Origin of the sequence: Thioalkalivibrio nitratireducens DSM 14787, from assembly GCF_000321415.2 — a bacterium.
GTDB classification, from domain to species: Bacteria; Pseudomonadota; Gammaproteobacteria; order Ectothiorhodospirales; family Ectothiorhodospiraceae; genus Thioalkalivibrio; species Thioalkalivibrio nitratireducens.
This window is the reverse complement of sequence record NC_019902.2, coordinates 455,686-672,659: the sequence shown is the minus strand read 5'-3', so window position 1 is coordinate 672,659 and position 216,974 is coordinate 455,686. Positions and strand designations below refer to the sequence as shown.

The 216,974-nt window shown below is 65.4% G+C and carries 243 protein-coding genes and 18 pseudogenes (2 of these 261 only partly in view); 88 read left to right on the top strand and 173 right to left on the bottom strand.

Annotated elements, in window-relative coordinates; all coding sequences use genetic code 11:
• A protein-coding gene (locus tag TVNIR_RS03420) for a hypothetical protein (protein WP_015257580.1) crosses the window boundary here: on the top strand, nt 1-196 show its 3' portion. 62 nt of this gene lie to the left of the window's left edge; the window shows 196 of its 258 coding nt (coding positions 63-258); the start codon falls outside the window, past its left edge; its stop codon occupies nt 194-196.
• On the top strand, nt 180-602 hold the full coding sequence (locus TVNIR_RS03415; RefSeq protein WP_043739222.1) for a putative toxin-antitoxin system toxin component, PIN family: 423 nt from the start codon (nt 180-182) through the stop codon (nt 600-602). Before TVNIR_RS03420 ends, TVNIR_RS03415 begins: the two co-directional genes overlap by 17 nt.
• 257 nt (nt 603-859) lie before the next feature.
• On the opposite strand, the gene TVNIR_RS03410 is transcribed toward TVNIR_RS03415, so the two are convergent.
• From TVNIR_RS03410 to TVNIR_RS19565, 8 genes are all read right to left on the bottom strand, one after another.
• Nucleotides 860-1,282: an ElyC/SanA/YdcF family protein gene (locus tag TVNIR_RS03410; RefSeq protein ID WP_015257578.1), complete on the bottom strand. Its 423-nt coding sequence runs from the start codon at nt 1,280-1,282 to the stop codon at nt 860-862.
• Nucleotides 1,283-1,438: 156 nt separating this feature from the next.
• Nucleotides 1,439-2,335 (bottom strand): nucleotidyl transferase AbiEii/AbiGii toxin family protein, encoded by an 897-nt coding sequence (locus tag TVNIR_RS03405; protein ID WP_015257577.1) that lies wholly within the window; start codon nt 2,333-2,335, stop codon nt 1,439-1,441.
• Nucleotides 2,328-3,041, bottom strand: coding sequence for a type IV toxin-antitoxin system AbiEi family antitoxin (gene abiEi / locus TVNIR_RS03400; protein ID WP_015257576.1), 714 nt, complete (start codon nt 3,039-3,041; stop codon nt 2,328-2,330). The genes TVNIR_RS03405 and abiEi overlap by 8 nt, the downstream gene beginning before the upstream one ends.
• Nucleotides 3,042-3,260: 219 nt before the next feature.
• Nucleotides 3,261-4,034: a YdcF family protein gene (locus TVNIR_RS03395; RefSeq protein ID WP_015257575.1), complete on the bottom strand. Its 774-nt coding sequence runs from the start codon at nt 4,032-4,034 to the stop codon at nt 3,261-3,263.
• 448 nt (nt 4,035-4,482) lie between these two features.
• Nucleotides 4,483-4,947: a protein-export chaperone SecB gene (locus TVNIR_RS19570; protein WP_157092176.1), complete on the bottom strand. Its 465-nt coding sequence runs from the start codon at nt 4,945-4,947 to the stop codon at nt 4,483-4,485.
• Nucleotides 4,944-5,513: a type II toxin-antitoxin system MqsA family antitoxin gene (locus TVNIR_RS03385; RefSeq protein WP_015257571.1), complete on the bottom strand. Its 570-nt coding sequence runs from the start codon at nt 5,511-5,513 to the stop codon at nt 4,944-4,946. Before TVNIR_RS03385 ends, TVNIR_RS19570 begins: the two co-directional genes overlap by 4 nt.
• Complete coding sequence (locus TVNIR_RS03380; protein ID WP_006749173.1) at nt 5,513-5,863, bottom strand: type II toxin-antitoxin system MqsR family toxin; 351 nt, start codon at nt 5,861-5,863, stop codon at nt 5,513-5,515. The genes TVNIR_RS03385 and TVNIR_RS03380 overlap by 1 nt, the downstream gene beginning before the upstream one ends.
• Before the next feature lie 452 nt (nt 5,864-6,315).
• Entirely contained in the window at nt 6,316-6,495 is a 180-nt protein-coding gene (locus tag TVNIR_RS19565; RefSeq protein WP_043739218.1) for a hypothetical protein, read from the bottom strand.
• 170 nt (nt 6,496-6,665) lie between these two features.
• Between TVNIR_RS19565 and TVNIR_RS18625 the strand changes: the two are divergent.
• Nucleotides 6,666-6,842, top strand: a pseudogene (locus TVNIR_RS18625) (transposase); the annotation flags it as partial.
• Nucleotides 6,843-6,914: 72 nt separating this feature from the next.
• On the opposite strand, the gene TVNIR_RS03370 reads toward TVNIR_RS18625, so the two are convergent.
• The 5 genes and pseudogenes from TVNIR_RS03370 to TVNIR_RS03350 all read right to left on the bottom strand — a co-directional run bounded on the left by TVNIR_RS03370 (nt 6,915) and on the right by TVNIR_RS03350 (nt 10,636).
• Nucleotides 6,915-8,072, bottom strand: a complete 1,158-nt coding sequence (locus TVNIR_RS03370; protein ID WP_015257569.1) for an ATP-binding protein — start codon at nt 8,070-8,072, stop codon at nt 6,915-6,917.
• Between the two features lie 239 nt (nt 8,073-8,311).
• Nucleotides 8,312-8,591: pseudogene (locus tag TVNIR_RS03365) on the bottom strand (hypothetical protein); the annotation flags it as partial.
• A 29-nt stretch (nt 8,592-8,620) separates the two neighbouring features.
• A complete protein-coding gene (locus tag TVNIR_RS03360; RefSeq protein ID WP_015257567.1) occupies nt 8,621-9,937 on the bottom strand; it encodes a type II toxin-antitoxin system HipA family toxin in 1,317 nt (438 codons plus the stop codon).
• A complete protein-coding gene (locus TVNIR_RS03355; RefSeq protein ID WP_237251724.1) occupies nt 9,927-10,262 on the bottom strand; it encodes a helix-turn-helix transcriptional regulator in 336 nt (111 codons plus the stop codon). Before TVNIR_RS03355 ends, TVNIR_RS03360 begins: the two co-directional genes overlap by 11 nt.
• 62 nt (nt 10,263-10,324) lie before the next feature.
• Complete coding sequence (locus tag TVNIR_RS03350) at nt 10,325-10,636, bottom strand: ElyC/SanA/YdcF family protein (RefSeq protein WP_015257565.1); 312 nt, start codon at nt 10,634-10,636, stop codon at nt 10,325-10,327.
• A 138-nt stretch (nt 10,637-10,774) separates the two neighbouring features.
• On the opposite strand from TVNIR_RS03350, the gene TVNIR_RS03345 reads away from it, so the two are divergent.
• Together TVNIR_RS03345 and TVNIR_RS03340 are read left to right on the top strand one after the other, a co-directional pair.
• Complete coding sequence (locus TVNIR_RS03345; protein WP_015257564.1) at nt 10,775-11,005, top strand: DUF6364 family protein; 231 nt, start codon at nt 10,775-10,777, stop codon at nt 11,003-11,005.
• Nucleotides 10,992-11,423 (top strand): PIN domain-containing protein, encoded by a 432-nt coding sequence (locus TVNIR_RS03340; protein ID WP_015257563.1) that lies wholly within the window; start codon nt 10,992-10,994, stop codon nt 11,421-11,423. The genes TVNIR_RS03345 and TVNIR_RS03340 overlap by 14 nt, the downstream gene beginning before the upstream one ends.
• A 15-nt stretch (nt 11,424-11,438) precedes the next feature.
• Here the strand turns inward: TVNIR_RS03340 and TVNIR_RS03335 are convergent, their stop codons facing one another.
• The 21 genes and pseudogenes from TVNIR_RS03335 to wecB (TVNIR_RS03250) all read right to left on the bottom strand — a co-directional run bounded on the left by TVNIR_RS03335 (nt 11,439) and on the right by wecB (TVNIR_RS03250) (nt 25,838).
• Nucleotides 11,439-11,873 (bottom strand): type II toxin-antitoxin system VapC family toxin, encoded by a 435-nt coding sequence (locus TVNIR_RS03335; RefSeq protein ID WP_015257562.1) that lies wholly within the window; start codon nt 11,871-11,873, stop codon nt 11,439-11,441.
• Nucleotides 11,873-12,109 carry a type II toxin-antitoxin system Phd/YefM family antitoxin gene (locus TVNIR_RS03330; RefSeq protein ID WP_015257561.1) on the bottom strand — a complete coding sequence of 79 codons (237 nt, stop codon included), beginning with the start codon at nt 12,107-12,109 and terminating at the stop codon, nt 11,873-11,875. Before TVNIR_RS03330 ends, TVNIR_RS03335 begins: the two co-directional genes overlap by 1 nt.
• A 296-nt stretch (nt 12,110-12,405) precedes the next feature.
• Nucleotides 12,406-12,777, bottom strand: a complete 372-nt coding sequence (locus TVNIR_RS03325; protein WP_237251723.1) for a HEPN domain-containing protein — start codon at nt 12,775-12,777, stop codon at nt 12,406-12,408.
• 14 nt (nt 12,778-12,791) lie between these two features.
• Complete coding sequence (locus TVNIR_RS03320) at nt 12,792-13,136, bottom strand: nucleotidyltransferase domain-containing protein (protein WP_043739212.1); 345 nt, start codon at nt 13,134-13,136, stop codon at nt 12,792-12,794.
• Between the two features lie 346 nt (nt 13,137-13,482).
• Nucleotides 13,483-13,755, bottom strand: coding sequence for a YdcF family protein (locus TVNIR_RS03315; protein WP_015257558.1), 273 nt, complete (start codon nt 13,753-13,755; stop codon nt 13,483-13,485).
• 75 nt (nt 13,756-13,830) lie between these two features.
• Nucleotides 13,831-14,058 carry a type II toxin-antitoxin system HicA family toxin gene (locus TVNIR_RS03310; protein WP_043739210.1) on the bottom strand — a complete coding sequence of 76 codons (228 nt, stop codon included), beginning with the start codon at nt 14,056-14,058 and terminating at the stop codon, nt 13,831-13,833.
• Nucleotides 14,059-14,061: 3 nt separating this feature from the next.
• Nucleotides 14,062-14,220, bottom strand: a complete 159-nt coding sequence (locus tag TVNIR_RS03305; protein ID WP_237251722.1) for a type II toxin-antitoxin system HicB family antitoxin — start codon at nt 14,218-14,220, stop codon at nt 14,062-14,064.
• The gene (locus tag TVNIR_RS21205; RefSeq protein ID WP_418081241.1) at nt 14,147-14,806 is read right to left on the bottom strand and encodes an ElyC/SanA/YdcF family protein; all 660 of its coding nucleotides are present in this window, start codon (nt 14,804-14,806) and stop codon (nt 14,147-14,149) included. Before TVNIR_RS21205 ends, TVNIR_RS03305 begins: the two co-directional genes overlap by 74 nt.
• Nucleotides 14,727-16,082, bottom strand: a complete 1,356-nt coding sequence (locus tag TVNIR_RS03300) for a plasmid recombination protein (protein ID WP_015257555.1) — start codon at nt 16,080-16,082, stop codon at nt 14,727-14,729. Before TVNIR_RS03300 ends, TVNIR_RS21205 begins: the two co-directional genes overlap by 80 nt.
• 225 nt (nt 16,083-16,307) lie before the next feature.
• Nucleotides 16,308-17,081 (bottom strand): ElyC/SanA/YdcF family protein, encoded by a 774-nt coding sequence (locus tag TVNIR_RS03295; protein ID WP_015257554.1) that lies wholly within the window; start codon nt 17,079-17,081, stop codon nt 16,308-16,310.
• 4 nt (nt 17,082-17,085) lie between these two features.
• Nucleotides 17,086-17,361 carry a hypothetical protein gene (locus TVNIR_RS20390; RefSeq protein ID WP_237251720.1) on the bottom strand — a complete coding sequence of 92 codons (276 nt, stop codon included), beginning with the start codon at nt 17,359-17,361 and terminating at the stop codon, nt 17,086-17,088.
• Nucleotides 17,362-17,537: 176 nt separating this feature from the next.
• Nucleotides 17,538-18,002: a protein-export chaperone SecB gene (locus TVNIR_RS19975; RefSeq protein ID WP_169794285.1), complete on the bottom strand. Its 465-nt coding sequence runs from the start codon at nt 18,000-18,002 to the stop codon at nt 17,538-17,540.
• On the bottom strand, nt 17,999-18,568 hold the full coding sequence (locus TVNIR_RS03285; RefSeq protein WP_043739204.1) for a type II toxin-antitoxin system MqsA family antitoxin: 570 nt from the start codon (nt 18,566-18,568) through the stop codon (nt 17,999-18,001). Before TVNIR_RS03285 ends, TVNIR_RS19975 begins: the two co-directional genes overlap by 4 nt.
• Nucleotides 18,568-18,918 (bottom strand): type II toxin-antitoxin system MqsR family toxin, encoded by a 351-nt coding sequence (locus tag TVNIR_RS03280; protein ID WP_043739202.1) that lies wholly within the window; start codon nt 18,916-18,918, stop codon nt 18,568-18,570. Before TVNIR_RS03280 ends, TVNIR_RS03285 begins: the two co-directional genes overlap by 1 nt.
• Nucleotides 18,919-19,225: 307 nt before the next feature.
• The gene (locus tag TVNIR_RS03275; RefSeq protein ID WP_237251843.1) at nt 19,226-19,768 is read right to left on the bottom strand and encodes a haloacid dehalogenase-like hydrolase; all 543 of its coding nucleotides are present in this window, start codon (nt 19,766-19,768) and stop codon (nt 19,226-19,228) included.
• Nucleotides 19,769-19,937: 169 nt separating this feature from the next.
• Nucleotides 19,938-21,098, bottom strand: a complete 1,161-nt coding sequence (locus tag TVNIR_RS03270) for a DegT/DnrJ/EryC1/StrS family aminotransferase (protein ID WP_237251719.1) — start codon at nt 21,096-21,098, stop codon at nt 19,938-19,940.
• Nucleotides 21,099-21,209: 111 nt separating this feature from the next.
• Nucleotides 21,210-21,704: a sulfotransferase gene (locus tag TVNIR_RS20385; RefSeq protein WP_237251718.1), complete on the bottom strand. Its 495-nt coding sequence runs from the start codon at nt 21,702-21,704 to the stop codon at nt 21,210-21,212.
• Between the two features lie 36 nt (nt 21,705-21,740).
• Nucleotides 21,741-22,130, bottom strand: a pseudogene (locus TVNIR_RS21200) (sulfotransferase); the annotation flags it as partial.
• A gap of 61 nt (nt 22,131-22,191) precedes the next feature.
• Nucleotides 22,192-23,412, bottom strand: coding sequence for a glycosyltransferase family 4 protein (locus tag TVNIR_RS03260; protein WP_015257546.1), 1,221 nt, complete (start codon nt 23,410-23,412; stop codon nt 22,192-22,194).
• Between the two features lie 163 nt (nt 23,413-23,575).
• The gene (locus TVNIR_RS03255; RefSeq protein ID WP_015257545.1) at nt 23,576-24,733 is read right to left on the bottom strand and encodes a glycosyltransferase; all 1,158 of its coding nucleotides are present in this window, start codon (nt 24,731-24,733) and stop codon (nt 23,576-23,578) included.
• A 4-nt stretch (nt 24,734-24,737) separates the two neighbouring features.
• On the bottom strand, nt 24,738-25,838 hold the full coding sequence (gene wecB, locus TVNIR_RS03250) for a non-hydrolyzing UDP-N-acetylglucosamine 2-epimerase (protein WP_015257544.1): 1,101 nt from the start codon (nt 25,836-25,838) through the stop codon (nt 24,738-24,740).
• Nucleotides 25,839-25,957: 119 nt separating this feature from the next.
• On the opposite strand from wecB (TVNIR_RS03250), the gene TVNIR_RS03245 reads away from it, so the two are divergent.
• The gene (locus TVNIR_RS03245; protein ID WP_015257543.1) at nt 25,958-27,913 is read left to right on the top strand and encodes a hypothetical protein; all 1,956 of its coding nucleotides are present in this window, start codon (nt 25,958-25,960) and stop codon (nt 27,911-27,913) included.
• Nucleotides 27,914-28,021: 108 nt separating this feature from the next.
• Here TVNIR_RS03245 and TVNIR_RS19560 read toward each other — a convergent pair whose 3' ends face one another.
• From TVNIR_RS19560 to TVNIR_RS03190, 13 genes and pseudogenes are all read right to left on the bottom strand, one after another.
• A complete protein-coding gene (locus tag TVNIR_RS19560; RefSeq protein ID WP_157092172.1) occupies nt 28,022-29,347 on the bottom strand; it encodes a hypothetical protein in 1,326 nt (441 codons plus the stop codon).
• 164 nt (nt 29,348-29,511) lie between these two features.
• Nucleotides 29,512-30,837, bottom strand: a complete 1,326-nt coding sequence (locus tag TVNIR_RS03240; RefSeq protein ID WP_015257541.1) for an IS110 family RNA-guided transposase — start codon at nt 30,835-30,837, stop codon at nt 29,512-29,514.
• 251 nt (nt 30,838-31,088) lie between these two features.
• Nucleotides 31,089-32,042, bottom strand: a pseudogene (locus TVNIR_RS03235) (IS1595 family transposase).
• Nucleotides 32,043-32,067: 25 nt separating this feature from the next.
• Nucleotides 32,068-32,766: pseudogene (locus TVNIR_RS18600) on the bottom strand (reverse transcriptase N-terminal domain-containing protein); the annotation flags it as partial.
• A gap of 343 nt (nt 32,767-33,109) precedes the next feature.
• Nucleotides 33,110-33,517: a hypothetical protein gene (locus tag TVNIR_RS03230; RefSeq protein ID WP_015257540.1), complete on the bottom strand. Its 408-nt coding sequence runs from the start codon at nt 33,515-33,517 to the stop codon at nt 33,110-33,112.
• A gap of 180 nt (nt 33,518-33,697) precedes the next feature.
• Nucleotides 33,698-35,146, bottom strand: coding sequence for an oligosaccharide flippase family protein (locus TVNIR_RS03225; protein ID WP_237251717.1), 1,449 nt, complete (start codon nt 35,144-35,146; stop codon nt 33,698-33,700).
• A gap of 139 nt (nt 35,147-35,285) precedes the next feature.
• Nucleotides 35,286-36,941, bottom strand: coding sequence for a DegT/DnrJ/EryC1/StrS family aminotransferase (locus tag TVNIR_RS03220; RefSeq protein ID WP_015257538.1), 1,656 nt, complete (start codon nt 36,939-36,941; stop codon nt 35,286-35,288).
• Between the two features lie 2 nt (nt 36,942-36,943).
• Entirely contained in the window at nt 36,944-37,252 is a 309-nt protein-coding gene (locus TVNIR_RS03215) for a hypothetical protein (RefSeq protein ID WP_015257537.1), read from the bottom strand.
• Nucleotides 37,242-37,835 (bottom strand): acyltransferase, encoded by a 594-nt coding sequence (locus tag TVNIR_RS03210; RefSeq protein WP_015257536.1) that lies wholly within the window; start codon nt 37,833-37,835, stop codon nt 37,242-37,244. Before TVNIR_RS03210 ends, TVNIR_RS03215 begins: the two co-directional genes overlap by 11 nt.
• Nucleotides 37,836-37,871: 36 nt before the next feature.
• Nucleotides 37,872-38,246: a GxxExxY protein gene (locus TVNIR_RS03205; protein WP_237251715.1), complete on the bottom strand. Its 375-nt coding sequence runs from the start codon at nt 38,244-38,246 to the stop codon at nt 37,872-37,874.
• Between the two features lie 73 nt (nt 38,247-38,319).
• Nucleotides 38,320-39,369, bottom strand: a complete 1,050-nt coding sequence (locus TVNIR_RS03200) for a Gfo/Idh/MocA family protein (RefSeq protein WP_015257534.1) — start codon at nt 39,367-39,369, stop codon at nt 38,320-38,322.
• Between the two features lie 193 nt (nt 39,370-39,562).
• Nucleotides 39,563-41,071, bottom strand: a complete 1,509-nt coding sequence (locus tag TVNIR_RS03195) for a nucleotide sugar dehydrogenase (protein ID WP_015257532.1) — start codon at nt 41,069-41,071, stop codon at nt 39,563-39,565.
• Between the two features lie 374 nt (nt 41,072-41,445).
• Entirely contained in the window at nt 41,446-41,784 is a 339-nt protein-coding gene (locus TVNIR_RS03190) for a MarR family EPS-associated transcriptional regulator (RefSeq protein ID WP_083499330.1), read from the bottom strand.
• 204 nt (nt 41,785-41,988) lie between these two features.
• Here TVNIR_RS03190 and TVNIR_RS20380 point away from each other — a divergent pair.
• A pseudogene (locus TVNIR_RS20380) lies at nt 41,989-42,191 on the top strand (hypothetical protein).
• A 473-nt stretch (nt 42,192-42,664) separates the two neighbouring features.
• Here TVNIR_RS20380 and TVNIR_RS20125 read toward each other — a convergent pair.
• From TVNIR_RS20125 to TVNIR_RS03140, 9 genes and pseudogenes are all read right to left on the bottom strand, one after another.
• Nucleotides 42,665-42,910 carry a hypothetical protein gene (locus TVNIR_RS20125; protein WP_015257530.1) on the bottom strand — a complete coding sequence of 82 codons (246 nt, stop codon included), beginning with the start codon at nt 42,908-42,910 and terminating at the stop codon, nt 42,665-42,667.
• A 159-nt stretch (nt 42,911-43,069) separates the two neighbouring features.
• On the bottom strand, nt 43,070-43,705 hold the full coding sequence (locus TVNIR_RS03180; RefSeq protein ID WP_237251714.1) for a nucleotidyltransferase domain-containing protein: 636 nt from the start codon (nt 43,703-43,705) through the stop codon (nt 43,070-43,072).
• A gap of 105 nt (nt 43,706-43,810) precedes the next feature.
• Nucleotides 43,811-44,908 carry an MBL fold metallo-hydrolase RNA specificity domain-containing protein gene (locus TVNIR_RS19555; protein ID WP_418081378.1) on the bottom strand — a complete coding sequence of 366 codons (1,098 nt, stop codon included), beginning with the start codon at nt 44,906-44,908 and terminating at the stop codon, nt 43,811-43,813.
• A 630-nt stretch (nt 44,909-45,538) separates the two neighbouring features.
• Nucleotides 45,539-45,727 (bottom strand): annotated as a pseudogene (locus TVNIR_RS20375) (MBL fold metallo-hydrolase); the annotation flags it as partial.
• A gap of 91 nt (nt 45,728-45,818) precedes the next feature.
• Entirely contained in the window at nt 45,819-47,045 is a 1,227-nt protein-coding gene (gmd, locus tag TVNIR_RS03160) for a GDP-mannose 4,6-dehydratase (RefSeq protein WP_015257527.1), read from the bottom strand.
• 237 nt (nt 47,046-47,282) lie between these two features.
• Nucleotides 47,283-47,654: a helix-turn-helix domain-containing protein gene (locus TVNIR_RS03155; protein WP_015257526.1), complete on the bottom strand. Its 372-nt coding sequence runs from the start codon at nt 47,652-47,654 to the stop codon at nt 47,283-47,285.
• An 11-nt stretch (nt 47,655-47,665) separates the two neighbouring features.
• Nucleotides 47,666-47,968 (bottom strand): type II toxin-antitoxin system HigB family toxin, encoded by a 303-nt coding sequence (locus TVNIR_RS03150; protein ID WP_015257525.1) that lies wholly within the window; start codon nt 47,966-47,968, stop codon nt 47,666-47,668.
• 99 nt (nt 47,969-48,067) lie between these two features.
• Nucleotides 48,068-49,021, bottom strand: coding sequence for a GDP-L-fucose synthase (fcl, locus tag TVNIR_RS03145; protein ID WP_043739189.1), 954 nt, complete (start codon nt 49,019-49,021; stop codon nt 48,068-48,070).
• Between the two features lie 570 nt (nt 49,022-49,591).
• Complete coding sequence (locus TVNIR_RS03140; RefSeq protein ID WP_083499329.1) at nt 49,592-49,930, bottom strand: MarR family EPS-associated transcriptional regulator; 339 nt, start codon at nt 49,928-49,930, stop codon at nt 49,592-49,594.
• Nucleotides 49,931-50,128: 198 nt separating this feature from the next.
• On the opposite strand from TVNIR_RS03140, the pseudogene TVNIR_RS20370 reads away from it, so the two are divergent.
• Nucleotides 50,129-50,331: pseudogene (locus TVNIR_RS20370) on the top strand (hypothetical protein).
• A 476-nt stretch (nt 50,332-50,807) separates the two neighbouring features.
• On the opposite strand, the gene TVNIR_RS03135 reads toward TVNIR_RS20370, so the two are convergent.
• The 8 genes from TVNIR_RS03135 to TVNIR_RS03100 all read right to left on the bottom strand — a co-directional run bounded on the left by TVNIR_RS03135 (nt 50,808) and on the right by TVNIR_RS03100 (nt 55,571).
• On the bottom strand, nt 50,808-51,020 hold the full coding sequence (locus TVNIR_RS03135; protein WP_006749149.1) for a type II toxin-antitoxin system HicB family antitoxin: 213 nt from the start codon (nt 51,018-51,020) through the stop codon (nt 50,808-50,810).
• 552 nt (nt 51,021-51,572) lie between these two features.
• Complete coding sequence (locus tag TVNIR_RS03130; RefSeq protein ID WP_015257522.1) at nt 51,573-52,004, bottom strand: type II toxin-antitoxin system HicB family antitoxin; 432 nt, start codon at nt 52,002-52,004, stop codon at nt 51,573-51,575.
• A gap of 122 nt (nt 52,005-52,126) precedes the next feature.
• Entirely contained in the window at nt 52,127-52,426 is a 300-nt protein-coding gene (locus TVNIR_RS03125; RefSeq protein ID WP_006749146.1) for a BrnA antitoxin family protein, read from the bottom strand.
• Nucleotides 52,410-52,679 carry a BrnT family toxin gene (locus TVNIR_RS03120; protein WP_006749145.1) on the bottom strand — a complete coding sequence of 90 codons (270 nt, stop codon included), beginning with the start codon at nt 52,677-52,679 and terminating at the stop codon, nt 52,410-52,412. The genes TVNIR_RS03125 and TVNIR_RS03120 overlap by 17 nt, the downstream gene beginning before the upstream one ends.
• 179 nt (nt 52,680-52,858) lie before the next feature.
• Nucleotides 52,859-54,169, bottom strand: a complete 1,311-nt coding sequence (locus TVNIR_RS03115; protein WP_015257520.1) for a nucleotide sugar dehydrogenase — start codon at nt 54,167-54,169, stop codon at nt 52,859-52,861.
• 153 nt (nt 54,170-54,322) lie between these two features.
• The gene (locus tag TVNIR_RS03110; protein ID WP_418081377.1) at nt 54,323-54,661 is read right to left on the bottom strand and encodes a MarR family EPS-associated transcriptional regulator; all 339 of its coding nucleotides are present in this window, start codon (nt 54,659-54,661) and stop codon (nt 54,323-54,325) included.
• A 330-nt stretch (nt 54,662-54,991) separates the two neighbouring features.
• The gene (locus TVNIR_RS03105) at nt 54,992-55,327 is read right to left on the bottom strand and encodes a type II toxin-antitoxin system HicB family antitoxin (protein ID WP_015257518.1); all 336 of its coding nucleotides are present in this window, start codon (nt 55,325-55,327) and stop codon (nt 54,992-54,994) included.
• Nucleotides 55,317-55,571, bottom strand: coding sequence for a HicA family toxin-antitoxin system toxin component (locus TVNIR_RS03100; RefSeq protein ID WP_015257517.1), 255 nt, complete (start codon nt 55,569-55,571; stop codon nt 55,317-55,319). Before TVNIR_RS03100 ends, TVNIR_RS03105 begins: the two co-directional genes overlap by 11 nt.
• 83 nt (nt 55,572-55,654) lie before the next feature.
• On the opposite strand from TVNIR_RS03100, the gene TVNIR_RS03095 reads away from it, so the two are divergent.
• Nucleotides 55,655-56,224 carry a hypothetical protein gene (locus tag TVNIR_RS03095; protein WP_211263140.1) on the top strand — a complete coding sequence of 190 codons (570 nt, stop codon included), beginning with the start codon at nt 55,655-55,657 and terminating at the stop codon, nt 56,222-56,224.
• A 307-nt stretch (nt 56,225-56,531) separates the two neighbouring features.
• On the opposite strand, the gene TVNIR_RS18580 is transcribed toward TVNIR_RS03095, so the two are convergent.
• From TVNIR_RS18580 to TVNIR_RS02810, 62 genes and pseudogenes are all read right to left on the bottom strand, one after another.
• Nucleotides 56,532-56,831, bottom strand: a complete 300-nt coding sequence (locus TVNIR_RS18580) for a BrnA antitoxin family protein (protein ID WP_083499328.1) — start codon at nt 56,829-56,831, stop codon at nt 56,532-56,534.
• Nucleotides 56,815-57,084, bottom strand: coding sequence for a BrnT family toxin (locus TVNIR_RS03090; protein ID WP_015257514.1), 270 nt, complete (start codon nt 57,082-57,084; stop codon nt 56,815-56,817). Before TVNIR_RS03090 ends, TVNIR_RS18580 begins: the two co-directional genes overlap by 17 nt.
• A 152-nt stretch (nt 57,085-57,236) precedes the next feature.
• A complete protein-coding gene (locus TVNIR_RS03085) occupies nt 57,237-57,539 on the bottom strand; it encodes a type II toxin-antitoxin system RelE family toxin (RefSeq protein WP_043739186.1) in 303 nt (100 codons plus the stop codon).
• Nucleotides 57,523-57,747, bottom strand: coding sequence for a type II toxin-antitoxin system RelB family antitoxin (relB, locus tag TVNIR_RS03080; protein WP_006748723.1), 225 nt, complete (start codon nt 57,745-57,747; stop codon nt 57,523-57,525). Before relB (TVNIR_RS03080) ends, TVNIR_RS03085 begins: the two co-directional genes overlap by 17 nt.
• A 103-nt stretch (nt 57,748-57,850) precedes the next feature.
• The gene (locus TVNIR_RS03075) at nt 57,851-58,072 is read right to left on the bottom strand and encodes a helix-turn-helix domain-containing transcriptional regulator (protein WP_237251713.1); all 222 of its coding nucleotides are present in this window, start codon (nt 58,070-58,072) and stop codon (nt 57,851-57,853) included.
• 99 nt (nt 58,073-58,171) lie between these two features.
• Complete coding sequence (locus TVNIR_RS03070; RefSeq protein ID WP_015257512.1) at nt 58,172-58,447, bottom strand: type II toxin-antitoxin system RelE/ParE family toxin; 276 nt, start codon at nt 58,445-58,447, stop codon at nt 58,172-58,174.
• A gap of 5 nt (nt 58,448-58,452) precedes the next feature.
• Nucleotides 58,453-58,755: a type II toxin-antitoxin system RelB/DinJ family antitoxin gene (locus tag TVNIR_RS03065; protein WP_015257511.1), complete on the bottom strand. Its 303-nt coding sequence runs from the start codon at nt 58,753-58,755 to the stop codon at nt 58,453-58,455.
• 190 nt (nt 58,756-58,945) lie between these two features.
• Nucleotides 58,946-59,284: a MarR family EPS-associated transcriptional regulator gene (locus TVNIR_RS03060; protein WP_169794311.1), complete on the bottom strand. Its 339-nt coding sequence runs from the start codon at nt 59,282-59,284 to the stop codon at nt 58,946-58,948.
• Between the two features lie 317 nt (nt 59,285-59,601).
• Nucleotides 59,602-60,093 (bottom strand): hypothetical protein, encoded by a 492-nt coding sequence (locus TVNIR_RS03055; RefSeq protein ID WP_043739181.1) that lies wholly within the window; start codon nt 60,091-60,093, stop codon nt 59,602-59,604.
• Entirely contained in the window at nt 60,090-60,389 is a 300-nt protein-coding gene (locus TVNIR_RS18575; protein WP_083499327.1) for a nucleotidyltransferase domain-containing protein, read from the bottom strand. The genes TVNIR_RS03055 and TVNIR_RS18575 overlap by 4 nt, the downstream gene beginning before the upstream one ends.
• A 112-nt stretch (nt 60,390-60,501) precedes the next feature.
• Nucleotides 60,502-60,723 (bottom strand): PIN domain-containing protein, encoded by a 222-nt coding sequence (locus TVNIR_RS03045; RefSeq protein ID WP_052316598.1) that lies wholly within the window; start codon nt 60,721-60,723, stop codon nt 60,502-60,504.
• Between the two features lie 108 nt (nt 60,724-60,831).
• Nucleotides 60,832-61,083: an AbrB/MazE/SpoVT family DNA-binding domain-containing protein gene (locus tag TVNIR_RS03040; protein ID WP_015257507.1), complete on the bottom strand. Its 252-nt coding sequence runs from the start codon at nt 61,081-61,083 to the stop codon at nt 60,832-60,834.
• A 138-nt stretch (nt 61,084-61,221) separates the two neighbouring features.
• Complete coding sequence (locus tag TVNIR_RS03035) at nt 61,222-61,653, bottom strand: type II toxin-antitoxin system HicB family antitoxin (protein WP_015257506.1); 432 nt, start codon at nt 61,651-61,653, stop codon at nt 61,222-61,224.
• 9 nt (nt 61,654-61,662) lie between these two features.
• The gene (locus TVNIR_RS03030) at nt 61,663-61,875 is read right to left on the bottom strand and encodes a type II toxin-antitoxin system HicA family toxin (RefSeq protein ID WP_015257505.1); all 213 of its coding nucleotides are present in this window, start codon (nt 61,873-61,875) and stop codon (nt 61,663-61,665) included.
• Nucleotides 61,876-62,026: 151 nt separating this feature from the next.
• Entirely contained in the window at nt 62,027-62,350 is a 324-nt protein-coding gene (locus TVNIR_RS03025; RefSeq protein WP_015257504.1) for a helix-turn-helix domain-containing transcriptional regulator, read from the bottom strand.
• Complete coding sequence (locus TVNIR_RS03020; protein WP_015257503.1) at nt 62,347-62,667, bottom strand: type II toxin-antitoxin system RelE/ParE family toxin; 321 nt, start codon at nt 62,665-62,667, stop codon at nt 62,347-62,349. Before TVNIR_RS03020 ends, TVNIR_RS03025 begins: the two co-directional genes overlap by 4 nt.
• Before the next feature lie 163 nt (nt 62,668-62,830).
• Complete coding sequence (locus TVNIR_RS03015; RefSeq protein ID WP_043739178.1) at nt 62,831-63,043, bottom strand: type II toxin-antitoxin system HicB family antitoxin; 213 nt, start codon at nt 63,041-63,043, stop codon at nt 62,831-62,833.
• Entirely contained in the window at nt 63,033-63,206 is a 174-nt protein-coding gene (locus TVNIR_RS19970) for a hypothetical protein (RefSeq protein WP_015257501.1), read from the bottom strand. The genes TVNIR_RS03015 and TVNIR_RS19970 overlap by 11 nt, the downstream gene beginning before the upstream one ends.
• A 177-nt stretch (nt 63,207-63,383) precedes the next feature.
• Nucleotides 63,384-63,683: a BrnA antitoxin family protein gene (locus tag TVNIR_RS03010; RefSeq protein ID WP_043739175.1), complete on the bottom strand. Its 300-nt coding sequence runs from the start codon at nt 63,681-63,683 to the stop codon at nt 63,384-63,386.
• Complete coding sequence (locus TVNIR_RS03005; protein WP_015257499.1) at nt 63,667-63,936, bottom strand: BrnT family toxin; 270 nt, start codon at nt 63,934-63,936, stop codon at nt 63,667-63,669. The genes TVNIR_RS03010 and TVNIR_RS03005 overlap by 17 nt, the downstream gene beginning before the upstream one ends.
• 152 nt (nt 63,937-64,088) lie before the next feature.
• Entirely contained in the window at nt 64,089-64,391 is a 303-nt protein-coding gene (locus TVNIR_RS03000) for a type II toxin-antitoxin system RelE family toxin (protein WP_015257498.1), read from the bottom strand.
• Nucleotides 64,375-64,599 carry a type II toxin-antitoxin system RelB family antitoxin gene (gene relB, locus TVNIR_RS02995; RefSeq protein WP_015257497.1) on the bottom strand — a complete coding sequence of 75 codons (225 nt, stop codon included), beginning with the start codon at nt 64,597-64,599 and terminating at the stop codon, nt 64,375-64,377. Before relB (TVNIR_RS02995) ends, TVNIR_RS03000 begins: the two co-directional genes overlap by 17 nt.
• A 354-nt stretch (nt 64,600-64,953) precedes the next feature.
• Nucleotides 64,954-65,331: a DUF5615 family PIN-like protein gene (locus TVNIR_RS02990; protein ID WP_043739172.1), complete on the bottom strand. Its 378-nt coding sequence runs from the start codon at nt 65,329-65,331 to the stop codon at nt 64,954-64,956.
• A complete protein-coding gene (locus TVNIR_RS19545) occupies nt 65,315-65,932 on the bottom strand; it encodes a DUF433 domain-containing protein (protein WP_052316597.1) in 618 nt (205 codons plus the stop codon). The genes TVNIR_RS02990 and TVNIR_RS19545 overlap by 17 nt, the downstream gene beginning before the upstream one ends.
• A gap of 121 nt (nt 65,933-66,053) precedes the next feature.
• On the bottom strand, nt 66,054-66,236 hold the full coding sequence (locus TVNIR_RS02980) for a GDP-L-fucose synthetase (RefSeq protein WP_015257494.1): 183 nt from the start codon (nt 66,234-66,236) through the stop codon (nt 66,054-66,056).
• Nucleotides 66,237-66,277: 41 nt separating this feature from the next.
• The gene (locus tag TVNIR_RS21360) at nt 66,278-66,520 is read right to left on the bottom strand and encodes a winged helix-turn-helix transcriptional regulator (protein ID WP_015257493.1); all 243 of its coding nucleotides are present in this window, start codon (nt 66,518-66,520) and stop codon (nt 66,278-66,280) included.
• A gap of 240 nt (nt 66,521-66,760) precedes the next feature.
• Nucleotides 66,761-67,201 carry a type II toxin-antitoxin system VapC family toxin gene (locus TVNIR_RS02970; protein WP_015257492.1) on the bottom strand — a complete coding sequence of 147 codons (441 nt, stop codon included), beginning with the start codon at nt 67,199-67,201 and terminating at the stop codon, nt 66,761-66,763.
• Nucleotides 67,191-67,418 (bottom strand): type II toxin-antitoxin system Phd/YefM family antitoxin, encoded by a 228-nt coding sequence (locus TVNIR_RS02965; protein WP_015257491.1) that lies wholly within the window; start codon nt 67,416-67,418, stop codon nt 67,191-67,193. Before TVNIR_RS02965 ends, TVNIR_RS02970 begins: the two co-directional genes overlap by 11 nt.
• A 73-nt stretch (nt 67,419-67,491) precedes the next feature.
• Nucleotides 67,492-67,698, bottom strand: a pseudogene (locus TVNIR_RS18560) (type II toxin-antitoxin system RelE/ParE family toxin); the annotation flags it as partial.
• A gap of 5 nt (nt 67,699-67,703) precedes the next feature.
• A complete protein-coding gene (locus TVNIR_RS02960) occupies nt 67,704-68,006 on the bottom strand; it encodes a type II toxin-antitoxin system RelB/DinJ family antitoxin (protein WP_015257490.1) in 303 nt (100 codons plus the stop codon).
• A 101-nt stretch (nt 68,007-68,107) separates the two neighbouring features.
• Nucleotides 68,108-68,329 carry a hypothetical protein gene (locus tag TVNIR_RS02955; protein WP_237251712.1) on the bottom strand — a complete coding sequence of 74 codons (222 nt, stop codon included), beginning with the start codon at nt 68,327-68,329 and terminating at the stop codon, nt 68,108-68,110.
• A gap of 36 nt (nt 68,330-68,365) precedes the next feature.
• A complete protein-coding gene (locus TVNIR_RS02950; protein ID WP_015257488.1) occupies nt 68,366-68,686 on the bottom strand; it encodes a helix-turn-helix domain-containing protein in 321 nt (106 codons plus the stop codon).
• Nucleotides 68,687-68,842: 156 nt separating this feature from the next.
• Entirely contained in the window at nt 68,843-69,805 is a 963-nt protein-coding gene (gene fcl / locus TVNIR_RS02945; protein WP_418081376.1) for a GDP-L-fucose synthase, read from the bottom strand.
• Between the two features lie 217 nt (nt 69,806-70,022).
• Nucleotides 70,023-70,247 (bottom strand): type II toxin-antitoxin system HicB family antitoxin, encoded by a 225-nt coding sequence (locus tag TVNIR_RS02940; RefSeq protein WP_015257486.1) that lies wholly within the window; start codon nt 70,245-70,247, stop codon nt 70,023-70,025.
• Nucleotides 70,248-70,366: 119 nt separating this feature from the next.
• Nucleotides 70,367-70,486: pseudogene (locus TVNIR_RS18555) on the bottom strand (transposase); the annotation flags it as partial.
• A 19-nt stretch (nt 70,487-70,505) separates the two neighbouring features.
• The gene (locus TVNIR_RS02935; RefSeq protein WP_043739169.1) at nt 70,506-70,793 is read right to left on the bottom strand and encodes a type II toxin-antitoxin system RelE/ParE family toxin; all 288 of its coding nucleotides are present in this window, start codon (nt 70,791-70,793) and stop codon (nt 70,506-70,508) included.
• Nucleotides 70,790-71,035: a type II toxin-antitoxin system ParD family antitoxin gene (locus TVNIR_RS02930; RefSeq protein ID WP_015257484.1), complete on the bottom strand. Its 246-nt coding sequence runs from the start codon at nt 71,033-71,035 to the stop codon at nt 70,790-70,792. The genes TVNIR_RS02935 and TVNIR_RS02930 overlap by 4 nt, the downstream gene beginning before the upstream one ends.
• A gap of 120 nt (nt 71,036-71,155) precedes the next feature.
• Nucleotides 71,156-71,590 (bottom strand): type II toxin-antitoxin system VapC family toxin, encoded by a 435-nt coding sequence (locus TVNIR_RS02925; RefSeq protein ID WP_015257483.1) that lies wholly within the window; start codon nt 71,588-71,590, stop codon nt 71,156-71,158.
• A 3-nt stretch (nt 71,591-71,593) separates the two neighbouring features.
• Complete coding sequence (locus TVNIR_RS02920; protein WP_015257482.1) at nt 71,594-71,845, bottom strand: type II toxin-antitoxin system Phd/YefM family antitoxin; 252 nt, start codon at nt 71,843-71,845, stop codon at nt 71,594-71,596.
• 306 nt (nt 71,846-72,151) lie between these two features.
• Nucleotides 72,152-72,583: a type II toxin-antitoxin system HicB family antitoxin gene (locus TVNIR_RS02915; protein WP_015257481.1), complete on the bottom strand. Its 432-nt coding sequence runs from the start codon at nt 72,581-72,583 to the stop codon at nt 72,152-72,154.
• A gap of 9 nt (nt 72,584-72,592) precedes the next feature.
• Complete coding sequence (locus tag TVNIR_RS02910; protein WP_043739165.1) at nt 72,593-72,805, bottom strand: type II toxin-antitoxin system HicA family toxin; 213 nt, start codon at nt 72,803-72,805, stop codon at nt 72,593-72,595.
• 290 nt (nt 72,806-73,095) lie between these two features.
• Nucleotides 73,096-73,398, bottom strand: coding sequence for a type II toxin-antitoxin system RelB/DinJ family antitoxin (locus tag TVNIR_RS02905; RefSeq protein ID WP_015257479.1), 303 nt, complete (start codon nt 73,396-73,398; stop codon nt 73,096-73,098).
• Nucleotides 73,399-73,446: 48 nt separating this feature from the next.
• The gene (gene wecB, locus TVNIR_RS02900; RefSeq protein WP_015257478.1) at nt 73,447-74,223 is read right to left on the bottom strand and encodes a non-hydrolyzing UDP-N-acetylglucosamine 2-epimerase; all 777 of its coding nucleotides are present in this window, start codon (nt 74,221-74,223) and stop codon (nt 73,447-73,449) included.
• Nucleotides 74,224-74,234: 11 nt separating this feature from the next.
• On the bottom strand, nt 74,235-74,444 hold the full coding sequence (locus TVNIR_RS20360) for a type II toxin-antitoxin system YafQ family toxin (protein WP_257720626.1): 210 nt from the start codon (nt 74,442-74,444) through the stop codon (nt 74,235-74,237).
• Nucleotides 74,445-74,505: 61 nt separating this feature from the next.
• Nucleotides 74,506-74,760 (bottom strand): type II toxin-antitoxin system RelB/DinJ family antitoxin, encoded by a 255-nt coding sequence (locus TVNIR_RS02895; RefSeq protein ID WP_015257476.1) that lies wholly within the window; start codon nt 74,758-74,760, stop codon nt 74,506-74,508.
• Nucleotides 74,761-74,903: 143 nt separating this feature from the next.
• Nucleotides 74,904-75,344: a type II toxin-antitoxin system VapC family toxin gene (locus TVNIR_RS02890; RefSeq protein ID WP_015257475.1), complete on the bottom strand. Its 441-nt coding sequence runs from the start codon at nt 75,342-75,344 to the stop codon at nt 74,904-74,906.
• A complete protein-coding gene (locus tag TVNIR_RS02885) occupies nt 75,334-75,561 on the bottom strand; it encodes a type II toxin-antitoxin system Phd/YefM family antitoxin (protein WP_015257474.1) in 228 nt (75 codons plus the stop codon). The genes TVNIR_RS02890 and TVNIR_RS02885 overlap by 11 nt, the downstream gene beginning before the upstream one ends.
• A gap of 348 nt (nt 75,562-75,909) precedes the next feature.
• Nucleotides 75,910-76,212 (bottom strand): type II toxin-antitoxin system RelE family toxin, encoded by a 303-nt coding sequence (locus tag TVNIR_RS02880; protein WP_015257473.1) that lies wholly within the window; start codon nt 76,210-76,212, stop codon nt 75,910-75,912.
• Nucleotides 76,196-76,420 (bottom strand): type II toxin-antitoxin system RelB family antitoxin, encoded by a 225-nt coding sequence (gene relB / locus TVNIR_RS02875; RefSeq protein ID WP_015257472.1) that lies wholly within the window; start codon nt 76,418-76,420, stop codon nt 76,196-76,198. The genes TVNIR_RS02880 and relB (TVNIR_RS02875) overlap by 17 nt, the downstream gene beginning before the upstream one ends.
• A 322-nt stretch (nt 76,421-76,742) precedes the next feature.
• Nucleotides 76,743-77,114: a helix-turn-helix domain-containing protein gene (locus tag TVNIR_RS02870; RefSeq protein ID WP_015257471.1), complete on the bottom strand. Its 372-nt coding sequence runs from the start codon at nt 77,112-77,114 to the stop codon at nt 76,743-76,745.
• 278 nt (nt 77,115-77,392) lie between these two features.
• Nucleotides 77,393-77,725: a BrnT family toxin gene (locus tag TVNIR_RS02865; RefSeq protein ID WP_043739161.1), complete on the bottom strand. Its 333-nt coding sequence runs from the start codon at nt 77,723-77,725 to the stop codon at nt 77,393-77,395.
• Between the two features lie 117 nt (nt 77,726-77,842).
• Nucleotides 77,843-78,985 carry an MBL fold/beta-CASP domain-containing RNA metallo-hydrolase gene (locus TVNIR_RS02860; RefSeq protein ID WP_015257469.1) on the bottom strand — a complete coding sequence of 381 codons (1,143 nt, stop codon included), beginning with the start codon at nt 78,983-78,985 and terminating at the stop codon, nt 77,843-77,845.
• A 1,027-nt stretch (nt 78,986-80,012) separates the two neighbouring features.
• On the bottom strand, nt 80,013-81,500 hold the full coding sequence (locus TVNIR_RS02850; RefSeq protein WP_015257468.1) for a glutamate synthase subunit beta: 1,488 nt from the start codon (nt 81,498-81,500) through the stop codon (nt 80,013-80,015).
• 11 nt (nt 81,501-81,511) lie between these two features.
• Entirely contained in the window at nt 81,512-83,980 is a 2,469-nt protein-coding gene (locus TVNIR_RS20120) for a glutamate synthase-related protein (RefSeq protein WP_015257467.1), read from the bottom strand.
• Between the two features lie 16 nt (nt 83,981-83,996).
• A pseudogene (locus TVNIR_RS21195) lies at nt 83,997-86,057 on the bottom strand (glutamate synthase central domain-containing protein); the annotation flags it as partial.
• Between the two features lie 240 nt (nt 86,058-86,297).
• The gene (locus TVNIR_RS19525; RefSeq protein ID WP_043739159.1) at nt 86,298-86,651 is read right to left on the bottom strand and encodes a YtxH domain-containing protein; all 354 of its coding nucleotides are present in this window, start codon (nt 86,649-86,651) and stop codon (nt 86,298-86,300) included.
• Between the two features lie 15 nt (nt 86,652-86,666).
• Nucleotides 86,667-88,823, bottom strand: coding sequence for a heavy metal translocating P-type ATPase (locus TVNIR_RS02835; protein WP_015257464.1), 2,157 nt, complete (start codon nt 88,821-88,823; stop codon nt 86,667-86,669).
• Nucleotides 88,820-89,341, bottom strand: coding sequence for a ferritin-like domain-containing protein (locus TVNIR_RS02830; protein WP_015257463.1), 522 nt, complete (start codon nt 89,339-89,341; stop codon nt 88,820-88,822). The genes TVNIR_RS02835 and TVNIR_RS02830 overlap by 4 nt, the downstream gene beginning before the upstream one ends.
• A 3-nt stretch (nt 89,342-89,344) precedes the next feature.
• The gene (locus tag TVNIR_RS02825) at nt 89,345-89,734 is read right to left on the bottom strand and encodes a hypothetical protein (protein ID WP_015257462.1); all 390 of its coding nucleotides are present in this window, start codon (nt 89,732-89,734) and stop codon (nt 89,345-89,347) included.
• On the bottom strand, nt 89,727-90,089 hold the full coding sequence (locus TVNIR_RS02820; RefSeq protein ID WP_015257461.1) for a magnetosome protein MamC family protein: 363 nt from the start codon (nt 90,087-90,089) through the stop codon (nt 89,727-89,729). Before TVNIR_RS02820 ends, TVNIR_RS02825 begins: the two co-directional genes overlap by 8 nt.
• Nucleotides 90,086-90,700 carry a hypothetical protein gene (locus TVNIR_RS02815; RefSeq protein ID WP_052316595.1) on the bottom strand — a complete coding sequence of 205 codons (615 nt, stop codon included), beginning with the start codon at nt 90,698-90,700 and terminating at the stop codon, nt 90,086-90,088. Before TVNIR_RS02815 ends, TVNIR_RS02820 begins: the two co-directional genes overlap by 4 nt.
• Nucleotides 90,697-91,077 carry a heavy-metal-associated domain-containing protein gene (locus tag TVNIR_RS02810; RefSeq protein WP_015257459.1) on the bottom strand — a complete coding sequence of 127 codons (381 nt, stop codon included), beginning with the start codon at nt 91,075-91,077 and terminating at the stop codon, nt 90,697-90,699. Before TVNIR_RS02810 ends, TVNIR_RS02815 begins: the two co-directional genes overlap by 4 nt.
• Before the next feature lie 599 nt (nt 91,078-91,676).
• Between TVNIR_RS02810 and TVNIR_RS20105 the strand changes: the two genes are divergently transcribed.
• The 13 genes from TVNIR_RS20105 to TVNIR_RS02745 all read left to right on the top strand — a co-directional run bounded on the left by TVNIR_RS20105 (nt 91,677) and on the right by TVNIR_RS02745 (nt 106,960).
• On the top strand, nt 91,677-92,243 hold the full coding sequence (locus TVNIR_RS20105) for a hypothetical protein (protein ID WP_015257458.1): 567 nt from the start codon (nt 91,677-91,679) through the stop codon (nt 92,241-92,243).
• A gap of 265 nt (nt 92,244-92,508) precedes the next feature.
• Entirely contained in the window at nt 92,509-93,258 is a 750-nt protein-coding gene (locus tag TVNIR_RS02800) for a hypothetical protein (RefSeq protein WP_043739157.1), read from the top strand.
• Nucleotides 93,259-93,614: 356 nt separating this feature from the next.
• Nucleotides 93,615-95,651: a TonB-dependent receptor plug domain-containing protein gene (locus TVNIR_RS02795; protein WP_052316594.1), complete on the top strand. Its 2,037-nt coding sequence runs from the start codon at nt 93,615-93,617 to the stop codon at nt 95,649-95,651.
• A 23-nt stretch (nt 95,652-95,674) separates the two neighbouring features.
• The gene (locus TVNIR_RS02790) at nt 95,675-96,859 is read left to right on the top strand and encodes an HmuY family protein (protein WP_083499326.1); all 1,185 of its coding nucleotides are present in this window, start codon (nt 95,675-95,677) and stop codon (nt 96,857-96,859) included.
• Nucleotides 96,860-96,945: 86 nt separating this feature from the next.
• Nucleotides 96,946-98,013: a hemin-degrading factor gene (locus tag TVNIR_RS02785; RefSeq protein WP_043739155.1), complete on the top strand. Its 1,068-nt coding sequence runs from the start codon at nt 96,946-96,948 to the stop codon at nt 98,011-98,013.
• Nucleotides 98,010-98,891, top strand: coding sequence for a heme/hemin ABC transporter substrate-binding protein (locus TVNIR_RS02780; protein WP_015257453.1), 882 nt, complete (start codon nt 98,010-98,012; stop codon nt 98,889-98,891). The genes TVNIR_RS02785 and TVNIR_RS02780 overlap by 4 nt, the downstream gene beginning before the upstream one ends.
• Nucleotides 98,888-99,985: a FecCD family ABC transporter permease gene (locus TVNIR_RS02775; protein ID WP_015257452.1), complete on the top strand. Its 1,098-nt coding sequence runs from the start codon at nt 98,888-98,890 to the stop codon at nt 99,983-99,985. The genes TVNIR_RS02780 and TVNIR_RS02775 overlap by 4 nt, the downstream gene beginning before the upstream one ends.
• Before the next feature lie 53 nt (nt 99,986-100,038).
• On the top strand, nt 100,039-100,893 hold the full coding sequence (locus TVNIR_RS02770; protein WP_237251710.1) for a heme ABC transporter ATP-binding protein: 855 nt from the start codon (nt 100,039-100,041) through the stop codon (nt 100,891-100,893).
• 121 nt (nt 100,894-101,014) lie between these two features.
• Nucleotides 101,015-103,075, top strand: coding sequence for a TonB-dependent receptor (locus TVNIR_RS02765; protein WP_211263139.1), 2,061 nt, complete (start codon nt 101,015-101,017; stop codon nt 103,073-103,075).
• A gap of 1 nt (nt 103,076) precedes the next feature.
• Entirely contained in the window at nt 103,077-104,087 is a 1,011-nt protein-coding gene (locus tag TVNIR_RS02760) for an ABC transporter substrate-binding protein (RefSeq protein ID WP_015257449.1), read from the top strand.
• A complete protein-coding gene (locus TVNIR_RS02755) occupies nt 104,084-104,872 on the top strand; it encodes an ABC transporter permease (protein WP_043739153.1) in 789 nt (262 codons plus the stop codon). Before TVNIR_RS02760 ends, TVNIR_RS02755 begins: the two co-directional genes overlap by 4 nt.
• Entirely contained in the window at nt 104,869-105,687 is an 819-nt protein-coding gene (locus TVNIR_RS02750) for an ABC transporter ATP-binding protein (RefSeq protein ID WP_015257447.1), read from the top strand. Before TVNIR_RS02755 ends, TVNIR_RS02750 begins: the two co-directional genes overlap by 4 nt.
• A 4-nt stretch (nt 105,688-105,691) precedes the next feature.
• Nucleotides 105,692-106,960, top strand: a complete 1,269-nt coding sequence (locus TVNIR_RS02745; RefSeq protein WP_015257446.1) for an NnrS family protein — start codon at nt 105,692-105,694, stop codon at nt 106,958-106,960.
• On the opposite strand, the gene TVNIR_RS02740 is transcribed toward TVNIR_RS02745, so the two are convergent.
• From TVNIR_RS02740 to TVNIR_RS02720, 5 genes are all read right to left on the bottom strand, one after another.
• Nucleotides 106,950-107,324 carry a DUF6746 family protein gene (locus TVNIR_RS02740; protein WP_015257445.1) on the bottom strand — a complete coding sequence of 125 codons (375 nt, stop codon included), beginning with the start codon at nt 107,322-107,324 and terminating at the stop codon, nt 106,950-106,952. The genes TVNIR_RS02745 and TVNIR_RS02740 overlap by 11 nt on opposite strands.
• Before the next feature lie 177 nt (nt 107,325-107,501).
• Nucleotides 107,502-108,170 (bottom strand): TorF family putative porin, encoded by a 669-nt coding sequence (locus TVNIR_RS02735; protein WP_015257444.1) that lies wholly within the window; start codon nt 108,168-108,170, stop codon nt 107,502-107,504.
• Between the two features lie 249 nt (nt 108,171-108,419).
• Nucleotides 108,420-109,793, bottom strand: coding sequence for a DUF2325 domain-containing protein (locus tag TVNIR_RS02730; protein ID WP_015257443.1), 1,374 nt, complete (start codon nt 109,791-109,793; stop codon nt 108,420-108,422).
• Nucleotides 109,794-109,808: 15 nt separating this feature from the next.
• Nucleotides 109,809-110,003, bottom strand: coding sequence for a hemin uptake protein HemP (hemP, locus tag TVNIR_RS02725; RefSeq protein ID WP_015257442.1), 195 nt, complete (start codon nt 110,001-110,003; stop codon nt 109,809-109,811).
• 12 nt (nt 110,004-110,015) lie between these two features.
• Nucleotides 110,016-110,396, bottom strand: a complete 381-nt coding sequence (locus tag TVNIR_RS02720; protein WP_015257441.1) for an HMA2 domain-containing protein — start codon at nt 110,394-110,396, stop codon at nt 110,016-110,018.
• A gap of 137 nt (nt 110,397-110,533) precedes the next feature.
• Between TVNIR_RS02720 and TVNIR_RS02715 the strand changes: the two genes are divergently transcribed.
• On the top strand, nt 110,534-110,956 hold the full coding sequence (locus TVNIR_RS02715) for a hypothetical protein (RefSeq protein ID WP_015257440.1): 423 nt from the start codon (nt 110,534-110,536) through the stop codon (nt 110,954-110,956).
• A 446-nt stretch (nt 110,957-111,402) separates the two neighbouring features.
• Here TVNIR_RS02715 and TVNIR_RS02710 read toward each other — a convergent pair whose 3' ends face one another.
• The 7 genes from TVNIR_RS02710 to TVNIR_RS02680 form a co-directional block, all read right to left on the bottom strand.
• The gene (locus TVNIR_RS02710) at nt 111,403-111,609 is read right to left on the bottom strand and encodes a hypothetical protein (protein WP_015257439.1); all 207 of its coding nucleotides are present in this window, start codon (nt 111,607-111,609) and stop codon (nt 111,403-111,405) included.
• A gap of 3 nt (nt 111,610-111,612) precedes the next feature.
• Nucleotides 111,613-114,129: a ferrous iron transport protein B gene (gene feoB / locus TVNIR_RS02705; RefSeq protein ID WP_015257438.1), complete on the bottom strand. Its 2,517-nt coding sequence runs from the start codon at nt 114,127-114,129 to the stop codon at nt 111,613-111,615.
• Nucleotides 114,130-114,596: 467 nt separating this feature from the next.
• A complete protein-coding gene (locus tag TVNIR_RS18530; RefSeq protein ID WP_083499325.1) occupies nt 114,597-114,881 on the bottom strand; it encodes a FeoA family protein in 285 nt (94 codons plus the stop codon).
• Nucleotides 114,868-115,665: a DUF4198 domain-containing protein gene (locus TVNIR_RS02695; RefSeq protein WP_015257437.1), complete on the bottom strand. Its 798-nt coding sequence runs from the start codon at nt 115,663-115,665 to the stop codon at nt 114,868-114,870. The genes TVNIR_RS18530 and TVNIR_RS02695 overlap by 14 nt, the downstream gene beginning before the upstream one ends.
• 62 nt (nt 115,666-115,727) lie before the next feature.
• Nucleotides 115,728-116,039 (bottom strand): hypothetical protein, encoded by a 312-nt coding sequence (locus tag TVNIR_RS02690; protein ID WP_043739151.1) that lies wholly within the window; start codon nt 116,037-116,039, stop codon nt 115,728-115,730.
• Nucleotides 116,040-116,815: 776 nt separating this feature from the next.
• Nucleotides 116,816-117,394, bottom strand: coding sequence for a DEAD/DEAH box helicase family protein (locus TVNIR_RS02685; protein WP_157092169.1), 579 nt, complete (start codon nt 117,392-117,394; stop codon nt 116,816-116,818).
• Nucleotides 117,395-117,574: 180 nt separating this feature from the next.
• Nucleotides 117,575-118,120: a DUF2058 domain-containing protein gene (locus TVNIR_RS02680; RefSeq protein WP_015257434.1), complete on the bottom strand. Its 546-nt coding sequence runs from the start codon at nt 118,118-118,120 to the stop codon at nt 117,575-117,577.
• Nucleotides 118,121-118,275: 155 nt separating this feature from the next.
• Between TVNIR_RS02680 and TVNIR_RS02675 the strand changes: the two genes are divergently transcribed.
• The gene (locus TVNIR_RS02675) at nt 118,276-118,764 is read left to right on the top strand and encodes a YaiI/YqxD family protein (protein ID WP_015257433.1); all 489 of its coding nucleotides are present in this window, start codon (nt 118,276-118,278) and stop codon (nt 118,762-118,764) included.
• A 51-nt stretch (nt 118,765-118,815) separates the two neighbouring features.
• On the opposite strand, the gene TVNIR_RS02670 is transcribed toward TVNIR_RS02675, so the two are convergent.
• From TVNIR_RS02670 to TVNIR_RS02660, 3 genes are all read right to left on the bottom strand, one after another.
• Complete coding sequence (locus TVNIR_RS02670) at nt 118,816-119,838, bottom strand: DUF2891 domain-containing protein (RefSeq protein ID WP_015257432.1); 1,023 nt, start codon at nt 119,836-119,838, stop codon at nt 118,816-118,818.
• Nucleotides 119,839-119,885: 47 nt separating this feature from the next.
• Nucleotides 119,886-120,410, bottom strand: a complete 525-nt coding sequence (locus TVNIR_RS02665; RefSeq protein WP_015257431.1) for a hypothetical protein — start codon at nt 120,408-120,410, stop codon at nt 119,886-119,888.
• A gap of 383 nt (nt 120,411-120,793) precedes the next feature.
• Nucleotides 120,794-121,567, bottom strand: a complete 774-nt coding sequence (locus TVNIR_RS02660) for an SDR family NAD(P)-dependent oxidoreductase (RefSeq protein WP_015257430.1) — start codon at nt 121,565-121,567, stop codon at nt 120,794-120,796.
• A gap of 179 nt (nt 121,568-121,746) precedes the next feature.
• Between TVNIR_RS02660 and TVNIR_RS02655 the strand changes: the two genes are divergently transcribed.
• Nucleotides 121,747-122,202 (top strand): methyltransferase, encoded by a 456-nt coding sequence (locus tag TVNIR_RS02655; RefSeq protein ID WP_043739148.1) that lies wholly within the window; start codon nt 121,747-121,749, stop codon nt 122,200-122,202.
• Here the strand turns inward: TVNIR_RS02655 and TVNIR_RS02650 are convergent.
• Nucleotides 122,178-123,705: pseudogene (locus TVNIR_RS02650) on the bottom strand (protein adenylyltransferase SelO). The gene TVNIR_RS02655 and the pseudogene TVNIR_RS02650 overlap by 25 nt on opposite strands.
• Before the next feature lie 220 nt (nt 123,706-123,925).
• Here TVNIR_RS02650 and TVNIR_RS02645 point away from each other — a divergent pair.
• The 3 genes from TVNIR_RS02645 to TVNIR_RS02635 all read left to right on the top strand — a co-directional run bounded on the left by TVNIR_RS02645 (nt 123,926) and on the right by TVNIR_RS02635 (nt 127,395).
• Nucleotides 123,926-124,447: a hypothetical protein gene (locus TVNIR_RS02645; protein WP_043739145.1), complete on the top strand. Its 522-nt coding sequence runs from the start codon at nt 123,926-123,928 to the stop codon at nt 124,445-124,447.
• Nucleotides 124,448-124,686: 239 nt separating this feature from the next.
• The gene (locus tag TVNIR_RS02640; RefSeq protein WP_015257427.1) at nt 124,687-125,439 is read left to right on the top strand and encodes a transglutaminase-like cysteine peptidase; all 753 of its coding nucleotides are present in this window, start codon (nt 124,687-124,689) and stop codon (nt 125,437-125,439) included.
• Between the two features lie 36 nt (nt 125,440-125,475).
• Nucleotides 125,476-127,395 (top strand): bifunctional diguanylate cyclase/phosphodiesterase, encoded by a 1,920-nt coding sequence (locus tag TVNIR_RS02635; protein ID WP_043739142.1) that lies wholly within the window; start codon nt 125,476-125,478, stop codon nt 127,393-127,395.
• Between the two features lie 37 nt (nt 127,396-127,432).
• On the opposite strand, the gene TVNIR_RS02630 is transcribed toward TVNIR_RS02635, so the two are convergent.
• From TVNIR_RS02630 to TVNIR_RS02615, 4 genes are all read right to left on the bottom strand, one after another.
• The gene (locus TVNIR_RS02630; RefSeq protein WP_237251709.1) at nt 127,433-128,215 is read right to left on the bottom strand and encodes a DUF3025 domain-containing protein; all 783 of its coding nucleotides are present in this window, start codon (nt 128,213-128,215) and stop codon (nt 127,433-127,435) included.
• Nucleotides 128,212-130,473 (bottom strand): SulP family inorganic anion transporter, encoded by a 2,262-nt coding sequence (locus tag TVNIR_RS02625; protein WP_015257424.1) that lies wholly within the window; start codon nt 130,471-130,473, stop codon nt 128,212-128,214. Before TVNIR_RS02625 ends, TVNIR_RS02630 begins: the two co-directional genes overlap by 4 nt.
• 577 nt (nt 130,474-131,050) lie before the next feature.
• Nucleotides 131,051-132,001 carry a PDC sensor domain-containing protein gene (locus tag TVNIR_RS02620; protein ID WP_015257423.1) on the bottom strand — a complete coding sequence of 317 codons (951 nt, stop codon included), beginning with the start codon at nt 131,999-132,001 and terminating at the stop codon, nt 131,051-131,053.
• A 458-nt stretch (nt 132,002-132,459) separates the two neighbouring features.
• Nucleotides 132,460-134,241 (bottom strand): ABC transporter transmembrane domain-containing protein, encoded by a 1,782-nt coding sequence (locus TVNIR_RS02615; protein ID WP_015257422.1) that lies wholly within the window; start codon nt 134,239-134,241, stop codon nt 132,460-132,462.
• A 490-nt stretch (nt 134,242-134,731) separates the two neighbouring features.
• Between TVNIR_RS02615 and TVNIR_RS02610 the strand changes: the two genes are divergently transcribed.
• The 8 genes and pseudogenes from TVNIR_RS02610 (at nt 134,732) to TVNIR_RS02575 (ending at nt 143,838) form a co-directional block, all read left to right on the top strand.
• Nucleotides 134,732-135,433, top strand: coding sequence for a class I SAM-dependent methyltransferase (locus TVNIR_RS02610; RefSeq protein WP_015257421.1), 702 nt, complete (start codon nt 134,732-134,734; stop codon nt 135,431-135,433).
• A gap of 565 nt (nt 135,434-135,998) precedes the next feature.
• A pseudogene (locus TVNIR_RS02605) lies at nt 135,999-137,217 on the top strand (IS110 family RNA-guided transposase).
• A 195-nt stretch (nt 137,218-137,412) separates the two neighbouring features.
• A complete protein-coding gene (lpxL, locus tag TVNIR_RS02600) occupies nt 137,413-138,336 on the top strand; it encodes an LpxL/LpxP family Kdo(2)-lipid IV(A) lauroyl/palmitoleoyl acyltransferase (RefSeq protein WP_015257418.1) in 924 nt (307 codons plus the stop codon).
• 142 nt (nt 138,337-138,478) lie between these two features.
• Nucleotides 138,479-139,024, top strand: coding sequence for an ATP-dependent zinc protease family protein (locus tag TVNIR_RS02595; protein WP_015257417.1), 546 nt, complete (start codon nt 138,479-138,481; stop codon nt 139,022-139,024).
• Nucleotides 139,021-140,550, top strand: a complete 1,530-nt coding sequence (locus tag TVNIR_RS02590; protein ID WP_015257416.1) for an inactive transglutaminase family protein — start codon at nt 139,021-139,023, stop codon at nt 140,548-140,550. The genes TVNIR_RS02595 and TVNIR_RS02590 overlap by 4 nt, the downstream gene beginning before the upstream one ends.
• Nucleotides 140,550-141,503 (top strand): alpha-L-glutamate ligase-like protein, encoded by a 954-nt coding sequence (locus tag TVNIR_RS02585; protein WP_015257415.1) that lies wholly within the window; start codon nt 140,550-140,552, stop codon nt 141,501-141,503. Before TVNIR_RS02590 ends, TVNIR_RS02585 begins: the two co-directional genes overlap by 1 nt.
• 74 nt (nt 141,504-141,577) lie before the next feature.
• A complete protein-coding gene (locus TVNIR_RS02580; RefSeq protein ID WP_083499323.1) occupies nt 141,578-142,585 on the top strand; it encodes a matrixin family metalloprotease in 1,008 nt (335 codons plus the stop codon).
• A gap of 5 nt (nt 142,586-142,590) precedes the next feature.
• Nucleotides 142,591-143,838: an FAD-dependent oxidoreductase gene (locus tag TVNIR_RS02575; protein WP_043740034.1), complete on the top strand. Its 1,248-nt coding sequence runs from the start codon at nt 142,591-142,593 to the stop codon at nt 143,836-143,838.
• A gap of 44 nt (nt 143,839-143,882) precedes the next feature.
• Here the strand turns inward: TVNIR_RS02575 and TVNIR_RS02570 are convergent, their stop codons facing one another.
• From TVNIR_RS02570 to TVNIR_RS02560, 3 genes are read right to left on the bottom strand one after another with little or no spacing between them, the layout of a single operon-like run.
• On the bottom strand, nt 143,883-145,184 hold the full coding sequence (locus TVNIR_RS02570; protein WP_015257412.1) for an ATP-binding protein: 1,302 nt from the start codon (nt 145,182-145,184) through the stop codon (nt 143,883-143,885).
• A complete protein-coding gene (locus TVNIR_RS02565; protein WP_015257411.1) occupies nt 145,181-145,885 on the bottom strand; it encodes a response regulator transcription factor in 705 nt (234 codons plus the stop codon). Before TVNIR_RS02565 ends, TVNIR_RS02570 begins: the two co-directional genes overlap by 4 nt.
• The gene (locus TVNIR_RS02560) at nt 145,882-146,169 is read right to left on the bottom strand and encodes a PepSY domain-containing protein (RefSeq protein ID WP_015257410.1); all 288 of its coding nucleotides are present in this window, start codon (nt 146,167-146,169) and stop codon (nt 145,882-145,884) included. Before TVNIR_RS02560 ends, TVNIR_RS02565 begins: the two co-directional genes overlap by 4 nt.
• 385 nt (nt 146,170-146,554) lie before the next feature.
• Here TVNIR_RS02560 and TVNIR_RS02555 point away from each other — a divergent pair, with 385 nt between their 5' ends.
• From TVNIR_RS02555 to TVNIR_RS02545, 3 genes are all read left to right on the top strand, one after another.
• The gene (locus TVNIR_RS02555) at nt 146,555-146,944 is read left to right on the top strand and encodes a DUF3775 domain-containing protein (protein WP_015257409.1); all 390 of its coding nucleotides are present in this window, start codon (nt 146,555-146,557) and stop codon (nt 146,942-146,944) included.
• Nucleotides 146,945-147,271: 327 nt separating this feature from the next.
• Nucleotides 147,272-147,577 carry a c-type cytochrome gene (locus TVNIR_RS02550; protein WP_015257407.1) on the top strand — a complete coding sequence of 102 codons (306 nt, stop codon included), beginning with the start codon at nt 147,272-147,274 and terminating at the stop codon, nt 147,575-147,577.
• Nucleotides 147,578-147,595: 18 nt separating this feature from the next.
• Nucleotides 147,596-148,894, top strand: a complete 1,299-nt coding sequence (locus TVNIR_RS02545) for an NAD(P)/FAD-dependent oxidoreductase (protein WP_015257406.1) — start codon at nt 147,596-147,598, stop codon at nt 148,892-148,894.
• A gap of 345 nt (nt 148,895-149,239) precedes the next feature.
• Here TVNIR_RS02545 and TVNIR_RS02540 read toward each other — a convergent pair whose 3' ends face one another.
• Nucleotides 149,240-149,443, bottom strand: a complete 204-nt coding sequence (locus TVNIR_RS02540; RefSeq protein ID WP_015257405.1) for a DUF465 domain-containing protein — start codon at nt 149,441-149,443, stop codon at nt 149,240-149,242.
• A gap of 169 nt (nt 149,444-149,612) precedes the next feature.
• On the opposite strand from TVNIR_RS02540, the gene TVNIR_RS02535 reads away from it, so the two are divergent.
• Nucleotides 149,613-150,389 (top strand): alpha/beta hydrolase family protein, encoded by a 777-nt coding sequence (locus tag TVNIR_RS02535; protein WP_043739130.1) that lies wholly within the window; start codon nt 149,613-149,615, stop codon nt 150,387-150,389.
• On the opposite strand, the gene TVNIR_RS02530 is transcribed toward TVNIR_RS02535, so the two are convergent.
• Nucleotides 150,380-151,123: a ferredoxin--NADP reductase gene (locus TVNIR_RS02530; protein ID WP_015257403.1), complete on the bottom strand. Its 744-nt coding sequence runs from the start codon at nt 151,121-151,123 to the stop codon at nt 150,380-150,382. The genes TVNIR_RS02535 and TVNIR_RS02530 overlap by 10 nt on opposite strands.
• A 226-nt stretch (nt 151,124-151,349) precedes the next feature.
• Between TVNIR_RS02530 and TVNIR_RS02525 the strand changes: the two genes are divergently transcribed.
• The 3 genes from TVNIR_RS02525 (at nt 151,350) to TVNIR_RS02515 (ending at nt 153,384) form a co-directional block, all read left to right on the top strand.
• Nucleotides 151,350-151,931 (top strand): thioredoxin family protein, encoded by a 582-nt coding sequence (locus TVNIR_RS02525; protein ID WP_015257402.1) that lies wholly within the window; start codon nt 151,350-151,352, stop codon nt 151,929-151,931.
• A 69-nt stretch (nt 151,932-152,000) separates the two neighbouring features.
• A complete protein-coding gene (locus tag TVNIR_RS02520) occupies nt 152,001-152,543 on the top strand; it encodes a hypothetical protein (RefSeq protein WP_043739126.1) in 543 nt (180 codons plus the stop codon).
• Between the two features lie 88 nt (nt 152,544-152,631).
• The gene (locus tag TVNIR_RS02515) at nt 152,632-153,384 is read left to right on the top strand and encodes a ParA family protein (RefSeq protein ID WP_015257400.1); all 753 of its coding nucleotides are present in this window, start codon (nt 152,632-152,634) and stop codon (nt 153,382-153,384) included.
• A gap of 48 nt (nt 153,385-153,432) precedes the next feature.
• Here TVNIR_RS02515 and TVNIR_RS02510 read toward each other — a convergent pair whose 3' ends face one another.
• Both TVNIR_RS02510 and nadA read right to left on the bottom strand, forming a co-directional pair.
• On the bottom strand, nt 153,433-153,783 hold the full coding sequence (locus TVNIR_RS02510) for a hypothetical protein (protein ID WP_015257399.1): 351 nt from the start codon (nt 153,781-153,783) through the stop codon (nt 153,433-153,435).
• Between the two features lie 31 nt (nt 153,784-153,814).
• Nucleotides 153,815-154,876: a quinolinate synthase NadA gene (gene nadA / locus TVNIR_RS02505; RefSeq protein WP_015257398.1), complete on the bottom strand. Its 1,062-nt coding sequence runs from the start codon at nt 154,874-154,876 to the stop codon at nt 153,815-153,817.
• A 334-nt stretch (nt 154,877-155,210) separates the two neighbouring features.
• On the opposite strand from nadA, the gene TVNIR_RS02500 reads away from it, so the two are divergent.
• On the top strand, nt 155,211-155,723 hold the full coding sequence (locus TVNIR_RS02500; protein ID WP_015257397.1) for a protein disulfide oxidoreductase: 513 nt from the start codon (nt 155,211-155,213) through the stop codon (nt 155,721-155,723).
• 61 nt (nt 155,724-155,784) lie between these two features.
• On the opposite strand, the gene TVNIR_RS02495 is transcribed toward TVNIR_RS02500, so the two are convergent.
• From TVNIR_RS02495 to TVNIR_RS02485, 3 genes are all read right to left on the bottom strand, one after another.
• Complete coding sequence (locus TVNIR_RS02495; RefSeq protein ID WP_015257396.1) at nt 155,785-156,669, bottom strand: formylglycine-generating enzyme family protein; 885 nt, start codon at nt 156,667-156,669, stop codon at nt 155,785-155,787.
• Between the two features lie 92 nt (nt 156,670-156,761).
• Nucleotides 156,762-158,252 (bottom strand): sensor domain-containing diguanylate cyclase, encoded by a 1,491-nt coding sequence (locus TVNIR_RS02490; RefSeq protein WP_015257395.1) that lies wholly within the window; start codon nt 158,250-158,252, stop codon nt 156,762-156,764.
• A gap of 344 nt (nt 158,253-158,596) precedes the next feature.
• Nucleotides 158,597-159,244 carry an RpnC/YadD family protein gene (locus tag TVNIR_RS02485; protein ID WP_052316591.1) on the bottom strand — a complete coding sequence of 216 codons (648 nt, stop codon included), beginning with the start codon at nt 159,242-159,244 and terminating at the stop codon, nt 158,597-158,599.
• Nucleotides 159,245-159,364: 120 nt separating this feature from the next.
• Between TVNIR_RS02485 and TVNIR_RS02480 the strand changes: the two genes are divergently transcribed.
• Both TVNIR_RS02480 and TVNIR_RS02475 read left to right on the top strand, forming a co-directional pair.
• On the top strand, nt 159,365-160,417 hold the full coding sequence (locus TVNIR_RS02480) for a sensor histidine kinase (protein WP_015257393.1): 1,053 nt from the start codon (nt 159,365-159,367) through the stop codon (nt 160,415-160,417).
• Nucleotides 160,414-161,121, top strand: a complete 708-nt coding sequence (locus TVNIR_RS02475; RefSeq protein ID WP_015257392.1) for a LytR/AlgR family response regulator transcription factor — start codon at nt 160,414-160,416, stop codon at nt 161,119-161,121. Before TVNIR_RS02480 ends, TVNIR_RS02475 begins: the two co-directional genes overlap by 4 nt.
• 83 nt (nt 161,122-161,204) lie before the next feature.
• Here the strand turns inward: TVNIR_RS02475 and TVNIR_RS02470 are convergent, their stop codons facing one another.
• The 4 genes from TVNIR_RS02470 to TVNIR_RS02455 all read right to left on the bottom strand — a co-directional run bounded on the left by TVNIR_RS02470 (nt 161,205) and on the right by TVNIR_RS02455 (nt 166,060).
• Nucleotides 161,205-163,319: a hypothetical protein gene (locus TVNIR_RS02470; protein WP_157092168.1), complete on the bottom strand. Its 2,115-nt coding sequence runs from the start codon at nt 163,317-163,319 to the stop codon at nt 161,205-161,207.
• 145 nt (nt 163,320-163,464) lie between these two features.
• Nucleotides 163,465-164,700: a PilX N-terminal domain-containing pilus assembly protein gene (locus tag TVNIR_RS02465; RefSeq protein ID WP_043739120.1), complete on the bottom strand. Its 1,236-nt coding sequence runs from the start codon at nt 164,698-164,700 to the stop codon at nt 163,465-163,467.
• A 14-nt stretch (nt 164,701-164,714) separates the two neighbouring features.
• On the bottom strand, nt 164,715-165,470 hold the full coding sequence (locus TVNIR_RS02460; protein ID WP_015257389.1) for a prepilin-type N-terminal cleavage/methylation domain-containing protein: 756 nt from the start codon (nt 165,468-165,470) through the stop codon (nt 164,715-164,717).
• A complete protein-coding gene (locus TVNIR_RS02455) occupies nt 165,467-166,060 on the bottom strand; it encodes a GspH/FimT family pseudopilin (RefSeq protein WP_015257388.1) in 594 nt (197 codons plus the stop codon). Before TVNIR_RS02455 ends, TVNIR_RS02460 begins: the two co-directional genes overlap by 4 nt.
• Before the next feature lie 199 nt (nt 166,061-166,259).
• Here TVNIR_RS02455 and TVNIR_RS02450 point away from each other — a divergent pair, with 199 nt between their 5' ends.
• The 17 genes and pseudogenes from TVNIR_RS02450 (at nt 166,260) to TVNIR_RS02370 (ending at nt 177,625) form a co-directional block, all read left to right on the top strand.
• Complete coding sequence (locus TVNIR_RS02450) at nt 166,260-166,703, top strand: type IV pilin protein (protein WP_015257387.1); 444 nt, start codon at nt 166,260-166,262, stop codon at nt 166,701-166,703.
• Between the two features lie 365 nt (nt 166,704-167,068).
• Nucleotides 167,069-168,041, top strand: a pseudogene (locus tag TVNIR_RS02445) (RpnC/YadD family protein).
• A gap of 208 nt (nt 168,042-168,249) precedes the next feature.
• Nucleotides 168,250-168,492 (top strand): type II toxin-antitoxin system Phd/YefM family antitoxin, encoded by a 243-nt coding sequence (locus TVNIR_RS02440; protein WP_006746146.1) that lies wholly within the window; start codon nt 168,250-168,252, stop codon nt 168,490-168,492.
• Nucleotides 168,492-168,914: a type II toxin-antitoxin system VapC family toxin gene (locus TVNIR_RS02435; RefSeq protein ID WP_015257385.1), complete on the top strand. Its 423-nt coding sequence runs from the start codon at nt 168,492-168,494 to the stop codon at nt 168,912-168,914. The genes TVNIR_RS02440 and TVNIR_RS02435 overlap by 1 nt, the downstream gene beginning before the upstream one ends.
• Nucleotides 168,915-169,092: 178 nt before the next feature.
• Nucleotides 169,093-169,677 (top strand): annotated as a pseudogene (locus TVNIR_RS02430) (transposase); the annotation flags it as partial.
• A 325-nt stretch (nt 169,678-170,002) separates the two neighbouring features.
• Nucleotides 170,003-170,953 carry an RpnC/YadD family protein gene (locus tag TVNIR_RS02425; protein WP_015257383.1) on the top strand — a complete coding sequence of 317 codons (951 nt, stop codon included), beginning with the start codon at nt 170,003-170,005 and terminating at the stop codon, nt 170,951-170,953.
• Nucleotides 170,954-171,410: 457 nt separating this feature from the next.
• Nucleotides 171,411-171,857 carry a putative toxin-antitoxin system toxin component, PIN family gene (locus tag TVNIR_RS02420; protein WP_211263138.1) on the top strand — a complete coding sequence of 149 codons (447 nt, stop codon included), beginning with the start codon at nt 171,411-171,413 and terminating at the stop codon, nt 171,855-171,857.
• Nucleotides 171,857-172,099 carry a hypothetical protein gene (locus tag TVNIR_RS02415; protein ID WP_043739116.1) on the top strand — a complete coding sequence of 81 codons (243 nt, stop codon included), beginning with the start codon at nt 171,857-171,859 and terminating at the stop codon, nt 172,097-172,099. Before TVNIR_RS02420 ends, TVNIR_RS02415 begins: the two co-directional genes overlap by 1 nt.
• A gap of 582 nt (nt 172,100-172,681) precedes the next feature.
• On the top strand, nt 172,682-173,656 hold the full coding sequence (locus TVNIR_RS02410; protein WP_015257380.1) for an RpnC/YadD family protein: 975 nt from the start codon (nt 172,682-172,684) through the stop codon (nt 173,654-173,656).
• A 221-nt stretch (nt 173,657-173,877) separates the two neighbouring features.
• A complete protein-coding gene (locus TVNIR_RS02405; protein ID WP_015257379.1) occupies nt 173,878-174,156 on the top strand; it encodes a type II toxin-antitoxin system RelE/ParE family toxin in 279 nt (92 codons plus the stop codon).
• A gap of 12 nt (nt 174,157-174,168) precedes the next feature.
• The gene (locus TVNIR_RS02400; RefSeq protein ID WP_015257378.1) at nt 174,169-174,468 is read left to right on the top strand and encodes a HigA family addiction module antitoxin; all 300 of its coding nucleotides are present in this window, start codon (nt 174,169-174,171) and stop codon (nt 174,466-174,468) included.
• 464 nt (nt 174,469-174,932) lie between these two features.
• Nucleotides 174,933-175,422, top strand: a pseudogene (locus TVNIR_RS02395) (hypothetical protein); the annotation flags it as partial.
• Between the two features lie 208 nt (nt 175,423-175,630).
• Nucleotides 175,631-175,870, top strand: a complete 240-nt coding sequence (locus tag TVNIR_RS02390; protein WP_015257376.1) for an antitoxin — start codon at nt 175,631-175,633, stop codon at nt 175,868-175,870.
• Nucleotides 175,867-176,298: a type II toxin-antitoxin system VapC family toxin gene (locus tag TVNIR_RS02385; RefSeq protein WP_015257375.1), complete on the top strand. Its 432-nt coding sequence runs from the start codon at nt 175,867-175,869 to the stop codon at nt 176,296-176,298. Before TVNIR_RS02390 ends, TVNIR_RS02385 begins: the two co-directional genes overlap by 4 nt.
• A gap of 222 nt (nt 176,299-176,520) precedes the next feature.
• Nucleotides 176,521-176,772: pseudogene (locus TVNIR_RS02380) on the top strand (transposase); the annotation flags it as partial.
• Nucleotides 176,773-176,990: 218 nt separating this feature from the next.
• Complete coding sequence (locus TVNIR_RS02375) at nt 176,991-177,248, top strand: type II toxin-antitoxin system RelE family toxin (RefSeq protein ID WP_043739114.1); 258 nt, start codon at nt 176,991-176,993, stop codon at nt 177,246-177,248.
• Complete coding sequence (locus TVNIR_RS02370) at nt 177,245-177,625, top strand: helix-turn-helix domain-containing protein (protein ID WP_015257373.1); 381 nt, start codon at nt 177,245-177,247, stop codon at nt 177,623-177,625. Before TVNIR_RS02375 ends, TVNIR_RS02370 begins: the two co-directional genes overlap by 4 nt.
• A 189-nt stretch (nt 177,626-177,814) precedes the next feature.
• Here the strand turns inward: TVNIR_RS02370 and hepT are convergent, their stop codons facing one another.
• Together hepT and mntA are read right to left on the bottom strand one after the other, a co-directional pair.
• Nucleotides 177,815-178,249 (bottom strand): type VII toxin-antitoxin system HepT family RNase toxin, encoded by a 435-nt coding sequence (gene hepT, locus TVNIR_RS02365; protein WP_015257372.1) that lies wholly within the window; start codon nt 178,247-178,249, stop codon nt 177,815-177,817.
• Nucleotides 178,239-178,619, bottom strand: a complete 381-nt coding sequence (gene mntA, locus TVNIR_RS02360) for a type VII toxin-antitoxin system MntA family adenylyltransferase antitoxin (protein WP_015257371.1) — start codon at nt 178,617-178,619, stop codon at nt 178,239-178,241. Before mntA ends, hepT begins: the two co-directional genes overlap by 11 nt.
• 416 nt (nt 178,620-179,035) lie before the next feature.
• Between mntA and TVNIR_RS02355 the strand changes: the two genes are divergently transcribed.
• From TVNIR_RS02355 to TVNIR_RS02340, 4 genes are all read left to right on the top strand, one after another.
• A complete protein-coding gene (locus TVNIR_RS02355; protein WP_043739112.1) occupies nt 179,036-179,293 on the top strand; it encodes a type II toxin-antitoxin system Phd/YefM family antitoxin in 258 nt (85 codons plus the stop codon).
• The gene (locus tag TVNIR_RS02350) at nt 179,277-179,663 is read left to right on the top strand and encodes a type II toxin-antitoxin system VapC family toxin (RefSeq protein WP_015257369.1); all 387 of its coding nucleotides are present in this window, start codon (nt 179,277-179,279) and stop codon (nt 179,661-179,663) included. The genes TVNIR_RS02355 and TVNIR_RS02350 overlap by 17 nt, the downstream gene beginning before the upstream one ends.
• A 213-nt stretch (nt 179,664-179,876) precedes the next feature.
• Complete coding sequence (locus TVNIR_RS02345) at nt 179,877-180,107, top strand: type II toxin-antitoxin system Phd/YefM family antitoxin (RefSeq protein ID WP_006746162.1); 231 nt, start codon at nt 179,877-179,879, stop codon at nt 180,105-180,107.
• Nucleotides 180,107-180,493: a type II toxin-antitoxin system VapC family toxin gene (locus tag TVNIR_RS02340; RefSeq protein ID WP_015257368.1), complete on the top strand. Its 387-nt coding sequence runs from the start codon at nt 180,107-180,109 to the stop codon at nt 180,491-180,493. Before TVNIR_RS02345 ends, TVNIR_RS02340 begins: the two co-directional genes overlap by 1 nt.
• A 380-nt stretch (nt 180,494-180,873) precedes the next feature.
• Here the strand turns inward: TVNIR_RS02340 and TVNIR_RS02335 are convergent, their stop codons facing one another.
• From TVNIR_RS02335 to glnE, 6 genes are all read right to left on the bottom strand, one after another.
• A complete protein-coding gene (locus tag TVNIR_RS02335) occupies nt 180,874-181,296 on the bottom strand; it encodes a nucleotidyltransferase family protein (protein WP_043739108.1) in 423 nt (140 codons plus the stop codon).
• Between the two features lie 211 nt (nt 181,297-181,507).
• On the bottom strand, nt 181,508-182,635 hold the full coding sequence (locus tag TVNIR_RS02330) for a GGDEF domain-containing protein (protein WP_237251708.1): 1,128 nt from the start codon (nt 182,633-182,635) through the stop codon (nt 181,508-181,510).
• A 473-nt stretch (nt 182,636-183,108) separates the two neighbouring features.
• The gene (locus TVNIR_RS02325; protein ID WP_015257362.1) at nt 183,109-183,456 is read right to left on the bottom strand and encodes a hypothetical protein; all 348 of its coding nucleotides are present in this window, start codon (nt 183,454-183,456) and stop codon (nt 183,109-183,111) included.
• Nucleotides 183,457-183,869: 413 nt separating this feature from the next.
• A complete protein-coding gene (locus TVNIR_RS02320; RefSeq protein WP_015257361.1) occupies nt 183,870-184,088 on the bottom strand; it encodes a zinc-finger domain-containing protein in 219 nt (72 codons plus the stop codon).
• A 48-nt stretch (nt 184,089-184,136) separates the two neighbouring features.
• Entirely contained in the window at nt 184,137-185,057 is a 921-nt protein-coding gene (locus tag TVNIR_RS02315) for a branched-chain amino acid transaminase (RefSeq protein ID WP_015257360.1), read from the bottom strand.
• A gap of 13 nt (nt 185,058-185,070) precedes the next feature.
• The gene (glnE, locus tag TVNIR_RS02310) at nt 185,071-188,007 is read right to left on the bottom strand and encodes a bifunctional [glutamate--ammonia ligase]-adenylyl-L-tyrosine phosphorylase/[glutamate--ammonia-ligase] adenylyltransferase (protein ID WP_015257359.1); all 2,937 of its coding nucleotides are present in this window, start codon (nt 188,005-188,007) and stop codon (nt 185,071-185,073) included.
• 151 nt (nt 188,008-188,158) lie between these two features.
• Here glnE and TVNIR_RS02305 point away from each other — a divergent pair, with 151 nt between their 5' ends.
• The 13 genes from TVNIR_RS02305 to TVNIR_RS02245 all read left to right on the top strand — a co-directional run bounded on the left by TVNIR_RS02305 (nt 188,159) and on the right by TVNIR_RS02245 (nt 205,032).
• Entirely contained in the window at nt 188,159-189,190 is a 1,032-nt protein-coding gene (locus tag TVNIR_RS02305; protein WP_015257358.1) for a Fe(3+) ABC transporter substrate-binding protein, read from the top strand.
• A gap of 567 nt (nt 189,191-189,757) precedes the next feature.
• Nucleotides 189,758-191,518 carry an ABC transporter permease gene (locus TVNIR_RS02300; RefSeq protein WP_015257357.1) on the top strand — a complete coding sequence of 587 codons (1,761 nt, stop codon included), beginning with the start codon at nt 189,758-189,760 and terminating at the stop codon, nt 191,516-191,518.
• Nucleotides 191,515-192,612, top strand: coding sequence for an ABC transporter ATP-binding protein (locus TVNIR_RS02295; protein ID WP_043739105.1), 1,098 nt, complete (start codon nt 191,515-191,517; stop codon nt 192,610-192,612). Before TVNIR_RS02300 ends, TVNIR_RS02295 begins: the two co-directional genes overlap by 4 nt.
• A 592-nt stretch (nt 192,613-193,204) precedes the next feature.
• Complete coding sequence (locus TVNIR_RS02290; protein ID WP_083499321.1) at nt 193,205-194,983, top strand: autotransporter assembly complex protein TamA; 1,779 nt, start codon at nt 193,205-193,207, stop codon at nt 194,981-194,983.
• On the top strand, nt 194,980-199,104 hold the full coding sequence (locus TVNIR_RS02285; protein ID WP_015257353.1) for a translocation/assembly module TamB domain-containing protein: 4,125 nt from the start codon (nt 194,980-194,982) through the stop codon (nt 199,102-199,104). The genes TVNIR_RS02290 and TVNIR_RS02285 overlap by 4 nt, the downstream gene beginning before the upstream one ends.
• Before the next feature lie 188 nt (nt 199,105-199,292).
• Nucleotides 199,293-199,610 carry a hypothetical protein gene (locus tag TVNIR_RS02280; protein ID WP_043739102.1) on the top strand — a complete coding sequence of 106 codons (318 nt, stop codon included), beginning with the start codon at nt 199,293-199,295 and terminating at the stop codon, nt 199,608-199,610.
• Nucleotides 199,603-200,745: an ABC transporter permease gene (locus tag TVNIR_RS02275; RefSeq protein WP_015257351.1), complete on the top strand. Its 1,143-nt coding sequence runs from the start codon at nt 199,603-199,605 to the stop codon at nt 200,743-200,745. Before TVNIR_RS02280 ends, TVNIR_RS02275 begins: the two co-directional genes overlap by 8 nt.
• Entirely contained in the window at nt 200,742-201,449 is a 708-nt protein-coding gene (locus tag TVNIR_RS02270; protein ID WP_015257350.1) for an ABC transporter ATP-binding protein, read from the top strand. The genes TVNIR_RS02275 and TVNIR_RS02270 overlap by 4 nt, the downstream gene beginning before the upstream one ends.
• Entirely contained in the window at nt 201,446-202,447 is a 1,002-nt protein-coding gene (locus TVNIR_RS02265; protein WP_015257349.1) for a hypothetical protein, read from the top strand. Before TVNIR_RS02270 ends, TVNIR_RS02265 begins: the two co-directional genes overlap by 4 nt.
• A 9-nt stretch (nt 202,448-202,456) precedes the next feature.
• Nucleotides 202,457-203,011 (top strand): TlpA family protein disulfide reductase, encoded by a 555-nt coding sequence (locus TVNIR_RS02260; protein WP_015257348.1) that lies wholly within the window; start codon nt 202,457-202,459, stop codon nt 203,009-203,011.
• Nucleotides 203,011-203,700, top strand: coding sequence for a sulfite exporter TauE/SafE family protein (locus tag TVNIR_RS02255; protein ID WP_015257347.1), 690 nt, complete (start codon nt 203,011-203,013; stop codon nt 203,698-203,700). The genes TVNIR_RS02260 and TVNIR_RS02255 overlap by 1 nt, the downstream gene beginning before the upstream one ends.
• A 102-nt stretch (nt 203,701-203,802) precedes the next feature.
• The gene (locus TVNIR_RS02250) at nt 203,803-204,417 is read left to right on the top strand and encodes a nitrous oxide reductase accessory protein NosL (RefSeq protein WP_015257346.1); all 615 of its coding nucleotides are present in this window, start codon (nt 203,803-203,805) and stop codon (nt 204,415-204,417) included.
• A gap of 102 nt (nt 204,418-204,519) precedes the next feature.
• A complete protein-coding gene (locus TVNIR_RS02245; protein WP_015257345.1) occupies nt 204,520-205,032 on the top strand; it encodes a nitrous oxide reductase accessory protein NosL in 513 nt (170 codons plus the stop codon).
• 59 nt (nt 205,033-205,091) lie between these two features.
• On the opposite strand, the gene TVNIR_RS02240 is transcribed toward TVNIR_RS02245, so the two are convergent.
• The 5 genes from TVNIR_RS02240 to TVNIR_RS02220 form a co-directional block, all read right to left on the bottom strand.
• Nucleotides 205,092-206,054, bottom strand: coding sequence for a sigma 54-interacting transcriptional regulator (locus TVNIR_RS02240; RefSeq protein ID WP_015257344.1), 963 nt, complete (start codon nt 206,052-206,054; stop codon nt 205,092-205,094).
• 311 nt (nt 206,055-206,365) lie between these two features.
• Nucleotides 206,366-206,995: an OmpA family protein gene (locus TVNIR_RS02235; protein WP_043739098.1), complete on the bottom strand. Its 630-nt coding sequence runs from the start codon at nt 206,993-206,995 to the stop codon at nt 206,366-206,368.
• Between the two features lie 615 nt (nt 206,996-207,610).
• A complete protein-coding gene (groL, locus tag TVNIR_RS02230) occupies nt 207,611-209,272 on the bottom strand; it encodes a chaperonin GroEL (protein ID WP_015257341.1) in 1,662 nt (553 codons plus the stop codon).
• A 49-nt stretch (nt 209,273-209,321) separates the two neighbouring features.
• On the bottom strand, nt 209,322-209,612 hold the full coding sequence (gene groES / locus TVNIR_RS02225) for a co-chaperone GroES (protein ID WP_015257340.1): 291 nt from the start codon (nt 209,610-209,612) through the stop codon (nt 209,322-209,324).
• A 126-nt stretch (nt 209,613-209,738) separates the two neighbouring features.
• Nucleotides 209,739-210,212: an FxsA family protein gene (locus tag TVNIR_RS02220; protein ID WP_043740005.1), complete on the bottom strand. Its 474-nt coding sequence runs from the start codon at nt 210,210-210,212 to the stop codon at nt 209,739-209,741.
• A gap of 181 nt (nt 210,213-210,393) precedes the next feature.
• Here TVNIR_RS02220 and TVNIR_RS02215 point away from each other — a divergent pair, with 181 nt between their 5' ends.
• The 8 genes and pseudogenes from TVNIR_RS02215 to accB all read left to right on the top strand — a co-directional run.
• Nucleotides 210,394-210,933, top strand: coding sequence for a thioredoxin family protein (locus tag TVNIR_RS02215; RefSeq protein ID WP_015257338.1), 540 nt, complete (start codon nt 210,394-210,396; stop codon nt 210,931-210,933).
• 8 nt (nt 210,934-210,941) lie between these two features.
• Entirely contained in the window at nt 210,942-212,258 is a 1,317-nt protein-coding gene (locus TVNIR_RS02210) for a TolC family protein (RefSeq protein WP_015257337.1), read from the top strand.
• Nucleotides 212,259-212,273: 15 nt separating this feature from the next.
• The gene (locus tag TVNIR_RS02205) at nt 212,274-213,068 is read left to right on the top strand and encodes an efflux RND transporter periplasmic adaptor subunit (RefSeq protein WP_015257336.1); all 795 of its coding nucleotides are present in this window, start codon (nt 212,274-212,276) and stop codon (nt 213,066-213,068) included.
• Nucleotides 213,065-213,412: a divalent-cation tolerance protein CutA gene (gene cutA / locus TVNIR_RS02200; RefSeq protein WP_015257335.1), complete on the top strand. Its 348-nt coding sequence runs from the start codon at nt 213,065-213,067 to the stop codon at nt 213,410-213,412. Before TVNIR_RS02205 ends, cutA begins: the two co-directional genes overlap by 4 nt.
• Entirely contained in the window at nt 213,400-215,703 is a 2,304-nt protein-coding gene (locus TVNIR_RS02195; protein ID WP_015257334.1) for a protein-disulfide reductase DsbD, read from the top strand. Before cutA ends, TVNIR_RS02195 begins: the two co-directional genes overlap by 13 nt.
• On the top strand, nt 215,700-216,284 hold the full coding sequence (locus tag TVNIR_RS02190) for a peroxiredoxin family protein (RefSeq protein WP_015257333.1): 585 nt from the start codon (nt 215,700-215,702) through the stop codon (nt 216,282-216,284). Before TVNIR_RS02195 ends, TVNIR_RS02190 begins: the two co-directional genes overlap by 4 nt.
• A gap of 200 nt (nt 216,285-216,484) precedes the next feature.
• Nucleotides 216,485-216,929 (top strand): annotated as a pseudogene (aroQ, locus tag TVNIR_RS18510) (type II 3-dehydroquinate dehydratase).
• Between the two features lie 6 nt (nt 216,930-216,935).
• A protein-coding gene (gene accB / locus TVNIR_RS02180) for an acetyl-CoA carboxylase biotin carboxyl carrier protein (RefSeq protein WP_015257331.1) crosses the window boundary here: on the top strand, nt 216,936-216,974 show its beginning. Its footprint extends 417 nt past the window's final position; 39 of the gene's 456 nt are visible here — the first part of the coding sequence; the start codon lies at nt 216,936-216,938; its stop codon lies beyond the right edge, outside the window.

Here is a 216,974-nt window from a genome sequence, read left to right as displayed (position 1 = left end):
CGAAGTCGAGGACTTCGTGGACTTCCTGAAGGGACGCGATGAACGTGCGCGGGCCGCGGCCAGCCGCCGCCTCGGCGAGGCCATGGCCCGGCTCGACGCCTTGAGTCTTCCACCGTTGACTGCCGACGAGGTACAAGCCGAAATACAGGCCGCGCGCGCCGAACGCCGCGGCGCCCGCCGTGCGGATCGTCGCTGATACCAACACGGTGGTGTCGGGCCTGCTCTGGCAAGGGGCGCCACGACGTCTGATCGACGCCTGCCGGGGGCAGACGCTAACACTCGTCACCAGCCCGGTGCTGCTGGCAGAATTGGCCGAAGTGCTTGCGCGTGACAAGTTCGCTGTTCGCATCCTGCGCGCCGGATTATCAGCCAGAGCCTTGGTGGACGATTACGCCGACATCGTGCATGTGATCACGCCCGATGCCCTCCCGGAGGCCGCCTCACGCGATCCCGACGACGATGAAGTGCTCGCCTGTGCCATTGCCGCGCACGTCGACGCCATTGTGTCCGGCGACGCCGACCTACTCACGCTGGAAAGCTTCCACGGCATTCCGATTCTCTCGGCCCGGCAAGCCGTGCAGAAGTTCGAGCCCGGCAAATAAGCACAGCAGACATCCTCGCGAAGGCCCAGAGCCCACTGGACAGCGCGCGACCGCGGCCGGAATCCGCTCCTACCACCCACGCCCTGCGTCCGCCCCCCGTAGGAGCGAGGCTGCCCGCGAACGCGCCGCAGACGCGACCACCGCACGGGCCTCAACCACGCCCATTCGCGTGCAAGGCACGCTCTTACAATACCACCCGAGCCCCCTGTAGGAGCTTGCCTGCAAGCGAACGCCCGCAAAGCGGGCGCACCACCCTCCTACAACCCGCGCCGGTGATCCCACTCCAGCGCCCGCAGTCCCAGGTACTCGTACACCGCGCGTTCCGTCTTGCGCAGCGCATCCGACGACGGCACCCAGTACGAGAGCCGCGCCGGCCGACCGCGCCCGGTCAGCACGTGCGTCGGCGAGGCAATCGGGCCCAATCCCACGCGCTCGAAATGCCGCACCGAGCGCGGCATGTGCGAGGCCGACGTCACCAGCAGAAACCGCGCCTCGCTCCCCAGCAGATCCCGCACCGCATACGCCTCCTGTGCCGTATCCGTGGGCGTGTCCAGCACCACGATGCGCTCGGCCGGCACCCCGAGTGCCTGCGCCACCTGCGCGTAACCCTGCGCCACCGGCTTGACGCCCGTACGGCGGCTGCCGCCACTGACCACCAGCGTGAGGTCCGGGAGTGGCATCAGGAGGATTGCGACGAGGGATTTCAGGGTGGCGAACAGGTGACCTGCCCGGCAATTGCGCGCCCGCTACACCCGCGAAACCGGCCTGGAGCCCGAGGCCGATTGCGCGGCATCCGCCGGACCGGTTCTGCTGATCGTCCTTGTCGACATCGCATTTCATCGCCCAGACTGTAGCGCGCTCCGAACCGTTGTCAGCAGACCATCAATCTCGCTGGCAAGAAAATCCAGGAACTTGGGTTTTGCAAGGGTTCGTTGCTGCACGTCAACCGGCAGAAAGCGGTTCATTTCCTGGGCAAAGGCAGCGCTACGGACGATGGCAGGCAGTCTGGCGCGCAGGTCGTCCAGCCGGTCGCGGTAGTCGGTGATGCGGTAGTCCTCGATCTTGCTTGCGACCCACCCCGGATTGACCGCCGCCCCCTGCTGCTTGAGCCAGCGCAAATCCCAGATATCCCGATGGCGCACGTAGCGCTGATTATTGACCAGCGACACCAGCTTGTCGGCCATGATCTCATCCAGCGATTCGGCCAACACCAGCGTATCGCCGTAGCCATCGGGCAGAAAGTCATAGTTGAGACGGAGGCTGCGCGGCTGTCGAGAATAGGCCTCGACATTGGCGATTTCGAGCTTGATCCGCTGCCGCGGAACGTCAGGCCGTGTGGGTGCGGTGACGATCGCGATCTGCCAGGTGTCGACGTGAATGCCGCGGCAGCCCGGATCATCGACGAGCTCGGCCGGCTCGCGCACGATCACCTCGAGGCCATAGCGCTGGCCGATGTAGGTTTCCAGTGCGGCCCTGATCCCGTCGACCCGCGCGCGCGAAAAGTCGCGTCCGCCGGCAAAGTCCAGAGCCTCGCTGAAACGGGGTGAGCCGTAGCACAGACGAAGCGCCGTCCCGCCCTGAAACGTCAACTCATCGAGCAGCCCGTCGCGGTCGAGCCCGAACAGGATGTCGTAGTGCAGCAGTTCCTTTTCGATCACCGGGCGCATGTGGCCACGACCCGACTGCGCCATCGCCCGAGCGGTCAGCGCGGCGAAATCGACCCGGTCAGTCATCGGCCAGGGCCCGCTCATCGACCAGATGGGTGTTGCGGCCCACCCGCTTGAGATCACGCCAGGCCGCTTGCGGTGTGGCCATGCGTAGCGGCCGGCCCACCCGGCGTGTGTTTTCCAGAATATCGGCCGGCGACCGCTTGGTATGAGTGAATTCAATGGTGCCCCAGGGCGTTCGATACACGCCCGATCGGCCCGTCGTCATGGCCGTCAGGCGATCGACCGGAATCTGTGAAATCGCCCCATACTCCGACAGCGCCGATTCCAGGCTGGTGTAACTGTAGTGGCCACGGCGCAGGGCCACAGCAATGCGTTCGATCACATCGGAACCCGGATCGCCCGTCAGTACATACACATACACACCGCGGCACGCCCGCGCCAGCACGCCCTCGTCTACCAACCTCCCGAGCGCAGCCAGCAGGGTCCGCCGCTGATCCGCAGGAAACAGCTTGGCCAGATCCCCCACGGTAAACACGACGCGCCCAGCCCGGGCCCACTCGGCCAATGTCTTGATCGCAACAGACTGCTCCATGGCCCACAAGTATACAGAAACACCATTAGAACACTGCTTTTCCGTAAACCTGAATCCTGAAACCGGGACCCGCAACCCGATGGGAAAGACCTCTGTTCCGGTTTGTGGCAGCTCCAGCGCGTTGCGTCCCTCGAAACCATCCGGCAATACATCGAGCAACAACAGCAGACGCCACACGAACCGCTCCAGTGGAGGAGGATGGCGACAAAGAATTTCAGGGCGGCGGACAGGCACCCCCGTGCGGTGAGGGCGAGGGGCGCGCGACCGTTCGGCAGGCACGGCTTCCGCGGGGCTTGCACAAACGCCCATTGCGGTAGCCGACCCGCCGCCCGTCGACGAAGCGGGGGACAGACGCGTGACCGGGCGGCGGCCAACGCCGACACGCGGGACGCGCGCCTACCGTCCCCGGTGATCGAGTTCCAGCGCCAGCAGTCCCAGGGTCTCGTGCACCGCGCGCTCGGTCTTGCGCAGGTTGCCGGCCGACGGCAACCAGTACGCCAGCGTCCGCACCCGCTCGCTCCCCGTCTTGAATCCCGTGGGCGCTGGAATCGGTTCAAGTCCCGCGCGCTCGAAGTGGCGCACCGCCCGCCGCATGTGCGAGGCCGACGTCACCAGGAAGAAGCGCTCGCCGTCCGCGAGCACCGCCCGCGCCGCGTACGCCTCCTGCGCGGTGTCCGTGGGCGTGTCCAGCATCACGATGCGCGCGGGATCCACGCCGAGTGCCTGCGCCGCCTGCGCGTAACCCAGCGCCACCGGCAGGCGCGTCGCGTCCCGGCTCGCGCCGCTCACCAGCAGTCGTGCGTCCGGCAGGGCCTCGAGCAGGCGCAAGCCTTCCAGCAGGCGCACCGACGAACTCGTGTTCAACCGCATCGAGGCCGGCGCCGCCAGGTCCGGGTCCCACCCCGCGCCGAGCACCACCACCGCCGTGACGTTCCCGTGATCCCGGGGATCCGACACCGGGGGATAGGCACCCTCCAACGGCGCCAGCAGCCGGTTCGCAACCGGAGCCCAGGACGCCAGGAAGACCAGCAGCAGGCCCAGCACCAGCAGCAGACGCCCGAGCCCACGCCGGCCGAGCGACCACACGAGCGCGGCGAATAGTACGAGCAGGGTCGCCAGCGCCAGGGGTGCGGCGAGGGCGCCGACGAGGGATTTGAAGAGGTCGAGCATGAGGTTAGACGAAGATCAATCGCTGGAAACGCGCGACGACCGAATGTTGTAACTCGGGGCCTATCGATTCGCGCTCTTGCAAGTGCGTGATTACGGCGCCGGCGTTCGCCAGCGCCTCGAGCACGGATCACTGAATGCCCTCCCCGAGGAAGAACGGAAGCATCAAGAACCGGCACGCGACGACACGTACAATCTGCCGGGCATTCTTCGGCAGATCCGGCCATGCCCAACCCAGCGCGTGTTCGTGTTTCAGGCGAGGCTGACCGGGCACGGCTTCCAACGCCCCGCCTTGCCATACGCGCCCAGCTCTCGCAGAATCCAACGCGGAGGCTTTGTTGGCGGCAGCGCCGGCACTGCCTTTTTCGTTCCCCGCCTGCTGAATTCAACGCACCACGCGCATAGTGCCGCGCTTCGATCGCAATGACAGGGCCTTTTGTTCAGTACTTCCCTAGCCGTCTGCGCCCCCCGAGAACAGCGGGATTTGAAGCGGTGGCAGTCGCGCTTTGCCGATCAGGTCGAAGACATGCTGACGCCAGAACGGCCACACGTTGTGCACTGCATTCAGATTGCTGAAGGCATGCAGGGCTTCATCGGACACGTCGGTGACAAGCTCGTAGATCACCATGTACTCGGCTTCCACACCAAAATAGATCGTGGGTTCGTCCTTGCTGTCATCGTCCACGACCCGTTCTCCGAGCGAAACCACGACCTGTAGCCTTTTCCCGGCAGCTTCCTCGCTTCCAAATGCCGTGACGCGATAACTCACGCCGCGCTTATGCTGTTGAACAGCAGCCAATTCTTCCGCTTCGGGAAACGGCTCCCCATGAACAAAGTGGGATTCATACAGCACGATGTCATGCAGGCGAAGGCCTGCGACGGCCTGCTGAAGCAGAGTGGAATCCGCCGTGCTCACGCCGCGCGGTCCTTGGTCCACTTGGCCAGGCTCACGACGACGAATCCGTCGCCACGCTGTGCCTGTCCGTGCCGCGCCGGACCCTGCAGACGAACGGGATCCCCACCCACGTATTCACCGTGCTTGGGCGCCACGGATCCAAGGGACTCTGCTGGCGGTGAGGCCAACTCTTGCAGCAAAGCAGGATAGCGTCCCACCAGTCGCAACAGGCGATCCATCGCAACGCTCTGGATAACTTCCCCGCGCTCGTACTTGGAGAACGCGTTCGCGCCACCACCAAAGAGCGCGGACGCATCACGTTGCCTAAGCCCCAAATGCTCGCGCAAGCGCCGGATCTGTTCCCCGGTGAGAAGCCCATCCGCTTCACGACGCGCATCGGAGATCCGCGTGTGGTTGCGACGAATCTGATCCTCAAACACTGGATCCGCTCCGCACTCCGGACACAGATAGCCCTCCAGATCGTCCACCACCAGGCTCTTGCCCTGATGCTGGAACGTGTCGCTGTAGCGGTGCGGCTGCAGCGCCCCGCTTTCGCATACGGGGCAAATCGAAGAGGTTTCAGTCATTAGCGTTCTCTGTGAAAGGAGGCCAATACGACCACCAGGCAATTCGGTCCGAGCTTCAGCTTCACGTAGAGTTCGTCAACGGCATCCGCAGGACCGGCATAGCGCACATGGTAGACATCAAACCAGGGTCCAGAAGGCTCGTACTGCTCGGAGCGATGGAAGTGACACGCGTTCAACGAGGCGAGGCATCGATGCACATCCTCCGGTCGATAAGCCAGATTTTCCACATCGCGTTGCACCCTGCTCCCCGCGTAGCGAACGCGACCCGTCTTGGCGAGTTCGATCACGCGCGAAAGCGCATAGCTCGGTGTATCCCGGCATGCGCTCGCGAATCGCTCGTTACTCACCATTATGGTTACCGGCTACGGAACGTCAAGTGGTTTGGGAAAAAACAGGGAAACAGCCAGGTCCGCCTTGTTGACTCCGGCCTCTTCAATTTCCTGCCAGAGTGCCTCTGGTCACCCGGGTAATGAGACGTTCCTGGGCGACCAGCCGGGCGTTCTCCGGGCTTTCGACGGCCCAACGGTCCAGAAAATCTGGTCATGCCCGCTGCTCCTCGATCGTTCGCCAGTTCTGGATCACGCCCCCCTGCGGGGGCTCGCAGTGACGGCCACACCGTCATCGCGGGGGCCGAAGGCCCGCGGCGATCCAACCGCCGCATGGACTGCCACGTAGGCCACACCCCCGTAGGAGCGAGCCTGCTCGCGAACGCGCCGCAGGCGCGCCCAACGTCGGGGCCGCACCCAATACCCATTCGCGTGCGAGGCACGCTCCTACACGCCGGCCCCAACCACCCCAAACCCTACCCCACCCGAACAATCTCCCCCTGCGGATCCCGCTCGCGGATGCGCGCCACCTGCGCCGCCGCGGCATAGCCCTGCGCCACCGGCGCCTCGTCGGCACGGCGGCTGCCGCCACTGACCACCAGCGTCGCGTCCGGCAGGGCCTCGAGCAGGCGCCGCCCCTCCATCAGGCGGTGCACCGACTTGTCGTTGAGCCGCGTGCCAGCAGGCCCAAAGTCTCGTGAATCGCCCGCTCCGTCTTGCGCAGGTTGCCGGCTGACGGCACCCAGTACGACAGCGTCCGCACCCGCTCGCTCCCCGTCTTGAATCCCGTCGGCGCCTGAATCAGCGCAAGCCCCGCGCGCTCGAAGTCGTGAACCGTCTGAAGGGCGTAGCCAGCCGCCTGCTGCGCAAGGAACGGCCCGACCTGGAGCCGCGGTATGGGCAAGGCACGCTCTGGTCGCCGTCCTATTTCGCCGGGAGCGGTGACGGTGCGCCCATTGCGATCATCCGCCAGTACATCGAACAGCAGCGGACACCACCCTGAAGACCCAAGGGCGGCTACGCCGTCCGCGCGATCCTTCCCCGCCCTGAACGGCGGGGCTTGCCGCGCATCGGGTCAAGGTCTTCCCAGGGAAGTCCAGGGCATGACCGCGACGCCGCGTTGGTCGCGTTCCTCTTCCCCGGCGTACACCAACAGGGGCGATGACCCTTCCGCGCCTGCCAACGCGCACCAACGTTCCAGCCCTCGGAACGCATCACGGCTGAGGGTCGCCCCCGACTTGATCTCCACCGGCTGCAATATGCCGGCCCGATCGATGACCAAGTCCACCTCCCGCCCGGCCCGATCCCGCCAGAAAGCGAGGTTGGACGGCAATCCCTGGTTCCAGCACGCCTTCAGAAACTCGCCGACCACAGCCGTCTCGAATAGCGCGCCTCGCAGGGGGTGCGTGGCCAGTTGGCTGGCATTCTCGATGCCTAGCAGCCAGCAGGCAAGGCCCGTATCCAGCATGTACAGCTTCGGGGTCTTGACCAACCGCTTGTTGAAATTGCGATGGTGCGGCGGCAAACGATGGATGACGTAGCTGGCCTCCAGCACCGACAGCCACTCACGAATCGTGTTGTGACTGACGCCAACCTCTTCGCCCAGCGCCGACTGGTTCAACAACTGACCCGTGCGACCCGCCACCAGCCGCAGAAAGCGCTGGAACACGGCAAGATCGCGCACCTCGATGAGCTGGCGCACGTCACGCTCAAGATAGGTCTGCACGTAGCTCCCGTACCAGAGACGCGGATCCACGGGCCGGTCATGAACCGGTGGGTAGGCACCCTCCCACAACCAGTCATTCACGCTGGCCGGTTCCCGCCCCGCTGCCTGCAGCTCGCCCAAAGCGAATGGCAACAGCGCCAGCATGCCCACACGGCCCGCCAGGCTCTGGGACACGGCGCAGAGCATCCCGAACTGCTGCGATCCGGTCAGGATCCACTCGCCCAGCCGCCCGGACGCATCGACCCGTGTCTGGAGATAGGAAAACAGCTCCGGACAGCGCTGCACCTCATCGAGGGTCGCGCCCCCGGGGTACTGCTCCAGAAAACCGCGAGGATCATCGGTCGCAAACTCGCGACGATCCGGATCCTCCAGCGACACATACGGGCGATCGGCAAACACCGCACGCACCAGGGTGCTCTTGCCCGACTGACGTGGCCCCGTGACCGCGACCACCGGGAAACTGGCGGCCAACTGTTGGACGGTTACGGCGGCGTCTCTCTTGATCATGTGCAGATTGTAAGTTCGGATTACAATCGGCACAAATCAGAAGCCGAGGCATTCCCCGCACCCTTTGGGAGCGAGCCCGCTCGTGAACGCGCGCAGCGGACGGCTTCCGCAGGGCTTGCACCAACGCCCGTTGCGGTAGCCGACCCGCCGCCCGTCGACGAAGCGGGCGACGAACGCCTGACCGGGCGGCGGCCACCGCCACCCGGGATGCGGCCAACGCCGACACCCGTGGCGCGCGCCTACCGCCCCAGGTGATCGAGTTCCAGCGCGAGCAGGCCCAGCGTCTCCTGAACGGCCCGCTCGGTCTTGCGCAGGTTCCCGGCCGACGGCAACCAGTACGCCAGCGTGCGCACCCGCTCGCTCCCCGTCTTGAATCCCGTGGGCGCCGGAATCGGCGCAAGCCCCGCCCGCTCGAAGTGCCGCACCGCGTACGCCCCCCTGCGCGGTGTCGCCCAGGGTGTCCAGCACCACGATGCGTGCGGGATCCACACCGAGTGCCTGCGCGGCCGCGGCATCGCCCGGTTCCCGATCGTTCGGAATCCCGGATCTCAAGTCCTCGGAGCGCCGGCACGCCATGCTTCGGCCAGGGTTTTCAGGTGTGCGGCGTCGCCTTCGAGATCCTCGAAGGCGAAGGGGTTCAGGAACTGTCGGCCCCGGAGCAACGTCCGATCGACCGCACCGAGATCGGCGTCGTCACAGGTGCCGCTCCAGTGTTCGACGATCGCCCTCACCTGCCGGCCGACCAGATCGATCGCCTCGTCGCGCGAAAGCAGAAAATGCCGGGCCGCGTGCAGGCAGGCGGAGATCCGGCTCAGGCGTTCCGCTCCCGTGATGAGCATCGCCTGCGAGGCCTCGTTGCCGGTACGATTCTGCGGACAGAGGTCGAACGCAGGCGTCAGGCGCAGCGACTGGCCGTCCCAGAATGCGGCGTGATTGCGCGCATGGTCGTCGGTATTGCCGCACAGGATATTGAACACGAGCCGGCCGAAGAGCTCCCGGAGGGTGGCGGAGGCGTCGGCAAAACGATGGCGCACGCGTTCCGCGAGGTCCTCGTAGCTCGCGTAGCGCGCCATCATCTCGTCGAGTTCCAGCAGCGTGAGTGCCGACACCATCAGCCTGCGCTGCCATCCGTCCGACGCAAGCACACGGTCGAAGCGCTCGATGAGCAGCACGTCCTTGTTCAGCGAGCGGTCCAGCGCCACCGTCGCCACGTTCAGCCCGGCCCGAGCGGCCAACCGCATCGCGACGAACTCCGCCTTCACCACCGGAAAGAGGTCGCTCGCGGAGGAAAACTTGGCGATGTACTTTTTCCCTTCACCCGCGATCTGGGCCTTTGGCCGGGCGCCACCAAGCGACGTACCGTGCTGCAACGCCTGAGCCAGTTCCTCGCTGAGCGGCAGTCCGTGCTCGACGCGCTCAGCGGCTTCCTGCAGTTGTTCGAGCGACGCCGGATCTGCTTCCCTGGGTACGTATTCCGTGGGCGAGTGCTGGAAATCCAGCGCTCCCGCGCGGTCGGAGCCGGATTCCAGGAGATACGTGAGTTCGTCGAGCTGGCCCGTATCGGCACTCGCCCCACGGACCCCGAGCATCCGGTTCACGATCACCCGGCGACCCCAGGCATCCGGAGACGCGTCCCGGATGCAACCCGGCATGCTCAACCCGGAACGCAAGGGAAGCACCCCGGGCCGCAGCGGCAATTCCGGTTCGTAGAGCGCAATCGCGTCATCCCGAGCGAGATAGCGCTGGCCGTAATGGAACAGGAGCCGGCTCCCCTCCGCGGTGAGTTTACCGGCCACCACCGGTTCGACTGCGCCGGGCAGCCACACCCAGACGAAGGCTTCCTTAAGCAGACTTTCAGAACGCATCGTCCACCGGCTTTCCCGATTTGCGCACGGCCGCGGGCAACAGGGCGAGCTTCTCATCGGCGCGGGCGGTGTGCCGGGCAAGCGATTCCCGGTCCGCTTCGAACAGGACCACGCCGACCAGGGCGGCGACCTCGAAGACCAGGCCGATGGCGACCGTCAGTTCCGCCTTCTCGATCTTCTGAAGCGTTGCCCGCGAGATGCCCGCGCGGTCGGCCAGTTCCTGCTCAGTCCATCGGCGTTCCAGGCGGCCGAGCCGAATCCTGTGCCCGAGCAACGTCGCCGCCTCGCGCGCATACCGGGAAAAGGTTCGCTCCTTTCGGCTCATCACGTTACGCCCCGATTGCCTATTTAACTAGTCACGAAAGATCTTGTTGCCTATTTTAGCAGTCATTTCGTGAAGGCGCCCACCCGCTGCGTCTTGCGCAGGTTGCCGGCCGAGGGCAGCCAGTACCCCAGCGTGCGCACCCGCTCGCTGCCGGTCTTGAATCCCGTGGGGGCCGGAATCGGCGTGAGTCCCGCGCGCTCGAAGTGGCGCACAGCGCGCCGCCAGTGCGAGGCCGACGTCACCAGGACGAAGTGCGCCTCGGTCCCCAGCAGATCCCGCACCGCGTACGCCTCTTGCGCGGTATCGACCGGGGTGTCCAACACCCCGCTGCGCGTGGCGGGCACCCCGAGTGCCTGCTTCAGGGTGGCGAGCATGGATCAGAATCCGGTCGGATCGAGGAATCAGGTACAAAGAAAGGGCCGGCGGCATGTATGCAACGCATCGATGCCGCCGGCCCCTGTGGGCCGATCCCTATGCTATTCTGTGTGCCTGTGTGCACAGGATAAAAGATCATGAAGAACATCACATTGTCGGCCGAAGAAAGGTTGATCGAGAGGGCAAGGGCCGAGGCGGCCCGCCGTGGCAAGAGTCTGAACCAGTTGATTCGCGAATACCTCGAGGAACTTGCCGGGCAGCACGAACCGAGCCAAGAGTTCGAACGTCTGCGCGAATTGAGCCGGTTATCGCAGGGCCGGCGCGGCGACTGGCGCTTCAACCGTAACGAAGTGCATGAGCGCTCGTAGCTTTTTCGATACCAACCTACTGGTCTACACCGACGACCTGGATGCGCCGGAAAAGCAGGATCGCGCCTTGTCGCTGTGGCAGGAGCATAGAAGCCAGGGGCGTGCGGTGATCTCGATCCAGGTGCTGCAGGAGTATTTCTGGGCCGCAACCCGCAAGCTGGGTGTCGACCCCGGTATTGCGACCGAAAAGCTGATGTTGTTTGCTCGCGCCGATGTGATGACGCCTCGGACCGATGACGTGGTATCGGCGGCGCGGTTGTCTATCGAACACCAGCTTTCTTTCTGGGACGCGATGATCGTGCAGATGGCGATCCAGGCCGATTGTGCCGTCCTGTTCTCCGAAGACATGCAGGCAGGGCGTCGGTTTGCCGGCGTAGAGATCGTCAACCCCTTCGTGGCTGGGCCAGGTAAGCCCTGACCCTGCTCGCAAACGCTACTCGGGCTTGCAATCGGAAAAGGTAGCGACGCCGAAGAATTCCGCGGACGCCAGGAGTGCCTGATCGAGGGTCAGCAAGGGCGCTTCGCTGGCCTCGGCGCAGGCCAGATGCAGGGCGTCCAGCGTCCTCAGGCGGGTATGACGCGTGAGCAGCCAGTGCATAGCTCGCGCAAACACGCCGGGGTCCAGCGCCACGAGGCGATAACGCCCCTCGCGAACGTCTTCGTGAAACGCCGACTCGATCCGGTTGGCCTGGGCTTCGTCCAGTTCCTCCATGCGGACCCACCGGGCCAGTGCCGAAGCAAACTCCACACGCACCAGGTCACTAATGACGGGTGGCTGGCGCTGCACGAGCAAGAGCTGCTCGATGGTGTCGCTGGCGGGTTCGCTGCGGTAAAACGGCAGGACCGCGCTGGTGTCCGCGTAGAACATCAGTAGCGTTCGCTATCCCGCAGTGTGCGGACCGTATCGACGGCCGTCTCCCGCATGGCCGGCAGGCTCTGCCGCAAGTCCGCACGGGAACGAAACCTCGGGGGATCGCCCAGAGGACGCACCACGCGCGCGACGGGCCGACCCCGACGCAGGATGCTGACCTCCTCGCCCCGCTCCACGGCTTTCAGGATGCGGGAAAGCTGTTCGCGCGCGTCGCGGACGCTGACTTCTTTCATGTGGCCCCCGGACCCAATGTGTACGCATCATGTGTACACAAAAACCCTCGTCAAGGCAAGCCAAGAGGATCCTGCTCGCCGGTGACGTGCCTGCCCGCGCTGGTTTATGGACAGGAAGCAGGCGCGGCTGAGGTGAGTGCGCAACCTAAGCCCGTTCGCGTGCAAGGCACACTCTTACACGGCCAGCCCCCCTTACCCGTCATCGCGAGGGCCAAAGGCCCGTGGCGCTCCAGCGACGCATGGCCCGAGGCGCGCGGCATGAAACCGCCCGAAAAAGGCGATTTCGGCGCTCGACGCTATGGGGCGGCTCGAATCCGCGCGTGAGCGGTTTCCACAAAAAGGCTGGCTTGCTCGACGAGAACCTTCGCTTGTTCCAGACTGACCTTATCGCCGGTGTAATCGGCAATCTGCCGAGTTTCATGGGCCCGGTTCAGGGATCTTCCCATCTCCACCGGAAGAGTTCCTCCCTTCACGAGATGCAGACTGAAAGCCGAGATCAGGCCACTATGGGTCTTGGCGAGCGCTGGATCGATATCTGGAACAAGCTCGATCAAGGCCGCCTTGGCCGCGTCGAACATAGCGAAATAGGCGCGATTGCACGCTCCGTCGATGTCGCCGGAACCCAGCAGCAATCTGGCGGACTCCAACGCGCGGACCGCTTTGCTCATCAGCGCTTCCGGTGTCATATCCGCACCCCTTCACGGCTGATGTTCCGCAACAGAGCCGGGTTCATGAATGCCTCCGGATGCCTCCATTCCTCTTCCCAGATCGGCAACGGCTGGATCAGAACCCCCGTGTCCAGCAGCACGTCATAAGCCACGTCCGCCATAGCCAGCTTGGTGTCGAGGAAGGGGCCTTTCGCCCCATGGAGAACAACCGCGACATCGGCATCACTGTCCTGGCGGTGCTCATGTCGGGCACGGCTCCCGTAGACCACCGCCCAAGCCACATCAAAACGACCCGCCAACCGATCCACGAAGGCACGTACGGCGTGGTCGGTCACGGGGTCGAGCTCAGTTGGTTTCATGACTCGGGCCACGCTCCATCATAAGGGCACCAAAACCAGCCGTACGCAGGGCCTGCTGAATCAGGGCCGTCTAACCGATCCGACGTCGCCCGGAGATCTGCAAAAAAAACCAGCGACGCCCGGAAACCTTTATCCTGTAGCTGTCGCAACTCCATCTGCCGGCGATAAAACGCCCAATCCGCACGCATGCCCACAAACCCATTAAGGTAAGCATCCTTACCTTACGCTACTACGCACCCACATAGCAGGCAAACACAACAGCTTACGATTACCCTCTCCCGCGAAAACCACCCCCTGCAGGAGCTTGCCTGCAAGCGAACGCCCGCGCAGCGGGCGCACCACCCCCCTACAACCCGCGCCGGTGATCGAGCTCCAGCGCCCGCAGCCCCAGGTACTCGTACACCGCACGCTCGGTCTTGCGCAGCGCATCCGAGGACGGCACCCAGTACGAGAGCCGCACCGGCCGACCGCGCCCGGTCAGGTAGTGCGTCGGCGATGCAATGGGTGAAAGCCCCGCGCGCTCGAAATGCCGCACCGAGCGCGGCATGTGCGAGGCCGACGTCACCCGGAAGAAGCGCTCGCCGTCCGCCAGTACATCGAAGAGCAGCGGACGCCACACTAGAAAACCCAGGACGGCTTCGCCGTCCGCGCGATCCTTCCCCACCCTGATCGGCGGGGCTTGCCGCGCACCGGGTCATCCATGGTTGGTCAGAAAATCGTCGGGGGTGAGCCCGATATCCTTGATGATCTGCCGCAGCAACGGTGTGGAGATGTCCCGGCCGGCGTGGAATGGCACCGTTGTCGCTCTTCCATCCGGATGCCTGAATTGCTTATGCGAACCTCTTTGGCGAACCTCGACGAAACCGAGCCGCAAAAGGATTGCAACGACTTCGCGAGGTTTAAGAACGGGAAGATTGCCCACCGCTCAGGCAACTGCGATCTGTTGAACTCCCACGAACTCGGATTCCAACTGCGGCTCGCCGTCCTCCAGCAGCATCTCGATGACTTCCTTAAGGTTGCTTTGTAACTCGTCCAACGTTTCCGCCTGACTGTGCGCACCAGGGAATCCGGGAATGAAGCCCACGTAATACCCGGTCAGCGGGCAGCGTTCGACGACTGCAGAGTACTGTCTCATGATCAAGCCTCCAGGTTTTGGACGGGCGACGACAGTCCCCAGTGCCCTGACAGGAGTGTGGATGCATAGTATCAAACAGGTCGACGGTGCGCCGCCGAATGGCCGCCGGGTCGGGCCCCGTCTTGAATCCCGTCGGCGCCGGAATCGGTTCAAGCCCCGCGCGCTCGAAATGCCGCACCGCGCGCCGCAGGTGCGAGGCCGACGTCACCCGGAAGAAGCGCTCGCCGTCCAAGAGCACCGCCTGCACCGCGTACGCCTCCTGCGCGGTATCGACCGGGGTATCCAGCACCACGATGCGCGCGGGATCCACGCCCAGCGCCTGCGCCGCCTGCGCGTAGCCGAGCGCCACCGGCAGACGACCGGCATCCCGGCTCGCGCCGCTGACCCGCAAGCGTGCCTCTGGCAGCGCCTCGAGGGAGCGGTCGGCGTCCCGCCGCCGGAACCGGGCGAGCCGCTTACCTGGCCCCTGGCGCCGAGTCGGACCGGGGTCGCACGGGATCGACTTCAGGCTGACCGGATGGCGTCCCGGGGGCAAGAGATGGCCCGCGGGTCTTGAAGTCGATCCCCTGTCGGGTAAAGGTGAGCCGGCCGACCACCCCTTCTTCCTGCGCCAAGTCGCGGATGACCGCGGCGACCTCATCGCTGGCCGTCACGATGGCGCGCTCCCATCCGCGATCGCGAATCGCCGAGCAAAGGGCCGCGCCGATTTGCCGGGCGCTCGCGGCCTGCGGCGGCGCGATCACCATCTGGCCGTCGTGCTGCTCCTGCAACAGCGCTTCGTACCGGGTCTCGATCGGCGTGCGCAGCGCCTGCAGGAAATCGAAGTCCAGGTAGGGGCCGCCCGCATACGCCACCCTCGGCCAGGCCTGTTCCGCGTCTTCGAGCGCCTGCTTCACCCGCTGCAGCCGCTCCAGTTCCCGCGTCTGGTCCTCCAGGTCCCTTGCGGCCTTCGCGGCCTTGTCCTCGGCCAGCTTCTGTTTCGCGCGGGCGTTCTTCATGGCCTTGGAGATGGCGGCGACCGTATACAACGGGCGCATTTCGGTCTGGGGAAAGCCCATCGACCGGCCGGTGACGACCTCGACTTCCTGGGGCGCCGGCAGCTCCACGTCAGCCATCGCCTTTTCGAGCGCATCCAACTCGGCCCGTTTCGCTGCGACCTGGGCGCGTACGGCCTCCAGTTCACGTGGCAGATCCCGGTGCAATTCGCGCACGCTGCGATGAATGGTCTTCGAGTAGTCCTCGCCGTCCTGGATTCGCTCCGCGAGGTACTTGCCGCGGGTAATCCCGAGGTCGGCGTAGGCCGTGGCGACGGTATCCTGAAGACCTGAACACGTACCCTTGGTCAGCTTGGTCGAGAGCGGCTTGCCGTCGTGGCCGTAGCCATCCAGAACAAAGTGTGCGTGCAGAACCGCTTCATCGCGGTGCACGACCAGACCGACGAGCGTCGTGCCCAGCGCGGCGGCGACCGCCTCGGCCGCCTTCTTGAACCGCCGATCCTGATCTTCCTTGGCCAGGGATTCGATTTCGGGCTGCGCTTTCGCGGAAAAACCCAGGAGGCCCTTGAGCGCGACGATGCCATCTTTCCGGATGCTGCGCGCCTTCCGCCTCAGGTCGGTCCGTGACTGCCGGCGCGTCAGGCACTTCGAGGCCATCGTGCGGGCATTGGGCGCCTTGATCAGATAGGAGTTGTCCTTGCTGCGGAGCGGGTCCACATAATCGGGCATCTCGCCGGATCGGAGATCGTGCGCGCGCTGGCCGCCATGTGCCGAACGGGTCGCGGTTTCCAACCGGATCGAGACATACTTCGACATAATCGAGGCCCTCGGGTGGGGGTCCAGAGGGCGCACCCCTCGGCTGAGAGACCTTGGCGAGCGCCCAAGATTGACCTTAACGTCTAGTAAATTAGATGTTAAGGTCTATACCTTCCAAGAGCAAGCCTGCCGCACAGCGCACCGCTGCGCACGCAACCCACGGCGCCTACAGCGTCCGCGCCATCCTTCCCCGCACGTGAACGGCGGGGCTTGTCGCGCATCGGGTCAGCGGTCCCGGTGATCCCACTCCAGCGCCCACAGCCCGAGCATCTCGTACACCGCGCGCTCGGTCTTACGCAGGTTTCCGGCCGACGGCAACCAGTACCTCAGCCGGTCCGGGCCATCGCGCCCCGTCAGGTAATGCGACGGCGAGGCAATCGGTGCGAGCCCCGCCCGCTCGAAATGCCGCACCGCGCGCCGCATGTGCGAGGCCGACGTCACCAGAAAGAAGCGCTCGCCGTTCGCGAGCACCGCCCGCACCGCGTACGCCTCCTGCGCGGTATCGACCGGGGTGTCCAGCACCACGATGCGCGCGGGATCCACGCCAAGTGCCTGCGCCGCCTGTGCATAGCCCAGCGCCACCGGCAGGCGCGTCGCGTCCCGGCTCGCGCCGCTCACCAGCAGGCGCGCCTCTGGCAGGGCCTCGAGCAGGCGCAGGCCTTCCACTAGGCGGTGCACCGCACTGTCGTTGAGCCGCACCGAGGCCGGCGCCTCCAGCTCCGGATCCCACCCCGCCCCGAGCACCACCACCGCGGTGGCGTCCCCGTGATCGCGCGGATCCGACACCGGGGGATAGGCCCCCTCCAGCGGCGCCAGCAGCCGGTTCGCGACCGGGGCCCAGGACGACAGGAAGACCAGCAGCAGGCCCAGCACCAGCAGCAGGCGCCCGAGCCCGCGCCGGCCGAGCGACCACAGGAGCGCGGCCAGCAGGACGAGGAGCGTCGCCAGCGCCAGGGGTGCTGCGAGGGCGCCGACGAGGGGTTTGAGGGTGTCGAGCATCAGGTTAGTTGAAGATCAATCGCTGGAAACGCGCGACGACCGAATGTTGTAACTCGGGGCCTATCGATTCGCGCTCTTGCAAGTGCGTGATTACGGCGCCGGCATTCGCCAGCGCCTCGAGCACGGATCGCTGAATGCCCTCCCCGAGGACGAACGGAAGCATCAAGAACCGGCACGCGACGACACCTACAATCCGCCGGGCGTTCTTCGGCAGGTCCGGCCATGCCCAACCCAGCGCGTGTTCGTGTTTCAGGCGAGGCTGACCGGGCACGGCTTCCAACGCCCCGCCTTGCCATACGCGCCGCGCCCAGCTCTCGCAGAATCCAACGCGGAGGCTTTGTTGGCGGCAGCGCCGGCACTGCCTTTTTTTTGTTGCCCGCCTGCTGAATTAAATGAGCCACGCGCATTAGTGACCCGCTTCGCTCGCAATGACAGGGCCTTTTGTTCAGCACTTCCCTAGTCGTCTGCGCCCCCCGAGAACAGCGGGATTTGAAGCGGTGGCAGTCGCGCTTTGCCGATCAGGTCGAAGACATGCTGACGCCAGAACGGCCACACGTTATGCACTGCATTCAGATTGCTGAAGGCATGCAGGGCTTCATCGGATACGTCGGCGACAAGCTCGTAGATCACCATGTACTCGGCTTCCACGCCAAAATAGATGGTGGGTTCGTCCTTGCTGGCATCGTCCACGACCCGTTCTCCGAGTGCGACCACGACCTGAAGCCTTTTTCCGGCGGTTTCCTCGCTCCCCAATGCCGTGACGCGATAGCTCACGCCGCGCTTATGCTGTTGAACAGCCGCCAATTCTTCCGCTTCCGGAAACGGCTCTCCATGAAAGAAGTGGGATTCATACAGCACGATGTCATTCAGGCGAAGGCCTGCGATGGCCTGCTGAAGCAGAGTGGAATCTGCCGTGCTCACGCCGCGCGATCCTGGGTCCACTCGGCAAGGCTCACGACCACAAATCCGTCGGAACGCTGTAAACGCCCATGCCGCGCCGGATCCTGCAGACGAACCGGATCCCCACCCACGTATTCACCGCGCTTGGGCGCCACGGATCCAAACGACTCTGCTGGCGGTGAGGCCAACTCTTGCAGCAAAGCAGGATAGCGGCCAACCAATCGCAAAAGCCGATCCATCGCAACGCTCTGGATAACTTCCCCGCGTTCGTACTTGGAAAACGCGTTCGCGCCTCCCCCGAAGAGCGCAGACGCATCACGTTGCCTCAGCCCTAAATGCTCGCGCAAGCGCCGGATCTGTGTCCCGGTGAGCAGCCCATCCGCTTCACGACGCGCATCGGAGATCCGCGTGTGGTTGCGACGAATCTGATCCTCAAACACTGGATCCGCTCCGCACTCCGCACACAGGTAGCCCTCCAGATCGTCCACCACCAGATTCTTGCCCTGATGCTGGAACGTATCACTATAGCGGTGCGGCTGTAGCGCCCCGCTTTCGCATACGGGGCAAATCAAATAGGTTTCGGTCATTAGCGTTCTCTGTGAAAGGAGGCCAATACGACCACCAGGCAATTCGGTCCAAGCTTCAGCTTCACGTAGAGTTCGTCCACGGCATCCGCAGGACCGGCATAGCGCACATGGTAGACATCAAACCAGGGTCCGGACGCCTCGTACTGCTCGGAGCGATGGAAGTGACACTCGTTCAACGAGGCAAGGCATCGGTGCACGTCCTCCGGTCGGTAGCCCAGATTCTCCACATCCCGCTGCACTGTTTTGCTCTGGTACTGGATGCGGCCTGCATTGGCAAGCTCGATTACACGAGATAATGCATAACTTGGTGCATCCCGGCGCGCGCTCGCGAATCGATCGTTTCTCACCATTATGGTTACCGGCTACGGAACGTCAAGTGGTTTGGGAAAAAACAGGGAAACAGCCAGGTCCGCCTTGTTGACTCCGGCCTCTTCAATTTCCTGCCAGAGTGCCTCGGTCACCCGGGTAATGAGACGTTCCTGGGCGACCAGCCGGGCGTTCTCCGGGCTTTCGACGGCCCAACGGTCCAGAAAATCTGGTCATGCCCGCTGCTCCTCGATTGTTCGCCAGTTCTGGATCACGCCCCCCTCCGGGGCTCGCAGTGACGGAGGGAGTACAGGCTCCTCGCAGTCGGTGACGGGCCCATAACCCCAAACCCTACCCCTCCCGAACAATCTCCCCCTGCGGATCCCGCTCGCGGATACGCGCCACCTGCGCTTCACGGCACACCCAAACGCGCTTCTCCGCGAGTTCCAGCATCGGGAGGTCGCTCACCGCATCCGCCCAGGCCTCCACGAAGCGCGGCGGGGCCGGCTTCGTGTCGGCCCAGGCACGAATCTGCGGCACTTTCGCGGCCCCGTAGCAGCCCGCACCGTCGACCACTCCGGTGAAGCGCCCGTGGCGTGCCGCGAAGCGCGTGCCCAGCACCGTCACCGGGAAATCCCGCAGCGCTTCGCGCACTGCGGGTTCTGCCGAGGCGGTCACCACCAGCACGGTGTGCCCGGCCGCGGCGCGCTCGTGCATCAGTGCCGCGAGCTCGGGCCGAATCAGCGGCAGCACGTCGTGGCGGTAGCGCCGCAGACTCGGCCGCACCTGTTCGTCGGACAACCCCCGCAGCAGTCCACCCACGCAGCGGTCCTTGGCGTGCTGCATCGATTCTTCAGCCCCACCCACCGCTAGGCGCAACAGTGGTCCCAGCACCGAGAAGACCCGCCACGGCCGCGCCCGGAGAAGTGCGAACACCAACACCCGCAACGTCAGGTCGCTCGATTCAGAACCGTGCAGGGCGACCCAGGGGAACTTGCGGATTCAATCGCCTGCGGGAGGAACCCCGCGAGCACCGCGATGAGACCGTTGCGGTGTGAGCGTCTCACCCCATAGCCGTGCTAGATATTCCCGGAAACGCCGACTCCCCCACCAACTCCCCCTCCTCGCGTTCCAGAAACGCCAACACCCGTTCCGGGTCTGCCGTGTCGGTCGGAAGGTTCAGGATGGCAGCGGCCGCCTTTCGGGCGACCGGAAAATGGTCGGCGTCCAGCCCCCAGGGGGAGAGATCGCCCTCCACGGGGTGCAGCATCGAACAGAACCAATCGCCGAGCTGGACCTTCGCGTGTTCCGCCCGCTCTAGGAAGGCCGCGCGGTCCCGCACGAACACCGGAAACTTCAGGAAGCCGTGGTCGGGAAGAACCTCATCCGGGTAGTTGAAATAGCCGCGCGCGCACATCCATTCGTTGTACCGCAGCCCGTTCTCGCGGCGTCTAGCGGAAAGCGCGTCAAGCTTGGCAAGGGCTCTCAGGCCCACCGCCGCCTGCACCGCCGCCGCTCCTCGGAAATAGGCCTCCGGCATCTCGGTCGACGACACCTCGCCCCCGGTGGAGGAGCCGAGCACGAGTCCGCGGCGACTCAACGCACGGTATGCCCGCAGCGCCGGCCAGTAGGTCGTATCGTTCACGAGTGCGCTCTTCACCCGCACGAGAAGACCCAGCATCGCCGCCTGCCGCCGGCCCGGGCGAATCAGTTCCCTGTTCACGGCTTCAAGCCGCTCCCGCAAAACAGGGTCCTTGACCACTGCGAATCCCCCGAGCCCGGTCGAGAACGGTTTGTTCCACTGCGTCGAATAGAAGGCCGCGTCGCTCCAGGTCCCGTTGGGCCGCCCCCCGAATGTCCCGCCGAAGCCGTGCGTGCAGTCTTCGATCGTGCGGATTCCCCGCTCCCGCGCGAATGCCGCGATCCGGTCCACCTCCGTCGATAAGCCGAAGGTATTCTGCACAAGGATCACCTTGGTTTGTTCCGTGACCGCCGCCTCGATCGCCTCGAGGCTTGGATTCAGCGTTTTCGCGTCGATGTCGACGTATCTCGCCGTTGCACCGGCATAGAGCACCGCATTGGGCACCACGACGCAGGTGAAGGCTGGCATCACCACCTCGTCGCCCTCTCCCACCTGCATGGCCTTAAGCAGGGCGTAGAGGGCCACCCTGCCTTTCCAATAAAGGAATACACTCTCTGGGCCCGAATCCAAACGCCGCGCCACGGCTGCTCTAAATTGAACCTCTGAGCTCATTACACTACCCCATGCTCCAGATCTCAGCACTCCGTTTTACGGCTGAGATCTTGGCATACGTTCGTTTCCCAAATCATTTTCCTAAACGCTACTCGTCCGCCGCCTTCCCGTCAAAGTCTCAATCGCCTTCTGCCCGTCGCTTACCATCTTGCCGATTTCCGGCATGCCGTCGTAGACATTTCTTTCCACGGATATCTGAGACCTACTCGGATCGATGATCGACCGCGCGAACGACAGAATCTGCCCCTTTTCCTCCGCCAAGATGAACTCTAGAATCCTCTCGAGTTCCGCCTCGGGAGATGTTACAAACTCCTCGAACGACACATTTATGTAATCGACGCCTTCCTGCAATCGTCCCAACGCATCACAACTGTGCCGGACGCACTTAGCCCATTGCCTAGTGGCCACGTATTCGATCCCGTGTTCCGCTAGGTCACGGTCGATCCCCTTGTATCGAACTCCCCAGGAACCCGCATGCTTTTCGCCAAAGACATACTTCCTGGCGTAACTCTTCAGGTAACGCGTCAAGTAGGGCCAACCGTAGAGATAAGGGAACTCCCGAAGCTTTCTCGTCAACTCACTTCGGCTTTGCAGTTCAGACGACGTGGGCGGAGCCTCCCAACAGCGACGTGTACTCGACACCGCGGAATAGCCTCCCCTGTACAAATGTATGATCTTGCAGCCCGGGAAGACGCTTCTAACCACCGGGACCCGCAAACTATTCGACACCGTCTTTTCGACGATTCTTTTTGCGCGATCCCGCGCTCTAGCCCTATCAAAGAATTGCCGAATATATGCGACCTGCTTATCTGACAAGTCCTCCGGAACAAGCTCATCGTGATCGATACCCAAGTTACCGATCTTCCAAATGTAGTTGGCGTCGTATGGACACCCCCCAAACTCATTGGATGAACTCAGAATGCGACGTAGTAGCTTCGTACCCGAACGGGCTGCCGAGATAATGATTACGGGGGCACTCTTGGAGTTCTCGTCATGCACCATAAGATTCTTCAAATTGAATTAGAATTATCGTTGCCGCGCAACGAACGCACGGCAAAACAGGTCAATTACCTTGGTCGACGTCCTTCCCGAGCAACTTCTCGATCAGTCTTAGATATTCGGAAACTGCGTGCTGACGCCCATATTTCTGTCGATTTAATTCCAATGCCCGTTGCCCTTCGTTAGCCGCCAGAGTCGGATGATCGTAGTAGCGCCTGAGCACTGATGTCAGACTATCCGGACTGTTCAGCGGCACCACCGACCCAATCCTTTCCTCCTCAATCATCCGTGCGATTTCGCCCGTCGACTCGCCCTGATAAAGGATCGGGCGTCCTGCGCCAAGCGCCCCGTACGCCTTCGATGGCACGACCAACCCTTCGAATCCTGCGCGAAGCGAAAGGAAGTGCACATCGCCAAGGCTCAGGCTCTCGGCCAAACGCTCGGTAGGCTGGAACGGCAGAAGCCGGATATTCTTTAGATCGAACCGCTCCTGCCACCCGACCACTTCTCTGCGCCTCGGTCCATCGCCAATGAACACGAACACGAGATCCGGCAGTTCCCACAGCCTACGCGCCGTTTCGAGAATATCGTCCAGAAAATGCGAGACGCCCATGTTCCCGGAATAGAGGACCACGAACTTTCCCTCGAGTCCCAGCTCTTTTCGCAGGGCATTCCGCTCGTGCTCTACTGGCTGCACCTCTGCATCATTGACCCAGTTGGGTACAAGATGAAGGCGCTCCGAAGCGATGCCGTGCTGCTCCATACGCTCCCGCATACACCGTCCAATCACGATCACCGCGTCGGCACGCCGCAGAACACTCCGGGAAACATACGTAAGGAACCGAGTGGCTAACCCACCTGCTTTCAACAAACCATCGCGAACCGCAACGTCAGGGTATACGTCCATCACCAGGCAGCAATACGGCTGGCGCCGGAGCCAACGAAGCACGAGCCCCCAGAGAGAAAACAGCGGCGGCTGGGTCAGAAAGAAGTTCAACCGCGCCCGCGGACCAAACAAGGAAGATCCGGCAGCGCCGATCACGTAGGTCAACATCGCCCAGAGCTTTTGCGATCTCCCCAGTACGACACCGCGGCCCGCGCGAATACGCCGGATCCCCACACGGTCCGAACCGAGGCTTTCCTCGAGTGGCTTCCTTCCGGCCCGGTATTCCCGACTTGAAAGCACCACTTCCGCGTCCAGGCCTCGCGCAGACAGCAAGGGAATCAAGTCCCTGTAAAACGGCGAGACCGGCTCATAGGTATTAAAGAAGCGCACATCGGTCATTTGCACTCGCCCAATCGTCTTTGTCGGGGGACCGAGACTGAGAAATCACCCAAGGGCACCCGACTTGAAAAATTGGGTTCACTGTTACGCAAAATCATATCAGTAATATTTAGAAAGCGTTGATTTAATCATTGCGTGGGAATCGGCCAGAATGGAATCGTCGCTACCGACACCATCTGCGGATTCGTTCCAGCAGCGGCTCGACTTCGACCTGCCAGTTGTGACGGGCGATGAAACCCTCACGGCCTCGCTGACCCATAGCGCGGGCCTCCTGCGGGTTTCGATTTAGATACAGGATCGCCTCGGCGATCGCTTCGGGATCTTCGCAGTCCACCAGCAGGCCGCAGCGCTCGTGCTCGACGATCGGGCGGATCTCCCGCGCGTAGTCGGGCACGATCACCGGCAACCCTGCGGCCATGTACTCGAAGAGCCGATTCGGCAGGCTGGCGATGCCCCATTGCCGGTTGTAGGCAATGATGCCCGCGTCGCAAGCGCGCAGAATGCTCGGCATCTCGCTGTGGGGCACTCGGGCACGCAGGTTCATCATTGCGGAAGTGCGTGTCTGCTCGATGAGAGCGTGGTAGTCCTCGCGGGTCCACTCGGCTGCCCGAGGATTGTCGAACGCGTCGAACAACTCCAGTCGCAGATCGGGAGTTTGGCCGGCCGCAAGGCCCATCGCTCGGATCACCGCCGGGGTGCCATGAGCGACCGTCGAAAGCCCGTGAATGAGCGTGAATCGTTTGCGGAACGGTGGGCAGACTTCGGCCGGTTCACCCGCGGCGAAGTGGGCCGAAGCGCAATTCCGCAGGACCAAGGTCTCGTGGGCGGCGGACGCGTAAGGTGCGAGCACTTCGTCGCTGACACCGACCACTAAGTCGCAGCGGGCGCAGGTATGCAGAATCTGTTGCCGCACCAACGCGCCCGCCGGCAACAGCAGCGGTCGGGGCACCCATCGGCTAAGCATTTCGCGGTGGTAGACTTCATGGATATCGAACACCGCCTTCGCGCCGCTCCTACGCGCAAGCCGCACGGCAGCGGCAGCTGAGTCCGGCTCAACAGCGAAGTAGACGTCCACATCCGGCACGGTCGCCGCTAGTAGCCTCGCGCGGCGCGCGTGCGACAGACGACCGAGGCGCCCTCTGCCGCGCGGATAGTACTGGAAATCGACGCCATAGTCCTCGCCCGAGCGCGGCCGATAGGGACCGACCCACGTCACTCGAAAACCCGCCTCACGGAAGCTGCGGGCCTCCTTGTGCGTAACGCGTTTGTCGTCCGGTACATGTTCACAACAGACGATACAGACGTGGGGTGTTCGTGCCATATGGTTATTCTTTCCCTTCTAGCAGGAGGTCGACAATGCGCCGGGCCGCATCGCCGCAGCCGTAAAGCTCCGGGCGGGGTCGGTGGCGAGTCTCGCTCGTGCATTCAATGGCTTCGGCGATCCGTTCCGGATGCGCGTCGACGAGAGTGTTCCACCCGGCCGAGACCGTCTCGACCCATTCGGTCTCGGTCCGAAGGGTGATGCACGGCACGCCGTAGAAGTACGCCTCCTTCTGGATCCCGCCGGAATCGGTGAGTATGGCCCGCGCGTGGGCCTCAAGGTCCAACATCTCTAGATAGCCCACAGGCTCGATCAAATGGACACCAGGGTCGGGCTTCACACCGAACTCCGCCATCCGCGCCCGCGTGCGGGGGTGCAGCGGCAAAACAACCGGCGCCTCGCGGGCGGCAAGGGCCAGCCCGGCAAAGATACCCCGGAGGCGACTTGGGTCGTCGGTGTTTTCGGCGCGGTGACAGGTGGACAGGAAGTAGCCCCCAACCTCAAGCCCGAACCGCGCCCGAAGGCTGCGGGAGGCAGCCCGATCGCGGTAGAACAGTGCCACGTCATACATCACGTCGCCTACGAGATGTACGCCCTCGCGAATACCCTCTTGGCTGAGGTTGTCCACGGCCGCAGTCGTCGGGCAGAACAGTCGGTCCGACAAGTGATCCACCAGAACACGGTTGATTTCTTCGGGCATCCGGCGATTGAAGCTCCGCAGGCCGGCCTCGACGTGGGCGACCGGGCGGTGCAGTTTTGCGGCCGCCAAGCCGGCGGCGAGCGTGGAGTTCGTGTCGCCGTAGGTTAGCACCCAGTCGGGGCGGTGTTGTTCTATAAGAGGCTCGAGCTGCTCAAGCATCGCGCCGGTCATCCGGCCGTGCCCGCCGCCGCCAATTCCGAGGTTTATGTCTGCCCGGGGGATATCCAACTGTTCGAAAAAAAGTTCCGACATGTTCTGGTCGTAGTGCTGCCCGGTATGCACGAGCACGTGCCGGACCCGCTTTTCGGCGATCGCCGGCTCCAGCGCCCGGGCTACGGCCGCCGCCTTAATGAACTGCGGGCGAGCGCCCACGACTGTCAGAATACAGGTAGGCTTCGGGTTCATGCGGCCGCTTTACGAATGAACTGAAAGATATGAAACATGAGCAACCTCGTTCGAGATTTTGGTATACACAACTCGCATCGGCGTGATCCGCGCGAGATCACCGATGCGACGAAGTTTCTTTGCGCGAAAGTCTCGCCACACCCCGCAGCATCAGAAACTACAAGAGCCACGAAAAAATGAAAAAGACGACAAGAGCGATTGCCACGACCGCAATGACATTGGCACTTCTGGCACCGCCATACACCAGCGGCGCCCAAGAGCCCAGTGGGTTCACTAACCACGGAGTTGCAGCGGAAGTATCCCAATCCCGCGGCATTACCGCCACGGTAGATGGTGAAGGCCGCAGGATAGTCCTTGTCTGGCTGATGGACCACACTGGCACCCGGAGTAAGCTGATCATCGACGCGGAAACCGGAAAAACGCAGCAACTGGGTTTCGAGCGGCCGGTTCATGACTCACCGTTCTCTGTCCTCCACTCCACCCGGAACCGCTGGTACTCCCAGTTTGCCAACCGCTTCTACGAATTTGATCCCGAGACACGGAGCTTCAGTTTCATTGGCGAGACCCCGGAACCAAGCAGTCCCGGCGCCATGTCCATGCACGAGGATAAAGACGGCATCATCTGGGCAGGTCTTTTTCCCAACGCCAATCTCCTTAGCTTCGATCCAGCTACCCAAGAGTTGCTTGATCATGGGCGGATGAACGACGAGGCCTGGCCTCAGTACATGCGGTCAATGGCGATCGACGAGGCCGGCTGGGTCTATGTCGGTATCGGTACCACGCTTGGCCAGGTGGCAGGCTATAACCCCGCGACTAGAGAAGACCGGCGTTTCATCCCTGAGCAAGCAAGACAGCACGGCCGCGGGGAAGTGTTCTTGGGCGTAGACGGCAAGGTGTACGCCTCCGCACCTGGCTGGGGTTGGCACGTCTTGTACAACGGTGAGGCCACACCGGTGAGCAGCATGTCCGTAGCTCGTGCGCCCATGCGCACCGGCCACCAAGGCTCCATCTTCAGAGAATTCCCCGACGGCAGCAGGATCAGTAAGATCGATCTCGCCGACCGTATCCTGGTAATTGAGGAAACCGACGGCAAGAAACGCAGAGTACAGTTCGACTACAAGTCGGGCGGAGCGCTCGTCTACACGCTGACGAAGGGACCTGACGGCGCCATCTATGGGTCTACGGGCCATCCATTGCGCGTATTCCGCCACGAACCAACGACAGGGGCCATTTCACATTTTCCACTGCTAAGCGGCCACCTCAACCAGATGATCACTGTCGGGGACCTGATCTACGGTGCCGACTACTCCAGAGGCTATCTACTCCAGTACGACCCTAGCCGGGAGTGGAGCCCGGGGGCAGATGACGGCTCGAATCCGATCACCTTAGGTTCTGCAGCGCCGCACATCATCCGCCCCCACATCCTTCTAGCGCATCCGGATGAACGCCACGTCATCATGGGCGGCACCCCCGCCTACGGCCAAACCGGCGGCGGCCTATACATCTATGACACCGAGAAAAGGAAAGGTGTTCTGCTGTCCCATAAGGAACTCCTGGAGGACTTAAGCACCTTTTCAATGGTTGCTCTGCCCAGTGGCGACCTCGTAGGCGGAACCACCACTGCGCCTGGAACCGGCGGGGAGCGACGAGCCACCGAGGCTGAGCTTTACGTCTTTGATTGGAACAACCGAGAAGTGGTTTGGCGCCGACCCATCCTGCCTGGGGTCCAGAGCATCAACGACCTTGTCTTGGGCCCAGATGAATTGGTATACGGCATTGCGGCCGAATCGACGCTTTTCGTCTTTGATCCGCAAGCACGTCAGGTGATCCACACACAGTCCCTAGCCAAGTACGGCCCTCAAGCAGGCTCACAGGCAGCGCGCATCATGGCATTAGCACCAGACGGTCGGATCTACATACTCTTCCGACAGGCCATTGTCGCACTCACCCCCTCCACCCGTGTGCATCAAAAGCTGGCCGACAGCCCTGTTGCGATCAATGCCGGGTTTGTCTTTCGTGACAACAGCATTTACTTCACCAGTGCATCACACACTTGGAGCTATCAACTTCCATGAGCAGAGACTTAGACTCTCACTCTTCAACGTCAACCGAGCTGGACTAACCCTTGACTAATCATCGCGATCACCTTCCTACAATAGCCCTGTGCCGCTGGACGATCCCCTTTATATAAAATTCCCCCTTTGCCCGCCATCAGAACCCCCATTTTCCGCAACCCATGGAGATTTTCTGCGCCTCATTAGCAGAAGAAGCAATAACGCTAATCCAATTCCATGCGAAAACATGGAGCTAAACAGGTCGTCACTTATCAGTAGTGCTTGTGTTGGGACGGCGAGCACCGCAACGCTCATCCACAAGGGCATCCCGTTATGTTGGAAACTATCAAAAACCCTAAACAACAACCCGACTAGAACCCCATATAACACCATGCCACCAAAACCGCCGTGCATGTACCCTGTACTCAAGAAGGAGTTATTTGCAAACGCTCCGCTTCCGCCGAACTCCCCAATTAGACGTCCCGGAGCATCGGCATATGGATAATTCAAAAACAGCTCCAACACGCTATTGGACCAAAAAACCTTTGGATTATTCGAAAAGAATTCAAAATATAGAAATGTATTATTTGCGGGAATAAAAAATAGTCGATGAACAAACACAGACGCAGGCATTATCTGGTCGAACGCAAGAAAAACAACAAGTGACGATACTACGATTATTAACAAGGCGAGAGGTATTATGCTGAGCGCCGGACGGCTCCGCACCCAAACCCAAACAGACAAAATGATAAACGGAAAGAACAGAACAGCTTTATGACTTGATATACCAAACCACAAGACATGAAGCGCTACAACAGCCGCCGCAACCCACCACCATTTTTGCCAAAGCGCAAACGCAAGTAGGGCAGGCCCAAGTACCTTAGTTGCCCAAAGTATAAAGTACTGAAACCCGTGCGTGTAAAGCTGGTCCCGCACATCCGAGCGAAACTCGTACACAAGAGAAAAATCCAGGTTAAAATAAGCTAACCCGCCATTCACGATCATCCACGCAGTGGTTATCAAAGAGCCAAGTACGGTTATTGCAAGTACCAGATCTCTTCCAGAAGAAAAGTAAGGCATCCGTATGGCTCTTCCGCGGCGGAATATTAAGATGAGTAGGATTGTGACAAAAACGGTATACACCGGCCAACGAGGATGATTCGCTAACCCATAGAGCGACAGGAGAGGAATAATCGATAAACAAATGAGAGACACGATCATATAATCTGATGGACGGGTAAGCCTATTTGGAGAGAAACGGACTAAGGCAAAAAGAAGCACCCAGGATTCCAGAATCTTAGGAGCGCTGGGATCCCAACGGAAGCCAAGCGGCCAATAAGTTTCGCTGACGAACACAAAATAGCTGTACCCAAGAGATATTTTAAGAAGACTAATAAATGCGAGCAACGCAAAAGGTGAAAAGAGACTCGCTTGGAACTTAGCGGTGTATCGCATTCTTCCACCTGTCGTCGTCGGTTGGCGGCTAACAAGCACGATGTTGTTGCTAAGGGCCAAAAAAAGAAACAATTAAAAGTTTTCCGGAGAAAGCCGCCTTAATCAAAAATTGCTTCATACTTAAATACACCTCTTGAGAAACAAATCGCTCCGCATACGTAAAATCATGTGGTTACCGGGGCTGGGGTCAGTTCGAACCCGAACGCTTTGGCGCGACGCTTGAGTGCGGCGACGGTGCGCTGGCGCTGCTGTTCCTCGTAGTGTTCGCGGCCGCGATCCACGTAGTCCTCGCCCCGCGTGAGCATGAAGTACACCATGCGGGCCAGTTTGTGGGCGACCGCGGTGTTGGCCCTGGGCTTGTCCATCCGGGAGCACAGCCGACGGTAGAACGCGCCCAATGCCGAGTCGCTGCGGGCAAGCGCCATGGCGGCCATCTTCAACGCCTGGCGGGCCCGGTTGGCGGAGCGCTTCGTTCTGGAGGCAAGGACCTTGCCGCCGCTGATTTTGGTCCCCGGACTCAGCCCGAGCCAAGAACAGAAGTGTTTGACGTTGGCGAAATGGCTGAGGTCGGTGCCGATCTCCGACAACAGGTTCAGGACGTGGGTGATCCCCAAGCCATCGATCCGGGTCAGATCGACGCCGGCCCAGTTGGCCAGGGCTTGGCGCAAGTCAAACGTGGGGCTGTTCTTGCTCCGGGTCTTGGTCGTCTTCGGGAGCTTCTTGTCATGGCGTTGCAGGGGCTGCAGCAAGGCTTCCAGCGTGGTGTCGCATTCCTGGACCCGTCGCGCCAAATCGTCGTAGATCGCCAGCGCCTGTTGCAGCAGGAAGAGGTGCTCTTCGCGCCAGGTGCCGGTCAAGGCGCGTTGGATATCCTTGGCGCTGGCCTTCAGGCGCCGGGTGTGGTGGCGCGCAAGGACGGCTGGGTCCCGTTCGCCGGCGACGATGTCGCGCAGGATCGCTTGGCCAGTGACGCCCATGACGTCGGTGAGCACCTCCGTCAACTGGATGTTCATTTGCACCAGGGCCTTTTGCATCCGCTGCACCCAGCGCGCTTGCTCCCTAAGCAGGACATCGCGCTGGCGCACGATCGTGCGGATCACACGGACATCAGCCTCCGGTCGGAAGGCGGCGCGCAACAGGCCCAGACTCATCAGCTTCTGCAGCCACTGGCAGTCTTGGACATCACTCTTGCGCCCGGGTACGTACTTCATCTGTCGGGCATCCACCAGCCAGACGGCCAATCCACGCTGCTCCAGCACGTCATAGAGCGGAATCCAATAGACCCCGGTGGACTCCAGCGCGACCGTGTCCACCCCGCATTGCTGCAGCCAATCGGCCAGCGCATGCAGATCGTCGGTCATGGTGCCGAACTCCCGCACTGGCTCGTCGGCAGTATGCCGTGGTACCGCGACCCAGTGACTCGATGCCCCGACATCGATTCCCGCCGCGTTGGGAAACACCACCTCTGTTTGCCGCTTGCGCATCGCCATCCCCTGCTACACGGTTGTGGGTGAGTGGCGGTGCCATGGGAAACGTCGATTTCGACTCGATCTCTTGAACGGGATGCACATCGCTGCGCTCGCCACTGTCGCCGACGAATCCCGGACCATGCTGATTTGCGGGCTCGCACAAGCTCGCACCAATGGAAGTTCGGTCATCTCGGCACCGCCGCTCACTTTATACCGCAGCCCCGTTTCTCCATGAACGCCTGCCCCGGCAAGGGCCGGGGTTGGGAAGCTGATTAGCACGAAAGCTCCGCACGCCGTAATTCACGTTCCGGACGCCGGCGGCAGTTCACCACCGCAATGAGCAAGCGCTGCGGGAGCGTGGCCAGATCGAAGCGCCGGTTGAACCGGTAGGCAAACGCGGCCAGATAGCGGGCCGCATACTTGGAGAAGGCGAAGGCGTGGTAGGTCCCGCTCAGACTGGTCTTCAGATTGCCGAGTACGGTGTTGATCCACCGAAACTCCGGCAGGTCCTTCGGCTTGCGGCCGCCGACCACGGTGGGCTGGTGCGCGCAGTCCGCCATGCTGACCGCGTTGAAGCACGCCAGGCCGTCGGAATACACCGTGCAGCCGGGCGCCAGGTGTTGGCGCGACCAGTCCCACAGGGCTCGGAAGGTAAAGCCCGGAACCGGGGTCAGCTTCACTCGCAACGGGTGTTCGTCTTCGGTCAGCGACACTGCGGCCACGAACGGGACCTTGTTCTCCGACCCCCGGCCGGCCTTGCCGCCGCTACGTTCCCCGCCCAGGTAGGCATCGTCGATCTGCACCGCACCGTGCAATCGGTAGCGCTCTTCCCGCTCGCCCATCGCGGTCATCAGCTTGTGGTGGATGCGCCAGGCGGTCGGGTAACTGACCCCGAGTTGGCGCTTCAGGGCCAGTGCCGAGAGCCCGGTCTTGGCCTGGCTCAGCAGGTAGATGGCGAGAAACCACGTGGTCAGCGGCAGCTTGGTCGCCTCCATCACCGTACCGGCCGTCAGCGTGGTCTAGTGCCGGCAGGCCTTGCACTGAAACCGCTTCGCCCGGTCGTCCTGAATCACGCCGTGCGCGGCACTGCCGCAGCGCGGGCAGCGAAAGCCTTCCGGCCAGCGGGTCTGCTCCAGCGCTGCTGCGCACTGTCCCTCGGTGCCGTACTGGGCGATGAACTCCGGCATCGACATTCCCGGCTGAAACTGAATCCGATTCTGGGCCATGGTGCTCCTCTCCGATTACGCCCCCTTGGGCGGTGCCCTGTTCCGTGGGATGAAGGTGATGAGCCTCCATGAAGCCAGCTTTCAGCCATCGCCGCAGACGACGCGGATCGGTTGGGGTGTTGTTCAGCATCCAGTCGTGACTCAACTGGTCGAAACATGCCCGAATATCCCCTTCCAGAATCCACTGGGCGCTGTTCTTTTTCGCCAAGGCGTTGAAACAGCGGGCCATGGCATCCTGTGGGCTCCGCGCCCGTCGAAAGCCATACGAGCAGGGATCGGCCAAGGTCTCCGAGACGGGATCCAGCGCCAGCAGGTCCAGTGCCTGTTCGCACCGGTCTGCCTGGGTCGGAATCCCGAGCGCCCTGCGCTTGCCATTCTTCTTGGGGATGTAGATCCGTCGCAACGGTTGTGGCCTATAGTCTTTGCGGTTCAACTCTTGAGCCTGTTGCCACTTCGCGGCCGGGGTTTTCAGGACAGTGCCATCGACCCCCGCCGTGTTTCTCCCTCGGTTGGAAGTCACCCGCCGCACAGCCAAAAGCTTGGCGGCAAGCGATTTCCGCAGCAGACGTTGTGGACACCGCACGCGATGCCATCGGCCTGCTTGCACGGCCTTCACGATCCGGGCTTGAAGCCGGCTGACGCGTTGTTGCGCCGAAGTCCAATCGATGCTGGACCACTGCACTCCCGCGCCCGAGGGGCCTTCAATGACGCCAACAGCGTTCATCGTCCAAGAAACCTCGTCGGCAAAGCCTTTCTATGCCGTTCTCGTGATTCAAGACCCGCCGGAAGTGGGCACCCTCTCGGGTGGGGCAAAGCTCGAACCCCTATCCGCACGATTACCGTGCGGCATTCGCTTGCTCCGGCATCCCATACCTCGATCCGCGTCACCCGGCCTCGCAGCCAGGCTTCCGCTTCCCTGCGGGTGAATAGAGGCTTACCACGTTCCACGCATTCACCCATCCAGGAGGGCGCAGGTCCCGATTCTCCGCCGGCAGTCCGTGGTCTGCGTGGGGATACAGCACGACGCCCCAACATCGGTTCACATGCGTTGACCATGCCCTCCAACCCTAGCTTCTGGCCACGTTGCGGCTGGTAGCCGCCGGTTCCGCTCGCGCGATCCCGGCCCACCCGAAGGTGGAGACTACATTGTCCCGGACGCTTCGCACCCCGGCGTTGCCACCGGCGCACGGTCTGGTAGGGTACTGGTGGCAGAGCACCAGGTCGTCCCTGACAAATGAATGCGCGACCTCGTGTCGCACATGCTGAAAGAAGTTCAGGTGGCGCGAGGTCTTTTCCTGGAAGTCGTGTGCCGCGCACTGCGCCCCACACACCGGGCAGGCGTACTTCCGCCCACGATCACTGCGCACTGTCAGGTGCAGCTCATGCGGCTGCTTGTCGACATCGAAGCGCCGATCCACCAGTTGCCAGGGCGCTTGGATACCCATCCCGAAGAGCAGAATCTCGTTGCCGTCCAACGTTCTTCCTCACACCTGTTACCGTGCGTAAACTGGCTCAGGCCCGCAGGAGAATTCCACTCGGACCATCGAAGAGCCGTTCTTCCCCGATTCCCCCGGATAATCCAATCCAGCGGGTTGTTGGCGCGGATGCGGATTCATTGATTGTCCGGGAGGCCGTAGGTCAGCGTTTCCTTCGACTTACCAAGCTGCGCGACCAAGGCAGAAATATCTGCCCGCAATTCCTGCAGACGTTAACATGAGAGCGGCAAACCAAAACGCCGTCGGTAACGCAGTCCATTGTACAATTATTAATGGGCTCACAAGCACAAGTGATAAGGCACCCGATTTTATTGAGGGCGAATAGAGATCATGCCAAGCGTTGCCGGAGATTCTTATTTCCCACGCGAGAACAGCTAGATAGTTTACCGTGCTGGCAAGTGAAAACAGTATCACTGCAGCCATCAAGTCGCCTAACCAAGCCCCAACGAGCAAGGCTCCCAACCTTGAAATCAAGAGCGCTCCTTGGAAAAACACCTCATGCATCTGCTTTTCTAGAATTGGAAACAGCAAGCTAAGGGGTGACGTAATGAACTGCAGATAAATCCACGGTGCCATCCAGCGTGCAAACTCTCCCGCAATCCTCCAGTCAGCCCCAAACGCTATACCGAATAGCTCCGGGCCCGCGACCACAAGTAAAACCATTGGCGGCATGGCGATGTGAGCCAGTTTTCCGTGAATACTCGCAACGAGAACACCCAAGGTGCCCTTCCGTCTGGCATCGGCCCCTTGGGAAAAGAAAACATCTCCAATTGCCTTGCCAATAAGGGAGCTGGGCATTGCCAATACCCGGTGCGCCAACATGTAGAGGCCGGCGGCCGTTGCGCTAAACAAGAACGCAAAGAGCAGCAGCGGCAATTGGGCGCTGGCGGTATTGAACATGGCACCCCAGGTCGAATAGATGGGGAACCGGCGGTAACGCCGTGCGGCCGAGCAGATGTTTGTTAGTCGCACCTGGCGGAAAGCTGCCCATTTACGGCGTACTGCGAGGGAGGCGAGGGTGGTGGCGCCCGCCGCATGTCCTGTGATCTGGCCCAGCAACAACGCAAGCGGACCTAGTGTAAAGGCGCCCAGTTGAACACCCACGGTACTCAAGGCCTGGGTTAGCTTCGTGCGCGCGATTTTTGTAAACGCCTTGACGCGGATGGCCCAATAGCTGAACACCTGGTACATGCCCATTAAGGCCAGCCCGACCGGCAGGAGCCACATATACGGCTCGAGCGCGGGGACGTTGAGCAACATTGCAACCGAGCTGCCCCAGAACCAAACGATCAGCGCACTGAGTGCTGTCATGCTAGCGATCACTAGGAGACTGAGTACGGCAATGCTGGCGGCTTCTTCGTCGCTTTCTGGGAGTGGGATAGCGAGCTGGTAGCGCAGGCTGGCAATCACGGCGACGATTCCAAGAAGCGCCGCGTAGACGGCCAACAGCCCAAAGTCCTCAGGGGTATATAGTCGCGTGAGGATGGGCGATGCCGCGACCACGATGATCTGCCCCGCGGCTGTACCCCCAGCAAGCACCGACACACTGCGCGCAAAACGGTTCTTCGGCAGCAGGCGGCGGATTTGGTTCTTTGCTCTGGCGATCACGGAGTGAGGGTTAGCCACGGATGGACACGGATTCGAAGAGGATTGAAAGGCGTTTTAGCCACGGATGGACACGGATAAACACGGATGTTTTTTGATTTAAACCTTATCCGTGTTTATCCGTGTCCATCCGTGGCTTGGTTTAGCCGTTTGGATCCGTGGCCGGGGGCGTTAGTGCGTGGACGATGCGGTTTTGGTCTGCTGGGGTAAGCAGGGGGTGCATCGGCAGGCTGATGACTTGTTTGGCGATCTGCTGGGCGACGGGGGTGCAGTCGGGGCAGCAGAGGTGGGCGTAGGCCGGTTGTTCGTTCAGGGGCACTGGGTAGTGGACGGCGGTGGGGATACCGGCCTGGTTCAGGTTCGCCTGTAGGGCCTCGCGGTCATCGGCGAGGATCGTGTACTGGGCAAAGACCGACGTACGGTCTTCCAGCGGCCAGGGCAGGACACGAAAGGTTTCGCGCAAAGACGCCAAGGCGCTAAGAGGGTTTTGTTCATCGGCCGCTTCTTGGCGTCTTGGCGTCTTTGCGCGAACGTCTTCTTCCGCCGCGAGCAATTGGTGGTATTTCCGCGCCACAGCCTGGCGTTGGGTGATTTCTTCGTCGAAACGGTCGAGTTTGGCGAGGACGATGGCGCATTGGAGGGTGTCCATGCGGCCGCCGACGCCGATGCGGGTGTGGACGTAGCGTTGGCTTTGGCCATGGACGCGGATTTCGCGGCAGGCCTGGGCGATGCGGTCGTCGCTGGTGAAGATCGCGCCGCCGTCGCCGTAGCAGCCGAGGGGCTTGCTCGGGAAAAAGCTGGTGCAGCCGATGGTGGACAGGTGGCAAGACTTGCGGCCCTGGTAGGTCGCGCCGAAGCTCTGCGCGGCGTCCTCGATCACCGGGATGTTGCCGTGGCGCGCGGCGATGGCGTTGATGGCGTCCATGTCGGCCGGCTGGCCGTAGAGGCTCACGGGCATGATCGCCTTGGTGCGCTCGGTGATCTTCGCCTCAATCAGGCGCGCATCAATATTGCAGGTGTCGGGCTCGATGTCGACGAACACCGGGGTGGCGCCGAGCAGCACGATCATCTCGCCGGTGGCGACGAAGGTGAACGGCGTGGTGATCACCTCGTCACCCGGTTTGATCCCCAGCGCCATCAGGCTGATCAGCAGCGCCTCGGTGCCGCTCGCGACGGTGATGCAGTGCTTTGCGCCGGTGTAGGCGGCGAGGCGCTGTTCCAGTTCGCGGACTTCGGGACCGAGGATGTACTGGCCGTGGTGCAACACGCGGTGGATGTTGCGCTCGAGCTCGGGGCGGATGATCTGCTGTTGGGCGGCGAGATCGATGAAGGCCAGTTTGGGCTTGGGCGGCTCCATCTCACAATAGGCCAAGGGACTGATGGTCTTGTCCGGGTAGCCGTCCAGCAGATCGCCATCGCGCGTGAGCAGCCGGATCGATCCGGCGGGGAAGCGATCCAGCGCATTCAGGAGCTGTGCGTCTTCCGGGTCGCGGGCGTCGAAAACAGGGCCCTCGCCGGCAAGGGCGGCCAGCCAGTGCTTGTCGTTGGCAAAGTCGCTGAGCAGTTGCCGGGTCTTTTTCAGCACCGCTTTGTTGGGTAGCGTGCTGCCCGCCTCGACGTTCTCGTGCTTAAGGTGATGATAGAGATTGTATTCCAGCGTTTGCGTGGATCCACAGTACAGCCAGAGGCGTGCGTTACGCGCTTTGGCCGCCTCCATGGCGAGCGCACTGGCCAGCGCATGGGGTTGGCGCTGCGTGCAGATATCGAGCGCGACATTGACGTCGATCAGCAAATCCATGGTTAACGCGAGCCCTTGATTTCATCGCGCAGAGCGAAGGCCGCGATACGTTCCAACTGCTTTTCGGTCAAATCGGGCAATGTTTCATCTGCCGGGACGGGGGCATTCTTGATCGCTTCCATGCGCGCAAGCATCGCCTTGGCGCGCTCGACGACGTCCGCGGGGAGGTTCAGGAGGTCCAGGTCGGACGGCTGAACCTCCTCCACCTCGTGGTCCGGCACGGTGACCAGCAGCCGGACGCGCGCGTGCTTGAGCCGCAGTGGCTGGACGAACTCCAGCTTGCCGTTCTCGTAGATGGCTTCAACTTCCATGAGCGGCTCCTGTTCGCCGTAGCTGCCCATCGCTGAGCGTGTACTGGCTGCCCGTGTGCGGGCAATGGTAGGTCCCGGTTCCCTCGATAGACAACGGTATTTGCTCGCCGTATTCGCTCATCCAGCCGATCTGGCGGGCGGGTACGCCGACCATCAGCGCGTAGGGCTTCACGTCCTTGTTCACGACAGCGCCGGCGCCGATGAAGGCGTATTCGCCGATGGTGGTGCCGCAGACGATGGTGCAGTTGGCGCCGAGGGTGGCGCCGCGCTTCACGTGGGTGGGGCGGTATTCATGCTTGCGCGAGATCGCCGAGCGCGGATTGTAGACGTTGGTGAAGACCATGCTCGGGCCGCAGAAGACGTCGTCTTCCAGGGTCACGTCGTCGTAGACCGAGACGTTGTTCTGGATCTTCACGTTGTTGCCGATGACCACGCGGTTGCCGACGAAGACGTTCTGGCCGAGGGAGCAGTTCTGGCCGATACCGGCGCCGGCGCAGACGTGGGTCCAGTGCCAGATGCGGGTGCCTTGGCCGATCTGGGCGCCTTCGTCGACGATGGCGGTGGAATGAATTTGATTAGCCACGGATGAACACGGATGAACGCGGATAGGGATTTGGGGTTAGAGGATCATGCGCTTGATTTGGACTTTGGGTTGGCCGAAGTTGACGAGCAGACCGAGGGGTTTTCGAGTCGCGCGCAGGTAGTTGAGGAGTTGCGCTTCGTGTTCGGGCCTCAGGGCGCTGACGGCTTTCAGTTCCAGGAGCACGTGGTTTTCGATCAGCATGTCGGCCTGGTAGTCGCCGACGATCTGCCGCTTGTAGAAGACCCGGATCGGCACCTGGGTGCTGACCGCCAGGCCGGTGCTGCGAAGCTCGATCGCAAGGGCATTCTCGTAGACCTTCTCCAGAAAACCGGAGCCCAGCGTGTTCGCAACCGCGAAGATGCTCGCACGAATGCGATACGTCAGATCTTCTGCAACCAGTTTCTCGTCCATGAGAATGCCCCTCATCATCCATGATGCCTTCCCAAATCCTACCCAATCCGGGTTTATCCGTGTCCATCCGTGGCTAATACTCGAGCGGCAGGGAGACGGTGCGGCCGTCGCGGGCGGAGAGGTAGGCGGCGATGAGGACTTCGAGGGATTTGAGGCCTTCGCGGCCGTCGGTTTCGGGTTCGGCTTCGCCGCGGAGTACGTCGACCACGTTCTTGTAGTAGAGCGGGTGGCCGAAGCCGTAGACCGAGGTGGTCTCGTAGTTCGCGGCCTTGATGTCGGCATCGTAGTCGCGCGGTTCGGCGAAGTCCCAGATCTGGATGTCGTTGACGGCCACCCCGCCGATGCGTGCGGTGCCCTGCTCGCCCAAGATGGTGATGCTGCCTTCGAGGTTTTTCGGGTAGGTGAGCATGGTGACGCTCATCGAGCCGAGGGCGCCGTTGCGCCAGCGGACGTTGAGGACGCCGGTGTCTTCGACTTCGATGTCGCGGGTGGTGCTGACCATCGCCTGCACCTTGTCGATCGGGCCGATCAGCCAGTCGAGGAGATCGACGTAGTGGCTGGCCTGGTTCATGAACGCGCCACCGTCGAACTCCCAGGTGCCGCGCCACTTGGCCTGGTCGTAGTAGCTTTGCGGACGGCTCCAGAAGACGTTCAGGTGCACCATGTGGATGCGGCCGAAGCGCTTTTCAGCGACTGCGCGTTTCAGGAGTTGCAGGGTGGCGTTGCGACGGTTCTGTTTCACCACGAACAAATGCACCCCGGCCTCGTCGCAGGCCTTGACCATGCGCACGCCGTCCTGCCAGCGGGTGGCCATCGGCTTTTCCGTCATCACGTGCACGCCGTGGCGTGCGGCGGTGATGGTCTGCTCCGGGTGCAGGCCGCTGGGGCTGCAGAGAGAGATGACGTCCGGCTCGGCGGTGCTGAGGAGTTCCGGCAGGCTCCTGAACCCGGGAACCTTGTACGCGTTTTCGTGTTGTTCGAGCGTGGGCCCGTGGGTGTCACAGACGCCGACGAGTTCCATGTTTTCGGCGTGGCGCTCGATGGCCCCGAAGTGGTTCTTCGAGATGCGGCCGCAGCCGACGACGGCGATGCGGATCTTTCGGTCCTTGATGGGTTCGTTCATTGGCCTGTGATTTGGTTGGCGTGGGGGGCTGGCTTACGTGTGGATTGGATTAGCCACGGATGGACACGGATGAACACGGATGAACACGGATTTTCTATAAATTTAATTCTATCCGTGTTCATCCGTGTTCATCCGTGGCTCAACGTGTTTGTCCGTGTCCATCCGTGGCTCAAAACGCCTGTGGCTCTTGAGATCAGAGGCGCCAGGCGGTGATGCCGGCGGCGGCGAGTGCGTGGCGGTCGTAGAGGCTTTTGACGTCGGCGAGGACGGGGCTTTCGCCGCGTAGGTGCGCTCGGACGGTGTCGGCGTCGCGTTCGGCGTAGACGTCGTGGCCGACGGCGACGACGAGGGCATCCACGGGGGTTTCCGGGGTGACCGCGCCCAGGGTCACTTGGGGGTATTCCTGCGCGACTTCTTCCGGGTCTGCGTAGGGGTCTTCGGCGATCACGCGCACGCCGTAGTCCTGCAGTTCGCGGATGATGTCGATCACGCGGCTGTTGCGCAGGTCGGGGCAGTTTTCCTTGAACGTGAGGCCGAGCACGCCGACGGTGGCTTTGGTCACGTCGCAGCCGTTCTGGATCATCTTCTTGAGGGTGCTGCGCGCGACGTAGCGGCCCATGTTGTCGTTGATGCGCCGTCCCGAGAGGATGACCTGCGGGATGTAGCCGATCTTCTCGGCCTTGTGCGTGAGGTAGTACGGATCGACGCCGATGCAGTGGCCGCCGACCAGGCCGGGCCGGAACGGCAGGAAGTTCCACTTGGTGCCGGCGGCACGCAGGACGGCGTCGGTGTCGATGCCGAGACGCGCGAACAGCACCGAGAGTTCGTTCATCAGTGCGATGTTGAGGTCGCGCTGGGTGTTCTCGATGACTTTGGCAGCCTCGGCGACGCGGATGCTCTCGGCCTTGTGGGTGCCGGCGGTGATGATCTCGCGGTAGAGCGCATCGATGGTCTCGGCGATCTCCGGGGTGGAGCCGGCGGTGACCTTCTGGATGGTGGAGACGCGGTGTTCCTTGTCGCCGGGGTTGATGCGCTCGGGGGAGTAGCCGACGTGGAAGCCATTTTCGTGGATTGCCACGTCGGCCTGACGGCCTCCTCGCAATGACGGGGCATCAGCGTCATCGCGAGGGCCTGTCATTGCGAGGCCAGAGGCCGTGGCTAAGGCCGGCGGCGATCCAGGCGGCGGTTGGACTGCCGCGTCGGCTGCCGCCCACGTCGCTTCGCTCCTCGCTGCTGAAGGCTTCGTTTCTCGCGATGACGGTGAGGGCTGGGCTGCGGTGATGTACTTCAGGCCCGATTCGCGTTCCAGGATTGGCACGCAGTCTTCCTCGGTGCAGCCCGGGTAGACGGTGGATTCGTAGATCACGATGTCACCGGGTTTCAGGACCTGGCCCACGGTTTTCGAGGCGCTCAGCAGCGGACGCAGGTCGGGGCGCTTTTCCTCGGTGATGGGCGTGGGCACGGTGACGATGTAGGTCGTGCAGGCCGCGATGTCCTGGGGGTCCGTGGTGAAGCGCAACCGCCCCGATGCCATCGTCTGCCGGAGTTCGTCGTCCGCCACTTCCAGCATCGCGTCATGGCCGCCCTGCAGGGCCGCAATGCGTGCGGCGTTGATGTCGAAGCCGATGACGTCGCGGCGCTTGGCGAATTCCACCGCAAGCGGCAAGCCGACATAGCCGAGGCCGATGATGGCGAGGGTCATGGGGAGTGGGCCTTTGTTGGCAGGGCTTTTTTAGCCACGGATGGGCACGGATGGACGCGGATTTTCTTATGCGCGAATGTCGGGCGGATTCGTTTTCCCGCCGGCAGCGCGAGGACCGGAGCTCCTTGACCATCCAGGCGGCGTGTGGACTGCCACGTCGGCTTTGCCACGGCCTTCGGCCTCGCAATCCCAGGCTCCTCGCAGTGACGATTGCATCTGCATGGTCATTGCGAGGGCCGGAGGCCCGTGGCAATCCAGGCGGCGGTTGGACTGCCACGTCGCCCTGTGGGCTCCTCGCAGTGACGGTGGGGGGTGGCTGCGGCTCTTTCGCGGTGACGATGGCGCCCAACGTCATGGCTGCGGTACGTGGCCGGTTATGGCCGGCCCTCTTCCTGCAGTTCCTGGCGCAGTTGTTCGATCTCGCGTTCGATGGCCTCGTACTCGGCCTGCTTGCGGGCGAGGAAGGCGCGGGTGACGCGCAGTTTCTCGGCGATGCCGCTCGGCGTGAGCGTGTAGAGGTAGGCGCGCTTGCGGTGGCTCTTGCGGAAGTTCTCGGCCTTCACCAGCCCCTTGTCGATCAGCGCGCGCAGGCAGTAGTTCGTTGCGCCCAGGCTGATGCCGAGCGCTTCGGCAAGCTCGCGCTGGGTGAGCTCGGGGTTCTCTGCCAGCAGGCGCATGACCTTCAGGCGGGTTTCTTCGGGGAAGGGTTTCAAAGGTTCGGGTTGGGTGAAAGAACCCGCGGCGCGCGTCCGGGGTGACCTGTAGGGCGGAATAGCGCAGCGTCATCCGCCGTACGGCGTTCGTAGCGCCCCTGCGCGCCCGCGGCAACCCCGGCGTGGGAATGGCGGATGACGGCCTTCGGCCTTTTCCGCCCTACGCCTACGCTTCTTTCATCATCGGGGGTGGCCACACGGGTCATGGCAGTTAGCGTGAAAGTCACGGCCTGTCTCGTGTCCCGGGCGATACGTAGGGCGGAAAAGCGCAGCGTCATCCGCCGTACGGCGTTCGCAGTGCCCAGGCGACCGCGGCAATCCTGCGCCAGCTGGCGGATGACGGCCTTCGGCCTTTTCCGCCCTACGCCTACGCCTCTTTCATCATCGGGGGTGGCCGCTGGCCATGACCGTTAGGTTGTGGCTTCGGACACGCTACCGCCATCCCCGGGTGCCTTTGGCGGCCATCCGAGCCTCGGTTCGCGCCGCTGCACGCGCGGTAGTTCGCCCCCCCGCGCCGACTCCAAACGGTTGGGAGCGCGGTGGTAATGGGTTCCAGACGGATCCGTTCAATCCGTGAACCGCTGGGGAAAGTACCGGGTTCGGTGGGCAGTTGCAATGGTGAAGAGCGAATTCTTCTGTGTTTCTTGCCGAATGCGCAGGCGAAAGCATAGATCGCACGGTCTATTGGCTTCGACTCACAGCGGGTTACCCTTCCCAGGAAAATGCACGCTGTGGCGTGCCTCGCAGGCGAGTTGGCGTCGAACCTTGCACCCATCTCAGCCGCGCCTACGGCGCGTTCGCGAGCGGGGCTCGCTCCTACAGGGTCCGGTATTCGAGCGGGACGAGGCGGCTGGGTACACCCGCGGTCGCGGCGATCCGCTCATTGCCGCGGATAGCGCTGCTCGATCGTCTTCAAAACAGTAGCGGTTGCACGGAGGAGTTCGGCAAAAAGCTGCTCGTCTACGTCCAGCATGCCTTCATATTCCGCGAGGTTGCGTTGGTGGTGGCATTTGTCGAGTACGCGCCAGATCTCCGGGCCAAGGCCGAGGGTGTACGGCAATACCTGGAACACGATGTAGCGATGCTGCGCGCGGAAGCCCAACTGCCGCAGCGCCGCCAGGCACAAGGCGTGGGCGGCGTTGTAGGCGAGGTCAAAGCGGCTCTCGATGGCATTCTGCGTGTTTTGCGCATCCTTGAGGCGAACCTTGCCGGAACGGAGCAGTCCGTCAAATTCGGCCTGATCGGGCGCTTCCTGGCGCAGCGGCTTGCCGGGGCGCAGAGGTTTTCAAGTGCCGAGGTCATGTTGGCTTCCGATGAGCCAGATCTTGGGTTGTTCCAGCAGGCGCATCAGAAAGCTGTTGCGTTGCTCCAGGCGACGCTGGAATTCGTCCGGCGTGTAGAGGGTCGGATTGATGCGCCGCCCCAGCAGTTGCTCCACCGACTCGAGAATGCCCATGAGTTGGCCATACGTCACTTCGCTGCTGATGACCAACAGGTCGACATCGCTGCCAGCGTGTTCACTCTGCTTGGCCACCGACCCATAAATGAACGCCGCGTGGATATCGTCCGAGAGACGGTTCAGGCGCTCGCGGATGGGCTCGGCAAGACCAAAGGTTTTTAGGGCGATACTGCACAGTTCAACAAAAATCGGTGACTCGGGGTTGGCCTGATAGTGTTTCTGATTGCCCTGCCAGCGCACGGTCACGAGGCCGCTCGTTTCCAGGCGCTTGAGTTCCCGCTGTACGGCGCCGGAACCCGAGGCTGTCAGCTTGATCAGTTCCTTGGCGTAAAAACTGCGTTCGGGCCGGCCAAACAGAAACCCCAACACCCGCTGCTGGGTCTCGGTGAACAGGGCGGACCCGAAATGGCTGGTACGCACGGCTTCAGCCGAGGGCATGCTTTGCGGTGGAATGGAACCCATATTGGGTACTTTAGTGCCTGTTATGGGTACGATCAAGTCCAGCCTTCGCCTTCTTCCGCTTCGGTAAAGAAAAACCGGGGTCTGACCCCTGCGCGCGCGGGTGCGTTACGCGGCACATGTGACTTGGACTGCTTGGCCGTTGGCTTCGGCCCAGGTTTCGATTTCGGTTTTCAGGGCTTCCCGGGCGTCGCGTTCGCCGTGGATCAGGCGGATTTCCTTCGGCGCTTGCGGGATGCCCTGGATGAAGGCGAGCAGGTCGTTCTGGGCCGCGTGGGCGGAGTAGCCGCCGATCGTGTGGATGCGGGCGCGGATGTCGATGCGTTCGCCGTCGAGCTGCACCCAGCCGCCGCGCGGGCCGTGGCGCTGGATGGCGCGGCCGGGGGTGCCTTCGGCCTGGTAGCCGACGAACAGTACGTCGTGGCGTTCGTCACCGAGCATGCGCTTGAGGTAGTTCACCACCCTGCCCCCGGCGGCCATGCCGCTCGCCGCGATGACGACCGCGGGGCGGCCGGTGCGCGCGAGGTAGTCGACGGTCTGCAGGTGTTCTTCGTGGCTGTCCACGGTGTAGAGGTTCTCGAAGGCCAGCGGGTGGCGGCCGTGGTCCAGGCGGTCGTGGGCCTCGAGGTCCCAATAGGGCTTTAGGTCGCGGTAGGCCTCGGTGAAGCGGGCGGCGAGCGGTGAGTCGACGATGATTTCGAGGTCCTGCCAGTGCGGGTCGGTGGCCTGGTGGATGAGGTCTTCGAGTTCGTACAGCAGTTCCTGAGTGCGGCCGATGCTGAACGCCGGGATGACGACGGTGCCGTTGTTTTCCAGCGCGTGGTCGATCGCGGCCTTCAGGCGCGCCTGGCGGGTGCTGCGATCTTCGTGCACACGGTCGCCGTAGGTGCTTTCGAGGACGAGGATGTCCGCGCGCTCCGGCGGGTTGGGGGCCGGGAGCAGCGGGCTGTTCGGGGCCCCGAGGTCGCCCGAGAAGACGATGCGGGTGGTGGCCTCCTCTGCCTCGTCATCGCGAGGGCCGGAAGACACCTCCTCACCGTCATCGCGAGGGCCGGACGACACCGCCCCACCGTCATCGCGAGGGCCTGTCATTGCGAGGCCGGAGGCCGTGGCAAAGGCCCGTGGCGATCCAGGCGGCGGTTGGACTGCCGCGTCGGCTTCGCCTCCTCGCAGTGACGATGGGGGTTGGGCTGCGGCTCCTCGCAGTGACGAGGGGGGTTGGACTCCTCGCAGGGACGAGGCAAGGGCGTCATCGCGAGGAGAGGAGCGACGTGGCGATCCAGGCGGCGCATGGACTGCCGCGTCGGCTTCGCCTCCTCGCAGTGACGATGGGGGTTGGGCTGCGGCTCCTCGCAGTGACGAGGGGGGTTGGGCTCCTCGCAGGGACGAGGCAAGGGCGTCATCGCGAGGAGAGGAGCGACGTGGCGATCCAGGCGGCGGTTGGACTGCCGCGTCGGCTTCGCCTCCTCGCAGTGACGGGGTAAGGGCGGCTCCTCGCAGTGACGGGGAGGCGGCAGGATTCTGGATGTCCACTTCCACGTAGGCGGAGCCGAGGATGTGGCCGGCGCGTTGGAGGCGGATGCGGACGTGGTGGCGTGCGTCATCGATGAGGGTGTGCCAGGTCTGGTATTCGAGCGGGACAAGGCGGCTGTGCACTTCCTCGAGGAAGCGCTCGATGAGCGTGCGGTCACGCGTGAAACCGACTTTCAGGGCGTCTTCGATCACCAACGGCAGCAGCCGGGCCGAGGGAGCGGAGCAGAGAATCGAGCCCCGATAGCCAGCGGCGAGCAGGTACGGCAGGCGACCGACGTGGTCGATGTGCACGTGGGTGACGATCAGCGCCAGCACGTCGTGCACGGGGAAGGTGACGCGGTGTTGTTCGAGGTTGTCGGCGCTTTCGGCGTCCTGGCCCTGGAACAGGCCGCAATCGACGAGCAGCGCGCGATCCGGCGCCAGCTGCAAGCGGTGGCAGCTGCCGGTGACGCCCTGTGCGCCGCCGTGGTGGGTGAGGGTTGGGTAGGTCATGTATGCGTCGGATAGAAGGGCCGCGCCTGGGGCGCGTTCGCGAGCGAGTCCCCTACCGTGCCGGGGATGACGCATCGCTTGCTCGCCTTGGCTATTCGTGGTGATTCATCACGGTGTAGCCGCTATTGCGCACCAGATCGTCGCGCTGGGCGATGGCGAGGTCTTCGCGAACCATTTCGGCGACGAGTTCCTGGAAGGTGATCCGGGGTGTCCAGCCGAGTTTTTCGCGCGCCTTGGTGGGGTCGCCGAGAAGGGTTTCGACTTCGGTGGGGCGGAAGTAGCGGGGGTCTACGGCGATGATGGCACGTTCGCCGTCATTGCGAGGGCCGGAGGCCCGTGGCAATCCAGGCGGCGGTTGGACTGCCTCGTCGGCTTCGCCTCCTCGCAGTGACGAGGGGGTGTGGACTGCCGCATTGCCCTGTGGGCTGCTCGCAGTGACGGTTGTGGGCCTATTAGGCCAGTAGCCTTTTTCGTTGAGGCCCTGCCCTTCCCAGCGGATTTCCATGCCGAGTTCGGCGGCCGCGGCATTTACGAAGTCGCGGACGCTGTATTGCTGACCCGTCGCAATCACGAAATCCTCGGGGCGCTCCTGCTGGAGCATCAGCCACTGCATCTCGACGTAGTCCTTGGCGTGACCCCAGTCGCGCTTGGCGTCGAGGTTGCCGAGGTAGAGGGTGTCTTGCAGGCCGAGCTTGATGCGCGCGAGCGCGCGGGTGATCTTGCGGGTGACGAAGGTCTCGCCGCGGATCGGCGACTCGTGGTTGAACAGGATCCCGTTGCAGGCGTAGAGGCCGTAGGCCTCGCGGTAGTTGACCGTGATCCAGTAGGCGTAGAGCTTGGCCACCGCGTACGGCGAGCGCGGGTAGAACGGTGTGGTCTCCTTCTGCGGGATTTCCTGCACCTTGCCGAACAGTTCCGAGGTGCTGGCCTGGTAGAAGCGGGTCTTCTTTTCGAGGCCGAGGATGCGGATGGCCTCGAGCACGCGCAGCGCGCCGAGGGCATCGGAGTTCGCGGTGTATTCGGGTTCCTCGAAGCTCACCGCCACGTGGCTCTGCGCGGCGAGGTTGTAGATCTCGTCGGGCTGCGTTTTCTGGATGATGTGGATCAGGGAGGTCGCGTCGGTCATGTCCCCGTGGTGGAGGACGAAGCGCCGGTCCGGATCGTGCGGATCCTGGTACAGGTGATCGATGCGGTCGGTGTTGAACAGGCTCGTGCGGCGTTTGATGCCGTGGACGGTGTAGCCCTTGGCGAGGAGGAATTCGGCGAGGTAGGCGCCGTCCTGGCCGGTGATGCCGGTGATGAGTGCGGTTTTGGTCACTGACAGTTACCTGGGGTGAAGGGATTTTGGGCCACGGAAGACACGGAAGGGTTTGGGCCACGGAAGACACGGAAAGCACGGAAGAGGGGTAGCCACGGAAGACACGGAATGCACGGAAGGGTTAAAACCTAGAACAATTCCGTGTCTTCCGTGTTTTCCGTGGCTAATCCTTCTCAGGATTTGCGTTGGGCTTCACGAAGGTCGCGGGCGGCGTGGCAAACCACGCAACACAGGCAGTTAGCGCTCTGCCGGCCGGCGAATCAGGCTCTCGGCAGGGATGCCCAGCGTGTTATGCAGGCGCCAGATCATGGCCAGCGTCAGCGGCCGCTTGCGACTCAGCACTTCGTACACGCGGTTACGTTTCCCAATCATTGGCTCCAGATCCTTGGGGCTGAGGCCCTGCTGCTCCATGCGAAACAGGATGGCTTCAACAGGGTCCGGCAGGTCCATTGGGAACGTGCGTGCTTCATAGGCTTCCACGAGGGTCGAAAGCACGTCCAGCCGGTCGCCTTCCGGCGTGCCCAGCGCAGGATCGGATTCCATGAGCACGGCAATCTCCCGCAAGGCTTCGCGGTAGGCTGGCTCGTCGCGAATCGGTTTGATTTCCATGCTCCTGACCTTCAGTTGATGTCTACAGTGGCGGCATCCACCGCATCGTATTGCGCATGGGTGCCAATGAATTTGACGTACACGATCCCGACCCGGTAGGCGACGGCCACGATCAGGCGGTAGTCATTGCCCTTGATGTTGAACACCACGCGGCTGTTGCCGACAAAACTCGCGCTACGGTAGTGCGCCTTGATGTCTGCCGGCGTTTGCCAGGACGCTTTTCTGGCCTCGTCGTACCAGGCTTTCAGCGGCTGCTCTGCCTGGGGGTGCTGCCGCCAGAAAGCCTGTAGCGTTCTATGGGCAATGACCCGCATGTCTCATGCTAGTCCCAATTTGGGACCTTTGCAACGCAGCGTGCCCTCGGGTGTTGTGGATGGGCGCACCTGCGGCCCGTTCGCGGGCGGGGCCAGCACCTAGAAGGCGTTCTCGGTGAACCATTGGTAGGCGTCGTTCAGACCGTCTTCGAGCGCGATGCGCGGCTGCCAGCCCAGCGAGCGGATCAGGCTGGTGTCAAGGAGTTTCCGGGGCATGCCGTCGGGCTTGCTGCTATCGAAGGTCAGACGACCCTCGTAGCCGGTCACGCGCGCAATGGTCTCGGCCAGTTCGCGGATGCTGCAGTCCTGCCCGGTGCCGATGTTGATGTGGCTCTGCATCGGGTGTACCGCACCCCAGTAGGTATCTTCGGGCAGGTTCATCACGTGCAGGCAGGCCGCGGCCATGTCGTCGACGTGCAGGAATTCGCGCTTCGGGGTGCCGGTGCCCCAGATCACCACTGCCTTCGCGTTCTGCTGCTTGGCTTCGTGGAAACGGCGCAGCAGCGCGGGCACCACGTGGCTGTTCTCGGGGTGGTAGTTGTCGTTTGGCCCGTAGAGGTTCGTGGGCATCACGCTGCGGTAGTCGCGGCCGTACTGGCGGCGGTAGCTCTCGCAGAGCTTGATGCCGGCGATCTTGGCGATCGCGTAGGGCTCGTTGGTCGGTTCCAGCGTGCCGGTCAGCAGCGCGTCCTCGCGCATCGGCTGTTCGGCATGGCGCGGGTAGATGCAGGAGGAGCCGAGGAACAGGAGTTTCGGCACCCCGTGCCGGTGCGCCGCGTGAATGACGTTGGTCGCGATCGCGAGGTTGTCGTGGATGAACTCGGCCGGGTAGGTGTTGTTCGCGTGGATGCCGCCGACCTTGGCCGCGGCGAGATAGACCTGCTGCGGCTGTTCTTCGGCGAAGAAGTCGCGGACTTCCGACGCATTCAGGAGATCGACCTCGGAGCGGGTGCGGGTCAGGATCCGCGCCGGGTCGTGCCCGCGTGCAGTGAGGGCGCGGACGATGGCGGAGCCCACCATGCCGCGGTGGCCTGCTATGAAGATTTTGGGCATCTGTGGGGTGTGGGTATTGGGTAGTGGGGACTGGGGAGTGGGGTGAGGTCAGCGCGCGGGGCGGAGGCCAACCCCGCTGTCATCGCAGTGACGGTTGCATCTGCATGGTCATTGCGAGGGTTGGCGGCCCGTGGCGATCCAGGCGGCGGTTGGACTGCCGCGTCGGCTTCGCCTCCTCGCAGTGACGAGGGGGGCTGCCGCGTCGGCCTGTGGGCTCCTCGCAGTGACGGTTGCATCTGCATGGTCATTGCGAGGGCCGGAGGCCCGTGGCAATCCAGACGGCGTGTGGACTGCCGCGCCGGCTTCGCCTCCTCGCAGTGACGATGGGGGGCTGCCGCGTCGGCCTGTGGGCTCCTCGCAGTGACGGTTGCATCTGCATGGTCATTGCGAGGGCCGGAGGCCCGTGGCAATCCAGACGGCGTGTGGACTGCCGCGTCGGCTTCGCCCCCTCGCAGTGACGAGGGGGGCTGCCGCGTCGCCCTGTGGGCTCCTCGCAGTGACGGTGGGGGTGGCTGCGGCTCTTTCGCGGTGACGATGGCGTCTAACGTCATGGCTGCGGTACGGGGCCGGTCATGGCCGGCCCTCTTCCTGCAGTTCCTGGCGCAGCTGTTCGATCTTGCGTTCGATGGCCTCGTATTCGGCCTGCTTGCGGGCGAGGAAGGCGCGGGTGACGCGCAACTTCTCGGCGATACCGCTCGGCGTGAGCGTGTACAGGTAGGCGCGCTTGCGGTGACTCTTGCGGAAGTTCTCGGCCTTCACCAGCCCCTTGTCGATCAGCGCGCGCAGGCAGTAGTTCGTTGCGCCCAGGCTGATGCCGAGCGCTTCCGCAAGCTCGCGCTGGGTGAGCTCGGGGTTCTCCGCCAGCAGGCGCATGACCTTCAGGCGGGTTTCTTCGGGGAAGGGTTTCAAAGGTTCGGGTTGGGTGAAAGAACCCGCGGCGCGCGTCCGGGGTGACCTGTAGGGCGGAAAAGCGCAGCGTCATCCGCCGTACGGCGTTCGCAGTGCCCAGGCGACCGCGGCAATCCTGCGCCAGCTGGCGGATGACGGCCTTCGGCCTTTTCCGCCCTACGCCTACGCCTCTTTCATCATCGGGGCTGGCCGCTGGCCATGACCGTTAGCGTGAAAGTCCCGGCCTGTCGCGTGTCCCGGGCGACCCGTAGGGCGGAATAGCGCAGCGTCATCCGCCGTACGGCGTTCGCAGTGCCCAGGCGCCCGCGGCAATCCTGCGCCAGCTGGCGGATGACGGCCTTCGGCCTTTTCCGCCCTACGCCTACGCCTCTTTCATCATCGGGGGTGGCCGCTGGCCATGACCGTTAGGTTGTGGCTTCGGACACGCTACCGCCATCCCCGGGTGCCTTTGGCGGCCATCCGAGCCTCGGTTCGCGCCGCTGCACGCGCGGTAGTTCGCCCCCCGCGCCGACTCCAAACGGTTGGGAGCGCGGTGGTAATGGGTTCCAGACGGATCCGTTCAATCCGTGAACCGCTGGGGACGGTACCGGGTTCGGTGGGCAGTTGCAATGGTGAAGAGCGAATTCTTCTGTGTTTCTTGCCGAATGCGCAGGCGAAAGCATAGATCGCACGGTCTATTGGCTCACTCACAGCGGGTTACCCTTCCCAGGAAAATGCACGCTGTGGCGTGCCTCGCAGGCGAGTTGGCGTCGAACCTTGTACCCATCTCAGCCGCGCCTGCGGCGCGTTCGCGTGCGAGGCCCGCTCCTACAGGGTCCGGGAGCCCGCCTTGCAGGAGCGTGCCTGCACGCGAATCGGCCGTCAGCGCGCCGCTTGGTCAGGCATACATCAGGCGTCCTTTGGGTTCTGGAATGGGGCGCCCCAGACGCTGCGCGGTGTCGATCCAGTCTTCGATCACCCGCTGAGCGTTGGCAATGGCCTCCTCGTAGCTCGACCCGTCGGCCATGCAACCGGGAAGTTCCGGGACTTCGACCACGAACGCCTGCTCCTCTTCACTCCAGTACACGATGAGCTCGTACTTAATCGACATCGCTCTCTCCAAGCCGATATTTCACCCGTATGCCCCGGACTTGTCTGACCTGATATGGCTTGGCCTTGTTCGCCTTGGGTTGCAGGTTGAGGATTTCCTAGGGAAACATTGAACAAAGGGCCCTGTCATTGCGAGCGAAGCGCGGCAATCCAAGCGGAACCCACGAAATCAGTGCCTTATGGATCGCCACGTCGCTTCGCTCCTCGCGATGACGAGTTCTTCAGCGTTTCCCTAGATGTCCGCGCGCGTGAAGATATGGTGGCTACCTCTCACCCGTTGTTCAAACCCGAGCCGAACCAGAAGCTGGCACAAGGCAGCGAAATCCACATTGGCGTCGGCGGTCCCCGCGAGGATGACCGCCTTGAGCTTAGAGTATCTTCCCATTCTCCATCCCTGGTTCCGGTGTCGAGTAGAGGACAGGGTTCGGGGTTTCCCTTCCCGCGCGAATTACCCCTGCGGGAGCGTGCCTGCGCGCGCATCGGCGTTCGGAGCTTCGAACCGGGGGCTTCGAGCCGGGGTCTGACCCCTTGCGCTGGACCCCTTGCGCCGAGATCACAGGCCGTTTACGCGCAGTTCCGCCCGCTTGCCCAGTATGTGTAGCGCGTGTTCAAGCGCCGGGACCTTGGTGCTGTGCCTCGGATCCAGCATGCGTCGGGCTTCCTTTTCGTTCACGCCGAGCCGACGGGCCAGTTCGCTCTTGCTGACGCCCTGCTCGCGCATGGCGAGATACAAGGCCGCCTTCATCGCGGTGCCGATGGGTACGGCCACCAGGAGTTCTCCACGCCTCGGGCGGCTCGCCGTCGGGATGGCCGTGCCGTCCTGGATACGCATTTCGATCGCGGCCTGCAAGGCACCTTCCGCCTCTTCCAGTGCCTGAGCGCGGTTCTCGGCCTGGGTGATGGCTTCGGGCAGGTCCCGGCAGGCCATCACGAAGCCGCCGTCCGGATCGTCGATCAAGGCGATTGGATAAACGAAGGCATGCATGACGCTGTCTCACTTGTGGGAGCGTGCCTTGCACGCCAATCGGCGTTGGGCGGTGCACCGGGCTCAGCCGCGCCTGCGGCGCGTTCGCGAGCGGGGCTCGCTCCTACACGAGGGCATCGGCGCTATGGCAATTGCTCCGGCTTGTGATGCTTCAGCCAATCCTGCAAGGCCGCGTCCATGCGCCCTTGCCAGCCGGAACCCGTGGCACGGAAACGTTGCACAACCTGTTCGGAGAGACGAACCGCTACGCGATCCTTGCCCGTATCGGGCTCGGGGCGGACGGCACGAAGCCGGGCTTCGTCCCACTCGTCATCGCTCAGGACAGGGTTGTCGGGATCGTCCGCAGCGGCTGCCGTAATGGCCGCATCCTCCTCGGGTGTGGGCAGGATCACCCTTCGGCCCGATTTAGTTTTCAGATGCATAACGTTTTACCTCACGCCGATTGGCCTTGCGCAGGCTGATGATACGGCGTCTTGCCCCTCGTTCTACATAGACTACCGAGTAGAGCCGGTCGTTCATCAGAGCAAGTCCCGCCATACGCGGTTCACCGTAGTGCTTCCGCCGGTCTTCCCAAGCGAGAAGCGTATCCCACGCGAGTCTCGAGGCCTCTGCGAGCGACACGCCGTGCTTGGCGAGATTGCGCGCGTCCTTGTCGTGGTCGTATTCCAGTTCCATGGAAATCCAGCGCAAACCGGCTCAGGTCGGCATCACCGAACCCGATAGGCGCGTGCCTCGCATGCGAATCGGCTTTGGATCCGGCACCCACCCCACCCGTGCCTATGGCACGTTAGCGAGCGGGTCTCTCTTCAGCACGGTTGGATGCGTCTGGCGCCGGCCGGGCTCGTGTTTCCCGTTCAAAGCCGCCAGACCGTGACCCCGGCCTCGGCCAGCGCATGCCGGTCGTAGAGGCTCTTGACGTCGGCGAGCACGGGTTTCTCGCCGCGCAGCAGGGTGCGCAGGGTCTGGGCGTCGCGCTCGGCGTAGACGTCGTGGCCGACGGCGACGACGAGGGCGTCGACCGGGTGTTCGGCGTCGATGCGCCCGAGTTCGACGCCCGGGTATTCGTGGGCGACTTCTTCCGGATGCGCGTAGGGATCTTCGGCGACCACACGGACGCCGTAGTCCTGCAGTTCGCGGATGATGTCGATCACGCGGCTGTTGCGCAGGTCGGGGCAGTTCTCCTTGAACGTGAGGCCGAGCACGCCAACGGTCGCCTGGGTGACGTCCGTGCCGTTCTGGATCATCTTCTTCAGGGTCGTGCGCGCGACGTAGCGGCCCATGTTGTCGTTGATGCGCCGGCCCGAGAGGATGACCTGCGGGATGTAGCCCACGCGTTCCGCCTTCTCGGTGAGGTAGTACGGATCGACGCCGATGCAGTGGCCGCCGACCAGGCCGGGCCGGAACGGCAGGAAGTTCCACTTGGTGCCGGCGGCACGCAGGACGGCGTCGGTATCGATGCCGAGACGCGCGAACAGCACGGAGAGTTCGTTCATCAGCGCGATGTTCAGGTCGCGCTGGGTGTTCTCGATGACTTTGGCAGCCTCGGCGACGCGGATGCTCTCGGCCTTGTGGGTGCCGGCGGTGATGATCTCGCGGTAGAGCGCATCGATGGTCTCGGCGATTTCCGGGGTGGAGCCGGCGGTGACCTTCTTGATCGTCGAAACGCGGTGTTCCTTGTCGCCGGGGTTGATGCGTTCCGGGGAGTAGCCGACGTAGAAGCCTTCGTTGCAGCGCAGGCCGGATTCGCGCTCCAGGACCGGCACGCAGTCTTCCTCGGTGCAGCCGGGGTAGACGGTGGATTCGTAAATCACGATGTCGCCGGGTTTCAGGAGTGGGCCCACGGTTTTCGACGCGCTTAGCAGCGGGCGCAGGTCGGGGCGCTTCTCCTCGGTGATGGGCGTCGGCACGGTGACGATGTAGATCGTGCAGGCGGCGATGTCTTGGGGATTCGTGGTGAAGCGCAACCGCCCCGATGCCATCGTCTGCCGGAGTTCGTCGTCCGCCACTTCCAGCGTCGCGTCATGGCCGCCCTGCAGGGCCGCGATGCGCGCGGCGTTGATGTCGAAGCCGATGACGTCGCGGCGCTTCGCGAATTCCACCGCGAGGGGGAGGCCGACGTAGCCGAGGCCGATGATGGCGAGCGGGGATTCCGGGCTCAGGGGCATGGGCAGCATTCCCTATCGGGCTGAAATGGACGGGCGGAATCGCGTGGATGGGGACGGAATTCCATTCGGGTCTCTGGGACACCCTCCGCTCGCGGGCCGCGGGCTCGCAATTGAATGGCGCCCCGCATGCCCCTGGCGCGCCTACCCCAACGCTCAAGCACCGGTCTCCTCCCGCAACTCCCGCCGCAGCGTTTCGATCTCCTGTTCGATCGCCCGGTACTTCGCCTGCTTCAGCGCCAGGAAGGCGCGAGTCACGCGCAGCTTCTCGGCGAGGCCCGCCGGGGTGAGCAGGTAGAGGTACGCGCGCTTGCGGTGGCTCTTGCGGAAGTTCTCGGCCTTCACCCAGCCCTGGTCGATCAGCGCGCGCAGAACGTAGTTCGTCGCCCCCAGGCTGATGCCGAGCTCATCCGCCAGCTCGCGCTGGGTGAGTTCGGGGTTCTCCGCGAGCAGGCGCAGGGCCTGCAGGCGGGTTTCTTCCGGGAGGGTTTTCAGGGGTTCGGGCTGGGTTGTGGCTTCGGGCACGCTACCGCCATTCCCGTGCGCGTTTTGCTGCGCCGGGGCGGGCCTGTGGCGGCACCCTCCGGAAGGGATGAGGAGTGGTGACCGGTTGGCATTGGCCAAACGGGATATAGGCCGTTGGTTAAGACTTGTGAATGTTCGTTCAAGTGGTGAACCGAAGTCAATGCCCGGTCGCCCCGGTGGGAGGGTGCCCGCGGGGGAAGCGGCGCTGGATGTGGGACCCTGCCCGATGCGCGCCAGCGAGCGCGTTCGCGGGCCGGGCTCGCTACTGTTGGGGCGCGAGGCTCGAGTTGCGAAACAACGTCAGTTGACCTTTTCACCCGCCAGCTTGGCACTAGCCAATCGATTCAGACTGATGCCCTGCTCGGCCGCCGCCATGGCAAGCTGCCGGTGCAGCTCGGGCGGAATGCGAACCCGGAATTCGCCGCTGTACTTGCGCTCCGCAAGCGGCTCGGGAACAGGCTCATTACTCGCCCGCAGATCGTCGATGACGTCATGCACCAGCGTGCGGATGCCGCTCAGCGCCGCTTCCGGCGTGTCTGCGAGCCAAGTGAGGGATGGAAACTCGATGCAGAGTCCAACATGCTCCTGATCTTCAACGGACCAGGTCACGCGGTAGGTGTAGTGATCAGCGCTCATCGCCGTTCTCCAGCTTCTCGATTGCCTGCAGCACCTGCCGGACCTGATACGGCTTCGCCTGCCCGCCCGCATTCTGGATGTTGACCCGTGGATCGCCAGGCCAAGGCGTCTTAAATACCAGGTGGCTCGTGCCGCTTTGCCGCGGTACCCCGAAATACGCTTCACAAACCTTCTTCAGGTCGACAAAGCGAATGTTCTTCGGCTCCTCGCGCATCCGCGCCAGGATTTTTTCTACCGACGCCATAGTTAGAATGGTTCCATTATTGGTACCACGATGTCAAGGTTCGGGCGATGCACCTTCGCGCATCGGGTCAGCGCAGACCGTACTTGTCGAGCAGGTTGTACAGCCTGGGCCGGGAGCCCGCCCTGTACCGTGGGCAAATGGTCAAGTTCCACGAAGACTTCACCGTCGCCAGCATCAAGCTTTGGGACGGCCGCGAGTGGCTGTGGCACGACATCCCGGTCCGGAGCGTCCGCAACCGGCACCGACTGGGTACGATCCAGTCCCCGATGCTGGTCGTGAACCGGCATTGCCACCTGTCGGTGCCGGTGGCAATAGAGCCCGAATCCCTGCCCGATGCCGATCGCGTGTGTGCGATCGATATCGGGATCAACACGCTGGCCACGGCCAGCATCGTGACCTCGGACGGCACTGTCGTGGCCCGGAAGTTCTTTCATCCGGCCGCGGACATAGACCGTCGCAATCAACGCGGCACCCGGATTCGCGGCAAGGCACGCAAGACCGCCAAGCTGTCGAAAGGGTTTTGCCGCGGGCTCTACCGCAAGGCCGGGCAGTTGCCGGAGGACAGAAGCTCCCCCGGTAAACCGAGAATACCGGTCACCCTCTCAACGCTCTGGCAGCGAGAGAGTGAAGCCCCTTATCCATGCGCAGCATAATGAGGGGAGTATTCACGTGATGGCCATGCAGACGATATCCCCGAGCGAATCCGTTGGGTGGATGACGAGCACCGGGCGTCTTTTCGCAGCGCTGAAGTCGGTAAAGGGAACGGCACCAAGACCACGTCACCGGCTAGTTGGCCAAACTATCCCAGTCTCGCGCAGGGCCGCAAGCGGTAGGCATCGCTGCGGTGGCTCCCTGTGGGAGCGTGTCTGCGCGCGAATCGGCGTTCAACGAACTCCCAGCGTGAGGCGCGCCTGCGGCGCGACGGCGGGCGGGGCTCGCTCCCACACGAGGGCTTCGGCGCTACGGCAATTGCTCCGGGTTGTGATGCTTCAGCCAATCTTGCAAGGCTGCATCCATGCGTCGTTGCCAGCCGGAACCCGTGGCACGAAAACGTTGAACCACCGATGCGGAGAGACGAACCGCTACGCGTTCCTTGCCCGTATCGGGCTCGGGGCGGACGGCACGGAGGCGGGCTTCATCCCATTCGGCGTCGCTCAGGACAGGGTTATCGGGATCGTCTGCAGCGGCTGCCGTAATGGCTGCATCCTCCTCGGGTGTGGGCAGGATCACCCTTCGGCCCGACTTAGTTTTCAGATGCATAGCGGTTTACCTCTCGCCGATTGGCCTTGCGCAGGCTGATGATACGGCGTCTTGCTCCTCGTTCTACATCGACTACCGTGTAGAGCCGGTCGTTCATCAGAGCAAGTCCCGCCATCCGCGGTTCACCGTAGTGCTTGCGCCGGTCTTCCCAAGCGAGAAGCGTATCCCACTCGAGTCTCGAAGCCTCTGCGAGGGACACGCCGTGCTTGGCGAGATTGCGCACATCCTTGTCGTGGTCGTATTCCAGTTCCATGGAAATCCAGTGCAAACGGGCTCAGGTCGGCATCGCCGATGCCTCGGTGGGAGCGTGCCTCGCACGCGAATCGGTGCTGGATGCCGCACCCACCTCAGCCGCGCCTGCGGCGCGTTCGCGGGCGGGGCCCGCTCCTACAGGTTCACCCACCGTCATCGCGACGGCCTGTCATTGCGAGCCCCGAGGCCCTGGCGATAGACCGCATTGCGGTGAGCCACACGCACCACCAGCACCCGAAACCGTTCATCCTCTATCGATGCAATGATTCGGTACGGACCCACGCGGTAGCGCCAGTATTCGCCCAATTCCCCAGTCAGCGACTTGCCCAGACGCCGCGGGTCGTCCAATGGCGCGATACGCTCGTTCAGGTATTTCAGAATCCGGCGTGCCGATGGCTTGTCCAATGCACGCAGGTCTTTCTCCACGCGGCGATCAAATTCAATCGTCCAGCTCAAGCCGGCGCCTCATTTCGTCCATGGAGACTGTCTCGCCGCTTCCTTTGCGGTGATCGATCAGGCGCTGTTCAGCCAGGTAAATGTCTTCCAGATCGTCCAGATGCTGCAGGATCGCCTCGCGGGCGTAGTAGCTTTTGCTTCGTCCTGTGGCTTTGGCGAGGGCCGCCAGGCGTTCTTCCACATCCTCGGGAAGCCGTAATGCGAGCATCGGATGTCCTCCAATCAATGGCTATACAAGTATAGCGAAAGCCCAGACGCCGTGCGCGTGGCGGTGCTCCTGTAGGAACGTGCCTCGCACGCGAATCGGCGCTTTATGCCGACTCGCGATGCTCGGGTTCGACGGAGAGCCGCATGCCCACCGTCTTCAGCACAGCCACGAGCGTCTTCAGGGTCGGGTTGCCCCTGGGTGACAACGCCCGGTAGAGCGATTCACGGCTGATGCCTGCCTCGGCGGCCACAGCAACCCAGCCCACCGTAGGCTTCGGCAACGGTGCGCAATGCCAGCAGGCCGGCCGCGCGATCTTCGGGATCATCGAGAGACGCCATCGCGGCCTTCCGGTAGGCCACGGCGAGCTCGGGATCCGCACGCAATTCCCGAACTTCGGCTTCGTGGTGGGATACGGCGGCTTTTTTCAGAGTGAATCTGGCCACTGCTGTGCACCATGAAGAATGCGGAGAATGAGCACCGAACCCGTACGCACCTGATAGGCGACGATAAACGGTGTTCCCTGAACGACCAGTTCCCGCGTGCCCTCCACCCGTCCGGAGCGCCCGATTTCCGGAAACTCTTTCAGGAGGTTCAGCTGCTTACTCAGGGCTCCGTCTACAGCCAACGCAGCTGACGGACTATCCAGTGCGATGTATTCGAAGATCTGCTCGCGGTCTTGCACCGCGTGCGTCGTCCACACCAACCTCACCGGTTGGCCTTCTCCATCACGGCATCCCGTTTCGCCGCAAACCGTGCCTCAACCTCTTCATGTTGGAGATGCGGAGCCCTATCATCGAGCGCTGCCAGCACCTTGGCACGAAACCATGCATCGTACGCCTCGGGCTTCACCGCCAGTTCGAGCGGGAGCGCACCTTCGTTGGCAATCCGCGTCAGCAGCATGCGGACCGCATCCGAAACCGTCAGCCCGAGCCCCTCGAGTACCGCCGAAGCGCGATCCTTCACATCCGGATCGACCCGCGTTTGCACCAGAGCATTATTGGCCGCCATCACTGATCTCCAAGATTGCAGTCAGGACCCAATTGTAATTCATTTGAATGACGACCGCACGGCGCATTGGCTTACAGGCACGCTACGAGGGCCCTAGGCTTCCCCACCCGTCACCGCGTGGCAGTGCTCCTGTGGAGCGTGCCTTCACGCGATGCGGCGTCCTGTTCGGCCAAGACGCCCGCCCCGCCGCTCACGTGCCGGTCTCTTCCCGCAACTCCCGCCGCAACGCCTCGATCTCCTGTTCGATCGCCCGGTACTCCGCCTGCTTCAACGCGAGGAAGGCGCGGGTCACGCGCAGCTTCTCGGCAAGCCCCGCCGGGGTGAGCAAGTAGGCGTAGGCGCGCTTGCGGTGGCTCTTGCGGAGGTTCTCGGCCTTGATCCATCCCTTGTCGATCAGCGCGCGCAGAACGCAGTTCGTCGCCCCCAGGCTGATGCCCAGGACATCGGCCAGCTCGCGCTGGGTGAGCTCCGGGTTCTCCGCGAGCAGGCACAGAACCTGCAGGCGGGTCTCTTCGGGGAGGGCTTTCAGGGCTTCGGATTGGCTTTTGGCTTCGGGCACGCTACCGCCCTGCCCGTGCGCACTTTGAAGCGCCGGGGCGAGCCTGTGGCGGCATCCTCCGGAAGATATGAGGAGTGGCGAAGGGTGGGTATAGGCCCAGCGGGATATAGGTCGTTCGTTAAGACTTGTGAATGGTCGTTCAGGTGGGGAACGACATTGACATCCAACCCCTAGGTGGCAGAGTTGCACCCAGCCGCCGCGCGGGCCGCGGCGCTGGATCGCGGGGCCGCGTGGGATGGGGACGGAATTGAATACCGTCCCCGGAGCTTGCAGCGGAGGTTAACGGTCTACCCGTTGGCGTCCGACCACCCGCGTGCTCGCATGTCCGCGAGGATGTTTTCCACCACGGCGCTCAGGGTCGGTGCAAATTCATGGCCCGCCTGAAGCGCGTCAGCCAGGATCACCGCGTCCTCGATGTATTCATGCACCATTTGATTGCGCAGCTTGCGCATGGTCAGCCAGCCATCGGTGGAAGGGATCAAGCGAAGCTTTTCCGCCCGATCGAGATTGTCGATCGCCGCCCCAAGGCGTTCGCCCACCGCTTCGAGGTATAGAGGAAGCAACTTGTCGCCCAGCGTATCCTGAAGACGCCCGAACCGGCTCACAAACGCTTCGACACGCTCTGCTTCATCGATGTTGTCCGCCAATGTGCTTGCACGCGCTGGCGTGAAAGGCTTGCTGAAAACGCGTTGGTCGGTCGTCAGGAGATGCCGCCGCTCGCGCTGAACGACGCGACTCAAAAACTGAAGGCGATTTAGCTGTTCGGGGTCGATGTTCAAAGAAGTTGTCCCTTCTCCTGGGCAACCCGATGGACCGTGTGTCGGCGGAGGTTCGGAGCGGAGAGGACGACATCGACGGAACGCCCATCCAATCGGCGGCTGAGCATGGCCGAGAGCCGCGCCGAAACCAGCGCGGGGCGTTCTACCGGCCAATCGAACTCGACGAGCACATCCACATCGCCGCCGCGCCCCGTATCGTCCAGGCGTGAACCAAACACGCGAACGCGTGTGTCGGACCCGCATTCGCGGCGGACCACTTCACGGATCGTTTGCCTGTGTTCCGGACTGAGACGCATGAGGTGGATTGTAGCAGGAGCTTCGCGGCTTCACGGGCGGCGCGTTCGCGAGCAGGGCTCGCTTCTACAAGGTCCGGCCCGTCGCCACGCCTGCAGATGCCATCCGGCGGTGTCACGCAGCCCAGGGGTTCACGACCGGAGTCGGCAAATCTTCAAAATGCTTCGCGTTCCGCGTGGCGAGCGTAGCGCCACGGGCGATGGCAATGCCGGCAATGAAGGTGTCGCGCAGTTCCGCGGGACGACCGCGGGCCTTGCGGTCGGCCGCCAGGCTTGCGGCCCGCTCTGCCGCGCGCACGTCGAAAACCGCGATACGGTTGGGCAGGTCGAGTTGCACGAGCTCGTCGAGACGTTGGGCGCAGGCCGCGCATTTCGCGCCCTGCCTGCGGGTTGCAGTCGATCCAGATCACATCCGGACGCGCGGGAACCCCGTCCTTCTTTTTGGCTACCACGGTTCAGCGCCGACTGCCGTGGTGTCCATCACCTCGCCGCCGTGCCGCGCCGGATCAAAGCGCTCCAGGCGCTGCTCCAGCGTGAGTGTCTGGTCTTCCAGCGGCGTAATGATGACGCGGCCGTTTTCCACTTCGATCCGTACTGGCTGGTCGGCATGCAGATGCGCCGCACGTGCCACGCCAACGGGAAGCCTCACACCGAGGCTGTTGCCCCAGCGTTTGATGTCGAGAACGGCACTGACCATGGGTGCTTCTCCGGGGAATGTCTAAACGATGTCCAGACATGACATCGGGCGGCCGTTACAGGGCAAGCCGAATCCGTGTGGGCGTTGTTGGGAGACCGGGGCCCGTGGCGATCCGCGGGCACTCCCGCGAAGCGGAAATCACGCCCCGCTTACGCGCAGTTCCACCCGCTTGCCCAATAGGTGTAGCGCGTGTTCAAGCGCTGGGACCTTGGTGCTGTGCCTCGGATCCAGCATGCGTCGGGCTTCCTTTTCATTTACGCCAAGTCGACGGGCCAGCTCGCTCTTGCTGACGCCCTGCTCGCGCATGGCGAGATACAAGGCCGCCTTCATTGCGGTGCCGATGGGTACGGCCACCAGGTGTTCTCCACGCCTCGCGCGGCTCGCCGTCGGGATGTCGGTACCGTCCTGGATACGCATTTCGATCGCGGCCTGCAAGGCACCTTCCGCCTCTTCCAGTGCCTGCGCGCGGTTCTCGCCCTGGGTGATGACCTCAGGCAGGTCCCGACAGGCCACCACGAAGCCGCCGTCCGGATCGTCGATCAAGCCGATGGGATAAACGAAGCTATGCATGACGCTGTCTCAGATGTCCTCTTCCTTCAGCCCGAGTTGCTTGAGCATCGCGTGCAGCGTTCCGGTCTTGAGTTCATCCCTGGGGTTGCGGAGAACGGTTCGTCGGTCGCCGAGCTTCAGCACACCATGAGAGCCTTTGCCGAGATTCGGATGCCACTCGAATGCGAGTCCTCGGTGTTTGGCGAGCTTACGGATTCGCTTCAGGAATTCGCTACCTTTCATTGCGAGTATCGGACATTTTTGTCCGTTGTTCAACCTGGGGTCGCGCCCGCGGCGCGTTCGCGAGCAGGGCTCGCTCCTACAACGTCCGTGTGGCCCGCCTTGTCTGGGTGCCCCCCCCTGTGGGAGCGTGCCATGCACGCGAATCGGCGCTTTATGCCGACTCGCGATGCTCGGGTTCGACGGAAAGCCGCATGCCCACCGTTTTCAACACAGCCACGAGCGTTTTCAGGGTCGGGTTGCCCCTGGGTGACAACGCCCGGTAGAGCGATTCGCGGCTGATGCCTGCCTCGGCGGCCACAGCACCCAGCCCACCGTAGGCTTCGGCAACGGTGCGCAATGCAAGAAGGCCTGCAGCGCGATCTTCGGGATCATCGAGAGAAGCCATCGCGGCCTTCAGGTAGGCCACGGCGAGCTCGGGATCCGCACGCAATTCCCGAACTTCGGCTTCGTGATGGGATACGGCGGCTTTCTTCATTTCTGCCTCGCTTTCCAGTCCTCGAGATAGCTCTGCGCCTTGGCGATATCCCGTTGTTGGCTGGATTTGTCTCCCCCGCATAGCAGGAGGATCCATGTTGCGCCCTGTTGGGACAGGTAGATGCGGTATCCGGCACCAAACTGCAACCGGAGCTCGCTGACGCCGCCACCGATGGGCTTTACATCGCCGGGGTTTCCAGCCGCGAGTCGCTGAAGACGAACACGGATTCTGGCCTGGGTGACCTTGTCCGTAACCCCATTGAGCCATTCGGTGAACGGCTCGGATCCATCCGACCGTTGGTAACGGAATAGCTGCATGGTACTCCGTTTGTAGCTTTCAGGCTACAGATTCGTCGTGGACCCCAAACGCCATACCCGCGCCTGCGGCGCGTTCGCGGGCAGGGCCCGCTCCTACAAGGTCCGGGTGCCCGCCCTGTAGGAGCGTGCCTGCACGCGAATTGGCCAGCAGCCCGCCGGTTGGTCAGGCATACATCAGGCGCCCTTTGGGTTCTGGAATGCGGCGCCCCAGACGCTGCGCGGTGTCGATCCAGTCTTCGATCACCCGCTGAGCGTTGGCAACGGCCTCCTCGTAGCTCGACCCATCGGCCATGCACCCGGGAAGTTCAGGTACTTCGACCACGAACGCCTGGTCCTCTTCAACCCAGTACACGATGAGCTCGTACTTAATCGGCATCGCTCTCTCCAAGCCGATATTTCACCAGCATGCCCCGGACCTGTCTGACCTGATACGGCTTGGCCTTGTTCGCCTCCAGAAGCTGGCACAAGGGAGCGAAATCCACATTGGCGTCGGCGGTCCCCGCGAGGATGACCGCCTTGAGCTTCGAGTATCTTCCCATTCTCCATCCTTGGTTCCGGTGTCGAGCAGAGGGCACGCTTCGGGGTTTGCCTTCCCGCGCGAAATGCACCCGCGGGAGCGTGCCTGCGCGCGAATCGGCGTTCAACGAACTCCCAGCGTGAGGCGCGCCTGCGGCGCGACGGCGGGCGGGGCTCGCTCCTGCACGAGGACATCGGCGCTACGGCAATTGCTCCGGGTTGTGATGCTTCAGCCAATCTTGCAAGGCTGCATCCATGCGTCGTTGCCACCCGGAACCCGTGGCACGAAAACGTTGAACCACCGGTTCGGAGAAACGCACCGCTACGCGTTCCTTGCCCGTATCGGGCTCGGGGCGGACGGCACGGAGCCGGGCTTCGTCCCATTCGTCATCGCTCAGGACCTGGTTATCGGGATCGTCCGCAGCGGCTGCCGTAAGGACTGCATCCTCCTCAGGTGTGGGCAGGATCACCCTTCGGCCCGATCTAGTTTTCAGATGCATAGCGGTTCACCTCTCGGCGATTGGCCTTGCGCAGACTGATGATACGGCGTCTCGCTCCTCGTTCTACATGGACTACCGAGTAGAGCCGGTCGTTCATCAGAGCAAGTCCCGCCATCCGCGGTTCACCGTAGTGCTTGCGCCGGTCTTCCCAAGCAAGAAGCGTATCCGACTCGAGTCTCGAGGCCTCTGCGAGGGACACGCCGTGCTTGGCGAGATTGCGCACGTCCTTGTCGTGGTCGTATTCCAGTTCCATGGAAATCCAGAGCAAACGGGCTCAGGTCGGCATCACCGATGCCTCGGTGGGAGCGTGCCTCGCACGCGAATCGGTGCTGGATGCCGCACCCACCTCAGCCGCGCCTGCGGCGCGTTCGCGGGCGGGGCCCGCTCCTACAGGTTCACCCACCGTCATCGCGACGGCCTGTCATTGCGAGCCCCGAGGCCCTGGCGATAGACCTCATTGCGGTGAGCCACACGCACCACCAGCACCCGAAACCGTTGATCCTCTATCGATGCGATGATTCGGTACGGGCCCACGCGGTAGCGCCAGTATTCGCCCAATTCCCCGGTGAGCGACTTGCCCAGACGCCGTGGGTCGTCCAATGGCGCGATACGCTCGTTCAGGTATTTCAGAATCCGGCGTGCCGATGGCTTGTCCAATGCACGCAGGTCTTTCTCGACGCGGCGATCAAATTCAATCGTCCAACTCAAGCCGGCGCCTCATTTCATCCATGGAGACTGTCTCGGCGCTTCCTTTGCGGTGATCGATCAGGCGCTGCTCAGCCAGGTAAATGTCTTCCAGATCGTCCAGATGCTGCAGGATCGCCTCGCGGGCGTAGTAGCTCTTGCTTCGACCTGTGGCCTTGGCGAGGGCCGCCAGGCGTTCTTCCACATCCTCGGGAAGCCTTAATGCGAGCATGGGATGACCTCCAATCAATTGCTATACAAGTATAGCGAAAGCCCGGACGCCGTGCGCGTCGCAATGCCCCTGTAGGGGTGTGCCTGCACGCGAATCGGCGTTCGGGGCTTCGAATCGGGGGGCTTCGAATCGGGGTCAGACCCCTTTGTAGGGCTTTTCTAGCCACGGATGGGCACGGATGTGAGTAGAGCTTGAAAACCGGAGGTCAAGGGCGTTTTTGGCCACGGAAGACACGGACGACACTGAAGGGTTTGGGCCACGGAAGACACGGAAGACACGGAAGGGTTTGGGCCACGGAAGGCACGGAAGGCACGGAAATTTTGAGGTTTCCATATTCAGTGATTCGTGAGGCAATCATTCTGCCGGTAGGACGTGCAGCCGGAAGGCCTCCTTGCCGCGGATCTCCAGAACCCGGTTGACCAGGTCGCCTGCGCATTCCGCCTGAACGAACGCGATCGCGTCGCGCAGACGTTCCCACTGTTCCAGTCGGTTCAGGCCCGCTTCGCGCAGCACGATGACGCCGGGGTGCAGTTCCGCCGATGCAGCCAAATGGATGAAGTCGCCGACGTTGATGGTGACCACGATCAGATCATTGCGGTAGGCATATTCCCAGACCATCTGATCCGACTTTCCCTGCAGCCCCACGTGGCCCACCGCCTGCGCCGGAATGCCCAGGTCGTTCGCCCATATGGCCAAACGCGGCGAGAGGTTTCCGTCAATGAGCAGCTTCACCCGGCCGACGCCCGACCTGCAGCTCCTTTGCGGGCCGGCCGGGTGTGTTCCCCATCCGGGCCTCGATCGCGGCGTAGTTCAATGCCGCTCGGTCGATACCGGGGTAGTCCTCGGCAATCTCTGGCAGCGGAACCCCACGCCGTATCATCGCCACCACCTGGGCCACGGGCACGCGGGTCCCCTTGAACACGGGCTGTCCGGAACAGACGTCGGGGCGAGTTTCGATCTGCGCGCGGCCAAGCACGTAGTCGCGCCACTCGGTGTGGAGATGGGTTGCGATCCGGGAGAGGTCGATCACGATCGGTGTATCCCCGTTGTGCCGTAGCTGCTGCCCGAAACGGCGCCAACGCCCCCGTTGCCCATCGCGGCCCATGATCACGGCATAGAGTTCCTGACGATCTTCCGGCTTCAAGGACACACCGCTTTCCTCCAGGGAGGCCTTCAAGCGGAAATAGAGGAGATCGCGGAAGTGGAACGCGAGCCGGCGCCCTGATTGCGCGGGTCGCTTTCGCCCGAGCACCCGGGTGAACTCCTGGCGCATGAGCTTCGGATTCTGTCGCAGCACCGCGGCCGCGACGCGGGTATCGATCTCGATGGACATGGCCTCCACTATCCTGGCTTCAGCGTGAGGCTTAATTTTAGCAGATGCGGGTATCGTTCACGCGGTGGTTGATTTGCCAGCGCACGACACGCCGGCGACGCGTTGGCGAGCAGGCACGCTCCTACAGGGCGTGTTGGGTGAACCATTGGTAGGCGTCTTTCAGGCCGTCTTCGAGCGCGATGCGCGCCTCCCAGCCCAGCGAGCGGATCAGGCTGATGTCGAGCAGCTTGCGTGGCATGCCGTCGGGCTTGGTGGCGGCGAGGTAGACCTGCTGTGGCTGTTCTTCGGCAAAGAAGTCGCGCACTTCCGCCGCGCTCAGGAGATCGAGCTCGGAGCGGGTGCGGGTCAGGATCCGCGCCGGGTCGCGGCCACGCTGATGCCGAGCGCCGCCGCCAGCTCGCGCTGGGTGAGCTCGGGGTTCTCCGCCAGCAGGCGCAGGACGTGCAGGCGGGTTTCTTCGATGAGGGTTTTCAGGGGTTCGAGGTCGGTGGTGGTGTCAGCGCTGCGCTCGGCCCCCTCCCCGACTTTCGCCCGGATGCGGTGGAGGGGGGTTGCGGCGTGCGCAGGGGCTGGGGCGTGATCGGGCACGCTACCGCCCTGCCCGTGCGTCGCCCGGTGTGCGGGTGCCTGCGGAGGAAGCGGTGCTGGATGTGGGACCCACCTCACCCGCGCCTGCGGCGCGTTCGCGGGCAGGGCCCGCTCCTACAGGGTCCGGGTGGCCCGCCGTGTCTGGGTGGCCCCCTGTAGGAGCGTGCCTAGCACGCGAATCGGCGCTGGTCTCCGCACCCACCTCACCCGCGCCTGCGGCGCGTTCGCGGTGACCACCGCTCAGAACCGTCTCACCGCGAGTCCCATGGAGGAAGCGGCTTCGGCCATCACGGTATCGGCGGTCGCGAGCGTCGCGATCCCCATCTGGTTGACCAGAGCGAGGTGCAAGGCATCGAGTGTCCGCAGCGGATGTTCCGGATAGCGGTTGATCAAATTCACGGCCTCATCAAAGCAGGCGTCGGTCACCGGGTGCTCCTGCAGCCAGCCGCGGGCGATGTCCTCCAGGAACGCGGCATACAGCACGGATTGGAGTTCAGCGTTGAGTTCGTCCATGCGCCGGCGCCGACTCAGCAGCGAACGCATTTCGGTACGGGTGAGCCTGCTGATGATGGCCACATCGATTCCCTGCAGGTAACCGACAAAGGCGTCGGAGCCCGGTTCGTTGAGATACCACTTCGCGAGTGCGCTGGTATCGAGGTAGACGCGGTCGTCAGCGCTCATCGCGCTCGGCGCGGATCAGCTCGGCCGACGGCGTCGTCAGCCGCGGGGTACGGGCGCGCAGGTCGGCGTGGTTGGGACGCCGACGCGTCCCGGCAATGGGCAGGATGCGTGCGATCGCGCGGCCGCGGCGACGCACGATGATCTCGCCCGCCTCGTCCACCAGTTTGTCGAGCTGACCGATGGCGGCGCGCATTTCCCGAATATTGAGCTCTTTCATCGGACACCTGCTGGATGTGCTGCATTATTCTGGATCGTAGCACATTGGAAGCCGCGACCGAATCCAAACGTACCTGATATGCGACGATAAACGGTGTTCCCCGAACGACAAGTTCCCGCGTGCCCTCCACCCGTCCGGAGCGCCCGATTTCCGGAAACTCTTTCAGGAGGTTCAGCTGCTTACTCAGGGCTCCGTCTACAGCCAACGCAGCTGACGGACTATCCAGTGCGATGTATTCGAAGATCTGCTCGCGGTCTTGCACCGCGTGCGTCGTCCACACCAACCTCACCGGTCGGCCTTCTCCATCACGGCATCCCGTTTCGCCGCAAACCGTGCCTCAACCTCTTCGTGTTCGAGATGCGGACCCCCATCATCGAGCGCTTCCAGCACCTTGGCACGAAACCATGCATCGTACGCCCCGGGCTTCACGGCCAGTTCGAGCGGCAGCGCACCTTCGTTGGCAATCCGCGTCAGCAGCATACGGACCGCATCCGAAACCGTCAGCCCGAGCCCCTCGAGTACCGCCGAAGCGCGGTCCTTCACATCCGGGTCGACCCGCGTTTGCACCAGAGCATTGTTGCCTGCCATCACTGATCTCCACGAATGCAGTCGGGACCCAATTGTAATGCATTTGAATGACGCTCGCAGGGCGCATTGGCACCAAGGTCTGGGTTTTCCTTCCCCGCCGTTCAGGACGGGGAGGATGTCGATCGTGGTTTCGACATCGCAGGATCCGGCAGGTCCATCGGGAACGTGCGTGCTTCATAGGCTTCCACGAGGGTGGCAAGCACATCCAGCCGGTCGCCTTCCGGCGTGCCCAGCGCAGGATCGGTTTCCATCAGCACGGTAATCTCCTGCAAGGCTTCGCGGTAGGCTGGCTCGTCGCGAATCGGTTTGATTTCCATGCTCACCGGCATCCCATCCTACCCTCCCCGTTTGCCGTCCAATCAGACGACTACGACGCGAGTATGGCCGGCCTTGCGAGCGTGGGACGGCTTGCGCACGACAATTTCCACGTCTCGCCCCAGACGATTCAGGCAGTCGATCATCTTGCTTTCGCTGATGCCTCGAAATTGGCCCCGCAGCATGCCCGAGAGTTTCGGCTGGGTGATGCCCAACAGCTCAGCGGCCTGCATTTGCGTGAGATGGCGATGCTTGATGATTTCGCCAATTTTCGCAGCCAGCATGGCTTTCACCTGCATTTCCTCGGCATTCGGAAAGCCAAGGTCGTGGTAGATGTTGGTTGCGCCCTTTTCGATCTGTGTCATTTCGTGCACCCTGCTGCGTGCTCTTGCGCTGCTTTCAATCGCTCTCGAATCAGGTCCATGTCCTGCTTTGGCGTTTGTACGAAGCCGTTCCTGGCGCCGTGGGGGAGCGTGCACACTGGCGAGCGTTCAAGGACCGTTCGCGGGCGGGGCCAGCACCTATAGGGCTTTCTCGGTGAACCACCGGTAGGCGTCGTTCAGGCCGTCTTCGAGCGCGATGCGCGGCTCCCAGCCCAGCGAGCGGATCAGGCTGATGTCGAGCAGCTTGCGCGGCATGCCGTCGGGCTTGCTGCTGTCGAAGGTCAGGCGGCCTTCGTAGCCGGTCACGCGGGCGATGGTCTCGGCGAGTTCGCGGATGCTGCAGTCCTGCCCGGTGCCGATGTTGATGTGGCTCTGCATCGGTTGCACCGCACCCCAGTAGGTCTCTTCGGGCAGGTCCATCACGTGCAGGCAGGCCGCGGCCATGTCATCGACGTGCAGAAACTCGCGCTTCGGCGCGCCGGTGCCCCAGATGACCACCTCGGACGCGTTCTGCTCCTTGGCCTCGTGAAAGCGGCGCAGCAGTGCGGGCACCACGTGGCTGTTCTCGGGGTGGTAGTTGTCGTTTGGCCCGTAGAGGTTCGTGGGCATCACGCTGCGGTAATCGCGGCCGTACTGGCGGCGGTAGCTCTCGCAGAGCTTGATGCCGGCGATCTTGGCGATGGCGTAGGGCTCGTTGGTCGGCTCCAGGGGCCCGGTGAGCAGCGCGTCCTCGCGCATCGGCTGTTCGGCATGACGCGGGTAGATGCAGGAGGAGCCGAGGAACAGGAGCTTCGGCACGTCGTGCCGGTGCGCCGCGTGAATGACGTTCGTCGCGATGACCAGGTTGTCGTGGATGAACTCGGCCGGATAGGTGTGGTTCGCGTGGATGCCGCCGACCTTCGCCGCGGCGAGGTAGACCTGCTGCGGCTGTTCTTCGGCAAAGAAGTCGCGCACTTCCGCGGCGCTCAGGAGATCGACCTCGGAGCGCGTGCGGGTCAGGATTCGCGCCGGGTCATGCCCGCGTGCGATCAGCGCGCGGACGATGGCGGAACCGACCATGCCGTTGTGGCCGGCGACGAAGATTTTGGTCATGTTTTGCAGAGGTTCTCGAAGGCGGGCGGGTGCCGGCCGTGGTGCAGGCGTTCGCGGACCTCGGGGTCCCAGTAACGCTTCAGGTGGCGGTAGGCCTCGGCTGAAGGCCGCGTTCCTCGCAGTCGCGGAGTATTAGCGTCATCGCGAGGGCAACAGGCCCTGGCCGGGGGATGTTTTTCTGGGAGCGCGCCCTCTACGCGAGTGGTGCCATCAGCGCACCGCTTGGTCAGGCGTACATCAGGCGTCCTTTGGGTTCTGGAATGGGGCGCCCCAGACGCTGCGCGGTGTCGATCCAGTCTTCGATCACCCGCTGAGCGTTGGCAATGGCCTCCTCGTAGCTCGATCCGTCGGCCATGCAACCGGGAAGTTCCGGGACTTCGACCACGAACGCCTGGTCTTCTTCACTCCAGTACACGATCCAGTACACGATGAGCTCGTACTTAATCGACATCGTTCTCTCCAAGCCGATATTTCACCAGTATGCCCCGGACCTGTCTAACCCGGTGCGCGGCAAGCCCCGCCGTTCAGGGCGGGGAAGGATCGCGCCGACGGCGTAGCCGTCCTGCGTCTTCAGGGTGGTGTCCGCTGCTGTTCGATGTACTGGCGAATGATCGCAGTGGGCGCACCGCCACTGCTCCCGGCCAAGTAGGACGGCGACCACAGCGTGCCTTTCCAGTAGCGGGGCGCGATGATCCATCTACGCTTTGCTTCAATGATCCAGCCAGTCCTCATGACCGTGCCGAATCCGAAGGATGTAAATATCGTGATCTCGTATGGTGTAAAGCACAATGTGCGAGCCCACCGGGTGAACACGAATCAAGGCGCTCAGTTCTTGCCGCACCGGGGCCGCTTGGGGATTCTCTGCAAGAAACTCGAACGCCTGAGAAAGCCTTTGGTGATAGCGTTGGGCCTGGTCAAGCCCGAACGATGTGGCGCCTTCCAGGTAGATCTGAATCAGGTCCTCTTCCGCTGAACGACTGAGGGTAAAAAAACTCACTTCGGTGCGGCGATTCTGGACAGCGCCTCGGCTTCGATTTCATCCATGGTCCGCTGGCCCTCACCAGTGGCGAGCGCCTCGTCCACCATAGCCTGGATCTGGGCGATTTTGGCGGAACGTTCCTGATCGCGCCGTATCAGGTCACGGACATAATCACTCGCGTTACTGTATCGACCTGAGCGAGAACGCTGATCAACCCAGGCTTTCATCGCATCGGGTAGGGAAACATTCATCGTTGCCATAACACCACCTCCGTGCCTAATTATGGCAATCTTTGTCAATAGTTGTCAAGGATGCGTCTACACACCCATACGCGAGAACCGAAGGCTCCCTACCGTCATCGCGAGGGCTGGAGGCTTCCATCACGGTTGCGGAGGCACGGCCTCGATGGCCAACCCAAGGTCCGCTGCCGCAGCCAGCAAGGTGTTGTCGGCACTGCATACGATGGCGCCAACTCGGGCCGCGATGGACAGATGCAGGACATCCCCGGCGCGCAAACCGGACGCGTAATCCTCCATCCAGACCGCCGCGCGTTCGAAGTCGGCCGCGCTAGGGGGCTCGACCTGCAGTCGGGCCGCCACAAAATGACGGCAGTGGGCGATGCCTTCTCGGTGTAGGCGCGCATCCATGTCCCCGCGGCGCGCCATGATGCCGACAGCACTCACGAATTCGGTGAGCGACCAGTGACTGATCAGGATCTCTCCGGTCCCTGCGTGCTCCAGCCAGGCCAGCGCCGCCTCGCTACCTGAATCGCGATAGATCAGGGAAAGCAGCAGACACGTATCGGCATAGCGCATCGGTCAGTAGCGGGCGTCATCCCGCAATTCGCGCACCCGGGCCACCGCCGTCTCCTGCGCTGGTTTTTGCCTCGCCAGAAAGGTTCGGAGCTCGCTCAGGATGGCCGTTTGATCCTGCGCCGAAAAATCCCGCTCGGGAACGACACGGGCAACGCGCTTGCCCCGCCGCGTAATGATGATTTCCTCCCCAGCCTGGACCTGATCGAGCACGGACGAGAGGTGAGTCTTTGCCTCAGCGAGCGACAGGGTACGCATGACAGGCTTCCTTTGATGACCAATTAGTCATTCCATTCTAGCATACGGAGATTCGCCCGACCGACGCCTGACCTGCGGATCCTTGGCGGGACGGCCGGGTGCGTTCCCCATCCGGGCCTCTATCGCGGCGTAGTTCAATGCCGCTCGGTACCGCGCTGTAGGAGCGTGCCTCGCACGCGAATCGGCTTTCGGGGGTTCGAACCGGGGTCGGGGGCTTCGAACCGGGGGGCTTCGAACCAGGGTCAGACGCCCTTTATAAGGGAAAACCGGGGTCTGGCCCCTTGCGCTGGACCCCTTGCGCCGAGATCACAGGCCGTTTACGCGCAGTTCCGCCCGCTTGCCCAGTATGTGTAGCGCGTGTTCAAGCGCTGGGACCTTGGTGCTGTGCCTCGGATCCAGCATGCGTCGGGCTTCCTTTTCGTTCACGCCGAGCCGACGGGCCAGTTCGCTCTTGCTGACGCCCTGCTCGCGCATGGCGAGATACAAGGCCGCCTTCATCGCGGTGCCGATGGGTACGGCCACCAGGAGTTCTCCACGCCTCGGGCGGCTCGCCGTCGGGATGGCCGTGCCGTCCTGGATACGCATTTCGATCGCGGCCTGCAAGGCACCTTCCGCCTCTTCCAGTGCCTGCGCGCGGTTCTCGGCCTGGGTGATGGCTTCGGGCAGGTCCCGGCAGGCCACCACGAAGCCGCCGTCCGGATCGTCGATCAAGGCGATTGGATAAACGAAGCTATGCATGACGCTGTCTCAGATGTCCTCTTCCTTCAGCCCGAGTTGCTTGAGCATCGCGTGCAGGGTTCCGGTCTTGAGTTCGTCGCTGGGGTTGCGCAGGACGGTTCGTCGGTCGCCGAACTTCAGCACACCATGAGAGCCTTTGCCCAGATTCGGATGCCACTCGAATGCGAGTCCTCGGTGCTTGGCGAGCTTACGGATTCGTTTTAGGAATTCGCTACCTTTCATCGCCGAGTATCGGACATTTTTGTCCGTAGTTCAAACTGGGGGCGCGCCTGCGGCGCGTTCGCGGGCGGGGCCCGCTCCTACAAGGTCCGGGGGGCCCGCGTTGTCCGGGTGGCCCCCTGTAGGCGAGCCTGCTCGCGAGAAGCGGCGCTTTAGGCCGACTCGCGACGTTCAGGTTCGACGGAGAGCCGCATGCCCACCGTCTACAGCCAGTGCAGCGGATGGACTGTCCAGTGCGATGTAGTCGAAGATCTCCTCGCGGTCTTGCACCGCAAGGCTCGTCCACACCAACCTCACCGGTGCGCTTTCTCCACCAGGGCAGTCCGTTTCGCAGCAAACCGCGCCTCCACCTCATCGTGTTCAATTTGCGGTGCCAGATCATTGAGCGCCTCCAGCACCTTGGCACGAAACCATGCATCGTACGCCTCGGGTTTCACCGCCAGTTCGAGCGGCAATGCCCCTTCGTTGGCAATACGCGTCAGCAGCATTCGGACCGCATCCGAAACCGTCAGCCCGAGCCCCTCGAGAACCGCCGACGCGCGATCCTTCAAATCCGGGTCGACCCGGGTTTGCACCAGAGCATTGTTGGCCGCCATCACTGATCTCCACGAACGCCGTCGGAACCCGATTGTAAGTCATTTGAATTACGGTCGCAGCGCACGTTCGCGTGCAGGCTCGCTCCTGCGGGGACCAAGGCTGGGTTGGTGTTGCTGCTGGATCACGCTCACGATGCGGCCGGCGGCGCGGCCGTCGCCGTAGGGGTTGTGGGCGCGGGACATCGCGGCGTAGGCCTGCGGGTCGTCGAGCAGGCGCGTGGCTTCGCGCACGATCCGTTCCTCGTCGGTGCCGACCAGGCGCACGGTGCCGGCTTCGACGGCCTCCGGGCGCTCGGTGGTCTCGCGCATCACCAGCACCGGCTTGCCGAGCGAGGGGGCTTCCTCCTGCACGCCGCCGGAGTCGGTGATGATGAGGTCGGCGCGGTCCATCAGTGCGACGAACGGGAGGTAGTCCAGCGGTTCGATCAGGTGGACGTTGTCGCGCTGGCCGAGTGCTTCACGCACCGGGCCGAGGACGTTGGGGTTCAGGTGCACCGGGTAGACGATCTGCACGTCGCTGCGCTCGGCGAGGCGGCCGAGGGCGCGGCAGATGCGCCGGAAGCCGTCGCCGAAGTTCTCGCGCCGGTGGCCGGTCACGACGACGGTGCGCCGGGCGGGGTCGAGAAAGCCGAACCGCGCTTGCAACTCCGGGTTGGCGCGGACTTTGTCGACCAAGGTGAGCAGGGTGTCGATGACGGTGTTGCCGGTGACGTGGATCCGTTCCTCCCCTACCCCTTCGCGCTGCAGGTTGTCGCGCGCGCGGGGCCCGGTCCTACAGGGCTGGCCCTGGCTGGGGGAGGTCCGTGTTAGGGGCGTGCCTCGCACGCGAATCGGCGCTAGCCGATGCCCAGCTTCGCGTGCGAGCCAAGTCGCACGAGCTGAAGGGTATCCGGGTCAGGTTTACGGTAGATCAGAACAAGGTCGGGCTTGATGTGGCAGTCCCGATGGTCATTCCAATCACCTGCGAGAGCATGGTCGCGATGGTGCTCGGGTAATGGAAGATCCCGGGCCAGGATTTCAATGATCTTCGTGAAGTCGGTTTGCAGGGATTGCCGGTGTCTTCCTTTGGCTTAGCGCTTGAGGTCGCGCTTGAAGCTCGAGGTTTGTTTAATCGTCCGCATCCAGGACCGCTTGCAGCTGCTCGATCGTCACGATCTCGGCCTTCCCCTCGCGCGCGGCGCGCATGGCGGCGATGGTTTCCTCGTTCGGGATCAGCGGCTCAAAGGGCAAGGCGTGCTCTCTGGCGATCCGGGTCATCATGATGCGGAAGGCATCGGAAACCGTCAGCCCCATGGCTTCGAGGACGGCCGCCGCCTCGTTCTTGACCTCTTCGCTGATACGCGCACGTACGACGGTGTTCATGGTCAGGGCCCTCTCAGAATTTGCGCTGGGCTACAACAGCGTAGCCCAATTCGACCAAACAACCACCCCGGCATCCGCCTCGCCATCACGAAGGCCCTGCCCTATCGCACCCGCGCCTGCGGCGCGTTCGCGGTGACCACCGCTCAGAACCGTCTCACCACAAGGCCCATGGAGGAAGCGGCTTCAGCCATCACCGTATCGGCAGTCGCGAGCGTCGCGATCCCCATCTGGTTGACCAGAGCGAGGCGCAAGGCATCGAGTGTCCGCAGCGGATGTTCCGGATAGCGGTTGATCAGATTCACGGCCTCGTCGAAGCAGGCGTCGGTCACCGGGTGCTCCTGCAGCCAGCCACGGGCGACATCCTCCAGGAACGCGGCATACAGCACGGATTCGAGCTCAGCGTTGAGTTCACCCATGCGCCGGTGCCGACTCAGCAGCGAACGCATCTCGGTGCGGGTGAGCCTGCTGATGATGGCCACATCGATTCCCTGCAGGTAATCGACAAAGGCGTCGGACCCCGGTTCGTTGAGGTACCACTTCGCGAGCGCGCTGGTATCGAGGTAGACACGGTCGTCAGCGCTCATCGCGCTCGGCACGGATCAACTCGGCCGACGGCGTCGGCAGCCGCGGGGTACGTGCGCGCAGGTCGGCGTGATTGGGACGCCGACGCGTCCCGGCAACGGGCAGGATGCGTGCGATCGCGCGGCCGCGGCGATTCACGATGATCTCGCCCGCCTCGTTCACCAGCTTGTCGAGCTGACCGATGGCAGCGCGCATTTCCCGAACATTGAGCTCTTTCATCGGACACCTCTTGGTATGTGCTGCATTATTTTGGATCGTAGCACATTAAAAGCCGCGAACGCGTTGATTCTTTGGTGGATGTGGACGGACTTGCATCGCGATCCTGGGACGGCGCTCTTGCTCCGGGGACGGTTTGCTCAATTTCCGGCGCGCAATGCCGCACCGGACGCAGCCGCGCCTGCGGCGCGTTCGCGGGCAGGGCCCGCTCCTACCGGGTTGGCCCTGGCGCGGGTATGCCCTTGTGGGAGCGTGCCTTGCACGCGAATCGGCGCTGGGTGGTGCTACCGGGCTTGGGCGCGCCTGCGGCGCGTTCGCGAGCGGGGCTCGCTCCTACAGGGTCACCCACCGTTATCGCGACGACCTGTCATCGCGAGCCCCGAGGCCCTGGCGATAGACCTCATTGCGGTGAGCCACACGCACCACCAGCACCCGAAGCCGTTCATCTTCTATCGATGCAATGATTCGGTACGGACCCAGGCGGTAGCGCCAGTATTCGCCCAATTCCCCGGTCAGCGACTTGCCCAGACGCCGCGGGTCGTCCAATGGCGCGATACGCTCGTTCAGGTATTCCAGAATCCGGCGTGCTGATGGCTTGTCCAATGCACGCAGGTCTTTCTCGACGCGGCGATCAAATTCAATCGTCCAACTCAAGCCGGCGCCTCATTTCATCCATGGACACTGTCTCGCCGCTTCCTTTGCGGTGATCGATCAGGCGCTGTTCAGCCAGGTAAATGTCTTCCAGATCGTCCAGATGCTGCAGGATCGCCTCGCGGGCGTAGTAGCTTTTGCTTCTACCGGTGGCCTTGGCGAGGGCAGCCAGGCGTTCTTCCACATCATCAGGAAGCCGTAATGCGAGCATGGGATGATCTCCAATCAATGGCTATACAAGTATAGCGAAAGCCCAGGCACTGTGCACGTGGCAATGCCCTAGGAGCGTGCCGTGCACGCGAAGCGGCGCTGGACGGTGCACCCACCTCACCCGCGCCTTCGGCGCGTTCGCGAGCAGGGCTCGCTCCTACAGGGTGGGCACCGGCGTTGGGGTTGCCCCTCGCGGGGGGCATCGGGGGGCATGCCCTTGTGGGAGCGTGCCTGCACGCGAATCGGCGTTGGGTGTCGGATCGAACTCAGGCGCGCCTGCGGCGCGTTCGCGGGCGACGTGGCAAACCACGCAAGACAGGCCGTTAGTGCTCCGCCGGCCGGCGAATCAGGCTCTCGGCAGGAATGCCCAGGGTGGTATGCAGGCGCCAGATCATGGCCAGGGTCAGCGGCCGCTTGCGACTCAGCACTTCGTACACGCGGTTGCGTTTCCCAATCATTGGCTCAAGATCCTTGGGGCTGAGGCCCTGCTGCTCCATCCGAAACAGGATGGCTTCAACAGGGTCCGGCAGGTCCATCGGGAACGTGCGTGCTTCATAGGCTTCCACGAGGGTGGAAAGCACATCCAGCCGGTCGCCTTCCGGCGTGCCCAGCGCAGGATCGGTTTCCATCAGCACGGCAATCTCCCGCAAGGCTTCGCGGTAGGCTTGCTCGTCGCGAATCGGTTTGATTTCCATGCTCCTGGCCTTCAGTTGATGTCTACAGTGGCGGCATCCACCGAATCGTATTGCGCATGGGTGCCAATGAATTCCTGATTATCACGGAAGCTCCGCAAGCTGGACTGGGCCATCTTCGAAACCAGCGTCATCGCGAGGAGCGAAGCCTTTAGCCGCGAGCGCAGCGTGGCGGGACGTGGCGATCCAGAGGGCGATGGCCGCCCCCCGCCGCGCCGCCTGGATTACTCGCTGCGCTCACCCTGCGGGCCAGCCTACGGCTGTTCAATGCGCTACGCGCGTTAGTGCCGCGCTTCGCTCGCAATGACGACCGACGCGGAGAGGTATCGCACTGGCTGAGGAGGTTTCGTGATAATCAGGTAACGTCTTACCTCACGCCGATTGGCCTTGCGCAGGCTGATGATACGGCGTCTTGCCCCTCGTTCTACATAGACTACCGAGTAGAGCCGGTCGTTCATCAGAGCAAGTCCCGCCATACGCGGTTCACCGTAGTGCTTCCGCCGGTCTTCCCAAGCGAGAAGCGTATCCCACGCGAGTCTCGAGGCCTCTGCGAGCGACACGCCGTGCTTGGCGAGATTGCGCGCGTCCTTGTCGTGGTCGTATTCCAGTTCCATGGAAAACCGTTGAAAACCGCTTCAGTTCGACATCGCCGACCGCCGCAGGAGCGGGCCTTGCACGCGAAGTGGCGTTCGGGGTTTCGAACCGGGGTCTGAGTCCTGTGCGGGGGTGCATTACGTGGCGAACGTGACCTCGACTGTGTGGCCGGTGGATTGGGCCCAGGTTTCGATTTCGGCTTTCAGGGCTTCCCGGGCGTCGCGTTCGCCGTGGATCAGGCGGATTTCCTTTGGCGCTTGCGGGATGCCCTGGATGAAGGCGAGCAGGTCGCTCTGGTCCGCGTGGGCGGAGTAGCCGCCGATGGTGTGTATGCGGGCGCGGATGTCGATGCGTTCGCCGTCGAGCTGCACCCAGCCGCCGCGCGGGCCGTGGCGCTGGATCGCGCGGCCGGGGGTGCCTTCGGCCTGGTAGCCGACGAACAGCACATCGTGGCGTTCGTCGCCGAGCATGCGCTTGAGGTAGTTCACAACCCTGCCCCCAGCGGCCATGCCGCTCGCCGCGATGACGACCGCGGGGCGGCCGGTGCGGGCGAGGTAGTCGACGGTCTGCAGGTGTTCTTCGTGGCTGTCGACGGTGTAGAGGTTCTCGAAGGCCAGCGGGTGGCGGCCGTGGTCCAGGCGTTCGCGGGCCTCGAGGTCCCAATAGGGTTTCAGGTCGCGGTAGGCCTCGGTGAAGCGGGCGGCGAGCGGGGAATCGACGATGATTTCGAGGTCCTGCCAGTGCGGGTCGGTGGCCTGGTGGATGAGGTCTTCGAGTTCGTAGAGCAGTTCCTGGGTGCGGCCGATGCTGAAGGCCGGGATGACGACGGTGCCGTTGTTTTCCAGCGCGTGGTCGATCGCGGCCTTCAGGCGCGCCTGGCGGGTGCCGCGGTCTTCGTGCACGCGGTCGCCGAAGGTGCTTTCGAGGATGAGGATGTCGGCACGCTCGGGCGGGTTGGGGGCCGGGAGCAGCGGGCTGTTCGGGGCCCCGAGGTCGCCGGAGAAGACGATGCGGGTGGTGGTGGGTGGGGTGGCGGCGTCGTGGGGGCCATCCCCAGCCGTCATCGCGAGCGGCGAAGGCGCGTGGCGATCCAGGCGCTGTATGGACTGCCGCGCCCCTTCGGGGCTCGCAGTGACGGGATGGGTGACACCGTCATCGCGAGAGCCTGTCATTGCCAGGCCGGAGGCCGTGGCAAAGGCCCGTGGCGATCCAGGCGGCGGTTGGACTGCCGCGTCGCCCTGTGGGCTCCTCGGCAGTGACGGTTGCATCTGCATGGTCATTGCGAGGGCCTGTCATTGCGAGGCCGGAGGCCGTGGCAAAGGCCCGTGGCAATCCAGACGGCGGTTGGACTGCCGCGTCGCCCTGTGGGCTCCTCGCAGTGACGGTTGCATCTGCATGGTCATTGCGAGGGCCTGTCATTGCGAGGCCGGAGGCCGTGGCAAAGGCCCGTGGCAATCCAGACGGCGGTTGGACTGCCGCGTCGCCCTGTGGGCTCCTCGCAGTGACGGTTGCATCTGCATGGTCATTGCGAGGGCCGGAGGCCCGTGGTGATGCAGGCGGCGCGGGGGGGACCATCGCCCTCTGGATCGCCACGTCCCGCCACGCTGCGCTCGCGGCTTAAGGCTTCGCTCCTCGCGATGACGCTGGTTTCGAAGATGGCCCAGTCCAGCTTGCGGAGCTTCCGTGATCATCAGGTTCTGCAATGGGCAAAACGACCGATTTCCGCTGCCCTTCGGCGTCGGTAATGAATTCAGGATGAAGAGCGGCAGCGCTCATGGTCGTCTCCGCAAATGACTCCCACCGGTGAACCTAGCTCAGTCTCGGGCATCGCCGCAAGCCAACGCATCCTCATCGCGGCTGGCGAGGCGCACTGACGATGCCCCTGTAGCAGCGTGCCTCGCATGCGAATCGGCGTTGGGTGGTGCTACGGGGCTTGGGCGCGCCGGCGACGCGTTGGCGGGCAGGCACGTTCCTACAGGGCGTTTTGGGTGAACCATTCGTAGGCACCCTTGAGCCCCGCCTCCAGCGGGATGCGCGGCTCCCAGCCCAGCGAGCGGATCAGGCTGATGTCGAGCAGCTTCCGCGGCATGCCGTCGGGCTTGCTGCTGTCAAAGGTCAGACGGCCCCGGAAGCCGGTCACGCGGGCGACGGTCTCGGCGAGTTCACGGATGCTGCAGTCGCCGCTATTGGATCGCGAAGGGTTTGTGAGACAGTTGGAGGCGCTTTACCGCACGGTGTGGCGTGAAGCACGTGGGCGCGCTCTACGAAAGTAGACTTCGCGGGTGAACCTCGAATCCGATGTCGCAGTCACAGGCCCCGCTGTGGGCTGGGCGGGTTCGGCGTTTGCAGGCTGGCCGGGAGCCGCGATGTTCCCATCAGCCAGGCGTCGATCTGCCGTGCGACATCGCGCCCCTCGCCGATGGCCCAGACCACGATCGACTGACCGCGGCTGGCGTCGCCGGCCACGAACACGCCCGGTATCGACGACATCTTCCGCTCGTCGGTTTCCAGCACGTTGCGCTGCGTGATCGTCAGGCGGGCGTCGTGCAACGGCGCGAGCTCCGGTCCCTCGAAGCCGATCGCGATCAGCACCAGGTCGGCCGGAATCCCGATCCCGCTCTCGCGCAGAATCTTCTCGGTCCGCCGGCCGTGGCGGTCGCGGTTCCAGTCGACCCGCTCGCATTCGATCCGATCGACGCGTCCGTCCCCGTCCGTATCGACGAAGGCGGCGACATTGAGGCTGAATGCTTCCTCCCCGCCTTCCTCGAGGGCATACGTCCTGCGATACGTCTGCGGCTGCTGCGGCCACGGGTTGTGCGCCGGCCGTTCCTCCGGCGGGCGGGGATTGATGCTCACCTGCAGTACCTTCCGCGCCCCCTGCCGATGCGCGGTGGCGACACAATCGGCACCGGTGTCGCCGCCTCCGAGCACCACCACCCGCCTGCCGCGGGCATCGTCGACGCCGTCTACCGGTCGCCCCGCCTGTCGCCGGTTCTCGGCGGTGAGGTACTCCATCCCGAACAGTATCCCGTCCAGGTCGCGCCCCGGCACCGCCACGTCGCGCGAGCGCAGCGCGCCAATCGCGAGACACACCGCGTCGAATCCCGCCTGCAGCTGCGCGAGCGGGACATCGACGCCGATGTTGACGCCGGTCCGGAAATCGATCCCCTCGTCGCGCAACTGCTGCACGCGGCGTTCGACCATGTGCTTGGCGAATTTGAAGTCGGGGATGCCGTAGACCATCAGGCCGCCGATCACGTCGTTGCGCTCGAATACCGTGACCCTGTGTCCGGCACGGTTGAGCTGCTGGGCGGCAGCGAGCCCCGCCGGCCCGCTGCCGACCACCGCCACCCGCTTTCCGGTGCGCTCGTTCGGCGGCCGCGGCACGATCCAGCCCTCCTCCCAGCCCCTGTCGACGATGGCCCGCTCGATGTCCTTGATGGTCACCGCGTCGTCGTTGCTGGCCAGCGTGCAGGCCGGTTCGCAGGGCGCCGGGCAGGTGTAGCCGGTGAACTCGGGGAAATTGTTGGTCGCATGCAGCCGCGCCAGCGCCTCCTCCCACAGACCCCGGTAGACGAGATCGTTCCACTCCGGGATCAGGTTCCCGATCGGGCAGCCGCCCATGCAGGTCGGCACGCCGCAGTCCATGCAGCGCTGTCCCTGGGTGCTCAGCTCGTTCTGATCCCATTCGAGGGCGTAGATCTGCCGGTAGTCGCGCGCGCGCGAACGCGCATCGCGGTAGCCGATCGTCCGCCGCGGGTGCCGCAAGAAACCATCGGGGTGATTTTCTGACATCACTCGAACCCTCAGGCAACGCGTGGTGGGAGACTCGCGCGGATATCCCGCCCAGTCGCGAGGTGCCGGGCCACAGCGTCCGCATAGGCTTCGGGTACCACCTTGGCGAAGATCTCGACCGACCGTTCCCAGTCTTCGAGGATCCGGGCCGCCAGGCGGCTGCGAGTGTAGCTGAAATGATTCTCCAGCAGCCGCCGCAGGAGTTCGCGGTCGCGTGCGTCACGCACCGGTTCGATCCGCCGGCCGTCCGGGTTCAGATGCCGTTCGGCAAGCCGTTCCCCGTCGAAGACATAGGCCTCGCCGCCGCTCATGCCGGCCCCGAAGTTCCGCCCGATCGGCCCGAGGATCACGGCCACCCCGCCGGTCATGTATTCGCAGCCATGGTCGCCCACCCCCTCGACGACGCTCAGTGCACCGGAGTTGCGCACGCAGAAGCGCTCGGCGCCGCGCCCGTTGAAATAAGCCTCGCCCCCGGTCGCGCCGAACAGCGCGACATTGCCCACGATCGTGTTCTCGGCGGCGGGATACCCGGCATCCGCCGGCGTACGCACGCTGATCACGCCACCCGAGAGCCCCTTGCCGGCGTAGTCGTTCAGGTCGCCCACGAGATGCAAGGCAATCCCACGGCACAGGAATGCCCCGAAACTCTGTCCCGCCGTTCCGGTACAGCGAACGTCGATCGTCCCGGCCGGCAGGCCCTGGGCGCCGTGGCGGCGGGTGACCTCGTAGCTCAGCAGCGTGCCGAAAGTCCGGTCACGGTTGCTCAGCTGGATATGAACCTTCACCGGACTGCCGTTTTCCAATGCCGGCCGCGCCTGTTCGATCACCTGGTGATCGATCTTCTGGTCCAGGCCGTGGTTCTGGGCGCGGGTTCTGCGCGGTGCATCGTCGGACGAAACGTGCCGCAGCAGTTCCGAGACATCGGGCTGGATGCCCTTGGGGTGCACGACCCGCTGCGCCCGCAGCCGGTCGACCCGGCCGATCATCTCGTCGATGCCGCGGAAACCGAGGGCCGCCAGGTTCTCGCGCACCTCGTCGGCGACGAAGCGCAGGTAGTTGACGACGTGCTCCGCGCGCCCCCGGAACCGCGCGCGCAGGCGCGGATCCTGCGTTGCGATCCCGACCGAGCAGGTGTTGCAGTGGCACTTGCGCAGCATGATGCAGCCGAGCGCCACCAGCGGCGCGGTGCCAAAGCCGTATTCCTCTGCGCCCAGCAGCGCCGCGATCACCACGTCGCGACCGGTCAGCAGCCCGCCATCCGCGCGCACGGTGATGCGCGAACGCAGCCGGTTGGCACGCAGCACCCGCTGGGTTTCCGCCACCCCGAACTCCCAGGGTGCCCCGGCGTGCTTGATCGAGGTCTTCATCGAGGCGCCGGTACCCCCGGAATCACCGCTGATCAGCACGGCGTCGGCGCGCGCCTTGGCCACCCCGGCGGCGATGGTGCCGACGTCGGCCTTCGAGACCAGCTTCACGTGGATTTCCGCAGCCGGATTCGCGCACTTCAGGTCGTGGATCAGCTGCTGCAAATCCTCGATCGAATAGATGTCGTGATGCGGGGGCGGCGAAATCAGGCCGACGCCGGGCACCGTAAAACGGACCCGTGCGATGCCCTCGTCGACTTTGCCGCCGGGCAGCTCGCCCCCCTCGCCGGGCTTGGAGCCCTGGGCCATCTTGATCTCGATCTGGCGGGCCCGGGCCAGGTAGTGGGCCGTGACCCCGAAGCGGCCGCTCGCGACCTGCTTCATCGAGCATTCGCGTTCGGTACCAAAGCGCTCCACCTGCTCGCCCCCCTCCCCAGTGCCCGATTTTCCGCCGATCCGGTTCATCGCGATCGCAAGCGTCTCGTGAACTTCCTGACTCAGCGCACCGAAAGACATCGAGCCGGTGGAGAAGCGTTTCATGATCGACTCGACCGGCTCGACCTCGTCGAGCGGGAGCGCGCAGGCGTCGTCGGCCACGAGTTCCAGCAGACCCCGGAGGTTGAGCAGCCCTCCCCCCTGCTGGTTGGCATGGCGGGCAAAGTCGCGGTAGGCCTCGGGATCGTTGCCACGTGCCGCCTGCTGCAGCTTGCCGATGGTATACGGGTTCCAGTGGTGGCGTTCGCCGTCGCGGCGCCAGTAGAGATGCCCGCCGGGATCCAGCGGCAGGTTGCCGATCACCGGGGTGCCGAACGCGATCCCGTGAGCCGCGAGTGTCTCCCGTTCCAGTTCCTCGATGCCGACCCCGGGAACATGGGCCGTCGTGCCGGTGAAGAACTCGTCGACGAACTCGTGATCCAGCCCCATCGACTCGAAGATCTGCGCGCCCTTGTAGCCCTGCAGCGTCGAGATCCCCATCTTCGACATCACCTTGCGGAGGCCACCCTCGACAGCCCTGCGATAGCGCTCGACCGCCTGGCCGATCTCGGTCTCGAGGTAGCCGCGTGCCCCCCCCCAGGTCGGCGATGCCCCGGTAGGCCAGCCACGGATGCACCGCATCCGCCCCGTAACCGATCAGCGTGCAGAAGTCGTGCACCGTGTGCGGCTCGCCCGCGTCCACCACGATCGCCGTACGGATTCTCAGGCCCTTGCGGATCAGATGGTGATGCAGTGCCGACACCGCCAGCAGGCTCGGGATTGCGACGCGGCCAGGTCCGACCGAACGATCGGTCAGCACCAGGATCCCGTAGCCGTCACCGAGCGCCCGCACCGCCTTGTGGCGCATCGCCCGGATCGCCGCGACCATGCCGTAGCCCTTCGCGTAGGCGATGTCGATCCGGCGGCTGTGCAGGCCATCGCGGTCGAGCCGCTCGATCGCGCGAAGCTGCGGGCTGCTGAGCACGGGCGACTCGAGGTAGAGCTGCCGGCAGTGGCCGGCAGTCTCCGCCAGCAGGTTCCCGCGCGGACCGATCGCGTCGCCGAGCGAGGTCACCAGCGCCTCGCGGATGTAGTCCAGCGGCGGATTGGAGACCTGCGCGAACTGCTGCAGGAAATAGTGGCTCAGCGGGCGTGGCCGCGCCGACAGCACGGCCGGTGGGGTATCGCTGCCCATGGCGCCGATCGGATCCGTGCCGGTGGACGCCATGGACTGTACGAGGACGCGCAGTGATTCCATCGTGTGCCCGAACGCGCGCTGGTATTCGTGCAGCGGGCGTTCCAGCGAACCAGACGGCAGGGGCTCATCGGAGGGGTCGACCCGGTCGGCCAGCATCACACGCCCGGTCTCGAGCCAGGCCTCGTAGGGGCGACCTGCAAGTTCGGCAAACACCTCCTCCTCGGGAACGATTCCACCGCGGGCGGGATCGAGCACGAACAGCGCACCGGGTTTCAGCCGTCCCCTCGCAAGAACATCGCGCGCGGGAACATCCAGCACTCCGGTCTCGCTGGCCATGACCAGCCGTCGATCACGGGTGATGCTGTACCGGCAGGGCCGCAGCCCGTTCCGGTCCAGCACGGCGGCGAGCCGCTGCCCGTCGGTGGCGACCACCAGCGCCGGCCCGTCCCAGGGCTCCATCAGCGCGCTGTGATACGCATAGAAGGCGCGCCGGCTCGGGTCCATGTACTGATCCTGTTGTTCCCAGGCCTCCGGGATCAGCATGCGCAGCGCGTGCGGCAGGCTGCGTCCGGAAACCGCGAGCAGTTCCAGCACGTTATCCAGTTGTGCGCTGTCGCTGAGTCCCTCCCCCGTAAGCGGCCTGATTTTCCCAATGTCGGCGCCGAAGCGCGGCGATGCGAGCGTCGCCTCGCGCGCCCGCATCCAGTTCTGGTTGCCGCGCAGCGTGTTGATCTCTCCGTTGTGCACGAGGTAACGATAGGGGTGCGCGAGATCCCAGGCCCCGAGGGTGTTGGTGGAAAAACGCGCGTGCACCAGGACCATTGCGGAGGTGACGCGCGAATCGGACAGGTCGGGGTAATAGGCGCTCAGCTGTGCACAGGTCAGCAGACCCTTGTATACGATCGTGGTCCGGGACAGCGAGCAGATATAGAAGACCTCCTCACCGTACCCGACCAGACCCCGGTACAGGGCCTCGTTCTCGATCTCGCGCCGCAGCACGTACAGCGCAACGTCCAGGTCCGGGGGTTGCAGCGTCTCCCCGGGCCGGACGAAGAACTGCTGCGAGACGGGTTCGCTTTCGAGCGCTGTCTTCCCCAGCCCGCGGTTGTCCGTCGGCACCGCACGCCATGCGACCAGGTCGAAGCCGCGCTCCCGGCAGCGGGCGGCGATCAGCGAACGGAGCGCGGCCCGCTGGTCCACGTCCCGGGGCATGAACACCTGCCCGACGCCGTAGCTGTCGGGATCCCCGAGGCCGGGAAACTCTTCCCGGAAGAACATATGCGGCTTCTGCAACAGCATGCCGGCCCCGTCGCCGGTGTTCTCCTCGGCCCCGCGCGCACCCCGATGGTCGAGGTTTTCGAGGCATTCGATACCGTCCCGCACCAGCCGATGGCTGCGGTGGCCATCGAGATCGGCGACCACACCCACGCCGCAGCTCGAGACACCGATCGAGCGCGGGCACCGCGCATGGCCCAGCGCCCCGGTCAGCGCCGGGCGACGCAACCCCTGGAACACTGTCATCTGCACACTCCGAACGGATCCGCCCGGGAACCGCAAGGGACCCTGCCTTCACTGTGCGCCCGGACCAGCCGCGAATCAATTGCGAATGTGCGCCGCGTTTCAGATGTGTGGGCGGAAAAGGCCGAAGGCCGTCATCCGCCGGCTGGCGCCCGGGACACCCCGACGCAGGGGGGCTCCGCCCTGTGCGGTGGGGCGGAGGACGCTGCGCTCGTCCGGCCTACGGGTGATGGGCGCCGCGTTTCAGGTTTCGTCGGGCTTCGGAGGTTCCGCAGGTGCCTCGCGCGCCTTGCGGGTCGCCGGTTTGCGGCTGGCGGTGCGTCGCGCGGGTTTCCGGGGTTCCGGCGATGTGGCTGCAGCCGGCGCTTCGGCAGCAGCGGGGCCCGCAGCCTGGCCGCCACCCGGCATCGCCTCGCGAACCTGCGAGAGGCTTTTGGAAACCTTGCCGGACACCTCACCTGCAGTCTTTTGCACTTTGCGCGAGATGCCGGTTGCCGACTGGCGCAGGTCGTCGCGAGCCTTTTCGTCACGAAACAGGTAGACCGCCAGACCGCCGACGACTGCGCCGGCCACGAAAGGAATCAGATGATATGCCATGAGGTTGTCCTCCGTTCAACTGCGTTGTGAGGGCACTGCGCGTGCACCGCTCGCTGGTTTGGACAGTGCCGGCACCGGATGCTCCCGTGCATCCAGCCCGCGCAAGGCCCTGACCAGCAATCCCACGGTCGTTCCATTGTGCAGCACGGCCGTTGCCACCGGGGACAGCCAGCCCAAAGCCGCGCCGATCATCACCCCGGTGTTGATGCCGATCGCGGCGCGGTAGTTCGTCGCGACCATGCCCATGGTGCGCTGGGCGATATCGACGGCGTCGAGCAACATGTCCAGCCGGTCCTCGAGCAGCACCACGTCCGCGGTCGCGCGTGCGAGCTCGGTGCCGCGGGACATCGCGATGCCCACGTCGGCAGCGGCCAGCGCCGGACCATCGTTCACCCCGTCGCCGACGAACGCGACCCGGCGGCCCTCGGCGCGCAGCTGTTCCAGCACCCGGGCCTTGTCCTCGGGGACCTGTTCCGCGAAGACTTCGTCGATCCCGAGCTCCCGGGCCAGCGCATCCGCCCGGCGGCGGTGATCGCCGGTGAGCATCACCAGGTGCTTCACGCCCAACCGGCGCAGCCCGGCGAGCACGGCCGCGGCGTCCTCGCGCAGCGTGTCGCGCAGGGCGATCAGGCCGATGGCCTCCTGCTCCGTACCGACGTACAGCAAGGTCTTGCCTTCCTCCTGGAGCGCGGCGATCGCCGCTTCGAAACCGTCGAAGCGTACACCATGGTGTTCCTCGAGAAAGTGCCGGCTGCCGATCAGGAGCCGGTCGCCGTTCACCGGGCAGGTCATCCCGTGGGCGACGAGGTAGTCGACCTCGCCGTGGTCGATGTGGTTGAGCTTCTCCTCGCGGGCCTTGCGCACGATCGCCTCGGCGATCGGATGGCTGGCGTGTTCCTCGATCGACGCGGTGACCGCGAGCAGCCGGGTCCGCGACCACCGCTCGGTGTTCAGCACGACCACGTCGCTGACCTCGAGGTCGCTGCGGGTCAGGGTCCCCGTCTTGTCGAACACGACGGTGTCGATCTCGGCGAGGTGTTCGATCGCCTCGCCCCCCTTGAGCAGGATGCCGGAGCGAGCCGCATGGTAAATACCCGAACGGAAGGCCAGCGGCGTGCCGAGCTTGAGGGCGCAGGAGTAATCGACCAGGAACACCGACGACAGGCGCCGCCCGTCGCCGGTCAGCCCATAGACCAGCGCGCCCGTGCCGAGGGTGATGTAGACCCGTCGGTCGGCCAGGCGCTCGGCCATGCGCTGGGTGTCGGAGGGCTTGTCCAGCGAGGCGTCGATGAAGCGCGCGATGCGCGCGGTGGTCGTCTCGTCGCCGACGTGCCGCGCCTCGATCCGCAGCCGCCCATCCTCGATCACGGTGCCCGCAATCACACGGTCCATCAACTCCTTGCGCACGGGTACGGGCTCGCCGGTGATGCTGGACTGGTTGACCAGCGCGGTCCCGTCCAGCACCAGCCCGTCGACCCCGATCTTCTCGCCGGGGCCAACCTCGACGCGTTCCCCGGTACGGATCTGGTCGTCGGGGATCTGCACCAGCACCCCGCCGCGCTCGACCCAGGCCAGCCCCGGCTCGGGGCGCAGCAGACGGCGCAGCATCCGGTCGGACTGGCGCTCGGTGCGTTTTTCGAGGTAACCGCCGAGTTCCATCAGAAAGTCGGTGGCGTTGGCGGTGAAATGCTCGCCGCGCCCAGCCGAGAGGCCGATCGCAACCGCGTCCAGAACCTCGATCTTCAGCCCGCGATGGATGAATGTGTCGACCCCGCGCAGCAGGGTCTTGCTGATGTTGACGAGGGTGACCAGCCGGCGCAGCGGTGGCGACAGGAACGGCAGCAGCACGAGCACGACGAGGCTCGCGATCATCGGCGCCAGTTCCGCCGGCTCGGTCGGCTCGGCCTCGCCGGCCGGAATGCGCAGGCTTGGCAGCGCTCGCAGCCGATCCCGGACGGCGCGGCGGGTGCCCGCCGCGCCGTCGTAATCGAACACCACGCAGCGCGCATGCCGGTTGATCCGTACCGCCTCCACCCCCGGTACCGACTCGAGCCAGGCCTCGAGCCAGGCGAAGTCGATGCGCGGATCACCGAGGCGGGCGAGCTGGAAGCGCAGACGCGTCGGTGTCCGGTGGACCAGCCGCGGATCCCCGCGCGTAGGCCGGGCGATCATGCCGAACCCCGGCGCAGCAGCCAGACCGCTCCGAAGCCGGCCGCCAGGCCGAGCAGCAGCGCTGAGGCCGCGCCTGTCGCCGCCGGCCCCGGAACAGGAAGCCCGGCCCGACCCGCACAGCGCTGGAAAGCCGGCAGGTGACGGTAGGCCGAAGCGTTGCGCAGACTGGCGAACACCGCGCGCACGTCCGGCTCGCCGACCTGTGCCAGCAGGTGGTCGTACAGGCTGTAGTTGCCGATCTCACCGGCCACGCCGGCGGCGCAGGCCGCCGCCAGCGTGGGCGGTGCTGCGACACGGCCGGCCCAACGGTCAGCCGGCGGCGCCACGCCGTAGCGCGGGAACAGCGGCAGCAGCGCGTCGATATGCCGCTGCTCGGCCGCGGCGATTTCGACGAACGGCGTGACCGGTCCGAAGGCATCGAGCACCGCCCGGTAGCTCGCCCGGGCGCGGTACTCGTCATCGAGGGCAAACGACAGGGCTTGGTCGGGCGTGAACGTCGTCGGTGCCCCGGGCTGCACGCCTCAGTCCTCTCGCTCTGCCTCGGAGGCGTGCAGCTCGGCCTCGGCGTCGCGGAAGCGCTCCTTCATCTCCTCGATTCCGCCCTGCAGCATGGACCAGGCCCTGACGGCCGTCCGGATCGCATTCTGCTGCACCGTCTCGTTGGTCAGCAGGTAGGCGGCCACGGCACCGACCAGCGCGCCCTTGATGAAGCGTGGGTTGCCGGGCAGCGCCGAAGTGGGTGGTGGTGAATTATGCGCAGGCGTTGGCGGTACCGGGGCATAGAACATCGGCGGCTGCTGGAACTGGGCCGCCCCCGGGAACGGTTGCCCCGCCCCCGTCGGCGGCCAGCCCGGCTGCACGCCCATCGGTACCTGCCAGTACGCGCCCGGCTGGCGGAAGTGCTCATTCATGGCTCGACTCCTGTTGCCGGGCGGTGAGCGCATACATCACCGCGGTGCCGGTGGCCAGGGTGGCGGCCGCCGCGAGCACGGGATTCCCGGCGAACATGCGCCCGACGGCCGATGCGGCCGCCGTCGCAACGCCCGCCTGCAGGCTCGTCTTCACGCTGCTGCCAAGCGCTTCCTGCCAGCCGATGCCCTGGTCACGCATGCGGTGCAGGTGGAGAGCAGCGGCGCCAGCGCCGCCGACCATCATGCCGGTCCGTGCCGCATCGAGCAGCCGGTTCAGTTCCTGCTGCGGCTGCAATGCCGCGGGATGCTGGGGGTAGGGCGACAGCACCTGCATCGGGTAGTGGTGGGTGGTCATCGGGCATTCTCCTCCGGGTCTGTTTCGGTGTCTTCGGCGGCGTCATCACGATCAGCGGAGCCTTCGCCACCGAGACCGGACTTGACCGCGGCGGTGGCCTTTGCCGCGCCGCCGGCCAGGGTCTCGCGCAGGTTCTCGTTGGTCAGCAGCAGCACGACGGCGGCACCGACCATCGCGCCCTTCCAGAAATCTCCGTCACCGAAGTTGAAAAGATCCTTGAGCATCCCGAGCCCGGCCTGGTCGGCGATGTTTCCCATCGCCGCCCCGAACCCCTGCGTGTCGGGGCCCGGTGCCGCGCTGGCCTGCCCGGGCCACGCCTGACCGCCTCCCGCCGCAGCCCAGGGGTATGCAGCAGCGCCGTACGGGCCGTATCCGTACGGAGGCGGGGCCATCGCGAAACCCGGCGGCGGATACCCTGGCCAGGGCGATGCCCCCGGCCAGCCCGACCCGTAGGGGTACGGCCAGGCACCGTGAAAACCGTGGGCAACGCCAGGCTCCGGGCCGCCGCCCGGGGCTGTACCCGTTCCCTCCGGCGCCGCCGCCGCGTTGCCCCCGGTGTTGCCCGCCTGGGCCGCACCTGGGTTCTGCCAACCGTGTTCGGGGTGATTCATGTGTGCTCCTCGTCAGATGAATGTTGGGGCCTCGCGTTCCGGAGGCTGCTGGCGAGCGATGCGGGATCCGGACCGAGCAGCGACTGCAGCCGCGCCCGCGCTGCTTCCGGATCCCCGTTCAGGAGCAGATCCCAGGTGTCGGGGGCGATCCGATCGGGGGAATATTCAACGACGACGGAGCCTGCGGCGGGGTTGACCCGCACCGCGCCGATCCCTTCGATCGCCCGCAGCGCCGGCTCGATCCGGCTGCGGTCCACCTGCCCCAGCCGGCGCGCCAGCGTGGGCGCAATCCGCAGCCGGATGCGGCCACGGAAATGATGCGCGATGCGTACATGTCCACGCAGCGCGAGCAGGATGTCGAGATCACCGGAACTCACCGCACCCATCCGGATGTGCGTCGTCGCCGGACGTAGTCAACCACCGGCGCGCGTGCCGGGGCTCGAGAAAAGAGACGGGGGTCTTGCCGCATGGCCAGCTACCTCGCGCAAACTTGTGGTATCGCGGTGACTGGCTGGCTTGCCGAAGTAATGGAGCGCGGAAGTTCTGTTCGGCTGGCTGGCTGGGCGCCCCGCAGGCGGCGCGCTTCACTGCAAGCATAGGAGAGGGCAGCCGGACTCCGCAAGCCGCGTTCGGCCCCCAGCACGGGCCGCGCCGCATGGAAGAATCCCGACGGCGGTTCACGACTTGACAACCAGATCCGTAATAGGAATCATTCTCACCTGTAGGTTCTGCGAATCAACCTCGCAGGTCGCAAGCCAGCCAGCGGAAACCTGATACCGAATGGTAGACGCGTCGCCAGCCGATCCTTTCAGAGAACCCGAGGAGAGCCCATGTGCTGCAACGACGTTCTGGCCACGCCCGTCCTCCGGGGCACGATGCCCCGCGGTCCCATACCCGTATGCGCGAGGCGACCGATTGCGGCCCCGCACCGAGGGAATCCGCAATGCCCGCAGCGCTTTGCAGACGGGAGGAGCCGATGATGGAGATTCAGCGAGCACTCACCCAGGGCGCAACCTGGGCGGTGGCCATCGGCCAGGTTCCGGCATTGCTCGAGCTGATCGACGAGCAGCAGATTCCAGTGGACATCTGCCTGACCCAGGGCACCGGCACGGTGTCGCTGCGCACCGAACCAGTCTACTGCCGGCGGTGCGCGCAGAGCCTGAAGCTCGAGGGCCCGGGCACCTCGGTCCAGATCGATCTCGATCGGCTGGCGGAGGCACGCGCGGTCAGCCGCGCGGCGGGCGCTCGGCGGCGGATCAGCCTGCAACTCGTGGCTGAGTCGGGAACGGCATTGCTGACGATCACGGGTCCCACGCCAGGAGAGGGTCACGCGGGGCAAGTCTGGCAACTGGTGATGGAATCCCTGCTCCCGGCCAACGTCGGGACGCGTCCGCCGCAGGCGTCCGTCGGCCCGACCCCGACTCCCGCCGAGAGCGTGCCGACGAGACAGCCGCCCTACCCGACCCGACGCGATGCCCGAACGCTGCCCACCGGGCACCAGGGACTCGCACCGGAGCACGTTGCAGCCGACTTCCGGGGCTGACTCTCATGGCACACGCGGCCACCCCTGAGGATGAAAGTGGCGTAGGGCGGAAGAGCGCAGCGTCATCCGCCCTGCGGGTCGCCAGGGACACGAGACAGGCCGTGACTTTCACGCTAGCCCGGCTTATGCGACTCGTCTCAAAGGCAGGGCCGACGACCAACGCTTGCGCCGCGGCCCGTCGGCCACCGGCGCGGACCCGAAGGACGACGCGGGCACCGCGACCCGGATCTGCCCCGTTCTCGCGGCACGGGTAAGGAGGAAGAAAATGATGTCTGGATTCGAATGGGTGGCGCTGGTCCTGGTGTCGACGGTTCTCGTCGCGCTCGCGCTGTTGACCGCGCTTTGGTTCGAGACGCAGCGGCTGGAAGATGCCTGGGCCCTGTCCCGGCTGGGTGAGCCCCTTGGATTGCGCTACCGGGTTCTCGGACGCGACTACCTGGCACACCCCGAGCCGTTCGTAGTGCACGAAAAGCCCGGTGCGGCCGCCGAGAACAGCGTGATCGAACGCAGCCTGGTGAGCACGCGTGCACAGGGATTGCCAGCCGTATTCGAGTACGTGACCTACCGCGATCCCATGCGGTTGCGTCGGTTCGGACCGCCCTTTCTGGTGCTCGCCGTGCGCGTTCCCGCCGGAATCCCTTCCTTCCGGTTGCGGCCCAAGGGACTGTTCGAGGCATTCCTGAACATTGCCCATCGCGATGTTCCACAGCGCTATCGCGTGCCACCGGGCTGGGTCATGCACATCGACGGACCGGAGGACGCGGGGTCGGAGCAGCCGCTGCCGGACCTGCGTCGGCTGGCCAAGTCGGGGCTCTGGATCCAGGTCTCCGGAAATGCCCTGTTCGCAGCCCGGCCGCTGAAGCCCTGGCAGGTGTCTTGCTTCACGCAGGAGGGAATCCATGCGCTGATCCGCCAGGGCCTGCCGGTCCTCCAAGCGCTCGATTCGCCTGATGCTCCGCAACTGGAAACCCTGGTGCCACCACGCACGCTGCACGCGCAGGCGACCGGAGGATAGCCCTCCGCGAGTCTCGGGCGCGGGCACCGCTTCCTTTCCGCTCCCATTCCACGGCCGACAGCGTCGCGCCGAACCCCTGCCAAGGGGGTTTGAATTAGATCTGCGAATGGTTATCATCCGCATTTCATGGCCATCCAGAATCTGCGGGTGGCTAATGCCCGCAAAGGGCAATCGTGATCGCCGCGGAATGCGGATCGGTTGCGAGACTTTCTTGGATTGCCACCCAGCCTTCCCCGGCAGTTGCCGGATCCGCCAGGTAGCACGTGTCCGTGATGTTTACGGTCAAGGCGGGTTGGGCTGCGGAGCCGCAGATCCCCCGCCTTGCGTGAGACCGCAACGGGTGTTGGGGAGATGCCATGCCTCGGTTCAAGTTTTCGACCCTCGCTATTCTGCTAGCCGGCGTCGGTGCGGCTGTGCCGAACGTACAGGCCGATCCTGCCGAGCACCCGCTGTCCGCGGGCGAACCCGCCCTTCTTCCTCAGATCGTGATCACGGGCACGCGAACCGAGCGCCTGCTCGAAGATGTCCCGGTCCGCACTCAGGTGATCGACCGCGCCACGCTGGAAAGGCGCCAGGCCCGCGATCTGGCCGATGCGCTGCGCCTGTTGCCCGGGGTCTACCTGCGCACCATCCACGGCAAGCAGGGACAGGAAATCTGGATGCAGGGGCTGGACGGCGACCGGGTGCTGATCCTGATCGACGGCATTCCCGCGATCGCTTCCACAGGGAGCACCGTGGACCTGACCCAGATCATGGTCGCCGACGTCGAGCGGATCGAGGTCGTGCGTGGGGCCACCTCAGCGCTCTACGGGTCTTCCGCGATGGGTGGTGTGATCAACGTGATCACCCGCCGCCCCGAAGCCACGGCTTATCGGCTGCAGGCCGAGGTCGGTGCATACGATCGGCGCGGCGACGGCGACGTACCACACGGCGCCCACCTGCTCGGCCGCTGGAGCCGCGGCGGCGAATACGTCTCCGCGGAGTTCACGGGCGACTGGCGTCGCAACGACGGCTTTTCCCTGCAGCCGGAGCGCTTCGCCCAGGACGTGCACGGCATCGAGCACCTCAACCTGTCGTCGCGGCTCGACTGGAACCTCGCGCCGCGCAGCCGGTTCAGCCTGCGTCCCACCTGGATGCAGGAGGACAAAACACAGCGCGTGTCCGTGTCCCTGCCCGGCGGAGCCGAAGGCCGCCGGGTGAAGGAGGAGACCGTGCGCCAGCCCGGGCTGGTGCTCGACCTCAATCGGGCGACCGATGACCGGAGTGACTGGCGAATGACGGCGTCGTGGTCGCGCTTCGAGAACCAGACGTCCGAACGTTCCGTCGCCGGCGACCCGCTCACGCGCCGAGACGCTGAGATCGTTTCCCGGCGTATCGAAGGCCAGTGGAATCACGAATGGAACCGGCGCCACTGGCTCACCCTGGGTGCTCTCGCCCGGGACGAGCGCCTGGATCAGACCAAGGACAACTGGGTGGGCGGGGTTGTGGTCGGCAGCGATGAAATCGAGCCCGGGGCGCGCCACCGCAACCAGGAGGTGTTTGCTCAGGACAACATCTTCTTCGGCGAGAAGAGCGAGATCCTGGCCGGACTGCGCTATCAGCATGACAGTGATTTCGGGGGCTTCCTCGCACCGAGTCTGAACCTCAAGCGGCAGGTCGATTCAGGGGGCGGGCGCCTGAATCTGCGTGCCGGGGTGGGGCGTGGCTATCGCGTACCCAACCTGAAGGAACGCTACTTCGAGTTCGACCAGAGCAGTCTGGGTTACAGGGTGGCCGGCAACCCGGACCTGCAGCCCGAAAGCTCGGTGAGTGTTCAGATCGGTGCCGAGTGGCTGCCGCTGAACAGCCGGGCCCCGCGCTGGGATGTGAACCTGTTCCATAACGACATACGCGACCTGATCACCACCGAGTTCAATACCGATCTGACCGAGCAGGAGGGTCTGCAGGTCTTCGACTACCGCAACCTGGCTCGGGCCCGGACCTGGGGCGTTGAAACCGGCCTTGCCTGGCAGATCAGCCGCGACCTGCGCTGGGACCTCGGATACACCTGGCTGCAGGCGGAAGACCAGGATACCGGCCGAACGCTTCCCCTGCGCCCTGCGCACCAGGTCAAAACCGAACTGATTCACCAACGCGGACGCCTGCAGCTATCCGCCGGCGCCGAGTACCAATCCAGCGAGTTCATCGACAGTGCCAACACGGACAAATCGCCGGCTTGGACCCGCGTGAATCTGCGCGGTGCATGGCGCCACGGGCCGGTCACCTGGCTCGCGGGCGTGGACAACGTGTTCGACCAGGTTCCGGCGGCCGGCGACGCCGCGGACTTCAGCCCGAAACCGGGCCGTTACGTTTACCTCGGCCTGCGTCTCGACGGCCCCTTCGGCTCCCAATGACCCCGATCCACAGGAGTGATTCCATGTCTAGCGCATCCCTTCGCCTGTTCGCTGCAACCGTTTCCGCCGTGTTCGCGACCGCCTGCGGTAGTGGCGGCTCCAGCGGCGAACCGTCCGGTTCATCCGACGGAGGCGACGCACCACCGCCGACGGACGTCAGATCCTTGCAGATCGACGCGACCAGCTCGGCCGAATACGTGCACCTGAACCTGCACACGGGACAGGCGGTGGAGGTCGCGGCGCAGTCCGAGGTTGCAACCGAGTGGCACATCGCGTTCCGCCGCTTCAACGTGATGCTGAATGGCGGTACCTCGGGGCCGGGCGACGTGGCCGGTGCACTGGTGGCAGCACAGGACGACTTCTACGACGATAACAACACTCCGATTACCAGCCGCTTCACCAATGCGACCGCCGACAGTGAGCGGCCGGTCCTGATGGCCGAGATCGCTGAACCCGGGGCAGACGACTGGATCCGGGACAGCGTGACCACCGTGCTGAGCGGCACCAGCGCAACCGACGGCGGCTGGTACCTCTACAACCCGGCCGATGGGACCATGCTCCCGAATCCGGACCGTGGCTGGCTGCTGCGCTCGGGCGAGGGCAACAGCTACGCCCGCATGCGCATGACGGAACTCACGTTCGACACGCGCTCGGGCCGGGGTGTCGAGCATTTCCGCTTCGAGTTCGACCTGCAGCCGGCGGGGGTTGGCCAGTTCACGGGCCAGGCGGCGTTCGAGGGGTTGATACCGCCAGGCGGCGGCGAGGTGTGCTTCGACTTCGATGCCGACCTGATCGTCGCTTGCTCGGGTACCGACTGGGACCTCAAGCTCGGCTTCCTCGGAAGATCCTTTTACCTGCGCAGCAATGGGGGTGTAAGCGGCGAAGGCAGCGGCGCCGCGTTCGGCCCGTTCGACTGGGCGCAACTGGCCACCTATACCAGCGCAACGATGGACCCGGGCGGCACGCCGCTGGCCGGCCTGTATGTGCCGGACAGCTCCAGCGGCGTCTTCAGCGAACACCCCTGGTACGCCTACAACCTGGCGGGACAACACCGGCTCTGGCCGAACTACCGAGTCTACCTGGTCGATACCGACCGTGGCGATGACGCTGCGCCGCGCTACGCGCTGCAAATCACCGGCTACTACAGCGACGCCGGTGTCTCCGGGCACCCCCGGATTCGCTATCGGCCGGTACCGGCAACGCAATGATCCCTACCCGCACGGACACGGCCAATGCCGACTGACCCGCCCCGATCCCGGCGCGGGTGACCCAACACGAAAAGGAGAGGAAGACCATGGACATGTTACGCATGGAATCGCAGGGCCGGCGCCTGCATCAGGCATGGCACCAGTTGCGTCAGGGCAATCCCCGTCTGCGGGCGCGCGACGGTGCGCGGCAGCTTGGTGTCAGCGAGGGAGAACTTGTAGCCAGCGGCTGCGGCACGACGGCGGTACGCTTGCAGCCAAGGTGGCAGCCGTTGCTGCACGCACTCGGCCGAGTCGGGCCCGTGATGGCGCTGACCCGAAACGAGCATGCGGTCCACGAGCGCCACGGACGCTACCGGAACATCCGGTTGTTCGGCAACATGGGGCTGGTGCTGGACGACAACGTTGACCTGCGTCTGTTTCTTGCGCATTGGCACCATGCCTTCGCGGTGACCGAAGCGACCGTGGACGGCCATCGCAAGAGCCTTCAGATCTTCGACAGCGACGGCACAGCGGTGCACAAGGTCTACCTCACCGCCCAGAGCGACGAGGCGGCCTATCGAAACGTCGTGGAGGAGTTCCGCAGTCCGGTTCAGACTCCGCTGTTGGCGGTCGTTCCGCGGCCAGTCGCACCAACGACGCGGCCAGAAGAGGCGATCGACGTGGCGGGTCTGCGCAGGCACTGGGATGCATTGCAGGACACGCACGACTTTCACGATTTGCTCCAGCAATTCGGCGTGACCCGCATCCAGGCCATGCGTTTGGCCGGCGAGGAACGCGCGCGCGAGGTCGCGCCGGACGCGCTCCGGCAGGTGTTCGAAAGCGCACGCGATGCGGCGTTGCCCATCATGGTCTTCGTCGGCAGCCCCGGAGTGGTCCAGATCCATACCGGTACGGTCTCGCGCCTGCACGAAGTCGGGGAGTGGTACAACGTGCTGGACCCCACGTTCAACCTGCACGTGCGCGAGCCTGCGATCGCCAGTGCCTGGATGGTGAAGAAGCCCACGGTGGATGGGCCGGTGCACTCGCTGGAGCTCTACGCGCAGGACGGTCAGCTCATTCTCCAGGTGTTCGGTGCGCGAAAGCCGGGTAAACCCGAGGACCTCGTCTGGCGTTCCCTGATCCGCTGCCTGCAACCGTTTCGGGAGCGGACATGAACGCGACCCGGCGCCGAGTTCTGCTGGGCGGTCTGCTCAGTCTCTGCGGCGTCGCCGCACCTGGCGCCCTGGCCACGGATCGATCTGCACGTTTAATCAGCGTTGGCGGATCGGTCACCGAGACCGTTTTTGCAGTCGGTGCGGCCGAGCAACTCGTCGGGGTCGATACCAGCAGCATCTTTCCGGACGCCACGCGCGCGTTGCCACAGGTCGGCTACCAGCGGGTGCTGTCGGCCGAGGGCATTCTGTCACTGGCACCGACGCTGCTGCTGGCCGACGAGCAGGCGGGTCCGGCTCAGGTCATCGCACAGATCCGGGCGGCGGGACTGCCAGTCGACATCGTGCCTTCAGCCGGCTCGCCCAAGGAGATCGCCCGGCGAATCCTGGCCATCGGTCGGTCCGTGGACCGTGCCGATGCGGCACAGCATCTTGCTGAACGCGTCGCTCACCGGTTGCACGGGGTCGAGCGGTTGCTGATCCACCTTGAGGATCGGCCCAGGGTTCTGCTTCTGCTCGCGCACGGCCGCGGCTCGCCGCTGGCCGCGGGGCAAGACACGCAGGGCGAGGCGATGATTCGAATGGCCGGCGGGCACAACGCTTTGAACGGCTTTCGCGGCTACAAGCCGGTGTCGCCTGAGGCCATTGTGGCCGCCGCACCCGAGGTGGTCGTGTTGCCCGAGCAGTCGGTACAGGCGCTGGGTGGAATCGATACGGCCCTGGCGACTTCGGGCCTCGCGGCAACGCCGGCGGTTCGCCAGGGCCGCATCGTGGTCCTCGACATGCTCTATCTGCTCGGCATGGGGCCGCGTACCGGGGACGCGGTGACCGAACTGGCCCTGGCGTTCCACCCGATTCTGCGTGCGGAGCTGACTGCGTGAGCGCGCAAGTCTCCACCGAGCCCGTGATGGCATCGGCACTGCGAGGAGACCGGTCCCGGCGGGCACGCTGGACCCTGCTCGGCCTTGCCGTGGGTTTGCTCGCGGTGGCAACCGTGTCGCTGGGTCAGGGCGCGGTTGCTGTCCCGCCGGACCGCATCGTCGGCATTCTCGCGAGCCGCATCGGGTTTGCCGACGCAACCCGCTTCAATCCCGTCGAGGTCCACGTGATCCTGCATCTGCGCCTGCCCCGGGTGCTGCTGGCAATACTCGTGGGCAGCGCGCTGGCGGTCAGCGGAGCGGCGCTCCAGGGGCTGTTCCGCAACCCGCTGGCGGATCCCGGCTTGGTGGGCGTGTCGGCAGGAGCGGCGCTGGGTGCCGTCACGGTGATCGTGCTGGGCGCGACCTGGCTCCACGGCGTAACTGCTCTGCTAGGTATCTATACGCTGCCCGTCGCGGCCTTCCTCGGCGGACTCGCGGCCACCCTGCTGGTGTACCGGCTGGCGCAACAGGGGGGCTACACACCGGTCGCGACGCTGTTGCTGGCGGGCATCGCGATCAATGCGGTTGCGGGTGCCGGGACCGGGGTGTTGACCTATGTCGCGGACGATCAGCAGCTCCGTTCGCTGACCTTCTGGACCATGGGCAGCCTGGGCGGTGCGACCTGGTCGAACTTGGCCGCGGCGGCTCCACTGATTCTTCTGCCGATGCTGGCTCTGCCAGTACTCGCGATGGCCCTGAACGCGTTCCTGCTCGGCGAGTCGGTCGCCCGGCACCTCGGCATCCGGGTCGAACATATCAAGATCCTGGTCGTGACGCTGACCGCCATGGCGGTGGGTGCCGCCGTTGCGGTCTCCGGCATCATCGGCTTCGTCGGGTTGGTGGTTCCGCATCTCCTGCGCCTGCTGATTGGCCCGGATCACCGCTACCTGCTTCCGGGCAGCGCGCTGATGGGTGCGTTCCTGCTGCTGCTCGCCGATCTCCTGGCACGCAACGTAGTGGCGCCCGCGGAATTGCCGATCGGCCTGATCACCGCACTGGTGGGCGGGCCATTCTTCCTGGCGCTCCTGCTGCGCAGACGAGGGATGTACTCGTGATCGAGATACTGAACGCACATATCCGTCGGGGCGGCAAGGACCTGCTCGCCGGTGTGGACTTCCGGCTGGCTCCAGGCGAATTGGTCGCGATCGTCGGACCCAATGGGGCGGGCAAGACCACCCTGCTGCGCGTCCTGAGTTCGGAATGCTCTCCCGACATCGGCACGGCGCAACTCGACGGGGTAGCGCTCGACCGCTGGGCCCCACGGCTCCTCGCGCGTCGACGGGCGGTTCTACCGCAGGAGACCTCGCTCGATTTTCCGCTGTCGGCGCTGGAAGTCGCGCTGATGGGCCGGATGCCGCATGCGCGGAGCTCGCGCGACCGCCAGTTGGCATTGGCCGCTCTGCACCAGGCGGATGCCGCCCACCTGGCCCACCGGATCTACCCCACGCTTTCCGGTGGTGAGCGGCAGCGCGTGCAGCTCGCGCGCGTGCTCTGCCAGCTCCAGCACGATTCTGCTCAGGATCCGTGCTATCTGCTGCTCGACGAACCGACCGCCGCTCTCGATCTCGCGCACCAGTACGCGCTGCTGCGCACGGTGCGGCAGCTCGTGGCTACCGGGTTTGGCGGGCTGGCGATCCTGCACGATCTCAATCTCGCCGCGCAGTTTGCCGACCGGATCGTGGTGATGGCGGCGGGGCGTGTGGTTGCCGAAGGGAATCCCGGGACCGTGCTGGTTCCCGAACTCATCCGGCAGGTATACGCGGTCGACTGTGTCGTTGCTCGGCATCCCCGCCTCGCGGTGCCCCACGTGATTCCCCTTCCCGCAGTCAGCCTTGACCAAGATCAAATACGAATGGGTCGCGTTCTTTCTACGATGATGACTCACATTCCATTCGAGCAAGCAAGCTCCACGCCAGCCAGCTCTCTTGACCCGAGGGCAGGCTATGGCAAGGAAGACGGATAAGACATCGACCACCCCGCTCCGGAGAAACCCGGGGCCGCCCAGGAGCGGCACGCGGAACTCGTCCTTCACGTTCGCAGGCTGGGCGCGTCGGCCGGGTCACCGTCCAGGACCGGTGTTTGCGGTGCTGGCCGCTGCGATGCTCGGGCAGAGTGGTCCGAGTGCAGCTTCAGACGCGACGCTGTTGCCCGAGATCACCGTGACCGCTCGCGGGTACGAGGCGGACACGATCGCGACCCCCCAGTCGGTCGAGATCCTCGCGCCGGCCAACGCTCCTTCGGCCGCCGCGCCCGTCGGCGGTCTGTTTCGGGGTGAACCCGGCCTTGCGGTGCAGTCGGACGGTGCCTGGGGGCAGAACCCGGTTCTGCGTGGCCTGAAAAAAGAGAGCATCGTGATCCTCGTCGACGGCGTGCGGGTGAACTCGGCACAGCCGCAGGGAGCGATCGCTTCGTTCCTGGACCTCGGTCTGCTGGATCGGGTCGAAGTGGTCAAGGGACCGACATCCGTGCTCTACGGCAGCGGGGCGCTGGGCGGGGCCGTCAACCTGATCACCCCGGAGCCCGTATTCTCCGACGCGCCGGCGCAGTCGACCCGGTTCTCGGTGGGCGGATCGAGTGCCGATCAGGCCCTGTCGGGCGCCGCCCTGTACCGTTACTCGAGTCCGCACCATGGCCTCGTCATCGGCGGGGCGGCACGTGACGCAGACGACTACCGGAGCCCGGACGGGCGGGTGCCACGCACCGGCTACAGCTCCGATTCCCTGCTCGCCCGCTATGCCTTCGCCTGGTCAACCGAGACGACGCTCAAGCTGAACCTGCAGCGCCACGAGGACCGCGACGTCTGGTACCCGGGATCGGCGCGTACCGGGGGCCAGCCCGGAGGCGCGGGCATTCCACCGATGCTGGGCACCGTGACGCTGCGCTCGCCGCGGCAGACGCGCGAACTCGCGGAGATCGGATTGGACCACGAGGTGCTCGGAGGAACCCTGTCCGGCACGATCTACCGCCAGGAGGTCTATCGCCAGATCAGGGCCTGGTCGGATGTCCTGAACCGAGACTACGTGCGCAACGACGTGACCTTCGCGACCGACGGCGCCCGGTTGGGCTATCTGAGACCGGTCGGCGAGATCCACCTTTTGAACGTCGGCGCCGAGTTCTGGCGCATGACCGGAGACCCCGAGCGCTACATCGACCAGCCGCCCGCCTTCGAGCAGGACAACACGGTTCGGCGCAGCCCGTTTCGCAACGGCGAGATCGAGACGGCCGGTTTCTTCGTTCAGGACGAAATCCTGCTCGGTGCCACCACACTGGTCGCGGGGCTGCGTTTTGACCGCACGCGCGGGGACGCCGACCAGAAGGGCTTCGGCCCGGCGCCGCAGACCACCGGGCTCGGCAAGACCGACAACACGCTGTCCTGGTCTCTCGGGGCGATCCACGCGTTTTCCGACACGCTCAACCCCTACGTCAATCTGGGCAGCGCCTATCGCGCCGCCGACATGCGCGAGCGCTTCGAGGATTCCGCGCGCGGCGACGGCTTCTTCCATGTCGGCAACCCCCAGCTCGATCCCGAGCGATCTACCAGCCTGGAGATCGGCCTGAAGGGAACGTCCGGGGTTTTCGACTATCGGCTGGCGGCCTTCTACACCCGGATCGACGATTACATCGCGGGCCGGATCACGGGGGAGAATCATCCGGGCAGCGGCTTGCCGATCAAGCGCACCGAAAACCTGGACCGCGTGGTGATCCGGGGCCTGGAGGGGGCACTGGCCATGCCGGTCGGTGCATTCGTCGCCGATGCCACGTTCACCTGGCTGCGCGCCGACAACCGGCAGGACGACGAGCCGCTCGCGGAGACGCCGCCGCCGGAACTGCGCTTCGGGTTCGGCCAGCCGGCGGAGCGGGGGTTTTACTGGCGCGCCCAGACACGGCTGGTGGCCCGCCAGGACCGGGTGGCGACGAAATTCACCAACGGCGGCGAGGACGAGACCTCCGGCTTCGCGACGGCCGATCTGAACCTCGGCTGGAACTTCGGTTCCGCCGGCGCCCTGAAGCAGGCGAGCCTGGACCTCAACCTGACTAACCTCTTCGATCGCCGCTACCACGAACACCTCACGCAGGGCGTCTCCGGCCAGGAGATCCTCGCGCCGGGGCGGAGCATTGCGGCTCAATTCACCGGGAGATTCTGACATGCGGCACCTCGTGACTCTGTTGACCATCCTGTTCCTGGCATTTGGTTTTGCGGTTGTCCCTGCACAGGCCGAGCGCTTGCCTCGCCTGGTTCTCGCCGGGCCGCCGGCGGCGGTCTCGTTTCCGCTGATCCACATGGTCCGGTCGGGGGCGCTTGCCGATGTCGCGGACGAGGTGGAGTTCGTCGGTTGGCGCGATCCGGACCAGTTGCGCGTGATGGTGCTGGGGGATCGTGCGCAGGTGCTGGCGATGCCGACCAACGTCGCGGCCAACCTGTACAACCGAGGTTCTCGGTTGCAAATGCTGAATGTTTCGACGTGGGGCGTGCTCTGGCTGGTGTCGCGCGATGCCGAGCTACGCACTCTGGCCGACCTGCGCGGCCGCGAGATCGCCATTCCGTTTCGCGCCGACATGCCGGATATCGTGTTCAGCGTGCTGGCCGAAAACCAGGGCCTGGACCCAAAGCGGGATTTCCGTCTCCGCTACGTGGCGAGCCCGATGGACGCGATGCAGCTCCTGGTCATGCGCCGCGTCGACCACGCGCTGCTGGCCGAACCCGCCGTGTCGATGGCGCTGCGCAGAACGCAGTCCTTCCCGGTGCGGCTGATCGCGCCGGACCTGCACCGGAGCATCGACCTCCAGCAGGAGTGGGGACAGGTCTTCGACCGCGCGGATCGCATCCCTCAGGCGGGCATCGCGGTGATGGGCGCCGCGCTCGAGAACCCCGCGCTGGCCGAGCGGATCCGCAGCGCATACGAGCAGTCGCTGACCTGGTGCCGCGACCATCCGATCGCCTGTGGCGAAGAGGTCGCCGCGACGATGGATCTGCTGACCGCGGAGGCCGTCGCCGACGCGGTTGCCGCAAGCCGCATGGACGCGGTTCCCGCCGCGCAGGCCCGCGAGGAGGTCGAGTTCTTTTTCCAGCTGCTGCTCGACCATACACCGGCGCTGGTCGGCGGGCGTCTGCCCGATGACGGCTTCTACGGGATGCCGGGTCCGGGCCAGCCATGATGGCCCTGCAGCGCTGGCTGACCGGCATCCCGGCCTACCTGTGGAGCGGCTGGGGGGCGATCGCCAGCCTCCTGCTGTTCCTGGCTGCCTGGGAATGGGCCAGCGTGTTCTACGGGGAACTGATCCTGCCCGACCCGCGCGCCGCGTTTGCGCGCCTGGCCGAGTGGATCGCCGCCGGCACCGTTTGGCCGGAGCTCGCCACGACCGCCCGGCGCGCGTTGGCCGGGTATCTGCTGGCCGTGTTGGCAGGAAGCGTACTCGGCATGGCGGCCGGCATGTCGATGACTGCGTCGATGATGTCCCGGCCCATCATCACGGTGCTGATCGGCACCCCGCCGATCGCCTGGTTGGTGCTCGCGCTGTTGTGGTTCGGCGCCGGCGACGGCACTCCGATCTTCACGGTCTTCGTGGCCGCCTTTCCGATCACGTTCATCGGCGCGATGCAAGGTGCGCGGACGCTGGATGGCCAGCTCGGGGACATGGCCACGGTGTTCCGGGTGCCGCGCTGGATGCGTTTCACCGACGTGCATCTTCCGCACCTGGTGTCGTATCTGTTCCCGGCCTGGATCACCGCGCTGGGCATCTCGTGGAAAGTGGTGGTGATGGCCGAGCTGCTCGCGACCAGCGACGGGGTCGGTGCGGCGCTCGCGGTGAGCCGGTCGCACCTCGACACCACCGCGACGCTGGCCTGGATCGCCGCCATCGTCGGCCTGCTGCTGGCCGTCGAATACCTGCTGCTGGAACCCCTGAAGCGTGAAGTGGAACGCTGGAGAACGACCGCATGAGCCGCAATCCTCCCGCCCTGGCCCGCCTCGAAGTGAGAGGCCTCAGCCATGCCTTCGCGCTGACCACGGTGTTGCAGGACATTGATCTGCGCCTCGACGCCGGGCGGGTTCTCGCGCTGGTCGGCCCCTCCGGTTGCGGCAAGACGACGCTGCTGCATCTGTGCGCGGGCCTCGCCGTCGTGCAGGCGGGTCGCATCGACAACGGATTCCGGGTGCCTGCCTGCGTGTTTCAGCAACCGCGCCTGCTGCCGTGGAAAACCGCGCTGGACAACGTCGCGCTGGGGCTGAAGGCGACGGGCGTGCCCGGTGCGCAGCGTCGCGAGCAGGCTTCTTCGCTGGCGGCACGCATGGGCCTGGAAAGCGCGGATCTCGCGAAGTTTCCGCACCAGATGTCCGGCGGCATGCAGAGCCGGGTGGCCCTCGCGCGTGCACTGGTGCTGGAGCCGGACCCGCTGCTGCTCGACGAGCCGTTCTCCGCTCTCGATATTGGCCTGAAGCAGGAGCTCTACGGCCTGCTGCTGGACCACCTGGAGTCGCAGCGTGCCGGTGTCCTGATGATCACGCACGACCTGATGGAGGCGGTGCGCCTCTGCGACGAGATCCTGATGCTGGCCCCGAACCCCGGCCGGATCCTGCGCCGTTTCGAGGTGGAGCGGCCGTTGCGGGAACGCGACGACGAGTTCGTCTACCGGACCACGGCCCGGTTTCTTCAGGATCCGGCGGTTCGGTACGGTTTCGGCCTGGACGGCCCCCGCTCCAGCGCGGATCATCTCGCGGCTCCCGCCCGCCGGCTCGCTCCCGCGGGGGGGTGCTAACACCATGGACCTGGTGCCGCGCTCCCCGCTTTTCCTGTGCGGGTTCCGCCCGTTCTTTCTGCTGACCGCGCTGACGGCCGTCATTGCAACGGCGGCCTGGGGCGGCTTCCTGCTCGGGGGCATGCCGCTTCCGGCTGTGCCCGGCGGACCGATCGTCTGGCATGCACACGAGATGATTCTGGGTTTCGCGCTGGCCGCGCTCGTCGGTTTTCTGCTGACCGCCACACCCGAATTCAGCGGCACGGAGCCGGTGCGGCCCGGGGTGGTGGCGACGCTGGTTCTTCTGTGGTTGGGGGCGCGCCTGGGCTGGCTTTACGGCGGTGCGGTCGGTGCATGGGCCACGGCCGTGTTCGAGGTCGCGCTCCTCGCCGCGCTGCTGGCGATCGTCGCGCCGCGGGTGCTCGCTGATCCGGAGCGCCGCCACACCGCCTTCGCGTGGGCGGTTCTGGCGTTGCTGCTCGTCGTGATCGCTTTTCACTGGGAGGCACTGCACGGCCGATACCCGATGCGCTGGTTGCTGGTGGCCTCGGGGGTCCTGATGACGCTGATCGTGCTGGCGATGAGCCGGGTCTCGATGCGCATCGTCAACGACGAGATCGAGCGGGCCGGAATTTCCGGTACCGAGTACCTGGCTCGCCCGCCGCGCCGCAACCTCGCGATCCTGTGCATCGGGCTCTATACCGCGGCCGAGTTCGCCGCCCCGCTGCACCCGGTCTCGGGCTGGCTGGCGCTCGCGGCCGCCGCGGCGCTGCTCAACCTGACCAACGACTGGCACATCGGGCGCGCGCTCCGCCAGCCCTGGGTGTGGATGCTGTATTCCGTGTACTGGCTGATCGCGCTGGGCTTCGCCGCGATGGGCATCGCGATCCTGGGCGGGATGCCCGGCTGGCTGGGTGCCGGCCGGCACCTGTTGCTGGTCGGCGCGCTCGGTGTGGCGGTCTATCTGGTGATGAACATCGCCGGGCGTATCCATTCGGGTCTGCCGCTCGAGCGGGGTATCGTGCTGCCGCTCGCGGTGCTGATGCTGCTGACGGCGGCGGGGATGCGCGCTGCGATGGCGCTGGGCTGGCACTTCCAGATGACCCTGATCGCTTCCCTGCTGTGCTGGAGCCTGGTTTTCGGATGGTACCTGCTGCGCTTCGGACCCCTGTTCCTGCGCCCGCGGGAAGACGGCCAGGAAGGCTGCGCGGGCGTGGCGGCCGGGACTCCTGCGCAGATCGGGGAGCCCGCCCAACCCGCGGGCGAACTCCCCGCGCAGGCTGCTAGGGAATGACGGTCCGCGCGGTGTCCAGGTAGGCCCTGCCTTTTTCGACCGTCGACGCCGCATCGGCCGTCTCGGAGGCCACGTGCACCTCCTCGAGCAGGTCGGCCAGTGCGGCCAGTTCGTCGTTGATCTTCTCCAGCGCATTTTCCAGCGTGTAGGTGAGTTCGTGAACCGTGGCAAGGTCGCTCGCAGTCAGTTCGTCCTTGGCAACGATGGCCGCAAGCCGGTTGTTGTACTCGGAGAAGTTCTGCACCGCGTCTTCGAGGGTTTCCGCCGGAAGCCCGTTGAAGTGGTCGATGCGCTCTTCGGCGGTGGCACCACCAAGGCCCAGAAAGGCGCAAAGAAGCGCTGCGGGAAGGATCGGGTACTTCATATCGGGCACCTCCTGGGTGTCGCTGTAGAAATCACGCGTCGAGATCTTTGACGCTCACGAAAACAACCGGGCCGTGAAGCAACGCGCCTCCGTGACGGCCGGCGACCCGCCTCGGGCCAGGAGCGGCCCGGGCGGGTTCGCGACGAAGACCTGGCCGTTGCCGCCACTGCGTTCGGATCAGAAACGAACGCTGTAGCCGACTACGAACAGGTCCTGGCTGCCGCTTTGATCGGTGGATCCGTAGGTCAGGGAAATGTCGCCGAGGTCGGTCGACTTAGTGACGCCCAGATTCCAGAAGGTGTGGCTGTCCACATCGCTCGAGTCGGGATCGAAATAACCGATCTCGCCGTCGAGTCCGATGCTCGGCACGATCTCGTGTCCGGCTCCGACGCGCCAGATGATGTCGCCCCTAGCGTCGCTGTCGTCGGCATGGATGGTGTAGTCGAGTCCGGCATAGACGGGGCCGAAGCTCGCGTAGGCCTGGATCTCGCCGGAATCCTCGTCATCGAGCGAGGGGAAGTAGTAATACACGTAGGCGAGGTCGAAATCGAGCGCCCCGGCGTTGAGTTCATAACCGGTGTAGAGATTGACTTCCTGGCCGTCACCGCTACCCAGCGTCGACATCCAGGTGCCAAGATAGAATCCGGAGTCGTGGAAGTAGTCCACGCCACCCTGCACCACCGCGTTGTTGTCGGAACCGGACTCGCCGTCGTCGAGGTAGTCGCTGAACACGCCGACGTTGAATTCGAGCTCGGCCTGCGCGGTGCCGGCGAATCCGAGCGCGGCGATCAACAGGGTACCGCCGGCAGCGGCACGGGTGCATTTCGGGTTGATGAACGAGCGCATCCTGGGTGTTTCTCCTGTGGAAATTGTTTATGGGGGGTGATCAGACGCTGCTAGCGTGTGCGATCTCCGGTCGCGCCCCACCATTTCGAACCGGATCACGGTGAGATGAAAAACGAAAACCTGATTGCCACAAAAACGCTCAACCTGGGTACGTCCACTTCAGCACTGGTTCTGCGTTCGAGTAATCGGCCGTGTTCGCACCACCTGGCTTCGTCGTTGGCACCGTCAGCAAACCGGGTTCGGACACCCTTACCGGCTCGGCAGCAGGCTCACTTGCGCGGAAGCCACCTGACCTGCGTGCTGCAGCGCGACCTGCTCGAGGGCCCGCGCGAACGTGGACACGCCGGAGGAGCGCAGCAGCACACAGGGTTTCGCAGAGCGCTTGCAGAACTTCTTGGAACGGTTGTAGGCATCATGGCTGACGCAGTCGGTGGTGCAGATGACCGCGTCGGCTGAGGACAGCAGCGCGTTCAGGCGCTGGGGGTTGTCTTCGATTCCGCCGTCATGGTGCTCGAACTCACCATTGCAGCGTGCAACCAGCTCGCGGTAATACTCGATCACGTGACTGCGCCCGCCTACACAGAGAATCCGGCGGCCGCACAGGTTCGGGCAGCCCGATTCGCTCGAAGCCGTACAGCCGGAGCATTGGGCAGCCCCCGGAGCCAACTGTCGCTCCAGCGCCTCCCGCTGTGCGCGCTGGTCTTCGCATTCCTGTTCCCAGGCCCGCGCCCGCGCGTCGGCACGTTCGCAGGCCTCCTGCCACCTCCCGACCTCGTGCCGAAGCCTGCTCGCGCGTCGCTCGGCCGTTCGGGCTCGCTCGGCAATGGCGGTCATCCGTTCCTGGTGCCCCTGACCTCCGAGTCGTTCGAGACGCTCCCGCGCGTCGCTTTCCCGGGCCTGTGCCGCCCGATGCTGTTTGATGACCGCAGCGAGTTCGGCCTCCAGCGCGGTGATCCGCCGGTCGCGATGGTCGATCGCCTGGCGGTTCCGGCGTTGCAGGTCGTCGACGTCGTCCCGAAGCCGCTGGATCTCGATCCGTGCCTCCTGGTGCTTTTTCAGGTCCGCGCGCTGCCCCGCACCGACCTGGTGGGAAAGCATGTGCACGTCTTCGTAGGCACGGTCCACCAAAGTCGCATCGCAGCGGGGGTGACTGACCAGCGCCCAGAACCCTCCGGGCACCTCGCCAGCGCTGAGCGCCTGTGCCCAGAGCGCCTCGAGCTGTTCTCGCGATCGAGCCCGCGCGAAACGCCGCAGCAGGCCCTCGTGGGCCCGATCCAGGGCTTTCTGGGCGGCGAGCGACGAAGCATTGCGCTGCGCACATGCCCCGACGAAGTGGACATGGACTTCGTAGTCGCTCATCTGTTCGACAGCCAGGCTTCGTGCCCGGGCAAGGCGGCGCCAGGTGTCGATGTCGAGACAGGTGCCGATCACCGGGCAATGCAGATGTCGCTTCAGCTCCCAGAGCTTGCGCCTTTTCCAGACAGCACTCCGTACTGCCTTGGGCCGGGGAGCCTCAGCCGCTGCCTGTGGCAATTCCTGGCCGGGCGCTGGCTCCTCGTCCCAGGGGTTGCGCAGCAGCAACCCTGGAACCGAGCAATGTTCGTGATCGTTGCCGCCGCACATGTGTTTCCGGGCCCCCTACTTATTCAGTATCAGCTTTCCGTTGCGCGTCTTGCGCAAGGTGTAGGTCAATCCGAGGTGACGGATGTGCAGGGTTTCGTCGTCACCGAACAGTGTTTCGCTGTCGATCGATCGGGAGCTCGAGCGACCCGTGCGGGATTCATCCAGCGCGGTTTGCTGCCTGCCTTCATTTCGTGCCCTCGTCGGGTGCATCGGCGGTCTCCTTCAGATCCGGGCTTTCAGCAGCGAAGCGAGGGAGAAGCTGACGCCCTTGTTGACCAGCACGCCCAGGGCCATCTTCCCGATCTCGGCGGCGATCGGCCGCGGGGACGCCGCACGGAGCGGACGTTGGCCACCCGGAGCAGCCGTTGGCAGCGTCGCCTGCGGACATTCCCGGCGCAATGTGTCAAGCAGCGCCTCGCCCGAAACGATCCCGGTGTCGTAGTAGAGGGTGACGCTCCCGGCCTTCTCGTTCAGGCGCAGACTGCGGATCCCCGGGATCGCCCGCAGTCTCCGGAGCGCCTGGGAACGTTCGCGGGACTCACTGAGAAACAGCCGGGCCCGAATGCGCATGCGCCCGGGCACATGATGCAGGTATTCGTTCATGCAGAGCCTCCGATGACGTGGGGATCCCCGACGGACGACCGGTATTTCCGGTGTCGCCGCAGTCGATCGTTGACATCCTAATGCGAATCATTACGATTCGCAACAGCGAACACAGGGGTGACCCTCAGGAGGAGTGAATGATTGTCAGCACGGTCAACGGACGGGTGCGGGTCCGCGCGCGGGTGCTGCGTGCGAGCAAGGCCGCCGCCCGGATCGCCGCGGAGGTTGGGGCCCTGCCCGGTGTCGTCGATGCGCGTCCGAATGCGGGCGCAGGGTGCCTCACCGTGACCTTCGATACCGACACTCTCGATGTCCAGGTGCTGGAAGAACGGATCGAGGCGCTGTGCCAGGCCGCGGAGCGTGTGCCCCGCAACAGCAATGGCCGCGGCCTGTCCCGGACGCTCAACCGGGCCACCAAGTACGGCATGCTGGCAACGCTGACGACCTCGCTCGCCTACGGTTACCTGGGCCGCAAGAAGGCGCATATCGGTTTCGGCGCCGCCTTCCTCGCCTTTGCCGGGGTGCACCTGTTCAGATACCAGGGCAGCCTGTTCCGGTGACGTGAAAATGCGGCCACGGAAATCACGGAAGATATAACGGACCAAACCATTTCCTCTTGAGAAACAAACGGCCGACTTTTCGTGAAATCAGGGGGTTACGAGATCGCCAATGTGTCGCACCGCAGTCCCGTTTCTCCGAGAACGCCTGCCCCGGCTTGGACCGGGGTTGGGAAGCTGATTATCACGAACGCTCCGCTTGCGCGTGCCGGGCGAAAGCGCGCCCCCCGCAGGAGCCGTAGGTTGTGCCCCAGGCACAACATCGCGGGCGTTGGCGACGCCGCAGGGTCCGGATCCGTGGCGGGCCGGGTTGTTGTGCCTCCAGCATCGGCACCACCTACGGCACTGACGGGCTGCAGCGATGCGTAGCGCGGGCAGCCTGAAGAGATCCTCGTGTGCTGTCTCGGCGTCCACGGTGGCTGCGCTCGGCGGGGCCTGCGCATGGCCCACTAGCGACGCCCTCTTTCCGGGTCCTCGCAACGCCCCTCGGAAAGAGGGCAGCGGCGTTCGCTGGGGCAGCTCGCGCAGGCGGGTTTCCCGGGGCGCGGCCGGAGTTTGCGGTAGAGATAGATCACCGCGACGAGGACCACGGCACCGACCAGCAGCAGGTCGGTGAGGGATAGGCCCGAGGCCTGTGGAACCAGCGGATCGCTCATGCTTCAGGCACCTCCGGTGTCTTCCGCCAACCGTGGCGGTGGGGTGGACCGGCGGCGCGGCCATAGCCCGATGATCAGCAGCAGCGCGAGCGCGGTGGTCCAGAAGCTCGCCATCATCGTCAGCGCATCGAGCTGGTAGCGCACCCCGGTCGTGTATACGGCGCTGGCCAGCAGCAGGCCGAGCACAGTCGGGAAGATGATCGAGAACAGCATCCATCCGGTCGAGGCGGTCTGGATGCGGACCATGATCGCGGTGGCGAGGCAGGGCGGATAGATCGCGAAGAACACGATCAGCGACAGGGCGACCAGCGCCGCATGCTCGTGGCTCATCGCCGCGCCCATGCGTTGCTCCAGGGTCTGCGCGCCGCCCTCCTCCTGCTGGAACAGCACGCCGAGCGTTGCGACCGAGCTCTCACGGGCGGCGAAGGAGCTGAGCAGGGCGACGTTGATCTTCCAATCGAAGCCCGCAGCCTGGGTGACCGGTTCCAGCGCCCGGCCGACGCGACCGAGCAGGCTGTTGACGATGCGCGTCTCCTGCATCTCGAGCCGCAATGTGCGCCGTTCCTGGTCGAGCTGGCGCAGTGCCCGCTGGATGCCCCGTACGTCGCGATCGCCGCCGCCAGGCCGGATGTATGCGAACAGCTCCGGGTGTGCCGCCTCGGTCCGCGCGTCGAGTGCGGCAATGGCCTCGGGCGTCGACAGGTTCATGCGCCGCGCGCGATACGCCGAGGACAGATTGAGGGCGTCGAGCAGAATCCCAGGGTCCTGGAACCGTTCGGCGTGCGGGTTGCCGGCGATCGACGCGTGAAAGGTCTGCAGGGACACCTGCGCCCGTTGGTCGAACTGCGCGCGTTCGTCCTTCGACAGTCCGGGCAGGTTCAACAGCACGAAGATCACCACCGCGACGGCCAGTACGATGGTGCCGACCTTCTTGATGTAGAGCCAGGTGCGGTCGAACGCGGGCCGCAACACGCCGCGCACGGTCGGGAGGTGGTAGCGCGGCATCTCCATCACGAACGGGACGGTTTCCATGGGCCGCAGCACGCTCACAGTGAGCAGCCGTGCGACCAGCAACGCGACCATGACCGTGATGGTCGCGATGAAGAAGAGCATCAGGCCCTTGTGGTCGACGAAGAAGATACCGATCAGCAGCGTGTACAACGGCACCTTGGCCAGACAGTTCATGTAGGGCACGGTCAGGATGGTCGCGAGCCGGGCCCGCGGATCGGGGATCGCTCGAGTGGCCATCACTCCGGGAACGGCACAGCCGCCGGCGAAGACACCGCCGAGCACGAACGGCAGCGTGGACTGCCCGTGCAAGCCGAAGCGGTGCAGCACCCGGTCGAGGATGAACGCGATCCGGGCCATGTAGCCCGAGTCCTCGAGGATCGCGATCAGCGCGAACAGGATCAGGAAGATCGGCACGTAGTTGAGCAGCGTGTTCACGCTGTCGATGAGCCAAAGCGCCAGCGAACGGGTCAAAGGATCGTAGAGGAATCCCGCCGCGGGCAGCCATTCGGCGGCAAGGTTGCGCATGCCGGCGAGCAGCGGCCAGGTGTAGTGGGTCAGTTCGTAGCCCTGCACAATGGCCGTGTGGTAGATCGCGTAGACGGTCGCGAGCAGAAACACGGGCGCCAGCCAGCGGTTCAGGACCACGCGGTCGACGCGCTCGGACAGCGGGATGCGCCCCGGCTGCCCGCCAGGCATGCAGCCCGCCTCGATCTCCAGCGCATGACGATCCCGGGTACCGACGATGTGATCGGCGACGCTGATGCCCTGGCGCTGGGCGAAATCGGCGCGCTGACCCGTGGCCACCTCCAGCACGCGCTCGAGTTCTTCGCCGGACAGGTACTTTCCGATCAAAGATCGGGCGTCGCTTTCGCCCTCCAGCAGATGTAGCCCGAGCCAGCGGGTGCGCAGTCCGTCCGGCAGGGCTTCGAGGATCTTCGTGAGCGACGCCTCGAGCGGGCCGTAATCGGGCAGGCGAGTGGCGATGCGGACCCGGCCGTCGAGCATGTCGTCGAGGGCCTGGGTCAGGGGCTCGACCCCGCGTCCCCGCCGCCCGACGGTGCTGACCACCGGCACGCCCAGAGCGGCGGAAAGGCGCTCGGGGTTCACGGGCTGCCGGTTGCGCTCGGCAACGTCGCTCATGTTCAGCACAGCAATCAGTGGCAGCCCCATCTCCAGGAGCTGCAGCGTCAGCATCAGGCCGCGCCGCAGCTGGGTCGCGTCCAGGACATTGACCAGCGCCTGCGCTCCGTCCTGCAGCAGAAACTGGCTGACCACCCGCTCTTCCGGAGAGAACGCACTCAGGCCATAGGTTCCGGGAAGGTCGACCAGCTCGATCCGCCGTCCGTTACGATCGAGCCGGCCGGTCTTCTTCTCGACGGTGACCCCGGGGTAGTTGGCGATATGCTGGCGCAGGCCGGTCAGCGCGTTGAACAGCGTGGACTTGCCGCTGTTGGGCTGGCCGACGAGGCCGACGGTTACGGAGTGGGACGACGCGGTCTGGCTGAGCATGGATCGACTCGGGCTGGTTCGACTTGCAGAGCAACACTGCAACGGATGTCATTGCGCAGCGCACACGCAACCTTCCGACGCGGACGCCACACGACGTGGCGGAGCGATCGGCACGGCAGGAAAACGATGATTCGATCCGTCATCGCGGGGAACGGCCTTCCGCCGCGAGCGCAGCGTGGCGGGACGTGGCGATCCATAAGCCAATGATTTCGTTGGCACCGTTTGGATTGCCGCGCTTCACTCGCAATGACAGGGTCCTTTGTTCAGCGTTTCCTTGAGCATGCTGGATGGCTTCGCTGGGCTCGCAATGACGAAACCCAGGCCCTGCGTTTCTCGGAAAATTCCGCAGCGGACCGCCCCCGGCGCGCGGTCCGCCCGGCCAGCCTCGGGGCCGGGTCGGCCCCGGTGCGTTCGTCGGTCTGTTGGCCATCGCGGCGACGGTGGCGCCTCCGGGGGACGGAGAACGCTTACGGTTCAGGGACGACATGGACCTGTTCCGCTTCTGCCTGGCGGATGGCGATGAAGCTTTCGCCGTCCCCGACCCGGATCTCCAGGGGATCGCCGAGCGGGGCGCGCCGCACAAGCGATACCGGCATCCCGGGCAACAGGCCCATGTCGAGCAAGCGCTGCCGCACCGGGCCGCGCGCGGCCAGGCGCAGGATACGGCAGCGCGCTCCGGGAATGGCACGGTCCAGGCGGAGTGACGCTCCGCTTGCCCGGTGCCGGTGCCGAGTCGGCTCAACGGAGCTCATGTGCCTGCACCCAGATCACTGCCTCCTGGCTCAAAGGCTCGCCCTGGTGTTCGGTGACGGGGCCGACCTCGACGGCCGAGAAGCCCCAGTACCCGGCGTGCGGGAGGGCAAAATGGAAGATGCCATTGGCATCGGCATGGATCACGAAGGTCTCGAAGGCCGGCGACGGGAATGCCAGATGCCCCTCGGCGCGCAGGTTGTTTTCTTCCAGAATCACATCGTGGTTCATGAACTCGACCTCGATCTCGGCCCCGGGCACGGGTTCGCCATCCGAGAGAACCTGGCCGCTGAAGAGCATGCCGGTGTACAGCGCGTAGGGCTTGACCAGCGGCAGGATCTCGGCGGGCAGCCCGACCGGGTCGTTCCAGTCCGACGGTCCGCCGCCCCGGTTCACGATGGTCTTGGTGAACTGCTGAATGTATCCCTCGCCCGCCTCGTGATACGGCGCCGGGGTCAGCACGAACACGTAGTCGCCGACGCGCCGCACCGGGATCTCAGCCTCGAACGCGCGGCCCTGATTCTGAGCACCCTGCCAGGTGATGGGTTTGAGTTGCCCGAGCAGGTCGGTGCGTTCGCCCCGATGCACGACGAAGAAAGCCTCGGGATCGGCCATGTCCATCACTGCGCCGTTGCCGGCGGGGTGGGTGAACACCAGCCTGAACGGCAGCGTGGCCGGGTCGGCGTGGTTGAGCTGCGGCGTGTAGAGCAACTGGAAATGGGCCTGGGCGGTAACCGTGAGGGACAGCAACGCGACCATCATCGAGGCGCGGATCAAGCCAGACATGCGGGATCTCCTTGGTTCGGGCTTTCCGTGAACGTGAACATGGACATGGGCATGGACATGGGTCAGGGCAGGATGCGGCTGCTGGGGATCTCCAGACGGTGGCCCTCACCGGCGTCGAACACCGCGGTGTACTCGCCGTCCGGCTTGTCGAACTCGATCTCGCTCAGGTGATTCAGCTGCGACTCGAGAAGCACCGAGCCATCAGCACCGAGCACCCGGATGGCGACGCCGGCAGCCGATGAGCCATCGGAAAAACCGCCTTCGCATAGCACGGTGCCGTCGGAATTGTCGTAACAGGCAAACAACGGTGTATGCGCCAGCGCCGGAGCGCTGAAGATCAGCAGCGGGACAAATGCGGACACAAGGGGCTTCATGACAGGTCTCCCGAACTGGGGGTTGAATCGAACGTGGAGGGTGCAGCGTGGCTGCACAGGAGCCGACGAATGCGGTCGGTGCACGAAATCCCGCACCGACGCGACATCGCCCTGAAACCGGGAGAAGCCGCGCCGTAGGCACATGGGAGAGGCGGGAGAGACGGTCGCCTGGCCGACAACGGGGCTGTTTTCTGCGATCGGCACAGCCCGGGTCGCCCCCGCAGGTGGCGCGACGGGTACAGTGGACGGGTCAGCACGCGCGGGCATCTCTCGCTCCAGTCATGGATACGGGCTGCTTGGCTGGCTGGCTGGCCGTCAACGGCTGGCTGGCTACGAGGCCCCGGAAGCCGTCATCGGTCCCCGAAGGCTTTCGCGACAGGCGTCGCGACGATCGCATGAGGCACCGGGTGACGGGCTTTCACTCGGAGCCACCAATATCATCAATGATAATCATTCTGATTGGTGGATTCAAGAAAGGCCGAACCGGGCGACGCTAGCGGGCCATACGGCACGTTCGGTGCCTATGGAGCACAGCCGGGAGCGCCGGAGCAAGGCGCGCAGGCGGGCAAAGCGGCCAAGTGCAGGAATGGCAACCTATTTCAAACTTGCCCAACGCAGCGCCGGCGTGTCTGGCGAAGCGATCGGGTGAGGAACTCCCCGCATGGCCCACTAGCCGCGTGAGCCTCTGGCCGCAGATTGTGGTGCACACTGCGTGAGGATGGCGGATGACGGTCGTTGGCTTCGTTCGCCTGCGTTTCTTGCAGGGTCGGCGGTGGCTACCGTGATGGCAACAGGTGGCGCCGCGCTACGCTCGCAATGACGACCGACGCAGAATGGCGTCGCACTCGCTGCGGAGGTTTCGCGATAATCAGGACTTCTCTTGGCGGGCAATGTCGACATCGAGCTCCGCCGGCGGCCGATAGCGGCCCTGGTTGGCAAGACGCTCCTGGATTCGACATCGAGCACCCGGCGCTTCTGGATCTCAGACTGTGCAGTTCGAGAGAGAAATCACCAATTCCCGCGTGATCGAGGCGGCGCTTCACCACTTCCAGTGCAGCGAGCTTCTCGGCCACGAACAGCACCTTCGGCCCTGCGCGAGGGTCGCAGAGCGATCGGATCGGTGATCGTCTGCGACGTGCCTGTCCGGGCGGTCCCTTGATGACGAGATTCCGGCGGTCGATCGCGTCCACCAGCGCACGGTGCTGCGAACTGTCGGCATCGTCGATGATCCGGATGTTGCCGGAGCGCCCGTGGGTGAAGTCCAGCAACCGGTTGCGCCCGGTCAGGTCCAGGAGGCGGCGGCGCAGGTTCTCCAGCGAGGCGGTCGAAAAGGCGCTGGCGGATCGAGCGTTCATCACCGGTTCCGGACCAGGATCGCGGATCGGCAGGCCGGGCGGGAACAGCAGCCGGGAGTCGCGGGTCCGTTCTCGGCCGCCGAGTTCTTGGCCCGTACCCGTCGCGGGCCACGCTGCAGGCCGCGTACAGGCGGACTTCACCCGACATCGGTTCCGATCCGGGCATGGCAGGTCAACCGGCTACCAGTGAAGATCGTCCGGGACGGGGTAGTCCGCGTACTCGTCGTCGCCGGGTGCCCCGTCCGTGGCCCCGGACTCGGGTTGCACTACCGCGTTCGGATCCCGGAGCCGGATGCGGTGGGCGATCGCAGCGGGCACGAGAAGAAACGCCTGATCGACCGCCACCAGCGCCAGCCGGCCGTCCGACAGCTGGGCACGCAGGCCCGCATCGACCCACAGCGAACGGACCCTGTTCTCCCAGACGAAGTGGTAGCGCAGGTCCGCGTTCTCGGGCGGATCGATCCGGTGCTGCTCGGCCAGTTGCCGGATCTCGGCCTGCAGGGCACGCTGCGCCTGCTCCTGCTTGCGCTGCTCGTTCAGCTGCCGGTCTTTCTCCAGCTTCGCCACGCGCGCTGCCTCGATTGCGGCCGCCCGTTCGCGCTCTTCCTTGTCGGCCCGCTGCCGGCCCTGTTTCTGCTTCCGGCGCTTCTCCAGTTCGGCTTCTTTCGCCTGCTTCCTGCTGGCAACGCCGGCCTTCAGCAATTGATCCTTCAGTGAGCCCGCCATGCTCGGTTCCCGGGGTTCCGGTGGGTGGTGCAGGCGATGGTATCATGCACGCCCCGCGATGGCCGCGGCCGCACCGGATTTGCCCGGATCCGGAGCCGGGTCGGGGCCAGCGCCAAGGAGACTGCTCGTGAACGTCCAGCCATGAACGCCCACCGATGAAAATCTGGGTCGATGCCGACGCCTGCCCCGGCGTGATCAAGGAAATCCTGTTCCGGGCGGCCGAGCGTACCCGGGTACCGGTGACGCTGGTGGCGAACCAGCCGCTACGGGTGCCCCCTTCCCGGTTCGTGCGCGCGATCCAGGTTGGTTCGGGGTTCGACGTGGCCGACAACGAGATCGTGGCGCGGCTGGAGGCGGGCGACCTGGTAGTCACCGCAGACATCCCGCTGGCGGCCGAGGTCATCGAACGCGGCGGCCATGCGCTGAACCCTCGGGGCGAGATGTACGGCGCGGACACGATTCGCGCACGTCTCGGCATGCGCGACTTCATGGAGACGTTGCGCGCATCGGGCGTCGACACCGGCGGTCCGTCGGCGCTGCATCCGCGCGACCGGCAAGCCTTCGCCAACCAGCTGGACCGGTTCCTCCAGCGACAGCTCCGCGAGCGCGACCCGCCCGCTCCTGCACCCGGCGAACCCCGCTAGCATCCGATACTGGCGTCGCGCATCCCCGGTCGCCATTCCGGTCGACATCCATCAGGTTCCGGGCGGCACGAGAGCGCCTTCGAACAGGTAGACGGCAAAGCTCGGTAGCCAGTGTTCCGCCACGTAGTCGCCGGACAGCACGGCGGGGAGCGAGGCGACCGCGTGGCGCGCAGCCGCCCTGTGTGCGGCAGGCCGCCACGGATGATCCGCTGGAAGCGTGGCCCCGATCCTGCGCCAGCACCAGGCCCGGCTGAGGTTGAGGCCGTCGAGATGCACACCCTGAGGGTCACCCCGTTCTGTCACCACCACCGGTTCCTCGAGCGGATCGGGGACCGGGAGGAAGCCCTCCAGCCACTCGGGGAACCCGTCGCCCGGCACGATGCGCGCCATCAGGTCGGCCTCGACCAGCGCCGGCGACAGGAAGTCGGTGGCCGACGGTTCGATCCAGGCCGGATACCCGGCATCGGCCGCGTACCAGCGCCATGCCGCCGCCACCGCCGCTTCGGCCAGATCGACGTCGCCGCTGACATTCGCGGCATCCAGCAGCAGAGCGCAGGCGAACGCGCTGTTGCCGTGGGTGCCGGCGCGCTGCGGGTACCGTGTCCCGGCCAGCCAGTCGAGGCAGCGACCCCGCACCGTGTCGGTCAACGGCTGCAGCGCCGCGGCCCAGCGCCGCGGCGCTGCTTCCCCCCAGGCCTCGAGTTCGGCGGCCAGCGTCAGCAACCAGGCCCAGCCATAGGGGCGCTCGAAACTGCGGCGCTGGGGATGCTGGAAGTAAGCGGCCTCGATCCGCGCAGCGCCGACGTCGAACTGGCGGTCCAGCGTGTTCCGGACCGCGTCGGCCATACCGAGGCGCGGCGACCGGCGCAGCAGTCGCACGAGCATCCAGTGCTGGTGCACCGACGAGTGCCAGTCGAAGCAGCCGTAGAAGATCGGATGCAGCTGCGACGGCGCGCGGAGATCCTCTTCGCCGGTCAGAAGGTGTCCGGGATGGTTGGGATACTCGCGCCGGATGTTGGCCAATCCCGCGCGCGCATACGCCTCGGTGGTCGCGGCATCGAGCACGGGATCCACGGGTTCACGCCCACCGCGCCGGATACCGTGCGCTGACGACCCGGCCGCTACTCCCGGGCACCGGGGGCAGCCGGTGCCTGCGACGGTTCCGATTCGCTGACTTCCACCCGCAACTGCGCAAGCGATGCCCGGGCCTCGCCGCCGCTGATGTCCGGGATAATGGCCAGTTCCAGCAGCGTCACGTTCGGCACCCCGAGGACGATGTCCTCGGTTTCCGCGGTGGCGCCCTGGGGGCTGAAGTTCCATTGCTGACGCACCACCTCGACCATATTCTGGCCGCGATCCGGCGACCAGCGAAGCACCAACTGCTGCGTGCGCTCCAGCCTCGGCTCCTCGAAATGCAGCCAGATCCGCCGGATCGGCCGGGGTTCGTCGAACAGCAACCGGATCACCTGTGCCCCCGGCCCGGACGCGCGCCAGCCCCCCTCCCTGCCGGGTATCAGCGCATTTTCGATCGGGTGTTCGGGATCCTCGGAAGTCATCTCGACCTCGACCACCCGTTGCAGATCCAGCCAGTCGCTGCGTGCTCCCGCAGCCCGCTCCTGTGTTGCCGGGACGATCCGTTTGCGCATCTCACTGCCTCCCGCGTTCTGACGACGTTTCCAGCGCGGGGATCAGCCCCCGCACCGCTGTCATAACTGCCCCCCGAGCGACCGGAACCGCGCGCACCATGGCCGGCGACTGTGGTCGCGCACGAGGAGTACGACGATTTCCTAGAGTACCGCCGCTGCACCTTGAAGTGTTCGACGGCAGACGATCGGCCGGTACGCGCCCATCCCGCGGATCTCGGCTGCTGCGATCCGGCGGCTCAGGTGCAACCGGGAAGTCCGCCGCCGGCCGCGAGCCGCGATGCGCAGCTCTCCGCGCACGAGCAACTGCGCCAGTCTTGGCCGGTTTCCCGGTCAGCTTCGCCCCGGCAGACCGCATTCTCACAAACCCTGACGCCGCCCCCCCCTCAGCGCCCGGTGGCCTTGCTGGCCAGCAGACGCTGGTAGGCATCGGGGTCGCGCAACGCGCGCAGATCCAGAAAGCGCCCGCTTGGCTCCGCCCGCAGCGCCGTCAGACTCTCGAGCACCTGCTGCGCGGCAGCCTCCGAGTCCGGCATATCGGCCGTTCCGCGGGCCTCGCGCAGGCGCTCCAGGCCGGGAAACGCCCCGACATCGGCGTCCTCGCACAGATACTCCTGCATGGCCGTATCGACCAGGCCCGGAGCGAGGCTGTGCACTGGTGTATCCGGAAACTCGTGCGCGTAGAGCTGCACCAGCATGTTCAGCGCCGCCTTGGAGAGCGCGTAACCACTCCAGCCGTGACTCCCGAACACGGCCGCGCCAGACGAGATCGCCACGATCTGGCCGACCGGAATCTCGCGCCGGAGCAGTTCGTCCAGGATCGGCTTGTTGGCCCAGACGTTGACGTCCATCACGTGCTTGAGTTCGGCGAGGTCGGCATCCTGCATGCGCTGGATCTGGCCCAGGATCCCGGCATTGAGCACCACCAGGTCCAGGCGTTCGACACCTTCGAGCAGCCGGCCCAGCGCAGGTGCAATCCGGTCGTGCTCGGCGAGATCCACCCGCACGTCTCCCGCGACCGGCTCGGGACAGCCGCGCCGGCTCAACCCGTAGACCGCGGTACCCCCACGCTTCAGTACCCGTGTCAGTCCCAGGCCCAGACCACTGGAATTGCCCGTGATGAGTGCTGTCCGAATGGATTCGGAACCCGTTTCCTGCATGTCTTCCTTCCCGAGGGCTCGGTCGACCCCAGCTATTGCGCTGTAGCGCAGGGTCGCGGATCGGCTTCGTGCTGTAAAGGGTACCGCCACGCGGTTCGCGCACACGCGGTGCCCCACGGAACGCACCTGCAGCCGACATGCTTCAATGACGCCGACGCCCCGGATCCCCGCGCCCGCCCGTGCCTCTTTCTCACGCCGAACGTTTTGCCCGCCACACCGCGTTGCTGGCCCGGCGGCACGGCCTCGGTGTGCTTGCGCTGGAAAAGCGGCCCTCGCTGTGTGCGGAAGGCCAGAGACTGGCCGACCGTCAGGGGCTGCCGGTCACGCTGCAGCCGCAGGATGTCCTGGCCGCCGACACTTCGAGCTGGATCGGTGCAGGCGTCCAGGTGGCAGCGCTGCACGCCTGCGGGGATCTGCATCTCAGACTCATCGAACTCGCCGCCCGCAGCGGCTGCCGCCTCACCCTGGCCCCGTGCTGTTACCCGCGTACCGCGGCCACGCACTATCGCCCGCTGTCGCATCCGGGTCGCCGACGGCAGATGCTGTATCCGGCGCTGCGTGCAGCGAGCCAGCGGCGCGATCCCCGGCAACCGGTCGGTCCGGAACCGGTTCAGGTACCGCAGAAGGTCTGGTAGACGCGCTGGTCCGGTGGCGGCGGGCGACGGTACTCGGAATCGTCGTGGCGGGTATCGTAAGGGTCGGCCAACACCTCCAGCAGTCGGTGCACGGGTTCGAGGTCGCCGGAATGAACCACGGCCTCAAGGGCCTGTTCCACCCGGTGGTTGCGGGGAATCACCGCCGGGCTGGCGGCACGCATCCGGGCGATTGCATCGTCCGGATCACCGGGCTCGCGTGCCAGCCGTTCCTTCCAGCGCGCGTGCCAGGCCAGGAACTCCGGATCCTGAAACGCGCGATCGACCCGCGCGGGCGCATCGATCGCGGCCCGATCGGCGAGATCGCGGAACGTGTTCGTGTAGTCCGCGCCGCTGTGCTGCATCCACTCCAGCAGCGACTCAATCAGCGCCTGATCGCCGGGTTCCTCCCGCTCGAGCCCGAGTTTTGCGCGCATCGCGGCGCGCCAGTACCCGGTGAACAATGCCGGGAAGCGGCCGAGCGCTTCCTCGGCCCTGGCCACCGCCGCTTTCGGATCCGGATCGATCAGCGGCAGCAATGTCTCCGCAAACCGCGCGAGGTTCCACTGTGCGATCGGCGCCTGATTCCCGAAGGCATAGCGGCCCTGGCGGTCGATGGAACTGAATACGGTGGCCGGATCGTACTCGTCCATGAACGCACAGGGGCCGTAATCGATGGTCTCGCCGGACAGCGCCATGTTGTCGGTATTCATCACTCCGTGCACGAAACCCACCCGCATCCATTGCGCGATCAGTGCCGCCTGGCGATCCATCACCGCTTCCAGCAGGTCGAGATAGCGCGTCGGCCGGTCGAGCCGTTCGGGGTAGTGGCGCCGCAGCGTGTAGTCGGCAAGCGCACGCGTGAACGACGCACCGTCGGGCGCGACCGCATCGGCGTCGGTCCCCGTTCCCGCGCGGCCGGGAACGTCGAGACCGGCATCGAGTGCCGCCGCGTACTCGAAGGTTCCGACCCGGAGATGGCTGTCGGCCACCCGCGTCAGCACGGCCCCGGGCAGCGCGTCTTCCCGGAACACCCGCTCCCCGGTCGCGACTACGGCCAGGCTGCGGGTGGTCGGGACTACCCAGCCCGCGCATCGCCTCGCTGATCAGGTACTCGCGCAGCATCGGCCCCAGCGCCGCGCGCCCATCACCCCGGCGTGAGAAGGGCGTCGGCCCGGAACCCTTGAGCTGGATGTCGACGCGCCGTCCGTCCGGTGTGCGATGTTCGCCCAGCAGATGCGCGCGGCCGTCCCCGAGCAGGGTGAAGTGACCGAACTGGTGCCCCGCATAGGCCTGCGCGATAGGCTCGCTCGTGGCTTCGACCCGGTTGCCGCCGAGCATCAGGGCGCCGTCCGCCCCCGCCAGTGCATCCGCTTCCAGCCCCAGATCATCGGCCAGGGCGCGGTTCAGCAGCACCAGTTCAGGAGCGTTGACCGGCACGGGTTCGACCCGGGCGTAAAACGGTTCGGGCAGGCGGGCATAGCTGTGATCGAAGTTCCAGCGCATGGACCCGACTATTTCACAAACCCGTCCTTGCGTCCGTTTGTCGCCGCTCTGTGCGGGGAATTGGCGACTGCGCGTCTTCGCCGGCCCCGGGCAGTCCCGCCGTTCATGGATTATGCTCTGATGTAGCCAGCCTTTTGGCTACACCGGCCCGCGGCCACCCCTGCCGACTTCAATCAGCCCAAGGGCGTGCAACTGCGTCGGCACCAGCTGGAGAGGAAGCATGTCCGAGCAGTTCAGGGAGCAGCAAGAGCCCACAACCGCTATTTCCAGAGCGCAGATGATCGGTGCAGGCATCGTGTTGATCGGCTTCGCGCTGGCCTTTGCGGGCATGGGGCTGTTCATGATCAACATGGGCCGCGACATGAGCACGATGACCCGCGCCGTAACGCAGATGGGTGCCGATGTGTCCAGCATGAACGTGGACATGTCCTACATGGTCGGAGACATGGAGGTCATGGCGGAGAGCATCGTGGCAGGCCAGACCGGCATGTCCGGCGACCTCGCCCGGATCCGGACCGATGCCGAATTCATGGGGTCCGATCTGCGTTCCATGAATGCCGATGTCGACCGTATCACGCTGAGCATCCGGGGCATGGCCGGGGATGTGGGAGCCATGGACGGTACGGTCGGGCGGATGACCCACGCCGCCGGTACGATGAGCGGCACGATGGGACGCATCTCGACCGACATGCACCGCATGACCCGGCCGGAAGGTTTGATGCCGGGGATGCCGTTCCGGTGACCCGACGCATCGGCCGGACACACCATGTCGGTCCTCAGCTGCAACCCGCACCGGTTCCCGAATGCACTGCGCGCGCAGCCATCGGTACCGGGTAACGGGCAGCCTGGTTCACGAACCGTCCCCCGGCCCCGCCCGCGCCGCAGCATTCCCGGAACCTGCACGGATCGATACGCGGCGGAGCCCGATCCCAACGGCCCTGCCAACCCTGTACCGGTCCTGTTTCCGGCCGATGCACCCGCATGCCCCGGGATCCCGTGGAGTTCGGGGTGAAGCCCGTGCGTTCCCGGTACGTCACCACCACCCTGCCGGCGATCGTGTCGGTACTGCTCCTTTTCGCGCTGGTCGCAGCCGGCTGGCTGCACGCAGGCCTGTCCGATTTCGCCCGCCTCGAGCGCCTCGCTGCCCAGCGCTACGATGGCCAGGCCGTCCAGCGTGTCCAGGACTGGCGGGACACGCTGGTGCGCGCGGCTTCGCTCGACGAGCGCCGCCAGATCCATCGGATCAACGATTTTTTCAACCGAAACGTGCGTTACACGACGGACCAGGATCTCTGGGGAAAGAACGATTACTGGGCCACGCCGCTGGAAACCCTCGGCAAGGGCGGTGGCGACTGCGAGGACTACTCCATCGCCAAATACGTGAGCCTGCGCAAGCTGGGCATACCCGACTCGCGCCTGCGCCTGTTCTATGTCCATGCCCGGCTCGGCGCGCTGGCGAGCAACGCAACCGAGGTGCACATGGTGCTGGGCTATTATCCGTCCGAGGATGCCGAACCCCTGATCCTGGACAACCTGATCTCCGACATCCGTCCGGCCTCCCGGCGCGACGACCTGACGCCGGTGTTCAGCTTCAACAGCCAGGGACTGTGGCCGGACGGGGCCACGACCTCGGCCGGAGACTCCACCGCGCGCCTGTCGAACTGGCGTGGTGTGCTCGAGCGCATGCAGGCCGACGGAATCAACCTTTCCCGCCCGATCGCCTCGGACAGATAACCCACTCGGGCAGATAACTCAACGGTCGCGGATACCATGTCACTCAAAACACAGCTCTGGATTGCCGTCGCCCTCCTGATGTTGCTGTCCCTGCTGGTCAGCGTCGCGGTCAGCACGGTTTCGGCACGCAACTACCTGGCCCAGCAACTGCACGTGAAGAACGTGGACAACGCCGCATCGCTGGCGCTCTCACTCACGCAACTGCCGAAGGACGAAGCCACGGTGGAACTGGCGCTCGCAGCACAGTTCGATACCGGTCACTACCGGCTGATCCGCATCACGAACCCGCGCGGAGAGGTGATGCAGGAGCGGACCAACTTCGTGGATCCGGAGGGGGTTCCAGGCTGGTTCGTGCACCTGATGGCGTTCGATATCGAGCCCGGGGTCGCGCAGATCACCGATGGCTGGTCACAGTTCGGGGCGCTGACCGTCGAAAGCCAGACCAGCTACGCCTACGAATCGCTGTGGGATGGCACCCGGCAACTGGCGTTGATCTTTGCCGGTGGCGCGATCCTGATCGGGCTTCTCGGCACGCTGCTGCTGCGCCGCACGGTGCGTCCACTGGATGCCGTCGTCCACCAGGCCGAGGCGATCGGCAATCGGCGATTCATCACCGTGGCCGAACCGGCGACACTGGAATTCAGGCGCGTGGTCGTTGCGATGAACGCGCTGTCGGACCGTGTGCGGGCCATGCTCGAACAGGAGGCCCGGCGCCTCGAGCGATTCCAGCGCGACGCGCATATCGACAAGGTCACCGGGCTGCTCTGCCGCGACCCCTTCCTGCAGACGCTGGATACCACGTTGCAGGGCGACGACGAGAATGCGGCGGGCTCGCTGGCGCTGATCCGGATCAACGGGCTGGCAGACCTGAACGTGGCGTATGGCCGCAAGGCAATCGACGGTCTGCTGGCCGAGATGGGGGCCGCGCTCAACGCGATCGTCGGCCAGCAAAGCGGCTGGGGCGCCTCGCGCCTGAACGGCTCCGACTTCGCGGTGCTGGCACCGCGCTCCATGGAACCCCACCGGGTGGCCACCGATGTGCAACAGGCACTGCGCGAAGTTCTGGAACGTCACAGCATGGATACCGGAATCACGTTGCCCTGCGCCGCGACCGTGTTCACTCACGGGGCGACCGTCAGCGGCCTGCTGACCCGACTCGATGGTGCGCTCCAGGCCGCCGACCGACAGGGGGATTCGGCGATCAACGTCGCGCGCGCCGGAGACGCCGACACCACGCCGATCCACGAGCAGCTGGAGCGCTGGCGCAGTATCCTGGCCGACTCGTTTGCAGAACGCGCTTTCTCCCTCGCGACCTTCCCTGTGGTCGATCTGCAGGATCGGCTGATTCACCTGGAAGCTCCGGTACGCCTGCGCTGGGAGGGAGAGATGTTGGCCGCCGGGCATTTCCTGCCGTGGATCCACCGGCTGGAGATGTCGTCGGAACTGGACCGGCGGGTGGTCGACCTGGCGCTGAGCCTGATCGGGGAACAGGGCCGGCCGGTGGGGATCAATCTCTCGGTCGACGCGCTGATCGATCCGGACTTCCCGTCCTGGCTGGGCCACCGCTGCGCGGCAGCCCCCGACGCTGCCCGGCAGCTCTGGCTCGAATTGCCCGAAGCGATGGCCTTCCGCCACCTCGACGCCTTCGCACACCTATCCCGCGAGGCGAAGGCCTTCGGATGCAGGATGGGGATCGAGCATTTCGGCCACCAGGTCTCGGAGATCGGGCGCCTGCACGACATCGGCCTCGATTACCTGAAGGCCGATGGCTCGTTCGTCCGGAGCGTCGAGAAGAACCCCGCGAACCAGACTCTGCTGCGCACGCTGTGCACCATCGGCCATTCGATCGGAGTGATCGTGATCGCCGAGGGCGTACGCACCGAGGAGGAGCGTCAGGCGCTGGAGGCACTGGGCATCGACGGAGTCACCGGACCCGGGGTCGTGGACTACCGGTAGTACGCGAGGCGCGGGATCCGGTCCCGACCGTTGCGGTTCACCGGTTCGGCGCGGGGCGGAACACCGCGGCGTCGTCGTAGAACCCTGCGTCGGCATTGGACTCGTGCCAACCGGGGATTCCCAGCACCGGCAGGCGCAACAGCCGCCGGGGCGCCAGCAGGGGATCGCGCACGAAACCCGCCGCTGCCGCATCGAGCGTCCGAGTGTCGGCTCCCTCTCCTGGAACCGCGAGCGGCAGCGGCACCACCACGGCGGTGATGGCCTTGAACGGATGCACCAGCTTTTCGAACAGCGCATGCCCAAATGCCATGGGGAGGATCGCAGGCCCCCAGCGTGCACGTTCCCGCACCAGCAAGCGCGGCCAGTCATGCGCGGCCAGCGCCCCGAACACGCGTGGATCCGCGGCCGCGAGCAACAGCCCGCTCTCGTCGATCAGCGTTGCGGCATCGCGCACAGGCCCCCGCCGGCCGCGCACTCCCTCGCGTGCGATGACCTGGGCCTGCACTGCGTTGAGCGCCGCCTTCGTGAGCGGAAAGGTGAGCCAGACCAGTGCATTGAACACGTCGTGGAGGTCATCACGGGTAGGGACACGGCCCGTTTCCGCGATATGCGACTCGTACGGGCGCGCATTCCGACCGGCCCCGGCGTCGGCTGCCGCGACGAACCGTACCGGGCGCCCGGTGCTCGTACGCAAATCCCGCTCGCGGGCGGTCCGGTTCAACGCCGCACGCAGATCGTCGGCAGCCAGCAACGGAGCCAACGGCCGCAACGGCGCCAGCCATGGCCGGGACCAGTCGATCGTTTGCCTGTTTTCACTCACGCGGATGTCGAGTGCTGCACAGACGGTGACATCGCGGCATCGATGACCTCGAGCAGCCCTTCCATGCTCTCGGGATCCTCCAGCTCGCGGTCCGGCCGGAACACCAGCAGGGCCCCGCTGCGAACTTCCACATACACCCCGGGATGGCGCTGGACATAGCCGAGCAGCCGTTCTGCGGCCGGAAGCGAACGATCTTCGCGCGTATACACCCGGTACCCTTCAGGGTAGTCGATGTCGACCGGGGCATCGTGTTCCTGGTAATCGACCAGGTAGCGCTTCAGGTAATGCCCCGGTGCCAGCACCAGGTCCGGCAACGGCGTAACGCCCGACGGGGGCGTGATGATGGCCACGGTGTGGCGGTGCTCGACGTAGTGATCCGGAGCAGCAGTATGGCTGTAGTCGAACAGCCGGATATCGTGGCCCCGGTACTCGCCGGTGAGCACGTTGCGTTCCTGTTTCAGGTCGCCCCGCCGCAGATAGGTGAAGCCGTGCGCGTCCAGCACCGCGGAGGTGGCGGGGTCGAACTCCAGCCCATGGCTTCGAGCGAAAGCGGCCATCTGCTCCGCACGCGCCGACAGCCGCGCCTCGCGCCGGACCAGCGCGGCATCGTGCATGCGCGCGGACAGCGAGTGTTGCGTGAACTGGTAGTAGTGCTCCAGCCCCCGCAACTCGAACGGCCGCCCCTCGCGCAGCGCCTGCTCCTGTAGCTGGTGCAGGTATTCCATCGCGGTGTGGTCCACGATCCGCCCGGATTCGGTCACGATGACGGTCAGCGCGGCATCGGACGGCAGGTTCTGCAACAGCTTGTCGAACGGCAACAGGTTGAAACACACCAGCGAACCCAGCGAGATTTCGTAGTGAGGCCGGCCGTCGCGCTGGTCCGCGTGCACCTTGATGACCGGGTTCCGGAACAGGCTGGCCAGGTTGCGCCCGATCAACTCGAGGGACTGGACAAAGGCGAGCCGGCCGGTCAGCACCGCTCGGAACGAAGGTGTAAGCAGGTAGGCCAGCATCAGAATCTCGGCGGCCATGCCGATCAGGATGCCCCATAGCAGGTCCGTGAGCAGGATCGCGGCGATGGTCACCAGGAAGATCAGCATCTGGTCGCGTCCGATCGCGTAGGTCTTGCTGAACACCCGGTACTCGCACAAGCGCCAGCCCACGTAGATCAGGATCGCCGCGATCGCGGCCAGCGGGATCATCGAAATGAGGTCGGTGGCCAGCAGCAGGAACACGATCAGGAAAATCGCGTTGTAGAAGTTGGCCCAGAGCGTGCGCCCGCCCGCGTCGATGTTCACCCGGCTCTTCACGCCGCCCGGAATGATGGTAAGGCCACCTGCCAGACTCGAGGCGACGTTGGACACGCCCATCGCACGCAGTGTCACGTTCGGGTCGGACTTGCGCTGGTAGGGATCGATCTTGTCCACCGCAGCGATCGTCGCCAGCGATTCGATGCCGTCGATCAACGTCAGGGTGATCACCACGATCAGCATGCTGACCCACAGTTCGGGCCGATTGAACACCTCACCAAACGCTGGAACCGTGATCCCCCCTTCCAGCACGTTTTCCGGCATCACGATCAGGTACGGTTCCTCGAGCCCCAGCACCACCGCGAGCACCAGTCCCAGCATCGCGACGAACAGAGGCGGAGGAATGCGCCGCATCCAGACCCTGCGCGTCGCATTCAGAAAGAACATCAGGAACAGACATAGCGCGCCGATGAAGAACACCGTCGGTTCGATGCGCGTCAGCGTCTCAGGCAGCTTGGCGATGGAATCGAGCGTGGTAGGCGCGACCGGCGAGAGGTCACCGAGCAGCGGCGGGACTTGCTTCAGAATGATCATGATGCCGATCGCCGCGAGCATCGCCTCGACGACCGTTACCGGCAGGAAGATCGCGAAGCGTCCGGCGTTCACGAACGCGAGCAGAATCTGCACCAGTCCGGTCAGGCAGATGGCCACCAGCACCAGCGGATAACCGGCCGCGAGGTCGCCGCCCCCCAGCAGCAGCATCCCGGACAGCAGCGCGGGCGCGAGCCCCGCAGCGGGTCCGCTGATGGTCACGTAGGCCCCGCCCAGGAACGGAAACACGAGCCCGGCGATGATCGCCGACACCACACCCGCCACCGGCGGTGCCCCGGAGGCGATCGCGATCCCGAGCGACAGCGGCAACGATACCAGCGCCACCTGCAGACCCGCACCCAGGTCGTAGCGCCAGTGTTTCAGACCCTTGATTCCGTTACTGGGTTTTTCGTTCAAAGACGTTCCCCTCTGTCTGGATCCTTCGAACGATCCCCTGCCCGCCAACTCCCGTCGCTGCCTGACTCTGGCGCACGAAGCCGACCGCGGGAACCGCGGCGCCGGGATCCTTTCTGATTTGGCGCTGGACAGGGCCGGCACCGGCGGCCGCGCCATGCCCGGCTGAAACGCTAGGGCTTTTCGCACGACCGCGCAATGGTTTGCAGCGACCGCCCGCCCGTAACCCGGGAGCCCACCGGCACCCCGGATGCGTCGTCAGTCGTCCCACGCAGACGCCCATGGGGGAACCCGAGATTCGATATCCGCATGACCATCGCATGCCGCGCGTCCTCCCCAACCCTCCCCCGCAAGCGGGGAAGGCGATTCCCATCGTCGGGGGTGGCGCAAAGCCATGGCAGGGAACGTACCGCCGCGTGCCCACTCGCGAGGTTCGCTCCTGCACTTCGGGGCCTTCGTGTACGCCTGTCTCGCGGGCGAGCAACTCCGGGGTCCAGCCAGTTCAGCGGGCTGAACGAGGAAGCGTGATCATCAGGTCGATGGATGCGGAAGCGTGCTGCACCGACGGTTCTTCCGCGCGTCAGTTGCCTGTCCCGAACCAGAACGAATGGCTCTTGGCCAGAAACTCGTCGTAGCGCATGTAGTGAGACCCGTCGCAGGAGAACGTAACGCTGACCATGCCGTTGAACAGGTTGATCGACGACATGCGCAGGTAGAAGGTCTCGTCGGTCAGCCGCAACGACCGCAGGGCCAAGAGGATCGGACCGACGCACTGCTGGGGTATCGTGGCATCAGCCGGATAGGGTGTCTGCGGATACACCAGGCAGACGTCGGGGTCGCTCAGCGCCTCGTGGTCCAGCAGGCGATAGCGCAGAGGGTCATTCACCGTCCACACGGTCGCCTGGCTGCTTGAGAAGTGCACCTGGCACTGGAACACGCCGCGCTGGGTCAGCAGTTCGTCCAGGATCGACAGGGACTGGTCCAAGCTGCGGTCCAGCGGGCTTTCGACGCGGCTTTGCTGGAACACGCCCCCCCGAATCGCCGGGTCGCCCTTGAGCTGGCGCCAGTACGAGGGTTCCTCGTAGAGTTCGGCGGTCAGCGGCAGGTTGCGCAGATCGAAATCCGCGCCCAGGTACCCGACCACCCCCTGGCTCTCCGAGCGCACGACCTGCAGCGCGGTGATCGACGGCCGCCTTGCGTACAGACTGATGTAGGCATCCGAGAGCAGGAAACCCCAGCTGGGCACGGCCTCCTTCATATACGGGCGCGACGATCGGTCGCGCCCGAAATGTTCGGACACCAGCCCGGTGGCCGCGACGTTGTCGGAGATCTGTATCCCGTCGGTACCCAAACAGTAGAGAAAAGTGCGATGCGGGATGCTGCAGAAACCGTTTCGCAGCACCTCGTCGAGGCCCGCCCGATCTCCCCAGACCTGCACGCATTTCCCGGCCAGCTGCGCCAGCGGTTCGTGCAGGATCTGCGCAAGCCGCTCGCGCTGCAAGTAGATGCTGTCCTTCAGCGAAGGCTCCATCCCGCCATCCCCCTCCGGCATGTAGCCGTGCCCGCCCCCGGGCCTCTCGTGATCAGAAACGAACCGACGCGCGGAAGTTCCCGGCCCACCCGATCAACGTGAAAAAGCTGCCACGGAAGGACACGGACATCACGGAAAATGAAGGGCATGCAAAGTCTTTTTAACGTGAAAATCGCGCGCAGCGCGCACGAAATCCCCCTTTCCCGCAAACGGGACAAATCCGCCGGGAGCCGATTTCGAACAGCCGCAGGCTGGCCCGAACGGCGTAGGGCAGGATGCCCGGAGTGATGGGATGGGGAGAGGGATGGCGGGAAAGGCGGGGGCCGCGACCCTGCGGCTGTCTGATTCCCTTCCCTGGGACCCCGCAGCGTCATTATCCCCGGGGTACTGGCTCACCAGGTGAGCCAGTGCTCACCCGACGAAAAAAAATGTGCGTCCCGACACCACAGCCGAGGCGTTCAGGTCGTCGAGAACTGCAGGGCCGCCAGGCGCGCGTACAGCCCGTTCTCGTCCACCAGCTCGGCGTGCGACCCCTGGGCGACGATACGGCCGCGATCCATCACCACGATCCGGTCCGCTGCCTGTACGGTCGCGAGGCGGTGCGCGATCGTCACCGTCGTACGCCCGCGGCTGATGCGTTCCAGCGCCGCCTGCACCAGCCGCTCGCTCTCCGCATCCAGGGCGCTGGTCGCCTCATCGAGCAGCAGGATGGCCGGATCGCGCAGAATCGCCCGCGCCAGCGCAATGCGGGCGCGCTGCCCTCCCGATAACCGGACCCCGCGCTCGCCCAGCGGCGTGTCCAGGCCCTCAGGAAGCGCGGAAATGAATTCCATCGCATGGGCTGCCACGGCGGCATCCAGGATCGCCGATTCCGGCGCCTCCGGCGCCGCGTAGGCGATGTTGTCCCGGACGCTGGCGGCAAACAGCACCGGCTGCTGAGGCACCAGCGCGATGCGGCCGCGCAGCGCCGCGAGATGCACTCGGTGGACGTCCACGCCATCGACGCGCACGCAGCCGCCGTCGGGATCGTAGAAACGCAGCAACAACTGGAACACCGTGGACTTGCCGGCTCCCGAGGGCCCGACCAGCGCTATCGTGGCGCCGGCGGGAATCTCCAGATCGAAATTCTGCAGCGCCGGCGGTTGCGGGCGTGTCGGGTAGGCGAAGGACACGTTCTCGAACCGGATCGTGCCGCGCGCCGATTCGGGGAAATGCTGCGGATGCCGCGGCGAAGGCGGACCAGAACGAACCTGCAGGAGTTCCAGCAGCCGCTCGGCCGCGCCCGCCGCGCGCAGCAGTTCGCTCGCGACCTCGCTGAGGGCCGCGACCGATCCGGCCACCAGTACCGCGTAGAACAGAAACGCCGCCAGTTCGCCCGGTGTGATCAACCCGGCGAGCACCCGGTGTCCCCCGACCCAGAGCACGGCCGTGATCAGCACGAACATCAGCAGAATCACCGACGCGGCCAGCAGCGCTCCGACCGCGGCACGCCGGACGGCCACCCCGAAAGCCTGCTCCACGGCCTGGCCGTAGCGTGCGCGTTCGGCGGCTTCCTGGACATGCGACTGCACGGTCTGGATCGCGTACAGGCTCTCGTCCACCCGTCCCCCGACAGCCGCCACCTGATCCTGGGCCCGGCGCGACAGCGCGCGCACCCTGCGGCCAAGGAACCATACCGGCAGGGCCACCACTGGCAGACCCAGCAGCAGCCAGGCGGTTAGCACGGGGCTGGTGTGCAGCATCAAGAAAAGGCCGCCCGCGATCAACAGCAGGTTGCGCGCCGCGATCGCCAGGGTATGCCCGACCACCGACTGGATCAGCGTCGTATCGGCGGTGAGCCGTGAAATGACCTCGCCGGTCCGAGTACGCTCGAAGAACCCGGGGTCCAGTTCGATCACGTTGGCGAAAACCGCGCGGCGCAGGTCGGCCACCACGCGCTCCCCCAGCCAGGCGACCAAGTAGATGCGCGCGCCCGCGCCCGCCGCCATCACCGCCACCGCTCCCAGCAAGATCAGCAATGCCCGGTTCAGCGCGGCGGGATCCTGCTGGGTGAGGCCTGCGTCGATCAACAGCCGCAGCACCGCACCGAAGGCCAGAATGGCACCGGCACCGACCAGCAACGCCAGCACCCCGAGCGCCAGCGTGCGCAGGTAGGGCCGCAGAAACTGCGCCAGGGGCACCAGGACGCGCAAATCGCGGCCCGCCGGGCGAGGCGCCGCCAGATCGTTCCAGCCGGTCACGGCGTCCCCCGGTCCAGTGCACAGGTGCGCGGCCCCGTTGCCCGGCGGCAATCGGCAACCCGACCGGGTCGATCGACTCCGGCCCCAACCGGCATCACGATATATTCAACCTTCATGCAGCGGCTCCCGTTCTCCGCGTCCACGGTTCCCGGCATCGGCGGTGACTCCCAGAACCGACTTCGGGTTCAAACCCCCGCCCGGCGATCGAACACCGGCACATGCCCGGAATACCGGTCGCTGGCTCCAGCGGGACGATGCCCGCGCCAGCCTCTCGGCGCAGGGTCCCATGTTGCGGCAGCGCGCGCGAACAAGCAGGTGTACGGCCCGACCGTGGCACCCCGTGCAACCGGTGAGCACCTGCCCCACCTCGACCACGCGGGCGCCCTAGCGGAAGATCCCCGGTGCACCGACCGGGATGGGCGTGACAATCACCGGGAAATCGCTACCCTGACGGCGAACCCGCCCACGCAAGGAGACTCCCCTGCAACTGATGAAATCCGGACCGCTGCCGGTCCTGTCGGATCTGGAACTGATCGCCGAACGCCTCCCGGTGGCCGGAGCGCGCCTGCTGGAACTGGGTTGCGGCAGGGCCGAGACCACGCGCCGCATCGCCGAGCAGTTGCCGGTAGCGGAGATAATCGCCACCGAAGTCGATCGGGCTCAGCACGAGAAGAACCTCCGGATCAGCGACCTGCCCCGCGCCTCGTTCCGGCTGGGCGGAATCGAGGCGATCGCCGAAGCCGATGACTCGGTCGACGCGGTGATCATGCTGAAGTCGTTGCATCACGTTCCGCAACCAAGACTGCGCCAGGGCCTCGCGGAGATCCACCGCGTGCTGAGACCGGGCGGCATCGCCTATTTCTCGGAACCTGTTTATGCCGGTAAATTCAATGATATTTTAAAACTTTTTCATGATGAACGTGATGTTCGAATCGCGGCTTTCGAGGCAATGCAGACCGCCGTCGACGAAGGCCTGTTCATCCTGGAGGACGAGATCTTCTTCGATAGCATCAGCCGGTTCCAGGGGTTCGAGGAGTTCGAAGACCGCGTCCTCGGCGCGACCCACACCGAATTCGCGATCGACGAAGTGCTGTATGCGACCATCCGCGACCGGTTCATGCAGCACGCGGGCGAGGATGGCGTCGCCGAGTTCCGCAACCCGAACCGGGCCGACCTGCTGCGCAAGCCCTGAGCGGTCGTCGCGGCACGCGCTCTTTGTCGGCTCGTTCGAGCCCCCGGACGCTGCGCCCTTCCGCCCCACACGTCGCCGGGACGCGACTTTCACGCTAACTGTCATGCCCTCGGCCGCGAGGCACCCCGAAGGATGAAAATACGATTATGAATCAGAGAGATACGATTCCCGGGCAGCGTATTTTCACGCTAACTGTCATGCCCTCGGCCGCGAGGCACCCCGAAGGATGAAAATACGATTATAAATCAGAGACATACGATTCTAGGGCGGCGTATTTTCACGCTAACTGTCATGCCGCCGGGCGCGCGGCACCCCCGATGATGAAAGATAATGGGCGTGCTGTCGCGTCGGGCTGAGGTCGCGATAATTCTTGATGGCGCCTGACCGCGCACGCTAACTCGACCCGCTGCCCTTCACTCGTACCCCGGATTGCCTGGCATGGCCTGGAAGGGTCATGGACAGCGCACGCTAAAAAGAGCCGTCGAGTCCCGACAGGCCGTTGAAGGACGGCGCCCTTGGCGACAGCACATCGTGAAGGATAGTGCGTTTGCCCGAGGAGGTCAGCATGGACATTACCCCGATTCACCGGCGCGTTGTCGGTCTGGATGTGCACCAGAGCAAGATCACGGCCTGTGCGCTGATCGAGCAGCCCGATGGCAGTGTGGCGGTGGAGCACCGGGAGTTTGGTGGTTTCAAGCGCGATCGGCGGGCGTTGGCCGAGTGGGTTCGCGGGTTTGACCCCGAGGTCGTGGTGATGGAGAGCACTGGGATCTACTGGAAGAGCCCCTATGCGGCCCTTGAGCGTGTGGGCGTCATGGCCTGGGTGGTCAATGCCCGTCACGCCCGAAACGTGCCTGGCCGCAAGACCGACCTCTCCGATGCCCAGTGGCTGGCCACGCTGGCCCGTGCCGGTCTGCTGCGGGCTTCGTTCATTCCTCCGGCCGAGATCCGCCATCTGCGCCTGATCGCCCGGCAGCGCCAGAAGCTGGTCGGGATGCTGGCCGCGGAGAAGAACCGGCTGCACAAGGTGCTGACCGATGCCGGGATTCGCCTGAACGTGCTGGTCTCCGACGTACACGGCGCGTCGGCACGGGCCATGATCAAGGCCCTGCTCGCCGACTGCCCCCATGCACGCAATCCTCGACCTCGCCGGCCGCCTGCGGGCTTCCCGCGAAGAACTGTTCGAAGCCCTGCAACCGGAGGAACTGAGCACCAGGCACCGCTTCGTGCTCAACGAGGTTCTGGCGCACATCGAGTACCTCGAGGCCATGATCGCCCGCTTCGAACAGGAACTGCTTGCGGGTCTGGCCCCCTGGGAGCCGCAGGTGTGCCTGCTGGAAACCGTGCCCGGCATCGACCGCATTGGCGCCGCCATGCTGCTCGTCGAAATCGGTACCGACATGGCGAGCTTCGGCAGCGCCGAACGCCTCGCGTCCTGGGTCGGCATCTGCCCCGGCAACCACGAGAGCGCCGGCAAACGCAAAAGCGGACGCACGCGCAAGGGCAACGCCTGGGTCCGTCGCCTGCTGTGCGAGTTCGCGCAAGCCGCCTCCCGCACCCGCTGTGCGCTCAAGGACAAGTTTTCGGCCTTGTCCATCCGCAAGGGACACAAGCGCTCCATCGTGGCCCTGGCGCACAAGCTCCTGCGCATCGTCTACGCCATGCTCAATCATGCGGCCCCCTACCAGGATCGCACCGTCGATTACGAGGCTCTCGTCGTGCAGCGCAACGCGCCGCGCTGGCTGAAGATGCTGGAAAAGCACGGCTATCTCACCGCCACCTGAGCCGCCACACAGGCTCTTCGAGTCCCGCAAGCAGGCATTTGCGCACCGGCATGCGTCACGCCAGAATCTCGCTCGCCCCAACGTCAGGTTCTTTCACGCTAACGATCATCGCGATGCCCGCTCACGCCTTTCCCGGAGGCGGGAACGGGGAAGCACGCTCAAGGGCAGACCGCCGATGGCAGGAGTGACCCGGTTGTGACCCAGACCCCACGCAAGCAGACCATGGCCCGGCCGCCGCTCGGCCCCTCCACCTGGCCCGTGTGGCCGGTCGTTGGCGTACTCTGGCTGGCGACACGGCTGCCGTTCACTTGGCAGCATGCGCTCGGCCGCGGCATCGGGCGGCTGTTCCAGCGCCTGGGCCGGAGCCGCCGCGAGGTCACCCGGGTAAACCTGCGGCTCTGCTTCCCGGAGAAGACCGAGCAGGAACGCGAAACCCTGCTGCGCCGCCATTTCGAAGCCGCCGGCACCGGACTGCTGGAAACCGTATCGGGGTGGTGGGCACCGGCCCGGCGCTTCGACGGCCACTATACGCTGGAGGGCGTCGAGCACCTTGACCGCGCGCTGGAACGGGGTCACGGCGCGCTGCTCTTGAGCGCCCACTTCACGACGCTCGAGTTCTGCGCCAGGATCCTGTCGCTGCACCGGCCCTTTGCCGCGATGTACCGCCCCAACGAGCAGGCGGTGGTCGACTACCTGTTCAAGCGCAACCGAGAGCACCACACGCTGGGAGCGATCGAACGCAACGACATCAAGGGGCTGCTGCGCGCACTGAAGCGAAACACCCCGGTCTGGTATGCGCCGGACCAGAGCAGGAGCGGGCGCCAGACCGAGTTGATCCCGTTCTTCGGGATTCCCGCCTCCACCCAGACGGCCACCCACCGGATCGCACGCGTGAGCCGGGCGCCGGTCCTGCCCTTCTTCGGCAGCCGGCAGTCCGACGGCCGCTACCGGCTCACGATCCACCCGCCGCTCGCCGATTTCCCGTCGGATGACCCGATCGCCGATACCACTCGCATCAACCAGGTCATCGAGCGGGCCGTGCTGGAAGCCCCGGAGCAGTACTTCTGGAGCCACCGACGCTTCAAGGCGCGCAAGGGCCTGCCCGACCCCTACACCTGAACAGGTGCCGCGCAGGGCCGCCGCGGTCGAAATGCGGAAGGGTTCAAGGTCGGGCCGATCGGATTGCCGTATTCTGCAGGGTTCCCGGGATACGGCTGCAGTCTTCGGGCACCGCGTACCCGCGATGCGAATGGAGGAGCCGATGGCCCTGCCCGCCCTTTCCACCGTTCTACTGCCGGCACTGATCGCCACCGCCGCGGTGGCGGCAGGCGAACCCGACACCCGCACCATCCATGGCTGGGTGGAACGTATCCAGATCCTGCCGGAGGGCATTCCACTGAAGGCCAAGATGGACACCGGCGCCACGACGTCGTCGCTGAACGCGCTGAACAAGGAAAGGTTCGAGCGCGACGGCGAGCGCTGGATCGCATTCGACATCATCGACCCCGAAGATCCGGATGGCAAAGTCCGCATCGAACGCAGAATCACCCGCTTCGTGCGCATCATCCGCCACGACGGCGAGCACCAGCGCCGTCCGGTGGTATCGGTCGGCCTGTGCATGGGAACGCATTACCGCGAGGAAGAGATGAGCCTGATCGACCGCACGAAGCTGAACTACCAGGCGCTGGTCGGTCGCAATCACATGGAAGGCATCATCCTGGTCGACCCCGCCGAGACGTTCATTCAGCCCCCCCGCTGTGACACGGCCGAGGGGAACGAGGATCGTGATCCCGAGCGGGGCGCATGAGGCGCCTGCATCTCCCGCTGCTGATCCTGGTACTGCTCGGTCTCAGCCTGACGATCTTTTACCACAAGGCCTGGAACCTCGGCTTCCCGGTGCTTCCGGCGCAGACCACGGACAACTGGATCGTCGAGGCACGGGTGGCGTTCGAACCGACCGGCGGTGCCGTTACCGCGCGCGTGTTCCTGCCGCAGGATCCGCCGGGACTGGCACTGCTCGATGAGCATTTCGTGTCCCGCGGCTACGGGCTGACGACCGGCACGAACGGCGAGAACCGCGAGGCAGTCTGGACCACCCGAAGTCCCGCGGGGCGCCAGGTCCTCTATTACCGGGCCACCGTCTACCAGGTCGGGTCGTCGCTGCCCAACGATACCGACTACCCGGGCCCCGCGGCCCCGGTCGATCTGGAGGAACCGTTCCGGTCCGCGGCCCAGGCCGTGGTCGACCGGGTGCGCGGCCGATCCGCCGACATCACCAGCTTCGCCACGGTGCTGGTGCGCGACATGAACGTCTCGACCGACGAAAACATGGCGCTGTTCGTCTCGGCGGACGCCGGTGACCGCGAACGCGTACGCACCGCCATCGAGCTGCTGGCAGGCGCCCGGATCCCCGCGCGCATGGTCCACGGCCTGCAGCTTGCGGACCGCGCCCGGGATCTGCAGCCGCGCACCTGGCTCGAGGTGCACAACACGCGCGAATGGGTACCGATCAATCCCATGGACGGCAGCGTGGGCTACCCGAAGGATTTCCTCGTGTGGTGGTACGGCGATCACGAAGCGGTCGAACTGAACCGCGCCCGCAACCCGCAGATCAGCTTCGCGGTGACCCGCAACTTCCAGGACGCGGTGGACGCCGCGCAGCAGCGCGCGAAACTGATGAACTCGCGGCTGGTCGATTTCTCGCTGTTCGGCCTGCCGGTCCAGACCCAGAACATGTACCGCGTGCTGCTGATGGTCCCGGTCGGCGCGATGATCATCGTGCTGCTGCGCAACGTGGTCGGCGTGCAGACCTTCGGCACCTTCATGCCGGTGCTGATCGCACTGTCGTTCCGCGAAACCGAGCTGCTCGGCGGTGTGATCCTGTTCACCCTGATCGTATCGCTCGGCCTGGCAATCCGTTTCTATCTCGAACACCTGAAGCTCCTGCTCGTGCCCCGGCTGGCCGCGGTGGTCAGCATTGTGGTGATGCTGATGCTGGCGCTGAGCGTGCTCAGCCATCACCTGGGGATCGAGCACGGACTCGCGATCGCGCTGTTCCCGATGGTCATCCTCGCGATGACGATCGAGCGGATGTCCATCGTCTGGGAGGAACATGGCGCCGGCGATGCGATCCGACAGGGCATCGGCAGCCTGGTGGTCGCGGTGGCCGGTTACCTGCTGATGATCAACGTCTACATCGACCACCTGATCTTCGTGTTCCCCGAGCTGCTGCTGATCGTGCTCGCAGTCACCCTGCTGCTCGGGCGGTACACCGGGTACCGCCTCTCCGAACTGTTGCGCTTCCGTGCGCTGGCCCGCAAGGAGGCGACTTGATGCGATGGTTCGCGACACCGGGCGAGCTGCGCCGGCGTGGGGTGCTGGGCATGAACCGGCGCAACACCGAGATGATCGCAACGCTGAACCCGCGCAGCCATTACCCGCTGGTGGACGACAAGCTGCAGACCAAGGAACTGGCCCTCGGCGCGGGCATTGCGGTCCCGGAGCTGTACGGCGTGATCGAGACCCAACACGACATCCGGCGCCTGTCGGCCATCGTCGCCGGACGCGACGACTTCGTGATCAAGCCCGCCCACGGGAGCGGCGGCAACGGGATCCTGGTCATCACCGGGCGCATGGGTGAGCGTTTTCGCAAGGCATCGGGCATGCTGGTGGACCTGGACGAAGTCAAGCACCACGTGTCCAACATCCTCAGCGGCATGTATAGCCTCGGCGGCCAGCCCGACCGGGCGATGATCGAGTACCGGGTACGTTTTGACCCGCTGTTCGCTGAAGTCAGCTTCCAGGGCGTACCGGATATCCGCACCGTGGTGTACAAGGGCTACCCGGTGATGGCCATGGTGCGGCTGCCCACCCGCGCCTCCGACGGCAAGGCCAATCTGCACCAGGGCGCGGTCGGCGCGGGCATCGACATCGCCACGGGCGTCACCGGGCACGGCGTCTGGCACAACGAGATCGTTCACCGGCATCCCGACACCGGCGCGTCGCTCGCGGGCATTGCCGTTCCGGGCTGGAACCGGTTGCTGGAACTGGCTGCTGGATGCCGGGAACTCATCGGCATGGGCTACCTTGGGGTCGACGTCGTGCTCGACCGGCAGTTCGGCCCATTGATTCTGGAACTGAACGCCCGACCGGGCCTCGCGGTGCAAACGGCCAACAGCCTCGGCCTGCTGGATCGGATCCGGGCCGTCGACACCCACCCGGCGCGCGATGCCGCCGACGCGGCCGGACGCGCCGCGTTCGTCCGGCAGTTGCCGGAACCCTCCTGAGGCCTCGTGCAGCTCGGTCGCGCGCACGCGGGCATTGGCCCTGGTGCACCGGTGCCCGCTAAAATCCTGACCCCATGCAACGATCGCTCCTGTCTGCCGCCTTCGCCTCCGGTTGCCTGCTGGCCGCCCTGTGGGTTCCCACGGGCACGGCGCAGACCGGCCTCTGGCCCGGCTTGTCCGCGACTTGCCAGTTGCCAGTGACGTACCGGATCGGCGAGCTCGACCCGCGCTTCGGCGTGCCCGACGCCGAACTGCGCGACATCCTGGACGACGCGATGGCCCTTTGGCAGGCAGAAAGCGGCCGCACGCTGTTCAAGGCCGATCGCTCCGGCTCGCTCGCCATCCACCTGCAGTACGATAAGCGCCAGGATCGATGGGAAGCGCGACAACAGGCCGAGCAGGCGCTCGAGCACGCACGCCAACGCTACGAGGTCCTGCGCGAGGAGCATGACACGCTGCGCCAGGCCCTCGAGACACGACAGGCCGCGTACCGGCAGCAGATCCAGCGCTACGAGTTGCGCCTGGCGGCGCACAACACGCGCGTCCGGCAATGGAACCGGGGCGAGATCGCGCACAACGCGGCCCGCGCCCGCCAGCTCGACCAGGAAGCGCAGGCACTCGAACGGCAGCGCCAGGCGCTCGAGGAACAGGCGGCGGCGGCGGAGCGATCCAGGCTGCGTGTGAATCAGAGCGTGGAGGCGATACGCGTGGCGGTCGAAGATCTGAACCGGCAGGTGGCATACCTGAACGAACGCTTCGCCGCGGAGCCCGGCTACGACAAGGCGCGCTACACCCGGCGCCAGCGGGGCGGCGTGGTCACGCACAGCATCACCGTCTACCAGTTTCACGACCGGGACGACCTGCGCCAGGTGCTCGCACATGAACTCGGCCATGCGCTCGGGATCTCCCATGTCGAAGATCCGGGTGCCCTGATGTACTACCGTATCACCGACCAGAACCGCGGCCTCACGCGCCTGACCGCCGCAGACCACCGCGCCCTGCGCGACGCCTGCGGGGTCGCGCTCGGAGGACCGCCCTCCGCCGGCACGATCGCGAGCGCAGCCGGGCCGAACAGGGAATGATGCCGATGCATGTAATCGTGATTGGGGCCGGGGTCACCGGAACCGCCACCGCCTGGTATCTGCGGGCCGCCGGCATCGACGTCACCCTCGTCGACGCCGCCGACCTGCCGGCGCGGGGCGCAAGCGCCGCCAACGGCGGCATGCTCCACGCCAGCCATGCCGAACCTTGGAATGCTCCCGGGGTCAGTTGGGATCTGCTGCGCTACGTCGGCCGCGACAGCTCGCCGCTGCTGCTGCGCCCGCGTGCCCTGCCCGGCATTCTGCCCTGGGGCATCGAGTTCCTCTGGAACAGCCGCCGTTCCCGCTTCGAACGCAATACCCTGCACAACGCCCGCCTCGCCGAATATGCGCTGCGCCAACTGCGCGACCTGCAGCGTCAGCTCCAGCTGGACTTCCAGTTCGTCGAGTCGGGAATCCTGAAGATCTTCCAGGATCCGGAAAGTCTTCGCAGGAACCGCAGCGCCAGCCAGGCCATGGCCGATGCCGGGGTTCGCTTCGAGGACTGGGACTCCGAGCGCGTCGCGGCCGAAGAACCGGCACTCGCGCCGATTGCGCACCGCCTGTGCGGCGCGTTATATTTCCCGGACGATGCGATCGGCAATGCTGCGGCCTTCACCCGCGAGCTCGCCACCGCCGCGCAACACGCCGGCGTACGCTGGTGCCCGAACACGCGGGTCACCAGATGGCGGCTGTTCCGGGGGCACATCAACGGGGTGGAGACCTCGGCCGGTCCGATGGCAGCCGACGCCGTGGTGCTGGCCTCCGGTTTCGCCGCTCCCGAATTGCTTCGGCAGCTGGGCCTGCGCCTGCCGGTGGCCCCGGTGAAGGGCTACTCGCTGACCCTCGACCTTCCCGAGGTCTGGCGCCCCAGACTGCCAATCATCGACGACGCAAACAAGGTGGTGCTGACCCCACTCGGCGGCCAGCTGCGCCTCGCCGGAACCGCCGAGTTCACCGGCACGGACCTGCGCCTGAACCCCTCGCGCGTGGCGAACGTGCTCGCGCAATGCCGGCGCACCCTGCCCCGGCTACCCGAGTATTTCGATGCCGCGACGATGGAACCCTGGACCGGACTGCGGCCGATGAGCGCTCGCGGCACGCCGATCCTCGGGCCCACCCGGGTACCCGGCCTGTTCCTGAACACCGGCGCGGGCCACCTCGGCTGGACCTTCGCCTGTGGCTCCGCCTGTCTGCTGCGCGACAGCGTACTGGGCGTCGATCCAGCCCTGCCGCTGGATCCGTTCCTGCTGTAGAGGGCACCCGGGCTCGGGGTGGTGGGCACGCTGCGCTTGGCCCACTAGTCACCCGGGAACATCATCCGGATGCGGGCTCCGCCAAGCTCCGGCGCGTGCTCGATGCTCAACTCGCCGCCGTGGTCCCGCACCAGCGTGAGCACGATATGCAGACCGAGCCCCTGCCCGCCGACGCGTGTATCCCTGCGCGTCCCGCGCTGCAGCACCTGCTCGCGTTCCGCCTCCGGAATACCCGGACCGTCGTCGTCGACGCAAAGGACCAGGTTTTTCGCGCCGCAGCCCAGGGTGACTCGGACCCGGGAACGCGCGTGGCGCAGCGCATTGTCGAGCACGTTACCCAGCAGTTCGAACAATGCACCGGTGTCGATGCGCAGCGTGCACTCCGGCTGCAGCACCGTCTCCAGCACGACCCCGTGATGGTCGGCCACGCGCTGCAACGCGGCGCAGGTGCGCTCGATCACCGGGGCCAACACCAGCGGGGCCTGAAACGGCGACGGCCCCAGGCGCTGCGCCTGGTTCAGCTCGTGCTCGATCATCTCCTGCATGCGCTCGATCTGCAACCGCATGTCGCTGCGCTCACCCACCCCCCTGTCCACGGCCAAGCGCAACGCCGATAGCGGGGTTTTCAGGCTGTGCGCCAGGTCCGCGAGTGCGTTGCCCTGACGCTGCAGGCGCTCGCGTTCGAATTCGAGCAGGGCGTTGATGCTGTCGGTCAGCATCCCGATCTCGCGCGGGTAACGACCTTCCAGCCGTCGGTTTTCCCCCAGGCGCAACGCCTCGAGATCCGCCCGCACCCGGCGCAGCGGCCGTAGTCCCCACAGGCCCAGCGCCAGCGCCTGCGCCGCCATCAGCAGCGCGGTCAGCAGGGCCAGCGCACCCCATAGAGTGCGGCGGTAACGATCGATCTGGGCGATGTACGCCTCGCGGTCCTCGAGCACCTGGAACGTCAGCGGAAACGACTGCTCCGGCAATTCCCAGCGCACCGTCATTTCGTGCTGAAACATCTGCCGCTCGCGCCAGTCGCCGAGGGCCACCCCGAGCGCCGACGGCGAGCGCCAGAGTGTCTCGCCGTCCCGGTCGAGAATGCGCGCATAGAGCCCGCCCGCGGGCAACGACAGGCGGGCCTCGGGCAGCAGCTCGGGCAACCGCACTTCGTGCGGGCCGGACACCTCGACCACCCCCATCAACAGCAGCAGCTGCGCTTCCAGGCGCGTCATCACCGCGTCCTCGGCGTTCTCGCGAAAAGCCCGTTCGAGCAGCGTGGCGGTTATCAGGAAGAACACTGCGATCACGGCCACGGTCACCAGCGTGATGCGCAGCGTCAGGCTCAGGCCGGGCGCGCTCATGTGCCGGAACTGCGCGCCTCGGCCGGCTGCAGTGTGAATCGGTAGCCGCGCCCGCGCAGTGTCTCGATCACGCCCAGGCGCCCGTCCGGATCGAGCTTGCGCCGCAAGCGACCGATCAGCACCTCGATCACGTTGCTCTCGCGGTCGTCATCGTGTTCGTAGAGGTAGTCGGCGAGCATATCCTTGCTCAGCGGGCGCCCGGCCTGCCGCACCAGCTGCAAGAGCAGCCGATACTCGAAAGTGGTCAGGGTCACCGCCTCACCGTGCACCAGCACGGTATCGGTCGCTGTGTCGATGACCAGCGGACCGAAGTCCAGGCGTTCCTGGCCATCCTGCAGGCTACGCCGCACCAGGGCGCGCAACCGTGCCTGCAACTCCTCGACGTGAAACGGCTTGGTCAGGTAGTCGTCCGCCCCCGCCTCGAGGCCTTCCACCTTGTCCTGCCAGCGATCCCGGGCGGTCAGAACCAGGATCGGAAGACGGGCATTGACCGCCCGGGCCCGGCGGATCACTTCGAGGCCGTCGAGCCCCGGCAGGCCGAGATCGACGATCGCGATGTCGCAGGGGTACTCGGTCAGCTGGTATAGCCCGTCCTTTCCGTCTGCAGTCCGATCCACGCGCCAGCCGGCCGCACTCAAGGCATCGGCCAGGCGCTCCCGCAGCGAATCGTCGTCCTCGATCAGCACCACACGCAGATTCACGGCTGCGCCCCCTCGGCCCCGGGGATCTCGAAGGTACGCACCTGCTGATCCTGGGTCAGCAACCGGATCCGGTAGACCACGCGATCGTTGCTGCGCTCGGACCGGGCCGACAGGATACGTCCCCCGTGCGCACGCTCCACCTGCGCCACCGCCTCCTCCAGGCTGGCCGGAGCGTCACGCGCCAGACCGGTCGCCGGCAGCATGATCAGCAACAGCAGGGTCATCAGCACGACCGGCGCGGCCCGGCCGATGCGGCGGGCTTTCTCGATTGGATCCAGTTGCATGCTCCTATCTCCAGAGATCTCCCGCATCCCTCGACACACTCCCGGGCCGGCGATCGATCGCGGACTGCGGGTCTGCCTTTGCGAATGCAGCCCCGGGGGCTGCGTATTACACTAGAAGCCTAGCCTGAACCCCGTCTGAAAACGACCAGGGCAATGGCCGGCCGCCAGGGAGCGCTGATAGATTCGTCATCGCGAGGAGCGAAGCGACGTGGTGATCCATAAGGCAATGATTTCGTTGGCGCCGCTTGGATTGCCGCGCTTCGCTCGCAATGACAGGGCCCTTTGTTCAGCGTTTCCCTAGTACCGATCGGAGCATCCTGATTGCGGTGCGTTGCGAAAGAGCGCGGGGAAGCTTTCGCAACATCCTGCAAAGGGAGAGGTGTCCATGCTCAGCATCAACCTCGATACCGTGCTTTGGGTCGTGCGCGCAACCCGCGAGTTCCACGCGAAGGAAGAGGTTGTTTTCCCCGACGATTCGCCGGACGGCAACGACGGCGACTGGGCCATGCAGATTCTCGCCGACCACGGGAGCGACCTGACCCTGCAGGAACTCCGCATCGGGCTGCGCGGGCTCGAACCCGGACAGCAGGCCGAGCTGCTGGCGCTGAAATGGCTGGGTCGCGGCGATTACGGGTCCTCCGAATGGGAGGAGGCGAAACGGGAAGCGCTGGAAAACTGGTCGCCGGAGGTAATGGACCGCCTGATCGCGACCCCGTTGATCTCCGAGTACCTGCTCGAAGCACTGGATATCCTCGGAATCGAGCACGAGGAATGACGCGAGGCCGTCTGGCGCCCTATCGTAAGCGATGGGTGCCGGCTGGCCGAAAGCATGGGGGAAATCGCTGGAAATCAGTGGATTCAAAGTCTAGGCTACCTACTTGGGGTTAATTCAGCCTCAACGGGTTCCCGGTACCCGATCGCCCAGTAGCGATCCGGGTAAGCCCCACGGTCCTGCCGGAAACAGCCCGCTGCCGCCATGGAGAGCGGTCGCGGCGCCGGTGCCGGGATCCCGCACGCAAGAAGAAAAGCGGACAGCGATCAATCCGAAGTGCCACTCGAAACGATCCCAGTCCAGAACCTTAATCGGAGGAGCCCAGACTTTATGAAACGTTCCCGAATTCTCGCTGCGGGCCTCGCGGCGTCCCTGGCAACGGCGGCCTTCGTGCCTCAGGCCACGGCCGAGGTCACCCGGGGTGCATTGCTCACCACCTCCTGCTTTTCCTGTCACAGCATCGACGGCACCGGCAACATGCCCGGCCTGGTCGGTTACCCGCGCGACCTGATGATCTCGCAGATGCAGGCCTTCAAGGACGGCTCGCGTCCGGGCACGATCATGAACCGTCATGCGCGGGGCTACACGGACGAGGAAATCGTCCTGATGGCCGACTACTTCTCGACCATCGAATAACGCAGGGGGACAGCACAAATGGCAAACGTTACACGTCGTAATTTTCTCAAGGCCATCGGCATCGGCGGTGCCGCGGCAGCGACCGGGTTCGGCTGCGCGGCCAATGGCACAGTCGCCGATGCACGCAGCGCCCACGTGGTCGTCGTGGGCGGCGGCTCCGGTGGGGCCACTGCGGCCAAGTACCTGAAACGCTTCTCGCCCGAGATGCAGGTGACGCTGATCGAACCCAACGCCACCTATTACACCTGCTACGGCAGCAACTGGGTAATTGGCGGTCATGCCTTGATGGACGACATCAAGCACACCTACGGCGCCCTGAAGGACCGCCATGGTGTAAACGTGGTCCAGGACACCGTGACCGAGGTCGACCCGGCACGCCGGACCGTGCGGACCGCGGGCGGCGCGACGATGAACTACGACCGGCTGATCATGTCGCCGGGGATCGACTTTCGCTACGACGCGGTGCCGGGCATCACCGCGGCCGACGCCGAGCGCATCCCGCATGCCTGGAAGGCCGGCGAGCAGACCCGGTTGCTGCGCAGCCAGCTCGAAGCGATGCCCAACGGCGGCGTATTCGTGATGGTGGCCCCCGGCAACCCGTTTCGCTGCCCGCCAGGGCCGTACGAAAGGGCGTCGATGGTCGCACACTACTTCAAGCAGGCGAAGCCGCGTTCGAAGATCATCATCCTCGACAACAAGGAGAACTTCTCCAAGCAGGGGCTGTTCATGTCCGGCTGGGAGCAGCACTACGGCGAAATGATCGAGTGGGTGCCGAGTTCCCAGGGTGGACAGGTCGAGGAGATCGACGCTGCCAACCTGACCGCCATCTCCGACGCCGGTTTCACCCGGATCAAGGCCGACGTGCTGAACTACATCCCGCCGCAGAGTGCGGGTGCGATCGCCCAGCAGGCGGGGCTGGTCGGCGACACCTTCTGGTGCCCGGTGAATCAGCTGACCTTCGAGTCCAGCATCCACCCGGGAATCTACGTGATCGGCGATTCGAGCGTTGCCGGGGCGATGCCCAAGTCGGGGCATTCGGCGAACAACCAAGCAAAGGTGGCCGCGGCCGCGATCGTGCGCGAACTCTCCGGACAGGAGCCGCTGATGCCGTCGACGGCCAACACCTGCTACAGCCTGATCACGCCCGATCACGCGATCAGCGTCGCGGCCGTGTATGCGTACAAGGACGGCACGATTTCGGCGGTCGAAGGCGCGGGCGGTGTCAGCCCGGCCGACGCGCCGGCGTCGTTCCGCCAGCAGGAGGCCCTCTACACCAAGGGCTGGTACGACGGCATTACCGCCGACATCTGGGGCTAACACGGGCCCGACTGCCGATACGGCGCTCCGGGGCTTGCCCCGGAGCGCCGTTTGCGTTTCAGGTGTCCTGATTATCACGAACCTCCGCAGCGAGTGCGACGCCGTGCGGCATCGGTCGTCATTGCGAGCGTAGCGCGGCACCAATGCGCGCAGCGCATTGAACAGCCAAAGGCTGGCCCGCAGGGTGAGCGCAGCGAAGAATCCAGGCGGCATGGGGAAGACCATCTCCGCTTGGATCGCCACGTCCCGCCACGCTGCGCTCGCGGCTAAAGGCTTCGCTCCTCGCGATGACGGTGGTTTCGATGACGGCCCGTTCCAATTTGCGGAGCTTCCCTGATAATCAGGTCAGGCGTTGAGATCGGGGATCAGGCGACTGCGCAGGCGGGCGAGCGCGTCCTTCAGTAGCAATTTGCGCTTCTTCAACCGCCGCAATGCGAACAGATCGGGCGCGGCCGTCTGCTGCAGCGCCTGGATTGCGCTCTCCAGCGCCTGATGCTCGGCCTCGAGTTCCACGATCCGCGCGCGCAGTTCACCCTCGTCGTCGACCACGGAACCCCCTGCTGCATCCGGAACGGCTCGCGTATCATCTCAGAGCTCGGGCATGGCCGCCATCACGCACCCATGCGGCGGGGGCCCCGGCCCGCAGGCCCCACCGGCGCTGCCACTGCTGGCAGGCGCGCGAGCGGATGCCGGCGCAGACATCGCAACCGGAGCTGACATGGGCATCAGGAACAGGGCGTTGCCGATCGACACCCCGAGGGGGATCCGTCTGAGCGGTGTGGTGGTAGAACCCGAGGGCATCCCGGTGGGGCAGGTCTGCATCGCCCATTGCTTTGCCTGTTCCAAGGACTTCCCGGCCACGGTGCGGCTTGCGCGCGCCCTCGCCCAGGAGGGCATCGTCGTGCTGCGCTTCGATTTCATGGGCCTTGGCGAGGCACAGGGCCGCTTCGGGGACAGCAGCTTCGCGACCTACTGCGAAGACCTCGGCGCCGCACTGGACGCATTCGACACCTACACCGGCTTCCCCACCGACCTGCTGATCGGCCACAGCTTCGGCGGCGCGATGGCGCTTGCGCTGGCCGGGAATCGCGACGAATTGCAGGGGGTCGTGACCATCGCCGCACCGGCGGAACCGGGCCACGTGACCCGGCTGTTCGAAGCACGGGCGCGCGGGATCCGCGAGACCGGTTCGGCGGAGGTGGATATCGGCGGACGCACGATCATGATCGGCCGGGAATTCATGGACTCCGTCGAGGAGCAGCATCTCGACGATGCGCTGCCGGCGCTGGGGCGCCCGCTGCTGGTGCTGCATTCGCCGAAGGACAGCGTGGTCGGAATCGATCACGCGCGCCGGATCTTCGAGCGCGCGCGGCATCCCAAGAGTTTCGTCGCGCTGCACCGTGCGGATCACCTGCTGACGCGCCCGGAACATACCGCGTACGTCGCGCGGCTGATCCACGCCTGGGCCTACGACCTGCTACGCCCTCACCAGTAATTTTCCACCGTGACCTGGCCCGGCATGCCACGCCGGAGCCGCTGCAACCCGCGTGCACGCAGCACCGCCTGCGTGTCGCGCACCATATCGGGGCTGCCGCAGATCATCACCTGCGAGTGATCCGCACCGATTTCCAGGCCTGCAAGCGCCTCGAGCTGACCGTCGTCGAGCGCCGACGGGATCCGCGCCCGCAGCAGACCCGGCCTGTCCTCGCGACTGATCATCTGAACATAGCGGAACCGTTCCGGATCACGCAGCGTGAATCCCGCGATCGTCTCCTGGTACGCGAGTTCGTTCGCGTGGCGCACCGAATGCACGAGGCGGATCGAACCGAAGCGTTGCCAGGGCTCGTCGGTGCCGAGCATGGACAGGAACGGACCAAGCCCGGTGCCGGTCGCCAGCAACCACAGGTCGACCGCATCCGGTATCGCATCCAGCGTGAACAACCCGCTCGAGCGCGGCATCAACTCGACCGTATCCCCCGGCGCCAACTCGATCAGGCGGTTGCTCAGCGGTCCACCGGGTACCGTGATCAGATAGAACTCGAGCGGGCGGGTGCCGGGAGGATTCACGTATGAATAGGGACGCGCGACGAGTTCGCCGTCGACCATCAGGCGCAGGCGGTTGTACTGCCCCGCGCGGAACGGCTCCACCTCCGCGTCGACGCACAGGCTGAAGGTGCGGTCGGTCCACCGCGTCAGTTTCGTTACCTCTCCGACCACCCAGCCTGACATGGACTCACGCTCCGTACTCGCCGTCGACATCCGCCCGCGCCCGGATGGTGGTGACGGATCCCGTTACTCTCCCGGCGCGGCTCGGACCGGGAACCATGGCGGCGCGCCGCGGGGGTTTCAAGGCTCCCGCACCAATCACCGCGTTTTCGGACGGGCACGGGCCTGCGGTCGCGTCCGAACGTATAATTGCCGTCTCCTGGAAACAAACCATGACCGCGGAGCACCCATGGCACGTACACCCTCGCAGATGATCGACCTGGGCACCGAAGCCCCGAACTTCCGCCTGCCCGACGTCGTTTCCGGCAACACCATCGGTCTGGACGCCTTTCCGGATGCGAAGGGCTTCATGATCGCATTCATCTGCAACCATTGCCCGTTCGTACAGCTCATCCGCCACGAATTCGCGCGTTACGGCCGCGAATACTCGGACAAGGGCATCGCGGTGATCGCGATCAACTCCAACGACATCCAGGCCCACCCGGAAGACGGACCCGACGCGATGCGCGACGATGCACGCCGTTTCGGCTACACCTTCCCGTACTGCCTGGACGAAGCTCAGTCAGTCGCCAGGGCCTACCAGGCCGCCTGCACCCCGGACCTGTACCTGTTCGATGCCAACCGCAAGCTCGTCTACCGCGGCCAGTTCGACGACGCCCGCCCGGGCAGCGAGATCCCGGTCACCGGCAATGACCTGCGCGCGGCCACCGACGCACTGCTCGCCGGGCAGGCGGTTGCCACCGAACAGAAGGCGAGCCTCGGGTGCAACATCAAGTGGAAGCCGGGCAACGAGCCCGACTACTACGGCTGACACAGGGGGGGCTGGTGCGGACCCCCACCGGACCGCACGGGCCCACGGCTGCGGGTACGGGTCGGGACCATGCCACCGAGCAACATCCTCCGGGGCCCCGGGATCGCTTCCTGGACCTGCCCCTCGTGCCGCGAGGCCGTGCCGCGGCTGTTGCCGACCGGGCAGCGCAACCGCGTACGCCTGGACGAGCGGCGGATGTTCCTGCCCGACCCGCAGATCCGTGCCGCGCTCGCCCGGGTTCCGGGGCCACGCGCTGGCGAGATCTGCGTCGCCTGTTCCGAGGCCTACCAGGAACTGCTGGGCAGCCTGATCCGCCCGCCCTGGGAAGATGGCGATGCACGTGCAAGCCCGGGGCTGAACGATACCGGCATCATCGGGGCCCTGCTGCCGATCGCCGGGCGCGGCACCCGAGTGCTGATCTTCCACGTGGTCAGCGGCACCTTGGTCAACACCGAATGCGAGGATCTGCGCCAGCTGATCCCCGACCGCATCACCTATCCCGGAAGCCGCGGCGCGATCGCCCCCCTGGTCTGGACGTTGTACCAGCAACACCTGGCCGACCTGCACGCCGCGGCCGGGCCCGACAACCCGCCCGGCGGCCACCTTCCATGAACCCGGGTGCAGCCCGCCCGGCTCGACCCGGCGGCGGTACCGGGACACCAATGGCGCACGACGGCGGCGCGTGCAACGGAAATCTCTGTTGAAGACACTCGCGATCTACAACCTCAAGGGGGGCGTCGGCAAGACCGCCAGCGCCGTGAACCTCGCCTACCTTGCCGCGCAGTACGGCTGGAACACGCTGCTCTGGGATCTGGACCCCCAGGCCGCAGCCACCTGGTACCTAGGGCTGGAACCCGGCGTGCAGGACAGCGTGAAGAAACTCGCCCGCGGCAAGCGGGACTGGACCGACTCGGTACAGGCGACCGCCTGGCCGCGCCTGTCGTGCCTGCCGGCCGATTTCGACCACCGCCACCTCGACCAATACCTGCGCAAGGCCGAACACCCCGCGTTCCAGGTCCGCAAGCTGCTGAAGGACTTCCAGTCCGCATTCGATCTCGTCGTGCTGGACTGCCCGCCCAGCTTCTCCACCGTGACCGAGAACCTGTTCCACGCCGCCGACCTGATCGCGGTACCGATCATCCCTTCGCAGCTGTCGCTGCGCAGCTACGAGCAGATGGTCCGGTTTCTGGAGGGGGAGAAGATCCGGCGGGTGAAGCTCTATCCCTTTCTATCCATGGTCGACAACCGCCGCAAGCAGCACCGCGACGCCGGAATCGCACTGCGCGACGAAATCCCGAACCTGCTCGCCACGGCCGTGCCCTATGCCGCGGCAGTGGAAGCGATGGGACGCCACCGTGCCCCGCTGCCGGTGCACCAACCGCGGGCCCGGGCAACCGCCGCGTTCGAACAGTTGTGGCTGGAAATCGCCGAGAAGCTCCACCGCGAAGCCTGAACCCCCGGTGCCTGACCCTGGCTGCCCGGGACCGGATCGGGGCCGGGCTCAGTCGGCGGCGTCCATCCGCGCAAGCATGCGCATGCCACCGACGATGCAGTTCAGCGCCGAGGCCGCCGCGGCCTCGACGCCGGGCACGCCGGCCGCGGGCAACCGCCAGCGCCTCAGCTGGCAGGTCGCGGGCCGTTCCCTCGGGAAGGCCCGCGCGGCCGCATCGTCGACCGCGACCAGCAGATCCGCCCACTCCAGATCTGTAGCATCCAACCGGTGCATCGACGCGGCTGAACGCACCTCCAGCCACTGCGCCAGCACCGGCCGGCGCGCGAACCGCTCCACCAGCCGCGCCCGGCCATCGTCGGTGAGCGCAGCCACCAGCAGGCGCGCAGGGCGTTTGTACATCGTGGACTACTCGGAAGGGACGATGCTGAGTCTACGCGTCGCCGACGACGCGGCGGCGGTGAGCGGCGGCGAAATCGAGCATGCGCTGCGTCGCAGTGAGCGCCTTCACCCGCTCAGCGTCGTCGACGAAGATCTCGTGGGTGCAGTGCTCCAGCGTGTCGGCGAGGCTGCTCAGGTCGTTCATGGCCATCCACGGACAATGGGCGCAACTGTGGCAGGTGGCACTGTGCCCCCCGGTCGGGGCCTCGATCAGGCGCTTGCCCGGCGCCGCCTGCTGCATCTTGTAGAAGATGCGGTTGTCGGTTGCGACGATGAACTCCGACTCCGGGCGTTCGCGCACCGCGGCAATCAACTGGCTGGTGGAACCGACCACGTCGGCCTGCAGAATCACCTCGCGCGGCGATTCCGGGTGCACCAGCACCGCCGCGGCGGGATGCGCGTTGCACAGCTTCTCCAGTTCACGCGAGCGGAACTCGTCGTGCACCACACAGGAGCCATCCCACAGCACCATGTCGGCGCCGGTCTCGCGGCGAATATAGTCGCCCAGATGCCGGTCCGGTGCCCAGAGAATCTTCTTCCCCTGATCGCGCAGATGTTCCACCAGCGGCACCGCGATGCTGGAGGTCACCACGTAGTCGGCCAACGCCTTCACCGCAACTGAGGTATTCGAATAGACCACTACCGTGTGTTCGGGATACTGTTCGCGGAACTTCCGGAACGCATCCGCCGGGCAGCCGAGATCGAGCGAACACTCGGCCTCCAGGGTCGGCATCAGCACGCGTTTCTCGGGGCTGAGGATCTTGGCGGTCTCGCCCATGAAACGCACACCCGCAACCACCAGCGTGCTCGCCGAATGTTCCTTGCCGAAGCGCGCCATCTCGAGCGAGTCCGCGACGCAGCCGCCGGTTTCCTCGGCGATCTGCTGCAGCGAGGAATCGACATAGTAATGTGCCACCAGCGCCGCATCGCGCTCGTCCAGCAGGCGCTTGATGCGTGACACCAGCGCCGCGCGTTCCGCATCGCCCAGCCGCGGTCGGGCGGCGGTGATCACCGCGGTTCGCGGTACATCGTAGGTGGCTTCTGCCAGTACCATAGGGAACCTCTGAACACGCGAGCCGCCAACAACCGGCGTAGCGGAAACCTCCCTGGTCGCTGTACTTGGGCAACCGGGGTTGCGGTCACTATTACGGTTTCATGATACTACGACTCCTGCTCGCCGGCAGCGTTCCTGTCGCCAGCCCGGGAGATCCGCGGATAGAGAACGTTGAGGAACCCGCTGGGACAGAACCGGCGCTTGCCGCGGGTGTCCGATGCGCACGCAAGAATCCGCCCATCGTTTCCCGGAACATGCGCCGCGCCAGAACCCCGCGTGGACGCCGGAATCGATCGCGCCCAACCGGGCATAGCCAGGCACCCTTGAGGCGACCATGAACACTGCAGTCAAGAAACGCCGCCCCGTTTGGCGCTGGGTACTCGAGATCGCGATCGTCATCGGGCTCGTGCTGCTAGTGCGCGCCTGGATCGCGCGCGATCTGGCACAAGGACCCGCCCCGGCCTTTGAAGCGCAGTTGCTCGACGGTACACCGGTCAGCCTCGCCCACTTCGCAGACGAACCGATGCTGCTGCACTTCTGGGCCACCTGGTGCCCGATCTGCCGGCTGGAAGAGGGCGAGATCCTGCGCCTGAGCCGCAGCCATCCGGTGCTGACCGTCGCAATGCAGTCCGGCACCGAGGCCGAGGTGGAGGCCCACCTGACCGAGCGGGAAAGCGAACTGGCCGTGGTCAACGACCCCGCCGGCCAGCTGGCCCGGACCTACGGCGTGCGCGCGGTGCCCAGCACGTTCATCATCGATCGCAATGGCGAGATCGTCTTCCGCAAGCAGGGCTACGCGCCCCCGCTGGAACTGCGCTTCAGGCTGTGGCTCGCCCGGTGGCTATAGCCGCCAGCCGCTGCGACGGCCCCATCCATCATTCACAGCGTTGGTGCGCAGGCGGCACACCCTACCGGGTGCCGGTGCCCGAGCCGAGCTCGCGCAGCACCCGGAACCCGAGGTTGGTGTCCATTTCGGTTACATGCCGGCGCCGGCGGGAGGCACTGCGGCAGGCCACGGCCGGATCGAACCAGGAACCGCCCTTCACCACCACCCATTCCTCGTTGGGACCGCGGCGGTAGACCCCGTCACGCGGCAACCCCGAATGGCTGTCCCGCCAGGGCGACTGCGTGAACTCCTGCACGTTGCCGTGCATGTCGTGCAGCCCCCAGAGGTTCGGCGGGTAACTGCCGACATCCATCGGCCTGGGCAGCGGAATGCACAGCGGGATGTACCACTTGCGACGCTCACGCCGCTCGTCGTACGGAAACAGCGAGTTGAAGTGCACGTCCCGGCAACCCACCGAATCCCCAAAGGCGAACGCGGTGCGCGTGCCCGCGCGCGCCGCGAACTCCCACTCGGCCTCGGTGGGCAGGCGATAGCGCTGCCCGGTCTGACCGCTGAGCCATTCCAGGTAGGCCTCGACATCGGCGAGGCGCAGGTTGAACACCGGCTGTTGGTCACCCTTCGGCCAGATCGCCTCGCGGCGCGGCACCCAGCCCGTCGCCCGCTGGAAGGCCGCAAACTCCGCCTTCGTCACCGTATAGCGCCCCAGCGCGAACGGCCGCTCGATGAGCACGAACCGGCGTGGCGACTCGGTATCCCGGTGACCGTACTCGGAACCGTCCGAGCCCATCTCGAACTCACCCGCCGGAATGACCCGCAGCTCGGGAACGGGGATGCCGTCCCTGCCCCGGTCCTGAAAACCCACCGGAACCCCGGCGGCGGCCGCCGCCTGCTGCTGCAGATCGAGCAGATCCGGGGTATCCAGCCGATGCATCAATGCACTTGCCATCGAAAATCCTTGCTCGCTATTGCCGCGGGGTGCGCCACAGCGGACGCGGGCGTTCTCGCGTGCCCGATTCGACCCCGCATCCGCTTCGGAATTCAACCGTACCGGCGCTGCCCGGGGACGGACGCAGCCACAGGGGCAGCGCCTTCGGCGAGATACACCCGGTCGCGGCCCTCGCGCTTGGCCCGGTACAAGGCCGCATCCGCACGGCCGATGATTCCGGTCGCGCCCTCGCCAGGAAGCAGCTCCGCCACCCCGGCACTGATCGTGATCGCGATCCGGTCCCGGCCAAACACGGTGGGCTCCCTCTTGACCGCTTCACGAATGCCCTCGGCCACCGCCCGCGCCCGCTCGGCTGGGCAACGGTCGAGCAGGACCAGGAACTCCTCGCCGCCCCAGCGGCAGACCGTATCCTCCTCGCGCACGCAGCGGTGGATCAGCTCGACGAGCTGCCGGATCACGACGTCACCACCGGGATGGCCGAAGCTGTCGTTCACTTCCTTGAATAGATCGATGTCGAGCAGGATGACCGACACGGGCCGCGGGTCGCGCTGCAGCGTGGCAGCAATGTGCTCGAACACGATGTCGAAGACCTGGCGGTTCGCGGCCCCGCTGAGGCGGTCCGTGGTCGCCATCTGCTCCAGGCGCTGCTGATAACGGCTTAGAGTCAGGTACGCCCCGAACAGCACCAACGCGGTCACAGCCAGCGCCAGCAGGATGTTGATCAGCAGCGAGGTCTCGATCGTCCGGATCCCCCGCACCGTGTCCTGCTCGACCATCAAGTACCAGCCGAACTCGGGCACCAGCCGGCTGTTCGCATACACCAGGCGTCCATCGTGGCGCTCATAGGTGATCGAGGCACTGGGCGAGGTCAGCACCTGCAGGGCCCGCTGCCCGAGACCGCGCGCATCCTGGATGCGCCGGGCCCCGGAGTAATCGCTGCCGTGCAGCGTCACGTGGCCCTCGCGGTCCACGAAGTAGATCGTCCGGCCATAGCGGCGCTGGTACGCCTCGATCGTGCGCACCACCGCATCCACTCCAAGGCCAACCCCGGTTACGCCCAGCAGGCGACCCTCGTAATCCAGCACGCGGTAATTCACGAAGATACTCAGGCGGCTGCGATCGGCGGTGTCGGTATCCACGTTGATCTCGTACGGCGCCCGGGACTCGCGCACGCGGAAGTACCAGCTGTCGACGGGGTCCTCCGGGCTGACCTCCTTCAGCACCCCGCTGGGATGGTAATAGCGGAACGTCCGATCCGAGACGAAGAACGCGGTGATCGTGCGGTACTCGTCCATAATCTCTTGGAGATAGCGCAGCATGGGGGCCACCTCACCCTCCCCATCCAGCACCCAGTCGCGCACGAAGGTGTCGCGGGCCATCAGCGAGGAAATCAGCACCGGCGTGAGCAGATCCCGCTGGATCTCGGAGTAGATGTTGTCGCTGGTCAGCGGCAGCGTCTCTTCGGCAACCTGGCTGCTCAACGTCCGTGCCGCGGCGAAATAGCTGATCAGCGTCGTCGCGATGAAGCCGGCGAGCAGCATCAGCGTCAGCACCGTGATCAGATAGACCTTGTTCCCTGGCACCCTGCAACCCCAGCCGTCACCGACAGCGCCCGAAAAACCAAACGCGCATTATGCGGCGGGCAGCGGAGGACCGATAGGGCACGCCCCGAACACCCATCGCCGAAGCACCCAATTGAAGTGGCTGTCCGGGAGTTGGATTGGTGAATCCTTTCACCGAGGGGACGGGGGTGACGATACGGCGCGCGCGCAGCGCTGTGCAAGAAGGCGCGGGGGCATTCCCAAAACGTGCGTGCAAGCACAAATCACCGTGGTTATTCGCGGGCGAAATCACTGCGATTCAATGGCTTGACTTGGTCCGACCCCTGCATCCGCTTTTTTCAGCGCGTCCGTGCCCCGACCGCAAGTCAGTGCCCCGACTGCTCCACGAACAGCGCCTCCGGGGCAGGAATCTCCAGCGTGCGGCGCACCAGGGGACGTAGCTCATCGGCCGTGAGCCGCCGAAGTCGCGAGACCAAACCGGCATCCTGCAGGCCGAACCGCATCTCCAGAATGTTCACGATACTCGCCACCAGGCCCAGAGCCTCGCCCTCCTCGCGCCCTTCCTGGCGCCCTTGCTCGAACCCCTGCCACTTCCAGAGCCTCTCCGCGGGTGCAATGAACGGCATCGCCTTCTCCTCCTCAAACGCATGCAGCTCGCCCAGGAATTCCCTTTCCAGGGCCTCGGGCAGACGGATCATCCAGTCGATCACCCGGAACAGCTCCAGGATAACCGCCCGGTCGTAGCCGCGATCGTAGAGCAGCGGTACCGGCCGAAACTTCCACGCCTTGCGGTCCCTCGCGTCGCGGCTCGCCTTGGCCCGGATCTGCGCCATCACCACGACGGCGCAAATGTTCGAACTCTGTTCCAGCTCCGACCAGCGTCGCTGCCAATCCAGCAGCTTCACCGTCGGAAACCGGAACGCCACTTCGCAGCCCCAGCCCCCACGCTGATAACCCGTGGGCCGAACGCCGGCCCGGTCATCCGCAAGCACTGCAAGGCTGACGACGTCCACGCCATACCGGTCCAGCGGCCGGTAGTGATCAAGGAGCCGTACCCTCCCTGAACGCGCCAAATGCGCTAGATTCACGGGACGGACGCGCAGGCGCACGGCGCCCCAAGGGAAAGAACGGGCATGAAGCGATCGGAGACCACGGGGACCCGCGAGACGACACCGGCCATCGCCACGCAGGTGTTGCCGGACTTCTGCTCGGGCGAGACGGTGTTGCGGGTATTCATCGTCGTGATGCTGCTGGCGCTGATCGTGTTGCTGTTGCAGGGCGCAGAGCCGGACCCGATGGTCGCGCTCTACCCCATCGCGATGTTCATTACCTGGGTCGGTTTCAGCAGCCTGCTGGTGATCTGCCTGCTGCAGCGCTGGCTGCGGCGCCGGCCGCTCGTCTGGCAGGTCGTGATCCCAACCGCCGTCCCAGTGCTGAATACCGCGCTGGTGCACTTGGCTGCGGAACACATGCAGCTTGCCGACGCCGAGGCCCGCGTGCGCGTGATCGCAGCGGCAGCCTTGCTGAGCCTGATCGTGATGCGCCATTTCTACCTCGTCGCCGCCTGGAAGCAGGAAACGCGTCTGGTCGCGCAGGCACGCGAGCAGACGCTGCGCGCGCGCGTGCGCCCGCACTTCCTGTTCAACAGCATGAATACAATCGCCAGCCTTTGCCGCACGGACCCGGGGCGCGCGGAGCAGGTCACGCTGGACCTCGCCGACCTGTTCCGTGCGACCTTCGCAACCGGCGCCAGGCACACGCTGGGCGAGGAACTCGACCTCGTCCGCGCCTATCTCGCGATCGAACAAACCCGGTTCGGCGACCGCCTGCAACTCGACTGGAACGTGCCGGACGACCCGGCGCTGGACCACGTCCAGGTCCCGGCACTGATCCTGCAGCCACTTGCGGAAAACGCGATCCAGCACGGTGTCGCGCCGTCGCCCGAGGGCGGGCGGGTCGAAGTCCGCCTCGAACGGGCGCACGGCGGCTTCGTCGTCGAGTTCGCCAACGGGATCTCGCCGGAACATCGAGCCGGCACCGGAACCGCCACCGAGGAAGCGCGAGCCCGCCTGCGCCATTGCTTCGGCGACCGCGCGGCGCTCGAGGTCCGGCGCGAAGCCGGCCGCTTCCACGCGCGGATCACGTTGCCCGCCGACGCCAGCGCCGAAGGGTGCGGCGAGCCATGAGCCTGCGGATTCTGATCGCCGACGACGAAGCGCCCGCACGCGGGCGCCTGCGGGCCTTGGTCGAGGACCTCGGGCACGAGGTCTGCGCCGAGGCGGCCGACGGTACCAGCGCCACGCGCGAATTCCACCGGACCCGGCCCGACGCCGTGCTGCTCGACATCGAAATGCCGGGGACCGACGGCCTCGCCTTCGCACGCTGGATGGAACGCGACCACCCAGAGGTTCCGGTTGTGCTTGTCACCGCCCACCCCGAACACGCACTCGAGGCCTTCGATGCCTCGGTGCGCGATTACGTGCTGAAGCCGGTACGCAGTGAGCGCCTCGCACGGGCACTGGTTCGTGCAGCCGAACCCCTGCAGAACGGGCCACCCGAGCCGGCGCGGCTGCGCGTCACCACCGGCCGCAGGGAGGAACTCGTTCGCCTCGACGAGATCGACTGTTTCGTCGCCGCCGGCGGCTACGTACTCGCGCGCTCGGCACGGATCGAGGGATTCGTCGACGCGACCCTGCAGGATCTGGAGGAGCGATATCCGACCGAACTACTGCGCGTGCACCGCTCCTGCCTCGCCGTGTGCAGTGCGATCGCGGGGATCGAGACTCGCTCCTCAGCCGACCACCGGCTTTTGTTCCAGGACGGGCTGGAAGCCGTGCCGATCAGTCGCAGGCAGTTGGCCGAGGTGCGAAGCTTCATGGAACCGTTTTGAATTCTGGAGAAATGCGGTTCCCCGAACACACTAGGCCGGGGGAAAGTGCGAGGGCACATCCTTCCCCACACTTCCCCTTGTCTCTACGGATCAAAAGAAGTGTCAGGCGCACCTGGTGGTGGTGTACGGTGCGTACAGAACCTTGCACTTGGTGCGCTATCGCCAGCCGAACTCGTCGCCACCACAACGTAGCAACCCGTCTCGCCCCTAGCCGGCTGTGGAACAGACCAAGAGGTTGAGGTTGTCTGCGAGAAATGGGGTCCACTTGTGGACGGTGTACACACAGTCAGCCGATTATTCCCGGAAGTCACGCATTCGAATACCCGGTACATCGTAGCCCCTTGCACAGAGCTCCACACCAAAGACCGCAAGTTCCCGGTTCCAGACCAAGAAACACTAGGAGCGGCCGGCGGAGAATCCGGATCACCCGGATCACCCGGATCACCCGGATCACCCGGATCACCCGGATCACCCGGTCCCGCGGCAATTGTCAGGAAGTTCAGGCTAGTCAGGTCCTGCGGGTAATCGCGTGCGATGAGTCCTACATTGAAACCCTCCACCTCGGATTCGAACGTGACGTCGGTCGAAAAGGCATTGACCTCTTCGCTATCAGGATCGCCCCAAAACTGCCGCACAATGCAGGAGTATGCTGCACCCGAATCACCGAACGTTCCGTAGGCCGAGCAAATTCGCGCCCTGGTGGGAGCGACATAGGTGTTACTGTAACTGAACGGGTAGGCATCGTCTGCAATCAAGAACCCCCCCACGCGAGTCAACAACAACGGCTGTCCCAGGCTGTCCTGGCCACAATAGTCTCCCTGATAATACTTGTCACTGGTGCAGAAGAACGGTCCCGGGTTGAAGTTGAAGGCGTCGCCGTGGAAATCGATCGCCGCCAGATCCGCCAGTTCCAGCATCCGCTCCGAGCACTTGCCCTCGTTCTTGCCCATCACCAGGAACTGGTGCCCGCCGGGGACCAGGCCGCGGATCTGCTCGTCGTCCCAGCACGACATCCCGTCACTGCAGAAGGTTCCGATCACAGAGGCGTGCTTGTTCATCTCTGCCGGGGGAACCTCCTCGTGCTCCTCGCGGGGGTTCCACGGGCCACCGAGCACGCCGTGCGGCACCTCGCGGACTACGTTGCCATCTGCGTCGAGGAGCTCAGTCCGGCCGTTGTAGAACCGGGTCAAGCCTCTGAGAACGTCGGTCGGATCGTCGGGGTCCAGGACCAGCCCGGGATGCCCGACACACACCTTCTCCCCGTTGGCGTCGAAGAAGGTATCGGGCAGCACCGCGATGGCACGACGCCACTGGTCGGCCACGACGCAGGTGTACGTCAGGTAGCCCAACTCGGCGAAACCGCCATCCATGACCGCCGGCGAGGACGGCAGCGTCGGGCTGTGGGAACCGGGATAACCCAGCCGACACAGGGCGTTTCCCTCCGTAACCAACTGGAGTTGGCACCGCTCTTCGATGGGGTCGCCCCCCCCGGAACACCGCCGACCGGACAGGAAAATATTGCCGTTGATGGTGGCAAAGAGCTGACCCCGGCCGTGCGGCTGATCATCGGGAATCAGCCCAACATTGGGCTGGCTCTCATCCACGATCGCGATAAAGGTGTTTCCGTCGCCGTCATCGATCGTGATGATTCGGAAACCGGGATCTCCCCCAACGCCGGGTGCGTTGCCCATTTGCTGATCCACCTGGTCCTGCTCATCCGGCGTGAACTCGCGAATCTCACCGCGGCCGTCCGGGTCGAATTCATCGTCAACAGCGGTGTTGAGCGCGGCCAGCCGCATGTCGTTCTCTGCAAACAGTGTCGTCAGGAGGGCAAGCACCCCGGCAGAAGGTTCGGGTGCACACGCGACTCCTGGCCTTTCAACCCACACTCTGACGCGCTTCAACGGAGCGACACCCTCGGCCTCCACGAATACATCCTCGATGGCCCAGCACCGGCTTAGCGCCACATCAATCGGCGCTGAGGAGAACATACCGAAGGTCTCCACTATAACGGAATCGCCTCCGGTCCCTTCATCAAGGCTCGCATGATCAAAGTTCAATGCCCGCAAGGCTTCGACACGTTCCTCGGCAAAGCTCATCGCCGCGGTCGCCAGACGATTCTGGGCCGCGTTACCGACGACAGTCCCGTGGAACGCCATGATCGCGCCAAACGCCAGAAACAGCACAACGATCGCCATCAGAGCCTCGATAAGGGCGATCCCGACAACGCTATTCCGGGTTGTGAACCCCTCGTAGCTCCCATGATCCGACGCCTGTTCAAGACTCATTGTCATCGTGCCCCGTCTCACCATATTCATGACTAGCACCCTCGCCCGAAACGACTCAGTCCGCGGGAATCTCACGCCAGGCATCCGATGAGTAATAGATATCGATCCTTTCCACCAGTGCCGCTGCTTCCCCGGATTCCGCCGTCTTCAACGCACCTGGTGTAGCAAGCAGCTCGTTGTAAACGACCGCCGCTGTACCGGTTAGATCAATGTCCGATTCCGAGGCCAGTGCGCCGACGATCTTGCTGTTGCCGACACCGGTACTCCCTGCAACATACACGACGCCCCAGAGAACAGAGTTCCCGGTCATGTCCAGGTTACCTGTCACAGCTATCGTGACCGGTTTTTCCTCGTCGCCGAGGACATCGCCACCCTCCAGCGTAAGATCCCCATCCCACCAGATCACCTGATCGACGTTGTGGTCCGGAAGGCTGTAGTCCAGCGTTCCGTCGGGGTTCTTTTTGGGATATTGCGCAGATCCCGCCTTGAACGACTCCTTATCGACACCGAAGATGGACTCAAAGAAAACATCGGGATCGTTCGGAAGGGATGGGTTCTCGTATTTGTGCTGATCCTGAAGCCTAATCCACGGCACACCGGTCGAACCGCCATGGATGCTGCCACCGGCTTCGACATATACGAAGTCCTCAAGTCCAGCAAAAGGCTTTCCAGGAGGCACGATCTGCGAGCACTGCTTGAGCCCCGGGTGGGATTCCCCCTTGCGATTGCAGTGACCTGTTTCGGCGGTGCCTTCCCAATTCACGTCCTGCATGGCGATCATCGGCCGCGCCAACGCACTGACTGAGTCAGGGTCCGGCTCATCCGGTGGCACACTGAGCCATACGGGGCGAAATTCCGCTCGCGCCTCGAGCACGCGCACGGCGCTACCATCCGGGCTGCGGCCGATCGAGCGCACGACCGACGAGGTCAAGAGACCCAGTGTCGCACTTGGGCATTCCGCTGCCCCTCCAAAACGCAACTCAAACGTGGGCTGGTCAGTGATCCCCGTGGCGTCGTCGCCGGACGCCGTTCGCCGGACACACTGGTTCAGGTCTGCGAGCCCGCCATCGCTCATCATTCTTGCCAAGGCGAAATCGAGCCCAGCCTGAGCCGCATGCAAAGCCTGCTTCGACCTCAGATCAGTGGCCGTAACGCGGTTCTCTAGCGTCGTGGTAGTAGTCATGGTGTAGGTAAGCAGCGCCATCGCCAAAACGACCAGAAGGGTCACGACTAGAGTTACCGCCCCGCGCTGGCAGCGCAGTAACTGAAGCGTCGGTGTGTAATCGGCCATGGCAACCACTCCCGTCAGTCCAGCACCACGTGATTGTTACGGATGGCGACCGTGTTCTCGAGTTCGAGACGCTTCGGTTGCCCGCGGGTTTGCACAGCACCACCGAGCATCAATGTCACACTCAGACGTTCAACCCAAGAATCGAAGGGCGTTGCCTCGGTGCAGCGTGCCCGCCCGAAGGGAGTCGGGCTGCAAGCCGCATCCCCACTACCTGAGACGTCCGCACCTGGGGGATCGTCGAGGTCCATGCATAGGAACTGGCATTCCGCCCGAAAATCGTCGACCTCGAAACCGCCAACTGCGAGGTCCCCATAAATCGAGTGCCAGTTGTCGTCGGGCGCCCCATCTGAACAGATGGGTTGGACAGGTGCAGCCGTTTCCTCGCTGTAGTACATCTGAAAATCATTGCCGACCAGCCGGAAGCCACGCACGACCCAGCACTCCGGATCGTTGGCGTCGGGATCCCCACAGACGCCGGTAGCAATCTTCCACGGGCGTGGCGCCACCGTGAACGACACACAGCTTGCATCCACGGAAAACTGCACGGAGCCCGCGTCGGCTCGGCGCAAATCGTTGACCATAATCTGCATGGTCGAACGCAGGTCGTGGTTCAGGCGAGCGGCATCGAAAGTGTAAGCGGTTGTGCCCACAGAGATGCCCCAGGCCACCAGCACCGCCAGAATCACCAGCGCCCCGACGACAAGGCCCACCAGCAACTCGACCAGCGTGAACCCGCTGTCTCGAAACGAAATGCGCTCGCCAATAGTCATGGACAAAGCCTCATGGTCGTCACCGAGGGATCGCCGCCGGCGTCGGCCGGCGAGCAGGTGCCTGCCCGCCCTAGGCGATTCACAACCACATGTGCTTCGCGATCGCGTGCGGAGACGAATTCGATGGTTACGGTGGGACCCGCCGCGTCGACACGCACCCCCCGCATGGGCTCGAAACGCAGGGCGGCGGGAAAGTTCTGAAGGGTCACTCCCGGGAAATCATTGCCAGAGGCACGAATCAGTTCGAAGTCGGTTCCGGCGAGGTTTACCAAAGCCCCGAAGGGAATCTGGCAGGAATCGGGCTCGGAGGGGTCACTTTCGTAGCAGTCGCAACCCGCTGCAGCAGTCAGGCCAAAGCACCAAGTGGTCCCGGAATCATCGAAGACCATGCTGATCTCCCGATTCGATTCAATCGCAACCGCGCGAGCCTGCTGTACCTGCTTCATCAGGGTTTCCGCGGCATCGACGATACGACGGCGGTCTAGGACATCGACGAACGAAGGTGCTGCCAACGTGACCAGCACGACGAGAACGACGATGGTGATAATCAACTCGATCAGGGTGAAACCCGATTGCGAATTGCCGATCATTTGGTCCCCGCTCACGGCTCCCGGCCATTTGTTCCCGCTAATGGCTCAAGCGTAGCGCACGGGGCAAGGGGCAACGCTTGGGATACCCCCAGCGGTCGTTCTTGCAGCTCCAGCGGTGCGGGTTCCACGTCTTTGGTGCTAGTCTTCTAAGCAGAACCTGTCCCCGTGTTGACGGCTTGCCGTAGTGGATGGTTGCGACATGAACAAGCGAACCCCCGGTCCGGTCGGATTCACGCTGATCGAGTTGCTCATCGTTGTGGCCGTGGTGGGCGTTCTCGTGGCCATTGCCTACCCCGCATTTGAACGGCACATCGTGAAAACCAACCGAGGCGATGCCCACGCGGCGCTTCAGCAGATCCAGTTGCTGCAGGAACGCTACCGGGCGCGGGATCCGCAGGCGAGCTATGGTACGCTCGCGCAGGTTGAGGCACTGCTGGAGGTCGGAGGGCTCGCAACATCGCCCGAGGGCCGCTACACGATCGATGTCCCGGCGGCGGGCCGCGTTGGCTACACCGCAACCGCGACAGCAACGGGACAACAGCAGGACCGGGAACAGCGCGTGTTCGGGGCTCAGTGCCAAACGATCACACTGCAGGTCGATTTTGCCGGAGTGACCCGGACGCCTGAGCAGTGCTGGCGCTGAAACTGAACCGCCCCGCACAGGAACGGGGTCAGGTCTCGCATGCGAACATCGGGAGCGGTGCGCGAACCCCAGAACCCTGTGCCTGAACGCCAGCCACTGCCCCGGCAGCCTCTCCGCAGCCCGGGTTCCACGGAAGGCGTCCTCGCACGATGCACCCGCGCCCCACCCGCGTCTCCCGCGGCATGGATTGCCGCTTCGTCCGGGAGCCACACCAGGACCCGTCTCCAACGGGGGGCTCCACACCGCCGATCGGGTACGTCCACAGGCAAGAAACGTCGGGCACCCACTTGCGGATGACCGTAGCCTGACATCGCCTGCCCCGGTGCTAGCCTTGGTGTTCCGCCACGGACGGAGGGCTCAGGTGCATGACGCACGACCAGAACTTCAAGAACCTCATTCTCGACTATCCGCGCCAGGCCATCGCGCTGTTCGCCGCCAGCGAGGCGCAAGCCATCGACGCGGACGCGCGGGTTACGCCGGTCCGCCAGGAACAATTGCAGGAACGCCTCGGCGAGCGCTTCCGGGAACTGGACGTTCCGCTCCTCGTCCAGTGGCCAGACGGCCGGCGCGAAGCGGTCCTGTTCGTGATCGAGGAGGAAACCGAGCCGGCACGGTTTTCGGTGCATCGGCTCGCCCACTACTGCCTGGACCTTTCGGAACTGCTGGATACGCAGCGCGTCGTGCCGGTGTTGGTGTTCCTGCACGCGGGTGAATTCCCCGAGCGACTTGCGTTGGGGGCGACGCAGGCACCTTCTCGATTTCCGCTTCCTGGCGTACGCCTTGCCGCGCATTCCAGCCCGGCAGCACTTCGACAGCCCCAACTTGGTGGCCCGGCTGAACCTGCCCAACATGGCCTACGGTCCCGAGGACAAGGTAGACGTCTATGCCCACGCAGTACGGGGGCTGACCGACCTGGAACCGGACCCCGAGCGGCGGCTCAAATACCTGGATTTCATCGACATCTACGCGGCACTGGACGAGAATGAGCGTATCGTCTACCGCCAGCGGTACCCGGAGGAGGTGGCAGAGATGACGCGCTTCGCAGAACGGTTCATCCAGCAAGGCCTGGAACAAGGCCTGGAACAAGGCCTGGAACAAGGCATCGAACAAGGCATCGAACAAGGCCTCGAACAAGGCCTCGAACAGGGACTGGAGAAGGGCCGGCAGGAAGGCATTGGCCTGGGCGAGGCACGCGTACTGACGCGGCAACTGACGCTGAAGTTCGGCCCGCTGCCCGAGGCAGTACTCACGCGGGTGGAATCCGCCGACGCCGATACGTTGCTGCTATGGTCCGACCGGATACTGAGCGCAAAGACACTGGACGAAGTGTTGCAATAACAAGAGCGACCGACCCGATCCGCGCGCTCGGGCACTGCCCCCGCGCGCAACACATCCACGCCCAGGACCCCGGGACAGCCACTTTCTTGACATAAGGGGGGATTCTCGGATAGAGCCAGCCGGACGCCCCGAATCCGGCCCCCGCGCTTTCGGGCACGGCTGCCATTGAGGTACAATATGACCATCTACATGGTCATGAGAGCACCAAATGCCAGAGTCGACGATCAGTCTCGCCAACGCCAAGGCCCACTTGAGCGAGCTTGCCGAGCGGGCCGCTGCAGGTGAATCCATCCTGATCACCAAGCGGGGCAAGGCCGTGGTGCGCCTTTCCAGCGTCGCCGCACCGAAAAAGCCCATTGACGCAACCGCCCTCCGCGCCGTTACGGATGCCCAGCGCAACTTCACGGATGAGACCTTCCTCCGGCGTATGCGCGAGGACGCCCGCTACTGATGCGCTATTTGGACACCAGCATTCTGGTCGCAGCTCTCACCCGAGAGCCTCGCACCGAGGATATGCAGGATTGGCTGGCGCGACAGGACGCGGATTCGCTGCGCGTCAGTGATTGGGTACTGACCGAGTTCTCCGCCGCCCTGTCCATGAAGGTCCGCATGGCGATCCTAACACCCGGTGAAAGGGCGACCGTGCTTGGTGCATTTGCGGCGTTACGGGAATCATCTCTCTCGACGCTGCCGGTCTCATCCATGGACTACCGCACCGCTGCCCATTTCGCCGACGCCCATACCTCCGGGCTGCGCGCTGGCGACGCCCTTCACCTGGCAATTGCGTACAACCACGGCCTGAACCTTTGCTCTCTCGACAAGACGCTCGTGGCTGCAGCAGAACCCTTGGGCGTCAACGCCACCCTGTTGTAACGCCTGACCTTAATTCCTTAATTTGGACACTAGGCAAGAGGCAAAAGTAATTGGACACTCACTCCGACAAGGGCAAGAAGTAATTTACAAGTAATTGGACACTCACTCCGATGGACTCTCCCACCGCGCTCTGGCATCCTCTTCAGCACCATCAAAGCTCCCGCCCCGGAGACCCGTCATGCCCTACCCCCGCTCGTCCCTGGTCAGCCTGGAGGCTACTCCCTGGTACCACGTGATCTCCCGCTGCGTGCGCCGGGCGTTTCTGTGTGGCGAGGATCTGTCGACCGGGCGCAACTTCGAGCACCGGCGCGGCTGGATCGTGGCGCGCATGGAGCAGTTGGCCGGGGTGTTTGCGGTCGATGTAGCGGCGTATGCCGTGATGTCGAACCACTTCCATCAAGTCGTGCGCGTCGATGCGGAGCGGGCCCAGGGGTGGTCGGACGACGAGGTGCTTCGGCGCTGGACCAGGCTCTACACCGGCCCGGAACTGGTGCAGCAGTATTTGCGGGATGGCGGCGCGGGCTTGGTCGAGGCGCAGCTCGAGGCGGTGCAGGGTTGGGCCGCGACCTACCGTGCGCGACTGGGGGACCTGTCCTGGTACATGCGGGTGTTGAACGAATCGATCTCGCGGATGGCGAATGCCGAGGACGGAGTCACGGGCCGGTTCTGGGAGGGGCGGTTCAAGAGCCACGCGCTGCTTGATGAAGCCGCCGTGCTGACGGCGATGGCGCAGGAACGCAGGAACGGGGTCAGGTCTCGCATGCGAACATCGGGAGCGGTGCGCGAACCCCAGAACCCTGTGCCTGAACGCCAGCCACTGCCCCGGCAGCCTCTCCGCAGCCCGGGTTCCACGGAAGGCGTCCTCGCACGATGCACCCGCGCCCCACCCGCGTCTCCCGCGGCATGGATTGCCGCTTCGTCCGGGAGCCACACCAGGACCCGTCTCCAACGGGGGGCTCCACACCGCCGATCGGGTACGTCCACAGGCAAGAAACGTCGGGGCACCCACTTGCGGATGACCGTAGCCTGACATCGCCTGCCCCCGGTGCTAGCCTTGGTGTTCCGCCACGGACGGAGGGCTCAGGTGCATGACGCACGACCAGAACTTCAAGAACCTCATTCTCGACTATCCGCGCCAGGCCATCGCGCTGTTCGCCGCCAGCGAGGCGCGAGCCATCGACGCGGACGCGCGGGTTACGCCGGTCCGCCAGGAGCAGTTGCAGGAACGCCTCGGAGAGCGCTTCCGGGAACTCGACGTTCCGCTCCTCGTCGAGTGGCCGGACGGCCGGCGCGAAGCGATCCTGTTCGTGATCGAGGAGGAAACCGAGCCGGCACGGTTTTCCGTGCATCGGCTCGCCCACTACTGCCTGGACCTCTCGGAGTTGCTGGATACGCGGCGAGTCGTGCCGGTGGTGGTGTTCCTGCACGCCGGCGCATCCCCAGAACAGCTTGCGCTGGGCGGCGACGCAGGCACCTATCTCGACTTTCGCTTCCTGGCGTACGCCTTGCCGCGCATTCCAGCCCGGCAGCACTTCGACAGCCCCAACTTGGTGGCCCGGCTGAACCTGCCCAACATGGCCTACGGTCCCGAGGACAAGGTAGACGTCTATGCCCACGCAGTACGGGGGCTGACCGACCTGGAACCGGACCCCGAGCGGCGGCTCAAATACCTGGATTTCATCGACATCTACGCGGCACTGGACGAGAATGAGCGTATCGTCTACCGCCAGCGGTACCCGGAGGAGGTGGCAGAGATGACGCGCTTCGCAGAACGGTTCATCCAGCAAGGCCTGGAACAAGGCCTGGAACAAGGCATCGAACAAGGCCTCGAACAAGGCCTCGAACAGGGACTGGAGAAGGGCCGGCAGGAAGGCATTGGCCTGGGCGAGGCACGCGTACTGACGCGGCAACTGACGCTGAAGTTCGGCCCGCTGCCCGAGGCAGTACTCACGCGGGTGGAATCCGCCGACGCCGATACGTTGCTGCTATGGTCCGACCGGATACTGAGCGCAAAGACACTGGACGAAGTGTTGCAATAACAAGAGCGACCGACCCGATCCGCGCGCTCGGGCACTGCCCCCGCGCGCAACACATCCACGCCAAGGAAACGACCAGCTGCGGCAACTCCGGGACACCCACTTTCTGCAGCTATCCGCTCGCGCAGAACTGCCTGCGCACAAGAGATTGGGGTCAGGTCTCGCATGCGAACATCTGGAGCGGTGCGCGAACTCCCGAACACTGTGCCTGAACGCCAGCCACCGCCCCGGCAGCCTCTCCACAGCCCCGGTTCCGCGGAAGGCGTCCTCGCTCGATGCACCCGCGCTCCACTCCGAATTCTCGGAACACCCACTTCACGGACATTTCGGCGTACGCTCTCCGGGACAGCCGCACGTCCGACATTTCCGTCAACCGACCCAGACGAACGCAGATCTCGGGCCAAACTCCGGGATGGCAAGTCACCGAGCTGGCTTGCCCAACCCAGTCTGAAATCATATTATGGGCAATATGACGCGATGGCGGGTCGTACTGGATACGAATGTGTTTGTCGGCGCTTCGCGCAGTCGGCAAGGCGCGTCGTTCGCCCTGCTTCAGGCATTGCGGAGGCGGAAGTTCAGCGCGCTGGTGTCGGTCCCACTGATGTTGGAGTACGAGGCGGTGTTGTTGCGGCCAACCCAACTCGCCAAGAGCGGCCGGTCGGTGGAACAGACCGGTGTATTCCTGGATGCGTTGAGCCGGCTTGTTGAACCCGTGCATCTTCACTATCTCTGGCGCCCGCAATTGCGCGATGCGGCGGACGAGATGGTGTTGGAAACGGCGCTGAACGGGCGCGCCGATGCCTTGGTTACGTTAAACGGCGCCGATTTCGTGGCTGCCGGCCGCTTCGGGCTAACGGTTCTGACACCCGGCGAATTCCTTCGCAGGTTACAGGAGGAGGTCCTCTAATGGCTCAATACGCACTCCGGGTTCCCGAGTCCCTGTACCAGTACGCACGTAAGCTCGCGGAGGAAGAACAAGTTTCGATGAACCAGTTTTTCGTCACTGCCATTGCCGAGAAGGTTTCCGCGCTGAAGACCGAGGCCTATTTCCTCGAGCGACAGTCGCGGGGCGATCTCGCAGCCTTCGATGACTGGTTGTCCTCCAGCCCGGACGAGCCACCCATCGAGGGCGACGAACCGCCGAAATAGCGCCGCCCCCGGGCCCCAGGACGCATCCGAACCACTACGCCGAGCCGTGAAGGCTAAGGCACAGACACCAGGGATCCCATGTCAGCGTCTGATCCGCGAAGCGATCGAGCGTAGGAAGGTGGGGTCAGCCGGGAACGGGGTCAAGCCGGGAACGGGGTCAAGCCGGGAACGGGGTCACGGGAACGGGGTCAGGTCTCGCATGCGAACATCGGGAGCGGTGCGCGAACTCCCGAACACTGTGTCTGAACGCCGGCCACCGCCCCGGCAGCCTCTCCGCAGCCCCGGTTCCACGGAAGGCGCCCTCGCACGACGCGCCCGCGCTCCACTGCCGTCGCCCGCGACGCCACGCCCCGGTACCCCGTCGTCTCGCGCAGCCCGACGCGGGGATCTCTTCGGCATGGATTGCCGCTTCGCCCGGGAGCCATACAAAGACCCGTCTTCGACGGTGATCTCCACACCGCCGATCGGGTACGTCCACAGGCAAGAAACGTCGGGGCACCCACTTGCGGATGACCGTAGCCTGACATCGCCTGCCCCCGGTGCTAGCCTTGGTGTTCCGCCACGGACGGAGGGCTCAGGTGCATGACGCACGACCAGAACTTCAAGAACCTCATTCTCGACTATCCGCGCCAGGCCATCGCGCTGTTCGCCGCCAGCGAGGCGCGAGCCATCGACGCGGACGCGCGGGTTACGCCGGTCCGCCAGGAGCAGTTGCAGGAACGCCTCGGAGAGCGCTTCCGGGAACTCGACGTTCCGCTCCTCGTCGAGTGGCCGGACGGCCGGCGCGAAGCGATCCTGTTCGTGATCGAGGAGGAAACCGAGCCGGCACGGTTTTCCGTGCATCGGCTCGCCCACTACTGCCTGGACCTCTCGGAGTTGCTGGATACGCGGCGAGTCGTGCCGGTGGTGGTGTTCCTGCACGCCGGCGCATTCCCAGAACAGCTTGCGCTGGGCGGCGACGCAGGCACCTATCTCGACTTTCGCTTCCTGGCGTACGCCTTGCCGCGCATTCCAGCCCGGCAGCACTTCGACAGCCCCAACTTGGTGGCCCGGCTGAACCTGCCCAACATGGCCTACGGTCCCGAGGACAAGGTAGACGTCTATGCCCACGCAGTACGGGGGCTGACCGACCTGGAACCGGACCCCGAGCGGCGGCTCAAATACCTGGATTTCATCGACATCTACGCGGCACTGGACGAGAATGAGCGTATCGTCTACCGCCAGCGGTACCCGGAGGAGGTGGCAGAGATGACGCGCTTCGCAGAACGGTTCATCCAGCAAGGCCTGGAACAAGGCCTGGAACAAGGCCTGGAACAAGGCATCGAACAAGGCATCGAACAAGGCCTCGAACAAGGCCTCGAACAGGGACTGGAGAAGGGCCGGCAGGAAGGCATTGGCCTGGGCGAGGCACGCGTACTGACGCGGCAACTGACGCTGAAGTTCGGCCCGCTGCCCGAGGCAGTACTCACGCGGGTGGAATCCGCCGACGCCGATACGTTGCTGCTATGGTCCGACCGGATACTGAGCGCAAAGACACTGGACGAAGTGTTGCAATAACAAGAGCGACCGACCCGATCCGCGCGCTCGGGCACTGCCCCCGCGCGCAACACATCCACGCCAAGGAAACGACCAGCTGCGGCAACTCCGGGACACCCACTTTCTGCAGCTATCCGCTCGCGCAGAACTGCCTGCGCATGCCAGGCCCACGCGAAAGGCCCCCGGTGGTACCGCCAGCGACCGAGCTTGCCGTTTAACGTTAAACGGTATAGCCTCTCAGCATGATCAGGAGCTTCCGCTGCAAGGACACGCAGGCGCTGTTCGAGACAGGAAAGACCCGCCGATGGCCTTCTCTCAAGGCGGTGGCGGAACGCAAGCTTATACAACTACATGCGGCGGAAGCCCTCGCTGATCTCAAGGCACCCCCAGGCAACCGGCTGGAGGCGCTCGCAGGCGATCGAGAGGGCCAGCACAGCATTCGGATCAACGACCAGTGGCGAATCTGTTTCCGCTGGACGCCGGAAGGACCCGAGCATGTAGAAATCGTGGATTACCACTGAGGAGACAAATCGATGAGTACCAACGGCATGCGCCCTATCCATCCCGGCGAGATCCTCCGCGAGGAGTACCTGGCGCCCCTGGGCATGAGCGTGAATGCCTTGGCGGGCGCGCTGCACGTGCCGGCGACCCGCATGAATGACATCGTTCGCGAGCGCCGCGGCGTAACGGCGGACACCGCCCTGAGACTCGCACGCTATTTTGGTACCACTGAGCGCTACTGGCTGAACCTGCAAACCGAATACGAACTTCGCCTCGCGCAGATCCAGTCTGCCGCCCGCGTACGCCGCGAGGTCGAACCGCGCGCGGCTTAGCAAGTCGTCACGCAGCCCCGGGACACCCCACGCGGGGAACGGGGTCAGCGGGGAACGGGGTCAGGTCTCGCATGCGAACATCGGGCGCGGTGCGCGAACCCCAGAACACTGCGCCTGAACGCCAGCCACCGCCCCGGCAGCCTCTCCGCAGCCCCGATTCCACGGAAGGCGTCCCGGCACGACGCACCCGCTCTCCACTCCCGTCGCCCGCGACGCCACGCCCTGGTACCTCGTCGTCTCGCGCAGCCCGACGCGGGGACGCGGGGATCTCTTCGGCATGGATTGCCACTCCGCCCAGGAGCCATACAAAGACCCGTCTCCGACGGTGATCTCCATACCGCCGGTCGGGCACGTCCACAAGCAAGAAACGTCAGGGCACCCACTTGCCGGTGACCGCAGCCTGACATCGGCTGTTCCCGGTGCTAGCCTTCGCGATTCCCGCCACGGACGGAGGGCTCGGGTGCATGACGCACGACCAGAACTTCAAGAACCTCATTCTCGACTATCCGCGCGAGGCCATCGCGCTGTTCGCGGCCAGCGAGGCGCAAGCCATCGACGCGGACGCGCGGGTTACGCCGGTCCGCCAGGAACAATTGCAGGAACGCCTCGGCGAGCGCTTCCGGGAACTGGACGTTCCGCTCCTCGTCCAGTGGCCAGACGGCCGGCGCGAAGCGGTCCTGTTCGTGATCGAGGAGGAAACCGAGCCGGCACGGTTTTCGGTGCATCGGCTCGCCCACTACTGCCTGGACCTTTCGGAACTGCTGGATACGCAGCGCGTCGTGCCGGTGTTGGTGTTCCTGCACGCGGGTGAATTCCCCGAGCGACTTGCGTTGGGGGCGACGCAGGCACCTTCTCGATTTCCGCTTCCTGGCGTACGCCTTGCCGCGCATTCCAGCCCGGCAGCACTTCGACAGCCCCAACCTGGTGGCCCGGCTGAACCTGCCCAGCATGGCCTGTAAGCGCCACCCCGGGAGACGCACCGCCCCGGGGGGATCCATATGGACGCTTCCCTTGTTGCAAGGGCCGAACTGAACTCCTTGTGCGATCGCCACCCGCTCGTAATGCGTCGTGCAGGGAAGGGGTCAATTTGACCCAGCCCCTTGCAGCAAGACGGAGTGATGGCATATGCTGGAGCATATGCCCAGGTTCCGAAGGTGCCGAGATGGAAACCACCCGTCATGTCCGACTCTTCCGCAACGGCCGTAACCAAGCGGTCCGGATTCCGCGGGAGTTCGAACTGGACACAGACGAAGCCGTCATCTATCGGGAAGACGACCGCCTCGTGATCGAGCCCGTCCGGCGCAAGGGACTCCTTGCCACACTGGCCACACTGCACGATCTCGAAGAAGAGTTCCCCAATATTGATTCCGGGCTCGGCGCGCTGGACGACGTACGCCTGTGACGGACACGCCGCTTTTCCTACTGGACACCAACATCCTCTCCGATCTGGTTCGCCACCCTCAGGGAATCGTCAAACGCGGGATCGAGAGGGTCGGTGAACACGCGGTCTGCACCTCCATCATCGCTGCTGCCGAACTACGGTTCGGTGCAGCGAAGCGGGGATCCGTAGCGCTGACGGAGCAGGTGGAGAAGGTCCTTGGTGCCATGCGCGTAGAGCCGCTCGACCTACCCTCAGACCGCGAGTACGGGCGGCTCCGTCTGCAACTCGAGCAGACCGGACAGCCCATCGGCCCGAATGACCTCTTGATCGCGGCGCACGCCTTGGCACTCGGCGCCACGGTCGTCACCGACAACCAGCGAGAATTCCAGCGCGTGCCCGGACTGCGGGTGGAGAACTGGCTCCAGACGAATCGGCCAGCTGAGAAGTAACGGTCGGCCATCCCGAACGGCTACTTTGAACGCTCACTCGGATTAACTCCCCCACCCCGCTCCAAGGAACGGGGTCACAAGGAACGGGGTCAGGTCTCGCATGCGAACATCGGGAGCGGTGCGCGAACCCCAGAACCCTGTGCCTGAACGCCAGCCACCGCCCCGGCAGCCTCTCCTCAGCCCCGGTTCCACGGAAGGCGTGCTCGCACGATGCGCCCGCGCTCCACCGGGCGGGTGATCCGCGAGGACAAGCGGGGGTACATTCCTGGCGAGATGCCCCGGCTGCTGGATCGGCTGGCGATCGATCCGGAGCAGTTCATCGCCACCGCCGGCCGGACGCTGCGGCAGTTCGGCAGCGCCATCGGGACGCCGACGCACATCACCGATCTCTGCGTCGCCCGGCAGGCGCGCTATCTGCGCGGCATGCGAGCTGTGCATGCGCTGTTCAAGAGGCGGGCAGCCGTAGCGCCATAGGTCTCACCCATTCGGGTCTGGAGCCGACACCCGAGATGGACCGCGCCTGTTTCCAACATCGCTTCGCCCACCAGGGATCGAGGAATCCAGCGCCTGACGCACAGCGAGGACGTCAGAATCCTCATGCCAACCCGGCCGCGCAGCCCATCGCGATGCCCTTCTTCACTCAACCCCCATCTCAATGTTGCCCCCAGGTAAACACGGAGATACACTGGGTCATGCATCAACTCCGATACAGGAAAGCGGCGCTCAAGGCCCTCATGAAACTGCCGGCGGATGCACGACAGCGTATTCAGGAGGCGCTGAGACAACTGGTCGCAGACGTGGACACGGCCAGGCTTGATATCAAGGCGCTTCAAGGCAGAGACGGATTCAGGCTCAGGGTCGGCAAATGGCGGGTGATCTACCACAGGGACGACAACGCGATGATCATCCTGGTCGTTGATGCGGGTTCGAGAGGAGACATTTACAAATGAATGCCCAGGTACAGATCATCGAGCGGGACGGGCAGCCGGAGTATGCGGTGGTGCCCATCGAAACCTATCGCCGATTGCTGGCGCTGGCCGAGGACATGGAGGATATCCGAGCCTACGATCGCGCCATGGCGGAGATCAGCCGGGGCGAGGACGAGATATTGCCCGCCGAGGTAGCCGAACGATTCCTGAACGGCGCAACCCAGCCGTTGCGGATCTGGCGGGAGTATCGCGGCCTGACCCAACAAAAGCTTGCCGACGCCACCGGAGTCGGCAAGTCCTACATCTCGCAAATCGAAGCGGGAAAGAAGCAGCCCACTGTCGGGGTGTTGCAAGCATTGTCACGCGCACTGGCGGTGGACATGGAAGACCTGGTTTGAGGCATGCGGCGCCTCGGGCGAAGGCTCCCGGGAAGGCGCAACCAATCCGGGACATATATGGACGCCTCCCTTGTTGCAAGGGCCGAACGGAACTCCTTGTGCGATCGCCACCCGCGGGGAACGGGGTCACGGGGAACGGGGTCAGGTCTCGCATGCGAACATCCGGAACGGCAGGAGTCGGCGGCTCTGCTATTCCTCTTCTGGATGCGCGACGGGAGGGATGGGTGCGAGGAGAAACTGCACGACGAAGTCGTGTCCGCCGTTCTCGACCAGCTGCAACACCCGGTGCATGTCGAGATTCATGTAGTCATGGACGATTCGATTGCGAAGACCGACCACGCTGTTCCAGCGGACCAGTTCCTGCGGCGACAGCCCCAACAGGCGAGCCAGCACCGCAAAGCTGTCGTAGGCCGACACTGGAACGGGTTCCCCTGCGGCCTTGATCAGGTGCTTGGCCTTGCCTATGGCATTCTCGACCAGCACTTGCAGTGCATGAAGCACCCCATTCTGCTCCAGCCGACTCAGCGCCCCACCCGACCGCAGGCGCTCCCGCGCTTCGGCCAGCATCGCAGCCTGCTCGCGGGCGATATGCGCAGTTTCCTGCTGATAGAGCTCAAGCCGCATGTTCCGACTCCCAGGCCCAATCCTCCAGCTCGCGCCAGGTCCGCGTCAGAAAGTGGCTCCACGCCCGGGTGCCGTCGCCCTTGAGCAGACGACCCTCTTCCGCGACCACCGCCCGGATGGCCAGCCGTGCCGCAGCAAGATCGATGAGATCGATGCGCGCTGGAGCGACATCGAGGCCCTTCGCCAGCCGGTGACGTAGGCGTTCGGTCGCGGCAAGTGTCTCGGCAAATCCGAGGTACCGGGCCCACTGAATCGCGAAGTCCCAGTCGCTGGCAGGCGTCGCGGTCCCCCGCTGCCGGCTGCCGATCAGGATCGCCAGTTCCAGGTCAGGCTCGCTTTCGAACACGTCCCGGACGAGTTGCAGTTCCATGTCGCCAACCTACCGCGTGGAGGTCAGCCACACAACTGCGAGAAACGCGGGGGACGGGGTCACGGTCGCACGGGAAACGGGGTCAGGTTTCGCATGCGAACATCGGGCGCAGTGCGCAAGCTCCGGGACCCTGTGCCTGAACGCCGGTCACCGCCCCGATCGGCTGTACACAGCGCCGATTCCACGGAAGGAGTTCCGCATGACGCATGCCGCGCTCGACCCTAGTCTGCTTCAGGCTTCGCGGTGGCGCCCATACTGCTGGCGGCACGCTCCGTTAAACCGACTCTCAGACCTCGTCGGCGCCTTGCACAGCGCCTCGCGGGCACCCAGTTTCCCCCGTTCCGCCTCGCGATTCCGGTTGACCCAATAGACTAGATTTACTAGACTAACCGCCGCACAACTGTTGGAGTCTCGACGTGGAGACCGTGAATGTTCACGAGGCGAAGACCCATTTGTCGCGCCTTCTGGAGCGGGTGGCACACGGTGAGAGCATTGTCATTGCCCGAGCAGGACGGCCGATGGCAAGGCTGACTCCCATGGAACCTCCCGCGTTGGCCGCAGGCCGCCGGGTCGGGTTCCTTCTGGGCGAGATTCAGGTACCGGATGATTTCGATCGCATGGGGGAATCGGAGATCGCGACGCTGTTCAGTGGTAACAATGATCCTGCTGCTTGATACGCATCTTCTTCTGTGGGCAGCGGGTGAACCGGACCGCTTGCCCGCCATGGCCCGCGATCTCCTTCTGAATCCGGACAACGAGCCATGGTTCAGCGCGGTCAGCGTGTGGGAGACCACCATCAAGAGCAGCCTCGATCGGCCGGATTTCCGAGTGGACCCTGCGGTTCTGCGCCGTGGCCTGCTGGATCACGGCTACACAGAACTACCGATAACGGGGGCGCACGCCGTCGCGGTGGCTGGACTACCCGACCTGCACAAGGACCCGTTCGATCGCTTGCTGGTCGCTCAGGCCCAGGTCGAGGGAATTCTCCTGGTGACCCACGATCCGCTGGTCGCCCGCTACCCGGGTCCGATTCGCCGCGTGTAACCCAGCCGAATCCGGCAGGAAAAGGGGTCAGGTCTCGCATGCGAACGCCCGGAGCGGCAGGAGCAAGGGGTGGATTCGCCTCCCCCGGCTCACCGGAACCCGTGCCGTTTTCAAGCAACGACTGGGCCGGCTGTCTTGCCACCGGCGCCTATTGACCCATATAACGCCCACAGATAGACTAAGTCTTATGACTAAGTCATTCCGAGGGCGCCCATGAGCACCACGGTCAACGTACACGAAGCGAAAACACATCTGTCGCGCCTGTTGAAACGCGCTCATGACGGCGAGGAGATCATTCTGGCCAAGTCCGGCCGCCCTTATGCGCGCCTCGTTCCTTTGGAGTCCGCCCCGCCGCAGCGCCAGCCCGGGCGTGTCGAGGGCCGGGTCGAGGACGCCTTCTTCGATCCCTTGCCAGAAGATGAACTCGCCGCGTGGGAGAAGTAGTGCGAATCGTGCTCGATACTCATGCCCTGCTTTGGTGGTTCACGAACGACGCGCGGCTGTCCGCGAAGGCGCACGAGGTGATCGGGGACCTGGAGAATACCGTGGTCGTGAGTGCCGCCAGCGCATGGGAGATTGCCACCAAGCATCGCTTGGGCAAACTCGAAATCGGCAGCGAGGTTCTCCGGCGATTCGATGAACTGATCACGGCGGACGGCTTCATTCATCTGGCCGTCAACTACAGGCAAGCCATCCATGCCGGGGCTTATACGGTCGACCACCGCGACCCCTTCGACCGCATACTAGCCGCCCAGGCAGAACTGGAACAGGTCCCCCTGGTGACTGCCGATCCGGCAATGCGGGAATTTCCGATACGGTGCATCTGGTAGCAGACGATGGGGTGCCCGCCCAGAGTCTGGTCTTACTCGGGCACACCCCCATTCGGCGGCATGGGCTCGTGCGTTCCGGAACCATCCCGTACGATCCGCAGATACTGCGCCAAGCCGGGATCGAGCCGGAGGACTTTCTGCAGTAGTCGCCCTGAAACACGCAATTGCGGGCGCGCGGTGCACGCTCCTGGACGCCCCCTCTGCGCTTGAACGCCCTGGGCCGGCCCGGCAGCCTTTCCGTGAACGCGATTCCATGCAACAAGCGCTCAACCGCGTAGGGGTCACGCCGCCGTCCGGCACGATCCAGTTCCGCGTAGGCCTCGAGGTCGTCCGCAAATCGCCTCATCATGGTGAGTTTGCGGATCAGCACTTCGGCACGATCAACCATTGCCACGCACCGTACGCTCGTCCCCTCGCAGCCAGTCGGCATCGGCATAGAGAAAGAAGGCTCGGTCCTGCTCCTGCCAGAACCGTTGATCATGGTCCTGGTACAAACAGACACCGTCGCGGAGGGCCTCAAACCGTACCAGCGGGGCGGTGTCGGCGGTCAGGACCAACAGGCCCACGGGAACTGGATCAAACACCGCTTCCAGTTCCCTAAGCCAGCGGCCCTGCGCGAACAGATCCGGCACCGATACTGGTTTCACCGCCAAGTCGATGTCGCGCCCGTACCGCTGCCTTGCCGTCGAACCGAACAGCACGACGAGCTGCCAATCGTATCGGACCGCGAGATTCGCGACGGCTGCACCTTGCTCCGGGGTGATGGGCGCTGAGCCCCTGGATCCCGGCACCGGAAACGACATGAGCGAAGTCCTCATTCCGTTCAGGTTCGTAATCTACCCGATCCGCGATCTTGCAGCATCCCGAACCAGGAGAACAACGAAGGCAAACCCGGAATCTCGGGAAACCAGTCCCCGGAACCTCGACCAACCTGCGGGCACACAACCCCGGGCGCGCCTGCGGCGCGTTCGCGAGCAGGGCTCGCTCCTACGGGGTTTGCATCGGCGTGCGGGATCAGGCCATCGCGTTGCCCATCTCTGCGTACGCGCCGTCCCCATAGCGGGTCACCCGATTCCGGCCCGCCTTCTTGCTACGGTACATGGCCTGGTCGGCCAGAGCGATGAGTTCCTGCAGGTCGTGCGCGTGGTCGGGGTAGCTCGCGTAGCCGATGCTGACCGTGGCACGCACAGGCGTGCCCCCCACTTCGATGGCCATGCGCTCGATCGATTCGCGCAGCCGCTCGGCCGCCTCGCGCGCGGCCTGGGGCCCGGTGTTGGGGAGCAGCACGATAAACTCGTCGCCGCCGTAACGAGCGATCAGGTCGGAACGGCGCAGCACCCGATGCATGCTATCCACGATGCCGACGATCAGGCGATTGCCCGCCTCGTGCCCGTAGCGATCGTTGGTCTGCTTCAGGTTGTCCGCGTCGATCATCATCACGGTCAGTCCGGTGCGTTCCCGTTGCGCACGAATCAGTTCACGCTCGAACGCTATGTAGAACGCGCGCATGTTGGCAACAGCGGTCATGCCGTCGGTCTCCGAGAGTTCCCGGAGGATCCGGCGCGAGAAGTTCATATCGGCCGCGAGCATGGACGCCAGGTAAGCCACCAGCACGAACGGCCCGAGCTGCAACATCACATGGCCGAACATCTCGAAACCGAAGATCGCACGGCCCAGCAGCGCATGCGAGCTGTACAGGTAGAATGCGATGATGAGTGCCACCACCGCCAGGGTCATGGATCTCCCCAGCGTCAGTGCGGCGAATACGATCGGCAGCAGATACAGGTTCACCAACCCGGTTTGCTGTGCGCCGGCATGCCAGATGACGAATGCGATCAGCAACGTCATGGCCAGAGTCTCGACGACGAGCTTCCAGCGTGCCTCCGGGGTAAAGAGGTTCAGGTAACGAAAACCGATGATCATCAGCGCGAAGGCCGCGCTAGCCGCCGCGATCGGCAACACCTCGACCTCTACGCCTGGAATCACCAGGTAAACCAGGATCAGGACCAGCAGCAGCCAGAGCGTTTCCGCGAGGGTACGCTGGAAGCCCTTCAGTTCGATCTTCTCGGTATCGGGCACCCCGCGGGCGCGTGCATCCATCGCACCCCGGGATCCCTTCCCCACACCGTTTGTTTTCGTCACCGTGCTCGCCACTCCTTGCCTGACCCGACCACTGACCGCGAATTGCTCCGCGCCCTCCGCGACAGCGCATCGCGAATCCCGTGTCGTCGGCGCCCCCGCACCGAACCCCAGCGGGCGCAGCTGAGACGCGACTCCAAAGCCCTGGAGCCCTACTGTCGGCACGCCGCCGGGACGCGCATTTAACAACAGGAGGGAAATCTGGCCAACTTAACCACCTTCCACAGTCGGCAATTCGAGAACCGGGGGTCGCCGGTTTCGGCGGGGCGGGGGATCGGACGCCGGAGTCAGCCGATCCCGAAACGACCGGTCGCGCCGGCTCGAAGCGGGATCGCTGTGCCGTCGGCGCAACCCACGGGGCCTCGGTGGCGGGCTGTGGCTGTTTCGCGCCCGAGACGGATCGTTCCATGCTGGAACTGGCGGGCCGTGCGCCGCCATCCGCAGGGAGGTTCTGCACGCGGCCCGGAACCGGCGAACTAGCCTTGGTTCGCGCCCCGGGCCGGGTTGCGTTCCTGCCAGCAGCGCAGCGCTTCGTGGTAGTCCATGTGGCCGTAGAAGTCGCGCCACTCGTCCATGCAGGCGTCCAGAATCCGGCGCTCGGGGGTGCCGCGCGCGTGCTCGCGCAGCCGGTGCGAAAGTTCGTCCACGGTGCGCTGCGCATCCTGGACGCAGCGCTCGTATTCCCGGGCGTTTCCGGGCCACTCGTCCTCGCAGGTACCCCGGATGTGGACCATCGTCGCGTCCATCGCAACCGTGGTCGCGGGGGCGGCAAGTGCGGCGATGACGGCGGTTACCGCGAGGGCGAGACCGGTGATCTTCTGCATGTCGGACAGCTCCCATGACGCTGGTCGAAAGGCTCCCGCAGAATCCCCTGGCCATCCACCTTCCCGGTGGTGCCCGGCTGGCTCGGCATGCCTGCCGAAAGTTGGACCCGTGGGTTTCGCTACGGCGGCTTGCCGTGCCTGGCGGCACGAGCCACGCGGGACAAGCAAGCTTTACACCAACCGCGGGCGGTAGCGGTGTACAGCGGGGTTTCTGCATCGGGCCATGCGACTGGCCCGGCGTGCAGGAAGCGCCGCAAGCCATCGCCACCGGGACTCGCATACCCACGGAAATCGCGGCATTCCCGATAGTTCGTCTTTCCTGAAGGCAGACGCTACGGGTGGCTGGGCCACCCTGCGCGGACCGTGGCGGGGGCGTGGCGACAGGCGCCGCCCGGGTGGTTCGCCGGGCGCGCTCAGTCCTCGAGGACGTATACGGTGCCGCAGTACGGGCAGCGGATGCGGCCGTCGGCGGTTTCGTCGATCGGGAGAAACACGCGCGGGTGGGAGGCCCAGAGTGCGCTCTGCGGGGTCGGGCAGTGCAGCGGCAGCTGGTCGCGGCGCACCGACACGGTGCTCTCCGCGTTGGCCGGGGCGAAGCGGTCCTGCTGTTCGGCGGTGTGGGGGTTGGGCATAACGGTGCTCCCGGGTGCTGTGCCGGTGGCCGGCGGGTCGGTAGTGGCTCAGACGTACGTGAGCCAGCCTTCGTGCTTCGGTTGGCGCCCCTTGACCACGTCGAAGTACAGCGACTGCAGGCGCTGGGTGATCGGGCCGCGGGTGCCTTCGCCGATCGGCCGGTTGTCGACCTCGCGGATCGGGGTCACCTCGGCGGCGGTTCCGGTGAAGAAGGCCTCGTCGGCGATGTAGACCTCGTCGCGGGTGATGCGCTTCTCGACGATCTTCAGGCCTTCCTCGTCAGCGAGGGTGAAGATGGTCCGCCGTGTGATGCCGTCCAGCGCGGAGGTCAGATCCGGGGTGTAGATCACGCCGTCACGCACGATGAAGATGTTCTCGCCGCTGCCCTCGGCCACGTAGCCTTCGGTGTCGAGCAGCATCGCTTCGTCGTAGCCACAGGCAACCGCCTCCTGCAGCGCGAGCATGGAATTCATGTAGTTGCCGTTCGCCTTGGCCTTGCACAGCGTTACGTTCACGTGGTGGCGGCTGTACGACGAGGTGTGGATGCGGATGCCGCGGCTCATGTTCTCCTCGCCCAGGTAGCTGCCCCAGGTCCACGCGGCCACCATCACGTGCACCTCGAGGTTGTCGGCGCGCAGGCCCATGCCCTCGGAGCCGAAGAAACACATCGGGCGGATGTAGGCGGTCTCCAGCCCGTTCTCACGGACGGAGGCGATCTGGGCGGCGCTGAGTTCCTCGGGGCTGTAGGGGATCTTCATGCCCAGGATGCGCGCGGAATTGAACAGACGCCGGGTGTGGTCCTCCAGCCGGAAGATCGCGGTGCCGTGGGCGGCATCGTAGGCGCGCACGCCCTCGAACACACCCATGCCATAGTGCAGCGTGTGGGTCAGCACGTGAACCCGGGCATCGCGCCAGGGCACCATCTTCCCGTCCAACCAGATCACTCCGTCGCGATCCGCCATCGACATCGTCGGTCTCTCCTCAGTCAGTGTCTTCGGGCGCCGGCGCTCGGGCCGTCACGTCGCCGAACAGTTCGTCCCAGGTAGCCATCACCTGGCTGCGCAGCGCGCGCAGATCCGCCGGCGGGTCGACCACCCGGGTACCGGCCCCGGCCAGGGTCAGGCGGTGGATCCGGTTGCGCATGTCGCGGTAGGCGTCCGCCAGGGCGGTGCCCAATTCCGGGGTGATCACGCCCACTTTCCCAAGAACCTCCAGCGTCCGCACCTTGTCGGGCCAGGTGCAGACCTCGGGATGCTCGTGGGCATTGGCCAAAACCCAGTATTGAACCATGAACTCGATGTCAGTGATACCGCCGCGATCACGCTTGAGGTCGAACGCGTCCGGGTCGCGCGAGGCGTGCTCGGCCAGCATCTTCGAACGCATCTCCACCACCTCGGCACGGAGCGCGTCCCGATCGCGCGGGCGCGACAGGATCCGCCGACGTACTTCGGCAAAGCGTTCGCCCAGTTCGCGGTCGCCGGCCACACAGCGAGTGCGCACCAGCGCCTGGTGTTCCCAGGTCCAGGCCGAACCCTCCTGGTAACGGGCGAACGCGTCGAGGCTGCTGACCAGCAGGCCCGCAAGGCCGCTCGGCCGTAGCCGCGTGTCCACCTCGTACAGGCGGCCGGCCGGAGTGAACACGCCCAGCAGGTGCACGATCCGCGTGCCCAGGCGCCCGAAGAACTCGGTGTTGTCGATCACGCGTGGACCGGCGGTCTGGGCCGCATCGCCGTCGCTGTCGTGCAGGAACACCAGGTCGAGATCGGAGCCATACCCGAGTTCGAGCCCCCCCAACTTGCCGTAGCCGATGATCGCGAAGCGGGCACGACGGCGCCGGTCGCCGGTGCCGCACCAGGGCTCGCCGTGGCGCTGCACCATCAGGTTCCAGCTCAGTTCCAGCACCTTCGCCAGCAGGATCTCGGCCAGCCAGGTCAGGTGATCAGACACGCGCATCAGCGGCAGATAGCCCATGATGTCGGCGGCGGCGACACGCAGCGTCTGCACCTGTTTGTACTGGCGCAGCCGGTCCAGCACCTGCTCCTGGTCCTCCAGCGGGAACTGCGCAAGTTCCTCGTCGAGTTCCCATCGCAGGCCTTCGCGGTCGGGGGGGGCATACAGCGCCCGGGGATCGAGCAGTTCGTCGAGCAGTACCGGGTAGCGGGTCAGCTGGTCGCTGATCCAGGAACTGGCCTCGCACAGCTTTACCAGCTGCGACAGGGCGAGCGGGTTTTCCACCAGCAGCGACAGGTAGACCGACCGACGGGCAATGGTCTTCACCAGTTGCAGGGCGCGCGGGAGGACGGGGTCGGGTCGGTCCAGTTCCACGATCGCGCCCAGCAGCAGCGGCATCAGCCGATCCAGGCGCTGGCGGCCGGTCTCGCTCAGGCTGCGGGTGACCGGGCTCTGGCGCAGCGCCCGGATCGCCTCGAACGCGGCAGGCGGATCCGCGAAACCCATCCGGGCCAGCAGCGGCTCGGCCTCGGGCTGCTTGGTGTGCAATGACCAGATGCGGCTCAGGCTGCGCTGCCGGCCGGCACCGGGCATGTCGTCCAGGTTGTCCTCGTCGTCCCGCTGGGGCGCCGAGAAGACCTGCTCGAACTGGGCATGCACGCGGCGCTGCTCGCGCACCAGTGCCATCTCGAAGCTTGCCTCGTCCGGATAGCCCATCGCCAGCGCCAGCCGGGTGCGGTCGAAGGCCTGTGGTGGCAGGCGATGGGTCTGCTGGTCGTTCTGCATCTGCAGGCGGTTCTCGACCCGGCGCAGGAAACGGTAGGCATGCACAAGCTGGTCGACCGCGTGCCGCGGCAGCTGCTGCTGGCGAGCAAGCAGGTCGAGCACCCCGAGCAGATCGCGGCGCTGCAGGGCGCGGTCGCGCCCACCCCGGATCAGTTGAAAGACCTGGCCGATGAACTCGACCTCGCGGATACCGCCCTCGCCGTGCTTCACGTCCTCGATGCGCTCCTTGCGCACCGATTCCTCGTTGATCTTGCGCTTGAGTTCGCGCAGGTTGGCGAAGGCGCCGTAGTCGAGGTAGCGGCGGTAGATGAACGGCCTCAGCTTCTGCATCAGGCGTTCGCCGTCGGCGGGATCCCCGGCCATCACGCGCGCCTTGATCAGCGCGTAGCGCTCCCACTCGCGGCCGTGCGCCTGGTAGTAGTCCTCCATCGCGTCGAAGTGCATCACCAGCGGCCCGGAGCTGCCGAAGGGTCGCAGGCGCATGTCCACCCGGTAACAGAAACCCTCGGGGGTCACGTCGGCGAGCGCGGCGATCAATGCCCGACCCAGGCGCTGGAAGTATTCCTGGTTGTCGATCGTGCGTTCACCATCGGTGCTGCCGGGGCGGTGGTAGGCGAAGATCAGGTCGATGTCGGACGAGAAATTGAGTTCCCTGCCGCCGAGCTTGCCCATCCCGAGCACGATCAGCGACTGCGGCTCGCCTTCACGATCGCGCGGAATCCCGTACTTTTCCCGATGGCGCGCGTCCAGCCAACCGAGCGCGCCCTGTACCAGCACATCCGCCAGCCGGCTCAGGTCGTGCATCGCCTCGTCCAGGTCGGCCTGACCGAGCAGATCCCGCCAGGCGATGCGGATCAGTTCCCGGTGGCGCAGCTCGCGCAGGCAGGCCTTCAGTTCGCTCTCGTCGCCCGCCTGCTCCAGGCGCCCCGCAAGATCCGCGCCCAGGTCGCGGTCGGTACGGGCAGGCATGGATCCGTGCGCATCGAGCGCATCGAGCAGGTACTCTGGATGACGTTGCGTGATCTGGGTCACGTAGTCGCTGCACAGGAACACCATCGCTGCGCCGGGGATCGCAGGAGGGGGATCGGTCACCAGGGCCAGGAATTCAGCCAGCCGCTGCTGGGCGCGTTCGCGCGCGGCAGCGGGCAGGTTTTCCGGTGGTACCGGTGGCAAGGCGTGCATCGCCCAAGCCTACCAGCCGCCCCTGTCCACGGGAACCAACCGACCGTGCGTCCGCGGGCTCAGCGCCAGGGCATTGACAGCGACACCTCCACAAATGACAATCGTTCTTGTTCGTGTCTTGCGAACCAACCTCATTTCAGGAGTCACCACCATGTTTCGTCATCCGTTGAAACTCGTTGCCGCAGCGGTCCTGGGTACCGCACTGACCTTTCCCGCAACGGCAGACGCCGACGGCGAAGTCAACCTGTACTCTGCGCGCCAGGAGAACCTGATCAAGCCCCTGCTCGACGACTTCACCCGCGATACCGGCATCCAGGTGAATCTGCTGACCGGGCGTGCAGACGAACTGCTCCAGCGCCTGCGGCTCGAGGGCCGCAACTCCCCGGCCGACGTACTGATCACGGTCGACGCCGGCAACCTGCACCAGGCCAAGGAGGCTGGCGTGCTGTCCCCGATCGAGTCCGAGGTGCTCACCGAGAACGTACCGGAAAGCTACCGGGACATGGACGGGGAATGGTACGGACTGTCGCTGCGCGCCCGTCCGATCATGTACCACAAGGACAAGGTCGACCCGGCTGAACTCTCCACCTACGAGGATCTGGCCGATCCGCAGTGGCGCGGACGCATCTGTGTGCGTTCATCGTCGAACGTGTACAACCAGTCGCTGGTCGCCGCGATGATCGCGACCGAGGGTCCGGATGCCACGGGCGAGTGGGTGAACGGCCTGGTCGCCAACTTTGCGCGTCCACCGCAAGGCGGGGACCGTGACCAGATCCGTGCGGTCGCGGCCGGCGTCTGTGACCTCGCACTGGCCAACACCTACTACCTCGGCGCAATGCTGGCCGGCGACGACGCCACGCAACGCGACGCTGCCGAACAGATCGGCGTGTTCTTCCCGAACCAGGATGGCCGCGGCACGCATGTAAACGTCAGCGGCGCCGGCGTAACCACCCACGCACCCAACCGTGAGAATGGGATCCGCCTGGTCGAGTATCTGACCAGCGAAAACGCCCAGCAGTGGTACGCGGAGGCGAACCAGGAGTACCCGGTACGGGCGGACGTGCCCGCAAGCGACGTGCTGCGCAGTTTCGGCGAGTTCAAGGCCGACAGCGTGAACCTGTCCCTGCTCGGCGCCCACAACGCCGAAGCCGTGCGTATCATGGACCGCGCCCGCTGGCGCTGACCGCAACACCCCCGGCCCCTCTCCCGCAAGCGGGAGAGGGGAGCAAAGCCCCTCCCCCGATCACGGGGGAGGGGTTGGGGAGGGGGCCAGTGCACGGCCCCACCACAGTGCACTCACCCTCACCCCCGGCCCCTCTCCCGCAAGCGGGAGAGGGGAGCAAAGCCCCTCTCCACCCGCGGGGGGCACCCTGGATGTCGCACATAGGCAGCAACATCCCCCATCCTGATTATCACGGAAGCTCCGCAAGCTGGACTGGGCCATCTTCGAAACCAGCGTCATCGCGAGGAGCGAAGCCTTTAGCCGCGAGCGCAGCGTGGCGGGACGTGGCGATCCAGAGGGCGATGGTCCCCCCGCGCCGCCTGGATTACTCGCTGCGCTCGCCCTTCGGGCCAGCCTACGGCTGTTCAACTCGCTACGCGCGTTAGTGCCGCGCTTCGCTCGCAATGACGACCGACGCGGAGAGGTATCGCACTGGCTGAGGAGGTTTCGTGATAATCAGGTCCCCCATTGGGAGGGGCGACCGCTTCCGGATGCAATTCATAATGCGAACGTTTACTATTTGCGGTCATGAACGCGATCCTTCCCTCCCGCGCAGCCCATGAGCGGCGCTGGCCGCTGCTGCCGCGTCGGCCCAGCCTCTGGCAGCTGACCTCGGTCACGGTCGCACTGGTCCTCGCACTGCCGGTGCTCGTGATCTTCGGGCACGTGTTCCTGCCCTCCACCGACGTCTGGGTGCACCTGCGCGAGACCATGCTCGGCGAGTACGTGACCAACTCGCTGCTGCTGCTGTTCGGGGTCGGCGTCGGCGTGCTGGTGATCGGTATCCCGGTCGCCTGGCTGGTGAGCGTCTGCGAGTTTCCCGGCCGTCGGATCTTCCAGTGGGCGCTGATGCTGCCGCTGGCGATGCCGGCGTACATCATCGCCTACACCTATACCGGCATGCTGGACTTCACCGGGCCGGTGCAGGTGCTGATCCGCGACCTGACCGGGCTTGGCTACGGCCAGTACTGGTTCCCCGAGATCCGCTCGCTGACCGGTGCCATGCTAATGCTGACGCTGGTACTCTACCCCTACGTGTACCTGCTGACGCGCGCGGCGTTCCTGGAACAATCGGTCTGCGTGCTGGAGGTTTCGCGCACGCTCGGCAGCGGCCCCTACGCCGGATTCTTCCGGGTCGCGCTGCCGCTGGCGCGTCCGGCGGTGATCGCGGGCCTGACGCTTGCACTGATGGAAGTACTGGCGGACTACGGCACGGTGGCGTATTTCGGGATTCCGACCTTTACCACCGGCATCTTCCGCACTTGGTACGGTCTGGCCGACCCCGGCGCGGCCGCCCAACTCGCGGCGGTGCTGCTGAGCTTCGTGTTCGTGCTGATCCTGCTGGAGCGCTGGTCGCGAATGCGCGCACGTTTTCACCACACCAGTTCCCGCTACTCGACGCTGCCGCGCTACCAGCTGAGGGGCTGGAAAGCCGCCGCGGCGGTCACCGCCTGCCTGCTGCCGATTTTGCTGGGATTTCTGATTCCGGCAGCGCAGCTCTCGCTCTGGGCCGCGCGCACGACCGACCACTGGATGAACCCCGCGTTCGCGGAGCTGGTGTTCAATACCTTCTCGCTGGCGGCGATGGCCGCGGTGATCGCGGTCGCGCTGGCGCTGATCCTGGCGTATGCCCGGCGCATGCAGGGCGGCTTCATCACCGGGCTCGCGGTGCGGGTGGCGGGCATGGGCTATGCGGTGCCGGGCACGGTGATCGCGATCGGCGTGATGCTCCCGTTCGCCTGGTTCGACAACACCCTGGATGCCTTCATGCGCGAGCAGTTCGGGGTCTCGACCGGGCTGCTGCTGTCGGGCACGCTGGTGGCGCTGCTGTTCGCCTACGCGGTGCGCTTCCTCGCGGTGTCGCTGCAAACGGTGGAGGCCGGTCTGGGCAAGATCAAGCCGAGCATGGACGACGCCGCGCGCTCGCTGGGGATGCGCCCGCTGGCGACGCTGACCCGCGTTCACCTGCCGATCATGCGCGGCACGCTGCTGACCGCGTTGCTGCTGGTATTCGTCGACGTGCTGAAGGAACTGCCTGCGACGCTGATCCTGCGCCCGTTCGATTTCAACACGCTCGCGGTACGGGCCTTCGAACTCGCGGGCGACGAGCGCCTGGCGGAATCCTCCAGCGCCGCGCTGGCGATCGTGCTGGTGGGTCTGCTTCCGGTTATCCTGCTTAGCCTGACCATTGAACGATCCCGGCCGGGACAACGGCAGCGGGCGCGGCAGCGGACGGGAAGTCCGGGCAGCGAACCGCTGGCGGTCCCCGCGGGCGCACAGGCTGCATGACGAAAGAAAACAGGGATTCCGCCCACGCCGCAGAGGTAGTGCTGGACGACATCGACGTGGGCTACTCGGGCCAGCGGGTGGTGCACGCGATCTCGCTGGAATTGTCACGCGGGCAGATCGGCTGCCTGCTCGGCCCGTCCGGCTGCGGCAAGACGACGTTGCTGCGGGCGATCGCGGGCTTCGAGGGCGTGATGCGCGGCGAGATCCGCCTGAATGACGAGACCGTCAGCCGCCCAGGCTTCACGCTGGCGCCCGAGAAACGCAATGTCGGCATGGTGTTCCAGGACTTCGCACTGTTCCCACACCTAGACGTGACCGGCAACATCGCGTTCGGAATCCGCCGCTGGAGCCGGACAGACCGCGAGCACCGGGTAAAGGAACTGTTGCGGCTGATCGGCCTGTCGGGCTACGAGCACGCGTTCCCGCACGCACTCTCCGGCGGTCAGCAGCAGCGAATCGCGCTGGCCCGGGCGCTCGCGCCGCGCCCGCAACTGCTGCTGCTCGACGAACCCTTCTCGAGCATGGACGTGGAATTGCGCACCGACCTCGCGCGCGAGGTGCGCGCGATCCTGCGCGCCGAGGGAACCACCGGGATCCTGGTCACCCACGATCAGCACGAGGCCTTTGCGTTCGCCGACCGCATCGCGGTGCTGAACAACGGCCGGCTGTGCCAGTGGGACACCGCCTACCACCTCTACCACAAGCCGGCCGACCGCTTCGTGGCCGGGTTCGTCGGCGAAGGCACGATCATCCCGGGGCGGGTCTGTGCCGAGGACTGCGTGGAGACCGCACTGGGCCGGATTACCGGGGGCCTGTCGGATCGCTACGCGCAGGGCGCTGCAGTAGACGTGCTGGTACGCCCGGACGACATCACAGTCGACAACGAGGCCGGAACGGTCCCGGCAGAAGTGACCGCGAAAGCCTTTCGCGGCGCGGATTTTCTCTACACGCTGCGCCTGCAGGACGGCACCGAGGTCCTCTGCGTCGCGCCCAGCCACGACAACTTCATCGTGTCCGACCACGTGCGTGTGCGCCTGGACTTCTCGCACCTGGTGGCGTTCCCGCGCGGCGAAAGTGGCTGCACGCCGCATTGAGCCGCCCCCGGAAGAACCCTGCGGGCCGATGCGCTTGGGCATGCTTCTCGGACGCCAGCCGCTGGCCGAGGTCGGCTGGCGGGTCGATCCGGCACGAGCCTTGGTGAACGGCCGTCCGGCGACTGCAGCGGACGGTTCCTCGTGACGTGAGCATCAGCCCAGAGGGCAGGAGAGCGCGGTGTGATCCGCCGCACGGCGCTCGCGCCGCCCCGACGCCCAGGGCAACCCCGGCGCCGAATGGCGGATGACGGCCTTCGGCCTCTTCCGCCCTACGATTCTTTCGGGGTCGAGGGTGGTTGGCCTCCCGGGTTCACTTTTACCCCGCGCCCCTGCCGCCATCGATCCCGCTGCTGCCGTGACCGCCGGGGAATCCCGCACAAAACGCGGGGGCCGGGCCGACCGCGCCGGTCGTAGCGGCGCCCACGGTTATACTGAGGCTTCGCGTACCGACGGCCGTGGTGGACGGCGCCGACGGTCGAACCGGATTACAGGTTGGCCACCGGCGCAGGCCTCTCACGCCGCCCGCATTGCGCGATCGGCACCGGACCGTCGCACCGGAGATCCCGGTTCACCCACCGCAGCAGGAACTGGCATGACGGCTCTCCAATCGAATCGGCAACGCCCCTGCTGGCAGACCTCCCGGCCGGCATGGCTTCCCGCGGTGCTGCTGTCTCTGTCGCTGGGCTCCGGCGCCGCGGACGCGCAGGGCATACCGGAACTTCGGATCGACGGCGGCACCACCGAGCAGCGGGATAACATCCGCGCGTTCCTGCCGATGACCCGCTACAGCTGCGAGCTTCCCGAGTTCCGCGAACGCGGGGTCATCCGCGATGCGGGTGACCGGGTGCGCCAGGCACTGCGGGCGCTGGGTCACTACCAGCCGCAACTGGAACTGATCGTCGCCCGTACCGAGGAATGCTGGAACCTCGAGCTGCAGCTGGATCCCGGTCCGGTCGCCCGGATCGCGGCAGTCGACGTACAGGTCACCGGTGAGGGCGCGGAAGACCCAGCGTTCGTCGCCATCGCCACCGCGCCCGGGATCGCGGTCGGCGATCGGTTGCGTCACGACCACTACGATCGCCTGCGCTCCCGCCTGATCCGGGCCGCGGCCGACCGGGGCTACTTCGACGCCGAACTGACGACGAGCCAGTTGCGGGTGGATCCAGAGGCCAACGTGGCGCAAGTGGTCCTGCACATGGACAGCGGGCCCCGTTACCGCTTCGGGCCGATCACGCTCGAGCAGGACATCCTGCGTCCGGAGTTCGTCGAGCGTCTGTACCCGTTCGAGACCGGCGCGCCTTACAGCTCGGGGCAGCTGATCGCGCTGCAACGCAACCTGAGCGACAGCGGGTACTTCGAGTCGGTACGGGTCCGGCCACGCGTCGATGACGCGGTCGACCGCGAGGTGCCGATCACCGCCGAAGTCGGCACCCGCAAGCGCACGGCCTACGAGGCCCGGCTGGGCTTCTCCACCGATACCGGCCCGCGCCTGGGCCTGGCGATGGACCGTCGCTACGCCAACCGCCGGGGACATCGCTACCACGCGGAGCTCGAAGCCTCGACCAAGCGATCCGGGATCGGCTTCAATTACGACATCCCGCTACGGGATCCGCTACGGGAACACTTGAGCCTGTTCGCCACCTACCGTACCGAGGACACCGCCGGCACCCGATCCGACCGGGCCCAGATCGGCGCGAGCCGGGTGCGCCAGCACGCCTCCGGATGGCAGACCACCGAGGGCATCCGCTACGAGTATGAGGAATTCACCGTTGGCGGGGTCAGTGATACGACGCAGATGCTGTTGCCCTCCTACCGCGTGAACCGATCCGAGTCGGACGACCCGCTGTTTCCGCGCAACGGCTACCGCGTGGAACTGCTGGGCCAGGGCGCGCACGAGAGCCTCGCCTCCAGTATCAGCTTCCTGCAGGCACGGGGCAGCGCGAAATACATCCGGGGTCTAGGGGCGGGCCGGATGATCCTGCGGGGTGACGCGGGGCTGACCTACAGCGACGATGTGCAGGAGATGCCGAAATCGCTGCGCTTCTTTGCGGGCGGCGACACCAGCGTACGCGGCTTCGGATTCCAGAAACTGGGGCCGCAGGATGACGAAGGACGCATCATTGGCGGCCGCCACCTGCTGGTCGGCAGCGTCGAGTACGACCACCCGTTCGGCGACGGTCCCTGGGGCGGCGCGGTGTTCCTCGATGCCGGCAACGCCTTCGACAGCTTCGACGACTACGATCTGAAACTGGGCTTCGGCGCCGGAGTGCGCTGGCGCTCGCCGGTGGGGCCGATCCGGGTGGATCTGGCCCACGCCCCCGATTCCCCGGACAGTTTCCGGATCCACTTCACGATGGGACCGGATCTGTGATTCGGAGTCTGCGCCTGCTGTTCGGCCTGCTGGGCTGGGTACTGATCCTGGCCCTGCTCGCCGTCGCCGGCGCGGTGGCACTGATCGCCACCGAGGACGGCACTCGCTGGCTGTTTGCACAGGCCGAGCGCCATGCGCCGATGGAGTTCCGGGCCGCCCGCGTCGAGGGCACGCTGTTCCGCGGGCTGACGCTGGGCGACCTGGCCGTGGACGCGGCCGGAACCCGGGTTGAGTTGACTTCCGGGCGTATCGAACTCGACGCGCTGGCGCTGCTGCGACTGACCGTCCGTGTTCGCGACCTCGACCTCGCCGGCCTGGTGGTGGACCTGCCGGAGGCGGATCCCGAACGGCCGGAGCCCACTGCAACACCGGAACTCCCCGAATCCGTCGACCTCCCGGTGCGCGTGCAGGTCGACCGTTTCCGCCTGGCCGACGTCGAGCTGCGCCAGGAAGGCGCGACCCTGCTGGAGATCGATCGCCTCGCGCTGCGGCTGGACGCGGATGCCGACGGTCTGCAACTGGCCGATCTGGAACTGGCGCTGCCGGGCACCGAGGTCTGGCTGGACGCCGGGGTGCAGCCGGCGGGCGCCTGGCCGCTGTCTCTCGAGGGGCGCTGGCGGGTCGACCTGCCGGAAGCCGTTGCGCTGGGATTGCAGGCCGAGCGGGCCGAGGGCCGCCTGACGGTCGCCGGCGATCTGCGCGAACGCCTGCAGCTACGGCACAGCCTGCAGGCGGGGGCCGTGATGGAGACGGACCTGGTGGTGCAAGACCTGCTGGGCACGCCCCGGTTCGACCTGCAGAATCGTTGGGAGCCCTTCCACTACCGGCTGAATGCCGAAGCGGCGCAGGTCGAGGCCGGCGAACTCCGGCTACAAGGTCAACTCGACGCCTGGGACGCACGGCTCGCGACTGCCGTGCAATGGGGCGCACTGCCGGTAGCCACGCTGAACACCGCGATCGAAGGCTCGCTGCAGCACGCGGAAATCCTGGAACTCGCGGTCAGCAGTGTCGCGGGCCAGCTGGAGGCGCGCGGGCGGGTAGATTTTGCCGACGCGCTGGCCTGGACCCTGGACGCCGGGCTGCGCGACCTGGCGGGCGAAGCGCTGGGGCTTGACCTGGATGCCGATGTGGAGTCGCTGCAGCTGGCGACCTCGGGCCGCCTGCCGCGCGAAGGCGAGGCAGAACTGGAGCGCCTGCTGCAGACGATGTCGGCCACGGTGGAAATCCGCGAGCTGCTGGCGCAAGTCGACGGGCAGCCGCTGGCCGGCTCGGGCCGCGTGGCGGTCGCGCAGGGACAGGCCCGGATCGACGATCTGCTACTGCATCTGGGCACCGATGGCCGGATCCGGCTCGACGGAGACGCGACCCTGGGCGCGGAGATTCCGTTCCACCTGGCGCTGGCCGCCGACGCGCTCGATCTGGGGTTCCTGATGCCGGAGCGCGAACTGGCGCTGCCGCGCCTGCGGCTGCGGGCCGACGGGCGCTTCGCACCGGAGACCGGCGCGCTCGCTGCCACCGTGGCACTGGAGGACTTCGCGGCGCGCGTCGATGGCCAGCCGCTGTCGGCCACCGCCGATCTGGCACTCTCCGAGACCCGGGTGCGGATCCGCACGTTCGACCTCGCGCTGCCGGCGGACGGCCACCTGAACGTCCGCGGCCAGGTCGGCTTCGGGGCCGGGATCGAATGGGAGCTGCGGCTCGCGGGCCAGGGCATCGATCCGGGTGTGCTGTTCCCGGATCTGCCCGGCCGCCTGGCGCTGGACCTGAACAGTCGAGGCACGCTGCCACCGGACGGCGTCGTCGAGGCGACGGTGGAGCTGCGCGAACTGCGCGGCGAACTGCGTGACCAACCGGTGCAGGGGGTGGCGAACACGGGGATTGCGGGCACCCAGGTTCGGGTCGACGCGCTGGACCTGCGGGTCGGCGCGAACCGCCTGACGGCGAGCGGCGATCTCGGCGAAGTGCTGGCGTTGGAACTGGCCCTGAACGCCCCGGAACTCGACCGCCTGCTGCCCGCCCTGGGCGGGCGCATCGAACTCGATGCGCGGGTCTCGGGCACGCCCGAGAGCCCCCGTATCGCGGCCCGGGCCGAGGGCCATGCCCTGCGCTACGACGACCTCCAGCTGGAGCGCCTGGATCTTCAGCTCGACGCGGGGCTGGACCCCGAGGCTCCGGCGGAATTGTCACTGCGCCTCGCGGAACTCCGGGCCGGCGGACAGCGTGTCCGCGAACTGCAACTGGATGCCGACGGGCGGGCCTCCGACCACCGGCTGGAACTCGCGGTGGAGGCCGGCGACCTGGGCCGCTTGCAGCTGCACGCGGCCGGCGGCTACGACCTCCAACAGGCACTGTGGAACGGCCGGCTGGAGCAGCTGGATCTCGAGCAGGCTCAGGCCGGGCGGTGGGCGTTGCGACAGCCGGTGCCGGTCACCGCCGGACCGGCCCGGGCAAACCTGGGCGACCTGTGCCTGGTCCGCGCGAATGCAGACATCTGCCTGAGTGGCGACTGGACGGCCGCCGTTGGCGGCCAGGGCCGACTATCGCTTCAGGATCTCGATCTCGCCTGGCTGGAGCCGGTGCTGCCCCCGACGACGACGATCGAGGGACGGCTGAACGCGCGGCTGGAGGCCGCGGTGGATGCCGCCGCGACGCCGCGCGGCGAGCTGTCGGTGACGCCGACGGACGGGCAGATCCGCCTGACGCTGCCCGACGGCAGCGAGCAGATCATCCCCTACCGGGATGTGCGCCTGTCGGCACGGATCGATGACCAGGATCTGCGGGCGGACCTGGGCCTGTCGTTCCTGGAGGACGGCATCGCCAGAGCAGTCGTGCAGATGAGGCCCGAGGGCGACAGCCACCGGATCGACGGGGCGATTCAAGCGGGCCTGGAATCGCTGGAATGGATCGGGGCGTTCTCGCCAGAGATCCAGAACGTGCGGGGCCGGCTGCACGCCGATCTCGAACTCGGGGGCCGACTCGACGCACCGCTGGTGCAGGGCAGCCTGCGCATCGGCGACGCCGGGGTGCTGATCCCGGAGGCGGGTCTCGACCTCGAACTGCCGCAGTTTGTCGCCGAGGTCGTATCCGCGGAGGAGATGCGTCTGAGCGGCGAGCTGCGATCCGGCGGCGAGAGTCTGCAGCTCGAGGGCGAACTGGGATTCGCGGGACAGCGCCCGGAGGCGGAAATCCGGGTGGTCGGGGAGCGATTCCTGGCCGTGAACCGGCCCGACATCCGTGCCCGGGTCAGCCCGGACGTGACGCTGCGCTTCCGGCCGGAACGGCTGACGGTGCGCGGCGAGGTCCGAGTGCCCTGGGCACGGATCCTGCCACCCGACCTGCCACCAGGGTCGGTCGGCGTGTCGCGCGACGAGGTCGTGATCGGCGAGGAGGCCGAGCACACGGACGCGTTACCCATGGACATCCAGGTGCGTATCGTGCTCGGCGACGACGTGCGTTTCGACGGGTTCGGCCTGGTCGCCCGTTTCACCGGCGATCTGGACGTGGTCGACGTGCCGGGACGGCCGCTGCAGATGTTCGGCGACGTGCGCATTCCGGAGGGCAGTTACCAGGCCTACGGGCAGGACCTGACGGTGGAACGCGGACTGGTGATCTTTCAGGGTCCGCCGGAAACCCCGGCACTGGACATTCGCGCGGTACGTCGCGTGCCCGCGTACGACGTGGTCGTCGGGCTGGAGATCGGCGGTGTACCGGACGAACTGAGTTCGCGGGTCGTCTCGGAACCGCCGATGGACGATACCGAGGCGATGGCCTTCCTGCTGACCGGACGCCCGCTCTCGGGAGCTTCGCAGGCCGACGGCAACCTGATCGCCGGCGCCGCCGCGGCCTGGGGCCTGGAGCAGGGCGGGCTGATCACGCAGCGGCTCGGGAGCGAACTGGGGCTGGACGAGGTCGAGCTCGACACCGACGCCGGCCTGGACCAGAGCGCGCTGACGATCGGGAAATATCTGTCACCGAGGCTGCTGCTGCGCTACAGCATGGGGCTGTTCGACGATTCCTACAAGGTGATGCTGCGCTACGAGCTGACCCGCTCGCTGAGCGTCGAGACAACCTCCAGTGCGCTCGGACAGAGCGTCGACCTGATCTACCGCATCGAGCGCTGACCGTCTCCCGGGCTGGCGCGGCGTTCTGCCACCCGCACCCCAAACCCGGTGATGCATTTGGTGCAAAGTGCGGCAAATGCAGCAGACCTCCGGCCCGGCCCGGACGCCGATCGGCTTCACGCTCGGATCCCGTCCCTGGCACGAATGCTGCCTATGCATGGGCGAACCTGGTCCAGGAGAACCCGGCGGTGGCATCCGGCACCCCGCGACATCGACCGCGGTCCCGTCCCGGGGACCGTGCACTGATCGTCTTGCTGCTCGCGTCGCTGGCGCTGGCCGGTTCGCTGCTGCACGCGGCGCTGCCCCGGGCCGAAGCGCATACGCAGCACGCGCCAATGCTGGTGCGCGATCTCGGCCTGACCGGACTGGCGCTGTTCACCGAGGCGCGCTACACGCGCCACCTGGGGCTTGGCGACCGTCACGCGGCGTTCCGGGATCACCCGATGGCGCTGGAACATTTTCCGTCCGGATCGCTGCTACCGCCGCCGCGGCATCTCCATGACTGAGCGCGGCGGCGTTCTGGCGCGGCAGCGTTACCTGGCCGACTACACCGTAGCCGCGATGGCACGGCGCCGTGCGCGCAACCTGGGGCTGCTCGCCGTCTACGGCGGTATGGTCTTCGTGCTGGCGTCGGTACTGTTCTACACCAGCGCGCTGAAACACGAGGCGGGCCTGTTACTGGCCGAGGCACCGGAGATCGTGGTGCAGCGCATGATCGCCGGCCGCCACGACCTGATCCCCGGCGGGCACACGGCGGCGCTGACCGGGATCCGCGGAGTCCGGGAGGTGCAGCCGCGGCTCTGGGGCTACCACTACGACGCCGCGGTGCGCGCCAACTACACTCTGATGGTGCCGCCGGACCGCGATCTCGAGCCGGGCACCGCGGTGATCGGCCCGGCACTGGCACGCGCCCGCGGGGCCTCCGCCGGCGACATGCTGAGCTTCCGCGGCCACGACGGCGCACTGACGGCCTTCCGGATCGACGCGGTTCTGCCGCAGGCGTCCACGCTCGCCAGCGCCGACCTGCTGCTGGTCGCGGAGAAGGATTTCCGGCGCCTGTTCGGGATCCCCGAGGACCGGCATACCGACCTCGCGCTGCACGTCCCGAACCCACGCGAGGTCCAGACGGTCGCCGAGAAGGTGCTGGAAGCGCTTCCGGACAGCCGGCCGATCCTGCGCGACGAGATCCTGCGCACCTACGACGCGGTGTTCGACTGGCGCTCGGCACTCGTGCTGCTGCCGCTTTCCGGCGCCCTGCTCGCGTTCGCGATCCTGGCCTGGGAGAAGGCCTCGGGACTGTCGGCGGATGAACGCCGCGAGATCGGCATCCTGAAAGCCATCGGCTGGGAAACCAGCGACGTACTGCAGATGAAGCTCTGGGAGGGTGCGCTGATCTCGCTGCTGGCGTTCCTGCTCGGGACGACCGCGGCGTACTGGCACGTGTTCGGGCTGTCCGCACCGCTGCTGGCGCCGGTGATGCAGGGCTGGTCGGTGCTCTATCCGGACTTCCGGCTGACGCCGACGGTCAGTGCCACGCAGCTGCTGACGCTGTTCTTCCTGACTGTGTTCCCGTACCTGGTGGCCACGCTGGTACCCGTCTGGCGCGCGGCCGTCACCGATCCCGACGAGGTGATGCGGTGACCGCTCGGGTCGAACTGGCCGGGGTGCGCAAGGCGTTCAACGAAGACCGCTCGAACGCGTTCTGGGCGGTGGACGGGGTCGACCTGTCGCTGCCGGCCGGCGGAGTCACGGTAGTGGCGGGTCCGAGCGGCTCCGGGAAAACGACGTTACTGACCCTGATCGGCTGCCTCGCGCGGCCCACCGAGGGGCGCGTGCGCCTCGACGGCCGCGACATTTCCGGCCTGCCGGAGCCGTTTCGGGCGGCGTTGCGCCGCCGGACCTTCGGCTTCGTGTTCCAGCGCTTCAACCTGATTCGCGGCCTGCCGGTGCTGGAAAACGTGATGCTGCCCGCCTACCCGCTGGGCACCCCGCGCCGGCCCCTGCAGCGCCGCGCGCTGGAACTGCTCGAGCGGCTCGGACTGGAGCACCGTTCCGAGGCACACGTCGAGTCGCTGTCCGGGGGCGAGGCGCAGCGCACCGCCATCGCCCGCGCGCTGATCAACGACCCGCCGGTGCTGATCGCAGACGAACCCACCGCGAACCTGGACTCGGCGCTGTCGCGGGCCTTTCTGGAGATCGTCGCCGCGCTTCGCGACGAGGGGCGCACGCTATTGCTGAGCAGCCACGACCCATTGGTGCGCGAGGCGGCGATCGTGGATCGCGTGATCGAGCTGCGCGACGGCCGGGTGATCGCGGACCGCGCGCGCCGGGCGGAGCCGCGATGATGGTCCAGGCACCGATCCTGGCGCTGATACTGGCGGACGTGCTGACCCTGTTGCTGCTGGTGCCGGCGGCCGTGTTCGCGGCCGAGGTGCTGCGTCACTGGGATCTGTCCAGCGGGCACGCGCGGCAGCTGCGGCTGGAGAAGCGCACGTTCCTGATAGGCACCGCGCTGGGCCTGGTGTTCCTCGCGCAGCTGGCGGTGCTGCCGCTGTTCGTGCATACCGTCGACCGGATGGCGTTGCAGATCGTCGGCGCGATGTGCGCGGTGGGCACGCTGAACGCGAACGCCTGGGGTTTCCCCGCGCTGTGGCTGCGGATCCTGCTGTTCTTCCTCGCCGCCGCCTGGCTGGTGCTGCACCGGCTCGACGGGCGGGCACCGAGCTACCCGCTGACCCGGGCGAAGTACGCGCTGCTGCTGGCGATCGTGCCGCTCGCGGGGGCCGCCGCGGCGGTACAGCTCGCATTCTTCCTGCGCCTGGAACCGGACGTGATCACCTCCTGCTGTGGCAGTCTGTTCAGCCAGGGCGCGGAGTCGGTGACTGCGCACATGGCCGGGCTGCCCGCGCTGCCCGCGATGGTCGCGCTCTACGGGGTGCTCGGCCTGGTGCTCGCGACCGGCGTGGTCTATCTGCGCTGGCGGCGGGGCCTGGTGCTGTTCGGCGGACTCTCGGCGCTGGCCTTTCCGGTTGCGATCGCGGCCGTCGTCGCGTTCGTGTCGCTCTACGTCTACGAGCACCCGCTGCATCACTGTCCGTTCTGCCTGCTGAAGCGCGAATACGGCTACGTGGGCTACGCCCTGTACCTGCCGCTGTTCGGCGCGACCGCGCTGGGTCTCGGCCTGGGCCTGGCCGCAGCGCTGGCGCGCCGCGACGGCGTGCAGCAGGTGCTGGCGCAGGGTGCACCGCGGCTGGTGGTCACTGCTGGCGCGGGATTCGCGCTGTTCGCGGCGCTGACGGCGTGGCTGTCGTGGCAGTCGAACCTGATCCTGCTCGGGTACTGAGGGGGACGGATGCGCGCACGGATCCTGATCTGGCTGCTGCTCCCGGTGCTGGCCGCCGGCTGTGGCGGCGAACGGCCGACGATCGCGAACGGCGAGCCGGCGCCGGCGTTCGACCTCGAGCGGCTCGACGGCGGACGGGCGACATTCTCCGAGCAGCAGGGCCGCGTGGTGGCGCTGCGATTCTGGGCCGACTGGTGTCCGTTCTGCCGCCGGGAGATGCGCGAGCTGGAACCGGTGTACCAACAGCTGCGCGACCGGGGACTCGAGATCCTCGCGGTGAACGTAGGACAGAACCACGACCGGGCCGCGCGCTTCGCCGAGCGGGTCGGCTATTCGTACCCGACACTGCTCGACCCCGATTCCGCGGTCGCGCGCCGCTATGGCGTGGTCGCGATCCCGGTGACGTACTTCATCGACCGCGAGGGAATCGTCCGTGGCCGGATCCTGGGGGAGTCCGACGCCGCGACCTTCGAACGCATGGCGCTCCCGCTGCTCGAGACCGGCGCCGACCCGGCGCCGTCCCCGTCCACCGCCAGCCCTGTCCCGGCCGGAGCCCGTCGCTGATGCAACCCGAGTACACCTGGGGCATCGCGTTCCTGGCCGGACTGCTCGGCAGCGGCCACTGTGTGGGCATGTGCGGCGGACTGATCTCGGCGTTTTTCCTCAAGATGGGCCGGCATTCGCGCAACCCGGTGACCTACGCGGCTTACCACGGGGCGCGGGTATCGGTCTATGTCGCCGCTGGCGCCGCCGCCGGGGCCATCGGGCTGTTGATTTCCGCCGGCACGCTGGGCGCGGCCCAGGGCGTGCTGATGATCGTGGCGGGCGTGGTGGTGATCCTGCTCGGTCTGGATCTTCTCGGGATCGGACCCCTGCGGCGGTTCGGGTTCTCGGTATTGCCCCCGGCCCTGCTGAATCACGCGCTGCGTACCGCCGACAGGCGTGGCCCGCTGGCCGGCGCCTGGATCGGGGGCACGATCAACGGCTTCATGCCCTGCTCGCTGACCCTGGCAGTGGCGGTACAGGCGACCGCCGCCGGGGGGCCGCTGCCCGGGGCGGCCCTGATGCTCGCGTTCGGCCTCGGCACACTGCCCTCGATGCTGGCGCTGAGCGTCGTCGTCGGGCGGCTCGGCTGCAGGGCACGCGGCCGCTTGATGCAGGCGGCCGCGCTATGCGTGATCGTTCTCGGGGCCGGCACGCTGTACCAGGGCGTCAGTTATTTCCAGGTGATGCGGGGCCTGGTCGGGAGTTGAGAGGCTCACGGGACGACAGGGTGCCTGCTCGGATTAGCGGATCCGTACTCGGACACCTCTGTTGATGATACATGCGACGACGAAGACGAAGGAGACGATGAAATGAACAGGAGACACCTGCTGAAGGGAACGGTGCTGGCGGGGCTGGCGGCCACGTTCGGCAAGGCCGCAGCCGCGGAGGCGCCCCGCTGCGACGGCGACGGCACACCCCTGCAGTTCATGCCGAAGGCGCCGCCGGATCCGGATCCGCTGCGGGACGAACTCGAGAAATACCCGCGCTGCCCCTACTGCGGCATGGACCGGCGGCAGTGGCAGCACAGCCGGCACCTGGTCCACTACGACGACGACCGCGTCGACGGCACCTGTTCGCTGCACTGCACCGCGATCAGCCTGAGCCTGAACATCGACCGCGGGCCGAAGGCCATTTACGTGGCCGACTACGGCAGCGGCGAGGAGCTTCGGCCGCTCGTCAACGTGGACGCGGCACAGTACCTGATCGGCAGCTCCCTTCCCGGGACGATGACGGCCCGCAGCAAAATGGCCTTCGCGTCACGCGCCGCGGCCGAAACCGTGCAGCAGGACCAGGGCGGCGAGTTGGGTGACTTCGATGCAGCCCTGACCGCGGCCTACCTGGACATGGCCCGGGATACCGCGATGATCCGCCGCCGACGTGCGGAACGACGGGCGCGGATGCAGCAGCAACGGCCGCGCGACTAGCCGGCCGCGCCGCGCGGCATCCGGGATCCAGGCAACGACGGGGCAACCCGCAGCCGCGTCGGACCCCAACGGCGACGATGCGTCGACACAGGAGGTAACAAGATGAGCTACCAAAACCACCTCAGGATGTTCCTGGCGGTGATCCTGACGCTGGCCGCGGCGGTCGCTGTGGCCGACACCAAACCGGCCGGGTTCTCGGTGCCCGACCCCGAGGTTCGGGACACCTGTCCCGTCTGCGGGATGCTGGTCGCACGCTACCCCGCATGGATCGCGACGGTGCTGTACGACGACGGGCATAGCGACCATTTCGACGGAGCCAAGGATCTGTTCAAGTACCTGTTCGATCTGCTCCGCTATGCTCCCGGCCGGAGCGAGGAAGCGATCACGGCAATTGGAGTAACCGAGTACTACGGCCTGACCCGGATCGATGCCCGCTCGGCCTGGTACGTAATCGGATCGGATGTGCTGGGCCCGATGGGCCACGAGCTTGTGCCGCTGGCCACCGGGGCCGACGCCCGCGAATTCCTGGAGGACCACGAGGGCACCCAGATCCTGCGCTTCGACGAGGTCACCCCGGACTTGCTGCAGGACCTGGACGCCGGCCGGGTGCGGTAACCGGAGCCGCCGACCCCGTGCGCACAAGGCCGGGTCGCGGCGCCAGCGCGTCCGGCGTTTCAGCCCTCGATCGCGTGCTTCTTGAGGCGGTACAGCAGTGTATTGCGGCTGAGGCCGAGCAGGCGGGCGGCCCTGGCCTTGCAGCCGCGGGCGCGCTCCATCGCCTGCCGCAGCAGGTCGTGTTCCAGGGCCTCGAACTCGAGGCCTTCGACGGGCAATTCGACCAGCCCGGAAGGTGTTCCCCGACGATCCGCCGGCGCGGCCTGACCTGCCCGGAGACCGAGATTCTCCGGGCCCAGCAGCTGGCCGGGCAGCAACAGCACCAGCCGCTCGCACAGGTGCCTCAGTTCGCGCACGTTGCCGGGCCAGGAATGGCTGCGCAGCGCCTGGCGTGCGGCACGATTCAGGCGCGGAGCGGAGGCATCGTGCGCGCGCGCGAACTCCGCCAGAAAGTGGTCGGCGAGCAACAGCACATCGCTGCCACGCAGGCGCAGCGGCGGCAGTTCCAGCGGTACCACATGCAGCCGATAAAACAGGTCGCGGCGGAACAGACCCTGGTCCGCGGCATCGTGCAGGTCGCGGTGGGTGGCCGCGAGCACCCGCACGTTCGCGGTACGCGCGCGGGATTCTCCCAGCGCCTGGCGTTCGCCCCGCTCGAGGAAACGCAACAGCTTTGGCTGCAGCGGCAGTGGCAGATCCCCGATCTCGTCCAGGAACAGCGTGCCACCCTCGGCCGCGCCGACGAAACCCGGATGGTCGCGGTCGGCACCGGTAAACGCCCCGCGGCGGTGACCGAACAGTTCGGACTCGGCCAGTTCGGCCGGCAACGCCCCACAGTTCACCGCGACGAACGGCCCGTCGGCGCGGGGGCTGAAGCGGTGCAGCCTGCGGGCCAGTTCCTCCTTGCCAGTGCCGGACTCGCCGAGGATCAGGACCGGGCAGTCCGCCTTCGCGACCAGTTGCGCAGCCCGCAGCACTGCCTGCAGTTCCGGGGATTCACCGAGAATGGGGTTCGCCTGCATCGGACCGGGGACCTGGATCGAGCTTGTGCGCCGGATTGTACCAAGAACGCCCGCGTGGCCGAATAGCGCCGGATCCCGACCAGGCTCGCAGCGGCCCGGCGGGATCGCTGCGCGGGCGATTCGTGGCGCTTGGCCGGGTTTCCCCGGGGTCCGCGTCCAGGGGCACATCCGCCCGCGCGCCATCCGTTACATCCCGCGCTGGAACGGGTGGCTGAACGAGCGTGCCATTGCAGAACGAAGAAAGGCCCCGCAAGCGGGGCCTTCTCGCTCCCGCCGGCTCCGGGCCGGCGGGACACGCGCGCCGGTTGTCGTTAACGGACGCGCTTGCGAACGTCGGTGGTGATTTCCACGCGGCGGTTCAGTTCGCGACCCGCGCGGGTGGCGTTGTCCGCGGTCGGACGCGTTTCGCCGTAGCCGACCATGCGGATGGCATCCGGCCGAATGCCCTGGCCGACCAGGTAATCCACCACACTCTGGGCGCGGCGCTCGGACAGACCCTGGTTGTAGTCGGCCGGACCGATGGAGCAGGTATGCCCTTCCACCAGTACCGAGCTGTAGGTCGCGTCAGCGGAGGTCAGTTCGGTCGCGAAGCCGCGCAGCGTCTCACGTCCCTGCGGACGCAGAGTCGCGCTGTCGAAGTCGAACAGCGTCTCCGCGCTAAGCGTGGTCGTGGTGAACTCCGGTTCCGGTGCGGGCGGCGGCGGTTCCGGTGCCGGTGCCGGTGCTTCGGCCACGATGAACCCTGCGCAACCCTCGTGGCCGACCCTCTCGGGTGCCCAGGACGAGGCGCGGACACATTCGCCGGAACTGTCACGCACGGGCGTGCCGGACGCATCCACCACGTTCGCGCAACCCCCTGCTGCCGACACACTACCCACGGTGCCCATTGCGAGGGCGGCCACGGACAGCGCCAGGAAATTCTTCACCATCTTGCTTTGCATGTTGTCAGTCTCCTCAGATGAACCGGAATCACCCGGAAATGAATCCTTCAAGCTTGCTCTTTCCACGGGTCGAACCGTATGCGGGGCATCGAGCCCGGCGATGCTCCTGCAACACCTTGATAGTGGCACAAAGTCAGCGGATTTGCACCCCTTCGCGAAAAAAAACGTGTCCATAAGACAACGGATGTCACATATTTGAGACAGATGGTCGCCGCCGCACCGAAGCGGCACCACGTACGCCGGTGCCGGGATCCATGCGCTCCGCCCGCATAAAAGAACCTGATTATCACGAAACTTCCTCAGCCAGTGCGACTGCTCTGCGTCGGTCGTCATTGCGAGCGTAGCGCGGCACCAATGCGCGCAGCGCATTGAACAGCCGAAGGCTGGCCCACAGGGTCAGCGCAGCGAATAATCCAGGCGGCGCGGGGAGGACCATCGCCGTCTGGATCGCCACGTCCCGCCACGCTGCGCTCGCGGCTAAAGGCTTCGCTCCTCGCGATGACGCCGGTTTCGAAGATGGCCCGTTCCAGCTTGCTGGAGCTTCCGTGATCATCAGGAAAAAGAAAGACCCCGCCGAAGCGGGGTCTCGAGGGGGCTGCAGCGCCAGAGACAGGCCTACATCATGCCCATGCCGCCCATGCCGCCCATGCCACCCATGCCGCCCATGTCGTCCATGCCGGCACCGCCACCCTTCTCATCCTTCGGGAGTTCGGCGACCATCGCCTCGGTGGTGATGATCAGGCCGGCCACCGAGGCTGCGTTCTGCAGCGCGGTCCGGGTGACCTTGGTCGGATCAAGGATGCCCATTGCAATCAGGTCGCCATACTCGCCGGAAGCGGCGTTGTAGCCATAGTTCCCCTCCCCTTCGAGCACCTTGTTCAGGACCACGGAGGGTTCCTCGCCGCAGTTCATCACGATCTGGCGCAGCGGCTCCTCCATCGCACGACGCGCGATCGCGATGCCGATGTCCTGATCGTGGTTGGCTCCCTTGAGATCGCGCATCGCGCCCAGCGAGCGCAGCAGCGCGACACCGCCGCCCGGAACCACGCCTTCTTCCACCGCGGCGCGCGTCGCGTGCAGCGCGTCTTCGACGCGGGCCTTTTTCTCTTTCATCTCGACTTCGGTGGCCGCTCCGACCTTGATCACAGCCACGCCACCGGCGAGCTTCGCGACCCGCTCCTGCAGCTTTTCCTTGTCATAGTCCGAGGTCGCTTCCTCGATCTGGGCCCGGATCTGGTCGACCCGGGCCTTGATGTCCTCGGGGTTGCCCGCACCGTCGATGATCGTGGTGTTCTCCTTCGTGACCTGCACCTTCTTCGCACGCCCCAGATCCTCGATGCTGGCCTTCTCCAGCGACAGGCCGACCTCCTCGGAAATCACCTGGCCGCCAGTCAGCACCGCGATATCCTGCAGCATCGCCTTGCGGCGGTCTCCGAAGCCGGGAGCCTTGACTGCGGCGACCTTGACGATTCCACGCATGGTGTTCACGACCAGCGTCGCGAGCGCCTCGCCTTCGACGTCCTCGGCGACGATCAGCAGCGGTTTGCTGGCCTTCGCGACACCTTCTAGAACGGGCAACAGGTCGCGGATATTGGAGATTTTCTTGTCGTAGAGCAGCACGAAGCAGTCATCGAGCTCGGCGCTCATGCTCTGCTGGTTGTTGATGAAGTACGGCGACAAGTAGCCTCGGTCGAACTGCATCCCCTCGACCACGTCGAGCGCGTTCTCGAGCGAAGAACCTTCCTCGACCGTGATCACGCCCTCCTTACCGACCTTCTCCATCGCATCGGCGATGATCTGACCGATCGACTCGTCGGCGTTGGCGGAGATGGTGCCGACCTGGGCGATCGCCTTGCTGTCGGTGCAGGGCTTGGAGAGGTTCTTCAGTTCTTCGACCGCAGCGATCACGGCCTTGTCGATGCCGCGCTTCAGGTCCATCGGGTTCATGCCCGCAGTCACCGACTTCATGCCTTCGTGCACGATGGACTGGGCCAGCACGGTCGCGGTGGTGGTGCCGTCGCCGGCGACGTCGGAAGTCTGGGAGGAAACCTCCTTCACCATCTGCGCGCCCATGTTCTCGAACTTGTCCTCGAGTTCGATCTCCTTCGCGACCGACACGCCGTCCTTGGTGACGGTGGGGGCGCCGAAGGCCTTGTCGAGCACCACGTTGCGGCCCTTGGGACCCAGGGTGACCTTGACCGCGTTGGCGAGGATGTTGATACCGCGAACCATCCGGCCGCGGGCGTCATTGCCGAAACGAACTTCTTTTGCACTCATGTCTGAACTCTCTCCTGAACCGGTTGAATGGGTGACTCGGCGGGCGGCATCAGCCCTCAATCACCGCCATGATGTCGTCTTCGCGCATCACCAGGACGTCGTCGCCACCGACCTTCACTTCCGTTCCGGAGTACTTGCCGAAGAGGACCTTGTCGCCCGCCTTCACGTCCAGCGCGCGAACCTCGCCGTTCTCGAGGATCTTGCCCTTGCCGACGGCGATGACCTCGCCACGGATGGGCTTCTCGGCCGCCGAGTCGGGGATGACGATCCCGCCGGGGGTTGTGCGCTCTTCCTCCATACGCTTGACGATCACGCGATCATGCAAAGGCCGCAGATTCATGGTGCGAACTCCTTAGTTATGGGTCGTGTTGCAGGATAAACAGGGATTCGGCACAAACGCTGTTAGCAGCCGAGCCGAACGAGTGCCAATCATAGAAGCACACCGGCGCCTGTCAAGGGGGGGAGACTACCGGTCGCGGTGGTCGTCGAGCCGTTCGGTGTCGTCGTCCTGCCGGCGGCGGTACTCGCCCTCGATGGTATCGCCCGCATCGGGGCCGGCACGCCGCGCAGCCGCGACCCAGACCCCGCGCCGACCAAGCAGCCAGGTCGCGACCCTGGTACGCAACGGCGGCACCAGCAGCAGGAAACCCGCGGCATCGGAGAAGAATCCCGGCACGAGCAGCAGCACCGCGGCCAGCATCAGCAGCCAGCCCTCGAGCAGGTCGCGTGCGGGGAGTTCTCCGCGCTGCAGCATCCCCTGCATTCTCTGCCAGTGCGCGACCCCCTGAAGGCGGAAGATCCACAGGCCGATCACCGCGGTGATCACCACCAGCGCGACCGTGGACAGGGCACCGACGGCCCCGCCAACCCAGGCGAAACCGAAGATCTCGAGCAGAATCGCACCGAGGAACAGAAACAGCGGCAGCAGTGGGTGCACCATCGCGGACTCCATCAGGGGTGCTTCATTGCAACACCGATCACGTCGGGCTGTCGAGTTGGACGCCCACTGGCGCTATCATCGCTGCCCAATACCGGCCGGCAGCGGCAGCGCTCGGAATTTCCGGACGCCCACACCCGTCTCAACAGGCGCCCCTGCCGCCACAGACTCGATGGAGTGCCGTATGACCCGCATCATCACCGCCTTTTTCAGATTCGCACTGCTGGCGCTGCCCCTGGCGCCATTCGCGCTGCTCGCTGCGTCGGACCCGCGGGATCCCGGCGAGCACTTCTTCCAGCCGACCTTTGGCGATTTCCAGGAGGAGCTGGACGAAGCCCGGGCCGACGGCAAGAAAGCCGTTCTGATCTTCTTCGAGATGGACGACTGCCCGTTCTGCCATCGAATGAAGCAGCAGGTGCTGAACCAGCCGGAGGTGCAGGATTACTACCGCGAGCATTTCGCGATCTTCAGCGTCGATGTCGAGGGGGACATCGAGATCATCGATTTCCAGGGCAACACCCACCGTCAGGCGGACTTCGCGTTCCGGGAGAACCGTGTGCGTGCCACCCCGGTGTTTCAGTTCTACAACCTCGAGGGCGAGCCGATTGCCCGCTTCACTGGCGCGACGCGCGACACCCGCGAATTTCTCCAGTTGGGTGAATTCGTGGCCGAAGGCCACTACCGACAGATGAACTTCACGCGCTTCAAGCGCGAAGCCCGCTAGGAACCGCAATGCCGATACGGGATCTTCTTCGGCCTGCGCTGGCCGGCGCCCTGGTCGCGTTCAGCGCCATTGCGACCGCCGGCGCAGGCGAACCCGACCCGCTGCCCCAACCCCTGCGGCTGGAGGCGGCACTGGCGGCCATCGATGCCGAACACCCGACCCTGCTGCGCGCCCGCGCGCTGCGCGACCGCGCAGAGCAGGCGCTGGAGGGTGAACGCTCGCGCGGCGACCTGAAGATCGACGCGCACCTGGAGGCGCGCTGGATCGACCCCAACGACCACGCGCCCGACGACGGCCGCGACGATTCACGCGCACTAGTGACTGCGCGCAAGCTGCTGAGCGACTTCGGGCAGACCCGCGGCCGCGTGGCCGCTGGCGAACGCGAGGTGGACGCGCGCGTCGCCCACGAGGCGATCGCCCACGCCCGGCACCGGTTGAGGGTGATGGAGCGTTACTTCGACGTACTCCTGGCCGACCTGGCGTTTGCCCGCGATACCGAGGCCATGGCGTCGGCCTTCGTGACCCTGGAGCGCGCCCGCGACCGCAACGAGTTGGGGCAGGTTTCCGACATCGACCTGTTCGAGCTTGAGTCCGAATATCAAACCGCCCGCGGTCAGCGCCTGCGGGCCCTGCAGGCCCAGCGCCGCACCCGTGCCGCACTGGCCGAGACACTGAACCGGCCTGGCCAGGCCCCGGCCCAGGTGCTGGGTCCAATGTTGCCCCTGGTTCTCCCCGAACTCCCGGATCTGGACAGCCTGCTCGCCGCAGTGGATACACAGAGCCCGGAATTGGTGGCCCGCAGAACCGAGATCGAAGCCGCGCGGCACCGAGCCAACGCCGCGCGCGCGATGAACCGACCGCGCCTGAGCGCGGAGGTCCAGGCCGGCGCCTGGGCGCGGGAGTTCGGCGGCGACCGCAACCCGGTGGCGGCGAGCCTGATCCTGGAGATCCCCTTGTACCAGGGCCGCGAGCGCAGCGCAGCGCTGGGCCAGGCGACCGCGGAGCGGCACCTGGCCGAGGCCGACCTGGCCCATGCGATGATCGAGGCCCGCGACGCGACACGCGATCTCTTCTACGAGATCGAGGCGCTGCTGGTACAACGGGAAGAGGCGCTCGCACGGATGGACTACCGGGAACTCTACATCGACCGCGCCCGCGCACTCTACGACATGGAAGAAACCGCCGACCTCGGCGATTCGATGGTGCAGCAAAGCGCCGCCGCCCATTTCAACGCCGCCACCGAATATGCGCTGGCGCTGGCCTTCGAACGGCTTTCGCTGCTGCTCGGCGACCGTTCGCTGAGCCCGTTTCCACCCGATTCCTAGAGGGAGCCGTGACCGATGGGCAACTGCCGACCCTTACTTCTTGCCGCCGGCCTGCTGGGTGCCGGAATCGTCTCGGCGATCGCTTCGGCAGCCGCTGAGGAACTTCCGGCCCGGATCGACTGGGGCCAGCGTTATACCGTGTCGTCCCCGGTCGCCGGCGTGGTGCGCGAGATCGCCGTGCAGCCGGGTGATCGCGTCGAGGCGGCTCAACTGCTGTTCTCGCTGGACACGCGGCGTCTGCAAGCAGACGCCCGCGCAGCCGAAGCCGAGCGCGAGCGCCTGCGCCTGGAACTGGCCGAGGCCGACCGCGAGGTTGAACGCGCCGAGGAACTCTACGACCGCACGCTGATCGCGGTACGCGAGCTGGAACTGGCGCGAATCGAACGTTCGATGGCGGCGGCAAGCCTGGCGCGGACCGAGGCACAGCTGCAGAAAACCCGGGTCGACATCGGCGACAGCCGCATCGAAGCTCCGGCCGCAGGGCGAATCCTATCGGTGACGGTCACCATCGGTGAGGCGGTCAGCCCCGCCCTGGCACCGCCGGTGCTGGCGACCCTCGGCACCACCGATCCGATGCGCGCGGTCACCACGGTGGACGCCGACACCGCCGCCGGACTTGAGCCCGGACAGCCCGCCCGGATCGACATCGGCGGCGAACGGTTCTCCGGAACCGTGGGGGCCGTCGGCTGGGAGCCCGAGGACGTCGGCTTCGGCACGGGCTACCGGGTCGATGTCCACTTTTCGCCGCCGGACTCCCTGCGGCTGCGCGCGGGGCAGAGTGGCAAGGTCCGCATCGGGAACGCGGAATGACGATGCCGGACAGCCCCACAACCGCGCGCACCGACTGCCTGCTGGTGATCACCACCGTGGACGACCGCACACTGGCGGACGATCTTGCGCAGGAACTGGTGGAACAACGACTTGCCGCCTGCGTCCATATACTGGGCGCGGGTCGTTCGGTGTATCGCTGGCAGGAGGAGGTAGAGGACGCCGAGGAGCACACGCTGCTGATCAAGACGTCGGCGCCGAGCTATGACAGCCTGCAGGACTGGCTCGCGCAACGCCACCCGTACGAAACGCCCGAACTCATTGCCCTGCCGATTACGCAGGGGCTGCCCGACTATCTCGACTGGATTCGACAATGCACCCGATGACTTTCAGGCGCTGGTTCGCCGCCCTTCTACTTCTCTCCCTGGCGCTGGTCCCGGCCCTTGCGTCGGCACTGTTCGAGGACGACCTGCTGGATCCGGACGATGCCTTCGCGCTGCAGGCGGAGGCGATCGACGGCGACCTGCTGCGCCTGACCTGGACCATTGCCGACGGCTATTACATGTACCGGGAGCAGTTCCGGTTCACGCCCGAGAGTGAGGGGCTGGAGTTCGGCGGGGCGCGGATTCCGGACGGCACGGTGAAGGAAGACGAATTCTTCGGCCGCGTCGAGACCTACCGTGACCGGATCGAAATCGAGCTTCCGGTCGTGGCCGCCGCCAGCAAGGGCATCGAGCTGACCGCGCGTTCCCAGGGCTGCGCCGACATTGGCGTCTGCTATCCCCCGCATTTCCAGACGGTCAGCCTGAACCTGCCCGAGCTGCCCGCTGCCCAGCCGGCAGCCCCGGCCGGAAACGGCCGCAACGCGCTCGACGCACTCGCCCGGCTCTCCGGCGGCTTCAACGACGAGGACGAACTGCTCGAACCCGAGGTCGCGTTCGCCGCCAGCGCCCGGGCGATCAGCCAGAATGCCGTGGTGCTGCGGTTCGACATCGCCGAGGGCTATTACCTGTACCGCGACAAGCTCGGCTTCCGGATCGCCGAGGGCGAGGGCATCGAACTGGGTCCGGTGAATCCCCCGGACGGCACGCTGATCGTCGACGAATTCTTCGGCGAGACCGAGATCTACCGTGACTCGGTCGAGATCCTGGTGCCGGTGCTGCGCAGCGCCGACGATGTCGCTGAGATCGTGTTGGCGGTCGACTACCAGGGTTGCGCGGATCTCGGCGTCTGCTACCCGCCGCTGACCCAGGACGTGACCGTCGCGTTCGCCGCAGGCCTGGCGGACGAGGCGGAGGAACTGCCCGCGACCGGCACCGTGCCCCCTGCAGCGGACGATCCCGGGCCGGTCACCGAGCAGGACCGTATCGCCGCCCAGCTCGCCGATGGCCGCATCTGGCTGGTCGCGCTGGCGTTCTTCGGCTTCGGCCTGCTGCTGACCTTCACCCCCTGCGTGTTCCCGATGATCCCGATCCTGTCGAACATCATCATCGGGCAGAAGAACCTGACCACGCGCAAGGCCTTCTTCATCTCGCTCGCGTTCGTGCTGGCGATGGCCCTGACCTACACTCTTGCCGGGGTTTTTGCCGGTCTGGCCGGCGCGAACCTGCAGGCGGCATTCCAGAACCCGTGGATCATCGGCGGCTTCGTGCTCGTATTCATCGCACTCGCGCTGTCGATGTTCGGGTTCTACGAGCTACAGATGCCGTCGGGCGTCCAGAGCCGGTTGACGAACATCAGCAACCGCCAGCAGGGCGGCACGCTGGTCGGCGCGGCAATCATGGGCTTCCTGGCGGCTCTGATCGTCGGACCCTGCGTGACCGCACCGCTGGTCGGCGCGCTGCTCTACATCAGCCAGACCGGCGACGCCGTGCTGGGCGGCATCGCGCTGTTCGCGCTCAGCATGGGCATGGGTGCGCCGCTGCTCGCGATCGGCACCTCGGCCGGCAAGATCCTGCCGAAAGCCGGCCCGTGGATGGACACGGTGAAGGCCGTGTTCGGGGTCGGCCTGCTGGCGATGGGCGTCTGGCTGCTCGAGCGGGTGATTCCCGGCGAGGTCGCACTGCTGCTCTGGGCGACGCTGTTCATCGTGACGGCGATCTACATGGGAGCCCTGCAGACGTTGCCCGAAGGCGCCTCCGGCTGGCACAGCCTGTGGAAGGGCCTGGGCCTGGTGCTGCTGCTCTACGGCGTGATCCTGATGCTCGGCGCATTCACTGGCGGCAAGGACATGTTCCGCCCGCTGGCCGAGCTGCGGGCGCCCGCGGCGCTGGTCGGAACGAACGGCGCGCCGAGGGTGGCACAGATGGAATTCGGGGAGGTGGACAGTCTTGCCGACGTCGAACGCGAGGTGGCCGAGGCGGCCGGGCGCAATCAGCCGGTGTTCCTCGATTTCTACGCCGACTGGTGCGTGGACTGCGTGCGCATGGAACGCACCACGTTCCGGGATCCGCGCGTGATCCAGGCGATGAGCGAGGTGCATCTGCTGAAGGCCGATGTCACCGCCAACACCACCGAACACCGCGACCTGATGCGCGCGTTCAACCTGTTCGGCCCACCGGCGATGATCTTCTACGATCACGACGGTGAAGAACTCCGCCACCGGCGCGTGGTCGGCTATCTGAACGCGGAGCGTTTCCTGGCGCACGTCGAACAGAGCATCGGAGCACGCCCATGACGACCGACCGACCGCCGTTGCACCACCGCCGGGGCCACCCGCTGCTGGCGGCAGGCCTGGGCTGCATCGCGGCACTCGCGATAACGGCCTGTGGTAGCGCTAACGACAGCACCACAACCGCGAATGCGGGCGGCCACGCGGCGGCGCCGGCGGCCGCCGCGACCGGATCGCAGCGCGTCGACTTCACCCTGCCCGACCTGAACGGCGACGCCAGGCAATTCAGCGAATGGGACGGCGACCTGGTGGTGCTGAACTTCTGGGCGACCTGGTGCCCGCCGTGCCTGCGGGAGATGCCGCTGTTCCAGGACCGCTATGCGCAATATGCCGACGACGGCTTCACGATCGTAGCCGTGGCGATCGACGGGGTCGACGAGACCCGGAATTTCGCCGGCGCACACGCGATCGAGTTCCCGATCCTGGTGGGGCAGGCCGAGGCCATGGCGGCAAGCAGCGACTACGGCAACCGGATGGGGGTTCTGCCCTACAGCGTGGTCATCGACCGTAACGGTGTGGTACGCGAGACCCACCGCGGCGAGGTGACCCGGGCCGAACTGGATCGCTGGCTCCGGGCCTATCTCTGAGCCTTGCTGAGCCCGCTGCCTGGCGTGCCACGGCAGCGGCATGATCACGCACCCGACCGCCTGCGGCGCCGCCCGCGCAGAATCCGCGGGCGGCGCTGGACAGGCCGCACTCCGCTACGGCAGAATCCCGTCACCGAAGCGGGCGATTCACGCACGTTTCCCACTGATTCAAGACAGGATCGCGACCGATACCTCCCGTCATGGCTGACCTGCTGCTGCTGAACGGCCCCAACCTGAACCTGCTCGGGAGCCGTGAGCCGGAGCGTTACGGATCGACCACGCTGGCCGAACTGGAGGCGTCACTGCAGACGCGCGCGGCGCGGGCGGGGCACCGTCTGCACTGTTTCCAGAGCAACCACGAGGGCGAACTGATCGACCGGATTCACGCAGCGCGGTCCGGGGGTGTGGCCCATATCGTGATCAATCCCGGCGGCCTCACGCATACCAGCGTGAGTCTGCGCGATGCCCTGCTGGCGGTGGCGATTCCGTTCATCGAAGTCCACGTCAGCAACGTACATGCACGGGAACCGTTTCGGCGCCACTCCTACCTGTCGGACGTCGCATCCGGAACCGATCACCGGCCTTGGCGTAACGGGTTATCGGCTGGCGCTCGACGCCGCCATTGCAGCCATCGAGGAGCCTTAGTTCACCATGGACATTCGCAAGGTCAAGAAGCTGATCGACCTGCTC

Excerpts from the sequence above, each read along its gene's own strand:
- TVNIR_RS02730 (WP_015257443.1), bottom strand. The coding sequence starts at position 109,793 with ATGTGCGGCGGCAACGATCACGAACATTGCTCGGTTCCAGGGTTGCTG.
- TVNIR_RS02860 (WP_015257469.1), bottom strand. The coding sequence starts at position 78,985 with ATGACCATGCAGATGCAACCGTCACTGCCGAGGAGCCCACAGGGCGAC.
- TVNIR_RS03040 (WP_015257507.1), bottom strand. The coding sequence starts at position 61,083 with ATGGTCAGTGCCGTTCTCGACATCAAACGCTGGGGCAACAGCCTCGGT.
- TVNIR_RS03395 (WP_015257575.1), bottom strand. The coding sequence starts at position 4,034 with ATGCTCGACCTCTTCAAATCCCTCGTCGGCGCCCTCGCCGCACCCCTG.
- TVNIR_RS03255 (WP_015257545.1), bottom strand. The coding sequence starts at position 24,733 with ATGGCACGAACACCCCACGTCTGTATCGTCTGTTGTGAACATGTACCG.
- TVNIR_RS02820 (WP_015257461.1), bottom strand. The coding sequence starts at position 90,089 with ATGACCACCCACCACTACCCGATGCAGGTGCTGTCGCCCTACCCCCAG.
- TVNIR_RS03150 (WP_015257525.1), bottom strand. The coding sequence starts at position 47,968 with ATGCGGGTCATTGCCCATAGAACGCTACAGGCTTTCTGGCGGCAGCAC.
- TVNIR_RS02265 (WP_015257349.1), top strand. The coding sequence starts at position 201,446 with ATGATGGTCCAGGCACCGATCCTGGCGCTGATACTGGCGGACGTGCTG.
- TVNIR_RS02735 (WP_015257444.1), bottom strand. The coding sequence starts at position 108,170 with ATGCGCTCGTTCATCAACCCGAAATGCACCCGTGCCGCTGCCGGCGGT.
- TVNIR_RS02675 (WP_015257433.1), top strand. The coding sequence starts at position 118,276 with ATGAAAATCTGGGTCGATGCCGACGCCTGCCCCGGCGTGATCAAGGAA.
- TVNIR_RS03370 (WP_015257569.1), bottom strand. The coding sequence starts at position 8,072 with ATGATCAAGAGAGACGCCGCCGTAACCGTCCAACAGTTGGCCGCCAGT.
- TVNIR_RS03105 (WP_015257518.1), bottom strand. The coding sequence starts at position 55,327 with ATGAGCGCTGATCACTACACCTACCGCGTGACCTGGTCCGTTGAAGAT.
- TVNIR_RS03035 (WP_015257506.1), bottom strand. The coding sequence starts at position 61,653 with ATGCATAGCTTCGTTTATCCCATCGGCTTGATCGACGATCCGGACGGC.
- TVNIR_RS03335 (WP_015257562.1), bottom strand. The coding sequence starts at position 11,873 with ATGTTCTACGCGGACACCAGCGCGGTCCTGCCGTTTTACCGCAGCGAA.
- wecB (WP_015257544.1), bottom strand. The coding sequence starts at position 25,838 with ATGAACCCGAAGCCTACCTGTATTCTGACAGTCGTGGGCGCTCGCCCG.
- TVNIR_RS03320 (WP_043739212.1), bottom strand. The coding sequence starts at position 13,136 with ATGAAACCAACTGAGCTCGACCCCGTGACCGACCACGCCGTACGTGCC.
- TVNIR_RS02295 (WP_043739105.1), top strand. The coding sequence starts at position 191,515 with ATGACGAAAGAAAACAGGGATTCCGCCCACGCCGCAGAGGTAGTGCTG.
- TVNIR_RS19525 (WP_043739159.1), bottom strand. The coding sequence starts at position 86,651 with ATGGCATATCATCTGATTCCTTTCGTGGCCGGCGCAGTCGTCGGCGGT.
- TVNIR_RS03065 (WP_015257511.1), bottom strand. The coding sequence starts at position 58,755 with ATGGCGGCCAATAATGCTCTGGTGCAAACGCGGGTCGATCCGGATGTG.
- TVNIR_RS02465 (WP_043739120.1), bottom strand. The coding sequence starts at position 164,700 with ATGGCCGATTACACACCGACGCTTCAGTTACTGCGCTGCCAGCGCGGG.
- TVNIR_RS02275 (WP_015257351.1), top strand. The coding sequence starts at position 199,603 with ATGACTGAGCGCGGCGGCGTTCTGGCGCGGCAGCGTTACCTGGCCGAC.
- TVNIR_RS03115 (WP_015257520.1), bottom strand. The coding sequence starts at position 54,169 with ATGCCCCTGAGCCCGGAATCCCCGCTCGCCATCATCGGCCTCGGCTAC.
- TVNIR_RS02440 (WP_006746146.1), top strand. The coding sequence starts at position 168,250 with ATGCCAGAGTCGACGATCAGTCTCGCCAACGCCAAGGCCCACTTGAGC.
- TVNIR_RS02590 (WP_015257416.1), top strand. The coding sequence starts at position 139,021 with ATGAGGCGCCTGCATCTCCCGCTGCTGATCCTGGTACTGCTCGGTCTC.
- TVNIR_RS02720 (WP_015257441.1), bottom strand. The coding sequence starts at position 110,396 with ATGAACGAATACCTGCATCATGTGCCCGGGCGCATGCGCATTCGGGCC.
- TVNIR_RS03330 (WP_015257561.1), bottom strand. The coding sequence starts at position 12,109 with ATGAAAGAAGTCAGCGTCCGCGACGCGCGCGAACAGCTTTCCCGCATC.
- TVNIR_RS03380 (WP_006749173.1), bottom strand. The coding sequence starts at position 5,863 with ATGGTGAGTAACGAGCGATTCGCGAGCGCATGCCGGGATACACCGAGC.
- TVNIR_RS02755 (WP_043739153.1), top strand. The coding sequence starts at position 104,084 with ATGATGGCCCTGCAGCGCTGGCTGACCGGCATCCCGGCCTACCTGTGG.
- TVNIR_RS02220 (WP_043740005.1), bottom strand. The coding sequence starts at position 210,212 with ATGGTGCACCCACTGCTGCCGCTGTTTCTGTTCCTCGGTGCGATTCTG.
- TVNIR_RS02835 (WP_015257464.1), bottom strand. The coding sequence starts at position 88,823 with ATGATCGCCCGGCCTACGCGCGGGGATCCGCGGCTGGTCCACCGGACA.
- TVNIR_RS02405 (WP_015257379.1), top strand. The coding sequence starts at position 173,878 with ATGATCAGGAGCTTCCGCTGCAAGGACACGCAGGCGCTGTTCGAGACA.
- TVNIR_RS03340 (WP_015257563.1), top strand. The coding sequence starts at position 10,992 with ATGAGCGCTCGTAGCTTTTTCGATACCAACCTACTGGTCTACACCGAC.
- TVNIR_RS02470 (WP_157092168.1), bottom strand. The coding sequence starts at position 163,319 with ATGGCGATCGTTGTGCTGTTTCTGGCGTTTGGCGCGATCATGGCGTTC.
- TVNIR_RS02965 (WP_015257491.1), bottom strand. The coding sequence starts at position 67,418 with ATGAAAGAGCTCAATATTCGGGAAATGCGCGCCGCCATCGGTCAGCTC.
- TVNIR_RS02545 (WP_015257406.1), top strand. The coding sequence starts at position 147,596 with ATGGCAAACGTTACACGTCGTAATTTTCTCAAGGCCATCGGCATCGGC.
- TVNIR_RS02215 (WP_015257338.1), top strand. The coding sequence starts at position 210,394 with ATGACCCGCATCATCACCGCCTTTTTCAGATTCGCACTGCTGGCGCTG.
- TVNIR_RS03195 (WP_015257532.1), bottom strand. The coding sequence starts at position 41,071 with ATGACCCTCGCCATCATCGGCCTCGGCTATGTCGGCTTGCCGCTTGCG.
- TVNIR_RS18530 (WP_083499325.1), bottom strand. The coding sequence starts at position 114,881 with ATGAGCTCCGTTGAGCCGACTCGGCACCGGCACCGGGCAAGCGGAGCG.
- TVNIR_RS02645 (WP_043739145.1), top strand. The coding sequence starts at position 123,926 with ATGTCCGAGCAGTTCAGGGAGCAGCAAGAGCCCACAACCGCTATTTCC.
- TVNIR_RS02555 (WP_015257409.1), top strand. The coding sequence starts at position 146,555 with ATGCTCAGCATCAACCTCGATACCGTGCTTTGGGTCGTGCGCGCAACC.
- TVNIR_RS20120 (WP_015257467.1), bottom strand. The coding sequence starts at position 83,980 with ATGCGGTGCATCCGTGGCTGGCCTACCGGGGCATCGCCGACCTGGGGG.
- TVNIR_RS02450 (WP_015257387.1), top strand. The coding sequence starts at position 166,260 with ATGAACAAGCGAACCCCCGGTCCGGTCGGATTCACGCTGATCGAGTTG.
- TVNIR_RS02400 (WP_015257378.1), top strand. The coding sequence starts at position 174,169 with ATGAGTACCAACGGCATGCGCCCTATCCATCCCGGCGAGATCCTCCGC.
- TVNIR_RS03405 (WP_015257577.1), bottom strand. The coding sequence starts at position 2,335 with ATGACTGACCGGGTCGATTTCGCCGCGCTGACCGCTCGGGCGATGGCG.
- TVNIR_RS03180 (WP_237251714.1), bottom strand. The coding sequence starts at position 43,705 with ATGGGTTCCATTCCACCGCAAAGCATGCCCTCGGCTGAAGCCGTGCGT.
- TVNIR_RS03030 (WP_015257505.1), bottom strand. The coding sequence starts at position 61,875 with ATGAAAGGTAGCGAATTCCTGAAGCGAATCCGTAAGCTCGCCAAACAC.
- groL (WP_015257341.1), bottom strand. The coding sequence starts at position 209,272 with ATGAGTGCAAAAGAAGTTCGTTTCGGCAATGACGCCCGCGGCCGGATG.
- TVNIR_RS02235 (WP_043739098.1), bottom strand. The coding sequence starts at position 206,995 with ATGCAAAGCAAGATGGTGAAGAATTTCCTGGCGCTGTCCGTGGCCGCC.
- TVNIR_RS02195 (WP_015257334.1), top strand. The coding sequence starts at position 213,400 with ATGCACCCGATGACTTTCAGGCGCTGGTTCGCCGCCCTTCTACTTCTC.
- TVNIR_RS02250 (WP_015257346.1), top strand. The coding sequence starts at position 203,803 with ATGAACAGGAGACACCTGCTGAAGGGAACGGTGCTGGCGGGGCTGGCG.
- TVNIR_RS02635 (WP_043739142.1), top strand. The coding sequence starts at position 125,476 with ATGTCACTCAAAACACAGCTCTGGATTGCCGTCGCCCTCCTGATGTTG.
- TVNIR_RS03240 (WP_015257541.1), bottom strand. The coding sequence starts at position 30,837 with ATGGCGATGCGCAAGCGGCAAACAGAGGTGGTGTTTCCCAACGCGGCG.
- TVNIR_RS02240 (WP_015257344.1), bottom strand. The coding sequence starts at position 206,054 with ATGCAGGCGAACCCCATTCTCGGTGAATCCCCGGAACTGCAGGCAGTG.
- TVNIR_RS03360 (WP_015257567.1), bottom strand. The coding sequence starts at position 9,937 with ATGCGTTCTGAAAGTCTGCTTAAGGAAGCCTTCGTCTGGGTGTGGCTG.
- TVNIR_RS02690 (WP_043739151.1), bottom strand. The coding sequence starts at position 116,039 with ATGAAGCCCCTTGTGTCCGCATTTGTCCCGCTGCTGATCTTCAGCGCT.
- TVNIR_RS02475 (WP_015257392.1), top strand. The coding sequence starts at position 160,414 with ATGAGCCTGCGGATTCTGATCGCCGACGACGAAGCGCCCGCACGCGGG.
- TVNIR_RS02570 (WP_015257412.1), bottom strand. The coding sequence starts at position 145,184 with ATGAGCGCGCCCGGCCTGAGCCTGACGCTGCGCATCACGCTGGTGACC.
- TVNIR_RS03015 (WP_043739178.1), bottom strand. The coding sequence starts at position 63,043 with ATGCCGATTAAGTACGAGCTCATCGTGTACTGGGTTGAAGAGGACCAG.
- relB (WP_006748723.1), bottom strand. The coding sequence starts at position 57,747 with ATGCTCGCATTACGGCTTCCCGAGGATGTGGAAGAACGCCTGGCGGCC.
- TVNIR_RS03280 (WP_043739202.1), bottom strand. The coding sequence starts at position 18,918 with ATGGTGAGAAACGATCGATTCGCGAGCGCGCGCCGGGATGCACCAAGT.
- TVNIR_RS02870 (WP_015257471.1), bottom strand. The coding sequence starts at position 77,114 with ATGGAAATCAAACCGATTCGCGACGAGCAAGCCTACCGCGAAGCCTTG.
- TVNIR_RS02375 (WP_043739114.1), top strand. The coding sequence starts at position 176,991 with ATGCATCAACTCCGATACAGGAAAGCGGCGCTCAAGGCCCTCATGAAA.
- TVNIR_RS03005 (WP_015257499.1), bottom strand. The coding sequence starts at position 63,936 with ATGGAACTGGAATACGACCACGACAAGGACGTGCGCAATCTCGCCAAG.
- TVNIR_RS02210 (WP_015257337.1), top strand. The coding sequence starts at position 210,942 with ATGCCGATACGGGATCTTCTTCGGCCTGCGCTGGCCGGCGCCCTGGTC.
- TVNIR_RS02435 (WP_015257385.1), top strand. The coding sequence starts at position 168,492 with ATGCGCTATTTGGACACCAGCATTCTGGTCGCAGCTCTCACCCGAGAG.
- TVNIR_RS02815 (WP_052316595.1), bottom strand. The coding sequence starts at position 90,700 with ATGAATCACCCCGAACACGGTTGGCAGAACCCAGGTGCGGCCCAGGCG.
- TVNIR_RS02800 (WP_043739157.1), top strand. The coding sequence starts at position 92,509 with ATGATGTCTGGATTCGAATGGGTGGCGCTGGTCCTGGTGTCGACGGTT.
- TVNIR_RS02325 (WP_015257362.1), bottom strand. The coding sequence starts at position 183,456 with ATGCAGAAGATCACCGGTCTCGCCCTCGCGGTAACCGCCGTCATCGCC.
- TVNIR_RS02595 (WP_015257417.1), top strand. The coding sequence starts at position 138,479 with ATGGCCCTGCCCGCCCTTTCCACCGTTCTACTGCCGGCACTGATCGCC.
- TVNIR_RS02350 (WP_015257369.1), top strand. The coding sequence starts at position 179,277 with ATGATCCTGCTGCTTGATACGCATCTTCTTCTGTGGGCAGCGGGTGAA.
- TVNIR_RS03345 (WP_015257564.1), top strand. The coding sequence starts at position 10,775 with ATGAAGAACATCACATTGTCGGCCGAAGAAAGGTTGATCGAGAGGGCA.
- TVNIR_RS03130 (WP_015257522.1), bottom strand. The coding sequence starts at position 52,004 with ATGCATGCCTTCGTTTATCCAATCGCCTTGATCGACGATCCGGACGGC.
- TVNIR_RS02245 (WP_015257345.1), top strand. The coding sequence starts at position 204,520 with ATGAGCTACCAAAACCACCTCAGGATGTTCCTGGCGGTGATCCTGACG.
- TVNIR_RS18575 (WP_083499327.1), bottom strand. The coding sequence starts at position 60,389 with ATGCGTCTCAGTCCGGAACACAGGCAAACGATCCGTGAAGTGGTCCGC.
- TVNIR_RS03090 (WP_015257514.1), bottom strand. The coding sequence starts at position 57,084 with ATGGAACTGGAATACGACCACGACAAGGATGTGCGCAATCTCGCCAAG.
- TVNIR_RS02665 (WP_015257431.1), bottom strand. The coding sequence starts at position 120,410 with ATGCGCAAACGGATCGTCCCGGCAACACAGGAGCGGGCTGCGGGAGCA.
- TVNIR_RS02960 (WP_015257490.1), bottom strand. The coding sequence starts at position 68,006 with ATGGCAGGCAACAATGCTCTGGTGCAAACGCGGGTCGACCCGGATGTG.
- TVNIR_RS02745 (WP_015257446.1), top strand. The coding sequence starts at position 105,692 with ATGGACCTGGTGCCGCGCTCCCCGCTTTTCCTGTGCGGGTTCCGCCCG.
- TVNIR_RS03135 (WP_006749149.1), bottom strand. The coding sequence starts at position 51,020 with ATGTCGATTAAGTACGAGCTCATCGTGTACTGGAGTGAAGAGGAGCAG.
- relB (WP_015257497.1), bottom strand. The coding sequence starts at position 64,599 with ATGCTCGCATTAAGGCTTCCCGAGGATGTGGAAGAACGCCTGGCGGCC.
- TVNIR_RS03075 (WP_237251713.1), bottom strand. The coding sequence starts at position 58,072 with ATGATCCCGAAGATCGCGCGGCCGGCCTGCTGGCATTGCGCACCGTTG.
- TVNIR_RS02750 (WP_015257447.1), top strand. The coding sequence starts at position 104,869 with ATGAGCCGCAATCCTCCCGCCCTGGCCCGCCTCGAAGTGAGAGGCCTC.
- TVNIR_RS02455 (WP_015257388.1), bottom strand. The coding sequence starts at position 166,060 with ATGATCGGCAATTCGCAATCGGGTTTCACCCTGATCGAGTTGATTATC.
- TVNIR_RS03385 (WP_015257571.1), bottom strand. The coding sequence starts at position 5,513 with ATGACTGAAACCTCTTCGATTTGCCCCGTATGCGAAAGCGGGGCGCTG.
- TVNIR_RS02865 (WP_043739161.1), bottom strand. The coding sequence starts at position 77,725 with ATGGAACTGGAATACGACCACGACAAGGACGCGCGCAATCTCGCCAAG.
- TVNIR_RS03120 (WP_006749145.1), bottom strand. The coding sequence starts at position 52,679 with ATGGAACTGGAATACGACCACGACAAGGACGCGCGCAATCTCGCCAAG.
- TVNIR_RS02920 (WP_015257482.1), bottom strand. The coding sequence starts at position 71,845 with ATGCGTACCCTGTCGCTCGCTGAGGCAAAGACTCACCTCTCGTCCGTG.
- groES (WP_015257340.1), bottom strand. The coding sequence starts at position 209,612 with ATGAATCTGCGGCCTTTGCATGATCGCGTGATCGTCAAGCGTATGGAG.
- TVNIR_RS03020 (WP_015257503.1), bottom strand. The coding sequence starts at position 62,667 with ATGCAGCTATTCCGTTACCAACGGTCGGATGGATCCGAGCCGTTCACC.
- TVNIR_RS02530 (WP_015257403.1), bottom strand. The coding sequence starts at position 151,123 with ATGTCAGGCTGGGTGGTCGGAGAGGTAACGAAACTGACGCGGTGGACC.
- TVNIR_RS02305 (WP_015257358.1), top strand. The coding sequence starts at position 188,159 with ATGTTTCGTCATCCGTTGAAACTCGTTGCCGCAGCGGTCCTGGGTACC.
- TVNIR_RS03125 (WP_006749146.1), bottom strand. The coding sequence starts at position 52,426 with ATGCATCTGAAAACTAAATCGGGCCGAAGGGTGATCCTGCCCACACCC.
- TVNIR_RS02740 (WP_015257445.1), bottom strand. The coding sequence starts at position 107,324 with ATGAAGTACCCGATCCTTCCCGCAGCGCTTCTTTGCGCCTTTCTGGGC.
- TVNIR_RS02460 (WP_015257389.1), bottom strand. The coding sequence starts at position 165,470 with ATGACTATTGGCGAGCGCATTTCGTTTCGAGACAGCGGGTTCACGCTG.
- feoB (WP_015257438.1), bottom strand. The coding sequence starts at position 114,129 with ATGCTCAGCCAGACCGCGTCGTCCCACTCCGTAACCGTCGGCCTCGTC.
- TVNIR_RS03260 (WP_015257546.1), bottom strand. The coding sequence starts at position 23,412 with ATGACCGATGTGCGCTTCTTTAATACCTATGAGCCGGTCTCGCCGTTT.
- TVNIR_RS02315 (WP_015257360.1), bottom strand. The coding sequence starts at position 185,057 with ATGTCGATGGCGGATCGCGACGGAGTGATCTGGTTGGACGGGAAGATG.
- TVNIR_RS03205 (WP_237251715.1), bottom strand. The coding sequence starts at position 38,246 with ATGGACGAGAAACTGGTTGCAGAAGATCTGACGTATCGCATTCGTGCG.
- TVNIR_RS02910 (WP_043739165.1), bottom strand. The coding sequence starts at position 72,805 with ATGAAAGGTAGCGAATTCCTAAAACGAATCCGTAAGCTCGCCAAGCAC.
- TVNIR_RS03215 (WP_015257537.1), bottom strand. The coding sequence starts at position 37,252 with ATGGAAGTTGAAGCCATCTACGAGAACGGCAAGCTGGAGTTCGTCCAG.
- TVNIR_RS02780 (WP_015257453.1), top strand. The coding sequence starts at position 98,010 with ATGAACGCGACCCGGCGCCGAGTTCTGCTGGGCGGTCTGCTCAGTCTC.
- TVNIR_RS02260 (WP_015257348.1), top strand. The coding sequence starts at position 202,457 with ATGCGCGCACGGATCCTGATCTGGCTGCTGCTCCCGGTGCTGGCCGCC.
- TVNIR_RS02895 (WP_015257476.1), bottom strand. The coding sequence starts at position 74,760 with ATGAACACCGTCGTACGTGCGCGTATCAGCGAAGAGGTCAAGAACGAG.
- TVNIR_RS02905 (WP_015257479.1), bottom strand. The coding sequence starts at position 73,398 with ATGGCGGCCAACAATGCTCTGGTGCAAACCCGGGTCGACCCGGATTTG.
- TVNIR_RS02760 (WP_015257449.1), top strand. The coding sequence starts at position 103,077 with ATGCGGCACCTCGTGACTCTGTTGACCATCCTGTTCCTGGCATTTGGT.
- TVNIR_RS02525 (WP_015257402.1), top strand. The coding sequence starts at position 151,350 with ATGGCACGTACACCCTCGCAGATGATCGACCTGGGCACCGAAGCCCCG.
- TVNIR_RS03010 (WP_043739175.1), bottom strand. The coding sequence starts at position 63,683 with ATGCATCTGAAAACTAGATCGGGCCGAAGGGTGATCCTGCCCACACCT.
- cutA (WP_015257335.1), top strand. The coding sequence starts at position 213,065 with ATGACGATGCCGGACAGCCCCACAACCGCGCGCACCGACTGCCTGCTG.
- TVNIR_RS02510 (WP_015257399.1), bottom strand. The coding sequence starts at position 153,783 with ATGTACAAACGCCCTGCGCGCCTGCTGGTGGCTGCGCTCACCGACGAT.
- TVNIR_RS03220 (WP_015257538.1), bottom strand. The coding sequence starts at position 36,941 with ATGGATTTGCTGATCGACGTCAATGTCGCGCTCGATATCTGCACGCAG.
- TVNIR_RS02695 (WP_015257437.1), bottom strand. The coding sequence starts at position 115,665 with ATGTCTGGCTTGATCCGCGCCTCGATGATGGTCGCGTTGCTGTCCCTC.
- TVNIR_RS02205 (WP_015257336.1), top strand. The coding sequence starts at position 212,274 with ATGGGCAACTGCCGACCCTTACTTCTTGCCGCCGGCCTGCTGGGTGCC.
- TVNIR_RS03410 (WP_015257578.1), bottom strand. The coding sequence starts at position 1,282 with ATGCCACTCCCGGACCTCACGCTGGTGGTCAGTGGCGGCAGCCGCCGT.
- TVNIR_RS02320 (WP_015257361.1), bottom strand. The coding sequence starts at position 184,088 with ATGCCCAACCCCCACACCGCCGAACAGCAGGACCGCTTCGCCCCGGCC.
- relB (WP_015257472.1), bottom strand. The coding sequence starts at position 76,420 with ATGCTCGCATTACGGCTTCCTGATGATGTGGAAGAACGCCTGGCTGCC.
- TVNIR_RS02415 (WP_043739116.1), top strand. The coding sequence starts at position 171,857 with ATGGCTCAATACGCACTCCGGGTTCCCGAGTCCCTGTACCAGTACGCA.
- TVNIR_RS02500 (WP_015257397.1), top strand. The coding sequence starts at position 155,211 with ATGAACACTGCAGTCAAGAAACGCCGCCCCGTTTGGCGCTGGGTACTC.
- TVNIR_RS03100 (WP_015257517.1), bottom strand. The coding sequence starts at position 55,571 with ATGGCGTCGGTAGAAAAAATCCTGGCGCGGATGCGCGAGGAGCCGAAG.
- TVNIR_RS02930 (WP_015257484.1), bottom strand. The coding sequence starts at position 71,035 with ATGGCAACGATGAATGTTTCCCTACCCGATGCGATGAAAGCCTGGGTT.
- TVNIR_RS03285 (WP_043739204.1), bottom strand. The coding sequence starts at position 18,568 with ATGACCGAAACCTATTTGATTTGCCCCGTATGCGAAAGCGGGGCGCTA.
- TVNIR_RS03200 (WP_015257534.1), bottom strand. The coding sequence starts at position 39,369 with ATGAACGAACCCATCAAGGACCGAAAGATCCGCATCGCCGTCGTCGGC.
- TVNIR_RS02300 (WP_015257357.1), top strand. The coding sequence starts at position 189,758 with ATGAACGCGATCCTTCCCTCCCGCGCAGCCCATGAGCGGCGCTGGCCG.
- TVNIR_RS02785 (WP_043739155.1), top strand. The coding sequence starts at position 96,946 with ATGGACATGTTACGCATGGAATCGCAGGGCCGGCGCCTGCATCAGGCA.
- TVNIR_RS02925 (WP_015257483.1), bottom strand. The coding sequence starts at position 71,590 with ATGCGCTATGCCGATACGTGTCTGCTGCTTTCCCTGATCTATCGCGAT.
- TVNIR_RS20105 (WP_015257458.1), top strand. The coding sequence starts at position 91,677 with ATGATGGAGATTCAGCGAGCACTCACCCAGGGCGCAACCTGGGCGGTG.
- TVNIR_RS02420 (WP_211263138.1), top strand. The coding sequence starts at position 171,411 with ATGGGCAATATGACGCGATGGCGGGTCGTACTGGATACGAATGTGTTT.
- TVNIR_RS02575 (WP_043740034.1), top strand. The coding sequence starts at position 142,591 with ATGCATGTAATCGTGATTGGGGCCGGGGTCACCGGAACCGCCACCGCC.
- TVNIR_RS02390 (WP_015257376.1), top strand. The coding sequence starts at position 175,631 with ATGGAAACCACCCGTCATGTCCGACTCTTCCGCAACGGCCGTAACCAA.
- TVNIR_RS02425 (WP_015257383.1), top strand. The coding sequence starts at position 170,003 with ATGACGCACGACCAGAACTTCAAGAACCTCATTCTCGACTATCCGCGC.
- TVNIR_RS02970 (WP_015257492.1), bottom strand. The coding sequence starts at position 67,201 with ATGAGCGCTGACGACCGCGTCTACCTCGATACCAGCGCACTCGCGAAG.
- nadA (WP_015257398.1), bottom strand. The coding sequence starts at position 154,876 with ATGGTACTGGCAGAAGCCACCTACGATGTACCGCGAACCGCGGTGATC.
- TVNIR_RS02480 (WP_015257393.1), top strand. The coding sequence starts at position 159,365 with ATGAAGCGATCGGAGACCACGGGGACCCGCGAGACGACACCGGCCATC.
- TVNIR_RS03300 (WP_015257555.1), bottom strand. The coding sequence starts at position 16,082 with ATGTCGAAGTATGTCTCGATCCGGTTGGAAACCGCGACCCGTTCGGCA.
- mntA (WP_015257371.1), bottom strand. The coding sequence starts at position 178,619 with ATGGAACTGCAACTCGTCCGGGACGTGTTCGAAAGCGAGCCTGACCTG.
- TVNIR_RS02345 (WP_006746162.1), top strand. The coding sequence starts at position 179,877 with ATGAGCACCACGGTCAACGTACACGAAGCGAAAACACATCTGTCGCGC.
- TVNIR_RS19970 (WP_015257501.1), bottom strand. The coding sequence starts at position 63,206 with ATGGGAAGATACTCGAAGCTCAAGGCGGTCATCCTCGCGGGGACCGCC.
- TVNIR_RS02290 (WP_083499321.1), top strand. The coding sequence starts at position 193,205 with ATGACGGCTCTCCAATCGAATCGGCAACGCCCCTGCTGGCAGACCTCC.
- TVNIR_RS03295 (WP_015257554.1), bottom strand. The coding sequence starts at position 17,081 with ATGCTCGACACCCTCAAACCCCTCGTCGGCGCCCTCGCAGCACCCCTG.
- TVNIR_RS02370 (WP_015257373.1), top strand. The coding sequence starts at position 177,245 with ATGAATGCCCAGGTACAGATCATCGAGCGGGACGGGCAGCCGGAGTAT.
- TVNIR_RS03325 (WP_237251723.1), bottom strand. The coding sequence starts at position 12,777 with ATGAGCAAAGCGGTCCGCGCGTTGGAGTCCGCCAGATTGCTGCTGGGT.
- TVNIR_RS02950 (WP_015257488.1), bottom strand. The coding sequence starts at position 68,686 with ATGACACAGATCGAAAAGGGCGCAACCAACATCTACCACGACCTTGGC.
- TVNIR_RS02550 (WP_015257407.1), top strand. The coding sequence starts at position 147,272 with ATGAAACGTTCCCGAATTCTCGCTGCGGGCCTCGCGGCGTCCCTGGCA.
- TVNIR_RS02715 (WP_015257440.1), top strand. The coding sequence starts at position 110,534 with ATGATTGTCAGCACGGTCAACGGACGGGTGCGGGTCCGCGCGCGGGTG.
- fcl (WP_043739189.1), bottom strand. The coding sequence starts at position 49,021 with ATGCCCAAAATCTTCATAGCAGGCCACCGCGGCATGGTGGGCTCCGCC.
- TVNIR_RS02255 (WP_015257347.1), top strand. The coding sequence starts at position 203,011 with ATGCAACCCGAGTACACCTGGGGCATCGCGTTCCTGGCCGGACTGCTC.
- TVNIR_RS02620 (WP_015257423.1), bottom strand. The coding sequence starts at position 132,001 with ATGGAGCCTTCGCTGAAGGACAGCATCTACTTGCAGCGCGAGCGGCTT.
- TVNIR_RS02850 (WP_015257468.1), bottom strand. The coding sequence starts at position 81,500 with ATGTCAGAAAATCACCCCGATGGTTTCTTGCGGCACCCGCGGCGGACG.
- TVNIR_RS19560 (WP_157092172.1), bottom strand. The coding sequence starts at position 29,347 with ATGCGATACACCGCTAAGTTCCAAGCGAGTCTCTTTTCACCTTTTGCG.
- TVNIR_RS02495 (WP_015257396.1), bottom strand. The coding sequence starts at position 156,669 with ATGGCAAGTGCATTGATGCATCGGCTGGATACCCCGGATCTGCTCGAT.
- glnE (WP_015257359.1), bottom strand. The coding sequence starts at position 188,007 with ATGCACGCCTTGCCACCGGTACCACCGGAAAACCTGCCCGCTGCCGCG.
- TVNIR_RS02795 (WP_052316594.1), top strand. The coding sequence starts at position 93,615 with ATGCCTCGGTTCAAGTTTTCGACCCTCGCTATTCTGCTAGCCGGCGTC.
- TVNIR_RS02535 (WP_043739130.1), top strand. The coding sequence starts at position 149,613 with ATGGGCATCAGGAACAGGGCGTTGCCGATCGACACCCCGAGGGGGATC.
- TVNIR_RS02335 (WP_043739108.1), bottom strand. The coding sequence starts at position 181,296 with ATGTCGTTTCCGGTGCCGGGATCCAGGGGCTCAGCGCCCATCACCCCG.
- TVNIR_RS03350 (WP_015257565.1), bottom strand. The coding sequence starts at position 10,636 with ATGCTCGCCACCCTGAAGCAGGCACTCGGGGTGCCCGCCACGCGCAGC.
- TVNIR_RS03155 (WP_015257526.1), bottom strand. The coding sequence starts at position 47,654 with ATGGAAATCAAACCGATTCGCGACGAGCCAGCCTACCGCGAAGCCTTG.
- TVNIR_RS02585 (WP_015257415.1), top strand. The coding sequence starts at position 140,550 with ATGCGATGGTTCGCGACACCGGGCGAGCTGCGCCGGCGTGGGGTGCTG.
- hemP (WP_015257442.1), bottom strand. The coding sequence starts at position 110,003 with ATGCACCCGACGAGGGCACGAAATGAAGGCAGGCAGCAAACCGCGCTG.
- TVNIR_RS02580 (WP_083499323.1), top strand. The coding sequence starts at position 141,578 with ATGCAACGATCGCTCCTGTCTGCCGCCTTCGCCTCCGGTTGCCTGCTG.
- TVNIR_RS02915 (WP_015257481.1), bottom strand. The coding sequence starts at position 72,583 with ATGCATAGCTTCGTTTATCCAATCGCCTTGATCGACGATCCGGACGGC.
- TVNIR_RS02610 (WP_015257421.1), top strand. The coding sequence starts at position 134,732 with ATGAAATCCGGACCGCTGCCGGTCCTGTCGGATCTGGAACTGATCGCC.
- TVNIR_RS02640 (WP_015257427.1), top strand. The coding sequence starts at position 124,687 with ATGCCCCGGGATCCCGTGGAGTTCGGGGTGAAGCCCGTGCGTTCCCGG.
- TVNIR_RS18580 (WP_083499328.1), bottom strand. The coding sequence starts at position 56,831 with ATGCATCTGAAAACTAAGTCGGGCCGAAGGGTGATCCTGCCCACACCC.
- TVNIR_RS02825 (WP_015257462.1), bottom strand. The coding sequence starts at position 89,734 with ATGAATGAGCACTTCCGCCAGCCGGGCGCGTACTGGCAGGTACCGATG.
- TVNIR_RS02680 (WP_015257434.1), bottom strand. The coding sequence starts at position 118,120 with ATGGCGGGCTCACTGAAGGATCAATTGCTGAAGGCCGGCGTTGCCAGC.
- TVNIR_RS02885 (WP_015257474.1), bottom strand. The coding sequence starts at position 75,561 with ATGAAAGAGCTCAATGTTCGGGAAATGCGCGCTGCCATCGGTCAGCTC.
- TVNIR_RS02190 (WP_015257333.1), top strand. The coding sequence starts at position 215,700 with ATGACGACCGACCGACCGCCGTTGCACCACCGCCGGGGCCACCCGCTG.
- hepT (WP_015257372.1), bottom strand. The coding sequence starts at position 178,249 with ATGCGGCTTGAGCTCTATCAGCAGGAAACTGCGCATATCGCCCGCGAG.
- TVNIR_RS19545 (WP_052316597.1), bottom strand. The coding sequence starts at position 65,932 with ATGTCCATCGAGATCGATACCCGCGTCGCGGCCGCGGTGCTGCGACAG.
- TVNIR_RS03355 (WP_237251724.1), bottom strand. The coding sequence starts at position 10,262 with ATGAGCCGAAAGGAGCGAACCTTTTCCCGGTATGCGCGCGAGGCGGCG.
- TVNIR_RS02790 (WP_083499326.1), top strand. The coding sequence starts at position 95,675 with ATGTCTAGCGCATCCCTTCGCCTGTTCGCTGCAACCGTTTCCGCCGTG.
- TVNIR_RS03025 (WP_015257504.1), bottom strand. The coding sequence starts at position 62,350 with ATGAAGAAAGCCGCCGTATCCCATCACGAAGCCGAAGTTCGGGAATTG.
- TVNIR_RS02940 (WP_015257486.1), bottom strand. The coding sequence starts at position 70,247 with ATGTCGATTAAGTACGAGCTCATCGTGTACTGGATCGTGTACTGGAGT.
- TVNIR_RS02890 (WP_015257475.1), bottom strand. The coding sequence starts at position 75,344 with ATGAGCGCTGACGACCGTGTCTACCTCGATACCAGCGCGCTCGCGAAG.
- TVNIR_RS02660 (WP_015257430.1), bottom strand. The coding sequence starts at position 121,567 with ATGCAGGAAACGGGTTCCGAATCCATTCGGACAGCACTCATCACGGGC.
- TVNIR_RS02520 (WP_043739126.1), top strand. The coding sequence starts at position 152,001 with ATGCCACCGAGCAACATCCTCCGGGGCCCCGGGATCGCTTCCTGGACC.
- TVNIR_RS02410 (WP_015257380.1), top strand. The coding sequence starts at position 172,682 with ATGACGCACGACCAGAACTTCAAGAACCTCATTCTCGACTATCCGCGC.
- TVNIR_RS02710 (WP_015257439.1), bottom strand. The coding sequence starts at position 111,609 with ATGAGCGATCCGCTGGTTCCACAGGCCTCGGGCCTATCCCTCACCGAC.
- TVNIR_RS02685 (WP_157092169.1), bottom strand. The coding sequence starts at position 117,394 with ATGAACGCTCGATCCGCCAGCGCCTTTTCGACCGCCTCGCTGGAGAAC.
- TVNIR_RS02560 (WP_015257410.1), bottom strand. The coding sequence starts at position 146,169 with ATGCAACTGGATCCAATCGAGAAAGCCCGCCGCATCGGCCGGGCCGCG.